Origin of the sequence: Lysobacter arenosi, assembly GCF_016613475.2 — a bacterium.
Lineage (GTDB): Bacteria > Pseudomonadota > Gammaproteobacteria > Xanthomonadales > Xanthomonadaceae > Lysobacter_J > Lysobacter_J arenosi.
Genome location: NZ_CP071517.1, coordinates 333,188 through 563,873 on the forward strand (window position 1 = coordinate 333,188; position 230,686 = coordinate 563,873).

General features: G+C 67.5%; 181 protein-coding genes, 15 tRNA genes, 1 other RNA gene and 14 pseudogenes (2 of these 211 cut by a window edge). 137 read left to right on the forward strand and 74 right to left on the reverse strand.

Going from position 1 to position 230,686, the window contains the following annotated elements:
• Window positions 1-596: the 5' portion of a phosphate regulon transcriptional regulator PhoB gene (gene phoB, locus HIV01_RS01700; protein ID WP_200604556.1), read on the reverse strand. Its footprint begins 112 nt before the window's first position; the window shows 596 of its 708 coding nt (coding positions 1-596); it begins with the start codon at window positions 594-596; the stop codon falls past the left edge of the window.
• A gap of 138 nt (window positions 597-734) precedes the next feature.
• A complete protein-coding gene (locus tag HIV01_RS01705; RefSeq protein ID WP_425600247.1) occupies window positions 735-2,393 on the reverse strand; it encodes a M48 family metalloprotease in 1,659 nt (552 codons plus the stop codon).
• 203 nt (window positions 2,394-2,596) lie between these two features.
• Between HIV01_RS01705 and grxC the strand changes: the two genes are divergently transcribed.
• From grxC to HIV01_RS01725, 4 genes are all read left to right on the forward strand, one after another.
• Window positions 2,597-2,902, forward strand: coding sequence for a glutaredoxin 3 (gene grxC / locus HIV01_RS01710; protein WP_245156888.1), 306 nt, complete (start codon window positions 2,597-2,599; stop codon window positions 2,900-2,902).
• Window positions 2,899-3,300 carry a carboxymuconolactone decarboxylase family protein gene (locus HIV01_RS01715; protein WP_200604559.1) on the forward strand — a complete coding sequence of 134 codons (402 nt, stop codon included), beginning with the start codon at window positions 2,899-2,901 and terminating at the stop codon, window positions 3,298-3,300. Before grxC ends, HIV01_RS01715 begins: the two co-directional genes overlap by 4 nt.
• Before the next feature lie 215 nt (window positions 3,301-3,515).
• Window positions 3,516-4,523: an isocitrate dehydrogenase gene (locus tag HIV01_RS01720; RefSeq protein ID WP_200604560.1), complete on the forward strand. Its 1,008-nt coding sequence runs from the start codon at window positions 3,516-3,518 to the stop codon at window positions 4,521-4,523.
• Between the two features lie 194 nt (window positions 4,524-4,717).
• Entirely contained in the window at window positions 4,718-6,052 is a 1,335-nt protein-coding gene (locus tag HIV01_RS01725) for a Na+/H+ antiporter NhaC family protein (RefSeq protein ID WP_200604561.1), read from the forward strand.
• A gap of 55 nt (window positions 6,053-6,107) precedes the next feature.
• On the opposite strand, the gene HIV01_RS01730 is transcribed toward HIV01_RS01725, so the two are convergent.
• Window positions 6,108-6,866 (reverse strand): Bax inhibitor-1/YccA family protein, encoded by a 759-nt coding sequence (locus tag HIV01_RS01730; RefSeq protein WP_200604562.1) that lies wholly within the window; start codon window positions 6,864-6,866, stop codon window positions 6,108-6,110.
• Window positions 6,867-7,023: 157 nt separating this feature from the next.
• On the opposite strand from HIV01_RS01730, the gene HIV01_RS01735 reads away from it, so the two are divergent.
• The 14 genes from HIV01_RS01735 to HIV01_RS01800 all read left to right on the forward strand — a co-directional run bounded on the left by HIV01_RS01735 (window position 7,024) and on the right by HIV01_RS01800 (window position 17,299).
• Window positions 7,024-7,100: transfer RNA gene (locus tag HIV01_RS01735), tRNA-Pro, on the forward strand.
• A gap of 67 nt (window positions 7,101-7,167) precedes the next feature.
• Window positions 7,168-7,244, forward strand: a tRNA-Arg gene (locus HIV01_RS01740).
• A 64-nt stretch (window positions 7,245-7,308) separates the two neighbouring features.
• Window positions 7,309-7,385: transfer RNA gene (locus HIV01_RS01745), tRNA-His, on the forward strand.
• A 65-nt stretch (window positions 7,386-7,450) separates the two neighbouring features.
• Window positions 7,451-7,526, forward strand: a tRNA-Lys gene (locus HIV01_RS01750).
• Window positions 7,527-7,622: 96 nt separating this feature from the next.
• Window positions 7,623-7,707, forward strand: a tRNA-Leu gene (locus HIV01_RS01755).
• A 267-nt stretch (window positions 7,708-7,974) separates the two neighbouring features.
• Window positions 7,975-9,270, forward strand: a complete 1,296-nt coding sequence (gene tig / locus HIV01_RS01760; RefSeq protein WP_200604563.1) for a trigger factor — start codon at window positions 7,975-7,977, stop codon at window positions 9,268-9,270.
• A 165-nt stretch (window positions 9,271-9,435) separates the two neighbouring features.
• Complete coding sequence (gene clpP, locus HIV01_RS01765; protein WP_200604564.1) at window positions 9,436-10,062, forward strand: ATP-dependent Clp endopeptidase proteolytic subunit ClpP; 627 nt, start codon at window positions 9,436-9,438, stop codon at window positions 10,060-10,062.
• A 186-nt stretch (window positions 10,063-10,248) separates the two neighbouring features.
• Window positions 10,249-11,538 (forward strand): ATP-dependent Clp protease ATP-binding subunit ClpX, encoded by a 1,290-nt coding sequence (gene clpX, locus HIV01_RS01770; protein WP_158734065.1) that lies wholly within the window; start codon window positions 10,249-10,251, stop codon window positions 11,536-11,538.
• A 245-nt stretch (window positions 11,539-11,783) separates the two neighbouring features.
• A complete protein-coding gene (gene lon, locus HIV01_RS01775) occupies window positions 11,784-14,216 on the forward strand; it encodes an endopeptidase La (protein ID WP_200604565.1) in 2,433 nt (810 codons plus the stop codon).
• Between the two features lie 207 nt (window positions 14,217-14,423).
• Window positions 14,424-14,696, forward strand: a complete 273-nt coding sequence (locus HIV01_RS01780; RefSeq protein ID WP_158734067.1) for an HU family DNA-binding protein — start codon at window positions 14,424-14,426, stop codon at window positions 14,694-14,696.
• Between the two features lie 13 nt (window positions 14,697-14,709).
• Window positions 14,710-14,784 (forward strand) — tRNA-Val (locus HIV01_RS01785).
• Between the two features lie 34 nt (window positions 14,785-14,818).
• A tRNA-Asp gene (locus tag HIV01_RS01790) sits at window positions 14,819-14,895 on the forward strand.
• 112 nt (window positions 14,896-15,007) lie between these two features.
• A tRNA-Asp gene (locus tag HIV01_RS01795) sits at window positions 15,008-15,084 on the forward strand.
• Between the two features lie 235 nt (window positions 15,085-15,319).
• The gene (locus HIV01_RS01800; protein WP_200604566.1) at window positions 15,320-17,299 is read left to right on the forward strand and encodes a peptidyl-prolyl cis-trans isomerase; all 1,980 of its coding nucleotides are present in this window, start codon (window positions 15,320-15,322) and stop codon (window positions 17,297-17,299) included.
• A 75-nt stretch (window positions 17,300-17,374) separates the two neighbouring features.
• Here HIV01_RS01800 and HIV01_RS01805 read toward each other — a convergent pair whose 3' ends face one another.
• From HIV01_RS01805 to gloB, 3 genes are all read right to left on the reverse strand, one after another.
• On the reverse strand, window positions 17,375-18,169 hold the full coding sequence (locus HIV01_RS01805) for an enoyl-ACP reductase FabI (protein WP_200604567.1): 795 nt from the start codon (window positions 18,167-18,169) through the stop codon (window positions 17,375-17,377).
• Between the two features lie 146 nt (window positions 18,170-18,315).
• Complete coding sequence (locus tag HIV01_RS01810; RefSeq protein ID WP_207527159.1) at window positions 18,316-19,410, reverse strand: lytic transglycosylase domain-containing protein; 1,095 nt, start codon at window positions 19,408-19,410, stop codon at window positions 18,316-18,318.
• Between the two features lie 68 nt (window positions 19,411-19,478).
• On the reverse strand, window positions 19,479-20,246 hold the full coding sequence (gene gloB, locus HIV01_RS01815; protein WP_207527052.1) for a hydroxyacylglutathione hydrolase: 768 nt from the start codon (window positions 20,244-20,246) through the stop codon (window positions 19,479-19,481).
• A 103-nt stretch (window positions 20,247-20,349) separates the two neighbouring features.
• On the opposite strand from gloB, the gene HIV01_RS01820 reads away from it, so the two are divergent.
• The 3 genes from HIV01_RS01820 to dnaQ all read left to right on the forward strand — a co-directional run bounded on the left by HIV01_RS01820 (window position 20,350) and on the right by dnaQ (window position 22,394).
• On the forward strand, window positions 20,350-21,015 hold the full coding sequence (locus HIV01_RS01820; protein ID WP_200604569.1) for a class I SAM-dependent methyltransferase: 666 nt from the start codon (window positions 20,350-20,352) through the stop codon (window positions 21,013-21,015).
• A gap of 70 nt (window positions 21,016-21,085) precedes the next feature.
• The gene (rnhA, locus tag HIV01_RS01825) at window positions 21,086-21,571 is read left to right on the forward strand and encodes a ribonuclease HI (RefSeq protein ID WP_200604570.1); all 486 of its coding nucleotides are present in this window, start codon (window positions 21,086-21,088) and stop codon (window positions 21,569-21,571) included.
• Between the two features lie 85 nt (window positions 21,572-21,656).
• Window positions 21,657-22,394, forward strand: coding sequence for a DNA polymerase III subunit epsilon (gene dnaQ, locus HIV01_RS01830; protein WP_200604571.1), 738 nt, complete (start codon window positions 21,657-21,659; stop codon window positions 22,392-22,394).
• 57 nt (window positions 22,395-22,451) lie between these two features.
• Here the strand turns inward: dnaQ and HIV01_RS01835 are convergent, their stop codons facing one another.
• Both HIV01_RS01835 and HIV01_RS01840 read right to left on the reverse strand, forming a co-directional pair.
• A complete protein-coding gene (locus HIV01_RS01835; RefSeq protein ID WP_158733659.1) occupies window positions 22,452-23,156 on the reverse strand; it encodes a PP2C family protein-serine/threonine phosphatase in 705 nt (234 codons plus the stop codon).
• Window positions 23,157-23,338: 182 nt separating this feature from the next.
• Window positions 23,339-23,429, reverse strand: a tRNA-Ser gene (locus HIV01_RS01840).
• A gap of 112 nt (window positions 23,430-23,541) precedes the next feature.
• Between HIV01_RS01840 and HIV01_RS01845 the strand changes: the two genes are divergently transcribed.
• A complete protein-coding gene (locus HIV01_RS01845; protein ID WP_200604572.1) occupies window positions 23,542-23,949 on the forward strand; it encodes a DUF6165 family protein in 408 nt (135 codons plus the stop codon).
• A 32-nt stretch (window positions 23,950-23,981) separates the two neighbouring features.
• Here the strand turns inward: HIV01_RS01845 and HIV01_RS01850 are convergent, their stop codons facing one another.
• Window positions 23,982-24,332, reverse strand: a complete 351-nt coding sequence (locus HIV01_RS01850) for a hypothetical protein (RefSeq protein ID WP_200604573.1) — start codon at window positions 24,330-24,332, stop codon at window positions 23,982-23,984.
• Entirely contained in the window at window positions 24,332-25,429 is a 1,098-nt protein-coding gene (locus HIV01_RS01855; RefSeq protein WP_200604574.1) for a glycosyltransferase family 9 protein, read from the reverse strand. Before HIV01_RS01855 ends, HIV01_RS01850 begins: the two co-directional genes overlap by 1 nt.
• Before the next feature lie 159 nt (window positions 25,430-25,588).
• On the opposite strand from HIV01_RS01855, the gene HIV01_RS01860 reads away from it, so the two are divergent.
• From HIV01_RS01860 to HIV01_RS01890, 7 genes are read left to right on the forward strand one after another with little or no spacing between them, the layout of a single operon-like run.
• Window positions 25,589-26,338, forward strand: coding sequence for a 3-deoxy-D-manno-octulosonic acid kinase (locus HIV01_RS01860; protein WP_200604575.1), 750 nt, complete (start codon window positions 25,589-25,591; stop codon window positions 26,336-26,338).
• A gap of 2 nt (window positions 26,339-26,340) precedes the next feature.
• Window positions 26,341-27,111, forward strand: coding sequence for an MBL fold metallo-hydrolase (locus tag HIV01_RS01865; RefSeq protein ID WP_200604576.1), 771 nt, complete (start codon window positions 26,341-26,343; stop codon window positions 27,109-27,111).
• Window positions 27,111-28,133: a GTP 3',8-cyclase MoaA gene (gene moaA, locus HIV01_RS01870; RefSeq protein ID WP_200604577.1), complete on the forward strand. Its 1,023-nt coding sequence runs from the start codon at window positions 27,111-27,113 to the stop codon at window positions 28,131-28,133. Before HIV01_RS01865 ends, moaA begins: the two co-directional genes overlap by 1 nt.
• A complete protein-coding gene (gene moaC / locus HIV01_RS01875) occupies window positions 28,134-28,634 on the forward strand; it encodes a cyclic pyranopterin monophosphate synthase MoaC (protein ID WP_200604578.1) in 501 nt (166 codons plus the stop codon).
• Window positions 28,631-28,873, forward strand: coding sequence for a molybdopterin converting factor subunit 1 (moaD, locus tag HIV01_RS01880; RefSeq protein WP_200606299.1), 243 nt, complete (start codon window positions 28,631-28,633; stop codon window positions 28,871-28,873). The genes moaC and moaD overlap by 4 nt, the downstream gene beginning before the upstream one ends.
• A gap of 20 nt (window positions 28,874-28,893) precedes the next feature.
• Window positions 28,894-29,319 carry a molybdenum cofactor biosynthesis protein MoaE gene (locus HIV01_RS01885; protein WP_200604579.1) on the forward strand — a complete coding sequence of 142 codons (426 nt, stop codon included), beginning with the start codon at window positions 28,894-28,896 and terminating at the stop codon, window positions 29,317-29,319.
• Window positions 29,320-29,350: 31 nt separating this feature from the next.
• Window positions 29,351-30,367 carry a YncE family protein gene (locus HIV01_RS01890; RefSeq protein WP_200604580.1) on the forward strand — a complete coding sequence of 339 codons (1,017 nt, stop codon included), beginning with the start codon at window positions 29,351-29,353 and terminating at the stop codon, window positions 30,365-30,367.
• Window positions 30,368-30,405: 38 nt separating this feature from the next.
• Here the strand turns inward: HIV01_RS01890 and ffs are convergent.
• Window positions 30,406-30,502, reverse strand: an RNA gene (ffs, locus tag HIV01_RS01895) — signal recognition particle sRNA small type.
• A 90-nt stretch (window positions 30,503-30,592) separates the two neighbouring features.
• Window positions 30,593-30,685, reverse strand: a tRNA-Ser gene (locus tag HIV01_RS01900).
• A gap of 150 nt (window positions 30,686-30,835) precedes the next feature.
• Between HIV01_RS01900 and dnaX the strand changes: the two genes are divergently transcribed.
• From dnaX to HIV01_RS01920, 4 genes are all read left to right on the forward strand, one after another.
• The gene (gene dnaX, locus HIV01_RS01905; RefSeq protein ID WP_200604581.1) at window positions 30,836-32,656 is read left to right on the forward strand and encodes a DNA polymerase III subunit gamma/tau; all 1,821 of its coding nucleotides are present in this window, start codon (window positions 30,836-30,838) and stop codon (window positions 32,654-32,656) included.
• A gap of 78 nt (window positions 32,657-32,734) precedes the next feature.
• Window positions 32,735-33,055, forward strand: a complete 321-nt coding sequence (locus tag HIV01_RS01910) for a YbaB/EbfC family nucleoid-associated protein (RefSeq protein ID WP_158733669.1) — start codon at window positions 32,735-32,737, stop codon at window positions 33,053-33,055.
• A 1-nt stretch (window position 33,056) separates the two neighbouring features.
• Window positions 33,057-33,659 (forward strand): recombination mediator RecR, encoded by a 603-nt coding sequence (gene recR / locus HIV01_RS01915; RefSeq protein ID WP_200604582.1) that lies wholly within the window; start codon window positions 33,057-33,059, stop codon window positions 33,657-33,659.
• Window positions 33,660-33,717: 58 nt separating this feature from the next.
• On the forward strand, window positions 33,718-34,068 hold the full coding sequence (locus tag HIV01_RS01920) for a histidine triad nucleotide-binding protein (protein ID WP_200604583.1): 351 nt from the start codon (window positions 33,718-33,720) through the stop codon (window positions 34,066-34,068).
• Window positions 34,069-34,087: 19 nt separating this feature from the next.
• Here HIV01_RS01920 and HIV01_RS01925 read toward each other — a convergent pair whose 3' ends face one another.
• The 4 genes from HIV01_RS01925 to HIV01_RS01940 all read right to left on the reverse strand — a co-directional run bounded on the left by HIV01_RS01925 (window position 34,088) and on the right by HIV01_RS01940 (window position 38,523).
• Window positions 34,088-34,576: a Slp family lipoprotein gene (locus HIV01_RS01925; protein WP_200604584.1), complete on the reverse strand. Its 489-nt coding sequence runs from the start codon at window positions 34,574-34,576 to the stop codon at window positions 34,088-34,090.
• 25 nt (window positions 34,577-34,601) lie between these two features.
• Window positions 34,602-36,584 (reverse strand): transglutaminase TgpA family protein, encoded by a 1,983-nt coding sequence (locus HIV01_RS01930; protein ID WP_200604585.1) that lies wholly within the window; start codon window positions 36,582-36,584, stop codon window positions 34,602-34,604.
• Window positions 36,577-37,506 (reverse strand): DUF58 domain-containing protein, encoded by a 930-nt coding sequence (locus HIV01_RS01935; protein WP_245156958.1) that lies wholly within the window; start codon window positions 37,504-37,506, stop codon window positions 36,577-36,579. The genes HIV01_RS01930 and HIV01_RS01935 overlap by 8 nt, the downstream gene beginning before the upstream one ends.
• A gap of 63 nt (window positions 37,507-37,569) precedes the next feature.
• Window positions 37,570-38,523, reverse strand: a complete 954-nt coding sequence (locus tag HIV01_RS01940; protein ID WP_425600248.1) for an AAA family ATPase — start codon at window positions 38,521-38,523, stop codon at window positions 37,570-37,572.
• A 163-nt stretch (window positions 38,524-38,686) separates the two neighbouring features.
• Here HIV01_RS01940 and HIV01_RS01945 point away from each other — a divergent pair, with 163 nt between their 5' ends.
• Window positions 38,687-40,531, forward strand: a complete 1,845-nt coding sequence (locus HIV01_RS01945) for an ArnT family glycosyltransferase (protein ID WP_200604587.1) — start codon at window positions 38,687-38,689, stop codon at window positions 40,529-40,531.
• A 31-nt stretch (window positions 40,532-40,562) separates the two neighbouring features.
• Here the strand turns inward: HIV01_RS01945 and HIV01_RS01950 are convergent, their stop codons facing one another.
• Window positions 40,563-41,141 (reverse strand): Maf family protein, encoded by a 579-nt coding sequence (locus tag HIV01_RS01950; protein ID WP_200604588.1) that lies wholly within the window; start codon window positions 41,139-41,141, stop codon window positions 40,563-40,565.
• A gap of 11 nt (window positions 41,142-41,152) precedes the next feature.
• Window positions 41,153-41,509, reverse strand: a complete 357-nt coding sequence (locus HIV01_RS01955) for a hypothetical protein (RefSeq protein WP_200604589.1) — start codon at window positions 41,507-41,509, stop codon at window positions 41,153-41,155.
• Window positions 41,510-41,659: 150 nt separating this feature from the next.
• On the opposite strand from HIV01_RS01955, the gene HIV01_RS01960 reads away from it, so the two are divergent.
• The 13 genes from HIV01_RS01960 to HIV01_RS02020 all read left to right on the forward strand — a co-directional run bounded on the left by HIV01_RS01960 (window position 41,660) and on the right by HIV01_RS02020 (window position 52,573).
• The gene (locus HIV01_RS01960; protein WP_200604590.1) at window positions 41,660-42,178 is read left to right on the forward strand and encodes a YceD family protein; all 519 of its coding nucleotides are present in this window, start codon (window positions 41,660-41,662) and stop codon (window positions 42,176-42,178) included.
• A gap of 19 nt (window positions 42,179-42,197) precedes the next feature.
• Window positions 42,198-42,392, forward strand: coding sequence for a 50S ribosomal protein L32 (gene rpmF / locus HIV01_RS01965; RefSeq protein WP_115842959.1), 195 nt, complete (start codon window positions 42,198-42,200; stop codon window positions 42,390-42,392).
• Window positions 42,393-42,560: 168 nt separating this feature from the next.
• Window positions 42,561-43,541, forward strand: a complete 981-nt coding sequence (locus tag HIV01_RS01970) for a beta-ketoacyl-ACP synthase III (protein WP_200604591.1) — start codon at window positions 42,561-42,563, stop codon at window positions 43,539-43,541.
• A 196-nt stretch (window positions 43,542-43,737) separates the two neighbouring features.
• Window positions 43,738-44,700 (forward strand): ACP S-malonyltransferase, encoded by a 963-nt coding sequence (gene fabD, locus HIV01_RS01975; protein ID WP_280633577.1) that lies wholly within the window; start codon window positions 43,738-43,740, stop codon window positions 44,698-44,700.
• Window positions 44,697-45,443: a 3-oxoacyl-ACP reductase FabG gene (gene fabG / locus HIV01_RS01980; RefSeq protein WP_200604592.1), complete on the forward strand. Its 747-nt coding sequence runs from the start codon at window positions 44,697-44,699 to the stop codon at window positions 45,441-45,443. The genes fabD and fabG overlap by 4 nt, the downstream gene beginning before the upstream one ends.
• Window positions 45,444-45,585: 142 nt before the next feature.
• The gene (gene acpP, locus HIV01_RS01985; RefSeq protein WP_031373652.1) at window positions 45,586-45,825 is read left to right on the forward strand and encodes an acyl carrier protein; all 240 of its coding nucleotides are present in this window, start codon (window positions 45,586-45,588) and stop codon (window positions 45,823-45,825) included.
• A 128-nt stretch (window positions 45,826-45,953) separates the two neighbouring features.
• Window positions 45,954-47,204: a beta-ketoacyl-ACP synthase II gene (gene fabF / locus HIV01_RS01990; protein ID WP_200604593.1), complete on the forward strand. Its 1,251-nt coding sequence runs from the start codon at window positions 45,954-45,956 to the stop codon at window positions 47,202-47,204.
• Between the two features lie 106 nt (window positions 47,205-47,310).
• On the forward strand, window positions 47,311-48,681 hold the full coding sequence (locus HIV01_RS01995; protein WP_200604594.1) for an aminodeoxychorismate synthase component I: 1,371 nt from the start codon (window positions 47,311-47,313) through the stop codon (window positions 48,679-48,681).
• Complete coding sequence (pabC, locus tag HIV01_RS02000) at window positions 48,678-49,499, forward strand: aminodeoxychorismate lyase (protein ID WP_200604595.1); 822 nt, start codon at window positions 48,678-48,680, stop codon at window positions 49,497-49,499. The genes HIV01_RS01995 and pabC overlap by 4 nt, the downstream gene beginning before the upstream one ends.
• A gap of 62 nt (window positions 49,500-49,561) precedes the next feature.
• On the forward strand, window positions 49,562-50,581 hold the full coding sequence (gene mltG / locus HIV01_RS02005) for an endolytic transglycosylase MltG (RefSeq protein WP_200606302.1): 1,020 nt from the start codon (window positions 49,562-49,564) through the stop codon (window positions 50,579-50,581).
• On the forward strand, window positions 50,578-51,246 hold the full coding sequence (gene tmk / locus HIV01_RS02010) for a dTMP kinase (protein WP_425600249.1): 669 nt from the start codon (window positions 50,578-50,580) through the stop codon (window positions 51,244-51,246). Before mltG ends, tmk begins: the two co-directional genes overlap by 4 nt.
• Entirely contained in the window at window positions 51,243-52,208 is a 966-nt protein-coding gene (locus tag HIV01_RS02015) for a DNA polymerase III subunit delta' (RefSeq protein ID WP_200604596.1), read from the forward strand. The genes tmk and HIV01_RS02015 overlap by 4 nt, the downstream gene beginning before the upstream one ends.
• 8 nt (window positions 52,209-52,216) lie before the next feature.
• Window positions 52,217-52,573: a PilZ domain-containing protein gene (locus tag HIV01_RS02020; protein WP_425600250.1), complete on the forward strand. Its 357-nt coding sequence runs from the start codon at window positions 52,217-52,219 to the stop codon at window positions 52,571-52,573.
• 105 nt (window positions 52,574-52,678) lie between these two features.
• Here the strand turns inward: HIV01_RS02020 and HIV01_RS02025 are convergent, their stop codons facing one another.
• On the reverse strand, window positions 52,679-54,733 hold the full coding sequence (locus HIV01_RS02025) for a 3-hydroxyacyl-CoA dehydrogenase NAD-binding domain-containing protein (protein WP_200604598.1): 2,055 nt from the start codon (window positions 54,731-54,733) through the stop codon (window positions 52,679-52,681).
• A 278-nt stretch (window positions 54,734-55,011) separates the two neighbouring features.
• On the opposite strand from HIV01_RS02025, the gene rpoE reads away from it, so the two are divergent.
• From rpoE to recO, 9 genes and pseudogenes are all read left to right on the forward strand, one after another.
• A complete protein-coding gene (gene rpoE / locus HIV01_RS02030) occupies window positions 55,012-55,617 on the forward strand; it encodes an RNA polymerase sigma factor RpoE (protein WP_425600251.1) in 606 nt (201 codons plus the stop codon).
• Complete coding sequence (locus tag HIV01_RS02035; RefSeq protein WP_200604600.1) at window positions 55,614-56,531, forward strand: sigma-E factor negative regulatory protein; 918 nt, start codon at window positions 55,614-55,616, stop codon at window positions 56,529-56,531. The genes rpoE and HIV01_RS02035 overlap by 4 nt, the downstream gene beginning before the upstream one ends.
• 112 nt (window positions 56,532-56,643) lie before the next feature.
• Window positions 56,644-58,161 (forward strand): DegQ family serine endoprotease, encoded by a 1,518-nt coding sequence (locus HIV01_RS02040; protein WP_200604601.1) that lies wholly within the window; start codon window positions 56,644-56,646, stop codon window positions 58,159-58,161.
• A 163-nt stretch (window positions 58,162-58,324) separates the two neighbouring features.
• A complete protein-coding gene (gene lepA, locus HIV01_RS02045; RefSeq protein ID WP_207527053.1) occupies window positions 58,325-60,118 on the forward strand; it encodes a translation elongation factor 4 in 1,794 nt (597 codons plus the stop codon).
• Between the two features lie 213 nt (window positions 60,119-60,331).
• Window positions 60,332-61,118 (forward strand): annotated as a pseudogene (gene lepB / locus HIV01_RS02050) (signal peptidase I).
• Between the two features lie 98 nt (window positions 61,119-61,216).
• Window positions 61,217-61,598: pseudogene (locus HIV01_RS02055) on the forward strand (DUF4845 domain-containing protein).
• Window positions 61,591-62,253: a ribonuclease III gene (rnc, locus tag HIV01_RS02060; protein WP_200604605.1), complete on the forward strand. Its 663-nt coding sequence runs from the start codon at window positions 61,591-61,593 to the stop codon at window positions 62,251-62,253. Before HIV01_RS02055 ends, rnc begins: the two are co-directional and overlap by 8 nt.
• An 81-nt stretch (window positions 62,254-62,334) precedes the next feature.
• The gene (era, locus tag HIV01_RS02065) at window positions 62,335-63,231 is read left to right on the forward strand and encodes a GTPase Era (RefSeq protein ID WP_200604606.1); all 897 of its coding nucleotides are present in this window, start codon (window positions 62,335-62,337) and stop codon (window positions 63,229-63,231) included.
• Window positions 63,231-63,989 carry a DNA repair protein RecO gene (gene recO, locus HIV01_RS02070; protein ID WP_200604607.1) on the forward strand — a complete coding sequence of 253 codons (759 nt, stop codon included), beginning with the start codon at window positions 63,231-63,233 and terminating at the stop codon, window positions 63,987-63,989. The genes era and recO overlap by 1 nt, the downstream gene beginning before the upstream one ends.
• Window positions 63,990-64,019: 30 nt before the next feature.
• Here the strand turns inward: recO and HIV01_RS02075 are convergent, their stop codons facing one another.
• Window positions 64,020-64,772 carry a response regulator gene (locus HIV01_RS02075; RefSeq protein WP_200604608.1) on the reverse strand — a complete coding sequence of 251 codons (753 nt, stop codon included), beginning with the start codon at window positions 64,770-64,772 and terminating at the stop codon, window positions 64,020-64,022.
• A 33-nt stretch (window positions 64,773-64,805) separates the two neighbouring features.
• On the opposite strand from HIV01_RS02075, the gene HIV01_RS02080 reads away from it, so the two are divergent.
• The 10 genes and pseudogenes from HIV01_RS02080 (at window position 64,806) to HIV01_RS02125 (ending at window position 74,855) form a co-directional block, all read left to right on the forward strand.
• Window positions 64,806-66,839, forward strand: coding sequence for a translocation/assembly module TamB domain-containing protein (locus tag HIV01_RS02080; RefSeq protein ID WP_200604609.1), 2,034 nt, complete (start codon window positions 64,806-64,808; stop codon window positions 66,837-66,839).
• Window positions 66,840-66,902: 63 nt separating this feature from the next.
• A complete protein-coding gene (locus HIV01_RS02085) occupies window positions 66,903-67,529 on the forward strand; it encodes a DUF1318 domain-containing protein (protein ID WP_200604610.1) in 627 nt (208 codons plus the stop codon).
• Between the two features lie 137 nt (window positions 67,530-67,666).
• Complete coding sequence (rlmD, locus tag HIV01_RS02090; protein WP_200604611.1) at window positions 67,667-68,998, forward strand: 23S rRNA (uracil(1939)-C(5))-methyltransferase RlmD; 1,332 nt, start codon at window positions 67,667-67,669, stop codon at window positions 68,996-68,998.
• A gap of 22 nt (window positions 68,999-69,020) precedes the next feature.
• Complete coding sequence (locus HIV01_RS02095) at window positions 69,021-69,545, forward strand: CYTH domain-containing protein (protein WP_200604612.1); 525 nt, start codon at window positions 69,021-69,023, stop codon at window positions 69,543-69,545.
• A gap of 32 nt (window positions 69,546-69,577) precedes the next feature.
• Window positions 69,578-70,291, forward strand: coding sequence for a DsbA family oxidoreductase (locus HIV01_RS02100; RefSeq protein ID WP_200606305.1), 714 nt, complete (start codon window positions 69,578-69,580; stop codon window positions 70,289-70,291).
• A 115-nt stretch (window positions 70,292-70,406) separates the two neighbouring features.
• A complete protein-coding gene (nagZ, locus tag HIV01_RS02105; RefSeq protein ID WP_200604613.1) occupies window positions 70,407-71,402 on the forward strand; it encodes a beta-N-acetylhexosaminidase in 996 nt (331 codons plus the stop codon).
• Window positions 71,402-71,974, forward strand: a complete 573-nt coding sequence (locus HIV01_RS02110; RefSeq protein WP_200604614.1) for a hypoxanthine-guanine phosphoribosyltransferase — start codon at window positions 71,402-71,404, stop codon at window positions 71,972-71,974. The genes nagZ and HIV01_RS02110 overlap by 1 nt, the downstream gene beginning before the upstream one ends.
• A 4-nt stretch (window positions 71,975-71,978) precedes the next feature.
• The gene (locus HIV01_RS02115; RefSeq protein ID WP_200604615.1) at window positions 71,979-72,743 is read left to right on the forward strand and encodes an S-methyl-5'-thioinosine phosphorylase; all 765 of its coding nucleotides are present in this window, start codon (window positions 71,979-71,981) and stop codon (window positions 72,741-72,743) included.
• 97 nt (window positions 72,744-72,840) lie between these two features.
• Window positions 72,841-73,048, forward strand: a pseudogene (locus HIV01_RS02120) (cold-shock protein).
• A 162-nt stretch (window positions 73,049-73,210) separates the two neighbouring features.
• Window positions 73,211-74,855 (forward strand): annotated as a pseudogene (locus HIV01_RS02125) (acyl-CoA dehydrogenase family protein).
• A 15-nt stretch (window positions 74,856-74,870) separates the two neighbouring features.
• Here the strand turns inward: HIV01_RS02125 and HIV01_RS02130 are convergent.
• The 6 genes and pseudogenes from HIV01_RS02130 to HIV01_RS02155 all read right to left on the reverse strand — a co-directional run bounded on the left by HIV01_RS02130 (window position 74,871) and on the right by HIV01_RS02155 (window position 79,888).
• Window positions 74,871-75,314 carry an HIT family protein gene (locus HIV01_RS02130; RefSeq protein ID WP_200604616.1) on the reverse strand — a complete coding sequence of 148 codons (444 nt, stop codon included), beginning with the start codon at window positions 75,312-75,314 and terminating at the stop codon, window positions 74,871-74,873.
• Window positions 75,315-75,357: 43 nt separating this feature from the next.
• A complete protein-coding gene (locus HIV01_RS02135) occupies window positions 75,358-75,690 on the reverse strand; it encodes a hypothetical protein (protein ID WP_200604617.1) in 333 nt (110 codons plus the stop codon).
• A 195-nt stretch (window positions 75,691-75,885) separates the two neighbouring features.
• Window positions 75,886-77,655 (reverse strand): annotated as a pseudogene (locus tag HIV01_RS02140) (ABC transporter transmembrane domain-containing protein).
• A gap of 14 nt (window positions 77,656-77,669) precedes the next feature.
• The gene (locus HIV01_RS02145; protein ID WP_200604619.1) at window positions 77,670-78,269 is read right to left on the reverse strand and encodes an IMPACT family protein; all 600 of its coding nucleotides are present in this window, start codon (window positions 78,267-78,269) and stop codon (window positions 77,670-77,672) included.
• Entirely contained in the window at window positions 78,266-79,312 is a 1,047-nt protein-coding gene (locus tag HIV01_RS02150) for a hypothetical protein (protein ID WP_200604620.1), read from the reverse strand. The genes HIV01_RS02145 and HIV01_RS02150 overlap by 4 nt, the downstream gene beginning before the upstream one ends.
• A 3-nt stretch (window positions 79,313-79,315) precedes the next feature.
• Complete coding sequence (locus HIV01_RS02155; protein ID WP_200606307.1) at window positions 79,316-79,888, reverse strand: RNA polymerase sigma factor; 573 nt, start codon at window positions 79,886-79,888, stop codon at window positions 79,316-79,318.
• A gap of 175 nt (window positions 79,889-80,063) precedes the next feature.
• Here HIV01_RS02155 and HIV01_RS02160 point away from each other — a divergent pair, with 175 nt between their 5' ends.
• The 4 genes and pseudogenes from HIV01_RS02160 to HIV01_RS18060 form a co-directional block, all read left to right on the forward strand.
• Window positions 80,064-82,976 carry an EAL domain-containing protein gene (locus tag HIV01_RS02160; RefSeq protein ID WP_245156889.1) on the forward strand — a complete coding sequence of 971 codons (2,913 nt, stop codon included), beginning with the start codon at window positions 80,064-80,066 and terminating at the stop codon, window positions 82,974-82,976.
• A gap of 358 nt (window positions 82,977-83,334) precedes the next feature.
• A complete protein-coding gene (locus HIV01_RS02165; RefSeq protein ID WP_200604622.1) occupies window positions 83,335-86,358 on the forward strand; it encodes a TonB-dependent receptor in 3,024 nt (1,007 codons plus the stop codon).
• A gap of 114 nt (window positions 86,359-86,472) precedes the next feature.
• A complete protein-coding gene (locus tag HIV01_RS02170; RefSeq protein ID WP_207527055.1) occupies window positions 86,473-88,071 on the forward strand; it encodes a tetratricopeptide repeat-containing sulfotransferase family protein in 1,599 nt (532 codons plus the stop codon).
• 718 nt (window positions 88,072-88,789) lie between these two features.
• A pseudogene (locus HIV01_RS18060) lies at window positions 88,790-89,485 on the forward strand (sulfotransferase family protein); the annotation flags it as partial.
• A 209-nt stretch (window positions 89,486-89,694) separates the two neighbouring features.
• Here the strand turns inward: HIV01_RS18060 and HIV01_RS18065 are convergent.
• Together HIV01_RS18065 and HIV01_RS18070 are read right to left on the reverse strand one after the other, a co-directional pair.
• Window positions 89,695-90,057 (reverse strand): YfbK domain-containing protein, encoded by a 363-nt coding sequence (locus HIV01_RS18065; protein ID WP_245156959.1) that lies wholly within the window; start codon window positions 90,055-90,057, stop codon window positions 89,695-89,697.
• A 34-nt stretch (window positions 90,058-90,091) separates the two neighbouring features.
• Window positions 90,092-91,501: pseudogene (locus tag HIV01_RS18070) on the reverse strand (vWA domain-containing protein); the annotation flags it as partial.
• A 336-nt stretch (window positions 91,502-91,837) separates the two neighbouring features.
• Between HIV01_RS18070 and HIV01_RS02180 the strand changes: the two are divergent.
• On the forward strand, window positions 91,838-92,503 hold the full coding sequence (locus HIV01_RS02180; protein ID WP_200604626.1) for a hypothetical protein: 666 nt from the start codon (window positions 91,838-91,840) through the stop codon (window positions 92,501-92,503).
• Window positions 92,504-92,592: 89 nt separating this feature from the next.
• On the opposite strand, the gene HIV01_RS02185 is transcribed toward HIV01_RS02180, so the two are convergent.
• The 3 genes from HIV01_RS02185 to xseA form a co-directional block, all read right to left on the reverse strand.
• Window positions 92,593-94,056, reverse strand: coding sequence for an aldehyde dehydrogenase family protein (locus HIV01_RS02185; protein ID WP_245156890.1), 1,464 nt, complete (start codon window positions 94,054-94,056; stop codon window positions 92,593-92,595).
• 34 nt (window positions 94,057-94,090) lie between these two features.
• The gene (locus HIV01_RS02190; RefSeq protein ID WP_200604627.1) at window positions 94,091-95,737 is read right to left on the reverse strand and encodes an acetolactate synthase large subunit; all 1,647 of its coding nucleotides are present in this window, start codon (window positions 95,735-95,737) and stop codon (window positions 94,091-94,093) included.
• 66 nt (window positions 95,738-95,803) lie between these two features.
• Window positions 95,804-97,174 (reverse strand): exodeoxyribonuclease VII large subunit, encoded by a 1,371-nt coding sequence (gene xseA / locus HIV01_RS02195; protein WP_200604628.1) that lies wholly within the window; start codon window positions 97,172-97,174, stop codon window positions 95,804-95,806.
• A 69-nt stretch (window positions 97,175-97,243) separates the two neighbouring features.
• Here xseA and ispG point away from each other — a divergent pair, with 69 nt between their 5' ends.
• Both ispG and HIV01_RS02205 read left to right on the forward strand, forming a co-directional pair.
• A complete protein-coding gene (gene ispG, locus HIV01_RS02200; protein ID WP_200604629.1) occupies window positions 97,244-98,524 on the forward strand; it encodes a flavodoxin-dependent (E)-4-hydroxy-3-methylbut-2-enyl-diphosphate synthase in 1,281 nt (426 codons plus the stop codon).
• Window positions 98,514-99,203, forward strand: a complete 690-nt coding sequence (locus HIV01_RS02205; RefSeq protein ID WP_425600252.1) for a phosphatase PAP2 family protein — start codon at window positions 98,514-98,516, stop codon at window positions 99,201-99,203. The genes ispG and HIV01_RS02205 overlap by 11 nt, the downstream gene beginning before the upstream one ends.
• Before the next feature lies 1 nt (window position 99,204).
• Here the strand turns inward: HIV01_RS02205 and HIV01_RS02210 are convergent, their stop codons facing one another.
• The 12 genes from HIV01_RS02210 to HIV01_RS02265 form a co-directional block, all read right to left on the reverse strand.
• Window positions 99,205-100,092: a DMT family transporter gene (locus tag HIV01_RS02210; protein ID WP_200606310.1), complete on the reverse strand. Its 888-nt coding sequence runs from the start codon at window positions 100,090-100,092 to the stop codon at window positions 99,205-99,207.
• Window positions 100,093-100,118: 26 nt separating this feature from the next.
• Window positions 100,119-101,156 carry a UDP-N-acetylmuramate dehydrogenase gene (gene murB, locus HIV01_RS02215; RefSeq protein WP_207527056.1) on the reverse strand — a complete coding sequence of 346 codons (1,038 nt, stop codon included), beginning with the start codon at window positions 101,154-101,156 and terminating at the stop codon, window positions 100,119-100,121.
• Window positions 101,153-102,211, reverse strand: a complete 1,059-nt coding sequence (locus HIV01_RS02220; RefSeq protein WP_207527057.1) for a quinone-dependent dihydroorotate dehydrogenase — start codon at window positions 102,209-102,211, stop codon at window positions 101,153-101,155. The genes murB and HIV01_RS02220 overlap by 4 nt, the downstream gene beginning before the upstream one ends.
• Window position 102,212: 1 nt before the next feature.
• Window positions 102,213-102,515 carry a DUF4190 domain-containing protein gene (locus tag HIV01_RS02225; protein WP_200604632.1) on the reverse strand — a complete coding sequence of 101 codons (303 nt, stop codon included), beginning with the start codon at window positions 102,513-102,515 and terminating at the stop codon, window positions 102,213-102,215.
• 32 nt (window positions 102,516-102,547) lie between these two features.
• Window positions 102,548-104,080, reverse strand: coding sequence for an L-piperidine-6-carboxylate dehydrogenase (amaB, locus tag HIV01_RS02230; RefSeq protein WP_207527058.1), 1,533 nt, complete (start codon window positions 104,078-104,080; stop codon window positions 102,548-102,550).
• An 82-nt stretch (window positions 104,081-104,162) separates the two neighbouring features.
• A tRNA-Arg gene (locus tag HIV01_RS02235) sits at window positions 104,163-104,239 on the reverse strand.
• A gap of 135 nt (window positions 104,240-104,374) precedes the next feature.
• On the reverse strand, window positions 104,375-105,634 hold the full coding sequence (locus tag HIV01_RS02240) for a dicarboxylate/amino acid:cation symporter (protein ID WP_200604634.1): 1,260 nt from the start codon (window positions 105,632-105,634) through the stop codon (window positions 104,375-104,377).
• 195 nt (window positions 105,635-105,829) lie between these two features.
• Entirely contained in the window at window positions 105,830-106,600 is a 771-nt protein-coding gene (locus HIV01_RS02245) for a L,D-transpeptidase family protein (protein ID WP_425600253.1), read from the reverse strand.
• A gap of 1 nt (window position 106,601) precedes the next feature.
• Window positions 106,602-107,450: a MurR/RpiR family transcriptional regulator gene (locus tag HIV01_RS02250; protein ID WP_200604635.1), complete on the reverse strand. Its 849-nt coding sequence runs from the start codon at window positions 107,448-107,450 to the stop codon at window positions 106,602-106,604.
• 32 nt (window positions 107,451-107,482) lie between these two features.
• Entirely contained in the window at window positions 107,483-108,580 is a 1,098-nt protein-coding gene (locus HIV01_RS02255) for a dipeptide epimerase (RefSeq protein ID WP_200604636.1), read from the reverse strand.
• Between the two features lie 57 nt (window positions 108,581-108,637).
• Complete coding sequence (locus HIV01_RS02260; protein ID WP_200604637.1) at window positions 108,638-110,056, reverse strand: C40 family peptidase; 1,419 nt, start codon at window positions 110,054-110,056, stop codon at window positions 108,638-108,640.
• A gap of 40 nt (window positions 110,057-110,096) precedes the next feature.
• A complete protein-coding gene (locus HIV01_RS02265) occupies window positions 110,097-111,263 on the reverse strand; it encodes a DUF819 family protein (protein WP_200604638.1) in 1,167 nt (388 codons plus the stop codon).
• Window positions 111,264-111,506: 243 nt separating this feature from the next.
• On the opposite strand from HIV01_RS02265, the gene HIV01_RS02270 reads away from it, so the two are divergent.
• From HIV01_RS02270 to HIV01_RS02290, 5 genes are all read left to right on the forward strand, one after another.
• Window positions 111,507-112,937, forward strand: a complete 1,431-nt coding sequence (locus tag HIV01_RS02270; RefSeq protein ID WP_200604639.1) for a transglutaminase-like domain-containing protein — start codon at window positions 111,507-111,509, stop codon at window positions 112,935-112,937.
• 65 nt (window positions 112,938-113,002) lie between these two features.
• Window positions 113,003-116,002 carry a TonB-dependent receptor gene (locus HIV01_RS02275; RefSeq protein ID WP_200604640.1) on the forward strand — a complete coding sequence of 1,000 codons (3,000 nt, stop codon included), beginning with the start codon at window positions 113,003-113,005 and terminating at the stop codon, window positions 116,000-116,002.
• Window positions 116,003-116,061: 59 nt separating this feature from the next.
• Entirely contained in the window at window positions 116,062-117,384 is a 1,323-nt protein-coding gene (gene lysA / locus HIV01_RS02280) for a diaminopimelate decarboxylase (RefSeq protein WP_200604641.1), read from the forward strand.
• A 1-nt stretch (window position 117,385) separates the two neighbouring features.
• Window positions 117,386-118,939 carry a serine hydrolase gene (locus HIV01_RS02285; RefSeq protein ID WP_342367056.1) on the forward strand — a complete coding sequence of 518 codons (1,554 nt, stop codon included), beginning with the start codon at window positions 117,386-117,388 and terminating at the stop codon, window positions 118,937-118,939.
• On the forward strand, window positions 118,936-119,652 hold the full coding sequence (locus HIV01_RS02290) for a M15 family metallopeptidase (protein ID WP_207527059.1): 717 nt from the start codon (window positions 118,936-118,938) through the stop codon (window positions 119,650-119,652). Before HIV01_RS02285 ends, HIV01_RS02290 begins: the two co-directional genes overlap by 4 nt.
• A 7-nt stretch (window positions 119,653-119,659) precedes the next feature.
• Here HIV01_RS02290 and HIV01_RS02295 read toward each other — a convergent pair whose 3' ends face one another.
• Entirely contained in the window at window positions 119,660-120,658 is a 999-nt protein-coding gene (locus HIV01_RS02295; RefSeq protein WP_245156891.1) for a serine hydrolase domain-containing protein, read from the reverse strand.
• Window positions 120,659-120,864: 206 nt separating this feature from the next.
• Here HIV01_RS02295 and HIV01_RS02300 point away from each other — a divergent pair, with 206 nt between their 5' ends.
• The 3 genes from HIV01_RS02300 (at window position 120,865) to HIV01_RS02310 (ending at window position 125,169) form a co-directional block, all read left to right on the forward strand.
• Window positions 120,865-121,488: an ECF-type sigma factor gene (locus HIV01_RS02300; RefSeq protein WP_200604644.1), complete on the forward strand. Its 624-nt coding sequence runs from the start codon at window positions 120,865-120,867 to the stop codon at window positions 121,486-121,488.
• 15 nt (window positions 121,489-121,503) lie between these two features.
• Window positions 121,504-124,305 carry a serine/threonine-protein kinase gene (locus HIV01_RS02305; RefSeq protein WP_200604645.1) on the forward strand — a complete coding sequence of 934 codons (2,802 nt, stop codon included), beginning with the start codon at window positions 121,504-121,506 and terminating at the stop codon, window positions 124,303-124,305.
• Window positions 124,306-124,413: 108 nt separating this feature from the next.
• Window positions 124,414-125,169: a transposase gene (locus HIV01_RS02310; RefSeq protein ID WP_200604646.1), complete on the forward strand. Its 756-nt coding sequence runs from the start codon at window positions 124,414-124,416 to the stop codon at window positions 125,167-125,169.
• Window positions 125,170-125,203: 34 nt separating this feature from the next.
• Here HIV01_RS02310 and HIV01_RS02315 read toward each other — a convergent pair whose 3' ends face one another.
• From HIV01_RS02315 to HIV01_RS02325, 3 genes are read right to left on the reverse strand one after another with little or no spacing between them, the layout of a single operon-like run.
• Window positions 125,204-126,610 (reverse strand): efflux transporter outer membrane subunit, encoded by a 1,407-nt coding sequence (locus HIV01_RS02315; RefSeq protein ID WP_200604647.1) that lies wholly within the window; start codon window positions 126,608-126,610, stop codon window positions 125,204-125,206.
• Entirely contained in the window at window positions 126,610-129,792 is a 3,183-nt protein-coding gene (locus tag HIV01_RS02320; protein ID WP_200604648.1) for an efflux RND transporter permease subunit, read from the reverse strand. The genes HIV01_RS02315 and HIV01_RS02320 overlap by 1 nt, the downstream gene beginning before the upstream one ends.
• A gap of 12 nt (window positions 129,793-129,804) precedes the next feature.
• Window positions 129,805-131,037: an efflux RND transporter periplasmic adaptor subunit gene (locus HIV01_RS02325; RefSeq protein ID WP_200604649.1), complete on the reverse strand. Its 1,233-nt coding sequence runs from the start codon at window positions 131,035-131,037 to the stop codon at window positions 129,805-129,807.
• A 375-nt stretch (window positions 131,038-131,412) separates the two neighbouring features.
• Here HIV01_RS02325 and HIV01_RS18075 point away from each other — a divergent pair.
• The 4 genes and pseudogenes from HIV01_RS18075 to HIV01_RS02345 all read left to right on the forward strand — a co-directional run.
• Window positions 131,413-131,547 (forward strand): annotated as a pseudogene (locus tag HIV01_RS18075) (glycine zipper 2TM domain-containing protein); the annotation flags it as partial.
• Window positions 131,548-131,845: 298 nt separating this feature from the next.
• Window positions 131,846-132,223, forward strand: a complete 378-nt coding sequence (locus tag HIV01_RS02335; protein WP_200604651.1) for an EF-hand domain-containing protein — start codon at window positions 131,846-131,848, stop codon at window positions 132,221-132,223.
• A gap of 186 nt (window positions 132,224-132,409) precedes the next feature.
• Window positions 132,410-132,766, forward strand: a complete 357-nt coding sequence (locus tag HIV01_RS02340) for a type II toxin-antitoxin system prevent-host-death family antitoxin (protein WP_200604652.1) — start codon at window positions 132,410-132,412, stop codon at window positions 132,764-132,766.
• On the forward strand, window positions 132,763-133,401 hold the full coding sequence (locus tag HIV01_RS02345; RefSeq protein WP_200604653.1) for an ATPase: 639 nt from the start codon (window positions 132,763-132,765) through the stop codon (window positions 133,399-133,401). The genes HIV01_RS02340 and HIV01_RS02345 overlap by 4 nt, the downstream gene beginning before the upstream one ends.
• Before the next feature lie 42 nt (window positions 133,402-133,443).
• On the opposite strand, the gene HIV01_RS02350 is transcribed toward HIV01_RS02345, so the two are convergent.
• Entirely contained in the window at window positions 133,444-134,520 is a 1,077-nt protein-coding gene (locus HIV01_RS02350; protein ID WP_200604654.1) for an alkene reductase, read from the reverse strand.
• Window positions 134,521-134,632: 112 nt separating this feature from the next.
• Here HIV01_RS02350 and HIV01_RS02355 point away from each other — a divergent pair, with 112 nt between their 5' ends.
• On the forward strand, window positions 134,633-135,547 hold the full coding sequence (locus HIV01_RS02355; protein ID WP_200604655.1) for a LysR family transcriptional regulator: 915 nt from the start codon (window positions 134,633-134,635) through the stop codon (window positions 135,545-135,547).
• 85 nt (window positions 135,548-135,632) lie between these two features.
• Here the strand turns inward: HIV01_RS02355 and HIV01_RS02360 are convergent.
• From HIV01_RS02360 to rnd, 3 genes are all read right to left on the reverse strand, one after another.
• Window positions 135,633-135,708: transfer RNA gene (locus HIV01_RS02360), tRNA-Ala, on the reverse strand.
• Between the two features lie 107 nt (window positions 135,709-135,815).
• Window positions 135,816-136,772 (reverse strand): formylglycine-generating enzyme family protein, encoded by a 957-nt coding sequence (locus tag HIV01_RS02365; protein ID WP_200604656.1) that lies wholly within the window; start codon window positions 136,770-136,772, stop codon window positions 135,816-135,818.
• A gap of 87 nt (window positions 136,773-136,859) precedes the next feature.
• Window positions 136,860-137,963, reverse strand: a complete 1,104-nt coding sequence (gene rnd, locus HIV01_RS02370; RefSeq protein ID WP_207527060.1) for a ribonuclease D — start codon at window positions 137,961-137,963, stop codon at window positions 136,860-136,862.
• 86 nt (window positions 137,964-138,049) lie between these two features.
• Between rnd and HIV01_RS02375 the strand changes: the two genes are divergently transcribed.
• Both HIV01_RS02375 and HIV01_RS02380 read left to right on the forward strand, forming a co-directional pair.
• Window positions 138,050-139,903, forward strand: a complete 1,854-nt coding sequence (locus HIV01_RS02375) for a formylglycine-generating enzyme family protein (protein ID WP_207527061.1) — start codon at window positions 138,050-138,052, stop codon at window positions 139,901-139,903.
• 61 nt (window positions 139,904-139,964) lie between these two features.
• Window positions 139,965-140,876 (forward strand): M48 family metallopeptidase, encoded by a 912-nt coding sequence (locus HIV01_RS02380; RefSeq protein ID WP_200604659.1) that lies wholly within the window; start codon window positions 139,965-139,967, stop codon window positions 140,874-140,876.
• Window positions 140,877-140,921: 45 nt separating this feature from the next.
• On the opposite strand, the gene phaR is transcribed toward HIV01_RS02380, so the two are convergent.
• The 3 genes and pseudogenes from phaR to gluQRS all read right to left on the reverse strand — a co-directional run bounded on the left by phaR (window position 140,922) and on the right by gluQRS (window position 143,385).
• Complete coding sequence (gene phaR, locus HIV01_RS02385) at window positions 140,922-141,425, reverse strand: polyhydroxyalkanoate synthesis repressor PhaR (RefSeq protein WP_200604660.1); 504 nt, start codon at window positions 141,423-141,425, stop codon at window positions 140,922-140,924.
• A gap of 177 nt (window positions 141,426-141,602) precedes the next feature.
• Window positions 141,603-142,343, reverse strand: a complete 741-nt coding sequence (phbB, locus tag HIV01_RS02390) for an acetoacetyl-CoA reductase (RefSeq protein ID WP_200604661.1) — start codon at window positions 142,341-142,343, stop codon at window positions 141,603-141,605.
• A 108-nt stretch (window positions 142,344-142,451) separates the two neighbouring features.
• A pseudogene (gene gluQRS / locus HIV01_RS02395) lies at window positions 142,452-143,385 on the reverse strand (tRNA glutamyl-Q(34) synthetase GluQRS).
• 106 nt (window positions 143,386-143,491) lie between these two features.
• Here gluQRS and htpX point away from each other — a divergent pair.
• Window positions 143,492-144,400, forward strand: a complete 909-nt coding sequence (gene htpX, locus HIV01_RS02400) for a protease HtpX (protein WP_200604663.1) — start codon at window positions 143,492-143,494, stop codon at window positions 144,398-144,400.
• 71 nt (window positions 144,401-144,471) lie between these two features.
• On the opposite strand, the gene HIV01_RS02405 is transcribed toward htpX, so the two are convergent.
• Complete coding sequence (locus tag HIV01_RS02405; protein ID WP_207527062.1) at window positions 144,472-146,547, reverse strand: EAL domain-containing response regulator; 2,076 nt, start codon at window positions 146,545-146,547, stop codon at window positions 144,472-144,474.
• 228 nt (window positions 146,548-146,775) lie between these two features.
• Window positions 146,776-147,810 (reverse strand): annotated as a pseudogene (gene epmB / locus HIV01_RS02410) (EF-P beta-lysylation protein EpmB).
• A gap of 123 nt (window positions 147,811-147,933) precedes the next feature.
• On the opposite strand from epmB, the pseudogene efp reads away from it, so the two are divergent.
• The 7 genes and pseudogenes from efp (at window position 147,934) to HIV01_RS02445 (ending at window position 155,065) form a co-directional block, all read left to right on the forward strand.
• Window positions 147,934-148,501, forward strand: a pseudogene (efp, locus tag HIV01_RS02415) (elongation factor P).
• Between the two features lie 139 nt (window positions 148,502-148,640).
• Window positions 148,641-149,985, forward strand: a pseudogene (locus HIV01_RS02420) (TRZ/ATZ family hydrolase).
• Between the two features lie 20 nt (window positions 149,986-150,005).
• Window positions 150,006-150,728: a bifunctional 2-polyprenyl-6-hydroxyphenol methylase/3-demethylubiquinol 3-O-methyltransferase UbiG gene (ubiG, locus tag HIV01_RS02425; protein ID WP_200604671.1), complete on the forward strand. Its 723-nt coding sequence runs from the start codon at window positions 150,006-150,008 to the stop codon at window positions 150,726-150,728.
• A gap of 3 nt (window positions 150,729-150,731) precedes the next feature.
• Window positions 150,732-151,412, forward strand: coding sequence for a phosphoglycolate phosphatase (locus HIV01_RS02430; protein WP_200604675.1), 681 nt, complete (start codon window positions 150,732-150,734; stop codon window positions 151,410-151,412).
• The gene (locus HIV01_RS02435; RefSeq protein WP_207527063.1) at window positions 151,394-152,164 is read left to right on the forward strand and encodes an isoprenoid biosynthesis enzyme family protein; all 771 of its coding nucleotides are present in this window, start codon (window positions 151,394-151,396) and stop codon (window positions 152,162-152,164) included. The genes HIV01_RS02430 and HIV01_RS02435 overlap by 19 nt, the downstream gene beginning before the upstream one ends.
• Before the next feature lie 130 nt (window positions 152,165-152,294).
• Window positions 152,295-153,227, forward strand: coding sequence for a GTP cyclohydrolase FolE2 (folE2, locus tag HIV01_RS02440; protein WP_245156892.1), 933 nt, complete (start codon window positions 152,295-152,297; stop codon window positions 153,225-153,227).
• Between the two features lie 206 nt (window positions 153,228-153,433).
• Window positions 153,434-155,065 carry a diguanylate cyclase gene (locus HIV01_RS02445; protein WP_207527064.1) on the forward strand — a complete coding sequence of 544 codons (1,632 nt, stop codon included), beginning with the start codon at window positions 153,434-153,436 and terminating at the stop codon, window positions 155,063-155,065.
• A 10-nt stretch (window positions 155,066-155,075) separates the two neighbouring features.
• Here the strand turns inward: HIV01_RS02445 and HIV01_RS02450 are convergent, their stop codons facing one another.
• Genes HIV01_RS02450 through yidD form a run of 3 tightly spaced genes read right to left on the reverse strand, consistent with a single transcriptional unit; the run spans window position 155,076 to window position 157,482 of the window.
• Entirely contained in the window at window positions 155,076-155,885 is an 810-nt protein-coding gene (locus HIV01_RS02450) for a M23 family metallopeptidase (RefSeq protein WP_486624454.1), read from the reverse strand.
• Between the two features lie 44 nt (window positions 155,886-155,929).
• Complete coding sequence (locus HIV01_RS02455; protein WP_200604682.1) at window positions 155,930-157,273, reverse strand: dihydroorotase; 1,344 nt, start codon at window positions 157,271-157,273, stop codon at window positions 155,930-155,932.
• Complete coding sequence (yidD, locus tag HIV01_RS02460) at window positions 157,261-157,482, reverse strand: membrane protein insertion efficiency factor YidD (protein WP_207527161.1); 222 nt, start codon at window positions 157,480-157,482, stop codon at window positions 157,261-157,263. Before yidD ends, HIV01_RS02455 begins: the two co-directional genes overlap by 13 nt.
• A gap of 306 nt (window positions 157,483-157,788) precedes the next feature.
• Here yidD and dksA point away from each other — a divergent pair, with 306 nt between their 5' ends.
• A complete protein-coding gene (dksA, locus tag HIV01_RS02465) occupies window positions 157,789-158,934 on the forward strand; it encodes an RNA polymerase-binding protein DksA (RefSeq protein WP_200604693.1) in 1,146 nt (381 codons plus the stop codon).
• Window positions 158,935-159,003: 69 nt separating this feature from the next.
• Here dksA and HIV01_RS02470 read toward each other — a convergent pair whose 3' ends face one another.
• The 3 genes from HIV01_RS02470 to cysS are packed head-to-tail and all read right to left on the reverse strand — an operon-like array spanning window position 159,004 to window position 162,198.
• Window positions 159,004-160,269 (reverse strand): MFS transporter, encoded by a 1,266-nt coding sequence (locus HIV01_RS02470; RefSeq protein WP_200604695.1) that lies wholly within the window; start codon window positions 160,267-160,269, stop codon window positions 159,004-159,006.
• Between the two features lie 54 nt (window positions 160,270-160,323).
• On the reverse strand, window positions 160,324-160,776 hold the full coding sequence (locus HIV01_RS02475; protein WP_200604696.1) for a SufE family protein: 453 nt from the start codon (window positions 160,774-160,776) through the stop codon (window positions 160,324-160,326).
• A gap of 48 nt (window positions 160,777-160,824) precedes the next feature.
• Window positions 160,825-162,198, reverse strand: a complete 1,374-nt coding sequence (gene cysS / locus HIV01_RS02480; RefSeq protein WP_200604697.1) for a cysteine--tRNA ligase — start codon at window positions 162,196-162,198, stop codon at window positions 160,825-160,827.
• A gap of 189 nt (window positions 162,199-162,387) precedes the next feature.
• Between cysS and HIV01_RS02485 the strand changes: the two genes are divergently transcribed.
• From HIV01_RS02485 to HIV01_RS02530, 10 genes and pseudogenes are all read left to right on the forward strand, one after another.
• The gene (locus tag HIV01_RS02485) at window positions 162,388-162,837 is read left to right on the forward strand and encodes a hypothetical protein (protein WP_425600254.1); all 450 of its coding nucleotides are present in this window, start codon (window positions 162,388-162,390) and stop codon (window positions 162,835-162,837) included.
• 314 nt (window positions 162,838-163,151) lie between these two features.
• Entirely contained in the window at window positions 163,152-164,171 is a 1,020-nt protein-coding gene (locus HIV01_RS02490) for an N-acetylornithine carbamoyltransferase (protein WP_200604699.1), read from the forward strand.
• 71 nt (window positions 164,172-164,242) lie between these two features.
• Window positions 164,243-165,436 (forward strand): argininosuccinate synthase, encoded by a 1,194-nt coding sequence (locus tag HIV01_RS02495; protein ID WP_200604700.1) that lies wholly within the window; start codon window positions 164,243-164,245, stop codon window positions 165,434-165,436.
• A gap of 7 nt (window positions 165,437-165,443) precedes the next feature.
• The gene (locus HIV01_RS02500; RefSeq protein ID WP_200604702.1) at window positions 165,444-166,532 is read left to right on the forward strand and encodes an acetylornithine deacetylase; all 1,089 of its coding nucleotides are present in this window, start codon (window positions 165,444-165,446) and stop codon (window positions 166,530-166,532) included.
• A 143-nt stretch (window positions 166,533-166,675) separates the two neighbouring features.
• Window positions 166,676-167,998, forward strand: coding sequence for an acetylglutamate kinase (locus tag HIV01_RS02505; RefSeq protein WP_200604704.1), 1,323 nt, complete (start codon window positions 166,676-166,678; stop codon window positions 167,996-167,998).
• Between the two features lies 1 nt (window position 167,999).
• A complete protein-coding gene (locus HIV01_RS02510) occupies window positions 168,000-168,620 on the forward strand; it encodes a GNAT family N-acetyltransferase (protein ID WP_200604705.1) in 621 nt (206 codons plus the stop codon).
• Window positions 168,598-169,557 carry an N-acetyl-gamma-glutamyl-phosphate reductase gene (gene argC, locus HIV01_RS02515; RefSeq protein ID WP_200604706.1) on the forward strand — a complete coding sequence of 320 codons (960 nt, stop codon included), beginning with the start codon at window positions 168,598-168,600 and terminating at the stop codon, window positions 169,555-169,557. Before HIV01_RS02510 ends, argC begins: the two co-directional genes overlap by 23 nt.
• Before the next feature lie 21 nt (window positions 169,558-169,578).
• On the forward strand, window positions 169,579-170,868 hold the full coding sequence (gene argH, locus HIV01_RS02520) for an argininosuccinate lyase (protein WP_200604707.1): 1,290 nt from the start codon (window positions 169,579-169,581) through the stop codon (window positions 170,866-170,868).
• On the forward strand, window positions 170,865-172,064 hold the full coding sequence (gene proB / locus HIV01_RS02525) for a glutamate 5-kinase (RefSeq protein WP_200604709.1): 1,200 nt from the start codon (window positions 170,865-170,867) through the stop codon (window positions 172,062-172,064). The genes argH and proB overlap by 4 nt, the downstream gene beginning before the upstream one ends.
• A pseudogene (locus HIV01_RS02530) lies at window positions 172,061-173,330 on the forward strand (glutamate-5-semialdehyde dehydrogenase). The gene proB and the pseudogene HIV01_RS02530 overlap by 4 nt, the downstream one beginning before the upstream one ends.
• 2 nt (window positions 173,331-173,332) lie before the next feature.
• On the opposite strand, the gene HIV01_RS02535 reads toward HIV01_RS02530, so the two are convergent.
• Window positions 173,333-174,316 (reverse strand): D-hexose-6-phosphate mutarotase, encoded by a 984-nt coding sequence (locus tag HIV01_RS02535; RefSeq protein ID WP_207527065.1) that lies wholly within the window; start codon window positions 174,314-174,316, stop codon window positions 173,333-173,335.
• A gap of 13 nt (window positions 174,317-174,329) precedes the next feature.
• Window positions 174,330-174,406, reverse strand: a tRNA-Pro gene (locus HIV01_RS02540).
• Window positions 174,407-174,641: 235 nt separating this feature from the next.
• On the opposite strand from HIV01_RS02540, the gene hisS reads away from it, so the two are divergent.
• Both hisS and HIV01_RS02550 read left to right on the forward strand, forming a co-directional pair.
• A complete protein-coding gene (gene hisS, locus HIV01_RS02545; RefSeq protein WP_200604714.1) occupies window positions 174,642-176,039 on the forward strand; it encodes a histidine--tRNA ligase in 1,398 nt (465 codons plus the stop codon).
• 119 nt (window positions 176,040-176,158) lie between these two features.
• Entirely contained in the window at window positions 176,159-178,045 is a 1,887-nt protein-coding gene (locus HIV01_RS02550) for an HAL/PAL/TAL family ammonia-lyase (RefSeq protein ID WP_200604720.1), read from the forward strand.
• A 30-nt stretch (window positions 178,046-178,075) separates the two neighbouring features.
• On the opposite strand, the gene HIV01_RS02555 is transcribed toward HIV01_RS02550, so the two are convergent.
• A complete protein-coding gene (locus HIV01_RS02555; protein WP_200604727.1) occupies window positions 178,076-179,899 on the reverse strand; it encodes a sensor domain-containing diguanylate cyclase in 1,824 nt (607 codons plus the stop codon).
• Between the two features lie 269 nt (window positions 179,900-180,168).
• On the opposite strand from HIV01_RS02555, the gene HIV01_RS02560 reads away from it, so the two are divergent.
• From HIV01_RS02560 to HIV01_RS02610, 11 genes and pseudogenes are all read left to right on the forward strand, one after another.
• Window positions 180,169-180,534 carry a YerC/YecD family TrpR-related protein gene (locus HIV01_RS02560; RefSeq protein ID WP_200604729.1) on the forward strand — a complete coding sequence of 122 codons (366 nt, stop codon included), beginning with the start codon at window positions 180,169-180,171 and terminating at the stop codon, window positions 180,532-180,534.
• A 14-nt stretch (window positions 180,535-180,548) separates the two neighbouring features.
• The gene (gene hisG, locus HIV01_RS02565; protein ID WP_200604731.1) at window positions 180,549-181,463 is read left to right on the forward strand and encodes an ATP phosphoribosyltransferase; all 915 of its coding nucleotides are present in this window, start codon (window positions 180,549-180,551) and stop codon (window positions 181,461-181,463) included.
• A 23-nt stretch (window positions 181,464-181,486) separates the two neighbouring features.
• Window positions 181,487-182,790: pseudogene (hisD, locus tag HIV01_RS02570) on the forward strand (histidinol dehydrogenase).
• Window positions 182,787-183,893, forward strand: coding sequence for a histidinol-phosphate transaminase (hisC, locus tag HIV01_RS02575; RefSeq protein ID WP_200604739.1), 1,107 nt, complete (start codon window positions 182,787-182,789; stop codon window positions 183,891-183,893). Before hisD ends, hisC begins: the two are co-directional and overlap by 4 nt.
• Window positions 183,890-184,978 carry a bifunctional histidinol-phosphatase/imidazoleglycerol-phosphate dehydratase HisB gene (gene hisB, locus HIV01_RS02580; RefSeq protein ID WP_200604741.1) on the forward strand — a complete coding sequence of 363 codons (1,089 nt, stop codon included), beginning with the start codon at window positions 183,890-183,892 and terminating at the stop codon, window positions 184,976-184,978. The genes hisC and hisB overlap by 4 nt, the downstream gene beginning before the upstream one ends.
• Window positions 184,975-185,577, forward strand: a complete 603-nt coding sequence (hisH, locus tag HIV01_RS02585; RefSeq protein ID WP_200604749.1) for an imidazole glycerol phosphate synthase subunit HisH — start codon at window positions 184,975-184,977, stop codon at window positions 185,575-185,577. The genes hisB and hisH overlap by 4 nt, the downstream gene beginning before the upstream one ends.
• A gap of 32 nt (window positions 185,578-185,609) precedes the next feature.
• On the forward strand, window positions 185,610-186,356 hold the full coding sequence (hisA, locus tag HIV01_RS02590) for a 1-(5-phosphoribosyl)-5-[(5-phosphoribosylamino)methylideneamino]imidazole-4-carboxamide isomerase (RefSeq protein ID WP_200606319.1): 747 nt from the start codon (window positions 185,610-185,612) through the stop codon (window positions 186,354-186,356).
• Window positions 186,350-187,126 carry an imidazole glycerol phosphate synthase subunit HisF gene (gene hisF, locus HIV01_RS02595; RefSeq protein WP_200604751.1) on the forward strand — a complete coding sequence of 259 codons (777 nt, stop codon included), beginning with the start codon at window positions 186,350-186,352 and terminating at the stop codon, window positions 187,124-187,126. Before hisA ends, hisF begins: the two co-directional genes overlap by 7 nt.
• A complete protein-coding gene (hisIE, locus tag HIV01_RS02600) occupies window positions 187,116-187,739 on the forward strand; it encodes a bifunctional phosphoribosyl-AMP cyclohydrolase/phosphoribosyl-ATP diphosphatase HisIE (protein ID WP_200604760.1) in 624 nt (207 codons plus the stop codon). Before hisF ends, hisIE begins: the two co-directional genes overlap by 11 nt.
• Before the next feature lie 74 nt (window positions 187,740-187,813).
• On the forward strand, window positions 187,814-189,418 hold the full coding sequence (locus HIV01_RS02605) for a calcineurin-like phosphoesterase C-terminal domain-containing protein (RefSeq protein ID WP_200604762.1): 1,605 nt from the start codon (window positions 187,814-187,816) through the stop codon (window positions 189,416-189,418).
• Window positions 189,419-189,422: 4 nt separating this feature from the next.
• The gene (locus HIV01_RS02610) at window positions 189,423-190,007 is read left to right on the forward strand and encodes a YdeI/OmpD-associated family protein (RefSeq protein WP_200604777.1); all 585 of its coding nucleotides are present in this window, start codon (window positions 189,423-189,425) and stop codon (window positions 190,005-190,007) included.
• A 160-nt stretch (window positions 190,008-190,167) separates the two neighbouring features.
• Here the strand turns inward: HIV01_RS02610 and mtnC are convergent, their stop codons facing one another.
• Genes mtnC through HIV01_RS02625 form a run of 3 tightly spaced genes read right to left on the reverse strand, consistent with a single transcriptional unit; the run spans window position 190,168 to window position 192,055 of the window.
• Window positions 190,168-190,866, reverse strand: a complete 699-nt coding sequence (gene mtnC, locus HIV01_RS02615) for an acireductone synthase (protein WP_200604779.1) — start codon at window positions 190,864-190,866, stop codon at window positions 190,168-190,170.
• A complete protein-coding gene (locus HIV01_RS02620) occupies window positions 190,863-191,420 on the reverse strand; it encodes a 1,2-dihydroxy-3-keto-5-methylthiopentene dioxygenase (RefSeq protein ID WP_200604781.1) in 558 nt (185 codons plus the stop codon). Before HIV01_RS02620 ends, mtnC begins: the two co-directional genes overlap by 4 nt.
• On the reverse strand, window positions 191,417-192,055 hold the full coding sequence (locus HIV01_RS02625) for a methylthioribulose 1-phosphate dehydratase (RefSeq protein WP_200604783.1): 639 nt from the start codon (window positions 192,053-192,055) through the stop codon (window positions 191,417-191,419). The genes HIV01_RS02620 and HIV01_RS02625 overlap by 4 nt, the downstream gene beginning before the upstream one ends.
• A gap of 119 nt (window positions 192,056-192,174) precedes the next feature.
• On the opposite strand from HIV01_RS02625, the gene HIV01_RS02630 reads away from it, so the two are divergent.
• Both HIV01_RS02630 and HIV01_RS02635 read left to right on the forward strand, forming a co-directional pair.
• Window positions 192,175-192,528 carry a high-potential iron-sulfur protein gene (locus HIV01_RS02630; protein ID WP_200604785.1) on the forward strand — a complete coding sequence of 118 codons (354 nt, stop codon included), beginning with the start codon at window positions 192,175-192,177 and terminating at the stop codon, window positions 192,526-192,528.
• A 223-nt stretch (window positions 192,529-192,751) separates the two neighbouring features.
• Window positions 192,752-194,134, forward strand: coding sequence for a DUF5692 family protein (locus tag HIV01_RS02635; RefSeq protein WP_200604787.1), 1,383 nt, complete (start codon window positions 192,752-192,754; stop codon window positions 194,132-194,134).
• 66 nt (window positions 194,135-194,200) lie between these two features.
• Here HIV01_RS02635 and HIV01_RS02640 read toward each other — a convergent pair whose 3' ends face one another.
• From HIV01_RS02640 to mutS, 3 genes are all read right to left on the reverse strand, one after another.
• Window positions 194,201-194,842 (reverse strand): DUF937 domain-containing protein, encoded by a 642-nt coding sequence (locus HIV01_RS02640; RefSeq protein WP_200604789.1) that lies wholly within the window; start codon window positions 194,840-194,842, stop codon window positions 194,201-194,203.
• Window positions 194,843-194,995: 153 nt separating this feature from the next.
• Window positions 194,996-196,501 carry a catalase gene (locus HIV01_RS02645; protein ID WP_200604791.1) on the reverse strand — a complete coding sequence of 502 codons (1,506 nt, stop codon included), beginning with the start codon at window positions 196,499-196,501 and terminating at the stop codon, window positions 194,996-194,998.
• Window positions 196,502-196,703: 202 nt separating this feature from the next.
• Window positions 196,704-199,280, reverse strand: a complete 2,577-nt coding sequence (mutS, locus tag HIV01_RS02650; protein WP_245156893.1) for a DNA mismatch repair protein MutS — start codon at window positions 199,278-199,280, stop codon at window positions 196,704-196,706.
• A 415-nt stretch (window positions 199,281-199,695) separates the two neighbouring features.
• Here mutS and HIV01_RS02655 point away from each other — a divergent pair, with 415 nt between their 5' ends.
• From HIV01_RS02655 to HIV01_RS02695, 9 genes are all read left to right on the forward strand, one after another.
• Window positions 199,696-202,269, forward strand: coding sequence for a TonB-dependent receptor (locus HIV01_RS02655; RefSeq protein WP_245156894.1), 2,574 nt, complete (start codon window positions 199,696-199,698; stop codon window positions 202,267-202,269).
• 83 nt (window positions 202,270-202,352) lie between these two features.
• A complete protein-coding gene (locus HIV01_RS02660) occupies window positions 202,353-202,853 on the forward strand; it encodes a CinA family protein (protein ID WP_200604800.1) in 501 nt (166 codons plus the stop codon).
• A 76-nt stretch (window positions 202,854-202,929) separates the two neighbouring features.
• A complete protein-coding gene (gene lexA / locus HIV01_RS02665) occupies window positions 202,930-203,592 on the forward strand; it encodes a transcriptional repressor LexA (protein WP_200604802.1) in 663 nt (220 codons plus the stop codon).
• A 228-nt stretch (window positions 203,593-203,820) separates the two neighbouring features.
• Window positions 203,821-204,861, forward strand: coding sequence for a recombinase RecA (gene recA, locus HIV01_RS02670; protein WP_200604811.1), 1,041 nt, complete (start codon window positions 203,821-203,823; stop codon window positions 204,859-204,861).
• 28 nt (window positions 204,862-204,889) lie between these two features.
• The gene (gene recX, locus HIV01_RS02675) at window positions 204,890-205,441 is read left to right on the forward strand and encodes a recombination regulator RecX (RefSeq protein WP_200604813.1); all 552 of its coding nucleotides are present in this window, start codon (window positions 204,890-204,892) and stop codon (window positions 205,439-205,441) included.
• Window positions 205,442-205,670: 229 nt separating this feature from the next.
• A complete protein-coding gene (gene alaS, locus HIV01_RS02680) occupies window positions 205,671-208,319 on the forward strand; it encodes an alanine--tRNA ligase (protein ID WP_200604814.1) in 2,649 nt (882 codons plus the stop codon).
• 137 nt (window positions 208,320-208,456) lie between these two features.
• Window positions 208,457-208,660 carry a carbon storage regulator CsrA gene (gene csrA, locus HIV01_RS02685; RefSeq protein WP_200604816.1) on the forward strand — a complete coding sequence of 68 codons (204 nt, stop codon included), beginning with the start codon at window positions 208,457-208,459 and terminating at the stop codon, window positions 208,658-208,660.
• Between the two features lie 84 nt (window positions 208,661-208,744).
• A tRNA-Ser gene (locus HIV01_RS02690) sits at window positions 208,745-208,837 on the forward strand.
• Window positions 208,838-209,068: 231 nt separating this feature from the next.
• Window positions 209,069-209,145 (forward strand) — tRNA-Arg (locus HIV01_RS02695).
• Between the two features lie 152 nt (window positions 209,146-209,297).
• On the opposite strand, the gene HIV01_RS02700 is transcribed toward HIV01_RS02695, so the two are convergent.
• Together HIV01_RS02700 and tviB are read right to left on the reverse strand one after the other, a co-directional pair.
• Window positions 209,298-210,338 carry an NAD-dependent epimerase gene (locus tag HIV01_RS02700; RefSeq protein WP_200604817.1) on the reverse strand — a complete coding sequence of 347 codons (1,041 nt, stop codon included), beginning with the start codon at window positions 210,336-210,338 and terminating at the stop codon, window positions 209,298-209,300.
• Between the two features lie 52 nt (window positions 210,339-210,390).
• Window positions 210,391-211,659, reverse strand: coding sequence for a Vi polysaccharide biosynthesis UDP-N-acetylglucosamine C-6 dehydrogenase TviB (gene tviB / locus HIV01_RS02705; protein ID WP_245156964.1), 1,269 nt, complete (start codon window positions 211,657-211,659; stop codon window positions 210,391-210,393).
• Between the two features lie 455 nt (window positions 211,660-212,114).
• Between tviB and HIV01_RS02710 the strand changes: the two genes are divergently transcribed.
• Window positions 212,115-212,903, forward strand: coding sequence for a 4'-phosphopantetheinyl transferase family protein (locus HIV01_RS02710; RefSeq protein WP_200604825.1), 789 nt, complete (start codon window positions 212,115-212,117; stop codon window positions 212,901-212,903).
• 195 nt (window positions 212,904-213,098) lie between these two features.
• Entirely contained in the window at window positions 213,099-214,493 is a 1,395-nt protein-coding gene (locus HIV01_RS02715; protein ID WP_200604829.1) for a TIGR03013 family XrtA/PEP-CTERM system glycosyltransferase, read from the forward strand.
• A 13-nt stretch (window positions 214,494-214,506) separates the two neighbouring features.
• Here HIV01_RS02715 and HIV01_RS02720 read toward each other — a convergent pair whose 3' ends face one another.
• Entirely contained in the window at window positions 214,507-215,187 is a 681-nt protein-coding gene (locus HIV01_RS02720) for a J domain-containing protein (RefSeq protein WP_200604830.1), read from the reverse strand.
• Window positions 215,188-215,571: 384 nt separating this feature from the next.
• Between HIV01_RS02720 and HIV01_RS02725 the strand changes: the two genes are divergently transcribed.
• The 4 genes in view from HIV01_RS02725 to HIV01_RS02740 are tightly spaced (each overlapping or abutting the next) and all read left to right on the forward strand, a layout consistent with a single transcriptional unit that may run on beyond the window.
• Entirely contained in the window at window positions 215,572-222,936 is a 7,365-nt protein-coding gene (locus HIV01_RS02725) for a polyketide synthase (protein ID WP_200604831.1), read from the forward strand.
• Window positions 222,933-229,157 carry a non-ribosomal peptide synthetase gene (locus HIV01_RS02730; protein WP_200604832.1) on the forward strand — a complete coding sequence of 2,075 codons (6,225 nt, stop codon included), beginning with the start codon at window positions 222,933-222,935 and terminating at the stop codon, window positions 229,155-229,157. The genes HIV01_RS02725 and HIV01_RS02730 overlap by 4 nt, the downstream gene beginning before the upstream one ends.
• Window positions 229,154-229,960 (forward strand): alpha/beta hydrolase family protein, encoded by an 807-nt coding sequence (locus HIV01_RS02735; RefSeq protein ID WP_200604833.1) that lies wholly within the window; start codon window positions 229,154-229,156, stop codon window positions 229,958-229,960. Before HIV01_RS02730 ends, HIV01_RS02735 begins: the two co-directional genes overlap by 4 nt.
• Window positions 229,957-230,686, forward strand: the 5' portion of a protein-coding gene (locus HIV01_RS02740; protein WP_200604834.1) for an alpha/beta fold hydrolase. The gene runs 197 nt beyond the window's last position; 730 of the gene's 927 nt are visible here — the first part of the coding sequence; it begins with the start codon at window positions 229,957-229,959; its stop codon lies off the right edge, out of view. The genes HIV01_RS02735 and HIV01_RS02740 overlap by 4 nt, the downstream gene beginning before the upstream one ends.

Consider the following 230,686-nt stretch of genomic DNA (forward strand, 5'->3'; position numbering starts at 1 on the left):
ACGGTGCGTTCTTCGACGTAGACGCTGCCGCCCCAGACATGGTCGAGCAGCTGGGTGCGGGTGTAGACGCGCTCGGGGTGGGTCATGAAGAAGTGCAGCAGGCGGTACTCGGTCGGGCCGATCTGCACCGGCTGGTCGCTGCCGTCGGCGGCGGCGAACACGCGGTGCGCGGCGCCGTCGATCCGCAGTGGGCCGATGCCGACGCTGCCGTCCTCGTCGTCCTCGCGCGAGCGCCGCAGCACGGCGCGGATGCGCGCCAGCAGCTCGCGCGCCGAGAAGGGCTTGACCACGTAGTCGTCGACCCCGGCCTCGAGTCCGCCGACGCGATCGTTCTCCTCGCCGCGCGCGGTCAGCATGATGATCGGGATCTCGCGGGTGAGCTGTTCCTTGCGCCAGCGCCGCGCCAGTTCCAGCCCGCTGGTGCCGGGAAGCATCCAGTCGAGCAGGATCAGGTCCGGAACGCGGTCGGCGATGGCCGCCTGGGCCTCGCGCGCGTCGCCGGCATGGACGGGGTCGTATTCGCCCTTGCGCAGGGCAAAGGACACCATGTCGCGGATGGCGGGTTCGTCTTCGACAATCAGGATGCGCTTCTGCACACGGTCACCGGGGGGAAAGACGGAAGGGGCCCGAATTGAAAGGGTCCCGATGGAAAGGGGCCTCGGGAAGCCGCGTCAGTACACTACCGTTTTGTGACGGTGGCATGACATGGTCACCGGGGCCGCTCCCGCCCGTCGCTACTGGCGCCGCAGGTCCTCGTCGCGGATGCCCTGGCGCTTGAGCTCGAGCACGGTCGGTGTAATCGCGGCGATGCGCGACTCGATCCGGGCGCGTGCGTAGTAATCCAGATCGCTGCGGCGCTTGAGCGTGTTGAGCTGGACCAGCGCCTGTTCGGGGCGGCCATTCAGGTAGGCGGCCTCGGCATAGGCCTCACCGGCCCGGATCGGATCCCCGGCGATCTCGCAGGCGCGGGCAAAGGTGCTCTGGAAGATCGCGTCGTTGCCGGAATTGCCCAGCAGCGGTCGCAGTACCGCCTGCGCGCGCTTGCCAGCCTCGACCGTGTTGCGCTCGGAGAGCACTTCGGCATAGGTCAGCACGACAGCGCGGCTGTTCGGGGTCTGCCGGAGCATCGTCTCGAAGCGGGTCGTGGCGGCCGCCGCCTTGCCACTGCGAGCCTCGGCCTGGCCCATCGCCAGGTTCAGCCACATGTCGCCGGGGTGCTCGGCCAGCAGCTCGGCCAGAGTCGTCGCCGCCACAGCCGCCTGGTTCCCGCGCAGGCGCGCCAGGGCCTGGCCGTAGCGCTGGGCATCGGTGAACTTCTTGCCGCCGGCCAGGCGCTCGTATTCGCGCAAGGCGTCGCCAGGCGAGTCGGCGCTGAGCACGCGCAGGCGCTCACGGGCGAATTCGAAGCGGCCCGTGCCGCCGCTCTGCGCGGCCGCGTTGAGCTGCGCACCGACGTCCAGGCTCGGCGGCAGCAGCGGGTTGTTGCTGCCGTCGAGCGAGTACTGCGGCTTGGCGGTGCTGTCTGTGCGGCACTGCGGCGGGCCGTCCGGGTCGCGCACGCAGACTTCGGCGACGCCGCCCTGTTCGCGCTTGATCCGCGCCGCGCGCTCCTTGGCTTCGGTGATGCGGGTGATGGTGACCGGGTGGGTCATCAGCCAGTCCGGCGATTCGCCCCAGTAGTTGGCGCCATTGCTGCGCGAGCGCGCCTGCAGCGTGGCGAAGAAGTCCGCCATCGCCTCCGGGTCGTAGTGGCTGCGGGCCAGGGTCTGGATGCCGAGGCGGTCGGCCTCGGACTCGTTGGAGCGGGTGTAGTCGATCTGCCGCTGCTGCATCAGGCCCATGGCGCTGGCCATCGCCGCCTGCGCGGCGTCGTCGTCGGAGTTTCCGCCGGCGGCCTGGGCAGCGACGATCGCGCCGAGCATCGCCAGCAGGATCGGCAACTGGTCGCGCTGGGCGCGTTCGGCGCCGCGCAACACGTGCTGCTGGGTGACGTGGGCGATTTCGTGCGACAGCACGCCGGCGACCTCGTCCTCGCGCTCGGCCGCCAGCACCAGCCCGGAGTTGACGCCGATGTAGCCGCCAAGGGTGGCGAAGGCGTTGATCTGGCGCTCGCGCAGCATGAAGAAGGTGAACGGCTGGCGCGGCCGGTCGCTGTTGGCGGCCAGGCGCGTGCCCAGGGTGTCGAGCCAGCTGTCGATCAGCGGGTCTTCGAGCAGGTAGTCGTAGTGGCGCAACTGCGCCAGCATCATCGCGCCGTATGCCTCCTGCTGGCGCGGGGTCAGCAGCTCGCCGGCCGACGAGCCGATGTCGGGCAGGTTGGACTCTTGCGCCGGTGCGCAGACGCTGGCGACGGCAAGGGTGAGGGCGGCGGTGAGCAGGGCGATGCGACGCAAGCAGGTGATCCCTCGAACGGTTCGGGGCAGAATTTCACGCCCGGATGAATCGGCAGTTAATCCGGGCGCCGGCACTTGCCCGCAAGGGCCTCCCGGGGCCATCCACGCAACGGCTGTGTTCCGTGCATGGGCTGGAAATGAACCCGGGTCAGGCCCATATTCGACCACAGCCGCATCGGCGAGTTCATGCAGGAGAGACCGTTTTGAGCAGCACCGCGTCCGCCGCGCCAGGAACCGGTAGTTCCAGCGCGCCCGAGATCACCATCTATACCACCGCGATCTGCCCCTATTGCATCGCGGCGAAGAATTTCCTGAAAAGCAAGAACCAGACCTGGACCGAGGTCCGGATCGATCTCGACCCGAGCCAGCGCGAGCTGATGCTCAGCCGTGCCCGTCGCACCAGCGTGCCGCAGATCTTCATCGGCGACACCCACGTGGGCGGCTACGACGACATGATCGCCCTGCATCGCGCGGGCGGCCTGGAACCGCTTCTGGCAGGTGCCGCATGAGCGGATCAGGCAACGAGACCGAGGGCGACCGCGTCGCCGAGTTCACCGCGTTCCGCAAGCGCATGAACGAGCGCATCCTGGCCGAGCCCAACCAGGTGGTGCGTCGCTTCTTCGCGCTCGACACCCAGACCTACCAGGCCGGCGCGCTCGACGTGAAGACCAAGGAGCTGCTGGGCCTGGTGGCTTCGATGGTGCTGCGTTGCGACGACTGCATCAGCTACCACGTAGCCCAGTGCAAGGAGGCGGGGGTCAACCGCGAGGAGATGTTCGAGGCGTTCTCGGTCGGCCTGGTGGTCGGCGGCTCGATCGTGATCCCGCACATGCGCCGCGCGGTCGATTTCCTCGACCGGCTGGAGCAGGGCGAGGCCTCCGCGCCGGAAGGCCACGACCACGGCTGAGGCCTGGTCGGGCTGTGCCTGTCGTGGCGGCACGGTCGTCCACGATGGTTCGGGATGGGTTCCCAGGCCTGCCTGAAACCGCTGTCACAGCCGTTCAGACGAAAGTCCGAGGCGCCCGGTCCTGCAGGACCGGGCGGCTTCCGGCATAATTCCGGGGCTAACCATCCGGCGCCGTACCCTCCGCAGGGCGCCCATCAGCCTGGAAGAAATCCCCTATGACGCAGACCATCACGGTCATCCGTGGCGACGGTATCGGCCCGGAAATCATGGACGCCACCCTGCACGTTCTCGACACGATGGATGTCGGACTGCAGTACGAATTCGCCGACGCCGGCCTGGTCGCGCTCGAGAAGCACGGCGAGCTGCTGCCGCAGGCGACGATGGATTCCATCCGCAAGAACCGCATCGCGCTCAAGAGCCCGCTGACCACGCCGGTCGGCGAGGGCTTCAGCTCGATCAACGTCGAGCTGCGCAAGCGCTTCGATCTGTACGCCAACGTGCGTCCGGCCAAGTCGTTCCCGAACACCAAGTCGCGCTTCCCGACCGGCGTCGACCTGATCACGGTGCGCGAGAACACCGAAGGCGCCTACATCGGCGAGGGGCAGACGCTGTCGGAAGACGGTGAAGTCGCCATGCTGACCCAGAAGGTCACGCGTCGCGGTTCCGAGCGCATCGTGCGCTACGCCTTCGAGCTGGCGCGCAAGACCGGCCGCAAGAAGGTCACGGTCGTGCACAAGGCCAACATCCTCAAGTCGACGTCGGGCCTGTTCCTCAAGACCGCTCGCGCGGTGGCGACCGAATACCCGGACATCGAGTGCAACGAGATGATCGTGGACAACACCTGCATGCAGCTGGTGATGCGTCCGGAGCAGTTCGACATCATCGTCACCACCAACCTGTTCGGCGACATCATTTCCGATCTGTGCGCGGGCCTGGTCGGTGGTCTCGGCCTGGCACCGGGCGCCAACATCGGCACGGATGCGGCGATCTTCGAGGCGGTGCACGGCACCGCTCCGGACATCGCAGGGCAGGGCAAGGCCAATCCGTGCGCGCTGCTGCTGGGCGCGGCGCAGATGCTCGACCACATCGGCCAGCCGGAAAAGGCGAGCCGCCTGCGCGCGGCGATCATCGCCACGCTCGAGGCCAAGGACTCGCTGACCCCGGACCTGGGTGGCAGCGGCAACACGATGTCCTTCGCCAAGGCGATTGCCGGGCGGATCTGATCCGCTTCCCGGGTCGACTCCAGACGGGGCGCTTCGGCGCCCCGTTTGCGTTTGGGTGGCTCGCCGGGCCGTACACCCGCCACCGCCTCCGCGCCATCCTCACCCACGCGCCGCCATCGTTCTGCCCATGCACTCGACAGCGTCGGTGCTGCACTGCAAAATCCGCAGGCTTATAAATCCATCCGGATAGAAAGATGAACGAGTCGGTCCGCCCGAGCGCCTGGGCGTTGGCACCATTGCTGCTGTTCCTGGCGCTGTTCTTCGGTGCGGGCCTGTACTACACGACCCATGGCGAGGCGATGGGTTTCTATCAGCTGCGCGCGCCGGTGGCGATCCTGCCGGCGCTGGCGCTGTCGGCGTTCATCGCCTGGCGCCGCGGCCTCAAGCCGCTGGAGACGCTGCTGTCGGGCATGGGCGACCACAACGTGGTGCTGATGTGCCTGATCTTCCTGCTCGCCGGTGGCTTCGTCGAAGTGTCCAAGGCGATCGGGGCGGTCGACGCGATCGTCGCGCTCGGCATCGGCCACGTGCATCCGGCGCTGCTGCTGCCGGGACTGTTCGTCGTCGCCGGCTTCATCTCGCTGTCGCTGGGCACCTCGATGGGCACGATCGCCGCGGTCGCGCCAATCGCGCTGGGGGTGTCCGATGCGTCTGGCTTGGACCGCGCGCTGGTGCTCGGTGCGGTGATCGGCGGCGCGACCTTTGGCGACAACCTGTCGGTCATCTCCGACACCGCCATCGTCGCCAGTCGCACCCAGGGCTGCAGCATGCGCGACAAGTTCCGCGAGAACCTCAAGCTGGCCCTGCCGGCGGCCGTGCTCACCGTGATCGTGCTGGGCCTGGTGGCCGATACGGCGCCGGTGCAGCCGCTGGATCCGGTCTCGCCGTGGCTGATCGTGCCGTACCTGATCGTGCTCGGGCTGGCGCTGGCCGGTGTCGACGTGATCATCGTGCTGAGCCTGGGCTTGGTGATCGCCGGCGTGTTCGGTGCGATCTTCAGCGACGAGTTCGGTGTCGCTTCGTACGCCACCCATATCTGGGAAGGCTTCGAGAGCATGATCGAGATCACCCTGTTGTCGCTGCTGGTCGGCGGCCTGGGCGCGCTGATGAAAGCCACCGGCGGACTGACCTGGCTGGCGCAGGTGATCGGTCGCTTCGCCCGTGGCCACCGCAGCCGTCGCGCTGGTGAAATCAGCATCGCCACGCTGTCGGCGACGACGGACGTGTTCACTGCCAACAACACCGTCGCCATCCTGATCAGCGGCGGCCTTGCCCGTGACATCGCCCAGCAGCACGGCGTGCCGCCGGCGCGCGCGGCCAGCGTCCTCGACATCTTCGCCTGCGTCACGCAGGGCGTGCTGCCCTATGGCGCGCAGATCCTGCTGGCGGCATCGCTGGGTGCGGTATCGCCGCTGGCGCTCGCCGGCAGCGTCCACTACAGCTGGTTGCTCGGTGCGATCACCGTGATCGCGATGCTGTGGCCGCGTCGCGAGAAAGCGGCCGTGCAACTGAGTCCCGATGGCGGTTGAAGAAACAAAAAAGGGCGCGGATCTCCGCGCCCTTTTTCATTGCGAAGGAGTGGACTCAGTCGCGCGACTGCAGCTTCGACAGCAGGCGCAGGAACTCGACGTACAGCCACACCAGCGTGACCATCAGTCCGAACGCGCCGTACCACTCCATGTACTTCGGGGCGTTCTGTTCAACGCCAGTCTCGATGAAGTCGAAATCCAGCACCAGGTTCATCGCCGCGATGACCACCACGAACAGGCTGAAGCCGATGCCGATCAGGCCGGACTCGTGGATGTAGGGCACGTTGATGCCGAACATGCCAAGGCCCATCGTCACCAGGTAGAGCAGGGCGATGCCACCGGTGGCCGCGACCACACCCAGCTTGAAGTTCTCGGTCGCGCGGATCAGGCCCGAGCGATAGGCAAAGAGCAGGGCGAACAGCGTGCCGATGGTCAGCATCACCGCCTGCAGCACGATGCCCTCGAAACGATGGTTGTACATGGCCGAGATCGCGCCGAGGAAGAAGCCCTCGACCAGCGCGTACAGCGGCGCCGTCACCGGCGACCATTCCTTCTTGAACGCGGTGACCAGGGCCAGCACCAGGCCGCCGATCGCGCCGCCCCACAGGTAGGGGCCTGCGCCGACCGGGCCGGCGGCGGTGAAGCTGATCTGGCTCCAGGCGAAGGTCGCGGTGATCACGCACAGCAGCAACAGCAGACCGGTCTTGTTGACCGTGCCGACCAGCGTCATGGCATCGCCGTCGCGGCGCACCACCGTGCCGCTGCCGAGGTCCAGAAAAGTGGTGTCCTTGAGTGCCGGATTGCCGCTGCGCATGCGTGTCCCCTTGTTTCGAATCGATGGAATGTGAACGGGGCGAGCATACACGCTGGGATGGAGCCGGTTCGAGGCATCGCGTCGTTGACATGGACGCGTCGTCCGCCCAAACTAGCCGGCCTTTCGCGGCGTTGGCGCGCAACGAAAGTCCGGGACTCGGGGTATAGCTCAGCCTGGTAGAGCGCCAGCTTTGGGAGCTGGATGTCGTGGGTTCGAATCCCTCTGCCCCGACCATCCGCCAGGTGCTCGACCGCCGTTCCGCCGAGTGCCAGTTTCGAGTGTCAGTTAAGATGCAACGCTGGCGCCCGTAGCTCAACCGGATAGAGCACCGGCCTTCTAAGCCGGTGGTTGTGGGTTCGAGTCCCGCCGGGCGCGCCAAACATGTGGGTCTGGCATTCGTGCCGGCACACATGCCAGAAACACCGCGAAAACAAGCTTTATGGTGGCTGTAGCTCAGTTGGTTAGAGTACTGGATTGTGATTCCAGATGTCGGGGGTTCGAGTCCCCTCAGCCACCCCATTTTGTTGTTGTGTGATGTTGGCGAGATCGATTTTTGTTGTTATGATTTCGCACCTAGTTGTTCCGGGCCGTTAGCTCAGTTGGTAGAGCAGTTGACTCTTAATCAATAGGTCCAAGGTTCGAATCCTTGACGGCCCACCAATCCCGGAAAAGCACCTGGCAACCCCAGGTGCTTTTTTCTTTTCAGGCCCCCGGCCTAGAATGCCGCCGCGACGGTCTCGTCCCCGGGCTGGCAGCGCGAAAGTGGCGGAATTGGTAGACGCCCTGGATTTAGGTTCCAGTGCCGCAAGGCGTGCGGGTTCGAGTCCCGCCTTTCGCACCAGCCTGCCGTACCGGCAGGCTGATATTTGTAGTTGAACGAGCGCTCGCGAGCGGTTGCCCCGACGGGCCCGGCCCTGGCGTTTCCGGGCCGGCCCCGGCCCCCCGCAACCGGCCTCTCCCTGAATCCGTCCCCACGCTGGCGGCGCGGCCCGTAATCGGCGAAACTATTCCGTTCCGCTGGCCGGCGGGCTTGTTTTCGCTGCGGCCGCGGTCGGACAGGATCATCAACATCGTGCCGTGGCTGGTCGCCGCGGTGGCAGGAGTGGATATGCAAGTTTCGGTCGAATCGCTCGGTAACCTCGAACGTCGCATGACTTTCAGCCTCCCGGCGGATCGCCTGGAAGCTGTGGTCGGCGGCCGCCTGCGCGAGATCTCGCGCGGCGCCAAGATCAAGGGTTTCCGCCCCGGCAAGGTCCCCGCCAAGGTGATCGAGCAGCGCTTCGGCGCCCAGGTCCGCGCCGAAGTTCTCGACGGCCTGCTGCGCGAGGGCTTCAGCAATGCCGTGCGCGAGCAGTCGCTGCAGATCGCCGGCAACCCGCAGATCGTCCCGGCCTCGGACGCCGAGCTGGCCTACGTGGCCACCTTCGAAGTGGTGCCGGACTTCGGTGACATCGACGTCGCCAAGCTCAACGTCATCCGTCATACCGCCGAAGTCAGCGACGCCGATATCGACGCGATGATCGAGAACCTGCGCATGCAGCGCCGCAGCTGGAACGCGGTCGAGCGCGAAGCCGCCACCGGCGACGCGGTCGAGATCGAGACCTGGTCGCAGGTCGGCGACGACCGCCTGCCCGCCGAGGGCGTCGAGCGCGGTGCCACGATCATCGGTTCGGCTTCCATGCTGCCGGCGATCGAGTCGGCCCTGGTCGGCCTCAAGGCTGGCGACGAGAAGGTTGCCGAGATCGAGTTCCCGGCCGACTGGCGCGTGCCGCAGTTCGCCGGCCGCACCGCCCAGGTCAACCTCAAGGCGACCAAGGTGTCCGAGCCGGTGCTGCCGGACGTCGACTTTGCCTTCATCAAGAGCTTCGGCGTGCGCAGCGGCGATGCCGAGCAGTTCCGCGCCGACATCCGCAGCAACCTGGAGCGCGAGCTCAAGGGCGCGCTGATGACCCGCCTGCGTCGTGAAGTCGGCGAGCAGCTGATTGCCGGTTACTCGCACGTCGAGATGCCGCCGAAGCTGGTCGAAGGCGAGGCCCGCGACATGGCCCGCCAGACCATCGAGCAGGCCCGCCGCCAGGGCCGTGCGATCGGCGAGATCCCGGCCGACGCCCACATGGGCTTCATGGACGCCGCGCGCAAGCGCGTGCTGGTCGGCCTGATCGTCGGCGAGATCGCTCGCCGCAACGAGCTGCGCCTGGAGCCCAAGCGCGTCACCGAAACCCTGCAGCTGATTGCCTCGACCTACGAGGAACCGCAGCAGGTGATCGAGCTGTACCGCAACGACGCCCAGCTGATGTCGGGCCTGCAGGCTCGCGTGATGGAAGAGCAGGTGATCGACTGGATCGCCGAGCGCGCCCAGCACACCGAGCAGCCGTTGTCGTTCAACGAGGCGATCCGCCAGTAATCGCTGCTCCCGGCGCCACGACGGCGGCACCGCCACGGTGCGGTCCGTCGTGGTCGAAGGGAAGTAGCGCGCGTGCCCCTTGCGCTCCGGTCCGGTTGGCCCCAATTTGACCGTACTACGCTTCCAGTTAGCGCCCAATCCCAGACCCAAGGTGCCGTTGAATCCATGGACAACCTGACCCGAGCTTTGAATCTCGTCCCGATGGTGGTCGAACAGACCAGCCGCGGCGAGCGTGCCTACGACATCTATTCGCGCCTGCTCAAGGAGCGCGTGATCTTCCTGGTCGGCGGCGTCGATGACCATGTCGCCAACGTGATCGTGGCGCAGATGCTGTTCCTCGAGGCCGAGAACCCCGAGAAGGACATCAGCCTGTACATCAACTCGCCCGGTGGCGTTGTCACCGCCGGCCTGGCGATCTACGACACCATGCAGTACATCAAGCCGGACGTGAGCACCATCTGCGTCGGCCAGGCCGCCTCGATGGGCGCGCTGCTGCTGGCGGCCGGTGCCAAGGGCAAGCGTTACGCCCTGCCGAACTCGCGCGTGATGATCCACCAGCCGCTGGGCGGCTTCCAGGGCCAGGCCACGGACATCGACATCCATGCCCGCGAGATCCTGACCCTGCGCCAGCGCCTCAACGAGATCCTCGCCAAGCACACCGGCCAGGCCCTTGAGACCATCGCGCGTGACACCGAGCGCGACAACTTCAAGAGCGCCGAGGCCGCCCGCGAGTACGGTCTGGTTGACCAGGTGCTGGAACGGCGCCCGGAAGACTCGATCCAGACCAGCTGAGACAGCCCCCTGAGTCCGTCCAAGGTCGTTGATCCAGCAGTCATTTAGGCCAACGAGCCGGCCCGCGAAGCGGGCCGGAGCGCTGTGTTATTCTCGGGCCGTAGCACCTGAACGCGTCCAGCCTTGGACGGGTTCCGGCACGAGCACCACCAAAAGCACCACCAAAAGCACCACTTGGGCACAAGCATGAGCGACGACCGACAGGGCCGCAGCACCGGCGACAGCAACAAGATTCTGTATTGCTCGTTCTGCGGGAAGAGCCAGCACGAGGTCCGCAAGCTGATTGCGGGTCCGAGCGTCTTCATCTGCGATGAGTGCGTCGAGCTGTGCAACGACATCATCCGCGAGGAACTCGAGGAAAAGGCGCAGTCGGCACGCAGCCACCTGCCCAAGCCGCGCGAGATCCTCGAGGTGCTCGACCAGTACGTGATCGGCCAGACGCGCGCCAAGCGCACGCTCGCGGTCGCCGTGTACAACCATTACAAGCGCATCGAGAGCCGTCAGAAGAACGACGACGTCGAGCTCGCCAAGTCCAACATCCTGCTGGTCGGTCCGACCGGTTCGGGCAAGACGCTGCTGGCCGAAACGCTGGCGCGCCTGCTCAACGTACCGTTCACGATCGCCGATGCGACCACGCTGACCGAAGCCGGCTATGTCGGCGAGGACGTGGAAAACATCATCCAGAAGCTGCTGCAGAAGTGCGACTACGACGTCGAGAAGGCGCAGCAGGGCATCGTCTACATCGACGAGATCGACAAGATCTCGCGCAAGAGCGACAACCCGTCGATCACCCGTGACGTGTCCGGCGAAGGCGTGCAGCAGGCGCTGCTCAAGCTGATCGAAGGCACCGTTGCCAGCGTGCCGCCGCAGGGCGGTCGCAAGCATCCGCAGCAGGAGTTCCTGCAGGTCGACACGCGCAACATCCTGTTCGTCGTCGGCGGCGCGTTCGCCGGCCTGGACAAGATCATCCAGCAGCGCAGCACCGAGGCCGGTGGCATCGGCTTCGGCGCCAAGGTCAAGAGCAGCGAGCGCAAGTCCGACATCGGCAAGCTGCTGGCCGACGTCGAGCCGGAAGACCTGATCAAGTTCGGCCTGATCCCCGAGTTCGTCGGCCGCCTGCCGGTGGTCGCCACGCTCGAGGAGCTCGACGAGCCGGCGCTGGTCAAGATCCTGACCGAGCCGAAGAACGCGATCACCAAGCAGTTCAAGAAGCTGTTCGACATGGAAGGCGTGGAGCTGGAGTTCCGCCCGGACGCCCTGGCCGCGATCGCCCGCAAGGCACTCAAGCGCAAGACCGGTGCCCGTGGCCTGCGCACGATCGTCGAGTCGGTGCTGCTCGACACCATGTACGAGCTGCCCTCGCTCGAGAACGTCAGCAAGGTCGTCGTCGACGAGTCCGTGATCGACCACAAGACCGAGCCGTACCTGATCTACCAGACGCCGCCGGCCGCTCCCAAGGTCGCCTCGGCAGACTGAGCCGGCCCCTCCGATGGAGGGTTGCCCGGCCCCTCCCGGCCGACCGGCCGGGAGCCAGCGCCAATGTGCGCTTATTCAGTGCTAATTGCCTGATTAATAAGGATTAATTGTGACCGGCCCGCAGCTTTCCCTGCGCGCCGCTTGCATCCTTTCTCGCGGACCCCCATAACCGTGGCCATGGGCTTTGAAGCCCACCGATCCCTCGGGCCCCAGGCCCGTCCACGCCTATTCCGGAGTTCCCCCTCATGTCCGACTCACCAGAACGCGAGACGCTGAGCCTGCCGGTGCTGCCGTTGCGCGACGTCGTCGTGTTCCCGCACATGGTGATCCCGCTCTTCGTCGGCCGTGACAAGTCCATCCATGCCCTGGACCAGGCCATGGAAGCCGACAAGCGCATCCTGCTGGTCGCCCAGAAGTCGGCCGAAACCGACGACCCGGGCGCCGCTGACCTCTATCAGATCGGCACGCTGGCGCAGGTGCTGCAACTGCTCAAACTGCCCGATGGCACCATCAAGGTGCTGGTCGAGGGCGTGTCGCGCGTCAACGTGCATGACGTCACCGAGACCGGTGGCGCGCTCACCGGCCTGGCCGAAGTCGTCGAGCCGGAGAACGACCGCGAAGAGCGCGAGATCGAAGCGATCGCGCGTTCGCTGATGAGCCTGTTCGAGCAGTACGTCAAGACCAATCGCAAGCTGCCGCCGGAACTGATGCAGACCCTGTCGGGCATCGACGAACCCGGTCGCCTGGGCGACACCATCGCCGCCCACCTGGGCGTGCGCATCGGCGACAAGCAGAAGCTGCTGGAAACGCACGGCATCGGCACGCGACTCGAACTGCTGGTCGGCCTGGTCGACGGCGAGATCGACGTGCAGCAGCTGGAAAAGCGCATCCGCGGTCGCGTCAAGTCGCAGATGGAGAAGAGCCAGCGCGAGTACTACCTCAACGAGCAGATGAAGGCGATCCAGAAGGAGCTCGGCGAGATCGATGACGCGCCCAACGACATCGACGAGCTGACCCGCAAGATCGCCGAATCGGGTATGCCCAAGCCCGTGGAAACTAAGGCCAAGGCCGAGCTCAACAAGCTCAAGCAGATGTCGCCGATGTCGGCCGAAGCCGCGGTCGTGCGCAACTATCTCGACTGGCTGCTCGGCGTGCCGTGGAAGAAGCGCAGCAAGATCCGCAAGGACCTCAAGGCCGCGCAGGACGTGCTCGACGCCGATCACTTCGGCCTGGAGAAGGTCAAGGAACGCATCCTTGAATACCTGGCGGTGCAGTCGCGCGTGAAGCACATGAAGGGCGCGATCCTGTGCCTGGTCGGACCGCCGGGCGTGGGCAAGACCTCGCTGGGTCAGTCGATCGCCAAGGCGACCAACCGCAAGTTCGTGCGCATGTCGCTCGGCGGCGTGCGTGACGAGGCCGAGATCCGTGGCCATCGCCGCACCTATGTCGGCTCGATGCCGGGCCGCATCGTGCAGAACCTCAACAAGATCGGCAGCAAGAATCCGCTGTTCGTGCTCGACGAGATCGACAAGATGTCGATGGACTTCCGTGGCGATCCGTCGTCGGCGCTGCTGGAAGTGCTCGACCCGGAACAGAACAACGCGTTCAACGACCACTACCTGGAAGTCGACCTCGACCTGTCGGAAGTGATGTTCGTGGCGACGTCGAACTCGCTCAACATTCCCGGCCCGCTGCTCGACCGCATGGAAGTGATCCGCATCCCGGGTTACACCGAGGAAGAGAAGCTCAACATCGCCATGCGTTACCTGATGCCCAAGCAGATCAAGGCCAATGGCCTGAAGCCTGAAGAGCTGAAGGTGGCCGAGAGTGCGGTGCGCGACATCGTGCGCTACTACACGCGCGAATCGGGCGTGCGCAGCCTCGAGCGCGAGATCGCCAAGATCTGCCGCAAGGTGGTCAAGGAAATCGCGCTCGCCGGACCGAAGGCGAAGAAGGCCAAGACCACGGCGGTCAACGTCACCTCGAAGAACCTCGACAAGTACCTGGGCGTGCGCCGCTACGACTTCGGTCGCGCCGAGGAGCAGAACGAGATCGGCCTGGTGACCGGCCTGGCCTGGACCGAAGTGGGCGGCGATCTGTTGCAGATCGAATCGACGCTGGTACCGGGCAAGGGCCAGCTGCTGCTGACCGGCCAGCTGGGTGACGTCATGAAGGAGTCGGCCTCGGCCGCGCTGTCGGTCGTGCGTGCGCGCACCGACCGGCTCGGCATCGACCTGGATTTCCTGCAGAAGCAGGACGTCCACGTCCACGTCCCCGAAGGCGCCACGCCCAAGGACGGCCCCAGTGCCGGCATCGCCATGGCCACCGCGCTGGTGTCGATGCTCACCCGCAACCCGGTCAAGGCCGACGTGGCCATGACCGGCGAGATCACGCTGCGCGGTCGCGTGCTGCCGATCGGTGGCCTGAAGGAAAAACTGCTGGCGGCGCTGCGCGGCGGCATCCACACCGTGATCATTCCGGACGAGAACCGCAAGGATCTGGTCGACCTGCCCAAGGCCGTGACGCAGGGCATGAAGATCATTCCGGTGAAGTGGATCGACGAGGTGCTCGACATCGCTCTGGAACGCCCGCTGGCACCCGTGCCGGCATCGGGACAGGGTGAGGTACCGGTGCGTGATGGCACCGGCACGGTGACGCAGGCAGACCTCAAGCACTGATCAGTTGCACTTGTTCCCATCACGCTGATGACGCTGGAAGCCGCGCCACAGCTAGCTTTCAGGCTTGCACCCCTAAAATGCCGCTGGTATAACGGCTGCGACCGCGCAGATGGCTGACGAATTCAGCATCTGCGCGGCACCAGTCGATCGGGCGCATGTCCCGATTATCAGAACATGCGGCAACATCCGCACAGGGAGTCAAAACGAATGAACAAGGCTGAGTTTGTTGGCGCCGTCGCCGAAGCTGCAGAGCTGTCCAAGACCGATGCCGCCAACGCCGTCGACGCCGTGATCAGCGTCGTCACCAAGGCGCTGAAGAAGGGCGACACGGTGACGCTGGTCGGCTTCGGCACGTTCCAGGTCCGCAAGCGCGCCGCCCGCCAGGGCCGCAATCCGAAGACCGGCGAGACGATCAAGATCAAGGCCTCGAAGAATCCTTCGTTCAAGGCTGGCAAGGCGCTCAAGGATGCCGTAAACTAAGCGACTCGCACGCGGGTGCTTAGCTCAGCGGTAGAGCGTCTCCTTTACACGGAGAGGGTCGGGGGTTCGAAACCCTCAGCACCCACCAAAAAGCGCCAGTTTGTGAAACGTTTTCAAAGTGCGGAGTGGTAGTTCAGTCGGTTAGAATGCTGGCCTGTCACGCCGGAGGTCGCGGGTTCGAGTCCCGTCCACTCCGCCAGTTTCGCCAAAGGCGCCGGCAACGGCGCCTTTGTTTTCCAAAGGGTAAGGGCAATGGATTTCCGTCTTGGCGGAACCGGAGCCGGGCCTGCAAGGGTCATGTTTCAAAGCGCGGAGTGGTAGTTCAGTCGGTTAGAATGCTGGCCTGTCACGCCGGAGGTCGCGGGTTCGAGTCCCGTCCACTCCGCCAGTTTTACCGAGGGCGCCGGCAACGGCGCCCTTTTTTCTTCATGTATGGAGCGCCTCTGGCGCCCTTTTTTGAACCGCGCCGGCAACGGCGCGTTTTTTTTGGCCGGAGTACCGGGCCCCGGTGCCCGGATCCCATCTTCGGCCCGGCTGCGGCCCCGGAATCCCGCGCCGCCGGCCCCGTTTGCAGGCCTCCAAGCACGCTAAACTGTCGGGCTTACGACTGACGCGTGCCGGATATGCTGCAGAAACTTCGCGACAAGACCTCGGGCTGGATCGCCACCGTGATCCTGGGCCTGCTGATCATTCCCTTCGCCTTTGTCGGCATCGAGCAGTACCTCGGCCAGCGCACCGACAACTCGGTGGCGAAGATCGACGTGCCTCCGACCTGGTGGCCGTCGGCGCCGTCGTTCTGGCCGGTGTCGGTGTTCTGGCAGCACGACTCGATCGGCATCGACGAGTTCCGCAGGACCTTCGAACAGGCGCGCCAGCAGCAGCGTGCGCAGCAGGGCGAGGCCTTCGACGCGCGTGCTTTCGAAAGCGTCGACAACAAGCGCGCGATCCTCGACGGCCTGATCGACGCCCGTGTGCAGCAGCTCTCTGCGCAGCAAGACGGCATGGTCGTCAGCGATGCGATGGTGCGCAAGTCGATCCAGGAAGTTCCGGGTTTCCAGGTCGATGGCAAGTTTGATTACACGCGCTACAAGCTGGCGCTGGCGTCGCAGGTGCCTGCACTGAACGAGCGTCAGTTCGAGCAGCAGGTGCGCGAGGGTCTGCAGCAGTCGATGATGTCGATGGGCGTTGCCGCCAGCAATTTCGTCACCACCGCCGAGATGGACCGCCTGTTGCAGCTGATGGGCGAGCAGCGCGATGCCAGTGTGTTGCCGCTGCCGGCTCCGGTTGCCGACACCGGTGCGGTGACCGCCGCGGAGATCCAGAAGTGGTACGACGGCCATGCCGCGCAGTACCGCGCGCCGGAAGCGGTGGCGATCGAATACGTCGAGATCAACAGCGCGACGCTGCCGGCTCCGGCGCCGGCGGACGACGCCACGCTGCGCCAGCGCTACGAGCAGGAAAAGAACCGCTTCATCGAAGCCGAGCAGCGCCTGGCTTCGCACATCCTGGTGCGCGTGCCCGAAGGTGCCGACGCCGCCGCGCAGAAGGCCGCCGAACAGAAGGCGACCCAGCTGGCCGCGCAGGCAAAGGCGCCTGGCGCCGACTTCGCCGCGCTGGCTCGCGCCAACAGCGACGACACCGGTTCGCAGGCCGTGGGCGGCGATCTTGGCTGGGTCAGCAAGGGCATGATGGTGGGCCCGTTCGAGAACGCTTTGTTCGCGATGAAGCCCGGTGAAATCAGCGCGCCGGTCAAGAGCGAGTTCGGCTGGCACGTGATCCAGCTGCGCGAGCTCAAGAGCGGTGCGCAGGAAAGCTTCGAGCAGGTGCGTGAAGCGCTGGCCCGCGAGCAGGCCGAGGCCGATCGCGAGCGCGTGGCCAGCGAGTTCAGCAGCCGCCTGGTCGACCTGACCCTGAAGAATCCGTCGTCGCTGGCGCCGGCCGCTCGCGAGATGAACATTCCGCTGCAGAAGGCCGGTCCGTTCTCGCGCACCAATGCGCAGGGCATCGTCGCCAACCCGGCGGTGATCCGTGCCGCGTTCTCCGACAACCTGATCCAGGACGGTACGATCAGTGATCCGATCGAACTGGCTCCCGGCCATAGCGTGTTGATCCGCGTCACGGCGCACACGCCGGAGCGGGCGCTGCCGCTGGCCCAGGTTCGCGACCAGGTGATCGCGGCGGTGCGTGCAGATCGCAGTGCGCAGGCCGCGCGCAAGGATGCCGATGCGCTGGTCGCGCGACTGAAGGGTGGCGAGACGCTGGACGCCATTGCGGCCTCGCGTCAGCTGCCGCCGCCGCAGGTGCTGCCGGGCATTCCGCGCGGTGCGCCGGTGCCCGAGGCCAGCGTGGCCGATGCGATCTTCGCTGTTGCGGCTCCGGACGCCGGCAAGGTTTCGCCTGGCCAGGCGCAGCTGAGTGACGGTCGCATCGTGCTGTTCGCGGTGAGCAAGGTGACGCCTGGCGACGTGGCGTCGATGCCGGCGCAGCAGCGCGAGATGCTACAGCAGCAGATCGCCCGCATCGGCGGCAGCGATGACGTGCGCGCGCTGGTCTCGCAGCTGCGCAAGCGCGTCAAGGTTACGGTGGTCGAGCGCAATCTCTGATTGCGCCTCGCGACTGATGCAAAAGAAAAGGCCCGGCAATGCCGGGCCTTTTTTTTGTGATTGATCAGCGACGAATTATTCGTTGCCGATCCCGGTCATGCCCAGGATGTTGTAGCCGGCATCGACGTAGGTGACTTCGCCGGTGACGCCGCTGGCGAGGTCCGAGCAGAGGAAGGCGGCGACATTGCCGACGTCTTCGATCGTCACCGTGCGACGCAGCGGTGCGTTCTCCTCGACGTGGCCGAGGATCTTGCGGAAGCCGGCGATGCCGGCGGCTGCCAGCGTCTTGATCGGGCCGGCGGAGATCGCGTTGACGCGCGTGCCTTCCGGGCCGAGGTTGCAGGCGAGGTAGCGGACCGACGCTTCGAGGCTGGCCTTGGCCACGCCCATCAGGTTGTAGCCGACCAGGGCGCGCTCGGCGCCGAGGTAGCTCAGGGTCAGGATCGAACCGTTGCGGCCCTTCATCAGCGGACGTGCCGCCTTGGACAGTGCCGACAGCGAGTACGAGGAAACGTCGTGGGCGATGGCGAAGTTCTCGCGGGTCAGGCCGTCGAGGAACTGGCCGGCGATGGCTTCGCGCGGGGCGAACGCGATCGCGTGGACGAGGATGTCGAAGCCGTCGCTCCACTGCTGGCCGAGCTGCTCGAAGCAGGCGGCGATCTGTGCGTCATCGCTGACGTCGAGCGGCAGGACGATGTTGCTGCCGTACTCGGCGGCGGCCGACTCCACGCGCGACTTGAGCTTCTCGTTCTGATAGGTGAACGCCAGCTGCGCGCCTTCGCGGTGCATGGCCTCGGCGATGCCGCTCGCGATCGAGCGCTCGCTGGCGATGCCGGTGATCAGTGCACGCTTGCCTTGCAGAAAACCCATGAGCCGTTCCTTTCTGATGATGATGACCGCTGCGCCTGAGCGTAGCGCGGTCGAGCAAAGACTCTAGTGTAGCCGCCTGCGGGGGGCGGTTGCCGAGGGCGCCGTACGCGGTTTGACGATGCGGCGCCGTAGGGTCGGCGCCGCTGTCAGGGCGAGCCGGCCTCGCTCGGAACGCGGTTTCCCGGAGCGTCATGGGCGTCGATGACCAGCAATTGACCCGGCTTGAGCACGGCGCGGGCGCCCAGGCCGTTGCGCTGCATCAGGTCGGCGACACGGACGTCGTAGCGCCGGGCGATGGTCGAGGCACTCTCGCCTCGCTTGACGGTGTGCTTGCGTGAAGCGGCGGCAGGGGCCGTCGAGGCGGCCGCCGGCTCAGCCGACGCGACCGCATCGACCGGCGTTGCCGGTGCCGAGATCGCCAGCAGGCGGGCAGGTCGGGTGCCTATGCCGTCGGCGTAGACCGGATTCAGGCGCACGAGCTGGCCGCTGTCCTCGCCGGTCCGGGCCGCCCACTGGTCGAGCCGCTTGATCTCGGCCGGCAGCGTCACGGCCTGCAACCGCGGCACGGGCCGGTCGAGCTGGCGCAGCCATTCCTCGCGGTCGTCGGCCTGCTCCATCAGGCAGGACAGGGCGTGCAGCTTGCGCACGTAGGCCTGGGTGATGTCGGACAGGCCGACCAGCTGTTCGGGTTTGGCGCTGCGCGCGACCTGGCCGCTGCGCTTGAGCGCGCCCATCACGCGGTACTCGCCGGCGTTGTAGGCCATCACCGTCAATCGCCAGTCGCCTGCAAACATGCCATGCAGCGTCTTCAGGTAACGCACTGCGGCGGTGGTCGAATCCACCGGCGACAGGCGGCCGTCGTAACCGCTGCGCATGGGTACTTCATGGTTGCGCGCGGTGATGGCGATCATCTGCCACAAGCCGGCCGGGCCGGCCGGGCTGCGCGCGCCGGGGCGGTAGCCGCTCTCGACGAACGGGATCAGCGCGAACTCGGTCGGCAGGTGCGCCTGGCGAAGGGCGTCGACGACGTAGCCGAACAGCGGCAACAGGTCGTCGTCGACCGCGAGCCGCTTGGGGGCTGTGGCGAAATGCTGGCGCCAGCGAGGAGAGACGCCGCCGGGTTCGCACTCGGGTTCAGCCAGGCCTTCGCGGAACGATTCATAGATCTCGCGGCCGTTGCGGGTGGTCGCTTCGGCGGGTGTCGCCGCGGTCTGCGCCTGGTTCGCGCTGTCCTGGGCCATCGCCGGCAGCGCCAGAACGCCACCGAGGAACAGGCCGGTCGCCAGCCGGCGCCATGGGCGGGCGCACGTCACGCGACGAATCCGTCCTTCCAGCGCCGCAATGCGGCGAACGCTTCCACACTGTCGCCCGGAGCCTGGCCGGTCTGGTGCAGCAGGGCGGCGCGAACCTCGGCGCTGTCCACGCGAAGGAACGGATTGGCCGCCAGTTCGCTGGCGATGGTGCTGGGCAAGGTCGGTTGACCGGTCTGGCGCATCGTCTGGGCATCCTCGGTGCGACGCGTCAGCGCCGGGTTTCCGGGTTCTACCACGCGGGCAAAGGCCGCGTTTGAGAGCGTGTACTCATGTCCGCAACACAGCCGGGTCTGGCCGGGCAGGGCGGCGAGGCGTGACAGCGAATGATGCATCTGCGCCGGGGTGCCTTCGAACAGGCGCCCGCAGCCGAGACTGAACAGGGTGTCGCCGCAGAACAACAGGTCGTGGCCGACATAGGCGACATGGCTGAGCGTGTGGCCGGGCAGGGCCATGACCTCGAATTCCCAGCCGGCCAGCTCGAAGCGGTCGCCGTCGCCGACGCGGCGGGTGGCCGTGGCGATGCGATCATCGACCGGGGCCATCACCGGCAGCCCTCGCCAGCGCTCCAGCAGGGCGGGGACGCCGCCGATGTGGTCGTGGTGGTGGTGGGTCAGCAGGATTCCGGCCGGCTGCAGCCCGGCGTCGGCCGCGGCCAGGACCGGCGCGGCCTCGCTGGGGTCGACGATGAGGGCGCGCGAGCCGTCGTCGTCGGCACAGATCCAGATGTAGTTGTCGCTCAGGGCGGGCAGGGCCTGCAGGCGCATGCGCAATGATCCTCGGAGGCTTGCCTGGGAGACACGGGCGTGCCGCACAATCGACCGACCCGACAGAACTTCCCGATCCGTACGACCCGAGCCGGCCCAGACCATGCCTCTGCCTTCCCACCCCCGTCAACCAGACGCGGCCCATGTGCCGCTGGCCTGGTTCAGCAGCGAGGCAGGCCAGGGCCTGCTGGCGGTGCAGGAAGCGGCGATGGCGCGGGTGCTGGCTTCCCGGCCGCCGGCGACCCCTTGGGCGTGGTTCGGGGTCCGTGGGGCCACCGCGCCGGAGATCGCCGAAGGCCGCGGCCTGGCCCTGCGCCGCAATGGCGCCGGCTTCGACGGTGGTGTCCGCTGCCGGTTGCCGTTGCCCTTCGCCAGCGAAGCCTTCGGCGCGATCCTGCTCCAGCACGCCCTCGATGACGGCTTTGCCATCGACCTGATCCTGGACGAGTGCGCGCGGATGCTGATGCCCGGCGGCACGCTGTGGCTGGCGGCACTCAATCCGTGGAGTCCATATCGGGCGCGTTGGGCGCGCACGGGACTGCATGCGCGCGATCCTGGCGGTTGGCAGTCGGCATTGCGGCGGACCGGCTTTGCCGTCGACACGGTCAGCCTGCAGTGGCTGGGGCCGCACTGGCGCGTTGCCCATGGCGAAGTTGGCGTCGGCGCGGCCGATCGTCTGCGCGCGGGCATTGCACTGACCGTGAACAAGCGCGTGCATGCGCTGATCCCGCCGACGCCACTTCGCAATCTGCGCTGGAGCGAGGTGTAGGTGGCCAGGTTGTCAGGAAGTTGCAGGCGAACCGCGCCCGTCGACTGCGCATTGCGGCGATAATGCCGCGATGAATTCTGACGCAAGCACCACCGACACACGCAAGCAGGTCGAAATCCACACCGACGGCGCCTGCCTGGGCAATCCCGGTCCCGGCGGCTGGGCTGCGCTGCTGCGCTTCCGCGGCCGTGAGCGCGAGGTCGCCGGCGGCGAAGCCGATACCACCAACAACCGCATGGAGCTGATGGCGGCGATCATGGCGCTGGAAACGCTCAGCGAGCCGTGCGAAGTCGTCCTCCACACCGACTCGCAATACGTGCGCCAGGGCATCACCGAATGGATCGGCAACTGGGTTCGCCGCGGCTGGAAGACCGCCGGCGGCGATCCGGTCAAGAACCGTGACCTGTGGGAACGCCTGCATGCGGCGGCGCAGCGCCATTCGATCCAGTGGAAGTGGGTGAAGGGCCATTCCGGCGACCCCGACAACGAGCGCGTCGACGTGCTCGCACGCCTGCAGGCACAGCGCCTGCGCGGCAGTTCGGCCGTGGCTCGCTGATCGTGTCCCCCCTGAGCACGCCGGCGGCGCGGATTGCGTTGCGTCGCCTGTCCGGGCGAGCGGCGATCGTGTGAGAATGGCGCCGATGCGGCAGATCATCCTTGATACCGAAACCACCGGCCTGAGCTGGGAGCGCGGCAACCGCGTGGTCGAAATCGGCTGCGTGGAATACATCGAGCGCCGACCCAGTGGCCGCACCTTCCATGTCTACCTGAAGCCGGACTGCGATTTCGAGCAGGGCGCGCAGGAAGTCACCGGGTTGACCCTGGACTTCCTCGCCGACAAGCCGGTGTTCGCCGACGTGGTCGAAGAGTTCATCGCCTTCATCGACGGCGCCGAACTGATCATCCACAACGCCGCGTTCGACGTCGGCTTCCTCGACAACGAGCTGCGCCTGGTGGACTCGCAATACGGCGGCCTGCGCGAGCGCTGCAACGTCGAGGACACCCTGCTGATGGCGCGGCAGCGGTTCCCCGGCCAGCGCAACTCGCTTGATGCGTTGTGCAAGCGGCTGGGCGTGGACAACTCGCACCGCCAGTTGCACGGCGCGCTGCTCGACGCGCAGATCCTCGCCGAGGTCTACCTCGCGCTGACCTCCGGCCAGGAGGAAATTGGCTTTGCCAGCGATGCCGCCGGCACCCAGGTCGAAGTGGTCAGCTTCCGTACCGACCCGGCGGCGGCACGTCCGCGCGTACAGGTGGCCGCGGACGAACTGGCGGCACACGAAGCGCGACTGGAGAAGCTGCGTAAGAAGGCCGGCAAGTGCGTCTGGGACCAGTTCATCGTGGTCGCCGAGGCCGAAGCGGAACTCGAGCCGGCCTGACCGGCTGGTCGCGAACGCCTGGGTCCCGTCACTCGCCCGGCGTCATGCCGGTAGACGTCAGTGGTGGCGGACCAGGATCACGGTGACGTTGTCGGAGCCGCCGCCATCCAGCGCGGCGGCCACCAGGGAATCCACGCACTCTTGCGCACTGCAGTCGTCCTGCGCCAGCACGCGGGCGATGCCACGGTCGTCGACTTCCTCGGTCAGGCCGTCACTGCACAGCAGCAGCTGCATGCCGGGCTTGAGCTCGCCGGTCATGGTCTCGACGTTCAGGTTGCGCGGGTCGGTCACGCCCAGTGCCTGCGTCACGACATTGCGATGGGGATGGCTGCGCGCCTGTTCATGGGTGATCGCTCCGGTGGCGATCAGCTCCTGGACATAGCTGTGATCCTGCGACAACTGCGCCAGGTGGCCTTCGCGCCACAGGTACACGCGGCTGTCGCCGACCCAGGCGACTTCGAAGCGACTGCCGGCGATGCGCGCGGCGACCACGGTCGTGCCCATCGGCAACGCGTCGTTGCGGCGCTTGGAGGTGCGGATGATCTCTTCGTCGGCGATGCGGATCGCCTGCGCCAGCGGCGTGCCGTCGCGGATCTCGCGGACGATGGTTTCGCGTGCCAGTGCGCTGGCGACCTCGCCGTATTCGTGCCCGCCCATTCCGTCAGCGACCAGCCACAGTCCCAGCTCGCCGTCACCGTAATAGGTGTCTTCGTTGAGCTCGCGGCGCAGGCCGACGTGAGTGAGGTGTCCGAATTCGATCATGCGTCGATCATGCCGGTCGCTGTCTCGGTACTTGATGGCGGTTAACGGAATGATCGTGGCGGAGCGGCCGCGAGGCAAGGAGGAAACCTTCAGGTTGGCGCCACCGCGACGCAATGGTCCGGATTCCCCCGTCAACGGCCCCAAAACGCAAAACGCCCCACGAGGGGGCGTTTGCGTGAATCTGGCGGAGAGGGGGGGATTCGAACCCCCGGTACGCTATAAACGTACGCCTGATTTCGAGTCAGGTACATTCAACCACTCTGCCACCTCTCCGGGTAGTGCAGCGAGCCGGGAATTCTACGGGGCTTGCGCGCCGCCGGCAAGCACCACGGAGTGCGGCGACCGGCCGGCTACACTATCGCTCCCCTGAACGAACGGCGACGTCATGTCCGAAATCCTGGTCCCGGTGTCCTTTGGCGAACTGCTCGACAAGATCGCGATCCTGCAGATCAAGTCCGAGCGCATGAGCGACCCCGCCAAGCTGGCCAATGTCCGCAACGAACTGTCGGCACTGGAGAAGACCTGGATGGCGCATCCGGCCGCCGGCAACGACATCGCCCGCCTGCGCGCCGAGCTGAAGGCGGTCAACGAGCGCCTGTGGGTGATCGAGGACGACATCCGCATCAAGGAGAAGGCGCAGGCCTTCGATGACGAGTTCGTGCGCCTCGCCCGCAGCGTCTACTTCGAGAACGACGAGCGCGCGCGCATCAAGAAGGACATCAACCTCGCCCTGGGTTCGTCGTACGTCGAAGAGAAGTCGTACGAGGACTACAAGACCGGCGCGGCACCCTGAGCCGGTCCCTGCGCGAATCAGGTTGATCGAAGTCAGGTGGCCAGCGCGTACGCGGCCACCGCGAACGACAGCGCCGCCACCGTGGCGGCGACCGCCGCGGCGATCTGCACCCGCATGAGGCGTTGATCCTGCAGCGCCTGCCGCTGGCGCAGCTCGACGATGGTGCGCTCCAGTTCCAGCGACGCCTGCTTGAGCGCGGTGAGGGTCATTTCCATTTCGGCGGCCAGGGTCTTGATCGCCTGATGGTTCTGGTCGACCGCGTCCTGCAGCTCGCGGATCTGCTGCGGGATCTGGGTCGGCTCCTTGCCGCGGGTGAACATCGGCCTGGCCGCGCGGATCAGTTCCGGCAGCAGCGGTGCGACCACGGTGAACCAGGCGGCCATCACGACGTCTCCGTGCTTGCATTGGCCGCGTGCGGCGGCAGGTGATCGGCGCAGTAGCGCTCGAAGGCGGCGATCGCATCGTCGACCGTGACCAGGTCCATGACGCCGTCGTGCTCGATCTTGGTGCCCCAGCGCAACTCCGCCGCCGGCTTGCCCAGGTACTTGCGCGCGGCGTCATCGTAGCGGTCGGCACAGTAGCTGCGATCGCTGTAGGGGCCGCTGCGCGCCGGGTTGCTGGCCGCGTGCAGGCCCAGCACCTTGGTGCCCATCGCGTTGGCGATGTGCATGGGACCCGAATCCGGCGTCACCAGCAACTGGCCGCGTTCGAGCAGCGCGGGCAGCTGCTTGAGCGTGTCCTTGCCGACAAGGTCGAGCGCGGGCTGTTGCATCGCGGCCAGGATCGCGTCGCTGGTCTGCCGCTCCAGTTCGCTGCGGCCACCGCACAGCACCACCCGCCAGCCGCGCGCGACGGCATGGTCGGCCAGCGCGGCGTGCCGCTCCGGGCGCCAGTTGCGCAGGGCGTGGCTGGAGCAGGGCGAAACCAGCATCGTCGGCTTGCCATCCTGCGGCCATTGTTCGCGCGCCCACTGCCTCGCCTCGTCGGGCACCGGCAGGTCCCAGCGCACCCGGTCCTGATGAAGGCCAAGCGGCTCGCAGAAACTGCCGATCGCGTCGAGTACATGGATGCCCGGGCGGTCGGGGATGCGTTCGTTGACGAACAAACCGTGCAGGTCTTTCGAACGCGAGCGGTCGTAGCCGATCCGTCGCTTCGCCGGGATGAAGGCCGACAGCAGGTTGGCGCGTGCGGCGACCTGCATCTGCAGCAACACGTCGAAGCGGCGCTGAGCGCCAAGGCGCTGGCGCAGTTCACGGTGCAGCGCGCGCATGCCGGCCAGGCCGGTCTTCTTGTCGTACTCGACGAAGTCGACGCCGGGCAGGCCGGCCAGCAGGCGATGTTCGCCCTTGCCGATGATCCAGGTCAGGCGCACCTGCGGCCACGCCGCCTGCAAGGTGCGCACCAGCGCCACGACGTGGGTGACGTCGCCCAGCGCCGACAGGCGCAGCAGGCAAATCGATGCGGGAGCGGCGACCTTCATACGCCCAGCGTCCCAGCCGAAGCGGCAAACCGCAGGCCGGGCCGGTTCGGGCCGCGGGCAGATTCGTGCTTCACTGTCGCGTCGACAGAGGCCGGGGACCAACTGCATGCGGTGCGTGAAGGCAGATTGCTGGGCACGTGAATTGCTAGACTCCGGGGAATGACGGGGTTCGATGCTACCGAAGAGTTGACGCCGTTCCGCGACGACAGCGGATTCGGAGCCATTCTGTTCGACCGCAACCGGGTGCGGCAAGCTAGTCCGGAGTGGTTCGTGCCGTCGTTCTGGGAGCAGCGCGCGCGCCCGGTGGAGAGCGGCGGACGCGGCGGCGCCTGGTTCATCGACGCGCCATTCGGCCCGGCGTTGTTGCGGCGCTACCTGCGCGGCGGCATGGCCGCGCGCGTCAGCCGCGACCGCTACTGGTGGCAGGGCGCCGGCAGTACCCGCAGCTTCGCCGAGTTCCGCCTGACCCGCACGATGGCCGAAAAGGGCGTGCCGGTGCCGCGTCCGATCGCCGCCTGCTATCGCCGCGACGGCATGTTCTACCGCGCCGCGATCCTGCTCGAACGCCTGGATGACGTGCGCAGCCTGGCCGACCGGGCCGCGGTCGCCGGCGACGGCGCTCCGTGGGAAGAGGCCGGCCGGCTGATCGCGCGCGCCCATCGCGCCGGTCTCGACCATGCCGACCTCAACGCCCACAACCTTTTGTTCACCACCACCGGTAGAGGCTGGATCATCGACCTCGACCGCGGCCGCATGCGCATTCCCGCCACCGGCTGGCGCGAACGCAATCTCGCCCGCCTCAAGAGGTCGCTGCTGAAGCTGCGCGGCAACCGCAGCGCCGAAGAGGTGGAGCGCGATTTCGGCCGTCTGCGCGAGGCCTACGATCGCGCCTGGGACCGAGGCTACTGAGCATGGCCTTAGCGAACACAAGCTGGCAGCTGCGCCTGCACGGAGTCGGCAATGCGTCGGCGGTCGAGCTCGGCTCGGCCATGGCGACCATCGAGCGCAACGGCGTGCCGTGGCTGACCATCGACTGCGGCGGCGAAGGCCTGACCGCTTACCAGGCCTACTACGGCGATGCGCCGCAGGCGCTGTACATCACCCATACCCACCTCGACCATGTCGCCGGTTTCGAGCGTCTGTTCGTATCCAGTTACTTCGACCCGGATCGCCGCGGCCGGATCCGCCTGTACGTGCCGGCAACGGTGCTGCCGCTGCTGCACCAGCGCGTCGGCGACTACCCCAATGCGCTGGCCGAGGGCGGGGTGAATTTCTGGGATGCCTTCCAGGTCATTCCCGTCGGTGGTTCGTTCTGGCACGACGGCGTTCGGCTGGAAGTGTTCCCCACGCGCCATCACTGGCCCGAGACCGCCTACGGCCTGCGCCTGCACGGCAGCGTGGTGTGGACCGGCGACACCCGGCCGATCCCGGAGATGCTGGCGCGCTATGCCGACGCCGGCGAACTGATCGCGCACGACTGCGCGTTGCAGGGCAATCCTTCGCACAGCGGCATCGAGGATCTCGAGCGCGAGTACCCGCCGGCCTTGCTCGATCGCTGCCTGCTGTACCACTACGGCAACCGCGAGGAGGGCGAGGTCCTCGCCGCGCGCGGTTACCGCGTCGCCCATCCCGGCCAGGTCGTGGCGCTGGCCGAGCCGACGGCCATGCAGGTGGAGGCGTGATGAGCGCCGTGCCGGCCACCTCGCCGCTGCCGCTCGATCTGCGCGCGCGGCCGCTGCACGATCTGCGCCTGTCGGTGATCGAGGCCTGCAACTTCCGTTGCCCGTACTGCATGCCGGCCGATCGCGTGCCGGACGATTACGGTTTCGACTCGGCATCGCGGCTGTCCTTCGACGAGATCGAGACGCTGGTGCGCGGATGCGTCGCGCTGGGCGTCAACAAACTGCGCCTGACCGGTGGCGAACCGCTGCTGCGCAAGCGCTTGCCGCAGCTGGTGGAGCGGCTTGCCGCCATCAACGGCCTGCAAGACATCGCGCTGACCACCAACGGTTCGCTGCTGGCCGCGCAGGCGCGGGCATTGCGCGATGCCGGACTGGGCCGGATCACCGTCAGCCTCGATGCGATCGACCCGCAGCGTTTCAGCCAGATGAGCGGTGGCCGCGGCGACATCGCCGACGTGCTGGCGGGCATCGAGGCGGCGCAGGCGGCGGGGTTTGCTTCGATCAAGCTCAACTGCGTCGTCGAGCGCGGCATCAACGACGACCAGGTGCTGCCGCTGCTCGAACGTTTCCGTGGCAGCGGCCATGTGCTGCGTTTCATCGAGTACATGGACGTGGGCACCTGCAACGGCTGGGTGCGCGATCGCGTCGTGCCCTCGGCGGAGCTGCGCGATCGCATCGCGGCGCGCTGGCCATTGCGCGCGCTGGAGGCGAACTACCGGGGCGAGGTGGCCTCGCGTTACGCGTTCGCCGATGGCCAGGGCGAGGTCGGATTTGTCAGTTCGGTCAGCGAGCCGTTCTGCGGCGACTGCCATCGCGCCCGCGTGTCGGCGGACGGCAAGCTTTACACCTGCCTGTTCGCCGGCGACGGCCACGACCTGCGCCCGGCGCTGGCGCAGGGCGAGTCGGCACTGCGCGATCGCGTGGCGGAACTGTGGTCCAACCGCGGCGATCGTTACAGCGAACTGCGTGGCGCCAGTGGCACCTCGCGCCGGCATGTCGAGATGTATCTCATCGGCGGTTGAATGAAAGCCAGCAACAAATCCAAGTCCAGGCAGCTCACCCACATCGACCCGGACGGGCGTCCGGCCATGGTCGACGTCTCCGCAAAGGCGGTCACCGCGCGTGAGGCGCGGGCCGAATGCAAGGTGCGCTTTCCGGCACCGGTGGCGACGCAGTTGCGAGCCTCGGGACTCAAGAGCGCCAAGGGCGGCATCGTCGACACGGCGATCATCGCCGGTACGATGGCGGTCAAGCGCACGCACGAGCTGATCCCGTTCTGCCACCCGTTGCCGATCGACGGCTGCCGCATCGCCATCGACTGGGACGGTGCGACGACGCTGCGCATCGAATGTGCCGTGCGCACGACGCACCGCACCGGCGTGGAGATGGAAGCGCTGACCGGTGCGACCGTGGCGGCGCTGACGGTGTACGACATGTGCAAGGCGTTGTCGCATGCGATCGTGCTGGGCCCGGCACGGGTGCTCGGCAAGCGCGGCGGCCGCCACGACTTCGGAGCGACCTGATGGCCCTGGCCACCGTCCTGTATTTCGCCAGCCTGCGTGACGCCGCCGGCGTCGCCAGCGAACCGGTCGACGCCGATGGCGATCTGAGCGGACTCTACGAGCTGTTGCGCACGCGCCACGGCTTCGCCTTGCCGCGCGAGCGCCTGCGCGTCGCCGTCGATGGCGAGTTCGCGCGCTGGGACCAGCCGGTCCGCGCCGGCAGCGAGATTGCCTTCATCCCGCCGGTCAGCGGCGGCTGAGCCCCCACAGCAGTTACGACATGACGAAGCATTTCAGCCTTTCCGATACTCCCTTCGACACCGCAAGCGAGCGCGCGAAGCTGCTCGATGATCGCGTCGGTGGTTTTGCCAGCTTCGAGGGCTGGGTGCGCGATCACAACGACGGCCGGCCCGTGCACGGGCTGCGATACGAGGCCTACGCCGCACTGGCCGAGGCCGAAGGCGAGCGCGTGCTGACCGAGGCACTGTCGAAGTTCGACATCCTCGACGCGCGCTGCGTGCACCGCGTCGGTGACCTCGCGATTGGTGAACTGGCGGTGTGGGTGGGCGTCAGCGCCGCGCATCGCGACGCGGCCTTTGCCGCCTGCCGTTTCGTGATCGACGAGGTCAAGTCGCGCGTGCCGATCTGGAAGCATGAGCGCTATGCCGACGGCGACGCCGGCTGGCTGCACCCACACCAGACGTAGCCGTCCAGCAACTCGTCATGGAGCCATCGCAATGATCCGACCCGTCGTGCTTTCGCTGTCGCTTGCGCTGGCGCTGTCACCAGGGATGATCCCGGCCGCAGGCTCGACCGAGTTGCTGGTGGGCAACAAGTCGGCCGACACGGTCTGGCGCCTGTCCACCGATGACGGACGCAAGCTCGGCGAGTTCGCGACCGGACAGGGTCCGCACGAGATCGTCGTCAGCAGCGATGGCCGCACCGCACTGGTCAGCAACTACGGTTCGCAGTCGCCGGGCAGCAGCCTCAGCGTGCTCGACCTGGCAGGTGGTGGCGCCGCGCGCAGCATCGATCTTGGCGACAACACCCGTCCCCATGGCATGCGCCTGATGCCGGGCAACAAGCGGGCCGTCGTCACCACCGAGGGCTCGCGCAAGCTGCTTGTCGTCGATATCGAAAAGGCCAAGGTGGACTCCGCGATCGACCTGGGCGAGGGCAGGGGGCACATGGTGGCCCTCTCCGTAGATGGCGCGACCGCCTACGTCACCAAGATCGATGCCGGCACCGTCAGTCGTGTCGATCTCAAGGCCGGACGCAAGACGCACGAGGTTGCAGCAGGCGCCGGCGCCGAAGGCGTTGCAGTGCATCCGCGCAGCGGCGAGGTCTGGGTGAGCAACCGCGAGGCGGGGACGGTCACCGTGCACGATCCGGCGACGCTGGCCGTGCGCGCCACCGTGCCCAGCCCGGGTTTCCCGATCCGGGTCGTGTTCACCGCCGACGGCCGCCACGCGCTGGCGACCAACGCCCGCGCCGCGACGCTGTCGGTGATCGACGTCGAAGGCAAGCGCGTCATCCAAACCGTCGATCTGTCGCGCAAAGGCGCGCAGTACAGCCAGACCATGCTCGGCCGCGCGGCGTTGCCGATCGGCGTGATCGCCGACCCGTCGGGCAAGCGCGTGTACGTGGCAATCAGCGGCGGCGACGAGATCGCGGTGGTCGATACCGCGCGCTGGCAGGTCGTCGGGCAGTGGAAGACCGGGCGCGAGCCCGATGCGCTGGGCGTGGTGCCCTGAGCCTGCGCAGGGCGGGGGCAGCGCCACAAAAGGCGATGGCCCCGCCGGCTGACCTCGGCACCCGCATCAGTCAATACCGTTGCTGCCTTCCGGCCCTGGCGGAGTTTTCGACCTAGCGTCGCGAGGGGCCGACGGGGCCACCATAGAGACTTTCATCAAAAGCCCCGCGTTGGCGGCGGGGCTTTTCCCACACTTGCTGTAAACACTACTTTGAAGCTGGGAAGCTGGCGGAGAGAGGGGGATTCGAACCCCCGAAGCGCGGTTTAGACGCTTACACACTTTCCAGGCGTGCTCCTTCAACCACTCGGACACCTCTCCGCACCTGAACCTGCTTCATCCCCTGAACGCGGCATCCAGCCGTTTTGCAGGGGTCGCAGATTCTAGCCGTCGGCGGTCCCCGGGACAAGCGCGACGGTCGGGCGCCGCGCCAGTCGCGGTGCGCGCGACTGGGCATGGCAGAATGTGGCCATGTCCTACCTCGTCCTCGCCCGCAAGTGGCGTCCGAAGCGCTTCGCCGAACTGGTCGGACAGGAGCATGTGGTCCGTGCACTGACCAACGCGCTCGATTCCGGCCGCGTCCATCACGCCTTCCTGTTCACCGGCACCCGCGGTGTCGGCAAGACGACGATCGCGCGAATCTTCGCCAAGTCGCTGAACTGCGAGCGCGGGACCTCGGCCGAGCCCTGCGGCGAGTGCGGTTCCTGCCGCGACATCGATTCGGGCCGTTTCATCGACCTGCTTGAGATCGACGCCGCCAGCAATACCGGTGTCGATGACGTCCGCGAGGTCATCGACAACGCCCAGTACATGCCCAGCCGTGGTCGGGTGAAGGTCTACCTGATCGACGAAGTGCACATGCTGTCCAAGTCGGCCTTCAACGCCCTGCTCAAGACGCTGGAAGAGCCGCCGGGGCACGTGAAGTTCCTGCTTGCCACCACCGACCCGCAGAAGCTGCCGGTGACGGTGCTGTCGCGCTGCCTGCAGTTCAACCTCAAGCGTCTGGACGAGCAGCAGATCAACGGGCAGATGACCCGGATCCTCGAGGCCGAGGGCATTGCCGCCGAAGCCGGCGCGATCCGCCAGCTCTCCAAGGCCGCCGATGGCAGTCTGCGCGATGGGCTGTCGCTGCTGGACCAGGCCATCGCCTACACCGGCGCCAGCGCCGGCGGCAGCACCCTGGGCGATGCCGGCGTGGCCACCATGCTCGGTACCGTCGACCGCACCCGGGTTGGCGCGCTGCTGTCCTCCCTCGCCGAAGGCGATGGCGAGCGGCTGCTGGCGGAAGTGGCCGTGCTGGCCGAATTCTCGCCGGACTGGGGCAGCGTGCTGGAAGCCTTCAGCGATGCGCTGCACCGGATCCAGGTGCGACAGCTGGTGCCCGAGGCGCAGGTCGAGGCCGATGGCGTCGATGTCGATGCGCTGGCCGCGCAGCTGCGTCCGGAAGTGGTGCAGCTGTGGTACCAGATGGCGCTCAACGGCCGTCGTGACCTGGCGTTGGCGCCGAGTCCGCGTGCCGGTTTTGAAATGAGCGTGCTGCGCATGCTGGCCTTCCGTCCGGATGACGGCGACGGCGCCCGCGCGCCGTCGGCGCAACCGGCCCAGGCCGTGCGCGGCGCAGCCCCTCGCAGTGCAGCGACTGCGGCCCCGGCCGACGCGGCACCGCGCGAGCGGACGCCTCCTCCGAACCCGTTTGCCGCCGAGCAGCCGAAGCCACCGGCCGCGGCCGCGCCGGCACGTCCGGCGCCTGCACCCGCACCGGCACCTGCACCTGCACCTGCACCTATCGAGGCAGCCATTGCGCCGGCCCCGATTGCCGTAGCCCGCCCGGCACCCGTTGCCGCGCCTGTGCCGACGGTGGTTTCGCCGCCGGCCGAGGTCGCCTTCGTCCATGGCGCCGGCATCGCCGACGCCGATGCCTGGCACGCGATGGTGGCCGCCACCAGCCTGCGCGGTCCGGCTCGCATGCTTGCCGAGCACGCCGGTTTTGTTTCGTATTCCGAAGGCGTGCTGAGCCTGTCGCTGGCGCCAGTCGACGATCATCTGCGCAGCAATGCGCTGGTCGAGCTGATGGCCGAAGCGCTGGCACCGGCGCTTGGCGCTGCGCCGCAGGTACGTTTCGTCGAGGCCCGTTCGGCCGAGTCGCTGCACCAGCGCAACGAGCGCAGCCGCGACGAACGCCAGGCAGCCGCCGAAGCGACCTTCATGAGCGATCCGGACGTGCAGCGGCTGATCTCCCAGCACGGCGCCAAGGTAGTGCCCGATTCGATCCGGCCCTACGACGAAAAATGATCCCCCCGCCATTGCCCGACGGGCATGGCCGTCGCCCCTGACGCAGGGGCTCCATTGCCAATAGACGAGTGACGAGACATGCGTGGAAACATTGCCCAATTGATGCAGCAGGCGCAGAAGATGCAGGAAAACGTGCAGCGCGCCCAGGAAGAGCTGGCCAAGCTCGAAGTCACCGGCAACGCCGGCGGCGGCATGGTCAGTGTCACCATCACCGGCCGCATGGAGTGCCGCAAGGTCCGCATCGACCCGAGCGTGCTGAGCGACCAGGAAATGGTCGAGGACCTGATCGCCGCCGCGTTCAACGATGCGGTCAACAAGGTCAACGCCGAATCGCAGTCGAAGATGTCCGCCGCGACCGCCGGCATGCCGATCCCGCCGGGCATGAAGATGCCGTTCTGACTTGAGCTCGCTTCTCGAACAACTCATCGAAGCCTTTCGCGTGTTGCCCGGCGTCGGCCAGAAGTCGGCGCAGCGCATGGCCTACCACGTGCTCGAACGCGAGCGCGCCGGTGGCCAGCGCCTCGCCGATGCGCTTTCCGCCGCCGTCGAGCACATCGGTCATTGCGCGCGCTGCCGCGACTTCACCGAGGGCGAGGTCTGCGCGACCTGCGCCAGTGCCTCGCGCGATGCGCACCAGTTGTGCGCGGTCGAGTCGCCCGCCGATCGCCTCGCGATCGAACAGGCCACCGGTTACCGCGGCCTGTATTTCGTCCTGCAGGGGCGCCTGTCGCCGCTGGATGGCATCGGCCCGCGCGAACTGGGCCTGGATACGCTTGCCGCGCGCCTGGCCGAGGGCGAGGTGCAGGAGCTGATCATCGCCACCAATCCAACGGTCGAAGGCGAAGCGACCGCGCATTACCTCGCGCAGCTGGCGCGCCAGCACAAGGTTCGACCGAGCCGGCTCGCCCATGGTGTTCCATTGGGTGGTGAGCTGGAATACGTCGACCGGGGCACGCTGTCGCATGCGTTCGGCAGCCGCAGCGAGATGACGGACCGGGACTGATGCCAGCGGGTACGGCCCGGGGGTAAAGTCGCCTTCAACCCACAGCAGCCCGACCGCCATGTCCGAAACCATCTTCCACAAGATCATCAAGCACGAGATTCCGGCCGACATCGTCTTCGAGGACGAGCACCTGATCGCGTTCCGGGACATCGCGCCGCAGGCGCCGGTGCACGTGCTGTTCGTGCCCAAGACCGATGTCGCCACGCTCAACGATCTGCAGCCGGACCAGTCCGCCATCGTCGGACGCCTGGCCGTGGCCGCGGCCGACTACGCCAAGCGCGAGGGTTTTGCCGAGGACGGCTACCGGATCGTGATGAACTGCAACGGCCATGGCGGGCAGACGGTGTTCCAGATCCATCTGCACCTGCTGGCCGGCGCGCCGCTGGGGCGCTTCGGAACCTCGCGCTGAGCGCGAGGTTGTTCCGGCTTTACCACCAGCCCCACCACGGCCACGGTGCCGCCGGATAGCCGACGACGTCGACCGTCTCGCGCACCGGCCACAGATAGACCACGTCGGCCTCGACCTGCGGGAAGCGGTAGTCGTATCCGCCGATCTGGCGGTTCTGGTAGCCGCTGACGCGGCCGATGAAGGTGACTTCGCGATTCTTCTCGAATATCGCCGGATCGTAGAAGCCGGTGCGGCAGGCGATGAAGCGGCCGCCGGTGTCGTCGCTGCCCCAGTACGGACGGGCGTTGTCACCCAGGTAGGTCGAGACCATCTCGAAGCAGGTGCGATTGGGCTGCGGTTCGACGCCGACGATGCGACCGCCCCAGCGCACCGGGGCGCCGGTGACATCGCTCGCCGCCGCGTCGCGCGGCGTGATCGGATTGAACTCACCCTGCAGTGGTTGCGGTGCGGTGACGCAGGCGGCCAGCATCATCGTGCCCAGGGCCAGTAGGGCGGTACGAAGGTTCATCGGCGTTCTCCAGGAGTCCTTCAGATTAGCCATTGTTGCCATTGCGGGGCGACGGGCGATGCGCACGCAGCGCCTGGGTCAGGGCGCGGGTCGAGCGTCCCCCCGGCTCGCCGTCAGCGTAACGCCAATCGCTGAAACGGTCGCTGAGGATCCGCAACTCGCCGGCCAGTTCGGGCCGGGCAGCGGCAACGCGCTCCACCCAGCGACCGGCGGGTTCGTCCGGCGCCCGTTCCAGGCCGAGGTGGCGATAACGACGGGTAAGTCCATGCCAGGCGCGAAGCACCGGGTCGGGCTCGCGCTCGTTGCGGCGACTGAACCACACCATCCACAGCAGTCCCAGCGCCACGGCCAGCATCAGCAGCAACACCAGGGTGCGATCGTCGAGGCGGTCGATGCCGAACGGGCGCAGCAGGCGTTGCTGGCGATTGGCGTCGAAACCGAGCACGAAGTCATTCCAGCCGCGCCGCAGCCAGTCGCCAACATCGATCAGCGAGCGTCCGCCGGCGAAGCCGTCAAGCAAGCCGCCGGCAACGGAGCGGCGGTCGTCCAGCGTGTCGTAGATGCGCTCGGGCGCGACGGCGGCGGTCGGATCCACGCGCACCCAGCCGCGCCCGCGCAACCAGACCTCGGCCCAGGCGTGCGCGTCGGAGCGGCGCACCAGCCAATAGCCGCCGACCGAATTGCGGTAGCCGCCGGCGTAGCCGGTGACCACGCGCGCCGGAATGCCGGCGCCACGCATCAGCACGACGAACGACGAGCTGAAGTGCTGGCAGAAACCGGCGCGCTGGTCGAACAGGAATTCGTCGACGCTGTTGCGTCCAGCCAGCGGTGTTTCCAGGGTGTAGGCGAAGTCGCGCCGGATCCAGTCGAGGGCGCGGGTCACGATCGCGCCATCGGCGGACGGCCCGGCTTCCAGGCGCCACTGCCGCGCCAGTGCAAGGGTGCGCGGGTTGAAGTTGGGCGGCAGCCGCAGCGCGTACTGGCGTGTCTCTGCCGACAGGCTCGCCTCGTAGCGACGTGGCGGTGCCGACTGCATGCGCCAGCGACTCACGCCCGTCAGCTGGGTCAGCGACTGCAGGTTGTGGTCCGGGTCCAGCTCGCTGCCGCCGGGTGCCGAGATCAGCAGGTCGAGGGCAACGAGCTGCCGGCGATCGGTCGGCTCCATCTCGATCTCGTAGTCCCAGCGCTGCGGGCCCGGTTCGACCGCGGTTTCGGTCCAACCCGGCATCCATCGCGGTTGCCGCCAGGTGCGACCGTCGAAATCCCACATCACCGGCCCGCGCCAGTACATCTGCGACGGCGCGGGTACCGGTCCGAAGAAGCGTGCGCGCAGGGCAGGGCGGTCGTCGCCCATGAGGTCGATCCAGTCGCCCGGGCTCATCCGGTCCGACAGGCCGGTGCTTGCCATGGCACGCTCGGGGATGCCCCACAGCGGCGAACCCAGTCGCGGGAACAGCCAGAATGCTGCCAGCGCGAGTGGCAATCCGAGCGCAAGCAGGCGGGCGGTGCCGGCGATGCGCTGCATTGGTGAAGCATCGCGACGCACATCGCCCGACTCGACGTCTGCCAGCAGTTGCAGAGCAGCCAGCGCCAGCAGGGTCGCGGCCAGGCCCAGGGCGAGCGACAGCGGTCCCTGGTCGAGCAGGAAGGTGGCAAACGGCGCGAACAAGGCGAAGCCGAGCAGACTGCGTGCATCGCGCAGGCTGAACGTCTCCGATGGCTTGATTGCAAGCATCGCCGCCAGCAGTGCGCAGCCGGTATCCCGGCCGATCGAGAAATCGCTCATCGCCAGTACGGTCGCGATCAGTGCCACCGACAGGAGCAGGCGGACCAGTCCGTGCAAGGGTTGGCGCCACGACATGGCGACGACGGCCACGGCGCTGACGGCGATGGTGACCGCGATAAGCAGCGGCAACTGCAGCAGCAACGGCAACAGGCAGGCTCCTGCGCTGAGCAGTACCCAGCGGCGGGTGCGCGGATCGAGCGCTGGCGTTGCCGGATCAGCCATGGGGCATCAGCGCCAGTGCGCGCAGGCAGGCATGCCGGTGTTGCGGCCCGCGGTCGGGCCCCAGTGCGGCGTGACCGGGCAGGCGCAACTGATAGCGCCTGCCTTCGCGCTCGGCTTCGTCGATCCAGCGCGCCAGCCGGGCAATCCGCGCCTCATAGCCGATCCCGGCGATCTCGCGCCAGTCGAGCACGACTTCGGCGCCGATCGGTTGTTCAAACTCGCGTACCAGCAGCGTGTCGCGCCGCGCCGACGGCTTCCAGGCGATGGCCCGGCGTGCATCACCGGTGCGATAACCGCGCAGGTGATGGACGTCGTCGCCGGTCGGGTGCACGCGCGCCTGGACACGGTCGCCGTGACCTGCCGGCAGCGGCGGGCCGTTGGCCTCCGGTGCCGGATAGACCAGCAACGGCGATTCCGGCCAGACGTAGGCCCACGCGCGCGCCAGTCCCAGCGGGCGCGTCGTCGACAGCCGCAGCTTGGGCAGGTCGAACCATCCACGTTGCTGCGTCGGCAGCAGCAGTTGTGACTCACCGCTGCCGCGATCGAGGTTGAGGATGCCCGGCGCGGCGTCGAACGAGCCGTCGTCGTCCAGCCGCAGCCCGCGGCGGACGCGACCGGGCGCGGCGCGCGCGTACAGGCGCACGCCCAGGGGCGTTCCCGCGGCGACGGGTTCGGCGTCGACCGCCACCAGTTCAAGTCCGGACAATTGCATCTGCGCCGCCACCAGGCTGGCCAGGCCAGCCCCGGCCAGCATCAGTCCCAGCAGCAGCGCGGGGTTGTTGTTGTAGTTGAGCGAACCCAGCAGCATCACGAACAGCAACACTGCGTAGAACATTCCGAAACGCGTCGGCAGCACGTAGATGCGACGGCGGTGCAGAACGCACGGCAGTGATTCCGGATCGCGTGGGCGCGTCCAGACCATCGCCCAGGCATGCAACCGCGAGCGCAGGCGCGCCGGAGTCTGGCGGTCCGACCGCGACATCACTCAGTCCACCGGCACCGCATGCAGGATCGCCTTCGCCAACGCAGCGTCCTTGCCGGCATCGACCTCGGCAACGAGGCGGTGCGCAGCCACGGCCGGAAACAGCGCCTGAACATCCTCGGGCAGCACGTGCGCGCGTCCGAGCAGCAATGCGTAGGCACGGGCAGCGCGCAGCAGTGCCAGTCCGGCGCGCGGCGACAGTCCCACGCGCACGCCAGGATGGCGTCGGCTTCGCGCCATCAGTGCCTGCACGTAGGCGACCAGCGCCTCGCTGGCGTGCACCTGCTGCACCGAACGGCGGGCGGCAAGCACATCCTCGCTGCCGAGCAGGGGCAACACGCGCGCGATCAGGTCGCGGCGGTCGTCACCGGCAAGCAGGTGACGCTCGGCATCCGCATCCGGGTAGCCCAGGCTCAGGCGCAGGAGGAAACGGTCCAGCTGCGAATCCGGCAACGGATAGGTGCCGGACAGGTCGACGGGATTCTGCGTGGCGATGACGAAGAACGGTTCCGGCAGCGCATGCGTGGTGCCATCGACCGTGACTTGGTATTCGGCCATCGCCTCCAGCAGCGCACTTTGCGTGCGCGGCGGCGCGCGGTTGATCTCGTCGGCCAGCAACACCTGCGCGAACACCGGGCCGGGATGAAACTGGAACTGGCGCGCCTGCGGATCGAACACCGACACACCGACCACGTCGGCAGGCAGCAGGTCGGAGGTGAACTGCACGCGCTGGAAATCCAGGCCGAGCGTTGCCGCCAGTGCATGGGCCAGCGTGGTCTTGCCCAGCCCGGGCAGGTCCTCGATCAGCAGGTGGCCACCGGCCAGCAACGCCACGAACGCCAGGCGAACTTCGTGCGGCTTGCCCAATACCAGCGAATTGACCTGCGCCTGGGCGCGTTCAAGGGAGCCTCGCAGGCCATCGGTTAGCATGGTCGCCGTCGAAAGGGATACCGCCATCGCGCGTGTGCTCCTGTTGGATGTCGCAGCTTGCATCGTCCGCCGGCACTGCACCGGCCTGCCGCCCCGGTCAGGTCGGCCGACACGTGTTCTGCAAAGGCATGCCCTGACGACATGCTCTACAACCACATGTTCTCCCAGAGTGTAGCGAGGTCACGAACGGATGCGGGATGAAGAGCAGGCACGGCGCACGTTCTGGGTGCTGTGGGTCACGGTCCTGGCGATCAAGCTGGTCGTTGCCGCGCGTCTGCCGCTGTTCGTCGACGAGGCGTTCTACTGGCTGGAAGGCCAGCACCTGGCTGCGGCCTATTCGGACCTGCCCGGGCTGACCGCGTGGTTGACCCGCCTGGGTACCGTCGTCGGCGGCAACCATGCCTTTGCCGTACGCCTGCCGTTCGTGTTGATCGCCGCGCTGGTGCCGTGCCTGATGGTGCGCATAGCCGCACGCGAGTTCGGTGCGCGTGCCGGCTGGCTGGCCGGTTGCTTCACATTGCTGTTGCCACTGGCCGGAACCCTGGGCGTGATGGCGCTGCCGGATGCGGCGATGGCACTGGCGACGCTGTTGTGCGTCGATGCCGGTGCGCGCCTGCTGCGTCAGGTCAGTCCCGAGGTCGCGCTTGAACTCGCCGTCGGCCTGGCCTTGGGCGCGTTGTGCCATTACCGCTTCATTGCCGTCATCGGCGTGGGATTCATCGCCCTGGCGATGATCGAGGAAGGTCGCCGCGCGCTGCGCGACGTACGCGTGCTGGTGGCGATCGCGTTCGGTGCATCGGCGTGGGCGCCGCTGGTGGCCTGGAACCTCGACAACTCCGATGCCGGCTTGCGCTTCCAGCTGGTCGATCGCCATCCGTGGGCCTTCCACGCCGACGCGGTCTGGTTCATCGCGGTCCAGGCCCTGCTGGTTACGCCACTGCTGTTCGCCGCGCTGGCCGTCGCCGCGCGCAGGGGGCTGACGAGCGCGGCCGCGCCGGAGCGTTACTTCGCGCTGCTCGGCGCCGGCGTGGTCCTGGGGTTCTTCGCCCTCGGGTTTTTCGCCGATACCGAGCGCGTCAGTTTCCACTGGCCGCTGCCCGGTTACCTGGCGCTGCTGCCGCTGCTGCCTGCGGTGCTATGGCGCTGGCCGCGTGGCTGGCAGGTCGCTACCGCATGGCTGGCCGGGCTGGGGCTGGTGGCCAACCTGGGCTACTACCTGGCCGTGTCGCAGCCGGGCCTGCGCGAGCGCAATGCGGCGGAGAAGTGGTATCCGAGCAACTTCTCGGGCTGGGAGCCACTGGCACAGGCGGTACGTGCGCGCCTGGCGACGATGCCGGCCGGTACGCGCGTGGTCGCCGACAACTTCAAGATCGGCGCCGAACTGGGTTTTGCCATGGGCGATGCGCGTATCGCCGTGCTCGACCACCCCATCAACCACAAGCACGGCCGTGCGCCGCAGCTGCGGCTTTGGGGGCTACAAAGCGCAGGCCGCACCGACTGGGGCGGGCAGCCGGTGCTGCTCGTGGTGGGTGCGACCGAGATCAAGTACCGCGACCTGCTCCAGCGTTACCACGACCTGTGCACGATGGCTGGCCCGTTGCCGCCACCTGAAGTGCTGAACATCGACCATGGTCGCCAGCGCTTCATGCTGTTCGCGATGGATGGAAGCCGGGTGCACGGTGACTGCACGACACCGGCGATGGCATGGGTCGATACGCCGGTGGCCGACGCGCGCGTTGGCCAACGCTTCCACGTCGATGGCTGGGCGTTCAAGGACGGCGTCGGCCTGGCCGGCATCGAGGTCACCCTCGATGGTCAGGTCGTCGCCCAGGCGCAGTACGGGCGCGTGTTCCAGGGGCTGCGGAATGTGTGGCCGCAATCAAGCGATCCGCAGCATCCGAATGTGGGCTTCAGTGCCGAGGTCATCCTGACGCCAGGAACGTTCTCGCCGGGCCGGCATTGGCTTGGCTTGCGTCTGCGTGGGCGCGACGGCAGCGAAGAGACCTGGGCCGAGCGGCCGATCCTGGTCGAGTGACCTTGCCTGACCGTGACCGCGGCGGCCGGGATCAGGGCAGTTCGAACCCGGCCTCGCGCAGCAGCCGTGCGGTGGCGATCAGCGGCAGGCCGATCAGTGCGGTCGGGTCGCGGTTGTCGATGGCTTCGAACAGGCTGATGCCCAGGCCCTCGGATTTGAAGCTGCCGGCGCAGTCGAAGGGCAGCTCGGCATCGACGTAGCGCTCGATCTGGGCGGCGTCCAGGTTGCGGAACTTCACGACCGTATGGTCGAGCGCCTGCAGTGGCTGATGCCCGGCCTTCATCACGCACACGCCGGTGTGGAACTGGACATTGCGACCGGACATGCCGGTCAGCTGGTCGATGGCCGCCTGGCGACCGCCGGGCTTGCCCAGCGGCCGGCCGTCGAACTCGGCGACCTGGTCGGAGCCGATGACCCAGGCGTCGGGGTGGAGCGCGGCCACGGCGGCGGCCTTGGCCTGGGCCAGCCGGCGGGCGAGGGCGACAGGCGCTTCCCCGGGCAGGGGGGTCTCGTCGCTGTCGGGCCGGGCGGTGTCGAACGGCAGGCGCAGGCGCGACAGCAGTTCACGGCGGTAGACCGAGGTCGACGCCAGGATCAGGAGGGCGGGCACGGCGGCAAGGCTCAGGCCAGGGGCGACCGGGCGCGCTCGATCAGGGATAATTGCTGGTCGATCCGGTCGCGAGCTGCGTCTATCGAGCTGCGAACTTCGGCCAACTGGCTGAGACTGGCGTCGCGGCCATGGTCGCGCAGCCACAGCCGCTGGCGCAGCATCTCGCGCATGGCATCGCCTACCGGGTCGTTGCCGCCGTTGCCGGCCACCGCCTCGATCTCGGCCCGGGCCAGCCGCAGCCGGTCCTCGAGGGCGTCGGCGGCGTCCAGGACCTCGCGGACCGCGCGTTCGCGGCGTCCCGGGCGGACCCAGGCGAACAGTGCCGCGATCGCCAGGGAGGACAGCAGCAGGAGCAGGACGATGGTCACGGGCGCGGTCGATTGAACGGAATTGGACCGCAGTTTGAGGCCGCGACGGCGGACCCCGCAATCGTCGCCGACGAGCGGGGCGGCGCTGCTCGCCGGCTGGCCAGTTCAGGTTTGACAGAGGTAGTCGCTATCTCTAACATTCCGCAGCTTATGTCAGCCGACCTGCCCGGGATTCTTGATGCATGGCGCATGGTGGCGACACGGCGCGGCCTGGAAGGGCGTGTGCCGTTGTCATCGCTGACGCGGCTGCGGAACAGTCTGGTCGACACCGAAGGTGAGGTTCGCTTTGCGCTCGAGTTCGACTCCGACGCGCTGCGGGTGCCTTATGTCGAACTGCGAATCGATGCCGAGCTGCCGCTGACCTGTCAGCGCAGCCTGCAGCGGTTCCTGTACCCGGTGAACATCGTGCAGCGCCTTGGCCTGATCCGTGATGAAGCGGACGAGGCGGCGCTGCCGGAAGGATACGAGCCGTTGCTGGTGCCGGAAGATGGCCAGCTGCGGACCGTCGAGCTGGTCGAGGACGAGTTGATCCTGGCCGTTCCGGTCGTGCCGATAATGCCCGGCACGGAGGCGGTGGAGCGCGACTGGCCGGCGACCGAGCAGGCCGAAGAGCCGGAGCGCGTGAACCCGTTCGCTGCGCTGTCGGCATTGAAGAAACAATCGAACTGAGTTTTTTTGGAGCAAGACCATGGCTGTTCAGAAGTCCCGCGTTTCCCCGTCCAAGCGTGGCATGCGCCGTTCGCACGATGCGCTGTCCGCAAAGCAGCTGGCGACCGACCCGACCACCGGCGAGACCCACCTGCGTCACCACGTCACCGCTGACGGTTACTACCGCGGCAAGAAGGTGATCGACACCAAGTCCAAGGTTGCTGACGAAGAGTAAGCTCTTCGCTCACCGTCGCGCCGCGCGCAGCCCCTGGCTCGCGCGGCCGCCGCACAGCCTGGACTGTCGGAACCGTAAGGGTTCAGCGCGCTCAGCGGCCATCGCGGCGGTGCCTCTCCGTCGGCATGGCCGTCGGAGCCCAGACAACGGCTGTGCAGCGGAGTGGCGATGACGCAACAGATTTATTCCCGCATCGCGGGAACCGGCAGCTACCTTCCCGAGAAGGTGCTGACCAACGACGACCTGGCCAAGTTCATCGACACGAGCGATGAATGGATTGCTGCGCGCACGGGCATCCGTGAGCGTCATGTCGCCGCCGAAGGCGAGTTCACCAGCGACCTGGCCTACCACGCCTCCGTGCGCGCACTGGAAGCGGCCGGCGTCGATGCCAAGGATCTCGACCTGATCGTGGTCGGCACGACCACGCCGGACCTGATTTTCCCCTCGACCGCCTGCCTGCTCCAGCACCGCATCGGTGCCGGCGGCTGCGCCGCGTTCGACGTCAACGCTGCCTGCTCGGGCTTCATCTACGCGCTGACGGTGGCCGACAAGTTCATCCGTTCCGGCGCCGCCAAGACGGTGCTGGTCGTCGGTGCCGAAACCCTGACCCGCATGCTCGACTGGAGCGATCGCTCCACCTGCGTGCTGTTCGGCGACGGCGCCGGTGCGGTCGTGCTCAAGGCCGACACCGAAACCGGCATCCTCAGCACGCACATGCACGCCGACGGCGGCAAGAAGGAATTGCTGTGGAATCCGGTGGGCGTCTCGGTCGGCTTCAAGCCCGACGAGCCCAATGCCGGCGTCAAGGTGCTGATGACCGGCAACGAGGTCTTCAAGCACGCGGTCAAGGCACTGGACTCGGTGGTCGAAGAAACGCTCGAGGCCAATGGTCTGGATCGCCACGACATCGACTGGCTGATTCCGCACCAGGCCAACCTGCGCATCATCGAAGCCACGGCCAAGCGCCTGGACATGCCGATGGACCGCGTGATCGTCACCGTCGACAAGCACGGCAACACGTCGTCGGGTTCGGTGCCGCTGGCGCTGGACGAGGCGGTGCGCTCCGGTCGCGTCCAGCGTGGTCAGCTGGTGCTGCTTGAGGCCTTCGGTGGCGGCTTCACCTGGGGCTCGGCGCTGCTGCGTTACTGAGCCGTTCCGCGCTTCACGACCGGGTGCCATTCGCGCATCCGCGACGCCTCCGCTGGCAGCCAGCGGGGGCGTTTTCGTTTGTGGCGTGTGAGGCCCCGCGTGAGGCCCGTGCAAACTCCAGTACATACAGGCCCGTACAGACGTACTAGAGCAAACACTCGTATCATGCGCATTCTTTGTCGCAAGGCCTTCACGCGTGACCGCAACCCCCCACACCGATTCGACCCTGGCGTTCGTGTTCCCGGGCCAGGGTTCGCAGTCGCTCGGCATGCTGGCCGAACTGGGCGAACTGCACCCGATCATCCGCGAGGCGTTCGCCGAAGCCAGCGATGGCGCCGGCGTCGACCTCTGGGCGCTCAGCCAGGGCGGCCCGGAAGAAATGCTCAACCGCACCGAGTACACGCAGCCGGCGCTTCTCGCCGCTGGCGCGGCGGTGTGGCGCCTGTGGCAGCAGCGTGGCGGCGCCATGCCGGCGTTGCTGTCGGGTCACAGCCTGGGTGAATACACCGCGCTGATCGCGGCCGGTTCGCTGTCGCTGAAGGATGCCGCCCACCTGGTGCGCCTGCGCGGCCAGCTGATGCAGGAAGCCGCCCCGGCCGGTACCGGCGCAATGGCCGCCGTGCTCGGCGCCGACGACGCGCTGGTGCAGGAAGTCTGCGCGAGCGTGTCGGGCACCACCGTCGTGGTTCCCGCCAACTACAACTCGCCTCGCCAGATCGTCATCGGCGGCCACGCCGACGCCGTCGACAAGGCCATGGCCGTGCTCGGCGAGCGTGGCGTGCGCAAGATGGTCAAGCTGGCGGTCAGCGTGCCTTCGCACACGCCGCTGATGCGCGAAGCCGCCAACCGCCTGGCTGAAGCCATGGCGGGCATGGCATGGCATGCGCCGAAGCTGCCGGTGGTGCAGAACGTCGACGCCGGTATCCACGCGAGTGTGGATGCCATCCGCGATGCGCTCGTGCGCCAGCTGTATCTGCCGGTACAGTGGACCGGCTGCGTGCAGGCGCTGGCGGCCAAGGGCGTCACCCGTATCGCCGAATGCGGCCCGGGCAAGGTCCTCGCCGGCCTGGTCAAGCGCATCGACAAGACGCTCGACGGACGCGCGCTCGGCACGCCCGGCGAGTTCGAAACCGCAATCGAAGAATGGAACAAGGCATGAGCGAGAAACTGCTGACCGGAGAGATCGCACTGGTCACCGGCGCAAGCCGCGGCATCGGTGCGGCAATCGCCGACGAACTGGCCGCGCAGGGCGCGACCGTCATCGGCACCGCCACCTCCGAATCCGGCGCGAAGGCGATCGGCGAGCGCCTGGCGGCGCACGGCGGCCACGGCCGCGTGCTCGACGTCAGTGACGCCGCATCGATCGACGTGTTGATCGACGGCATCGCCAAGGAGTTCGGCGCGGTCTCGATCCTGGTCAACAACGCCGGCATCACCCGCGACAACCTGCTGATGCGGATGAAGGACGAGGACTGGCAGGCCATCCTCGACACCAACCTCACCAGCGTGTTCCGCACCAGCAAGGCGGTCATGCGCGCGATGATGAAGGCGCGCAAGGGCCGCATCATCAACATCGCCTCGGTGATCGGCGTGACCGGCAATGCCGGCCAGGCCAACTATGCGGCGGCCAAGGCCGGCATCATCGCCTTCAGCAAGTCGATGGCCCGGGAAATCGGCAGCCGCGGCATCACCGTCAATGTCGTAGCGCCCGGTTTCATCGACACCGACATGACCAAGGCATTGCCGGAAGACGCCAAGAGCGCGATGCTGGGGCAGATCGCCCTCGGGCGCTTCGGCGAGCCGGCCGACATCGCCCGCGCGGTGGCGTTCCTGGCCGGCCCGTCGGCGGCCTACATCACCGGCGAGACCCTGCACGTCAACGGTGGCATGTACATGCCGTAAGGCCTTGCCGTCGAGGCAATGCTTGCGTTTGTAACCATTTGAAGCAAAAGGGCTTTCGCGTATCCTCGCGAACGCCTGCGATTCCACCAATGTTCCTTTAGACTATTCCGTCGAATATCCCGTCCGGGAGGAGTGAGTACCCATGAGCAGCATCGAAGAGCGCGTCAAGAAAATCGTGGTCGAACAGCTGGGCGTCAAGGAAGAAGAAGTCACCAACAACGCTTCGTTCGTCGACGACCTCGGCGCGGACTCGCTCGACACCGTCGAGCTGGTGATGGCGCTCGAAGAAGAGTTCGAGTGCGAGATTCCGGACGAAGAGGCCGAGAAGATCACCTCGGTGCAGCAGGCCATCGACTACGTGAAGGCTCACGTCAAGTCGTAACCGTGCCCGACGGAAGCGGGCCATCCGGCCGACGCGTTTCCTGCAAAACCAGACCGGGGCCGCATTGCGGCCCCGTGTCTTATGAGCCGGTCCATGCGCCGGCGTAGTGTTCGTAGACGGAGTGTTTCATGTCCAATCGCGCCTTCAATCGACGCGTCGTCGTCACCGGCCTCGGCATCGTTTCGCCGCTCGGCAACGACCTGGCCAGCAGCTGGGATGGCATCGTCAACGGTCGCTCCGGCATCGGTCCGATCACGAACTTCGACGCTTCGGCCTTCACCACGCGCATCGCCGGTGAAGTGCGCAACTTCGACGTCACCCAGTGGGTGAGCCCGAAGGACGCCAAGAAGATGGAGGAGTTCATCCATTACGGCGTCGCCGCATCGATGATGGCGATCCAGGACGCCGGCATCACCGTCGACGAGTCCAACGCCGAGCGCATCGGTGCGCTGATCGGTTCGGGCATCGGCGGCCTGCTCGGCATCGAAGAGCAGACCATCAAGTACCACGAAGGCGGCCCGCGCAAGGTCTCGCCGTTCTACGTGCCCAGCACGATCATCAACATGCTGCCTGGCCAGGTCTCGCTGCTGACCGGCATCAAGGGCCCCAATTTCTCGGCCGTTTCGGCCTGCGCCACCGCCAACCATTCGATCGGCATGGCGATGCGCATGATCCAGTACGGCGACGCCGACGTGATGGTCGCCGGTGGCGCCGAGCGCGGCTCCTCGCCGACATCGGTCGCCGGCTTCTGCTCGATGAAGGCGATGTCGACGCGCAACGATGACCCGACCCGTGCCTCGCGCCCGTGGGACAAGGACCGCGACGGTTTCGTCCTCGGTGACGGCGCCGGCATCCTGATCCTGGAAGAGTACGAGCGCGCCAAGGCACGCGGTGCACGCATCTACTGCGAGCTGTCCGGTTTCGGCGCCAGCTCCGACGCCTTCCACATGACCGCCCCGAGCGAGAATGGCGAAGGCCCGGCACGCTGCATGGTCGCCGCGCTCAACGACGCCGGCGTCAATGCCGACCAGGTCGGTTACCTCAACGCGCACGGCACGTCGACGCCGCTGGGCGACCTGGCCGAAACGCTGGCGATCAAGCGCGCGCTGGGCGACCACGCCTACAAGACGATGGTCAGCTCCACCAAGTCGATGACCGGCCACCTTCTCGGTGCCGCCGGCGGCGTGGAGGCGATCTTCTCGGTGCTGGCGCTGCACCACGGCATCATCCCGCCGACCATCAACCTGGACGAAGCGGGCGAGGGCTGCGACCTGGACTACGTGCCCAACGTGGCCCGCCAGGCGCAGATCGACGTCGCGGTGTCCAACGGCTTCGGCTTCGGCGGCACCAACGGCACGCTGGTGTTCAAGCGGATCTGACCAAGTTGGCCTGAGTGTCAATCGGTTACCCCACGATCCCCGCTTCGGCGGGGATCGTTGTTTCGGGCACCCCGAAACGCGGCCTAAAACGCGGTCTAATACACGGATGCTGCTGACCCGCTCCCTGCCTGCCTCCTTCGACCTGCTTTCGCTGCAGCGTCTGGCACCCGACCGTTACCCCCTGCTGCTGGAATCCAGCGCCCACGGCACCGCCCAGGGGCGCTGGGACCTGCTGCTGGTGGCCAGCGGCGACTCACTGCGACTGGAACCCGATGGCGCCACGCGTGATGCCGCGGGCGCCGTGGTCGAAGGCGACTTCTTCGCCGCACTCGACGCGCAATGGCAGTCGCTGCGCGTTGCCCGCGACGAGCCTCGCTGGCCGTTCCGCGGCGGCTGGGCGCTGTTCTTCGGTTACGAGGCCGCTGCCCAGGTCGAACCGGTGCTCAAGCTGCCGCGCGCCGAAGGTCGGTTGCCAGTGGCACTGGCACTGCGTTGCCCGGCCGCGGTGCTGCGCGACCACACCAGCGGTGAATGCGTTCTGGTCACTGAGATGGGACACGACGGGCTGGTCGCAGCGGTGCTGTCCGACATCGACGCCGCCGCGAAGCTTCCGGACATTGCGCCCTGGCAGACGCCTGGCGCGCTCGAGGAAGACGAGCCCGAGCGTTTCACCGACGGCGTGCGTCGCGTGCTCGACTACCTCGCCGCGGGCGACGTGTTCCAGGCCAACCTCTCTCGCGGCTGGGTGGCGCGATTCGATCAGCCGCTGCAACCTGCGGCGCTGTTCGAACGGCTGCGACAGAACAACCCGGCGCCTTTCGCCGGCGTTTTCGCAGGTGCCGACTGGGCCGTTGTCAGCGCCTCGCCGGAGCGGCTGGTATCGGTGCGCGGCGACGTCGTCGAAACGCGGCCGATCGCCGGCACGCGTCCGCGCTTCGCCGGCGATGACGATGCAGCGCGCATCCAGGAACTCGTCGGCCATCCCAAGGAACGCGCCGAGCACGTGATGCTGATCGACCTGGAACGCAACGACCTCGGCCGCGTCTGCGCGCCAGGCAGCGTCGAAGTCGACGAGCTGATGACGGTGGAGAGCTATGCCCACGTCCATCACATCGTCAGCAACGTGCGCGGACGACTGCGCCAGGATGCGACCCCGGGGCAGGTGATCCGCGCTGTGTTTCCGGGCGGCACGATCACGGGCTGTCCGAAAGTGCGCTGCATGCAGATCATCGCCGAGCTCGAAGGCGTCGGCCGTGGTGCCTACACCGGCGCCATGGGTTGGCTCAATCGCGATGGCGACCTCGACCTCAACATCCTGATCCGCAGCGCCGAGCTGGAACCTGACGCTGCGGGCGGGGCGACGCTGCGCTTCCGCACCGGCGCCGGCATCGTGGCCGACTCCGATCCGCAGCGCGAACTCGACGAGACCCGGGCCAAGGCGCGCGGCATGCTTCGCGCGCTGGGAGTGGCTGGATGAGCGTGACGGCGGTGCGCTACTTTGTCGGCGATCAAACCGTGCCGGCGCTGCCGGATCTCGACCGTGGCCTGGCCTATGGCGATGGCCTGTTCGAGACGGTGCGCGCGCACCAAGGCCGGATGCACTGGTGGCCGGCGCACTGGCAGCGCCTGCAGCGCGGCGCGGCGATGTTGCGCATCACCCTTCCCGACGAGCGCATCGTGCTGGCCGAGGCAACGCGACTGCTCGACGGCGGCAATGTGGTGCTGAAGCTCGTGGTCACGCGGGGCAGCGGCGGACGTGGTTATTCGCCAGTCCAGGCCTGCGTCCCCAACTGGACGCTCTCGACCCATCCGTTGCCGCCTTCGCCCGCTGCCGGCCTGAGCCTGCGCTGGTGCGATACGCGCCTTGCGCTGCAGCCGGCGCTGGCGGGGATCAAGCACTGCAACCGCCTCGAGCAGGTGCTCGCGCGCGGCGAGTGGGACGATCCGGCCATCGACGAAGGCCTGGTATGCAGCAGCGAAGGCGACGTGGTGAGCGCCACGGCCGCCAATGTCTTCATCCTCCGCCAAGGCGCCTGGTCGACCCCGCAGGTCGATCGCTGCGGCGTCGCCGGGGTGTGCCGGGCCTGGGCGCTCAAGGCGCTGCCGGCGCGCGAGGCGCGCCTGGCTGTGACCGATGTCGAAGCCGCCGACGCGGTTTTCCTGTGCAATGGCGTGCGCGGTATCCTGCCGGTGGCGCGGCTCGGCGCCCGCACTTGGCAACCGCATCTGCAGGTGGTCGCGCTGCAGCACCGCCTGGCCGCCGAGCATCCCGCTTTCGCCACGGAGGTTTCGTGAGTCGCAGATCCAAGGGCCACAAGCCTTCGCGCCAGTCTTTCGGCCGCATTTCCGCCGGCTTCCTGCTGTTGTTGCTGCTTATCGCCGCCGGCGCCGGTTTCTGGGCGTGGCAGCGCTATACCGGTTTCGCCGACGCGCCGATGTCGGGCCTGGAGCCGGGCGAGACGGTAATGGTCGAGCGCGGCGATTCGCTGCCCACGGTGGTGCGCAAGCTGCGCGAGGCCGGTGTGCGCGAAGGTGACCTGCTGGAGTGGCGGGCGCTGGCCAAGCAGCTCGGCGCCGCCGGCAAGCTGCAGGTGGGCGAGTACGCGATCGAACCGGGCACGTCTCCACGCGCATTGCTGGTGGCGATGCGCGAGGGCCGGGTGATCCGTCACCGTTTCACGATCGTCGAAGGCTGGAACATCCGCGAACTGCGCGCGGCGCTGGCCAAGGCCAAGCCGCTCAAGCTGGAAACCGGCAAGCTCGACAATGCCGCGCTGATGAAGGCCGTGGGCGCGCCGGGCCAGCACCCCGAGGGGCGCTTCCTGCCCGAGACTTACCTGTACACGCGCGGCGACAGCGACCTGGACGTGCTCAAGCGTGCGCATGCGGCGATGGACAAGGCGCTCGATGCCGCCTGGCAGCAGCGCAGTGCCGACAACGTGCTCAAGACGCCCGACGAAATGCTGGTGCTGGCCTCGATCGTCGAGAAGGAAACCGGCATTGCCTCGGAGCGGCCGCAGATAGCCGGGCTGTTCGCGCGCCGGCTCAAGCTCGGCATGCGCCTGGAAACCGACCCGACGGTGATCTACGGCATCGGCAGCACCTATGACGGCAATATCCGCAAGAGCGACCTGCGCGCGGACAATCCGTACAACACCTACCTGATCGCGGGCCTGCCGCCGACGCCGATCGCGATGCCTGGCATCGGCGCACTCGAGGCGGTCGCCAAACCCGCCGATGGCGATGCGCTGTTCTTCGTTGCCGTCGGTGACGGCAGCGGGCGTCACCTGTTTGCACGCACCTACGCCGAGCACCAGGCCAACGTCCGCGCTTACCTGAAGAAGTACCGTGCCGCGCAATCCGGGAATGGCCCATGACGACATCGTCCATGAAGGACGCAGGCACACCGCTGCAGCGCCAGTCCCGTTTCATCACGCTCGAAGGCGGCGAAGGCGCCGGCAAGTCGACCGTGCTGGCGGCGCTGCGCGAAGTGCTGGCCGCCACCGGCGAGGAAGTCGTCAGCACGCGCGAGCCCGGTGGTACGCCACTGGCCGAGCAGATCCGCGGCCTGCTGCTGGACACGCATCACGAACCTCCGACCACCGACACCGAGTTGTTGCTGGTGTTCGCCGCGCGTGCGCAGCACGTGCGCGAGACCATCGTCCCGGCGCTTCAGCGTGGCGCCTGGGTCATCAGCGATCGCTTCACCGACGCCAGTTACGCCTACCAGGGTTCGGCGCGCGGCGGCGACGTGCAGTTCATCGCCGAACTGGAGCGGCGCGTAGTAGGCATCGCACCGGCGCTGACACTGCTGCTGGACGTGCCGGTGTCGATCGGTCTGCAACGTGCACGCGGGCGCGGTGCCAGCGATCGCATCGAGGGTGAGCACGATGATTTCTTCGAGCGCGTGCGCAGTGGCTATCTCGCCCGCGCGTCGGCGCAGCCGGAGCGTTTCCGCGTGATCGACGCCACCCAACCGGCGGACGTGGTCGCGGCCGAGGCGGTTGCGCACCTGCGTGCTTTCATCGAGGCCTCGGCATGAGTACGTTCGCCCCGTGGCAGCAGCGCGTGTACGACCAGGCCGTGGCGGCGCAGGCAAGTGGTCGACTGGCGCATGGCCTGCTGTTCTGCGGGCCGGCGCAGCTGGGCAAGCGCGCCGTGGCAGAGCGCCTGGCCCAGCGCCTGCTGTGCCAGCAGCCGGCCGCAGCCGGCGAGCCGTGCGGCAACTGTCGCAGCTGCCACCTGCTCGCGGCGGGCACGCACCCCGACTACCAGTTCGTTTCGTTCGTTCCGAACAAGGAAGGCACGCGACTGCGCACCGAGATCGTCATCGAGCAGATCCGCCAGGTGTCGGAGAAGCTTTCGCTGACGCCGCAGTACGGCGGCGCGCAGGTGGTGATCATCGACCCGGCCGAGGCGGTCAACCATGCCGCCTGCAATGCGCTGCTCAAGACCCTGGAGGAGCCGGTACCCGGGCGCTACCTGTGGTTGCTGAGTGCGCATCCGGCCCGCCTGCCGGCGACGATCCGCAGCCGCTGCCAACGCTACGAGTTCCGCCTGCCGCAGGCCGCCGAATCGCTGGCATGGCTGAAGCAGCTGGGGCACTCGGACGCCAGCGCGCGCGAAGCGCTGGAGGCCGCCCGCGGCCATCCCGGCCTGGCCAACGAATGGCTGGGCAATGACGGACTGAAGTTGCGCAGGGAGGTCGGCAGCGACCTGGCCAAGCTGGCCCGCGGCGACGTGGGCGCGGTCGAGACCGCGCAGCGGTGGGTCGGAGACGACAACGCGGCGGTGCGGCTGCGCCACGCCGCAGACCTGGCCCTTGCCGATGCCGCCGGCTTGACCGACCCGGGTCGAACGCGCAGTCTGGCTGCGTGGTTCGATCAGGCGAACCGGACCCGCGATCTGCTGCGCACGACGGTGCGGGCGGACCTGGCGGTCACCGAATTGTTGTTGGCCTGGCACGCCCTGCATGGGCGGCGGGCAGAAGGGGGGAGCAGGTAATGAGCGGCATGAATTCAGCAGGTGGCGCGCGCCAGGGCATCCTGTCCTGCGCGATCAAGGACAAGGCGCAGCTGTACAGCGCGTACATGCCGTTCCTCAAGGGCGGTGGTGTGTTCGTGGCCACGCCCAAGCGTTACTTCCTCGGCGACGAGGTGTTCCTGTTGCTGACGCTGCCGGAGTCGAACGAGCGCCTGCCGGTCGCCGGCAAGGTGGTCTGGGTGACGCCGGTCGGTGCGCAGGGCAATCGTCCGGCCGGCATCGGCGTGCAGTTCGCCGAGACGGCCGAGGGTGAGACGGTCAGGGGCAAGATCGAGGCGCTGCTGGCCGGCTCGCTCAACGCGGAGCGGGCGACGCACACGATGTGACGTCCGTCGTCCCGGCGAACGCCGGGACCCAGGCCCGCACCTCATCAGCATTGTCACCTGATCCCGGCGATTGCCGGGATCCATGGACGTTGCCCAACGTTTCAATCAGCTACGCAGCGCCCCGCTGTCCCAGCCCGGGCGCGGTGCGAATCGATCGCCGTAACGCGCATGCAACTGCTGCAGTCGCGTCAGCAGCGCATCGGCGCCGGTTTCGCGGATGTACTGGATCGGGCCGCCACGGAACGGTGCAAATCCGGTACCGAAGATCACGCCGGCATCGAGCAGGTCGGCATCGCTGACCACGCCGTCGTGCAGGCATGCGACCGCTTCGTTGAGCAGCGGCAGGATCAGGCGGTCTTCCAGGTCCGACGGGGTCTGGTAGTCCTTGGGCAGCGCAGGCTTGATCGCCTTGCCGTTCTCCCACTTGTACAGGCCTTGCCCGTCCTTCTTGCCACGCTTGCCCTGCTGGGGCGGCGTCGCCAGCGAAGAGGGGATCGGCAGGCCGAGGAACGGCGCCAGTTCGCCGCCGACGCCGGAAGCGACGTCGAGGCCAACGGTATCGATCAGTTCGATCGGGCCCATCGGCATGCCGAACTTCACCGCGGCCTTGTCGATCGCCGCACCCGGGATGCCTTCGGCGTACGCGGTCGCGGCCTCGAGCATGTAGGGGAACAGCACGCGGTTGACCAGGAAGCCCGGCGTTCCTGCCACCGGTACCGGCAGCTTGTCGATCGCCTTGCAGAACGCTGCCAGGCGCTGCTGGGTCTGCGGTGCGACGCGGTCGTGGTGGATGATTTCCACCAGCGGCATCAATGCCACCGGGTTGAAGTAGTGCAGGCCGGCGAAGTGCGCCGGGCGACCGATGTGCTCGCGCAGTTCGGTCAGCGGAATCGACGAGGTGTTGGTGGTCAGCAGCGCGTCGAACTTCATGCGCGGCTCGAGTTCGGCGTAGAGCTCACGCTTGGCCTCGGCCTTCTCGATGATCGCCTCGATCACCAGGTCGGCACTGCCGACGCCTTCGCCGGCGAGGTCGCCCTTCAGGCGCGCGGCCACGTCCATGCGCTTGGCTTCGTCCTTGACCTTCTTCTCGAACAGCGTCTGCGCGCGCGTCAACGCGCCATCGATGAAGCGCTGCTCGCGGTCCTGCAGGGTGACGTTGAAGCCCTTGTAGGCCGACCATGCGGCGATGTCGCCGCCCATCACGCCGGCGCCGACGACATGGACATGGCTGATGCCGTGTTCCTTGCTGCCCTGGCCCTTGAGCCGCTCCTGCAGGAAGAACACGCGGATCAGGTTGCGCGCGGTCGGCGTCGAAGCCAGCTTCACCACCGACTTGCGCTCGGCCGACAGCAGGTTCTGGATTCCGCCGCCGCTGTTGGCCCAGGTGTTGATCAACGCGTACGGCGCCGGGTAATGCTCCTTGCGCGCCTTGCGTGCAACCTGCTTGGTCAGCATCGGCGCGAGCAGCTTGCGCGCGGGCAGGGTGTTGGTCGCCCACGCCAGCGCGCGCTGCTTGAACGGGCGCTGGCTGCCGCGCAGTGCGTAGGCGGCGGCAACATCAATCAGGCTGGACGCATCGGTGACCTTGTCGACCAGGCCATTGGCGCGCGCGGCCGAAGCCGACAGCGTGCGGCCGGTCAGCATCATGTCGAACGCGGCCGGCGCACCGATCAGGCGCGGCAGGCGCACGCTGCCGCCCCAGCCGGGGTAGATGCCCAGCTTCACTTCCGGCAGGCCGATGCGGGTGGAGGGGTCGTTGCTGGCGACGCGATAGCGGCAGGCCAGGGCGATCTCGGTGCCGCCACCCATGCAGAAGCCGTGGATCGCCGCGACGGTCGGGCAGGGCAGTTCGGCCAGGCGCTGGAAGGTCTGCTGACCGCGGCGGATCGCATCGCCGACCGTGCCCTTGGCATCGAAGGTCTGGAATTCCTTGATGTCGGCGCCGGCGATGAAGCCCGAGGCCTTGGCCGAGCGCAGCACCAGGCCCTTGGGCGGATCCAGCGCCAGGCGCTCGATCAGCGTGTCCAGTTCGATCAGGACGTCCTGGGCAAAGGTGTTGACCGGCGCGCCGGCGCGGTCGAACGACAGCACCAGCACACCATCGGCACGCAGCTCGGTCTGCCAGTGCTGGAAGCGAAGACCGTCAAGGCCAGCAATCATTCGGCACCATTCGTTCAGGTATGGAGAGAACGCTATCATCCCGAGGATGTTTCCCCGGCGTCAAATCGAGTGTCGCCGTTGCCGCGCTGAAATCGCGTGAGGTGACCGTTCGCGGTCGCCGCCGCAGCGTCCGCCAGGCCCCTGACCCTTGGCGCTTGCGGCCTGAAGGGCCCGACCCCATTAATGATCGTGATTGAACTTTCCCCCGACAGGGTTGTCCCATTGTTCGGCCATGGCCGAGCCCACAGGAGTGCCGGCGCGGTATGGCCGAATTAGTGTTGTCCAAAGACGTGGAGTTGGACCAGGAGCTGGTCGAGCGTGTCCAGCGCGGCGACAGTGCGGCCTTCGATGCGCTGGTGCGCAAGTACCAGCATCGGATCACCGCATTGATCGGGCGCTACATACCCGACTGGAGCGAATGCCAGGACGTTGCCCAGGAAACCTTCATACGCGCCTACCGGGCGCTGCCGAATTTCCGCGGTGATGCCCAGTTCTATACGTGGTTGCACCGGATCGCCGTGAACACTGCAAAGAATTACCTGGTTGCACAGAACCGCAGGCCTCCGACCGACGACATCGACGCCGGCGATGCCGAGCAGTTCGACACGGGCACCCGCCTGCGCGACACCGACACACCGGAACATGAACTGTTGCGGCAGGAAATTGAACGCACGCTCATGCGCGTGGTCGAAGCCCTGCCGGAAGAACTGCGGACCGCCATCACCATGCGCGAGATGGACGGCCTGAGCTACGAGGAAATCGCGCAGAAGATGGGCTGTCCCATCGGCACCGTCCGTTCGCGCATCTTCCGTGCGCGCGAAGCGATCGATGCCGAACTTCGGCCACTGCTCGACAACGACTCTGCGGAAGCTTCGAAGCGATGAATACTCCAGGCACTGACGAACGCGGCTTTGACGAACGCGAGAACCTCTGCGCGCTGTTCGACGGCGAACTGCAGGGCGACGCCGCCCGCTTCGCTCTGAGGCGGCTTGGACACGACGCGCAATGGCGCCAGGCCTGCGGCCGCTGGCAGCTGTATGGCGACGTGTTGCGTGGCCAGGCCACGGCGATCGCAAGCAGCAGCTTCGCCGACCGTGTCGCTCAGGCGATTGCGCAGGAGCCGGTACTGGCCCCTGTCGCCTCGACGGCGACGTCGGTCAGCCCCCGGCGCAGCGCGGCTGCCAGCCGGCGCGGCTGGATCGGCGGTGCGCTGGCGGCCTCGGTAGCGGTTGCCGCCCTGTTCGTGACCCGGCCGTTCTCCAGCGAGACGGCGCCGGCTGCCGCGGATGGCGCGACCACGCAGGTGGCGGCCGCAGCCACGGTGCCGGACGTTCCTGCGCCGAGCGTGCCTTCACCCGGCGTGCCGGACGCACCCGACCACCAGGCCGGCCTCAGCGCTGCCGCGGTAGCGGCGGTGGAAGTGCCGCGTCGCGCCGCCGAGCGTCGCTCCACGCGCAGCCAGAGCCAGCGCGCCGCGCTGCGCGCCAGCCGCCAGGCCCGCATGCCGGCCCCGGCCACTGCCGTCGCGTCGGCGGCTCCGCTGGTTGCCCATGCGGCACTCGCCTCGACCGAGGGCGCTGCCGTCACCGCGAAACCGTTTCAGCCCGAACACCCCGAAGTCACGGCCAGGCCCTGGCCTCGAGCCGTCCTGCCGCAGTACTCCGGCAACGCCGGACTCACCGCCAGTTATGGCAGTGGGGCGTCGTCGCCTTCGTTCTATCCGTTTGAACCGAGCCTGGCGGCGCCGGCGACCAACCCGACCGCGGCCGAGGTCGAGTCGACCGCGCCGCAGCGCTGAATCATCCGCGCGCCGTCTCGACGGCGCGCACACCCGCTGTCGCACAGTCTCGACGGTGCGACCGACCGCCATCCTCCCTACTGCAATCCGATCTCTCCCGAGGCCGAATTCGATGAACCGTCCGCTTCGTTCACTCGCGCTGGTTACCGCCCTCGCCGCTTCGCTGCCGGTCGCCTGCACCGCCCAGCCGCCCGCCACGCCGATCGCACCGCCGCCTGCGGCGACGCCGGCCGCACCGCTGGTCAGCGGCCTGCCGGACTTCACCAACCTGGTCCAGCGGGTCGGGCCGGCCGTGGTCAACATCCAGGCCGAGGCCGCGCCGCAGCGCAATGTGCGCGGCGCACCGGACGATGAACAGATTCCCGAGATCTTCCGCCGCTTCTTCGGCGACGACATGCCCTTCCCGGGCGGTCCCGGCGGTCCGCGCGGCCCGCGTGGTGGCGGAACCTCGATGGGCAGCGGCTTCCTGATGTCGGCCGATGGTTACGTGATGACCAACCACCATGTCGTCGAAGGCGCCGACACGGTCACGGTCAAGCTGTCCGACCGCCGCGAGTTCACCGCCAAGGTGATCGGCAGCGACGAACAGTCCGACGTCGCGCTGCTCAAGATCGACGCCAAGGGCCTGCCGTTCCTGCGCATGGCCAATGCCAACTCGACCAAGGCCGGGCAGTGGGTGATCGCGATCGGTTCGCCGTTCGGCCTGGATCATTCGGTCACCGCCGGCATCGTCAGTGCGGTTGGCCGCAGCAATCCGTACGCCAACCAGCGCTACGTGCCCTTCATCCAGACCGACGTCGCGATCAACCAGGGCAACTCCGGTGGCCCGCTGCTCAACACCAGCGGTGAAGTGGTCGGCATCAATTCGCAGATCTTCAGCAACTCCGGCGGCTACATGGGCGTGAGCTTCGCCATCCCGATCGATGTTGCGATGGGCGCGGCCGAGCAGTTGCGCGCGACCGGCAAGGTCAGTCGCGGCCAGCTTGGCGTGCAGGTGCAGCAGATCACCAGCGAGTCGGCCAAGGGCCTGGGCCTGCCCGACAGTCGCGGTGCGCTGATCGCCGATGTGCTGCCCGGCAGCCCGGCCGAGAAGGCCGGCATCGAGCGCGGCGACGTGATCCGTGCCGTCGATGGCCGCGACATCAACGAATCCAGCGACCTGCCGCCGATCATCGGTTCGATGGCGCCGGGCACCAAGGCCAAGGTCAGCGTGTTCCGCAATGGCCGCAACGTCGATCTGTCGGTCGTGGTCGACGAGCTCGACGCCACGGTGGCCGACGGTTCCGGTTCGCCGCGGCCGTCGATTGGCGGTGGCGAGTCGCGCCCGTCCGCTGGCAACACCTTGGGCCTGGTCGGCCAGGACCTGAGCAGCAGCGATCGCCAGCGGCTGGGCCTGCGCGGCAACGAGGGCGTGCTGGTGCGCAACCCCGGCGACGCCGCGGCCGAGGCCGGACTGCGCCCGGGTGACGTGGTGCTGTCGGTGGGTCGCAACTCGGTCGCCAGTGCCTCGGCGCTGGACCGCGAGCTGGCCTCGGTCAAGCCGGGCCAGACCGTGATGCTGCTGGTGCGCCGCCAGGGCGGCACCCAGTTCATTGCCGTGACCGCCGACGACGCCGCCAAGGCGGGCTGAGTCCGGCCTGTCCTGCGCTTGTCCTGTCAAACCTTGCGCGCCTGCCGCCCGGCCGGCGCGTCTGGGCAGGGCCGCCTGGAGGGGGTTGGACCGGTGCAAGCGGGCCGTATGCGATAATCGCGCGTTGATTTTCCAGGAACCGGCTAGCCTCGCGCGGCCCCGCATGCAGCAGATCAGAAACTTTTCCATCATTGCCCACGTCGACCACGGCAAATCGACCCTGGCCGACCGCATCATCCAGCTCTGTGGCGGCCTCGAAGCCCGCGAGATGGAAGCGCAGGTCCTGGACTCCAATCCGATCGAGCGCGAGCGCGGCATCACCATCAAGGCGCAGTCCGTGTCCCTGCCGTACAAGGCCAAGGACGGGCTGACCTATTTCCTGAATTTCATCGACACACCCGGCCACGTCGACTTCAGCTATGAGGTCAGCCGCTCGCTGGCCGCCTGCGAAGGCGCGCTGCTGGTGGTCGATGCTGCCCAGGGCGTGGAAGCGCAGTCGGTCGCCAACTGCTACACCGCGGTGGAGCAGGGCCTGGAAGTGGTGCCGGTGCTCAACAAGATCGACCTGCCCACGGCCGACATCGAGCGCGCCAAGGCCGAGATCGAGGCGGTGATCGGCATCGACGCCGAGGACGCCGTGGCGATCAGCGCCAAGACCGGCCTGAACGTCGTCGACGTGCTCGAGGCGATCGTCCACCGCATCCCGCCGCCGAAGCCGCGTGACACCGACAAGCTGCAGGCGCTGATCATCGACTCCTGGTTCGACAACTACCTGGGCGTGGTCTCGCTGGTGCGCGTGATGCAGGGCGAGATCAAGCCCGGTGACAAGCTGCTGGTCATGTCGACCGGCCGCACCCACCAGGTCGACAAGGTCGGCGTGTTCACCCCCAAGCGCAAGGACCTGCCCAAGCTGGGCGCCGGCGAAGTGGGCTGGATCCATGCCGCGATCAAGGACGTGCACGGCGCGCCGGTCGGCGACACGCTGACCTCGGCGACCGACCCGGCGTCCAAGCCGCTGCCGGGCTTCCAGGAAATGCAGCCGCGCGTGTTCGCCGGCCTGTTCCCGGTCGATGCCGAGGACTACCCGGACCTGCGCGAAGCGCTCGACAAGCTGCGCCTCAACGATGCCGCGCTGCGCTTCGAGCCGGAAAGTTCCGAGGCGATGGGCTTCGGTTTCCGCTGCGGCTTCCTCGGCATGCTGCACATGGAGATCGTGCAGGAGCGCCTGGAGCGCGAGTACAACCTCAACCTCATCAGCACCGCGCCGACGGTGGTCTACGAGGTGCTCAAGACCGACGGCTCGATCGTGTCGATGGACAACCCGGCCAAGCTGCCGCCGGTGAACATGATCGAAGAGGTCCGCGAGCCGATCATCCGCGCCAACATCCTCACGCCGCCCGATTACGTCGGCAACGTGATCACGCTGTGCGAAGAGAAGCGCGGCGTGCAGATCGGCATCCAGTACATGGGTGGCCAGGTGCAGATCAGCTACGAGCTGCCGATGGCCGAAGTCGTGCTCGACTGCTTCGACCGGCTCAAGTCGGTCAGCCGCGGCTACGCCTCGCTGGACTACCACTTCCTGCGTTTCCAGGCCGGCCCGTTCGTGCGCGTTGACACGCTGATCAACGGCGACAAGGTCGATGCGCTCTCGATCATCACCCACCGCAGCCACGCCGACCGCCGCGGTCGCGACCTGTGCGAGCGGATGAAGGAACTGATCCCGCGGCAGATGTTCGACGTCGCCATCCAGGCCGCCGTCGGCTCGCAGATCATCGCCCGCTCCACGGTCAAGGCCATGCGCAAGAACGTGCTGGCCAAGTGCTACGGCGGCGACATCAGCCGCAAGAAGAAGCTCCTCGAGAAGCAGAAAGAGGGCAAGAAGCGCATGAAGCAGGTCGGCCGCGTGGAGATTCCGCAGGAGGCCTTCCTCGCCGTGCTGCAGGTCGACAACAAGTAATGCCGCAACAGGTCGCATCGCAGCAGGGCGTCGCGGCCGCCGGACGGGCGTGCGCAAACGGGCACGCCAGCCGCCTCATGCTGCGCATGACGAACAGCAGATCCCTCGCTATGCTCGGGATGAGAGGTTGCCGGGGGGCGACCCCTCGCCAGTCCATGCTCTTGCGCTCGTCCAATCCCGATTCCCCATTTCCGGCTCTCCCGAGGAGCACGCATGCGTTGGTTTGAAATCATCCTGGTCGTCCTGACCCTGTTCACCGGCCTGGTCTGGCTCCTCGACAAGCTGTGGCTGGCCAAGCGCCGTGCCGCGCGCGAGGGCCTGCTCGACGACGGCAAGGAGCCGGTCGTCATCGACTACTCCAAGGCGTTCTTCCCGGTGCTGGCGGTGGTGCTGATCCTGCGCAGCTTCGTCGCGGAGCCTTTCCGCATCCCGTCCAACTCGATGATGCCGACCCTGCTGACCGGTGACTTCATCCTGGTCAACAAGTTCACCTACGGCCTGCGGTTGCCGATCAACAACCACAAGTTCATCGCCCTGGGCGAGCCGGCGCGGGGCGACGTGGTCGTGTTCCGCCCGCCGCACCATCCTGACCAGGACTGGATCAAGCGCGTGGTCGGCCTGCCGGGCGACCGCGTCGGCTACCACGACAACCAGGTCAGCGTGAATGGGCAGGTGCTGGGCTACGGTCCGGTCGGCGTCTACCAGGGCGTCGGCAACGGCACCGAGATGACCGGGGCCGAGGAGCTGCGCGAGAACCTGCTCGGCCGCGAACACAACGTCCCTGGAGCGGACCAACCTGCCGTTCCTCGACCAGGGCGAGGGCGACTGGGTCGTGCCACCGGGTCACTATTTCGTGATGGGCGACAACCGCGACAACAGCGAGGACAGCCGATACTGGGGCTTCCTGCCGGAGCAGAACCTGCGCGGCAAGGCGTTCCTGATCTGGATGAACTTCGACGGCGGCGTCGACCGTTCACGCATCGGCAGCAGGATCAAGTAATACTTGCCGCGCAATACTGCGCTGGCAGCACCGCCCGGGTCGTCGAAGGGGACTGCGACGACCCGGGGTGACAACACAAAAACCTGGGGATCGTTGAAATGAAGCGTACGCAGAGCGGCATGACCCTGATCGGGTTCGTCATCGTGCTGGCAGTGGCCGGCGTGTTCATCTACATGGGCATGAAGCTCGTTCCGATGTACTCGGGAGTACTACGCCGTGAAGGAGGCACTCAGGGAGCTGTCGAAGGAAGCGGGCATCGCCCAGAAGGATCCGTCCTCGATCAAGGACCTGTTCTTCCGTCGCCTGTACATCAGCTACGCCGAGAACGTGAAGCCGGAAAACGTCAAGATCGCCCGCAAGGATGCCGGTTACACCATGACGGTCGACTACGAAGTACGTCGCCCGCTGATCGCAAACATCGATGTCGTCGGCCATTTCACGGCCGAACAGCTGCTCAATCGCACTGCGTTTGATGAGTGACCGGATCGGCTACCGCTTCAACACCCAGGGCCTGCTCGACCAGGCCCTGACCCACCGCAGCGCCGGTGCGCCGCATAACGAGCGGCTGGAATTCCTCGGCGATGCGCTGGTCAACCTGATCGTCGCTGAGGCGCTTTACACGCATTGGCCGCGCGCCGACGAAGGCGCGCTGACCCGCGCCCGCGCCGAGCTGGTACGCGAGTCGGCCCTGGCGCCGATCTCCCGCGAACTGGAACTCGGCGCCCGCCTGACCCTCGGCCCCGGCGAAATGAAGTCCGGCGGCCATCGCCGCGACTCGATCCTCGCCGACGCACTGGAAGCCGTGATCGGCGCGATCTACCTCGACTCCGACTTCCAGACCTGCCGTGCCGCGGTCCTGCCGTGGTTCGAGGCCGCCATTGCCGCCCTGCCGCCACCGCACAAGGTCGGCAAGGACGCCAAGACGCGCCTGCAGGAATGGCTGCAGGGGCGGCAGAAGCCATTGCCGGTGTACGCCCTGCTCAGCGAGAGCGGGGAGGACCATGCCAAGTCGTTCGTGGTCACCTGCACCCTTGTCCAGCCGCCGTTGCTCACCCAGGGCGAGGCGGGGTCCCGCCGCGCCGCAGAGCAGATCGCGGCGGAAGTGGCGCTGGAGCGCCTGAAGATCGACGACTGAGCGGTTCCGCCGCGAGGGAACCCACGGCCGGGCAGAAGCAATTGTTTGCCCTCAACCCCCCGCGAGCCGACAATCTCCCCAATGAACACCCCCACGCATCGCGCCGGCCACGTCGCCGTCATCGGCCGTCCCAACGTCGGCAAATCCACCCTGGTCAACGCGCTGGTCGGCGCCAAGGTCAGCATCACCTCCAGCCGCCCGCAGACCACCCGCCACCAGTTGCTCGGCATCGCCACCTTCCCGGAAGGCCAGCTGCTGCTGGTCGACACCCCCGGCATCCACCGCGAGCAGAAGCGCGCGATGAACCGGTGGATGAACCGCGCCGCGCGCGGCGCCCTCGAAGGCGTCGATACCGCCGTGCTTGTCGTTCGCGCCGGGCAATGGGAAGACGACGACGCGCTGGCGTATGACGCCTTGAAGAACGCCGGCGTTCCGGTGGTGCTGGTGGTCAACCAGGTCGACAGACTCAAGGACAAGGCCTCGCTGCTGCCGTACCTGGCCAAGGTCAGTGCCGGCCGCGACTTCGCCGGCGTGCACCCGATCTCGGCACTCAAGCGCAGCGGCCTGGAAGCACTGGTCAAGACCGTCCTCGCGCAGTTGCCGGAACAGGAAGCGCTGTACGGCGAAGACGAGATCACCGACAAGAGCCAGCGCTTCCTCGCCGGTGAAATGGTGCGCGAACAGCTGATGCGCCAGCTCGGCGAAGAACTGCCGTATGCCACGACCGTCGAGATCGAGAAGTTCGAGGTCGACGGCAACCTGCTGCGCATCGGCGCGGTGATCTGGGTCGAGCGCGATGGCCAGAAGGCGATCGTGATCGGCAAGGGCGGCGAGCGCCTGCGCGAGATCGGTTCGCGGTCGCGCCAGCAGATGGAGCGCCTGTTCGGCAGCAAGGTGTTCCTGGAAACCTGGGTTCGCGTGCGCGAAGGCTGGTCCGACGACGAAGCGGCGCTGCGGGCGTTTGGCTATCACGATTAGTGCGCCTGAGTAACGAACCGGCATTCGTCCTGCACGCGCGACCGTGGCGCGAAACGAGCTTGCTGGTCGAAGTGCTCAGCGCCAACCACGGACGCCTGGGCCTGGTCGCGCGTGGCGTGCAGGGCCCCAAGCGGCAGGTGCTGCGCGCGGCGTTGCAGCCGCTGCAGTCGATCCGTTTCGACGCGGTGCAGGTGGGCGAACTGGCGCGCCTGGTTTCGGCCGAGGCCACTGACGTCGCGCCGCGACTGGGCGGTGAAGCGATGCTCGCCGGCTTCTATCTCAACGAACTGACGTTGCGCCTGGCGCCGCGCCAGGATCCGGCGCCGGATCTCTACGACGCCTACGCCCTGGCTCGCGCGCGCATCGGCGCCGGCGACGCGCTGGGCTGGACATTGCGTCGTTACGAACGCGATCTGCTCGACGCCCTCGGTTTCGGCTTCGACTGGCACCACGACGGCGACGGCGCGCCGATCGACCCCGCCGCGCGTTACCGGCTGGATCCGGAGTTCGGACCGCGCCGGCTGCTGAGCGACCGCGGCCATGGCGATCGCAGCACGGCCGCCACCGGCCGCGCGCTGCTCGCGTTGGCCGACGACAGCGCGCCTGATCCGGAAGACCAGCAGGGCCTGCGACGGGCGATGCGAGGCGTGCTATCCCACTACCTGGGATCGCGCGGACTGAAGTCCTGGGAAATGCTGGCCGAACTCGGGCGCGTCACTGCCAGGCGCGAAACACCGGATCCGGCAGGCTCCTCGTAGGGCCGCGTCGCATCGCGAGCAAGCTCGCTCCTACAGCGAGTCCATGGTTTCGCGCGCCGCCTGGACGAAGGCTTCGCGCAATCCCGCCGACGCCGGTTCGCGATGCAGTGCCTCCACCGCCGAGCCCAGGCGCAATGCGCCGACGAATCCGCAGCTGGCACGCAGCCGATGCAGGTCGGCGCGCATGGCATCGCTGTCGCCGCGCGCGCTGGCATCTGTGATGGCCTGCAGTGACTTGGGCAGCTCCTGCGCGAACAACCCGCGCAGCGTGTCGACGTGGGTGCGGTTGCCGTTGAGCGCGCGCGCCGCCGCTTCGTAATCCCACAGCGGCAACGGGCCGTCGTCGGCCACCGCGTCAATGCGTGCCGGTCCGCCGGACAAGCCCAGCAACCGGCGCACGGCCGCCTGCACCGTTGCCGCCGGCATCGGCTTGACCAGCGCTTCGCCGAATCCCGCCGCGAGCAGCGCATCGAGAATGGTCGACTCGTGAGCGGCGGTATGCGCCAGTGCCGGCGTATGCGGATGCTTTTCGCGCAGCCGTGCCAGCAGTTCGCTGCCACTGCCGTCGGGCAGGCGGGCATCGATCATCCACAGCGCGTAATCCTGCGAGGATGCCAGCGCCACCGCGGCGGCCACGCTGTCGGCGGCATCAACCTCGGCGGGGACGGCGGCCAAGGCGGCAGCGAGGAAGCTGCGGCTGATCGGATCGTCCTCGACCAGCAATACGCGCGGAGGGGCGGCGTGCGGTGGTGCGGTCCGAGGGGGTTGCTGGTGCGGCGTCATCGCCGATTCGCGTCCTATGGGTATGCTGCGCGGATGTCGCGAGCGATATTACGCCTGCTGCTGGTTTGCCTGCTGTCCGTGCCGTTGGCCACGGGCGCGGCGCATGCGCGCACGGCGCAGGCGCGCATCGCCCGGGTGACGCTGGCGGTGGCGACGATGAGCGACGTGCAGGTCCGCCTGGAATGGCCCGCCGGCTCGTCGCAGGGCGCGCTGGAATTGCGGGCGGGGCGCGTCGAAGCACCGGATCTTGGCTACAGCTACAGCAACGTCACCTGGCGCTGCCCGTTGTCGCGCGACCGCGACCGCTGGCGTTGCGAAGGCGACGTCCGCAGCGGGAACAGCCGGCCTTTGCGCCTGGCATTGGACCTCGACCCGGCGCGCATCGACGGTCGCCTCAGCCAGGGGGGCGGGACCCTCGCCATGCAGCGCCTTGCCGCCACGCCCGACCTGACCCGGATCGACCTGACCCGCGTGCCCGTGGCCTGGGCGCAGGCGCTGCTGGCACAGGCCTGGCCACAGGGCCGGCTCAAGGCAGGCACCGCCACGGGCCGGCTCGACGTGCTCGCGCCGACGAAGGCGCCTCTGCGCGTCAGCGGCCCTCTGAACCTGCAGGGCCTGGCATTCGACACCGCCGACGGCACCGTCGCCGGCGAGAACATCGGCGCCCAGCTCGAAATCGACGGAGAGCTTGCCGCGACCACGCGCGTCGGAATCGAAGGCCAGCTGCACGGCGGCGAGATGCTGTTCGGCAACGCCTACCTGGCGCTGCAGCAGCGCCGCGTCGACCTGGCGATACAGGCCGAGCAGCACGAAGGCGGCGGGTGGGAGCTGCCGAAGCTTGCCTGGAACGATCGCGGCGTCCTGCGCATCGACGCCCGCGCCGCGCTCGACCCGCAGATGCAATTGCGCACGCTCGACCTGCGTGCGCACAGCGCAAACCTCGCACCGTTGCGCGACGGCTACCTCACCGGTTTCCTCGGCCTGGCCGGACTGGGTGAGCTGCAACTCGGCGGCGCCGCCGACGGACGCGTGCGGATCGAACGCGGCGAACTGCGCGAGGCCGATTTCAATCTCGATTCAGTGGTGGTCGACGACCCGCGCGGGCGCTTCCGCTTCGATGGCCTGGAAGGCGATGTGCGCTATTCCGCCAGCGCAACGCGGGATAGCGAACTGCGCTGGAGCGGCGGCGCGCTGCATGGCCTGGCATTCGGCCAGGCGCGCCTGCCAATGCGCAGCACTGACGGCGTGCTGCAACTCACCCAGCCGGTGTCGATGCCGTTGCTGGGCGGGCGCGCCGGATTTGATCACTTCCAGATCAAGCCGCCGGCGGCGGACAAGGGCCTGGAAATACGCTTCGGCCTGGAACTGGAGCAGCTCGATGTCGCCCAGCTTTCCACCGCACTGGGCTGGCCTGCCTTTACCGGCCAGCTGACCGGCCACATCCCCGAGGCGCGCTATGCCGACGACCGCCTCGACTTCGAAGGCGGCCTGGCGATGGAGTTGTTCGGCGGCACGGTGCAGGTGTCGTCGCTGGCGATGGAGCGTCCGTTCGGCGTCGCACCGACGCTGTCGTCGGACATCGCCTTCGACGACATCGACCTGGAATCGCTGACCGGCGTACTCGGCTTCGGCACGATCACCGGCAAGCTCGACGGCCGCATCGCCGACCTGCGCCTGGTCGACTGGCAACCCGTGGCATTCACGTCCTACCTGCAGACCGACGCCGCCGCCGCCAAGGCCGACGGCGTGCGCCAGCGCGTCAGCCAGCGCGCCGTGCAGGACCTGTCGAGCGTCAGTGATGCCTCGTTCGTCAGTGGCCTGCAGGCGCAGCTGATCGGGTTCTTCGACGACTTCGGCTATCGCGAGATCGGCATCGCCTGTCGGCTGGTCGACGAGGTCTGCGAAATGGAAGGGCTGGGTTCAGCCGGCCCGGGATTTATTATTGTCGAAGGTTCCGGCCTGCCGCGCCTGAGCGTGGTTGGTTTCAACCGCCGCGTCGACTGGCCGACGTTGCTCGAACGCCTGGTCGCGGCCAGCAGCGGCGACGTCAAACCGGTCTTCGAGTAAGGTAGCCCACGCTTCAATCCGCGCAGTGCGACTGCCGCGGACACCGATCAAAGGAGAACTGACATGCGCCGTTGGATGGGGGTACCGGTCGCCGCCGTGATGCTGACTGCCTGCGTCACGATCAACGTCTACTTCCCGGCTGCCGAAGCCAAGGAAGCGGCCAAGGAATTCGTCGAGAAGGTCATCGGCGACGAAGCCCAGCAGTCCCAGCCCAAGCCGCAGGACAAGCCCGGCGGGCAGAGTGCATCGCTGAATCCGCAACGGTCCGATTCGCTGGCGCTGCGCATCGACTGGCTGTCGCTGGTCGGCATCGGCACGGCACAGGCGCAGGACCAGCCGGACATCAACATCAAGACGCCGGCGATCCAGGCGATCCAGTCGCGCATGGCCTCGCGCTTCGACAGCCAGCTGCGTGCGCATTTCGATTCCGGCGCGCTCGGCTTCGCCAACGACGGCACGATCAGCGTCCGCGACGCGTCCAAGATCCCGCTGCCCGAGCGCGTGGGCGTCAACCAGGCGGTCGCCGAGCAGGGCCGTGACGCCAAGGCCGTCTACCGCGAGATCGCGGTGGCCAACAACCATCCCGAATGGGAGCAGCAGATCCGCGCCGTGTTCGCGCGCCAGTGGATCGACAGCGCCCGCGGCGGCTGGTGGGTGCAGGACGCCGGTGGCGGCTGGAAGCAGAAGTAAGAAGCAATAGAAGCAAAGCACCAAAGCCCTCCCCCCTGCGGGGGAGGGACGAGCTGCGTGGCAGCCAGGGAGAGGGGTAGGGGCGCGCTATCTGCGACAATAGCCGGTCCCCTAGCTTCGCGTTCACGCCAGCCGCTGTGGCCCGCATAGATCAGACCCCCTTCGAAGTACAAATCACCGGACTCACCCACGACGGCCGCGGCGTAGCCCGCCGGCCCGATGGCAAGGCCGTGTTCGTCGCCGGTGCATTGCCGGGCGAGCGCGTCATGGCCTCGCAGACCGGCCGCCACCGCAGTTTCGATGAAGCCCGCACGGTCGACGTGCTGGAGGCGGCGCCCGAGCGCGTCGATCCGCGCTGCCCGCACTTCGGCACCTGCAGCGGCTGCGCCCTGCAGCACTATGCCGAGGACAAGCAGATCCTCGCCAAGCAGAACGTGCTGATGGAGAACTTCGAGCGCATCGGCCATGTCACGCCCGAGCGCATCCTCGCGCCCTTGACCGATGCGTCCTGGGGCTACCGCCGCAAGGGCCGGTTCTCGGTGCGCCGCGTCGAGAAGAAGGACAAGACCCTGGTCGGGTTCCGCGAAACCGATCCGCGTTTCGTCGCCGACCTGCGCGAATGCCACACGGTGATCCCGCAGATCGGCGAAAGCATCGGCGCGCTCGCCGCGCTGGTCGACGGCTTGCAGGCACGACGCGAAATTCCGCAGATCGAGTTCATCGCCGGCGACCCGACGCCGGACTTCAGCGGCATCGCGTTGACGATCCGCCACCTGGTGCCCCTGACCGATGCCGACAAGGACGCCCTCGTCGCCTTCGGCAAGGCGCACGGCTTCGCGATCTTCCTGCAACCGGCCGGCGTCGACAGCGTCCACCCGTTGTGGCCGGCCGAACCCAGGCTCGCCTTCAGCCTGGAACAGTGGAACCTGGAGTTCCTGTTCCGTCCGCTCGACTTCATCCAGGTCAACGCCGGCCTCAACGGCAAGATGATCCAGCATGCGATCGACCTGCTGCAGCCGCAGCCGGGTGACCGCGTGCTCGACCTGTTCGCCGGCCTGGGCAACTTCACGCTGCCGCTGGCGCGCCAGGTGCGCGAAGTGGTCGGCGTGGAAGGCGAGGCGGGGCTGGTGCGCCGCGCGCGCGAGAATGCCGCGCACAACGGCATCGCCAACGCCGACTTCCATGCCGCCGACCTGGCCAAGGACCTCAGTGGCGAGTCGTGGATGAAGCAGGGCTTCGACAAGCTGCTGCTCGACCCGCCGCGTTCAGGCGCGGACGTGGTGCTGGCGCAGCTTCCGCTGAAACAGTTCGGGCGCATCGTCTACGTCAGCTGCCATCCGGCCTCACTGGCGCGCGATGCCGGGTACCTGGTCAATGAGCGCGGCTGGAAACTGCGTGCCGCGGGCGTGATGGACATGTTCCCGCACACCGCGCACGTGGAATCGATCGCGATGTTCGAACCGGGCTGATCGGAAACTTTCGGAGATTCGCATGGGTATCGAAATCGAACGCAAGTTCCTGGTCACCGGTGACGGCTGGCGCGCGGCCGCGCGCGAAGTCGTGCCGATGGCGCAGGGGTACATCAATGACCAGGCCGCCATGGACAGCGGTGCGATGAGGGCCTCGGTGCGCGTGCGCATCGCCGGTGACGAGGCCTTCCTCAACCTCAAGTCGCGCGAACTCGGCCACACCCGCCAGGAGTTCGACTACCCGATTCCGGTCGACGATGCGCGCGGCCTGCTGGCGCTGTGCGTCGGTGGCCTGGTCGACAAGCGCCGCCATTACGTCGAGCACGAAGGCCACCTGTGGGAGGTCGACGAGTTCCTCGGTGACAACGCCGGACTGGTGGTGGCAGAGATCGAGCTTTCATCGGCGGACGAGGCGTTCGCCCGGCCGGCGTGGATCGGCGCGGAAGTCACCGAAGCGGTGCGCTATTACAACCTCGCCCTCGCCACGCGGCCTTATTCGCAGTGGAGCGAGAGCGAGCGTTCCGGCGCGGTTGCATCGACCCACTGAGCCCCCATCTTGGCACCATGAACAACAAACCCCTGCGCATCGATATCTGGTCCGACGTGGTCTGCCCCTGGTGCTGGATCGGCAAGCAACGCCTGCGCACGGCGCTGGCGCAACTGGGCGAAGCCGGGCAGAACGCCGATATCCACTGGCACGCATTCCAGCTCGACCCCGAGTCCGACGAGACCCCGGTCCCGCTGCGAGAGGCATACGAACGCAAGTTCGGCGGCGCCCAGCGCACCGAACAGATCCTCGCGCAGACCCAGGCGGCCGGTCGCGCCGAAGGCCTGCCGTTCGATTTCGGCCGCGGCCAGGTGCGGGTCAACACGCTCAAGGCGCACCGGCTGGTCTGGCTGGCCGGGCAGGAAGGCGACGCCGACAAGGTCGGCGAGGCGCTGTTCCATGCCCATTTCGCCGAAGGCCGCAATCTGGCCGACACGCAGACGCTGGTCGATGCCGGCGCAGCGGGTGGCCTGTCGGAGCAGCGCGTACGCGCGATGCTCGATTCCGACGAGGGCCTGGCCGAAGTGCGTGCACAGCTGGGCCAGGCGCGTGCGCTCGGCATCCAGGCCGTGCCGACGTTCGTCCTCGATGGCCGCCTGGCGGTGCAGGGCGCGCAGACACCGGACGTATTCCGCGATGCCTTCGCCAAGATCGGCATCGCGCCGGCCGTGGCCGCGGCCGACGCGAGCAAGGATGCCGCGGGCAAGGATGACGCCGCCTGCGGACCGGATGGCTGCGCCGTCTGATCGCCTGACCGTTCACAACTGAATCAGCCAGTTCGCGGGGCTGCCGCGGCCGGCCATCTGCGCGACAATGCGGGGCCGCGCCCTGGCGTGGCCCCCATTGCCTGGAGTTTTCCGCATGCTCGTGATCGGCGTCGCCGGCACCGAACTTACCGCGCAGGAGCGCGACTGGCTGCAGCACGACGCTTGCGCCGGCGTGATCCTGTTTACCCGCAACTTCGCTTCGCGTGACCAGGTCGCCGAGCTGTCGGCGGCGATCCGCGCCGCAGCCAGGCGCCCGCAGTTGGTCTGCGTCGACCAGGAAGGCGGCCGCGTGCAGCGCTTCCGCGAAGGCTACAGCGCGCTGCCACCGTTGCAGGGCTTCGGCAAGCTGTATGCCGACGACCGTGAGGCAGCGCTGAAGCTCGCCGAAGAGCACGCCTGGTTGATGGCGACCGAAGTGCAGGCCAGCGGTGTCGATCTGAGCTTCGCGCCGGTGGTCGACCTCGGCCGCGGCAACCTGGCGATCGGCAATCGCGCGTTCTCCGAGGATCCGGCCGTGGTCGCCGAGTTCACCCGCGCCTACGTGCGCGGCATGCACGCTGCCGGCATGGCCGCCACGCTCAAGCATTTCCCGGGACACGGCTCGGTGCAGGCCGATACCCATTTCGACGATGCGGTCGATCCGCGTCCGCTCGACGAACTGCGTGCCACCGACCTGGTTCCGTTCGTCGCCGGCATCGATGCCAAGGCCGATGCGGTGATGATGGCGCACGTGAAGTATCCGGCTGTTGCGCCCGAGCCGGCGGGCTATTCGAAGTTGTGGATCAATGACGTGCTGCGCAGCGAGATGGGCTTTCGCGGCGTCGTCTTCAGCGACGACATCGGCATGAAGGCGGCGTTCTCGGTGGGCGGCGTCAAGGCACGCATCGACGCCCATTACGATGCCGGTTGCGACGTGGTGCTGGTGTGCCACCCGCAACTGGTCGAGGAATCGCTGGAAGCGGTGAAGGGGCGCACGCTCAACACGATGGCGCTGACTGGCCTGATTGGTCGCGGCGCGATGGGCTGGGACGGCCTGTTGGCCGACAGCCGCTACGGTTCCGCGCGCAGCCGCCTGGAGGGCCTGGCCTGATGAGCACGACCGCTGCCAAGAGCAACGACCTGGCCGCCGCACTGGCCAATTCCGACCTGCTGATCGACCGGGCCACGCTCGAACAGGCGATCCGGGACATGGCCGCACCGATCCGCGCCGACTACGGCGACGACGATGTGCCGGTGTACCTGACGATCATGCACGGCGGCCTGCCGTTCGCCGCGCAACTGGCGATGGAAGTCGGCGCGCTCGGGCTCGACCTGGAGTTCGACTACCTGCACGCCACGCGTTATCGCGGCGCCACCTCCGGCGGCGAGCTGACCTGGAAGCATCGTCCGGCGACGCCGTTGCAGGGCCGCCGCGTGCTGCTGGCCGACGACATCCTCGATGAGGGCCACACCCTGGCCGCGATCCGCGCCTGGTGCCTGGAGCAGGGTGCCAGCGACGTGCGCATCGCCGCGCTGGCGGTGAAGGTGCACGACCGCTGCGTGCCGGGCCTGCATGCCGACTATGTCGGCGTCGAAGTGCCGGACCGTTACGTGTTCGGCTACGGCATGGACTACCACGAGCAGGGCCGCAACCTGCCGGCGATCTACGCATTGAAGGAATGAGCTGATGAGTGGGATCGCTTTGGCCGTCATCGGCGGCACCGGTCTGTACAAGCTGGCCGCGTTGCGCGACGTGGAAACGCTGCAGCCGACGACGCGCTTCGGTGCGCCGTCCGGGCCGATCCGGCTCGGCACGCTCGACGGTCATCGCGTGGCCTTCCTCGCCCGCCATGGCGAAGGCCATTCGCTGCCGCCGCACAAGATCAACTACCGCGCCAATCTTGCCGCGCTGCAGTCGCTCGGCGCGCAGCGGGTGCTCGCGCTGAACACGGTCGGTGGCATCGGCGAGCGTTTCGGGCCGTGCGTGCTGGCGTGCCCCGATCAGCTGATCGATTACACCTGGGGTCGGGTGTCAACGATTTGTGAAGACGAGGGGTCCGAGGTCCTGCATGTCGACTTCGGCGAGCCGTATACGCGCGCGCTGCGGCAGGACGTGATCGCCGCGGCGGCCAAGGCGGGTGTCGATCTGGTCGCCGAGGGTTGCTACGGGGCGACCCAGGGGCCGCGCCTGGAAACCCGTGCCGAGATCGCGCGGATGCGCCGGGACGGTTGCGATCTGGTCGGCATGACGGGCATGCCCGAAGCCGGGCTGGCGCGCGAATTGGGCCTGGATTACGCCTGTTTGGCCATCGTCGCCAACTGGGCGGCGGGGGCCGGTCCGGACCCGGACGAGGTCATCACCCTGCAGGACGTGCTCGACAATGTGGCCGTCGCCTCGGCCGGTCTGCCGGCGCTGCTGGCGGCCCTGCTCGATCGTTCTGGGCGGGGGTGATTGTCAAGCCGGCGTTCAGTTTGCATACTCGACCGGCGCGTGGGCCCGGCTGTCGGACCCTGCGCGACAACGCATCCAGCATGAGGTTGATAAGGACATGCAGTACGGCACCGTGAAATGGTTCAACGACGCCAAGGGCTTCGGGTTCATTTCGCCCGAGGACGGCAGCGCAGATGTGTTCGCGCATTTCTCTGCGATCAACGCCAAGGGCTTCCGCAGCCTGCAGGAAGGCCAGCGCGTCAGCTACGAGCTGACGCAGGGTCCCGAAGGGCGCGCAAGCGTCGAACATCACGCCGGTGGCGTGATCTGACGCAAGCCCGGCAATATCGGCTTGGAAGGCCCCGCATTGCGGGGCCTTTTTTTATGGGAGCTTTGAAAGCCGGTCCCGGCGCCCTCGGAGGGGCGTCGTCCGCCGGGCCGGGGATCATGGGGCCTAGAATCACCCCATGCCCGCGCCGGAGTCGCAGATGCCCCCGCTGCCGCCGTATGCCACGCACCTGGTCGAGAACCAGCCGCCGGAGTTCGGACCGCGCGACCTGTGGCGCGACGACAGCGCGCTGTGCGAGGCGGTCGTGCGCGAGGGTGGTGGCGATTTCACCGATGCGCTGGCGACCTACGGCGCCCTGGCCGGCGATGAGTTGTACCGGCTCAGCTTCGATGCCCATCGCGACCGTCCGCGCCTGCGCACCCATGACCGCTTCGGCCAGCGCATCGACCCTGGTCGAGTTCCATCCCAACTACCACCGCATCATGCAGGCCGGCATCGAGCACGGTGTCGCCGGGCTGTCGTGGTCGCAACCGCGCCCCGGCGCGCACGTCGCCCGTGCCGCGCTGAGCTACCTGCACCATCAGGTCGAACCGGGCAGCAGTTGCCCACTGACGATGACCCATGCCGCCATTCCGGTGCTTCGGCATGCGCCGGCGTTGCACGAGTGGGCCGGCAAGGCGGCTTCTCCCTACTACGACCCGCGCGATGTCGGCATCGAGCACAAGCTCGGCGTGACGCTGGGCATGGGCATGACCGAGAAGCAGGGCGGCAGCGACGTGCGCGCCAACACCACGCAGGCCACGCCGCTTGCCGCGGAAGGCGAGTACCTGCTGGTGGGGCACAAATGGTTCTTCTCGGCGCCGATGTCCGACGGTTTCCTGGTGCTGGCGCAGGCGCCGGCCGGGCTGAGTTGTTTCCTGTTGCCGCGATGGCGGCCGGACGGTCGCAAGAACGCATTCCGCCTGATGCGGCTCAAGGACAAGCTCGGCGACTGGTCCAACGCGTCATCGGAAGTGGAGTTCGCCGACGCGTGGGCCTGGCGGATCGGTGACGAGGGGCGCGGTGTGGCGACCATCATCGAGATGGTGATGCTGACGCGGTTGGACTGCATGCTCGGCGCCGCGGCGGAAATGCGCATGGCGCTGGCGCAGGCGATGCATCACACCCACCACCGCCGTACGTTCGGCAAGCGCCTGGTCGAGCATGCGCTGATGCGCAACGTGCTCGCCGACCTCGCCATCGAGGCCGAGGCGGCGATCACGCTGTCGATGCGCGTCGCCCGCGCGGTTGACCGCTCCGCGCACGATCTGAAGGAGGCCGCGTTCGCGCGGATCGCCACCGCGATCGGCAAGTACTGGATCTGCAAGCGCGCGCCGGCCTTCGTCAACGAGGCGCAGGAGTGTCTCGGCGGAGCCGGCTACGTCGAGGAATCGATAATGCCGCGCCTGTACCGGCAGGCACCGCTCAACTCGATCTGGGAAGGCAGCGGCAACATCCAGTGCCTGGACGTGATGCGCGCGCTGCAGCGCGAGCCGCAGACCGGGCAGGCCCTGTTGGCCGAGCTCGAGGCGGCAGCGCACCTGGATCCGGACTTCGATGCCGAGCTGAAAGAGCTGCGTCCGGTCCTGGTCGGCGAGGCCGAAGTGCCGGAGGTCGAGGCACGGCGCTGGGTCGAAGCGCTGGCGCTGGCATTGCAGGCCAGCTTGCTGCTGCGCGATGGCAGCCCCATGGCGGAGCCGTTCTGCTGCAGCCGCATCGGCGGTGATCATGGCAACGCACTGGGAACCTTGCCGCGCGATTTCGACTTCGCCCCGCTGATCACACGCGCCTGGCCGACGGGCTGATTGCGCCTTGGTGCCTCAACGCCCGTCGCGGATGCGTCGCAGCTGCGCACGGAGCACATCCGCATGGGCATCGAGCGTGGCGCGGTCGGGCGTCGGCGGCGCGGCCGGGTAGACGCGCAGGAAATCGTCGTCGGGCATGCGCGGATGGATATGGATGTGCATGTGCGCGACCTCCTGGAACGCCGCCTCGCCGATGGAGTGCCACAGGCTCAGGCCCTTGTTCGGGAATGCCTCGCCGACCGCGCGCGTCACCAGTGACACCGTGGCCATCAACGCCGCGCCAGTGGCCGGGTCGAGCTCGCGGACATCGTTCATGTGCCGGCGCGGAATCACCAGCGTATGGCCGGCATGGAACTGGCGCAGGCCAATGAAGGCCATCGTCAGCTCGTCCTCGAAGACGATGCTGGCCGGTGCCTGGCAGGCGGCGATGGCGCAGAACGGACAGTCGGTCGTCGTCATGCAGTCCCGAGTTGGTGCGCGCGCGCAGGTGCGCTGCAAGACACTACCAAATTCCGATTCGCGGTTCGAAGGTCCGGCTCTTGCTGTTGTGTGTCGCGCGTACGCTGATGCTGCCGGGGACGAAGCTCTTGCCCTTGTACACGACGTCCATGCTGAGCTGGTCGACGAGGCCTTCGTTGCGAAGGGACAGGAGGGTTTCAGTCACCAGGTCCATGATCTCCGGGATGCCCGGTGGCACGTAGATCAGGTTGTACGCCTCGCGGTTGCCGCCGAACTCTTCCGGGAAGAGGGTGATCTCGAACAGCATTCCCTGCTGGGCCAGCGCCCGCGCGATTTCGAGTGAGGCGACGTGCGAGTAATCCGACGTGGTTCGCACTGGACGGCGTGGGACCGCGATGCCTGTCGCGATGGCTGCCTGGATGCCAGCCGGTCCAACTGCGTTTGAAGTGAGCCTCATCTGCACCTCGGCATGGCACGTGGCCAACGCTAGGGTGCATCCGGGCAAACGCGGAACGAATGAGAATCGTCTCAAACGTGACTACGATGGTACGTCGTCCTGACGGCGCGTGGCTCAGTCCAGGAACTGCAGCCTGGCCAGCTCCGCGTACAGGCCGTCCTGTTCCAGCAGCTGCGCGTGCGTGCCTTCGGCGACGATGCGGCCGTGGTCCATGACGACGATGCGATCGGCCTTCAACACGGTCGCCAGGCGGTGCGCGATGACCAGCGTCGTGCGCCCTTCCATCAGCGTTTCCAGCGCCTTCTGCACTGCGCGCTCGCTCTGCGCGTCGAGTGCGCTGGTGGCCTCGTCGAGCAGCAGGATCGGGGCGTCCTTGAGCAGCGCACGGGCGATGGCGATGCGCTGCTGCTGACCGCCGGACAGGCGCGCGCCGCGTTCGCCCAGTTCGGTGTCGAGGCCGTCGGGCATGGCGGCGACGAAGTCCGACGCGTGTGCCGCGGCCACGGCGTGCTCGACCTGCGCGTCATCTGCATCGAGGCGACCGTAGCGGATGTTCTCGCGCGCGCTGCTGGCGAAGATGGTCGGCTGCTGCGGCACCAGCGCGATGGCCTCGCGCAGGTCCGGCAATGCCAGCTGGCGGATGTCGATGCCATCGATGCTGACGCGACCCGATTGCGGGTCGTGGAAGCGCAGCAGCATCGAGAACACCGTGCTCTTGCCGGCGCCCGAAGGCCCGACCAGGGCTACGGTCTCGCCAGGGCGCACGCGCAGGCTGAAGCCTTCCAGCGCCGCCGTGTTGGGACGTTGCGGGTAATGGAAGGTGACGTCGTCGAAGTCGATGCTGCCTTGCAGCGGCACCGGCAGCGCGGTGGGTTGCGCCGCCGATGCGACCGCGGTCTCCTCGACTAGCAGCTCGCTGATCCGGCCCATGCCGCCGGCGGCGCGCGCTGCAATTCGTTGAAGACTTCGGCCAGGGCGCCGACGGAGCCGCCGCAGAGCAGGGCATACAGCACGAACTGTCCGAGCGTGCCGGCGCTCATGCGGCCGGCCAGCACGTCGTGCGCGCCAGACCAGAGCACCAGCGTGATCGCACCGAACACCAGCATGATCGCGATGGCGGTGACCCAGGCCTGGGCCTGGATGCGGCGACGCGCGGTGTCGACGGAGGTTTTCACGGCGACGCCGAAGCGTCCCTGCTCGTAGGGTTCGCGTGCGTGCGCCTGCACCGTGCGGACCGCGCCGAGGGTCTCGTTGGCCAGCGCGTTGGCGTCGGCGATGCGGTCCTGGCTGGTGCGAGAGATCTTCTTCAGGCGACGGCCGCCGACCACGATCGGCAACACGGCCAACGGGATGCCGACCAGGGCGAACGCGGCCCAGGCGCGGGCTGGTGACGAACAGCATGGCGATGCTGCCCAGCACGGTCACCGAGCTGCGCAATGCCACCGACATGCTCGAACCGACGACGCTGCGCAGCAGTTCGGCATCGGCGGTCAGGCGCGAGACCAGTTCGCCGCTGCGGTTGCGGTCGTGGAAGCCGGCGTCGAGGCCGATCAGGTGGGCGAACAGACGCTGGCGCAGGTCGGCGACGACGCGTTCGCCCAGCAGCGACACGAAGTAGAAACGCGCGGCCGTGGCCAGCGCCAGCGCGACGGCGACGGCGAACAGCAGCACGAAGGCGCGATCGATCGCGCCGCCGCCCTGGGTGAAGGCCTGGTCGATCATCGTGCCGAAGGCCTTGGGGAAGGTCAGCGTCGCGGTGCTCGATGCCGCCAGCGAGACCAGCCAGGCAACGAACAGGGCGCGGTGCTGGCGCACGAACGGCCACAGCGTGCGCAGGTTGCCGATGGGGGCCTTGATTTGGGTGGCGTCAACGCGGGAATTCATGGCGACCGGATCACTCACATGTCAGGGAGTTCGTCGCCGAAGCGCACCCGGTCACGAGTGGCGTCGCGGAGCCTGACTTTCAAGGGCGACAGTTGCTCAGAGGGTAACCGCAGGCGCAGGTGGGCGCCGTTCGCGTCGAAGCGCTCGTCGAGCTTTTCCGCGGCGTGGGCGGCGATGGCGGCGTGGACGGTGCCGGTGTCGTCGAAGGAATAGTCGAGTTCGACGGTGACATGGACGACGAGAATACGCCGGGGCGCCAGCCGCAGGCATTCGGCCGCGCTGCCGCCATAGGCGCGGACGAGGCCGCCGGCGCCGAGCTTGATGCCGCCGTACCAGCGAGTGACCACGGCCACGACCTGGTCCAGGCCCTGGCCGTCGATGGCGGCCAGGATCGGACGTCCCGCGGTGCCGGCCGGTTCGCCATCGTCGTTGAAGCGATACTCGCTGCCGATCCGGTAGGCCCAGCAGTTGTGCGTGGCGGCGGCATCACCGACCTGGGCGATGAAGTCGAGCGCGGCCTGTGGCGTCGTGACCGGTGCGGCATGGACGATGAAACGGCTGTGCTTGACCTCCAGTTCGAAGGAGGTCGGCGCCGCCAGTGTTGCCGAAGTCATCGCGTCGGGTCGGCGAGCGCGCGCAGGTCGTCCGGCAGGCGCACGCGCGGATATGACTTGCGGAATTGCTCCAGGCTCTGGCGGGCGCCTTCGAGGTCGCCGCCGTCGCGGCGGTCGCGGATGCGCTGCAGCCACTGCGCCGGCGCCAGTTCGCGATCGTCGCGCACCGGCGTGTCGGCCATCGTGATGCGGCTGCCGGTGACTTCGATGCGGTCCAGCGTGGCGCCGGATGCAGTGTCTTCTTCGGCCATGGCATCTGCCGAGGCCGCGGCTGCGCGGTCCGCCGCGACAACCGACGCTGCCTGTGAACGCAGTTCGCGATCCTCGTCGACCTGCTTCGCCGCCTCGTTCGCCGTGGCCTTGCGCTGCATCGCGGAGGCCGCGGCGCGCTGCCGCGGCTCGCCTTCGAATACCGCGGCGGCGGGCGCAGCCGGCGCCGGGGCCGCGGAGTAGGGCATCGAATCGCCGCGCGCGGCTGCCGCCGCGGTCGCCGGCACGGAATGGGTTGCCGGATTGATCGCCTCGTCGAGGAAGTGTTCGTGCGCCTGACCCGGTGCCGGCGCCGCTGTAGCAGCCGGAGCCTCCTTTGCTGCCATGGCATCCGCGCGCTCCGGCGCGGCCTCGCGCTTGGCCATCGCAGGCGCCTGCAGGGCACGCGCAGGGGCGGGCTCGTCGGCCGCCGGTGGCGGCGGTGGGGCGGCTGCCGGCTCGGGCCGCTCGATCACTTCGGCAGTAACAAAGCCAAAATCGCCGGTTTCGTCACGCGGCGCCCGCGGTGCCGGGGCCGATGGCCGCAGCTGCCAGACCACGCCGACGGCCAGCGCCAGCACCGCAGCCATGCCGGCACCGGTGACCAGGGTCGCCGGCACACCGGTCAATGCCAGCCAGCGGCGGTGGCGACGGGGCGCGACGGCGGCGTGCGCGGCGGCAAGGATCTTCGCGTCGAGCGCGGGCGATGGGCCGTCACGCGGCCCCAGTCGCGCCAGCCGGTCGGCCATGGCGCGCTCTTCAGGGGTCAGCGGTTCGTCGAAAGGATGGCTCATGGGTCAGTCGCTCAGCTCGCCGGCGTCACTCAGCCCGGCGCGCAGCTTGTCCATCGCATAGCGCAGGCGCGATTTGACGGTTTCCCGGCCGACGCCGGTGATCTCGCCGATGTCCTCCAGGCTCAGTTCCTGCTCCAGGCGCAGCAGCACCACTTCGCGTTGCTCCTCGGGCAGCGCCGCGATCGCCAGCTGCAGGCGCCGGCGTTGTTCGAATTCGGACAGTTCCCGCTCCGGGGTGGTCGGGTCGGGCACGCGTGCGGCGCGCTCGTCGCCGTCCTCCGGAGCCGCCGGGCGGTGCTTGAGACCGCGCCAGTGATCGTTGAGGCGATTGTGGGCGATGCGGAACAGCCAGGTCCTGAACGCGGCGTCGGGCTTCCAGCCCTGTCGCGCGGCGATGACCCGTTGCCAGACGTCCTGGAAGAACTCGTCGGCGAGGGCGCCGTCGCGCAGCTGGCGCAGCAGGAAGCGGTAGAGCGGGCCGCGGTGGCGGGCGTAGAGCGTCTCGAACGCAGCCGTGTCCCCGCCGGTCCAGGCCAGCATCAACAGGTCGTCGCTCGGATCCTCGCCCGCATTCATCCGCGGCAGGGTACGGGCTGGAGGCGCCGGCGGGAAGCGGTACGGCGCAAACGGCATGATCAGTTGCAGGGCCAGGTCCATATCAGATGAACGGATCGCAGTTCGCGACGGGGTTGATCCACGCATGGCCGGAGGCGCGCTATCCTTCGGCGTCCGACCAGGGGCCCCATCCGCAGTGTCCAATCGCAGCAGGCCAAAGGCCGTTCGAATCGTCGATGCCGGCTACGGTCGCGATTCGCTGGCCGACACGCTGCAGGAGGCCCTGCCGCCCGGTGCCGAAGTCGCCGTCCTCTGGCGCGATCCGAGCACGGGCATATCGGCAGGTTCGGCCTCGCCAGGCGCGACCAGCGCGTTGGCCAGTCGCGCCGAGGTGCTGCTGCAGCGCAGCCCGGTCGGCCATCATTCGCACCGCATCGAGAGTGCCTGGACCACGGCCGAGGGCGTTCGCGTGGCGATCGCCGTGCAGTTGCCCGGCGCGGTTGCCGCCGAGGTGCGCGAGATCTGGCTGACGATGGCCCAGCGCGTGGTCGTCTCGCATCTGGTGGCATTGCGCACGCTGGCCCGCGCGGAATCGCTGGAGAAGTCCGAGCGCCTCCAGCAGGCATTGTTCGAGATCGCCGACCTGGCCGGTTCCGACCTGGAACTGGCCGACATGCTGCGCCGGATCCACACCGTCGTCGCCGGGCTGATGTACGCGGCCAATCTCTACATCGTGCTGTACGACGATGTCCGCGACAGCCTGCGCTTCCTTTACTTCGCCGATCAGGTCGACACCTACGTCGCCGAACCCGAGCGTGACATCGCCATCGACGACATGCCCAACAGCGTGACCGTGGCGCTGCTGCGCCATGGCGAACCGCTGCAGGGTCCGTCGGAACTGATCCGTGACCGCCTCGGCGTCGCCCGCGATGCCCGCCATGGCCCCGACAGCGAGGACTGGCTGGGCGTGCCGATGCGCCGCGAAGACCGCATCTGCGGCGCGATCGTGGTGCAGAGCTACGACCGGCCGGACGTCTATGGCGAAGAGGAGCGGGCACTGCTGTCGTTCGTCGCCCAGCACATCCTCACCGCGCTCGACCGCTTCCACGCCCGCGAGGAGCTTGAACGCCGCGTCGAGGAGCGCACCCAGGCACTGCAGCTGAGCAACCGCGACCTGCAGGCCGAGATCATCGAGCGCCAGCGCGCCGAGCGCCTGCAGCGGGCGTTGTTCCGCATCGCCGAACTGTCGATCACCTCCGAGACGCTGGAGCGCTTCTATACCCAGGTCCACGACGTCGTCAGCGACCTGCTGTACGCGCGCAATTTCTACATCGCGCTGGTCTCCGATGACGGCCAGGGCCTCGAGTTCCCGTACTCGATCGACGAACGCGATGCCAATCGCGTGGCGCGCAAGCTCGCCTCCGGCCTGACCGAGTACGTGATTGCCCGGGGCCGCGCGTTGCTGGCCGACCGCAAGCGCATCGCCGCCCTGGAATCGCAGGGACTGGTGCGCAGCCGCGGCTCACTCGCGCATTGCTGGCTCGGCGTGCCGCTGTTCCACAACGAGTCGGTGGTGGGCGTGATCACCGTGCAGAGCTATTCGCCGGCGATCAACTTCAGCGTCCGCGACCAGGAACTGCTGACCTTCGTTGCCCATCACATCAGCATCGGCCTGGCGCGCAAGCAGGCGCAGGACCGCCTCGTCTCGGCGCATGCCGAGCTGGAGCAGCGGGTCGATTCGCGCACGCGCGAGCTGGCCCAGGCCAACACCGAGCTGCTGGCGCAGATCGGCGAGCGCCTGCGCGTGGAGCAGCAGCTGACCCACCAGGCGATGCACGACGCGCTGACCGGGTTGCCCAACCGCAGCCAGCTGCTCGACCGGCTGGCGCAGGCAATCACCCGCGCGCGCAGCGAGCAGGAGAGCACGTTCGCGGTGCTGTTCCTGGACCTGGACCGTTTCAAGCTGGTCAACGACAGCGTCGGCCATTCCGCCGGTGACGAACTGCTGGTCGAGGCCGGGCGCCGGATCGTCGAGGCCGTCCGCGAGGACGACACCGTCGCGCGCCTGGGCGGTGACGAGTACGCCATCCTGATCGAGGACATCGACGGCCCCGAGGTCGCCGAGGAGCTGGCCCAGCGCGTGCTGCGCGCACTGGGCGAGCCGTGCTGGATCGCCGGGCGAGAAGTGTTTCCGTCGGCCAGCCTCGGCATCGCCCTGTGGCATCCGCGCTATCGCACCGGCGCCGAGCTGCTGCGTGACGCCGATGCCGCCATGTACCGGGCCAAGGCCGCCGGACGCGACCGCTGCGCGGTGTTCGACGAGGCCATGCGTGAGGAAGCCGTGCGCATCCTCGACCTCGAGGCCGACCTGCGCCGTGCCATCAATGGCGACGGCTTCGTCGCCTTCTACCAGCCGATCGTGCGCCTGGACGACCACCGCGTGATCGGCCACGAAGCCCTGCTGCGCTGGCGCCATGAGCGCCGCGGTCTGCTGACGCCGAGCGAATTCATCGGCGTGGGCGAGGACAGTGGCCTGATCGAGGAGGTCGACTGGATCCTCTACGGCCAGGTCATGGAAGAACTCGCCCGTGGCGGCGAGGGCTACATCTCGGTCAACGTGTCGCCGCGGCATTTCCGCTCGGGCGACTTCGCCGACCGCCTGCTGCGCATGATCGACGATGCCGGCGCCGACCCGCACCGCCTGCGCATCGAGATCACCGAGGTGGCCCTGCTCGACGACGTGCCGCGTGCGCTGCGGATGCTGCGCACCCTGCGCAGCCATGGCGTGCTCGCCCAGCTCGACGACTTCGGCACCGGCTTCTCGGCGCTGTCGTACCTGCACCGCTTCCCGATCGAGTGCCTGAAGATCGACCAGAGCTTCGTCTCCGGGCTGATCGGCGACGCCCAGCCCGAGAGCGTGGCGGTGGTCCGCGCGATCCAGGCACTGGCCGGCACCCTGGGCATCCATACCATCGGTGAGGGTGTCGAGACCGAAGCCCAGCGCGCGGCCCTGCGCGAGCTCGGCTGTACCTACGGCCAGGGCTACCTGTTCGGCTACCCGGCCGAACGCATCCAACCCCAGGCCCTGCTGCGCGCCGTCAGCGGCTGACGACAGCCGCAATCCCCAGCCTCTGACCGCCCCTCGGCCGCCCCGGTCGGGCAGGGCGCGGGCTATGTCGTGCCCGGCAACATTCATGCCGCCAAAAAGCAAAGACAAACGACCCATTTCATGAATGGGGCGTGTGGACGCCGATTGTTCCGATTTGTCAATGGAAATATGGCTGTTTCGTAAAGTTCATGTGAAAGTTGCATTAAAAATGTGACGTACGTCACAAATCACAGAATCAATGAAGGTGAACGCCGCGTTAACCGTTGACCCGGAGATATGCCTGAAGTCATGGTCGCTAGGCCCTACGGGGCAATTCCATTTGCTGAATTTGGGGGGAAATGTGTCTAAACGTTCATCCATGAACCGCAATTTGCGGCGCAGCGCGCTTACCGTGGCGCTCGGCGTGTGCTTCGCCTCTTCAGGCGTCCACGCCCAGTCCACCGCTGGTGCCGTGTTCGGTCAGGCGACGGCTGGGGAGACCGTCGTCGTCGAGAACCCGGCAACGGGCTTCCGTCGCGAAATCACCGTGACAGGCGATGGCACCTATCGCGTGCCGGCTCTGTCGCCCGGCCAGTACCGCATCACCCTGCAGCGTGCCGACGGCACGACCGCAGTCCGCGAAGGCGTCGCAGTCAACGTTGGTACCGGTACCCCGGTCAACTTCGCCTCGGCTGCCGGCGGCTCGGCCACCACCCTCGACAGCGTTGTCGTGGTCGGTGCCCAGGCGGTGAACCCGATCGACGTCTCGTCGGTCGAGTCCACCACCATCCTGACCGCCGCCCAGATCGCCAAGATCCCGGTGCTGCGTGACGCCACCTCGGTCGCCCTGCTGGCTCCGGGTACCGTCCGCGGCGACAACGCCTTCGGCAACCTGGCCTCGTTCGGTGGTTCCTCGGTCGCCGAGAACCAGTACTACGTCAACGGCTTCAACGTCACCAACTCGTTCCGCGGCCTGAACTTCTCGAAGATTCCCTTCGAGGCAGTGGCAGAGCAGCAGATCAAGACCGGTGGCTACGGCGCCGAGTTCGGTCGTTCGCTGGGCGGCGTGATCAACCAGGTCACCAAGCGCGGTACCAACGAGTTTGAAGCCGGTGCGAACGTGTTCTGGCTGCCGGAAGGCCTGCGCGAAGACGTCGAGAACACCTACTACTCCAACCCGCTGGTTCCGGGTGACATCGGCAAGCTGCGCCAGGACAACTCCAAGGACAGCGACGGCTCGTACAACACCAGCGTCTGGGCTGGCGGCGCGCTGATCAAGGACAAGCTGTTCGCCTGGGGCCTGCTCTCGTACAGCAACCAGGAACAGGACATCTACAACAGCGTCGTCTCCCGCCAGAACTCGACCGACAAGATCGACGGTCCGACCTGGTTGTTGAAGGTGGACTGGAACATCAACGACAGCAACAAGGTCGAGTTCACCGCGTTCTCGGACCAGCAGGACACCACCAGCGCCAACTACCTGAACCCGCTGGCTTCGCTTGACCGTGGTGCGCTGATCGGTACGTCGTACCTGGAAACCGGTGGCGAAAACTACATCGCCCGCTACACCGGCTACCTGACCGACTCCTTCACGCTGTCGGCGCTGTATGGCCACAGCGAGTTCTCGCGTTCGCGCCACCTGGTCACGGCCAACGGCACGCGCGTGGAGTACGGCGGCGACCTGCATGTGCCGGCCACCGGCTGTCCGGTCATCACCGACGTCCGCCCGGGCTACCGCACCGCCATCACCGGCGTCTATGCCAGCTCGTGCAACATCACCGGCACTTCGATCGACCGCATCGACTCGGGCGACACGCGTGATGCGTGGCGTATCGATGGCGACTGGCAGATCGGCGACCACCAGATCGGTTTCGGTTTCGACGCGGACGACTACGAGTCCATCGCCGGCCAGTCGATCGAAGGCGGCCGCATCTGGCGCTACTCGACCAACAACGGTCCGGACGGTCGCGCCAACACCGGCGACGAGTTCGACATCGTCCGCGAGCAGATCGTGACCCAGGGTTCGACGGTCAAGGTCAAGCAGCACGCGATCTACGTCGAGGACAACTGGAACATCACCGACAACTTCCTCGCCTACATCGGCGCGCGTTGGGACACGTTCGAGAACCTCAACGGCTTCGGCCAGACCTACGTCAAGATCGAGGACCAGTTCGGTCCGCGCCTGGGCTTCTCGTGGGACGTCAATGGCGACTCCACGCTGAAGCTGTACGGTAACGCCGGCCGCTACGCGCTGCCGCTGACGCCGAGCGTGGCCGTGCGTGGCGCCAGCGCCTCGCTGTTCACCCGCCAGAACTTCCGCTTTGCCGGTGTCGATCCGGCGACGGGTGCTCCGATCGGTCTGAACACGCCTGGTGCGCTGCAGTACGTCAACGGTGAATTCGGCGAGCCGAAGAACCCGGCGACCATTGCCGCCACCAACCTCGACCCGATGTACCAGGACGAGTTCATCCTCGGCTTCCAGAAGCAGATCACCGAGCACCAGAGCATCGGCGCGCGCGGTATCTACCGCAAGCTGAAGGCGGCCATCGACGACAACTGCGATTACAACCCGATCGTCGAGCAGGCCGTCGCCGACGGCTTCGACCCGGTCCTGCCGGGCGCGGGCTTCCCGTACTGCCGCATGTTCAACCCGGGTGCTGATTCGGTGTTCCTGACCGACCTGGAAGACAACGGCACGCTCACCGAGTACACCGTCCAGGGTGACCTGCTGTCGCCGGAAGCCAAGCGCAGCTACAAGTCGCTGGAACTGTTCTGGGATGGCGGCTGGGAGAAGTTCTTCTTCCAGGCTTCGTACACGCTGGCATGGAACAAGGGCAACACCGAAGGTGGCGTCAAGTCGGACATCGGCCAGGCCGATACCAGCGTGACCCAGGACTTCGACTACAAGGAACTGGCGGTTGATTCCTACGGCTACCTGCCGAACGATCGTCGCCACAGCCTGAAGGTGTTCGGCAACTATCAGTTCAACGATGAGTGGTCGGTCGGTGCCAACGTGCTGGTGCAGTCGGGTCGTCCGATCAACTGCCTCGGCGTGCTGTACCCGTACCACGGCGGCATCCACCCGTACGGCTCCTCGTTCTTCCGTTGCGGTACGACGGAAGCCGGTGGCCGCGACGGTCCGGCCGAAGCCATGCCGCGCGGTACCGCAGGTCGCCTGCCGTGGACCAACTCGATCGACTTGAACGTGGCCTACTTCCCGAGCTGGGCGACGGGCCTGCAGTTCAAGATGGACATCTTCAACGTGTTCAACAACCAGAAGGTCACCTCGGTGACGGAAGTGGCAGAGGACGCCACCACCGGCGCACCGCTGAACACCTATCTGTTGCCGCGCACCTTCCAGGCACCGCGCCAGTTCCGCTTCATGGTGCAGTACGACTTCTAAGATTCAAGTTCCACTATTTCTCTCTCACGGCCGCCGCAAGGCGGCCGTTTTTTTTGTGGAAAGCCGCATTTTCCGGGCTCCAGAGCGTTGTGCGGGCAACGGTTGCCGCTATGCTTGAAGCGTTCTTCCGATGGCGGATCTATGCAGGCTGTTCTTTCTGAAATGTGGGGCCAGGCGCAGCGGCTCGAAGCCGAAGGCGCCTGGGATCGGGCAGGGCGCGTGTACGAGGACATGCTGGCCAAGGAGCCGCACCACGTGCCGGCGCAGTTGCGCATGTCGCGGCTGGCCCAGTTCGGCGATCGCTACTGCGCGGCGCGCGAGCACGCGCTGCGCGCCGCCGACGCGGTGCGCCTGAAGGCCAGCACGCGCAATGCCGGCTACGTCACCGGGCGCCTGCTGGAGTTCGCCGAGGAGGCCGAAGTGGCCTCGGTGATCCTGTCGGCCGACTGGTCCGATCCGAACATCCTGCAGCAGTCGGCGGTCCTCGCCCAGCACCTGTGGTTGGCGGGGCGCTATGAAGACGCGCTGCGCTTCCTCGACGCGGTCGCACGTCATGTGCCGGCCCATCCGCTGCTGTCGTTCACGCGCGGCAACGTCCTGCGCTTCCTCGGCGACATGGCCGGCGCCGAGCAGGCATACGAGGCGGCGCTTGCGCTGTCTCCCGGTCTTGCCGATGCGCACTGGGCGCTTGCCACGCACTCGCGCGCGCGAGTGCCGATGCAGCGTGTCCCGCGCATTCGCCAGGCGCTGTCGCGCAGCCCCGCGGGTGGTGTCGAACAGGCCCATCTTCTCTACGCGCTGTTCCACGAAATGGATGCGGCGGGCGAGGTCGACGAGGCCTGGCAGGCGCTCGAACAGGGCGCGGCGATCATGCGCCGGCGCCTGGCCTATGACGCCTCGGCCGAAGCGGCGTATCTGCAGGCGTTGATGCGGCTGCCGGTGCCGGCGGCCGCCGAGGCGGTGGCGGCGCAGGCGCTTGCGTCGAGCGAACGTCCGCAGCCGGTTTTCATCGTCGGCATGCCGCGCAGCGGCACGACGTTGCTCGATCGCATCCTCGGCAACCACGGCTGGGTGGATTCGCTCGGCGAGCGCAACGATTTCCAGATGGCGCTGAGCCAGGCTTCCGACCACTTCTTCCACCGCACGCCGGCCAGCCTGGAGCGGGTGGCGCAGGTGGATGCGCGGACAGCCGGCCATCTGTTCCAGCAGCGGATGCGATTGCTCGCGCCGGGCCGTCCCTGCGTGCTCGACAAGAATCCGCAGAACCTGTTCAACATCCCGCTGATCCTGCGGGCGCTGCCGCATGCGCGCATCCTGTGCCTGCGTCGCGATCCGATGGATGCCTGTTTCTCCAACCTCAAGGAATTGTTCCAGGGCGACGCCTATGCGTACAGCTACGGCCTGGACGACCTGGCCGCGCACAGCGGACATGCGCAGCAGTGGATGCAGCATTGGCAGGACGCCGCGCCGCACGCCGTGCGCGTGGTCGACTACGAAGCACTCGTGGCCGACCCGGAGACTGTCGCGGCGCAACTGATCGAGTTCATCGGACTGCCCGCGCAGGCGGGTCTTTCCGACATCACGCGCAACGACGCGCCCGTGTCGACCGCGAGCAGCAGCCAGGTGCGTGAAGGTATCCACGGCCGCTCGCTCGGCGCCTGGAAGCGCTATGAGCAACAGCTGCAACCGCTGCGCGAACGGATGGGTGGCTGAGATGTCGAACGTCGCCCCCTCCGCACTGCAGGCGTTGATAGCGAAGGCCGAGTCGCTGGCCGAAAGCGAAGACCTCGACGGTGCCATCGCCGCGTTCGAGCAGGTGCAGGCGCTGCGTCCCGGTGAGCCGTACTCGCTGATACAGCTGTCCTATCTGAACTCGCTTCGTGGTCGCTATCGGCGTGCCGAGGGCTGCGCGATGGCGGCAGCGGCCAGCGGCACGACCGATCCCAGGCTGCTTGCCGAACTGCTGCCGCGACTGCGCACCTTCAACCAGGTGCCGACGCTGCAGGCGGCGATCGATCGCGCCAAGCCGATGTCGCGCATGCCGATCCCGCTGCTGATCGCCGCCGCCGCGCAGCTGAGTTACGTCAATCTTCCCGGTCGCGCGATCGCCTTCCTCGACGAAGCCAGGCGCGCCGATCCGGACTATCCGCCGACGCTGCTGGCACGTGCGCAGGTGCTTACCTACCTGGGCCGGTTCACGGAGGCCGCGCAGGACATCGAACGCAGCCAGCACCGCGCGCCCGAGATCGCGCAGGGCTACTGGCTGGCGGCATGGGTGCGCAAGCAGACGGCCGAGAGCAATCACGTTGCGGCCATCGAGCGGGAACTGCAGCGGCCTGGGCGATCTGCCGAAGACATCGCGCTGCTGTCGTTCGCACTGCACAAGGAGCTCGACGACCTCGGCCGGCACGAAGCGGCCTGGAACGCGCTGATGCGCGGATGCAGGGCCAAGCGCTCGCGACTCAACTACGACACCGCGACCACGGCCAGCCTGTTCGATGCGCTGGCGAAGTTCGAGCCGTCAGCTCCGGCCGCAGTCACGGAGCATGGCGATACCGCGCTGCCGATCTTTATCGTCGGCATGCATCGATCGGGTACCACGTTGCTGGAGCAACTGCTGGACGGCCATCCCGAGGTGCGCGGCCTTGGCGAGCTCTACGACTTCACCAGCGCGATGCGCCATGCCACCGACCACCACTGCCGTGGCGTGATCGATCGCACGCTGGTCGAGCGCGCATCCTCGGCAGACCTTGCCGCCGCCGGGGCGCGTTACCTGGACAGCGTGAAGTGGCGAGCCGAGGGCCGGCGCTGCTTCACCGACAAGCTGCCGTCGAACTTCCTCAACATCGGCTTCATCGCCCACGCCCTGCCGCAGGCGAAGATCCTGCACATGGTCCGCGACCCGGTCGAGACCTGTTTCTCGAACCTGCGCGAGCTGTTCTCCGAGGCCAATGCGTACAGCTACGACCCGATCGAGCTGGCCGACTACCACCGCCATTACAAGCGCCTGATGGCACGCTGGCATGCGCGGTTCCCGGGCCGGATCCTCGATGTGGAGTACGCGAAGCTGGTCTGCGATCCGGAGGCCGAGCTTCGACGTGTCGCCGATTTCTGCGGGCTGGCGTTCGATCCGGCCATGCTCGAGATCGGTTCGCGAAAGCGTGCGGTGGTGACTGCGAGCGCGGTGCAGGTGCGCGACAGCATCCAGGGTGCGCGAGCGTCCGAAGTGGGCGCCCTACGAACAATGGCTGCAACCGATGATCGAGCGTCTACGCGCCTGATCCGGTCTCGCAGAAGCGAGCCTGCTCGCGAGCAGGCTCGCTCCCGCGCAAGGCGCTACCGGCCCAGGCCGATACGAGTCTCCTGGTTGGGGTCGATCTGCGCCTGCGCCAGCTTCATCAGCGCCACGAGTTCGGCGCGTTCGCCATTCGGATCCCGCCCCTTCGCCGCGGTGGCCGACTGGATCATGGCGTCCAGGCTCCAGCCGTCCATCCGGCTGCCGCCGCGCAGTGCGTCAGCGAAGCCGGCGACGGCACTGGCCAGGCGCAACGATTCGCTCGGACTGCGGGTCACCTGCGAGGCCAGCACGGGCGTCTCGATGAGCCGGCTGCGATCCTGGCCCGGAAGCTTGTAACGCAGGCGCAGGTGGGCAATCTCGCCGCCCAGGGTCCGCCTTCGCGGTTTGCGTCGTCGCGCCATAGCGCAGCGAGCCGACGCGCTGCGCCGGTGAGGAGGCCGGCGTGATCTCGTACAGCGCGGTCACCTGGTGGCCGGCACCGATGTCGCCGGCATCGACCTTGTCGTTGTTGAAGTCTTCCCTGCGCAGCACGCGGTTCTCGTAACCGATCAGGCGGTACTCGGCGACCTGGGCCGGATTGAACTCGATCTGGATCTTGACGTCGCGAGCGATGGTCATCAGCGTCGAGCTCATCTGTTCGACCAGCACCTTGCGTGCCTCGCGCAGGCTGTCGATGTAGGCGTGGTTGCCGTCGCCGACATCGGCCAACTGTTCGGCCATCTCGTCGTTGTAGTTGCCACTTCCGAAGCCGAGCGTGCTCAGCGCGATGCCGTGCTTGCGCTGGTCACCGACCAGCGTCTCCAGCGCGCTCTGGTCGACGGTGCCGACGTTGAAGTCGCCATCGGTGGCGAGGATCACACGGTTCACGCCCTTGTCGATGTAAGCCTGCCGCGCCATCGCGTAGGCGAGGCGGATGCCGTCGCCGCCATTGGTGCTGCCGCCTGCGTCGAGGCGGTCGAGCGCGGCCAGGATCTCGCCGTGGCGATCGCCTGGCGTGGGCGGAAGCACGAGTCCCGCGCTGCCGGCGTAGACAACGATCGAGACGCGGTCCTGGCTGCGCAACTGCGGCACGAGCTGTCGCAGTGCTGCCTTGACCAGAGGCAGCTTGTCGGGCGAATCCATCGAGCCGGAGGTGTCGATCAGGAACACCAGGTTGGACGGCGCCAGCGTCGCCTTGGGCACGTCATAGCCCTTGATGCCCACCATCAGCAACTGGCGCTGCGAGTTCCACGGCGCCGCCGCGAGCTCGGTGGTCACGCGGAACGGTACTTCGCGGGTGGCCGGGGCAGGGTGGCCGTAGTCGAAGTAGTTGATGAACTCTTCCGCGCGAACGGCGTCTGCCGGCGGCCGCTCGCCTCCATTGAGCATGCGGCGCACGTTTGCATAGCTGCCGGTGTCGACGTCGACCGAGAAGGTCGACACCGGATCGTCCGCCGCGCGGCGCACGGGATTGTCGGTGATCTCGGCATAGCGTTCGGTATTCACCGCTTGCTGTCGCGCCGGCATCGCCATGGGCATCGCAGGCGCGTAAGCAACCCTCGAGCCGGTGACCTGGATCGAGTCGAGCGTCGCGGCGGGAGCGGAGGCCGGTGGCGGTGCCAGCGCCTTCATCTGCGTCACGCGGCGCTGGCGCCTGGCATCGGTCGTGCCAGCTTCCTTGGCCGCGGCCGATTGCGCGTTGGCCGTTACGGCGGTGTCGGCTGCCGCTGCGGCGGCGACTGCGGCTGGCTCCGTCGCTGAATCGGCACGTTCGGACTGCGCCGAATCCTTGGTTGTGTGACAGGCGGAAAGCGCCAGCGTGACGGCCATGAACAGGGTGGGGCGGACGACGGGAGTGCGCTTCATGTTGCTGTCTCCGGTTGGGTTGCAGTGGCCAACGAGCGGAGCGGTCGAACGGGGTTAAGCCTTCACGGAATTCTTCTGCGAGACCCATGGGCCGGAAGTGACGGTGACCAATGGCGGCGCCACTTACCCGGAGCTGCAATCGCATTTGCCTGCGTCGTGCATAAACGCGCACATGCAATCGCGCATCCAATTCCACGTATCCCAGAAGTTGGTATGACCTTTCGAACTGGTGGAGACGCGACGGTCACGCGCAGGATTGAACCCGCCGGTTACGTCTCAACAGCTCCCCCCGCGTCTTCGACGCTCTTGCTGGAGGTACCTGCCATGACCCGATTCATGCCTTCCCCCCTGAAGCACGCTCTGCCCCGTCGCGCGTTGGCAGCAGCCGTATTCCTGGCCGCGTCGTCGACCGCCGTCGCCGGTTCCCCACACCTTATCTATCTGCCCTCCACCGAAGCCGGTGTAGACCACGCCGCGATCGTGCAGGCGTTCGAGGACCAGGGATTCGAAGTAAGCACGTTCGCCTATGCAGGCGAGAAGCGTCTTGCCTATGCGCACCGCATCGCCGATGAAGTGCGAGGCCTGATGGCCAAGGGCGTTGCGCCGGAGGAGATCAATGTCGTCGGCGCTGGCACCGGCTCCAAGGTTGCCACGCTGACCTCCGCGCTGGTCGGCAACGGGCACGTCAACTACGCGCTCCTGGGCCAGTGCGATCCGCAAATGAAGGCCAACTACAACTTCCGCATGAGTGGCCGAGTGCTCGGCATCCACGATGCCAATGACAGCACGTCGCTGTCGTGCCGCTCGCTCTGGGGTGATTCCCCCAAGGTCAGCGAGCGGCAGGAACTGGTGCTCAACAGCGGCCACGGCGCGGCGCTGTTCCACGAGCCCAGAAAGGAATGGCTGCAGCCGGTGACCGAGTGGGCCACGGGCGGTGAAGTCAGCGTCGGCGAGACCAGCATCGGCAGGGTCGACGAGCCGGCGCCGTCGCCGCGCAAGTAACAAGTCATCGGTCTGGCAGGCCTCGACATGCCTTCTCCCCTGAGCGGGGAGGAGGCGTGTCGTAACTGTTCATGCGGCTCGTCGACTGATCAACCGGTCGCGTCGCGAATCACCAGCAGGCGTTGCTCGGTCATGTCTTCGATCGCGTAGCGCACTCCCTCGCGGCCGAGCCCCGAGTGCTTCACACCGCCGTAAGGCATGTTGTCGACGCGGAAGCTCGGCACGTCGCCGACGATGACGCCGCCGACATCGAGGCGATCCCAGGCGCGCATGGCGTGGTCCAGGCGCGCGGTGAACACACCGGCCTGCAGGCCGAAGTCGCTGTCGTTGACCTGGTCGATGGCCTGCTCGAAATCGTCGAACGGCTCCATCAACGCGACCGGGGCGAAAGCCTCCTTGCGGTACAGATCGCTGTCATGTGGGACGCCCTCGAGCAGCGTCGCCGGCACCATGTTGCCGCTGCGGTTGCCACCGGCCAGGCGCTTGGCGCCGCCTTTGCGCGCGGCTTCGATCCAGCTGTCCACGCGCTTGGCCGCGGCCTCGTCGATCATCGGTCCGATGAAGGTCTTCTCATCTCGCGGATCACCCATCGGCAACTTCGCCACCGCCGCCTTGAGCTTCTTGCGCAGCTTGTCGTAGATGGCCGCGTGCGCGTAGATGCGCTGCACGCTGATGCAGCTCTGGCCGCTCTGGTAGTAGGCACCGAACACCAGGCGTTCGACGACGCGGTCCAGCGGCATGCCCGGGTCGTCGTCGATGATGCAGGCGGCGTTGCCGCCCAGTTCCAGCGTCACCTTCTTGCGCCCGGCGCGGGCCTTGAGGTCCCAGCCGATCAGGCCGCCGGTGAAACTCAGCAGGGCAATGCGTTCGTCCTCGACCAGCTGTGCTGCATCCTGGGTCGAACAGGCCAGGACCGAGAAGGCGCCACGGGGCAGGTCGGTCTCGGCCAGGATCTCGGCGATGATCAGCGCGCCGATCGGTGTCTTCTCCGAGGGCTTGAGTACGAACGGGCATCCGGCGGCCAGTGCCGGCGCGACCTTGTGCGCGACCAGGTTCAACGGAAAGTTGAATGGCGTGATGAAACTGCACACACCGATCGGCACGCGCTTGACCATGCCGCGGTAGCCACGCGTGCGCTTGGAGATCTGCAGCTCGATCACCTCGCCATCGATGCGGGTGGCTTCGCCGGCGGCGATGCGGAAGGTGTCGATCAGGCGCGTGACCTCGCCGCGTGCATCGGCGATGGGTTTGCCGGCCTCGATGCATAGCGCCAGGGCCAGCTCATCGAAGCGCTCCTGGAAACGCATGACGCAGTGTTCGAGCACGTCGCGGCGGGCGTCGGGCGGGAAGGCGGCGACCGCGCCACGCGCCTGGTGAGCCGCCACGATCGCCTTGCGCACCGCCGTCGCGTCGGCCAGGGCAACCCGGGTGGCGCGTTTGCCGCTGTACTTGTCCAGCACGTCCAGGTCGGTGTTGGCGGCAACCGGGCGATTGGCGAGGTAGTAGGGGTAGCTGGCCATCAGGCCGGAGGCGGCGCGCTTGGGCTTGGCCATGTCGTTCTCCGATGAAAAAAATAGGGGCGGATGACTACCGCAGGGCGGCGCTCAACTTCGGGATCTCTTCGTTGAGCAGGCGGTCGTCGTCGCTGTAGTCGATGGGGACCTCGATCAGGTCGATGCCCGGTGTGTCCAGGGCACGCTGCAACATCGGCGCGAACTCGTCGGCGGAGGCGGGACGATGTCCGCGAGCGCCATAGCTTTGCGCATAGCGGACGAAGTCCGGATTGCCCAGGTCCATTCCGAAGCTCGGATAGTCCTCGTGCGCCTGTTTCCACTTGATCATGCCGTAGGCATCGTCACGCAGGACCAGCACGGTGATGTCCAAGCCCAGGCGGACGGCGGTTTCGAGTTCCTGCGAATTCATCATGAAGCCGCCGTCGCCGCACACCGCGATCACGCGCCGGTCCGGGCAGACGATGCGCGCCGCGATCGCCGAGGGCAGGCCGGCCCCCATCGTCGCCAGGGCGTTGTCGAGCAGCAGCGTGTTGGGTTCGCGGCAACGGTAGCAGCGGGCGAACCAGAGCTTGTAGAGGCCGTTGTCGAGACAGACCACGTCGCGCGCACCCATGACCTTGCGGACATCGGCAACCAGTCGCTGCGGTGCCATCGGGAAGCGGTCGGCATCGCTGCGGTCGACCAGGTTGGCCAGCAGCGCGGCGCGCACCCGGTCGAAGAAGCCGAAATCCCAGTGCGGCTGCGCCGTCAGCACCTCGCCGAGTTGCCAGACGGTATTGGCGATGTCGCCGACGACTTCGATCTGCGGGAAGTACACCGCGTCGACCTCGGCGGATTCGTAATTGACGTGGATGACGGTGCGGCGTCCCTCGCGCATGAAGAACGGCGGCTTCTCGATCACGTCATGGCCGATGTTGACGATGCAGTCGGCGGCATCGATCGCGCGGTGGACGAAGTCGTGATCCGACAGCGCCGCATTGCCCAGCCACAGCGGGTGCAGCTCGTCGATCACGCCCTTGCCCATCTGCGTGGTGAAAAACGGGATGCCAAGTTTGTCGATGAACGACCGCAGCTGGTGCGCGGTCGTCTTGCGATTGGCGCCGGCGCCGATCATCAGCAGCGGATGGCGTGACTGGCTGATCGCGGCGGCTGCGTGGGCGATGGCCTTGTCGTCGGCGATGGGGCGGCGCGAGAAGGAGGCGGGAATCACGCGCGCACTGGTGTCGTCGCCGGCGATGTCCTGCGGCAGCTCCAGGTGGGTGGCACCGGGACGTTCCTCCTCGGCGCGACGGAAGGCCTCGCGCACGCGCGCGGGAATGGCGTCGGCGGAGACAATCTGGCGCGTGTACTTGGTCAGCGGCCGCATCGTGTCGACCACGTCGACGATCTGGAAGTGGCCCTGGCGGCTGGTCTTGATCGGTTTCTGGCCCGTGATCATCAGCATCGGCATCGCGCCGAGCTGGGCGTAGGCGGCCGGCGTCACGAGGTTGGTGGCGCCGGGGCCGAGCGTCGACAGGCACACGCCGGCCTTCCCGGTGAGGCGGCCGTAGGTGGCGGCCATGAAACCGGCGCCCTGTTCGTGGCGCGTAAGCACCAGGCGGATGCGCGAAGTTCGCAGCGATTCGAGCAGGTCGAGGTTCTCTTCGCCCGGAATGCCGAAGACGTACTCCACGCCCTCGGCTTCGAGCGCGGCGACGAACAGATCGGAGGCCTTGGTCATGCAACGCTTCCTCGGGCACGGTCCGCGCATCGTAGCGGGGGCCATGTGGTGCGATGCGTGATGGTCTCAGTCGTCCTTGGGTTCGACCCGCACCTGCAGCTGTCCGTCGCTCAGGCGTGCGGCCAGCCGGTCACCCGGCGCCGCATCGAGCACGCTGCGCACGACGCGGCCGTCGGGATGCTGCAGGATCGAATAGCCGCGCGCGACGGTCGCCAGCGGGCTCACCGCTTCGAGCGAGCGGGCCAGGCCGCGCAGGTGCATCGCGTCCTTGGCCAGGCGGCGGACGATGGCGGCCTGCGGACGTGGGCGCAGTGCCGCCAGACGCTCGCGCAATCGGGCGATGCGGCGCTGCGGGTGGGCGGCACGCAGCACCGCGTCGGCGTGGCGCAGGCGCGCGCGTTCGCGCTCGAGCTGCTGGCGCCAGGCGGCGTTGAGGCGACGCAGGGCTTCGCGCTGGCGGCGGCCGAGCGCTTCCAGGCGCGCCTGCGGACGCACGGCATTCAGGCGCAGCGCGGCGCGGTCGGCGCGCTGCATGGCCTGGCGCAGGCGTTGCGTGTGCAGGTTGCGCAGGCGCGACTCGAGGATGCGCAGGCGATGCAGCAGGTCCTCGCGATTGGGCGCGAGCAGCTCGGCCGCGACCGACGGCGTCGGTGCGCGCACGTCGGCGGCGAAGTCGCTGAGGCTGAAGTCGGTCTCGTGGCCGACCGCCGACACGATCGGCACCGGCGAGGCCGCGATCGTGCGCGCCAGGCGCTCGTCGTTGAAGGCCCACAGGTCCTCGAGCGAACCGCCGCCTCGGGCAAGCACCAGCACGTCGTAACGTGCCGAGGCGATGGCCCGTTGCAGCATGGCCACGATCTGCGCCGCCGCGCCTTCGCCCTGGACCTGCACCGGCAGGACATCGGCCTCGACCAGCGGGAAGCGACGCGCCAGCACGCTCAGCACGTCGCGCACGGCGGCGCCGCTGGGCGAGGTGATCACGCCGATGCGGCGGGCGAAGCGCGGCAGCGCTCGCTTGCGTTCGACATCGAACAGGCCTTCGGCGGCCAGGCGTGCGCGCAGCTCCTCGAACGCGCGCCGCAGCGCGCCTTCGCCAGCTTCTTCCAGATGGTCGAAGACCAGCTGGTACTCGCCGCGTGCCTCGTACAGCGTCAGGCGGCCGCGGCCGAGCACGCGCAGGCCTTCGCGCGGGACGAACTTCAGCCAGCTGCTCTTGGGGCGGAACATCGCGCAGCGGACCTGCGCACGCGCGTCCTTCAGGGTGAAATAAAGGTGCCCCGACGACGGCTTCGAGACATTGCCCAGCTCACCCTCGATCCAAACCTGCGGGAATGCTCCCTCCAGCAGGTCGCGCGCCAGCGTGTTCAGCTGGCTGGGCGTCAGCACCTGGTCGGAGCGGCCGGCGCCGGAGGTCGGTTCGGTGGGGTAATCGTTCATGGAGAGCGGCAGGGCACGGCCGGCCAAGGTAGCGCAGGGCAGGGTGCAGGTCACGTTACAATGGCGGCCATGAATTCACATGCTTCCGCGCCCTGCGCACACCCCGGCTTCGGCCCGCTCCCGCGACGCCTGACGCGCACCGTGCGCATCGGCGGCGTCGAGGTCGGCGGCGGCCAGCCGGTCGTCGTGCAGTCGATGACCAATACCGATACCGCCGACGTGGCCTCGACCACCAAGCAGGTCGCCGAGCTGTGGCGCGCCGGTTCGGAAATGGTGCGGGTGACGGTCAACACGGTCGATGCGGCCGCCGCCGTCCCGCGCATCGTCGACAAGCTGGCGATGATGGGCGTGGAGGTGCCGATCATCGGCGACTTCCACTACAACGGCCATCAACTGCTGACCGCCGAGCCGGCCTGCGCCGAGGTGCTGGCCAAGTACCGGATCAACCCCGGCAACGTCGGCTTCGGCAAGAAGAAGGACAGCCAGTTCGCCACGCTCATCGAACTGGCGATCAGGCACGGCAAGCCGGTCCGCATCGGCGCCAACTGGGGTTCGCTCGACCAGTCGCTGGCCGCGCAGCTGATGGACGAGAACCACAAGCTGGCCGAGCCGCGCGAAGCCGCCGAAGTGCTGCGCGAGGCGCTGATCCGCTCGGCGCTGGACTCGGCCGCGCGCGCGGTCGAGCTGGGCCTGTCGGCCGACCGCATCATCCTCAGTGCCAAGGTCAGCGGTGTGCAGGAGTTGATCGCGGTGTACCGCGAAATGGCCCGCCGCAGCGATTTCGCCCTGCACCTGGGCCTGACCGAGGCCGGCATCGGCAGCAAGGGCATCGTCGCCTCGAGCGCCGCACTGGCCGTGCTGCTGCAGGAAGGCATCGGCGACACCATCCGCATCTCGCTGACGCCCGAGCCGGGCCAGTCGCGCACCAACGAAGTCATCGTTGCCCAGGAGTTGCTGCAGACCATGGGCCTGCGCGCGTTCACGCCGATGGTCACCGCCTGCCCGGGTTGCGGCCGCACCACCAGCACCTTCTTCCAGGAGCTGGCGCAAAGGGTGCAGGAGCACGTGCGCGCGAAGATGCCGGTGTGGAAGATCAGCCACCCCGGCGCGGAGAACCTGACCCTGGCGGTGATGGGCTGCGTGGTCAACGGACCGGGCGAGTCGCGCCACGCCAACATCGGCATTTCGCTGCCGGGCACGGGCGAAGCGCCGTCTGCACCGGTGTTCGAGGACGGCGAGAAGACAGTGACACTGCGTGGCGAAAACATCGCCCACGAGTTCGTCGAGCTGATCGACCGCTACGTCGAGCGCAAGTACGGCGCGGCTGACGACGCAGCGCGTGCCGGCTGAGGGCGGCGACGCACTAACCCAGGAACTGCGCTACGGCGCAGGCGTGCTGCGCCAGTACGGCGGTCGGCTGCTGCTGGTGTTCATCGGCCTGCTGTTGCCGCTGTGGGGTTTCGCCGAACTGGCGGACGAAATCCACGAGCAGGAAGCGATCGTCTTCGACGAACCGATCCTGCATTTCGCCCATGACCTGGCCCGCGACGGCTTCGACCGTTTCTTCGTGCTGATCTCGCGGATCGGCTACCTGTGGGGCGTGGTGCCGTTCGACATCGCGCTGGTACTGGTGCTGACGCTGTTGCGCCGGTATCGCGAGGCCACCTTTGCCGCGATCGCGCTGGGCGGTTCGGCCCTGCTCAACATCGCGGCCAAGGCGGTGTTCGCAAGAGAGCGGCCGTCTTTGTGGGACTCGATCGCGCCGGAGCACAACTTCAGTTTTCCCAGCGGGCACGCGATGGGTTCGATGACGCTGGCCTGGGTGCTGGTGCTGCTGGCATGGCGCACGCGCTGGCGCTGGCCGATGGTGGCGCTGATGCTGCCGTTCGTGGTGCTGGTGGGTTTGTCGCGCGTATACCTGGGCGTGCATTACCCGTCGGACATCCTCGCCGGGTGGGCGGCGGCGAGCGTATGGACGGTGGCCGTCTACCTGCTGGTGTACTGGGGTGGCTTGCGGCCGTGGCGTTGAGTCACTCGCCCGGCACCGCCGCCGACGTCGGCGCGGCCGTCGCCGCGCGCCGCATCAGCACCGCCTCGCGGTGGGCGATATAGGCATTGGCCGACAGGATGATTGCGGCACCGACCCAGGTCCAACCGTCCACGCTCTCGCCGAACCATAGCCAGCCCGCGGTCGCGACCAGCGGCAACTGCATGAAGCTGATCGGCGTAAGCGCCGAGACTTCGCCGAGCTTGAGCGCGTGGGTCCACAACACCTGGCCACCGGTACCGAAGATGCCGGCGCCGATCACCCACAGCCAGGCGATTCCCTGCGGCCATTCCCACACCCACAGCGCCGGCAGCAGCGACATCGGTACCCAGAACAGATAGGTGTAAAGGACGATGGTGTTGGCCGCGTCCACCCGCGAGAGCTGCTTGATCTGGATCGCGACGACGCCGCTCAGCACCGCAGCCAGCAGTGCGATCAGCGTGCCCGTGCTGAACTCCGCCGAGCCCGGACGCACGATCACCAGCACGCCGATGAAACCGATCGCCACCGCCGCCCAGCGCCGGGCGCGGACGTGCTCGCCGAGGAAGATTGCTGCTGCGATCGTCACGAACACCGGCGTGGAGTACGACAGCGAGATCGCCTGCGCCAGCGGCAAATGCCCGATCGCCCAGAAGCCGGCCAGCATCGAGCCGATGCCGATCGCGCAGCGGACGAAGTAGCGTGGCAGCTGGCGCGTGCGCAGCGAGGCGCGGTCGACGCCGGCGATCAGCGGCAGCACCGCCATCAGGCCGAACAGGTTGCGGAAGAACGCGATCTCGAACGTGTGCAGCGTCGCCGATGCCAGCCGGATGGTGATCGCCATCGCGCCGAAGCACAGCGTGCTGGCGAGCATGAAGCCCGCGGCGCGCATTGGTGTCGAGGTTGCTGCTACTGCGTTCACCAGGCGGCGCCGATGACCCGCGGTTCTGGCTCGATGGCCACGTCGAAGCGCGCGCGCACCGAGTCGGCGATGCGCCGCGCCAGGTCGAGCAGCTGCTGGCCACTGGCATGGCCGTGGTTGACCAGCACTAGCGCATGCGTCGCGGCGACGCCGGCATCGCCGTCGCGGTGGCCCTTCCAGCCGCAGGCGTCGATGAACCACGCGGCTGACAGCTTGCGCGTGGCGGCATCGTTGCCACGGAACACCGGCATGGCCGGGTATTGCGCCTGCAACGCTTCGGCCTGGGCCAGCGCCACGATCGGATTCTTGAAGAAGCTGCCGGCGTTGCCGAGCACGGCGGGGTCGGGCAGCTTGCGGCGGCGGATCGCGATGACCGCATCGGCGACATCGCGCGGCGTCGGCGCGGTGATGCCCATCGCCACGATCTCGTCGCCGATGCCGGCATAGTCGAGTTTCAGCGACGGAGTGCGCGGCAGCGCGAATTCGACCGCGGTGACGATGTAGCGATCGGGTTCGTGCTTGAACACGCTGTCGCGGTAGGCGAATGCGCAGGCGTCCGCGTCGAGGAGATGGAACTGGCCAGTGCCCGGTTCGAAGGCCTCGACGGTGTGGATGAAATCGCGCACTTCCACGCCGTAGGCGCCGATGTTCTGGATCGGCGCGGCGCCGACGGTGCCGGGGATCAACGCGAGGTTCTCGAGGCCGGCCAGGCCCATCTCCAGCGTGTGCATCACGAAGCCGTGCCATTGCACGCCGGCATCGGCGCGGACGATGGCGACGCCGTCGTCGTGCAGCACGCGCACGTCCTCGCCGGTCAGTGCCAGTACCGCGGCCTCCGGGTTGCCGGCGAACAGCAGGTTGCTGCCGCCGCCTAGTACCAGCGGCGGACGTTCGCGGAATTCCGTTCGCGTGAACAGTTCCGGCAGGGCGCTCGCATCGCCCAGTTCCGCAAGCGAATGCGCGCGCGCCGCGACGCCGAAGGTGTTGCGATGATCGAGCGGGGCATCGCGCAGGATGCGGACGGCCTCGCTCATACGATCGGCGGCATGTTGCCCCGGCTCGGCGCTTCCTTGCGCCGGCGCATGGCCTCGACGCATTCGTGCACCAGTGCCGGGCCACGGTAGACCAGGCCGGTATAGCACTGCACCAGGGTCGCACCGGCGGCCATCTTGGTCGCGGCGTCGGCACCGGAAAGGATGCCGCCGACACCGATCATCGGAATCGACTCGGGCAGGCGCGTACGCATCATCCGCAGCACCGCGGTCGCCTCGCCCATCAGCGGCCGGCCGGACAGACCGCCAGTTTCGGAAGCATGCGGCGCGCCGTCGATGCCGATGCGCGAGACCGTGGTGTTGGTGGCGATGACGCCGTCGACATTGAGGTCGCCGAGCACGCGCGCGGCCGCCTGGACATCGTCGTCGCTCAGGTCCGGGGCGATCTTGACCAGCATCGGCACGCGCTTGCCGTGCAATGCCCCCAGGCGCTCCTGCGCTTCGCGCAGGATCGACACCAGGCGCCGCAACGACTGCTCTTCCTGCAGCTCGCGCAGGCCGGCGGTGTTGGGCGAGGAGATGTTGACGGTGACGTAGTCGGCGAGCGGGTAGACGCGCTCGAGGCAGTGCAGATAGTCGGTTTCCGCCGATTCGTTCGGCGTGTCCTTGTTCTTGCCGATGTTGATGCCGAGCAGGCCGCCGCGACGGCGGGCCTTGCCGACATTGCGCACCAGTTCGTCGACGCCGCCGTTGTTGAAGCCGAGGCGATTGATCACCGCCTGCTGGTCGGGCAGGCGGAACATGCGCGGCTTCGGGTTGCCTTCCTGCGCACGCGGCGTGACCGTGCCGACCTCGACGAAGCCGAAGCCCAGCGCCAGCAGCGCATCGATGTGCGCACCGTTCTTGTCCAGGCCGGCGGCCAGGCCGACCGGATTGGGAAAGGTCAGGCCGAAGGCGCGCGTCGGCAGCGGCGCCGGGCGGCGGCCCAGTAGCGGACTCAGCCCGCTGCGATAAGCCGCTTCCATCGCAGCGAGCGTGGCGCCGTGCGCCGTCTCTGCGTCCAGTCCGAACAGGAAGGGGCGGACGATGGAGTACATGTCAGTGCGCTCTCGGCAGCGTGATCTCGCGCACACCGTCCGAGAAGATCAAGCCGGTCCAGATCAGCAGGAACGTGACGACCGAGACAATCACCAGCAGCGAAGACCACCCCAGCACCAGCCCGATCACGGCCAGTACTTTGCCTTCGCGTTCGGGCGTCCGGCGCAGCTCGGCCTTGGCCAGGTGGCCGGTGACGATCGCCACCAGGCTGGCGACGATCGGGAGCGCGGTCCAGCCCAGCACACCGAACACCAGGCTGACGATGGCGAGCGTGCTGTTGTCGCGACGGACGACTGCTTGCATGCGGCGGGGTCCTGGTTCCGGTGGCGGGGCGGTCAGAGGTCGAACTTGATGCCCTGTGCCAGCGGCAGCGCGTCGGAGTAGTTGATGGTATTCGTCTGCCGGCGCATGTAGGCGCGCCATGCATCGGAACCCGACTCGCGACCGCCGCCGGTTTCCTTCTCGCCACCGAAGGCGCCGCCGATCTCGGCGCCGCTGGTGCCGATGTTGACGTTGGCGATGCCGCAATCGGAACCCGATGCCGCCAGGAACGCCTCGGCCGCCTTCAGGTTCTGGGTGAAGATCGACGACGACAGGCCCTGCGGCACGTCGTTCTGCAGCTCGATGGCTTCGTCGAGCTGGCCGTACTTCATCACGTACAGGATCGGCGCGAAGGTCTCGGTCTGGACGACTTCGGCGTCGTTGGTCAGGCCGGTCACGATCGTCGGCAGGACGAAGTTGCCCGGGCCGTCGATGGCAGCGCCACCGGTCTCGACCTTGCCGCCGCTGGCCTTGGCCTTCTCGACGGCATCGAGGTACGCCTGCACCGCGTCACGGCTGTTGAGCGGACCCATCAGGTTGTTCGGGTCGGTCGGGTCGCCGATCTTCTTTTCGACCTGCTTGTAGGCGGTGATCAGCTTGGCCAGGACGTCGTCGTAGATCGATTCCTGCACGAACAACCGGCGCGTGGTGGTGCAGCGCTGGCCGGCGGTGCCGACGGCGCCGAAGGCAATGGCCGGAATCGCCAGCTTCAGGTCTGCGCTGGGGTCGACGATGATCGCGTTGTTGCCGCCCAGCTCCAGCAGCGAGCGGCCCATGCGACGGGCGACGCGCTCACCGACGATGCGGCCGACCTTGGTCGAACCGGTGAAGCTGATCAGGCCGATGCGCTTGTCGTCGACGAAGCTCGAAGCCAGCTCGGTGCCGGCATCGTTGAACAGGAAGAAGATGTCCGGGAAGCCGCCGGCCTTGAGCGCGGCGTTGCAGATCTTCATCGAGGCGACCGCCGACAGCGGCGTCTTCGGCGAGGGCTTCCACAGGGTGATGTTGCCGCAGATGGCAGCGATGAAGCTGTTCCAGGCCCACACCGCGACCGGGAAGTTGAACGCCGAGATCACGCCGACGATGCCGATCGGGTGCCACTGCTCGTACATGCGGTGGCCGGGGCGCTCGGAGTGCATGGTCAGGCCGTAGAGCTGGCGCGACAGACCGACGGCGAAGTCGCCGATGTCGATCATCTCCTGCACTTCGCCGTCGCCTTCGGGCTTGGACTTGCCCATCTCCAGCGCGACCAGCGAGCCCAGCGCGTCCTTGTGCTTGCGCAGCGCATCGGCGCACAGGCGCACGGCTTCGCCGCGGCGCGGAGCCGGGGTGGTGCGCCACACCTTGAAGGCGGCCTGGGCGCGCTCGACGATGGCGTCGTAGTCGGCCTGCGAGGAGGCCTCGACCTTGGCCAGAACCTCGCCGTTGGTCGGGTTGATCGACTCCAGAACGCCGGCGTCACGGGTCGGCGACCATTCGCCACTGCCGAGGTAGGTGCCGGATTCGGTATCGGTCAGGCCGAGGGCGGTGAGGACGGGGTGGGTCATCGGACGTGCTCCTGGGGGACTTGAGGGCGAGGCGAGATGGCGCTGGAAGCAGGTTCCAGCCGCAACCTCCGGCTCGCCGCAATGGCGGCCCCGACACGATTCGAACGTGCGACCTGTCCCTTAGGAGGGGACCGCTCTATCCAACTGAGCTACGGGGCCAAGCTTTTGGATCAATGGTTTGGGAAACGCAGCGCGGCATTTTCGCATGATTGCGCCCGATTCGGGTTGGGCGGGTTGGCCGGCTCGGCCGGTGCCCTTGCCCTGCCGCGCAGGGGCAGGGCACGCCCGCCGCCACTACAAAGGAGACGTTTCGGCCGCGGCCTCGGGCTCGGTCTGGCCCTTGGCCACCACCGCCGTGGCGGTGAGATCGCCGGTCACGTTGCCCAGGGTGGCGAACACGTCCGGGATGGTGTCCAGCGCCAGCAGCAGGCCCAACGGCTCCACCGGCAGGCCCATCGCCTGGGTCACCGGCATGTTGGTCGCCATGAAGCTGACCTGGCCGGGCAGGCCGACCGAACCCATGCTGATCACCACCGCCAGGGCCGCGCCGGCCGCCATCTGCGTGGCGCTGAGATCGATGCCGTAGGCCCAGGCGACGAAGGACGCCACGCCGATGTACTGCATCGGGCTGGTGATGCGGAACAGCGACACCGCCATCGGCAGCACCAGCGAGGTCACGCTGAGCGGATGGCCCAGGCGCACGCGCGAGCTTTCGATCATCGCCGGCAGCGAGGCCAGCGACGACTGCGTGCTGGCCGCCACGGCCTGCGCCGGCACGATTGCGGCGGCGAAGCGGCGGACGCGTTCGCTGCCGGCCAGCACCGCGATCGGGTACATCAGCGCGGTGGCGCACAGGTACATCGCCGACAGGATCGCGATGTACCAGCCGAACGCGCCGATCATGCCGTGGCCGACGCGCGCGCACACCGCCAGCACCAGCGCGAACACGCCCACCGGCGCCGCCCACAGCACCCAGCGCACGATCACCACCATCACGTCGGCGATCGACTGGACCAGTTCGAGCAGGCGCGCGCGGCGGCCGGTTTCGATGCGGGTCAGGGCGAAGCCGAAGAACAGCGCGAACACCACCAGCGGCATCATCGCGCTCTGCGCGGCGGCGGCTATCGCGTTGCTGGGAATGATGCCGACGAACCAGTCGCCCAGCGAATTGGGCAGGCTCAGCTGGGCGGTGCCGGCGGTGGCCGCGCGCAGCGATTCGGCTAGGCCTTCCTGGCGCGGCACCAGCGAGAACAGCAGTGGCGCCACGATCGCGGCGAACGCGGCGCAGACGCTGAGGATGATCACGAAGGTGATGATCGCCTTGCGCGCGGTGCGCCCGGAGGCGGCGGCGTCGGTGGCGGTGTTGACGCCGATCACCACCAGCGCCGCGACCAGCGGCACCACGGTCATCTGCAAGGCGTTGAGCCAGAGCCGGCCGATCGGCTGGATGAAGTCGGCGACGCGTGTCGCGGCGGCCACATCCCACCAGGCCAGCAGCAGGCCGATGAGGGCGCCAAGAAAGAGTCCGAGCAGTACGCGGGCGGTGGTCGACACGGAAGGTCCTGATTGGAGGTTGCGCTGGGAGATTCTATTCGGGCAGCCCGACACCTCTCCCCGTTCGCCCTGAGCGTAGCGCAGCGAAGTCGAAGGGGGTACGGGCCGGTGGTGATACGGGTATTCCGCTGAGTCCTTCGACTTCGCTGCGCTACGCTCAGGGCGAACGGAGTCGGGGGATCAAGGGCTACAGCTTCAGGGCAGGCGCCAGTCCTTCCGAACGCGCCCGTACTCCGCCACCGGCAGCAGCACGAACACCGGCTTGCGCTTGGGATCCAGCCACGCCAGCAACTGCTGCATCACCGGCTCGGCCATCGCCGTGCAGCCGGCCGTCGTCTCGCCCGGCGCCTTCCACAGGTGGGCGAAGATGCAGCTGCCGGTGCCACTGCGGTTGTCGGGGTTGTGCTCGATGACGAAGCCGAGTTTGTAGCGCTGGTCGCCGCCGGCATGCAGGTCGCGACGCATCGGCTCGGTCGAGCCGGCGACGGCGTCGGCGCCGACCTGGCGCGCATCGACGATGCGGTTGTACAGCGGCGATGCGTTGACGTCGATGCAGAAGTCCGAGGCCGTCATCGCCTGGTAAGGCCAGGCGCCGGCGGCGCTGTCGGCGTAGCCGAACGCAGTGCCGATGCGGAACACGCCGGCCGGTGCGCGGCCATCACCTTCGACCTTTTGCGGTTCGCCGGACTGGGGCGCGTGCAGGCCGACACCCCAGCCCGAACCACTGCGTCCGACCGTGATCGGCGCCGCCTCTCCCAGCGCACGCCAACCGCTGCCATCGCGCTCGTAGCGCTGCAGCGTGCCGGTGTTGGCGGTCCAGTCCGCAGTCGTCACCACGACCATCTGCTGGGCATCGTCCCATGGCTGCGTGGGCTGCCTGCTTTTCATGCCTGCGCAGCCGGCAAGCACCAGGGCGACGATGCAGAGCAGGGCATGTGCGGTGTATCGGCGCATCGGATCGGTCATCTCAGCTGTCCAGCAGGTCCTGCATGCGTTCGAAATTGAAATCGAGCTGGCTGCGGCGGTCGTCGTTGCCGTCGCACAGCAGGATGAAGATGAGGTCGAGCAAGTGCTGCAATGCGCACTGGTACAGCAGCGGCTCGATGTGCCGGCGCTCGTCGTGGGCGGATACCAATAGCGCCGCGTCGGCATGTGCTCGCAGCGGATTGGGCGTGTGCCGGCTGACCGAGATCACCTTGCCGAAACGCTCGCGGAACAGGCGGCTGATCTGGCACAGCGCCGGCTGCCTGCCGTGCTCGGAAAACACCAGCAGCACGTCACCGGGAGCGGCGCTGGAGACGCCGGCCTGCATCAGGATCGCATCGACGTAGTGGACGGTGAGGATGCCGAGCATCGACAGCCGCGTGGCGAACGCGCGTGCCGGGATGCCGTCCTCGCCCAGGCCGATGATGAAGACCTTGCCCGCCTGCTGGATCGCCGCGGCGATTGCGTCAATGCGTTCGGGCGGATTGATCAGTCGCGTGGCGGCTTCGGCTTGCGCCTTGAGGTGCCACAGGTCTTCGGCGAGGGCGGCGTGCGGATCGTCGTTGCGCACTTCGCTGGCGACATGCTCGTCGCCGCCGTCGCCACGCGCGACCGCCTGGCCGATCGAGTACTTGAGGTCCGGATAACCTTTGAAGCCAAGCTTCTGGCTGAACTTGACCACGCTCGACTGGCTGATGCCGAGCGCATTGGCCAGCTGCTGCGACGAGTAGTCGCGCAGCAGGTGGGCGTTGTCGAGCAGGAAGTCGGCGATGCGGCGTTCGATGGCGGACATCTGGTCGCGTTCGGAGCGGATCTTCAGCAGGGGCGACATGGCAGATCCTCGTCAGGCCTCATGATGCCTCGTCACGCTTCAATGGGAACCAGCCCGCGGATCTCGCGGATGCCCAGGCCGGGCGCATCGGTGACCGAGATCTCGGACTCGTTGAAGTTGACGCCGCCGTCGACCGGGTTGAATGCGCACAGCGACGGTCCGTCGAGGTCGACCTTGGTGATCGCGCTCGACTTGGCCACGGCCAGGTGGACCGCGGCGGCGACGCTGATGCTGCTCTCGAGCATGCAGCCGATCATGCATTCCACGCCGTAGAGTTCGGCGATGTCGGCAATGCGGATCGCGTTGGACAGGCCGCCGGTCTTCATCAGCTTGATGTTGATGATGTCGGCCGCGCGCATGCGGATCAGGTCGATGACCTCGGTCGGGCCGAACACGCTCTCGTCGGCCATGATCGGCGTGTGGACGCGCTCGGTGACGTACTTCATGCCGTCCAGGTCCTTGGCCTTGACCGGCTGCTCGACCAGCTCCAGGCGCACGCCGGCGTCCTCGAGCATGCTGATCGCGTACACCGCCTGCTTGGCGCTCCAGCCCTGGTTGGCGTCAAGGCGCAGCAGGGCGCGGCCCTCGACCGCGGCATAGATCGCCTTGACCCGCTCGATGTCGACGCCGATGTCCTTGCCGACCTTGATCTTCAGCGACTCGAAGCCGCGGTCCACCGCGCTGATCGAGTCGGCCACCATCTTGTCGATGTAGTCGACGCTGATGGTGATGTCGGTGGTGATCACCGGGTCGCCGCCGCCAAGCATCTTGTAAAGCGGCACGCCGTAGAGCTGGCCAAACAGGTCGTAGACCGCGATCTCGACAGCGGCCTTGGCGCTGGTGTTCTTCTCCAGCGCCGACTGGATCAGCGCGGTGATGTGGTTGAGGTTGGCGATTTCCTGGCCGATCACGCGCGGGGCGATGAACTTGCGGATCGCCTCGATGATCGAGCCATGGGTGTCGCCGGTGATGACTGCGGTCGCCGGTGCCTCGCCGTAGCCGACCTGGCCGGTGTCGGTGTGCACCGAGACGACGATGTCCTCCACCGCCTCGACCGTGCGCAGGGCGGTCTTGAAGGGCGTTTTCAACGGGACGCGGAGCATGCCGAAGCGGATATCGGTGATTTTCATTGGTTCACGGATGCTGGATTGGGGAGGGGAGGCGCGTGCTTTCGCATCGTGCTTCCATCATGGACGGATGCGCTGGATGTTGGTCATGCGGTCGACATAGGTCTGCTTGCCGTTGAACAGCAGCGGCGTCAGCGGCGACACGGTCACGCCGTTGGTCTTCGCGCGGACGGTCTTGCCGTCGGCGCCGGCGAAACTCAGGCCGGTGGTGTCGTGGATCACGTAGGGCTCGCCGTCGAGCTGGCCGATCACCATCATCACGTGGCCGGGGATGTAGACCAGGTCGCCGACCTGCAGTTCGCGGGCGATCTGCAATCGGCGCTCACGGCTGTCCTTGTCGCTAAGGGCGATGCGGTTGAGCGCGGGGCTGACCGCCTGGTCGCTGGTGTTGCGCGGCAGCTCCACGCCCATGCTGCGATAGATCTCGGAAACGAAGCCGCTGCAGTCGCGACCGTTGTAGCTGTGGCCCCAGCCGTAGCGCTCACCGAGGAACTTGAAGCCCTGTTCGATCAGGTTGCGCCCGCTCAGCGGCAGGTAATGGTCCTGGCTGGGCTCGCGTCGCGGCAGCAGGGCCGGTGCGAAGCGCAGGCTGCCATCGTCGTTGCGCACTGGCAGCTCGATCACGTGCGAGGTGTAGCCATCCTGGCCGTTGACCGCCTTGCCGACCGGCCAGTCCGCCAGCACCGGCACGCGCAAGCCCATGTCGAGCTGCAGCTCCGACACGCCCGGCTCCTCCTGGGTGAAGACGGTGGCGGCGCGTGCGCCGGTGACGACGCGATAAGGCGCCTTGCGGCCGTAGCCAAGCACCTGCTCCTGGCTGCCAAGCGCGACGAAGCGCTTCTCCACCCACGCGGCGTAGCGCGGGTTCACCACGAACCACCATTGGCCGTCGCGGCTTTCATGCGCGACCACCACCGGATCGCCCGGGAACAGCGCGCTTTCCTGGAAGCGGTCGATGTCGTGGTCGTCGTCCGAGGAGAAAACGCGCAGCGAGGTCGGGAAGGTGCGCAGGGCGGCGCGGTGCACGACCAGGCCATAGCGCGTGTCCTGGCGTTCGGGGACCGCACCGAGGTTGATCGAGTCGACCACCTCGTCAAGCGTTGCCTTCGCCACCGGCTTGCCGCGTTCGTCGAACAGCGCCTTCGACGGCCGCCGCGACAGCGCCTCGATCCAACCGCTGACCTGGGCGCGATCGAGCGTGTCCTGCAGCGCCGCCAGGTCATGGATGCTCTTGTCGAGCTGATGCAGGCGCGTGTTCTGCGCGGCGATCGCATCGCTGTCGAGGATGACCCGGTCCGGGTCGGCGAGCTGCCTGACCCAGAAGGCGGGGTCGAGCTGGGCATGGTCGACACCAATCACACCGGTGCTGGCGGGAACGGTCCATGCCCGCTCGCGTGCCGCCAATGGCTGCAGTGCGGTCCCGGCCAGGCACAAGGCGAGGCTGAGGGCGAGGGCCGGGGTGGTCAGTGTCAGGCGCATGGTTCGGGCTCTAGTGAGTCTTTTCCGGGAGTGCCAGCGATCAGCTCGCGATGCTTGCAACAGGTGCCATGCCGGACAGTATCCCGGCCATCGCCAATCCAATACCGGTGCCCAGCACCAGGCCCAGCATCGCCAGCAATACCGCCACCGGCACGAGCGCGCGGGCATAGGTCGCGGCCAATACCGGCGCGGTCGCCATGCCGCCGATCTGGGCGAGCGAGGAAATGCCGCACAGGTGCAGGTCGAAGCGGAACAGCTTCGCGGCCAGCAGCAACAGAGCGACATGCACGATCAACACGGTGAATCCGACGACGACGAACAACGGTGCAGTGTCCAGGCCCTGGAAGTTGCTTTGCGATGCGAGCACCGCCACCAGGCAGGCCAGCATGGCACTGGCCAGCGGCGCCGGCACCGGTGAATGGGCGAGGGCGGTGCGGGCGAGTACCAGGCCGACGACGGTGGCGATCAGGACCGTCCACGCGGTGGTGGTCAGGAAACCGCCGACCGGGAGCAGCGCCGCCAACCAGGACGAGAGGTTGCCAACCAGCAGCGCCAGGCCCAGCCACAGCAGCACGCTGCCCGGACCGGCTTCGCCGGTTGTCCTGGGCTCCACCTGCGGCAACGGCGCACGCGCATCGGCGCCGGTCCAATGGTTGAAGGCCGGGGCGAAGCGGTTGATCGAGAACAACACGATCACCCACACCGAATAGCAGACTGCGTCGGCCAGCAGCACCGACGGCAACAGATTGTCGGGAAGCCCGATCGACTGTTTCACCGCGACCAGGTTGGCCGAGCCGCCGGTCCAGGTGGCGCTCAGTGCCGCCAGCATCTTCCAGCCGTCGGCGGGCAGGGCATTACGGAAGATCAGGTAGGCAATGACTATGGCCGCCAGGATGCTGAGCATCGCGCAGGCGAACACTGCCAGCATGCGCGGCCCCAGTTTGACGATCGCGCGCAGGTCGCAGCCGACCATCAGCAGAAACAGCAGGGCCGGCAGCAGCTGGCCGGTGAGCGAATGTTGCGCCGCAGCGATCTCCGGCGTGGCCCGCCAAAGACCGGCCACCGCCAGGGCGGTCACGAACAGATAAGTAAGGACGATCGGCGGCAGCACCGAGAACAGGCGCCAGCCGTACCGCTTCTCGAGGGACGGAAACAGGCCCGCCGAAACCAGCAAAACCGCGGCGTAAGGCCAGACCGTTTCGATCATCTTGATTTGTCCCCTCTGGGCCACCGACGGAAGGCGGTGGCCGACTGGGTCAGAATAGATACTTCATTTCTTGTTTTAGTCAAGAATAAATTATTGACCGGGTACTCCACTCATGTTACACAGTCGTGAAACGCCACCCCGGGTCGACTGCACGTGGACAGTCTTTCGCCTTCGCTCGAACTGAAGACCCCTCGGAAGCGCAAGCTGCGCGCGCTGGCTGTCTCCGTCCTGTGGCTTTCGCTGATGACTACCGCGGCCCTGGCTGGCGGAGCCGGCGACACTGTCGATGAAGTCACCGCGAGCATCGATGCCGGTCATTTCAAGCAGGCCAACTCCGCGATCGACAGCGCGCTGGCGCAACCCGGATTGAGTGCCGATGCACGCCAGGCCCTGCAATTCCAGCGCGAACGCATGCGCCGCATCCGCCTGGACTTTCCGATCACCGAGCCCGAGGCGAAAGCCAAGCTGCGCGAGCTGATCCCGGACATGACCGATGCCGAGTTCGCAGGTTGGAAGGCCTCGAACCAGCTCGAGCACATGGTGATCGACGGCGTTCCTTATTACTTCAGCCGCTCGGTCTCCAATCTGTTCCGCGTCAGCCCGGAGGCTACGGCCAGGCGGGCAACGCCGGCGACGCGCAACGACGGGCCGATGGAATCGGCCAACGCCTACCATGACGAAGCCCTGGCGCAGGCCCGGGCGACGGGCAAGAGCAGCGTCGCCCCGCGCCGTGTCCGCGTCACCCAGGCGATCATCGTCAACGCCGATGCTGTTCCGGCAGGGGAAGTGGTTCGCGCCTGGATTCCGTTCCCGCGCGCGATCGCCGGCCAGCAGGAAAACATCGAGCTGATCTCCAGCGCACCGGCCAGGCACGTCACTGCGCCGGAATCGACGATGCAGCGCACCGTCTACATGGAGCAGCCGGCGGTCAAGGCAACGCCGACGAAGTTCTCGGTCACCTATGAGCTGACCATCTTCGGCCAGGTCCACCAGATCGATCCGGCCAAGGTCGTCACTGCAGGCAACAGCCCCGCGGACAACAGCGCGGAGCTGGCGCCGTACCTGGAAGAGCGCCCGCCGCACATCGTCTTCAGCGACGACATCCGTGCGTTCTCGAAGAAGGTGGTCGGCGACGAGAAGAATCCGTACCGCATCGCCCAGAAGCTCTATTCGGCGGTCGACAGCATTCCGTGGGGCGGCGCGCGCGAGTACTCCACGATCACCAACATCAGCCATTACGCCCTGCATTCCGACCATGCCGACTGCGGTCAGCAGACGCTGCTGCTGATGACGCTGCTGCGCCTCAACGGCATCCCGGCACGCTGGCAGTCGGGCATGGTCTATTCCGACGGCAAGTACGACAACCTGCACGATTGGGGGTTCATGTACCTGGCGCCGTACGGCTGGGTGCCGATGGACGTCACCACCGGCCAGTTCAAGGGCGCCAGCGATCCGGGCGTCGAGTGGTACTACCTCGGCGGGCTGGATGCCTACCGCATCGCATTCAACGACGACTACGGCACCGACCTGGTGCCGCGCAAGCAGCATTTCCGATCGGAAACGGTGGACTCACAACGCGGCGAAGTGGAGTGGCAAGGGGGAAACCTCTACTTCGACCAGTGGGACTACCAGTTCGAGGCGAAGGTGATGCCTCTGGAAACGGCTGCCAGGTAAGTCCAGCAATCCGGGGCTTCAATTCCAGCTTCAAAACAAGACAAATCCAGTAAGGGGAGAGTGGGATGAACGGCAAGGCACTTCGCAGGGCAACGCTGAGCATGGCGTTGGGAGCATGCATTGCAACGATGGTTCCGATGCTGGCATCGGCGCAGACGGTCAGCGGCGCGGTGGCGGGCAACGCCACGCAGGGCGACCAGATCACGGTGACCAACACCGAGACCGGCCTTTCGCGCACGACCACGGCCGATGCGAAGGGCAACTACCGTATCGCCCAGCTGCCGATCGGCAACTACTCGCTGCAGGTGATGCGCGATGGCCAGGCCATCGGGCAGGCAGTCGAGGTCACGGTCTCGATGGGCAGTTCGACCAACATCAACCTCGGCGGAGACGGCGCCGTCAACCTGGCCTCGGTGCAGGTCGTGGGCTCGCGCGTGGTGCCGCTGGTCGACGTGACGTCGACCGAATCGGCGATGACGCTGACGGCGGCCGACGTCGACCGTCTGCCGGTCGACCGTGACCTGGCTTCGGTGGCACTGCTGGCCCCGGGCGTGACCAAGGGCGAATCGTCGTTCGGCGGCATCTCCTTCGGCGGTTCGTCGGTTGCCGAGAACTCGTTCTACATCAACGGCCTCAACGTCACCGACTTCTACAACCGCAATGGCTTCTCCGAGGCGCCGTTCGCGTTCTACAAGGAATTCCAGGTCAAGACCGGCGGCTACTCGGTCGAGTTCGGCCGTACCACCGGTGGTGTCATCAACACCGTCGCCAAGTCCGGTACCAACGAATTCGAGTCGGGCGCCGAGCTGGTGTTCGAGCCGCGTGCATGGCAGTCGAAGGCCAACGATCGCTACTTCAACGGCGAGCGCTACCTGACCTTCAGCCAGGACGACTATTCCGACACCACGCTCGACCTGTGGGCGTCGGGTCCGCTGATCAAGGACCGCCTGTTCTTCTTCGCGTTGTACGAGCTGCGTGACTACGAGCCGACCAACACCAACGACGAAGGCACCAACCTCACCAAGAACAACTCCAGCAACGGTTTCTGGGGCGGCACCCTCGACTGGTACGTCACCGACAACAACATCCTGAGCCTGATGGCGTTCTCCAACAAGAACGAGAACACCGGCGACGTCTATACCTACGATTACGACAACAACGAGATCGGCAACAAGACCAACGAGATCTACAACGACACCGGTGGTGACAACTGGGCGCTGTCGTGGTCGTCGTACTTCACGTCCAACTTCTCGATGAAGGTGATGTACGGCGAGAACCACCGCCAGTCGTTCAATCGTTCGCTGCTGGACCTGGAGTGCAACCGCGTGCAGACGGTCAGCTCGCGTCCGGCACCTCCGGGCGTGCAGCTGGGCTGCAGCACCAACTCGACGGTGTTCAACCGCGAAGACGTGCGCGAGCAGACCCGCGCCGACTTCGAGTGGTCGCTCGGTGACCACCTGCTGCGCTTCGGCGTCGACCACGAGGTCAACACGTCCGACCACAAGCAGTACTACGCCGGTCCCGGCGCGCTGTTCTACAACGTCAACGCCGGCAGCCCGGGCAGCTCGATCCCGAACCCGCCCGGTGGCGTGATTCCGCCGGGCTACACCGGCTATGTCCGCGCCCGCCGCAACGAGATCGCCGGCAACTTCGAGAGCACCAACACCGCGTTCTACCTCGAGGACAACTGGTCGATCACCGACAACTTCCTGCTGAACCTGGGCATCCGCAACGAGTCCTTCGACAACAAGGACGGCGACGGAAAGTCCTACATCGAGATGGACGAGATGTGGGCGCCGCGCCTCGGCTTCGCCTGGGACATCAACGGCGACTCGACGATGAAGCTGTTCGGCAACGTCGGCCGTTACTTCCTGCCGGTGGCCAACGTCATCAACATCAAGCAGGCCGGTGGCCTGCTCGACCAGCGCACCTACTACGCGTTCGACGGCTGGGACGTGCGCAGCCTCAACGGCGTGCAGTACGCCGTGCCGCGCCTCGGACCGCAGATCGGCACCGTCGATGTCTCGCAGGGTGATGGCACCGTCGGCGACCTGCGTTCGGAAGTCGATCGCGACCTCGACTCGGTCTACCAGGACGAGGCGATCCTCGGCTTCCAGCAGATGCTGAACGAGAAGTGGTCGTGGGGCGTTCGCGGCATCTACCGCAAGCTCACCAACGCGATCGACGACATGGAGATCAGTGCCACCGGCCAGTGCGGCGAAGACGGCTATATCGGCTGGGTGATGGCCAATCCGGGCGAGAAGGTCACCGTCTGGGGCGATACCGACTGCAACGGCAACATGGGCTGGGTCACCGTCGATACCGCGAAGGAAGGCTGGGCGCTCTATGACGAGGACGGCAACTACCAGGGCCAGCGAGGCTGGGTGAAGCCCAAGCGCACCTACAAGGCGTTGGAGTTCCAGCTCGATCGCGCCTGGGACGACAAGTGGGCGTTGAACATGTCCTACACCTGGTCCAAGAGCGAGGGCAACGCCGAGGGTCCGGTCAACTCCGACACCAACTTCTCCGACACCGGCCGTACCGAGAACTTCGATGATCCGTGGGTCAACTACGGCGGCTACGGCCCGCTGGCGAATGACCGCCGCCACCAGCTGAAGGCGCGCGGCACCTATGCCTTCAACGACAACTGGCAGGTCGGCGGTACGCTCGATGCCAGCTCCGGCGGCCCGATCACCGGCTTCGGCACCGGCAACCCGTTCGATGCCGCCAAGTACCACAGCTACTACATCTGCGTGGCCCAGTGCGACAGCGCCACGCCGGTGTACGAGCACTCCGCCCGCGGTGCCTACGGCGAGATGCCGTGGACCTGGGAGGTGGGTGCGAGCGTGACCTACCTGCAGTCGTTCGGCGACTCCCGCCTGCGCGTCAAGTTCGCGGTCTTCAACCTGTTCAACCAGCAGAAGACCGTGCGCGTGGACCAGGAGCTGCAGCCCAGCGTGGGCATGGCCACGCCGACCGAGCCGGAACTCAACGAGTTCTTCGGTGTCGGCTACGGCTTCCAAGCACCGCGTTACGCCCAGCTGTCGGTCACCGTCGACTTCTGATGGCCCTCAAGGGCGGCCCGCCGCGAGCGGGCCGCCCTTCTTTTTTTCCAGGAAGCAGCATGCAGGTCATTGCGAAGGCGCAGCAGGCGGAGGGTGCCGTGGGGCAGGCGGGTGCATCGAGGGGTATTGGACGTGAAGGTCCCTCGCTGTTCGATGGCGTGGACCTGCATGCGCTCGCCGCGCAGGTATCGACTCCGTGTCATGCCTATTCGGCCAATGCGATCCGCGAGCGCATCGCCGGGCTGCAGTCGGCCTTCCAGGGGCTGGACCACCGCATCTGCTATGCGGTCAAGGCCAATTCCAACGTTGCCATCCTGCAATTGATGGCGCACCACGGTGTCGGCGCCGACATCGTTTCACTGGGCGAGCTCAATCGCGCCCTGCTCGCCGGCATCCCTGCCGAGCACATCGTCTTCTCCGGAGTCGGCAAGACCACCGAGGAGATCGCCTCGGCACTGGCTGTCGGCGTGTGGCGATTCAATGTCGAGTCGCTGGACGAACTACAGCTTCTGCAGGAAGTGGCGCAGCGCCACGGCGTCTGCGCGCGCGCTGCCGCGCGCATCAATCCCGACGTCGATGCGCGCACGCACGAGAAGATCTCCACCGGCAAGTCCGAAAACAAGTTCGGCGTCTCCATCGACGAAGCCCGTCGCTGGTTCGCCAATGCCGGCTCGATGAGCAACGTCCTGCTCGACGGCCTGCATGCCCATATCGGTTCGCAGATCCTGGAACTGGAGCCGTTCCGCGAGGCGCTGACCCGGGTGGAGGCGTTCCGTCGCGAGCTGGTCGATGCGGGCCATCCGATCGCCAGCGTCGACATCGGCGGCGGCCTGGGCGTGTGCTACCGCAAGGGCGTCGATCACCCGATTCCGGCCGCGGAGTACGCGGGGCTGGTACGCGTGGTGTTCGCGGAATTCCAGGGCACGCTGGTGCTCGAGCCGGGACGCTACCTCGTCGCCGAGGCCGGCATCCTGTTGACGCGGGTGATCCGGGTCAAGCCGGGCGTGGACCGCAGCTTCCTCGTGGTCGATGCGGCGATGAACGATCTGCTGCGCCCGTCGCTGTACGAGGCCTGGCACGAGATCGTGCCGCTGGTCGGTGGCGACCGCGAGCCGGCGCGTTACGACGTGGTCGGGCCGGTCTGCGAGACCGGCGACACTTTCGCCCGCGGCCGAGCGATGGCGCGCTGCGAGGCCGGTGACCTGTTGTCGATCGGCAGCACCGGCGCGTACGGTGCATCGATGGCCTCGACCTACAACTCGCGTCCGCTGGCTGCCGAGGTCCTGCTCGATGACGGCCGCTATGCGGTAATCCGGCGCCGGCAGACGATGGCTGAGATGATCGCCGGGGAACAACTGCCACAGGTGTGGAATGAGACTTGAGATGACCGCCATGCGCTGCGGGTTGCTTGCCCTGCTTCTTACCGCGGCCTCGGGCGTGCAGGCGGAGCCGGGGCGCCACGCCAAGGCTGACGTCGACGCGGTGTTCGACCAGGTCGTCGCCCGCTACAGGCTGCCCGGCCTCGCGCTGGGCATCGTCGAAGACGGCAAGGTCGTTTACTCGCGCACGGCCGGCGAACTGGTCGAAGGCGAAGGCCGGAAGATCGACTCGGCAACCCTGTTCAAGGTCGCCTCCAACACCAAGTCGATGACCACCGCCACGCTGGCGCGGCTGGTCGATGCCGGCAAGCTGCGCTGGGACGACCCGGTGGTGCGCTGGTTGCCGGATTTCCGCATGTTCGACCCCTGGGTCGGACAGCAGATGCAGGTGCGCGACCTGCTGATCCACAACAGCGGCCTGCGTGCCGGTGCCGGCGACCTGATGCTGTGGCCGGAGCCCAACACCTTCACCCGTGCCGACATCATCCACGGCCTGGCGTACCTGAAACCGCAGCGCAGCTTCCGCGCCGGTTACGACTACGACAACCTGCTCTACATCGTGGCAGGTGAGGTCGCCGCCGCCGCTGGCGGCGCACCGTACGAGCAACTGGTCCGTCGCGAAGTGTTCGAACCGCTGGGCATGCAGCGCTGCCAGGTCGGTCAGTGGCGCCGGGACGTGGTCGGCAACGTTGCCCAGCCGCACATGCGCCAGGGCGAGCGCAACATCCCGGTGCGCAGCGATGGCGACGTGATCGCCGCGACCACCATGGACCCGGCCGGCGGCGTGCGTTGCAGCCTCGACGACATGCTGACCTGGATCGGCGCGTGGCTGAAGCCGACCGGCACGGACGCGAACTGGCTGTCTCGCGAGCAGCGCGAAGCGCTGTGGGCCCCACAGATGCCGATGCCGCTGTCGCGGCGCATGCGCGAGTGGGACGACAGCCATTTCTCCGCGTACGGCTACGGCTGGCGCCTGGCCGATGTCGATGGCACGTTCAAGGTCTTGCACACCGGCACGCTGATGGGGATGTACTCGATGGTGACGCTGCTGCCCGACAAGGGCGTGGGCTTCGTCATCCTGATCAACGGTGAAGGTGAAGACGCACGCACGGTACTAGGGCAGGTGCTGGTCAAGCTCTACACGCGCCCTGATCCGAGCCTGACGGTTGCCCATTACGCCGGGCTGCTGGAGCAGGAGGATGCCAAGCGTCCGGCGACAGAAAAGGCACCCGACACGTCGAAGCGGAACAAGGTCACGGCCAAGGACCTGGCGCCGCACCTGGGCGTCTATCGCGATCCGTGGTTCGGCGAAGTCTCGCTGTGCCGCGATGGCGACTCGGTGCGCCTGCGCGCCAGAAAGTCGCCGATGCTGACCGGCATCGTGCAGCGCGCCGGCAAGCGCTGGCTGGTCAACTGGGACGACGACAGTGTCGACGCCGAAGCCTGGCTGGACTTCCCGCAGGCCAGGCAGATGCGGATGGCCAAGGTCGACCCGCAGGCGGACTTCAGCTGCGACTATGAAGACCTGGCATTCACGTGGGAGCATGGCTGCGAATGAAGTGCGGTGCGTCGGCGATGATGCTGGTGACGGCGCTGGCCGTCGCCGCCTGCGCCTCGACGCCACCGCTGGTCGTATCTGAAGCCACCACGCCCGAATCTGCCGGCCTGGTCGACATCCGCGCACTGGTGCCGGACATCGACCTGGACATCCGCTACGCCGGCAGCGACAACTTCGTCGGAACCCGTGTCGATGGCTACGGTGCGGCCCGATGCTATCTGCTGGCCGACGCTGCCAAGGCGCTGCAGCAGGCCGAGTTGGATCTCCGTCGCGAGGGCATGCGCCTGCGCCTTTACGACTGCTATCGCCCGGCGCGCGCGGTGCGGCACTTCGTTGACTGGGCCGGTGACCTGGGTGACCAGCGCACCAAGCCGGAGTACTACCCGCGCCTGGACAAGCGCCAATTGCTCGGCGACTACATCTCGCCGACTTCCGGACACAGTCGCGGCGCGACGCTGGACCTCACGTTGATGCAGTGCCGGGCAGATGGCAGCGCGTGCGTGCCGCTCGACATGGGCACGCCGTTCGACTTCTTCGACACGCGCGCCAACACCGACTCGACGCAGGTGGATGCCCGCCAGCGCGAAAACCGCCAGCGCCTGCGGTCAGCGATGGAGCGTGCCGGGTTCCGCAACTACCCGATGGAGTGGTGGCACTTCACCCTCAACCCCGAGCCGGCGCCGAAGGTCTTCTTCGACGTTCCCATCGAGTGAAGGCGCCTCAGCGCGTCATCGCCAACGCGGCGATCTGCCTGGCCAGGCCATAAGGCTCCGGGTCATCGCGGTTGGTCAGCACGACCACGGTCAGGTGGCGCTGCGGATAGCGCACGATCACGTTGCGGAAGCCGATCGTCTCGCCCGAATGCCATAGCGTCTCGCCGGTGATGCGCCAGCCGTAGCCGTAACGCACGTCGGGATCGTCGGTTGCGGTGGCCGGAGTGAATGCCCGGGCCAGCCATTCGCTGCGCAGCAGCCGCTCGTCATAGAGCGCAGCGTCCCACTTCGCCAGGTCAGCGATGGAGGAATAGATGCCGCCGTCGCCAAGTACGGCACTGGTGCTGCTCTGATCGGTCCGCTTCCAGCGCCCGTGCTCGAAACTGTAGCCGTAGGTGCGCCTGGCAACCTCGGAAATCCCGGATTCGTAGGCGACCGTGCCCGTCATGCCAAGCGGCGTGAAGATGCGGTCGTGCAGGAAGGTCGCGTAACGCTGGCCCGATGCGCGCTCGACGATCAGCGCCAGCAGTGCATAGCCGCTGTTGCTGTAACGATAGTCGCTGCCCGGCGCGAAATAGGTGCGGTCCTGCGAGGACAGCAGGCGCAGGACGTCGGCGTCGTGCACCTGCACTTCGCTGGCCGGGTCCATCACGTCCTCGTAATCGATCAGCCCGGCGGTGTGCGTGAGCAGCTGGCGGATCGTGACCGCGTCGGCGGCTGCCGGCAGCTCCGGCAGCCAGCGCCGTGCGGGGTCGTCCAGACGCAGGCGGCCATCCTGCGCGAGCAACAGGATTGCCGCCGCGGTGAACTGCTTGCTGACCGATGCCAGGCGGTAGTTGCTGTCCGGGTTTGCCGCGATGTTCGATTCGAAGTCGGCGAGACCGTAACTGCGCTGCACCAGGGCCTGGCCGTCGCGCAGCACCAGCACGGATGCTCCGGGCGCCTGGCCGTCGTAGTCGCGCATCAACGCGTCGATCCCTTCCTGGAGTGTCGTGTGCTGCCTCATGGTGTGGTCCCCGGTCGCGCAGCCAGCGAGAAGGAGGACGGATCCGAGTAGCCAGGCGGGTGTGCGCATCGGCAGATGGTAGCGGTACGACGACGCGAATGGGCGTTGGTGCGTGCTGCCGATGGCGAAGCCGGCCGGCTTGCGGCGCCGATGGCCCGGGACCACAATCGCCTGGTCTGATCGGATCTGGATTCGAGGCAATGCTCATGGATGAGCGCAAGGATGGAGCCGCCGTCGGCGGTGGAAACGAGTCGGCGTGTCCGTTGCAGGAACAGACACTCGAAAGCCTGTTGCGGACGGCCCGCAACAGCGACACGGCCGCCCTGGATCGTCTCTATGCCGCGATCTACGAGGAGCTGCGACGACATGCCCGTCGCCAGCTTGCCAGTCGCAACACCACGCTGACGCCGACGGCCCTGGTCAACGAGGTCTACCTCAAGCTCAGCAGCGCCAGCATCGACCCGCGCGACCGCAACCACCTGTTCGCGCTTTCTGCCAGGGCGATGCGGCACATCGTCATCGACCATGCCCGCCGTGCCGCCACCGGCAAGCGCGGTGCCCAGCTGGTCCAGGTCACGCTGACCGGGAACCTTCCGGACTCCAGGCAGGACGCAGCCAGCATGCTTGCGCTGGACAACGCGCTGCGCCTGTTGGCCGAGGTCGATTCGCGCCTGGCGCGGGTGGTGGAGCTGCGCTACTTCGGCGGCTACAGCGAAGCGCAGATCGCCGGCAGCCTCGGCGTCACCGTCCGCACGGTGCAGCGCGACTGGAGGAAGGCGCGTGCCTTCCTTGGCGCGGCCCTCGCCGCCGGCGAAAGCGGAAACCAGTAGCGTGACAGCAACGTCATGAGAACGCCGGTGGACCTGCAGCGGCGCGCGTTCGACATTCTCGACGCGGCCATGGATCTCCCGCCTCCTGCGCGGGCTGCCTGGCTCGACCGCGCGTGTGCGGGCGATGCCCGGCTGCGCGCCCTGGCCGAGCAGCTGCTCGACGGCGACCAAGCCGCCGACGGTACGATCCTCGATCGCCATCCCGACTCGCTGCTGGCAACGCTGGGACAGGTCGACGCGCAGGACGATCGCAGCGCCGATCTCATCGGCGACCGCATCGGCGCCTGGCTGGTTCGCTCGGTCATCGGGCGCGGTGGCATGGGCGTGGTCTACCACGCCACGCGCGCAGACGGCGCTTTCGAGCAGGATGCCGCGCTGAAGCTGATCCGCTTCGGCCTGGACACGCCCGCAACGCGCGAGCGCTTCCTGCGCGAGCGCCAGATCCTCGCGCAGTTGCGCCATTCCGGTATCGCAGTGGTTCTCGATGGCGGCATGAGCGAGTGCGGCGCGCCGTACTACGTGATGGAACTGGTCAACGGGCAGCCGATGAGCGACTGGTGCGATGCGCGCCGGCTGGCGCTGCGTCGACGCGTGGAGCTTTTCTGCCAGGCAGTCGATGCCGTCAGCCACGCGCACGGACAGCGCGTCGTGCACCGGGATCTCAAACCGTCGAACCTGCTGGTGACGGAAGAGGGCCGCGTCAAGCTGCTCGATTTCGGCATCGCCGAGTTGTTGATCGAGGGCAACGGTGGCGCGCAGACACCGGAGGCGCGGGTGATGACGCCGCAGTTCGCCGCGCCGGAGCAGCTCGACGGCCATGCGGCCACCGCTGCGAGCGACATCTACCAGCTGGGCCTGCTGCTCTATCAGTTGCTGTCGGGCGTGCTGCCGTATCGGCTGACGGCCGCCGATGCCAGTGTCGAATCGATACGCCAGCGGCTCGATGCCATGCCGACACTGGCGCAGGCAGCGGCGATGGCATCGCCGGAGCTCGCGGAGCATCGCGGCCACGATCCGCGCTCGCTGGCACAGGCGTTGTCCGGCGATCTGGGCGCGATCGTCGCCTTCTGCCTCCAGTACGAACCAGAGCGGCGCTATGGCTCGGCCGCGGCGCTGGCTGAGGACCTGCGCAACTGGATGAGCGGCTGCCCGGTGAGCGTACAGCCCGCGACGTCGTGCTACCGGCTCGGCAAGTTCGTCGCGCGCCATCGCTTTGGCGTGTTGGCGTTGTCGACCCTGTTCGTGGCGATGCTGGCCGGCGCCGGTTCGACGCTCTGGCATGCACGGCACGCCGCGATCGAAGCCGAGCGCGCACGTCGCGAGGCGCTGACAGCAGAAGCGGCGACGCGGTTCCTCGAGCGGCTGTTCTCGTCGGCGCTGCCACTGGATGGCGGCGATACCGGGATGACCGCGCGCGAGCTGTTGGAACGCGGCGCGAAACGTGCCCGCATCGAGTTCGACAACGACCCGGAATTGCGCTTTCGGCTGCTGACCACCATCGGCCAGAACTACGCCACGATGGGTGAGGACAGCACCTCGGTGGAGTTGTTCCGCGAGGCGCTGTCGATCGAATCCGACGAGATCGCCCCGGTGACGCGCGCGACGACCGCCTACCAGCTGGCGACATCGTCTTTCCTGCTGGGCAGGATGGACGAGCCCCTGGTCGCAAAGGCATTGGACTGGGTCGGCCAGGCCACGCATCCGAGCGCGCTCGCGCTGCGTTCGAGCCTGCTGAGATTGCGTGGCGACATCCAGATCATCAGCGGCCGTTACTTGCAGGGCATGCACGATCACGAGGCCGCCAGAGTGCTGGCCGAACGCATCGCCGCCAGCAATCCGCTGCCCTTGCTCGACGTCCTGGTCCGCCAGGCCTACGTGCAATGGAAGATCCTCAACCTGCCGGAGCGGGCGATGGCGACATTCCGCTACAGCGAGGCGATTGCCGCGCGCGTCGATCCGCGCGAAGCCGACCTGCGCCGGCGGTTCCGGATCGAGTTCCTGATTGAAAGCGGCGAGCTGGCGCTGGCCGACCATCTGATCGACGAAGCACTGGCATTCCGCATCGGCGTGTATGGCGAGAACAGCATGGGCATGGCGCAACCACTGATCCATCGTGGGCTGCTGAAGCTGGAGCTTGGACAACACGCCAGTGCCGAGCTGGATTTCCGGGAAGTGATCCGGATCGTGGATATGTTCGGCCAGTCCGGCAGCAACCTGGCGGTGACCGCACTCATTGGCCTGAGCCGTGCACAGTGCGCCGATGGGCGCCATCAGCAGTGCCTGGACGGTGCGGTACGTGCGCGCCTGGCCGTGGTGGCGATCATGGGCGAACGCGGCTTCGCCGTCCCGGCGATGGACGCGCTGATCGCGGAGGCGGAAGAAGGGCTGGGACGCCATTTCGAATCGGCCGAGTTCGCACGCAGGGCCATCGACGCGCTGGTCGGCGCCCAACGTCTGGCGGGCCATCCTCGCCAGATCCTCGGTGTCGCGCTTTACCGGTCGGGCCGCGTCGCCGACGGCATCGACACCCTGCGCACGGCACGCGACGAACTGATCCAGGAACACGGTCAGGACCACCCCCGGACGGTGGGAGCCGCTGTGCACCTGGGTCGCGCCCTGCTCGCGCGCGGGGACGTCGCCGCGGCGCGCGCGACTTTGCTGGCCGTCGTGACGCAGCTGCACAAGCAGGTACCTCAGGTCCGCCAGCAGGACCTGTCGGATGCGTACCTCGCGCTGGCGGATGTCGAGCGCCGGGCAGGCAACCTGCGGCTGGCCCATCTGTACGCACGGCGTGCAGCCAGGCGTCCGGATGGATGAGGCGGTTGGCTGGCGCATGTCGTGTTTGTCACGGGATTCGCGATTCATCGATGGGGTGCCATTCCGGTGCCTCGATCGCGCATGCGATCCAGGACAAGCGAGGCGGCCATGGAATCAGCACTGCAATGCATTTTGGGCACATTCGTACCGGGCGCCGTCGGGAACAGGGCGCGACCGGTGCGGAAGGCGATCGATACGACTGACGACGCGGAAGGTGCGCAGCCGGACCCGGTAACGCCGCGTGCGCCCCAGGCGGGCGCCGACAGCCCGTCGCTGCGCGAAGTCGTGTTGCGCATCAACCGCGACGATCGCGTTGCCGGGAGCTGCAGGGTCGAGGTCGTGGTGGATGCTGCCCCCGGCGTCGCCACCACGGTTGTGCAGGAGTTGCTGGCCCAGGCGGCATCACGCGTCGAGACCTTCGCCGATCGCATCCAGGAGCAGACGGAACGCGGCGCGACCCGGATCGTGGTTCACTGCGATTCTATCTGGGGCGATGTCGGCAGTTCAGGCCCCTCCGCGGAACAGCCGTTCCTGACCGAAGCGCAATGGGCAGCCGTAATGCAGGCGGTCTTTCCGCTACGCGGCGATCGCCGCAAGTACCGGCCACAGGGTGTGCGTCGCTTCATCGAGTCGGTGCTGTGGGTCGCGTGCGTCGACTGCGTCTGGAGCGACCTGCCACCTGGCCGTGGTTCCTGGCGCAGCGTGTATGTCCGATTCCTGCGCTGGTCCAGTGCGGGGATCTGGCCGCGGGTCGCCGCGGCCATGGGCGATACAAGCGGGCCGGGACGCCTTCTGCTGGAGCGCCACAGTCGCTACCTGACGGACGCGGCCAAGACCCGGCAGCGACGTCGAAAGGACGATTGAGGAACGCGTTGCCACTGCGACGGCCCGGCCGCGGTCATTGCGCGATGCGAAGCAGTTCCTCGTCCGACCAGCCACCGCCGAGGGCGCGGTAGACGTCGATGTAGGAAGTCAGGCGCAACAGCCGGGCACGGGCCAGGCTGAGTTCGGAGCTCAGCAGCTGCCGCTCGGCGTCGAGCACCTCGAGGTAACTGCTGACGCCGGCCTTGTAGCGCAGCCGCTGCAGGCGCAGGTTCTCGCGGTTGGCGGTGGTGCTCTCCTCGTTGGCGCTGATGATGCTCGCCGACTTCTCGTAGGCGCTGACGTTGCTGGAGACTTCGACCAGCGCCTGCAGGACGGTCTGCCGGTAGACGTGCGCGGCCTCGTCGGTCTGTGCGCGGGCGAGGTCGACATTGGCGCCGGCGCGACCGAAGTCGATGATCGGCAGATCGACGTACGGGCCCCAGGAGTTGACGCTGAGCGAGCGGCTGCTCGAACCCAGGTCGCTGAGGTCGACGGCGGTACGGCCGAACAGCGCGCTCAGACCGATGGTGGGGAACGGGAAGCGGTTGGCGACGGCGACGCCGACGCGCGCGGTCGCCGCATGCAACTGGTTCTCGGCCAGACGCACGTCGGGGCGACGCTCGAGCAGTTCGGTGGGCAATCCGGTGGGAATGTCGGGTGAATCGGGCATGCCGCCATTGGCCATCTGGCTGCCGCGGTCGATGGGTTGCGGGTAACGGCCGAGCAGCTGCGCCAGCACGTTCTCGGTGGCGAGTATCTGCTGCTCGGTGGACGGCAACTGCGCACGCGTGGTCGCCAGCTGCGCGATCGCCTGCTGCTCCTCGGCGCCGGAAGCCACGCCGCTGCGCAGCTGCGCGCGGATCAGGCGCAGCGACTCTTCCTGGCTGGTGATGGTGCGCTCGATGATCGCGCGCTCCTCGTCCAGCTCACGCAGCGACAGCCAGGTCGCCGCGACTTGCGTCACCAGCGTGGCCAGCACGCCGCGTGCCGCGTCCTCGGTGGCCAGCAGGTTGGCGCGCGAGGCTTCGCTGCCGCGGCGCAGCTTGCCGAACAGGTCGATCTCCCAGACCAGCGACAGCCCGGCCGAATAAACCGTGTCGTCGTCGCCGCTGCCAGCCGATGGGGTCGAGCTCAGCGTGCCGCGGATGTCGGGACCCAGCGATCCGCGCGCGAACTTGGCGTTGGCACGCGCCTGTTCGACTCGCGACAATGCCTGGCGCAGGTCGAGGTTGTTGTCGATCGCCTCGCGGATCAGCGCCGATAGCTGCGGATCGCGGAACAGGTCGAACCAGGCGACATCGGCGATCGATTGCGCCTCGGCCTGGGTCAGCGGTGCGCGGTACTGCACCGGCAGCTCCAGGTCGGGCCGCGAGTAATTCGGGCCGAGCATGCAGCCGGTGAGCGCGATCGACACACCGATGAGCAGGGCGGCAGCACGCATCAGTGCGCTCCTCCCTCCGACGGCGCCTGTGGCGGGTGTGGCGTCGCCGCGCCTTCCTTGAACTTCGGCGGTCCGCCAAAGCGCTCGGCCAGGCTCTGGATCAGCACGTAAAGCGCGGGCACGACCAGCACCGCCAGCAGGGTGGCGGTGAGCATGCCGCCGAACACGACGGTGCCAACCGAGAACTTGGATGCGGCACCGGCGCCGGAGGCGAGCACCAGCGGCACCACGCCGAGGATGAAGGCGAACGAGGTCATCAGGATCGGCCGCAGGCGCAGCTTGGCTGCCTCCATCGCCGCATCGTGGATCGACATGCCGCTCTCGCGGTAGAGCTTGGCGAACTCCACGATCAGGATCGCGTTTTTCGCCGCCAGGCCTATGAGTGTCACCAGGCCAATCTGTCCATACACGTTGAAGTCCAGCTTCGCCAGCAGGATCGCGATCAGCGCGCCAAGCACGCCGAAGGGCGTTGCCAGCAGCACCGCGAACGGCACCGCCCAGCTTTCATACAGCGCGGCCAGGAACAGGAACACCACCACCACCGACAGCGCCATCACCAGGGCGGCCGCGTTGCCGGCCTCCACTTCCTCCGCGGTCTGTCCCGACCACTCGTAGCCGTAACCGGCCGGCAGCGATTCGGCGGCGACCTCGCGCAGCGCCTGCAACGCATCGCCGGAGCTGTAGCCCGGCGCCTGCGAGCCGGTCATCTCGGCGCTGCGGTACAGGTTGTAGCGCATGGTGAAACGCGGGCCGATGCCGGGCGTGGCCGTGACCACGGTGTCCAGCGGCACCATCTCGCCGTTGCCGTTGCGCACGAACAGCGTCGACAGGGTCGAGATGTCGCGGCGGAACTCGGCGTCGGCCTGCACCGACACGCGGTAGTTCTTGCCGAAGCGGGTGAAGTCGTTGACCTGCAGGCTGCCGAGGAAGACCTGCAACGTGCCGAACACATCCGAGATCGGAATGCCGAGCTTCTTCACCTTCTCGCGGTCGACGGTGATGCGGTAGTTGGGCGTCGATGCCGAGTAGGTCGTGGTGATGCGGCCGATCTCCGGTCGCTTCTGCGCCGCCTGGACGAACTGCGCCGCCGTTTCGGCCAGCTCTTCCGCGCTCTGGCCATCGCGCGCCTGCAGCATCATCGAAAAGCCCGACACCGAGCCGAAACCGGGCAGGGCAGGCGGGTTGAACGCGATCGCCACCGACTCCGGCGTCTGCGCGCCGATGCCCATCGCCTTCTGGATCAGCGCATTGACCTGCTGCTCCTTCTCCTTCCGGTCCTCCCAGGGCTTGAGCTTGACCACCATCATCGCGGCGTTCGGCGCGGCGGTGCCGGAGATGATGTCGTAGCCGGTGATGCCGAGCACCGCATCGACGCCGTCCAGACCGCGCAGCTTCGCGCTGATCTCGTTGACCACGTTGTCAGTGCGCTTGGTCGAGGATGCATCTGGCAGGATCGCCTGCATGAAGAACGCACCGACGTCCTCGTCCGGGACGAAGCCCGTCGGGGTGATGCGGAACAGCAGGAACAGGGCGACCAGCAGCACCAGCATCATCACCACGATGTGCTTCAGCGCCCCGGTTCCGCGCTTGGCCACGCCGGTGTAATGGAACGTGAGCCGCTCGAAGTAGTGGTTGAAGCGGGCGAAGAACCGACCCATCAGCCCCTTCGGCGGGCCGGGCTGCTTGGGTTTGAGCAGCAGCGTGCACAGCGCCGGCGTCAGGGTCAGTGCGACCAGGGCCGAGAACAGCGTCGATACCGCCACGGTCAGCGCAAACTGCTTGTACAGCTGACCCGTCACGCCCGGCACGAACGCCATCGGGATGAACACCGCCGACAGCACCAGTGCGATCGCCACCACCGGCCCGGATACTTCGTCCATGGCCTTGCGCGTGGCTTCCTTCGGCGGAAGCTTGTCGTGCTCCATGATGTGCTCGACCGCCTCGACCACCACGATCGCGTCATCTACGACTATCCCGATCGCCAGCACCATGCCGAACAGCGACAGCGTGTTGATCGAGAAGCCGAGGAACTGGTACGCGATGAACGTGGCGATCAGCGACACCGGCACCGCCAGCATCGGGATCAGCGTGGCACGCCAGCTCTGCAGGAACAGGAACACCACGATCAGCACCAGGATCAGTGCCTCGACGAAGGTATGCACGACCTCCTCGATCGACGCCACCACGAACAGCGAGGTGTCGTAGGTGACGTCGTAGTCCAGGTCCTGCGGGAAGCTCTCCGCCAGCCGCTTGACCTCGGCATTGATCAGTTCGGCCGTCTCCAGCGCATTCGCGCCCGGTGCAAGGGCGATGCTCATCGCCGCCGCCGGCTGGCCGTTGAACTTGGCGACCGTGCTGTAGTCCTTGGCGCCCAGTTCGACCCGGGCGATGTCGCGCACGCGGATGTACGAACCGTCCGGCAGCGAGCGCAGGATGATGTCCTCGAACTCGGACTGCTCGACCAGCCGCCCCTGCAGTCGCAGCGAATACTGGAAGCCGCTGGGCGAGTCGGCCGGTGGCTGGCCGACCTGGCCGGCCGCGGCCTGCTTGTTCTGTTCCTGGATCGCGTTGACCACGTCGGTGGCGGTCAGGCCGAGGGTGGCCATCTTGTCCGGCCGCAGCCACAGGCGCATGCCGAACTCGGAACCGTAGACCTTGGCCTCGCCGACGCCCCTGACCCGCTTGAGCGTGTCGAGGATGTAGTTGTAGAGGTAGTTGTTGAGGAACAGCTGGTCGTAGCTGCCCTTGGGCGAATAGAACGACAGGAACATCAGCGTGTCGGGCGAGCTCTTGGCCACCGTCACGCCGATGTCGTTGACCTCGCTTGGCAGGCGCGGCTGGATCTGGGCAACGCGGTTCTGCGTTTCCACCGAGGCGATGTCGACATCGCGCTCCAGGTCGAAGGTGACCGAGATGGATGTCGAGCCGTCGTCACCGGACACCGACTTGATGTACTTCATGTCGGTGACGCCGTTGATCTGCGTATCGAGCGGCGCGGTGACCGCGTCCTCGACCACGTCCGCGCTCGCGCCCGGATAGAGCGTGGTGACCTTGACGTTGGGCAGGGCGATGTCGGGGAACTGCGAGATCGGCAGGCCGATCATCACCAGCGTCCCGGCCAGCACCAGGAACAGCGATATGACGATCGCAAAAACCGGGCGGTCGATGAAGAAGCGCGCCATGGTGTGCGCCCCTCAGCCCTTGGTCGCGCCGCCGGGCGGCTGTGCCACGGGGGCAGGCGCCTGGAGTTGCTCGTACGTCACCTTGGTCACCTTCAGCGGCACGCCCGGGCGCGCCTTCTGCACGCCTTCCACCACCACGGTGTCGCCCGGCTTCAGGCCCTTGTCGATGACCCACAGGCCGCCGTAACGCGGGCCGGGAACGACCGGCACCTGTTGCGCCTTGCTGTCGGCGTCGACCGTGGTGACGAAGTACTTGCCCAGTGTCTGCACCACCGCGCGGTCGGGCACGAGCAGGGCGCCCTTGCGCTGGTCGGCGCGCACCTGGATGCGTGCGAACAGGCCGGGGTAGAGCTGGTGCTGCGGATTGGGAAACTCGGCGCGCAGCCGGTATGTGCCGGTGCGCGGGTCCAGCGCACGGTCGGCGAAGATGATCATGCCGGGCAACTTGTACTCGGTGCCGTCGCTGAGGGTCATCCTGACCTGGCGGATCGGATCGTCGGCTTTCGGCGTGCCGCCGCGGTACCGTCGTTCGTAATCGAGCAGCTTGGCTTCGCTGATGCTGAAGTACACCCACACCGGATCGTCTTCCGACACTTCGGCAAGGACAGTGGTGCCTGCGGTGATCAGGTCGCCGGCAAACACCTGGGCAGCACCGATGCGGCCGGTCAGCGGCGCGGTCACGGTGGCGTATTCGACGCCCAGCGACGCCTGGTCGACCACCGCCTGGTTGGCCGACACCTGCGCCTGCGCGGCCTGCATCGCGGCGACGGCGTTGTCGTAGATCTGCTTGGAAATCGCGTTCTCTTTGACCAGCGGCCCGTAGCGGTCGACGTCCTGGCGGGCGCGGGCAAGGTCGGCGCGGGCGGCGGCGAGGCCTGCACGCGCGTTGGCCTGCTCGGCCAACGGTGCACGCGGATCGATGCTGAAAAGTTTCTGGCCTTCGGTGACCAGCGAGCCGTCATCGAAGTGCTTGCTCATCAGCACGCCGGTGATCTGCGCGCGCAGCGACACCTCGCGCGAACCGGTGACCTCGCCGACGAATTCCTCGAACAGCGGCGTGTCCTGCTGCAGGACGGTCATCACCTTGACCGGCACTGCAGCCGGCGGCGGAGCCTCCTTCTTTCCGCAGCCTGCCATCACCAAAAGGCCAGCCATTGCCAGGGCAAACGCGAGACCGGCCGACCGGATCACCGGGCCATCGACGGCGGATACGTGCAGGGGTACGTCCGCAACGGCGATGGTCATGATTTCCACCCTGAAGTCGACGTGGCGAAACCGGGTCCCGCTGTGCCCGCAGCCTTGTTCCGCGCCCGTCCGTACGAGCCGGTCGGGTTCACCCGTGCGCCTGCGGCGATAGCAGCAGAGTCGATGCAATGGTTTTGTGACGACGTTGTACCGCTTGGCAGCGTCTGTGGCCTACTCAGGCACGTGATGGCTATCACGGGCAGTTCACGGGCACCGAGGATGATTGCCCCGTCACAGCGCCGTGGTGGTGGCGTGGCTAAGGGAGAAGGACGGATGAAACACGTCTTCGGGAAGCACGTCTTCGTATTGGCAGTCACGCTTACGCTCGCGGCTTGCGCCACGGATCCGGGCACGCGCGAAACCCAGAAGCAGTCCGGCTCGGTGGTCGCCGGCGCGGTCGTGGGTGGCCTGGTCGGCAACATGTTCGGCGGCGGCACGGGCAGGGCGCTGATGACAGCGGCCGGCGCAGTGGCCGGCGGCTTCCTTGGCGATCATCTCTACAAGAAGCACGCCAAGTCCGAGTACGAAAAGGACGCCGCGCAGCGTGCACTCAACCAGGGTGCCTCGGGCCAGAAGATCACGTGGTCCGACCCGCGCACCAACGAGTCCGGCTACTTCGTCGCCCTCAACACCAAGCGGATGACGGACGGACGCGTTTGCCGCGACTTCCGCCGTGGCCTGAGCATCGGTGGCGAATCGGTCGACGAGACGACCGGCACCGCCTGCAAGAAATCCAACGGGCAATGGGATGTGGGCTGACTCCACGCGGGCAGGCTCCAGTCGGGCTCAACTACAGGACGGCAACATCATGATGACCAAGCTGATCCTCCTCCTCCTTGTCGCGGCTGCCACGCCGGCGTTCGCGCAGGTCAAGGCCGATGCAGCGCCCGCGCGCTTCGATGCGGCCGACGCGAACCATGACGGCAAAGTCGATCGCAACGAGTACGGCGGCTTCGTGCAGGAGCTGGTGCTGCTCTACGACGGCAATGGCGATGGCGATGGCAAGCTGTCGCGCGCCGAGCTGGCGTCCGCACCGGACCCGAGCAAGTTCGACAGGATTGACAGCAACAAGGATGGCTTCCTGACCATCGACGAGATCGACGTCTTCACCGACAACGATTTCGCAGTGATGGACGCCAATTCCGACGGCGCGGTCGATCGCGCCGAGAGCGCGAAACACAAGTAGGGCGGCCACGTCGCCAGGCCGGTGCCTGGTGATGCGTGCTCCTTGCTGGCATCCCGAGGGCGCCGCGGCATCGCCGTGGCGCCTTTTGCGTGTCCGGGCGCCCGTTGGCACCTTCAGGCCCGGGAGCACTGGCCAAAAAGGGTAAAAAGGGTATATTTACCCCAAGCCCATCCCGAGGACCGCCCCATGGCGCTGCCCCTCAAGCTCGATGCAATCGAAGACCTGCCCAGGACGCCCGCCTCGGACGTCAAGAAGCTCGGATGGCGCGGGGTGATGAAGGCGATCGGCCGCATGGGCAAGGTCGTGGTGACCAACCACAACGAGCCCGAGGCGGTGATCATTCCGGCCGAGGAGTACGACGCGATGATCCGTGCCCTGCACGAGGCCGAAGCGAAGAACGATTCCGCGCTCGACGAACTTCGCCACCGCTTCGATGAGCGCCTGGCCTCGCTGCAGGCCGCCGACGCCGGTGACCGCCTGCGTGCGCTGATGCACGGGCCGGCCAAGCTGCGCGGCAAGGTCAAGGCCGGGGCGAGTCATTGAAGTCGCGTCCCGTTCTCTATGTCCTTGCCGGGGTCAACGGCGCGGGCAAGAGTTCGGTCGGCGGCCACCTGCTCGAACGCGCCGGACTGAGCTGGTTCAACCCCGACACGTTCGCGCGCGAACTGATCGCGCAAACTGGATGCGAGCAGACTCAGGCCAATGCCGCCGCGTGGCAGGAAGGCATGCGACGCCTGGACGAGGCGCTCGAGCGCGGTAGCAACTACGCCTTCGAAACCACGCTCGGCGGACGCACCGTGCCGGCCAGGATCAAGGCGGCCGCGCGCACGCATGACGTGTTGATGTGGTTCTGCGGACTCTCGTCGCCCGAGCAGCACATCGCCCGCGTCAAAGCCCGCGTGGTCACGGGCGGGCACGACATTCCCGAAGCGAAGATCCGCGAGCGTTACCCGGCCGCACTTGAGAACCTGATCGCGCTGATGCCGGACCTGGCGCATCTGCAGGTGTACGACAACAGCGTCGACGTCGCGCGCGGCAAGGCGATTCCGGATCCGGTGCTGGCCGCGGAGATGGAAGCGGGCAAGCTGGTCTGGCCGGATGACCTGGCCTCGCTCGGGCGCACGCCGGAATGGGCGAAGCCGCTCCTGGAAGCGGCGTTGCTGTTGAGCGGTCGATAGCAACACAAGCCCCGGAACCTTGCGGTCCCGGGGCGTCGTGCTTCACGCGGCAGCGAGCTCGGTGTAACCGGCAGCTCCACCGCCGAAGTACGAAGTGGCCGGCGCCTCAAGCAGAGGTGCATTCCCGCGCAGGCGTTCCACCAGGTCCGGGTTGCCGATGAAGGGCTTGCCGAACGCGACCATGTCGGCGTGACCCGATGTCGTCGCCTCGATGGCGCGCTGCCTGTCATAGCCATTGTTGGCGATGTACTTGCCATTGAAGGCCGCGCGCAATGCCTTGATGTCGAAGGCGCCGTTGTCGCCGTGCAGCTGCCCCTCGACCACGTGCAGATAGGCCAGGCCCATTTCACCCAGGCGTCGGATCAGGTACTCGTGGGTTTCCATCGGCGTGCTGTCGAGCGCGGTGTCGCCAATGGCCGTGGACAGTGGTGACAGTCGCAGGCCGACGCGATCGGCGCCCCATACTTCGGCGACGGCTTCGACGACTTCGAGCGTAAGCCGTGCGCGGTTTTCGATGGAACCGCCGTAGCAGTCCTGGCGCTGGTTGGTGCTGTCGCGCAGGAACTGCTCCAGCAGGTAACCGTTGGCTGCGTGCACCTCGACGCCGTCGAAGCCGGCTTCCTTGGCCTTGCGCGCAGCATTGCGGTAGTCCTCGATGATGCCGGCGATCTCGTCGGTTTCCAGTGCGCGCGGCATGGACGGAGCTTCGAAGCCGGCTTCGGTGAACACATTGCCGCCAGCCTGGAGCGCCGAAGGTGCCACCGGCGCGGCGCCGTCTGCCTGCATGGAGACGTGCGACATGCGACCGACGTGCCACAGCTGCACGACGATCTTGCCGCCCGCATCATGGACGGCCTTGGTCACGGGTGCCCAGGCAGCGACGTGCGCATCGGTGTAGATGCCCGGGGTGTAGGCGTAGCCGCGACCCTGGCGCGAAATGTTGGTGGCCTCGGTGATGATCAGGCCGGCCGATGCGCGCTGGCGGTAGTACTCGACCGCGAGCGGGGTCTGCACGCCATCCATGTCGGCGCGCGAGCGGGTGAGCGGCGCCATGGCGACCCGGTTGGCGACGTCGATGGCTCCAATGCGGGTGGGGGAGAAGAGGAGGTCGGTAGACATGGCGTTGTTCCAGTTAATGCACCGTGGTGCGTTGGAAAGAACAATGCGACTTGCCGACTAATTCATCCAATTTATTTGTTGAATTTAAGATATTCAGGAGCATCATGTCTGGATGCGATACGACCTGAACCTGCTGCCGGTCTTCCTGGCCCTGATGGAGGAGCGCAACGTCACGCGCGCCGCCGCGCGGCTGGGCATCACCCAGCCGGCGCTCTCCAATGCGCTGGTCCGCCTTCGCGACATGCTCCAGGACCCGCTCTTCATCCGCGAGCGCTACGGCATGCAGCCGACGCAGAAAGCCGAGTCACTGGCGCCAGGCATCGCCGCGGCAGTGGCCAGCCTCGACGAACTGATCCTGGGCCAGCAGGGTTTCGACCCGGCGAAGGCCGAGCGACTGTTCACCATCGCGCCAAACAGTTACGTCGAGTTCGTGCTGGTGCCGGCGATCGTCGCGCGACTGCGCGAGCGCGCACCGGGCATCCGCCTGCGCCTCACGCCGTACGGCACCGACCTCGCCGAGACCGGCGCGATCTCGGGCGAAACGGCCATGGTCCTGGGCCGCATCGTCGATCCGCCGGACAACCTGGTCGTGCAACACCTGATGGACGACGGCCTGGCCTGCGTCGTGCGCGCCGACCACCCGCAGGTCAACAAGCGCCTGTCGAGGAAGCAGTACGAACAGCTCAAGCACGTCAACGTGCTGCCGGCCGGCCGACTGCGCGCCGGCCTGTTCCAGGCGCTTGAGCGCCAGGGACTGCGACGCGACGTGGCCGTCTCGGTGACGCACTTCCTGGCGATCCCGGAGATGCTCGCGGTGACCGACTACTGCACGACGCTGCCGATGCAGATCTGCCGGCACCTTGCCGGCGATGCACGCCTGAAGGTGCTGCCGGCACCGGTCGACCTGGGCACGTTCCCGACGGAGATGGCCTGGCATGTGCGGTATCGACATGACCCGGCGCATCAGTGGTTGCGGGCGTTGATCAGTGAAGTGGCGGCGGAGATCGCGAAGGCGTCTGTGCCGTGATTTCGCGGAACGAGGGCCGCAGGGCGCACAAACAAAACAACGCGTGACGCCGAGGGGCGTAACGCGCTGCATTGGCTGGATGAAGTGGTGGAGCGGAGGAGGATCGAACTCCCGACCTTCGCATTGCGAACGCGACGCTCTCCCAGCTGAGCTACCGCCCCATGAGCCGGATTCTAGCGGCAGGAAAGGGCGGCTGCCAAGGCGGCCGACGGCAGGGGCGGAAATGCCGGAAAGAGAGGCCTGGCGAGGCTCGATCAGGTCCGCTCGATCACTCCGCGCCCACCCGCACCAGACGGAAACCGATCGAGTCGTCCCTGGCGCCGGCCGAATACCGCATGCGGTTTGCTGACCGGGTGTCCTTCGCAGTCGTGCCCCAGGACCCTCCCCGGGTGACACGCCTGTCGCATCCCCTCGCGAGTTGCGCGCTGCCATCGGTGGGTGCGTGAAGGTAGTCGGGCGCGCCGCAATCGAGTGTCCACTCGTTGACGTTTCCCATCACGTCATACAGCCCGAACGCATTGGGCCGATAGCGCCCGACAGGCGCCGTGTTCGGTGATCCGTCGTCGCAGTGAGCCACCTCCGCGTCCGGATACTTCTTTGCGAAGTTCGCGTCAGCATTGTTGGCGTCCTTGCAGCCGTCGTCCGCGCTGTCGCCCCAGGGGTACGCGTGCTGGCTGCCAGTGCGCGCTAGGTATTCCCATTCCGCCTCGGTGGGCAAACGATAGGCTCCGCCTGTCTGCACATTGATCCAGTCAACGTAGGCCTGGGCGTCCTCCCAGCTCACGCAGACCACCGGATGGTTTGGCTCCTGCGAGAACCCCGGATCCAGATAGGTGGTGGTGGCGTTTGGTTGCCAGTCGCCAACCTTCACCCGGTCGGTAATGCAGTCGCCGCCGACCGCCCGCTTGGACGCGACGGTGAAGTCGCGATACTGCGCCAGCGTCACTTCGTAAATGCTGACTGCAAGCGTGTAGTCGATTGACACCTGGTGTAGCGGCGATTCGTCTTTTCCACGCCCGGGTTCGGAATCTGGCGATCCCATCTGAAAGCGTCCGCGCGGCACGATGACCATAACCGGGCATTGCGCGCACTCCTGGAATGTCACCCCCGCTTCACCCCGGCGCATGGCGTCGATTACCGCCTCCTTCGTCGTCAACGGAGGGGCCGCGACCGCGGCAGCAATGAATAACTGCAGCAGGATGAAACACCATGCCTTCTTACGCATATGCGCACGCTGCTGGCTGGCCAGGGTCCTGGATTGTAGGTAACCGCGAGTGACTGTGGCCGCATCTGGCCAGAGGGCACCCTGACTTCAGTCCTGCCCCGCCAGCAACGGCGCAATCCCCGCCTCCAGCGCCTCACGGCGCCAGCCCGACAGTGCATCCGGCCACTCGCCGCGATCGAGCAGCGCCTCGAGCCACCGCCGTGAGGCGAGCACGCCATCGGGCAATCCCAGCTCGGCACTGCGCGCGGCCACCGCGTCCTGCAGTTTGCGCAACCGCTGCTTGTCGCGGTTGTCGCCCTCGTTGGCGTCGGGGGCGTCGGCTTCATCGGGCAGCGGGGTGTTCAAGGCCGCCCATACCGCATCGCCGAGCTTGCGCGGTGCCTTCGGGTGCGCGTCGAGATCGCGCTGCAAGCCGGCGCGGTCCATCGGCGGGTTGCGGGCGAGGTTGACGGCCAGTTCGTTGTCGAGGATCCAGTTGCGCGGGCGGTCGTTGTCGCGGGCGTAGGTGTCGCGCCAGCGCAGCAGGCGCAGCAGGCGCAGCTGTGCGTCGCGTTCGAGGAACTGGGCACTGCGCATGGTCGCGTGCGGCCAGCGTTCCGGGCCTTCGTTCTCGGCGTTGATCACCGTGCGTGCGGCGTCCTCGGCCAGCCATTCGCTTCGACCCAGTTCCTGCAGACGGTGCTGGAGCTGGTCGTGCATCTCGAACAGGTGGCGCACGTCGTCGGCGGCATACTCGAGCTGGGCCGGCGACAGCGGGCGGCGCAACCAGTCCGAGCGCGTCTCGCCCTTGGCCAGGGTGACGCCGGTCAACTGTTCCACCAGCTTCTGATAGCCCAGGCCGGCGCCGATGCCGGCCAGCGCGGCGGCCAGCTGGGTGTCGAACAGCGGCTTGGGCACCACGCCGCAGGAATGGCGGAAGGCCACCAGGTCTTCGCTGGGGCTGTGCATCACCTTGACGATGGATTCGTCGGCGAGGATCGGCGTCAGCGCGGCGAGGATGCCCGGCGCGAGCGGGTCGACCAGCAGGATCTCGGGCTCGTCGTCGCCGCGCTCGATCGAAATCTGCACCAGCGCCAGTTGCGGCCAGAAGGTGCGTTCGCGGATGAATTCGGTGTCCAGTCCGATCCGCGCCGGCGGCGTAGCAAAGTGGGCGCGCAGGGCGGCGGGGTCGGTGATCCAGGCGGCAGGCATGTGGGGATGGTAAGCGGGGAAGGGGGTGGCGAGGTTGCCGGGGCGGGCGACAATAGCCTACTTTCGACGCACCCAAGTGTCCCGGCATGAGGCGAGGAGGACGATTGCGCGCACCGTTGTTGGCTTTCGCCGCCATGCTGGCTGTGATGTCGGGCTGTTCGCGCGAGCCGTCCGGCTCGTCCCGCGAAGCCGCCGGCGCACGTGCGCCGATTGTGACCATCAGTGCCGACCAGGCGGTGTCGCCGGTGCCGCCGTGGCGCGCGCCTGCGGTCGAGGTCAATGAAGCCAACTTCAAGGAGCTCAAGGCCGACGCTGCCGAGGCCTTGAAGGAAGAGCGCCTGTTCGGCACGGCCGCCGATGCGATCCCGCTGTACCTGGCCCTGCGCCGGTTTGCGCCGGACGATGCCGCGGTGCAGGCGGGCATGCGCCGCGCCATGACCAGTCTGCTCGGCAAGGGCAACGAAGCGCTCGCGGCGATCGACCGCGATCCGCTGTCGCTGCGCCGCGCGCACGAGGTCGCCGCGGTCGCGCGTGCCGTCGCGCCGGACGATGCCAAGGTGGTTGCCTACCTGGCCCGCCTGGACAAGTCCGACCAGGCGCAGGAAGCCAATCGCCTCGGCGAGGAAGCGCTCAATGCCGGGCGTCTCGGCGTCGATGGCGGCGACGACACGGCACTGGGTTATTTCCACCAGGCCCTTGAGCTGCGCCCGGGCGACCAGCGCGCCAACCAGGGCATCGCCGCGGTCGAGAGCGCGTTGATTCGACGCGCCGAAGTCGCCGCCGACCATGACGATTACGAAGACGCCCAGCGCGAACTCGACATCGCGGCGAAGGTGCGACCGGGCTTCGCCAGCGTCGACGATGCCCGCGCCCGCGTGGCAATGCAGCGCATCGTCCGGGTCAATGCGCTGCGCGACGCCGGCATCACCGTGCTGACCCGCAATGCCAGCGTCGACGAAGCGCGGCGACTGCTGGCCGTGATGCTGCGCATCGCCCCGGCTGGCGACCCGGCCGCGCGCGAGCTGCGCGAGCGCATCGACCTGGCCACCCATTACGGCCTGTTCCGCCCCGGGCAGACCTTCACCGACGCGATGCAGGGCGGTGGTCGCGGGCCGCAACTGGTGGTGATCCCGCACGGTGCCTTCCGCATGGGCGCGCCGGAGGGCGAGATCGATTCCAGCGATGCCGAACGGCCGCTGCGCAACATCCGTTTCGAGCGCGGCCTCGCCATGTCGCGCACGGAGATAACCGTTGGCGAGTTCCGCCGTTTCATGGCGGCGAGCAAACATCGCGCACGCGCCACACGACGCGGCTATTCAAACGCCTACGACGAGCGCGGCGGCAATTTCGTGCGTCGCGGCAACGTCGACTGGCAGTCCGACTACGCCGGCAATCCGGCCCGTGACGACCTGCCGGTGGTCCACATCAGCGCCAAGGATGCGATCGCCTACGCCGAGTGGCTGTCGGCGCAGACCGGCCAGCGTTACCGGCTGCCGAGCGAAGCCGAGTTCGAATACGCGGTGCGCGCCGGCAACGCGAGGCGCTACCCGTGGGGCGATGGCACGCCACCGGTGCGCGCGGGCAACTTCACCGGCTCCCTGGACGTGTCGCCGAGCGGTCGCCGCTGGAACAACGCATTCGCCGGCTACGGCGACGGCGCCTCGGGTCCGGCGCCTGTCGGCAGCTACCGCGCCAACGCTTTCGGCGTGCACGACCTGGCCGGAAATGTCAGCGAGTGGGTCGCCGACTGCTGGCATGACACCTACCGCCGCGCCCCGCGCGACGGCGCGGCCTGGCTCAACCCCGGATGCCGTTCAAGAGTGGTGCGCGGCGGTTCCTGGGCGAGTTCGCCGGCACAGACGCGTTCGGCGTGGCGGCAGGGCAACGACGGCAATGTGACAAGCGGGCGCGTCGGATTCCGGGTGGTGCGCGAAATCTGAACGGGGACCTCACGTCTGTCGACTTAAAATGCACGGATCCAGGACGGACCAGGAGGCGGCGATGAGGATTGATCCCATGGGTGGTGCGCGACAGCAGGGCCGCCCGCGGCGCGGCTTCGGCGGCATGCGCTGGTGGATCCTGATCCTGTTCGCCGGCTACGCCGCCTGGCAGTGGTTCGGCAGCGCCAAGGTCGACCCATACACCGGCGAGACCGCGCACTACGGCACCACCGCCGAAGAAGAAGTGCAGCTGGGTGCGCAGGCCTTCCAGCAGGTGCTGGGCGATGCCAATGCGCAGGGCGCATTGCTGCCCGCCAATGCCCAGGTCAGCCAGCAGATCCGCGAGATCGCGCAGCGGCTGATCGCGCGCGTGCCGCAGGTGACCGCGGCACTGGCCGCGCAGAACAAGCAGGAAGTGCCGGTCGACCACCAGGCCTTCCAGTGGGACGTCGCGGTGATCCAGTCCGACCAGGTCAACGCGTTCTGCCTGCCGGGCGGCAAGATGGCGGTCTACACCGGCTTGCTGCCGGTGGCGAAGAACGCCGACGCGATGGCGGTCGTGATGGGCCACGAGATCGCCCACGCACTGTTGCGCCACGGCTCGCAGCGCATGGCGCAGCAGAAGCTGGTGCAGATGGGGCAGATGGCCGCCGGCATGGCGATGGGCGGGATGGACCCGGGCCAGCAGCAGGCGATCATGGCGGCGCTGGGCGCCGGCGCGCAGTACGGGCTGATTCTGCCCTATGGCCGTAATCACGAGACCCAGGCCGACAAGGTCGGGCTGATGCTGGCGGCGGCGGCCTGCTACAACCCGCAGGAAGCGATCCCGCTTTGGCAGCGCATGTCGGAGTTGGAGGGTGGCGCGCGTCCGCCGGAGTTCGCCTCGACGCACCCGGATCCGGCCAATCGCATCCAGGTGCTGCAGTCGCTGATGCCGCAGGCGGAGCAGTTCCGCGCGCAGTACTGCAAGTGACGCAGTCCGCGCTGGCCCTCTCCCACGAAGGGAGAGGGTTAGCTATCAGCGCTTGGTGTCAGCCTTGGGCTTGCTGCTGTTGGCAGCACCGGGCGGATTCGGAGTCTGGCCAACCGTGCTCGACAGGTTGCGCTGGAACTCGTTCCACATCGCCAGGTTGCGCTCGGTGAGCTGGTTCATCAGCGCCCACGGTGTCTGGCCGAGGATGCCGCCCATCTGGTTGCGGAACTGCTGCTGCTGGTCGAGGAAGACCTGCATCGAGCGTTCCAGGTAGCTGCCCATGAACCCCTGCAGCGAGTCCCCGTAGAAACGGATGATCTGGCTCAGCAACTGCGTCGACAGGACCGGTTCGCCGTCCTGCTCGTGCTCGGCAATGATCTGCAGCAGCACCTGGCGGGTGAGGTCGTCGCCGCTGCGTGCGTCGCGCACCTCGAACTCCTCGCCGTCGACGATGAGCTGGCGCACGTCCTCAATGGTGATGTAACTGGAAATCTCGGTGTCGTAGAGCCGGCGGTTCGGATACTTCTTGATGACGCGCATCGATGCCATGGAGCATTGGCTCTAAATCGTGGTGCTTCGCAGCATGGCGCAGGCCGGCAGGGCTTGCAACTGGCGAAATGCAGGTCCGCCGGGTGAATGGGGCATGCGGCGTAGGCAGCAGGCCGGCAGCGACCGGCTGATCAGCGACCGGACAGGCAGGTCGCTGGCAGCCGGCCCGGACTCCACTCACCAGCCCATGTGGTGGCCGCCGTTGATGTCGAGGTTGGAGCCGGTGATCCAGGCCGCCTCTTCGGCGACCAGGAATGACACCGCGTAGGCGATCTCGTTCGGCGTGCCCAGGCGCCCGGTCGGGATCTCGGCGACGATCTTGGCGCGAACTTCCTCCGGCACCGACATCACCATGTCGGTCGCCACGTAGCCCGGCGACACCGTGTTGACGGTGATGCCGAAGCGCGCGTTCTCACGAGCAAGTGAAATCGTGAAGCCGTGCATGCCGGCCTTGGCCGCGGCGTAGTTGGCCTGGCCGTACTGGCCCTTGAGGCCGTTGATCGAGCTGATCTGCACGATCCGGCCCCATTTGCGCTCGCGCATGCCTTCGATCACCGGCCGGGTGACGTTGAAGCAGGAGTTGAGGTTGGTGCCGATCACCTCGTTCCATTGCATCGGCGTCATGCGGTGGAAGGTCGAGTCGCGGGTGATGCCGGCGTTGTTGACCAGCACTTCGATCGGGCCGAGGTCGCGTTCGATCTGCTCGATCAGGGCCTGCGCCTGTTCGGGCGACGACACGTCGCCGGGAGCGAGCGTGACCTCGACGCCGGCGGCGCGCATCTTCTCCTGCCAGGCGCGCGCCCGCTCTTCGTCACGGTAGTTGGTGGCGACCCGATGACCCGTCTGCGCCAGGCGCTGGATGATCGAACTGCCGATGCCTCCGGTACCGCCGGTGACCAGGGCTACGCGTGACTGCATGGGGTCGTCTCCTTTGGGTTGCCGGGCGTCGGGTGCGGCCCGGTCGATTGGATTCTAGGGGGTTATTGGCGATGGCAATGTGGGCTTGCGGAACCGGCGATATCGATGTCAGTCGCCGTTTTCCGCGCCCAGTCCGGCCATGGTGACCGAGGCAAATGACAACTCGCGCGCGTCGGCTGTCTGCGCCGGGATCGCGGCGGGCACGAAGGCGGCGACGGAGCGCGCGAGCAGGTCGGGGAGGTGCTCGCAATCGGCGAGCACGGCCGGATCCTGGCCCAGGCGCAGCCAGGCCGCGCGAAGGCCCGCCAGCGGACGCTCGCGATCCACCGGCTGGGAAGCGTCTGATTTGGACAGCTTGCGCCCGTCCGGCCCGAGCACCAGCGGCAGGTGCGCGTACCGCGGCGTCGGCAGGCCGAGCGCCTTTTGCAGCAGGATCTGGCGCGGGGTCGAGTCGAGCAGGTCGGCGCCGCGAACAATGTCGGTGATGCCCTTGGTCGGCGTCGTCGACCACCACTGCCAACTGGTAGGCCCAGTAGCCGTCGGCGCGACGCAGCACGAAGTCGCCGACGCTGCGCGCCACATCCTGGCGGTAGTGGCCGACGACGAGGTCGTCGAATGCCACGATGCTGCCGTCGGGGACGCGCAGGCGAACCGCCGGATCGGGCCGCGGCGGCCGCGCCACGCAGGCGCGGTGGATGCCGGCGGCGACGGTCAGGTCGGTGCGGCTGCAATGGCAGTGGAAGGCGCGATCGCGCTCGAGCAGGCGGCTGAGCGCGGCCTGGTAGAGCGCGCCGCGCCGGCTTTGCCAGACCACGTCCTCGTCGGCGTGAAGGCCGAAGGCGGACAGCGTTTCGAGTTGTCGCCGGGCGGCCCCGGCCACCTCACGTGGCGGGTCCAGGTCCTCGACCCGGACCAGCCAGCGCCCACCCGCCTGGCGTGCCAGCAGCCAGCTGCCGAAGGCCGCCAGCAGCGAGCCGAAATGCAGGTCGCCGGTGGGCGAGGGTGCAAAGCGGCCGCGGTAGGGGGCAGGCGTCGGGGACACTGCGGGCTCGTCTGGCAAAGCGGGCGTACGTGGTTTCACTTGAATTCAACGCCAGCGTGCCACATTTTCCGTTGGTAACGCGCATGGTGCGCGAAAGGTTCCTGTCATGTTCAAACGCATCGCCCTGTTCCTCGCCACCAACCTGGCGGTCCTGGCCCTGCTCAGCATCGTCATGGCGGTGTTGCAGAACTACTTCGGCGTCACCCTCGGCAACACCGGCGGCCTGCTGGTGATGGCCACCGTGTTCGGCTTCGGCGGATCGTTTATCTCGCTGATGACGTCCAAGTGGATGGCCAAGCGCTCCACCGGCGCCCATGTGATCGACCAGCCGCGCAACGAGTCCGAGCAGTGGCTGGTCAACACGGTTCGCCGCCAGGCCGAAGCCGCCGGCATCAAGATGCCGGAAGTGGCCATCTACGACGGCCCGGAAATCAACGCCTTCGCCACCGGTCCGAGCCGCAACAACTCGCTGGTCGCGGTTTCCACCGGTCTGCTTCGCGCGATGAACCGCGACGAGGCGGAGGCCGTGCTGGGACATGAAGTCAGTCACGTCGCCAACGGCGACATGGTGACCATGGCGCTGATCCAGGGCGTGCTCAACACGTTCGTGATCGTGCTGTCGCGCGTGGTCGGCCGCGTCATCGACAGCTTCATCAGCGGCAACCGCGAGGGCGGTGTGGGCATCGGCTACTTCGTGATCGTGTTCATCCTCGACATGATCTTCGGCCTGTTCGCCAGCATGATCGCGATGTGGTTCTCGCGTCACCGCGAGTTCCGCGCCGACGCCGGCGGCGCCCGCCTGGCCGGCCGCGACAAGATGATCGCCGCGCTGCAGCGCCTGTCCCAGACCTACGGCGAAAGCACGCTGCCCAAGACGGTCCAGGCGTTCGGCATCAGCGGTGCCGTCGGCCATGGCCTGCGCCGGTTGCTGATGAGCCACCCGCCGCTGGAAGAGCGCATCCAGACGCTGCGCAACGCCCCGCTCGAGCAGGTGCGCGGGACCGTGGTGAGCTGATCCAGGCTCACTGAGCTGCAACAAAAAAGCCCGCCGTATGGCGGGCTTTTTCTTGTCCGTGGAACGGGCTGCTAGAACTCGTAATCCATCACCGGCCCCGGCGGCGCCAGGAAGTTGCCCTCGGCGTAGTCGATGCCCGCGCCGAACAGGATGCTCATGCTGCCCGCGTCCTGGACGAACTCGGCGATGGTGATCTTGCCCAGCTCGCGCGCCTTGTCGGCGATCTCGCGTACGCGCTGCTGGTGGTCGGGATTGCCGGTCAGGTCTTCCATGTAGCTGCGGTCGATCTTCAGCAGCGCCGCGTCGAAGTGGGTCAACAGCTGGAACGAGTTGAGGCCCACGCCGAACTGCTCCAGGCCGACCCGCACGCCATGTTGGGCGACCGTGGCCTGGAACTCCTGTGCCGCGCGCAAGTGCGTGAACACCTTCGACTCCGGCAGCTGCAGCACCAGCAACTTGCCATCGGCGCCGTGACGGGCCAGCTGTTCCTGGATGAACTGCTGCAAGGTGTTGTCCTGCAGCGACGCCTGGGTGATCTTGACCAGCATCGTGGTCTGCTTGCCGGCGCGCATCCGCTCGCCGATCACCGCGATCGCCTTGCCGACGACCCAGCGGTCGATCTCCCACAGCAGCCCGTGTTCCTCGGCGATCTGCAGGAAGGTCAGCGGCGGAACCAGCTCGCCGTGCTCGCCGCGCAGGCGCAAGTACGCCTCGTACATCTCGATCGGCTCGCCATGCAGGCCGATCAGCGGCTGGTAGTCCATGACGAAACGGTCGGCGTCGAGTGCATCGCGGATGCGCGTGACCCACGCCTCCACGCGCTCTTCCTCGGCGCGGTCGGCTGCGCCCGGGTCGAACAGGTCGGTGCGGTTGCCGCCGACGCCGCTGGCCGACTGCACGCACTGGCTGGCCTTGCCGAGCACGGCGGTGACGCTGGCGATCTTCTCGCCGATGAGCACGCCACCGATGCTGACGGTGGTGCTAAGCGAACGGTCGGCCGTCTCCAGCACGTGGTCGGCGAACGCGGTGCGCAGGCTTTCAGCCAGGCCCATGCTGCGCTTGTGGTCGCTGTTGTTGGTGAGCACGGCGAACTGGTGCTCGCCGAAGCGTGCGGCGATGTCGTCCGGTCCCAGGGCCGCGCGCAGGCGCTCGGCCATTGCCGCGATCAGCGAGTCGGCCGCGTCAAGGCCGATGTCCTGGAGCAGGCGGTTGAAGTGGTCCGGCTCGATCAGCAGCAGGCCGTGGTGCGTGGCGTTCTGCGCGGCGTCGGCGACGGCGTCCTCGAGCGAACGCAGGAACGTGGCGCGATTGAGCAGGCCGGTGACCTGGTCGCGCTGGCGCAGTGCCTCGACCTCGCGGGCAAGCTCGGGGTCGATTTCCTGCCGGCGCAGGATCACCTGCAGGCAGGCTTCGCCCTCGTAGCTGGCCTCGGTGAACTCCATCACCGCCGGGAAATTGCTGCCGTCGAGGGCACGCGCCTCGGTCTCGTGCCGGGGCGGGGCATCGCCCTTGCCGATCTGCTTGAGCAGCTGCTTGAACCCGTCGACCCGCGACGGCGCGATCAGGTCCAGCAGCGACATGCCTTCGATGTCCTCGAAGGTCTCGAAGCCGAAGATTTCCAGGTACGCCGGGTTGGCGCGGATGTGCATGCCTTCGTGGATGTAGGCGATCGGCTCGCGCGAGGAGTCGATCAGCGCATCGCAGCGGCGTTCGGTCTCGCGGACCTGGGCCTCCAGCCGGCGCAACGCACGGCGCGCCTCCAGGTCGGCCCATTCGCGACGGACCCGGCTCTGGACGTGGTCGGCGTGGCCGCGCAGGATCACGCCGCGGGCGCCGAGGGTGAACATCTCGAGCAGGCGCGTGTCGTCGATGCTGTCGATCAGCATCAACACGGGCAGGTCCTTGCCGCTGGCGTCGACTGCCTGCATCACCTTGGTGATGGGCACGGCGCGCGCTTCGCGGGCGGCCAGCACGATGTCCGGCAGCGGGTGCTGGGCGATCATGCCGGCCAGTTCGGCCTCGTTTTCCGGTCGTGACGGGCGCACCGCGATTCCGCTGTTGCGCAGCCCGCTGACGATGGCCTCGGCTGCCTCGACACTGTCGTCGACGATCAGCAGGCGCAGCGCCGTATCTTTGCCAAATTGCATTGCGTCACCTCCCCAAGCCGGTTTTATGACACGAACCGGGAGATGAGTCCACGCGGTCGAGGCGGAATCGGGATTGGCAACGGGGTTTTGCTGGCGGGGTCATCGGTCGGGGCAAGTCCGGGGCATAACGGAGCACGCAGCAACGTCCGAGGACTCGATCCGTTGACGTCACTGGCGCATCGGCGCCGGGCAGGACCGGAAGCTTGCGGCCGGTGCGCGACCGGCACGTTACAGGGGACGCTTGCCCGGGTCGCCGGCGACTTCGCGCACAAGGCGTGGCACCAGATAGCCCGACACGCGTGCCGCCAGCTCGCGGTGCAGGCGCAGCGCGGTCTCGTCGCTGACCTCGAAGTGGGCCGAGCCCTCGACGCGGTCGAGCTGGTGCAGGTAGTAGGGCAGGACACCGGCGGCGAGGCCGCGTTCGCTCAGCTCGGCCCAGGGCAGCGACGGAGTCGTTCACGCCCCCCAGCAGGACCGCCTGGTTGAGCAGGGTCGCACCGACGCCGCGCAGTCGCGCCAGGGCTTCGTCGACCTGGGTATCGAATTCATTGGCGTGGTTGGCATGCAGCACCACCGTGACCGGCCAGGGCAGGGCGCGCAGCCAGGCCAGCAGCGGTTCGTCGACCCGTTCGGGCAGCACCACCGGCAGGCGGGTATGCACGCGCAGCCGCTTGAGGTGGGGGATGCCGGCGAGGGCGTCGGTCAACTCGGCCAGCTTCGGCGTGGCCAGCGACCAGAGGGATCGCCGCCGGAGAGGATGACCTCGTCGATGCCGCTGTCGGCCGCGATCAGCGCGACCGCCTCGCGCCAGCCGGCCGCCGCCGCGGTTTCCTCGGCATAGGGGAAATGGCGGCGGAAGCAGTAGCGGCAGTGGATCGCGCAGCTGCCGGTGGTGACCAGCAGGGCGCGGCCGCGGTATTTGCGGATGACCCCGTGCCCGGCCTTGGCCGCGGCGTCGCCGACCGCGTCCAGGCTGAATCCCGGCATCGGCTGCATTTCCGCGTCCAGCGGCAGGACCTGGCGAAGCAGCGGATCGTTCGGATCGCCGTGGCGCATGCGGGCGATGAACCCGCGCGGGACCCGCAGCGGAAACTGGGCGGCGGCCTCGTCGGAGATGCCCAGCCCGGCGTCCTCCAGGCCCAGCATCGCCAGCAGCTCGCGCGGATCACGCACGGCCTCGCGCCAAAGCTGTTGCCAGCGTTGTGCGACGGGCGTGTGCGGAAGGGCGGCAGGCTGCAATGGGATGGGGGCTGCGGGTATCATGTCGGACCGGTTTTCCTTGCGCCGTGGCCTCCGGCCGGGCGCAACAACCCGCCATTCTAGCCTCCGCCGCGATTGCGACGGGCCGGCGCCAAGACACTTATTCATCTAGCAGGAGTTGCACCCATGGCCACCTTGGGCATGAACGACGTCAAGAACGGCCAGAAGATCCTGGTCAACAACGACCCGTGCATCATCACCGACACCGAGTACGTCAAGCCGGGCAAGGGCCAGGCCTTCACCCGCGTGAAGTACCGCAGCATCAAGTCGGGCCGCGTGGTCGAAATGACCATGAAGGCGACCGACAACGTCGAGCAGGCCGACGTCGTCGACACCGACATGCAGTACCTGTACTCCGACGGCGAGTACTGGCACTTCATGAACCAGGAGTCGTTCGAGCAGGTCCAAGCCGACAAGGCCGGCATGGGCGGCGCCGAGAAGTACCTCAAGGGCGAGGAAGACTGCGTCGTGACGCTGTGGAACGGCACCCCGATCGCGGTGCAGCCGCCGAACTTCGTCGAGCTGAAGATCGTCGAGACCGATCCGGGCGTGCGTGGCGACACCTCGGGCGGCGGCGGCAAGCCGGCGACGCTGGAAACCGGCGCCGTGGTCCGCGTGCCGCTGTTCGTCGGCCCAGGACGAGATCATCAAGGTCGACACCCGCTCGGGCGAGTACGTCAGCCGAGTGAAGTGACGCAATGGCCCGCCCGCGCCAGCGCGGGCGGCTTTGCCAATGCGTCATCCCGGCGAAAGCCGGGATCCAGGCGCCCGCGCAGCGGGCGTGCCGTTGACCCTCATCCCGCACTCGCGGGATGAAGGACAAAAGGACCCCCATGCATCCCGACACCCGACCCGAAGCCTGCGACCTGTTGATCGAAGCCGGATGGGTGGTCCCCGTCGAGCCGCACGGGGTGGTCCCTGGAGGACCATGCGGTCGCCGTCCGCGACGGTGCCATCGTCGCGCTGTTGCCGACCCGTGAAGCGCGCACGCGCTTCATCGCCGCCGAGACCGTGTCGCGGCCGGACGCTGCATTGATCCCGGGCCTGATCAACGCCCACACCCACAACCCGATGACGCTGCTGCGCGGCATCGCCGACGACCTGCCGCTGATGGAATGGCTGCAAGGCCACATCTGGCCGGTCGAGGGCGCGGTGATCGGGCCGGAGTTCGTTGCCGACGGCATCGCACTGGCGATCGCCGAAATGCTCCGCGGCGGCACCACCTGCGCCAACGAAAACTACTTCTTCCCCGACGTGCAGGCCGCGGTCTACAAGCGCCACGGTTTCCGCGCCCGCGTCGGATTGCCGGTGATCGACTTCCCGACCGCGTGGGCGAAGTCCTCCGACGAATATTTCGACCGCGCCGGCGAAGTACACGACCAGTGGCGCGACGACGCGCTGGTCAGCACCACCTTCGCGCCGCACGCGCCGTACACCGTGTCGGACGCGAACTTCGAACGCATCCGCATGCTGTCCGACCAGCTCGACGTGCCGGTGCACCTGCATACGCACGAGACCGCGCACGAGGTTGCCGAGTCGCACGAGAAGCACGGTCAGCGTCCGCTGGCGCGACTCGATCGCCTGGGCCTGGTCAACGATCGCCTGATCGCGGTGCACATGACCCAGCTCACCGACGCCGAGATCGAACTGTGCGCACAGCGCGGTGTCAGCGTCGCCCACTGCCCGGAATCCAACCTCAAGCTGGCCTCCGGGTTCTGTCCGGTCGGCAAGCTGCAGAAGGCCGGCGTCAACATCGCCATCGGCACCGACGGCTGCGCCAGCAACAACGACCTGGACATGTTCGGCGAGACGCGTACCGCCGCGCTGCTGGCCAAGGCGGTCGCCTCCGACGCCTCGGCGCTCGATGCGGCCAGTGCGCTGCACGCGGCGACGCTGGGCAGCGCACGCGCGCTGGGTTACGAGACAAAGGTCGGTTCGATCGAGGTCGGCAAGCAGGCCGACCTGGTCTGCATCGACCTGGACCAGATCGAAACCCAGCCGCTGCACCACGTGATCTCGCAGCTGATCTATGCGACCGGCCGCCAGCAGGTGAGCGATGTCTGGATCGCCGGGCAGGCGAAATTGCGCGGGCGCGTGCTGGTCGACATCGACGAGCGGGCGCTGGTCGCCAATGCCAAGCAGTGGCGCACGCGGATCGCGGCGATCAGACTGTCGTGAAGATCGGATAGAGACATCGCATGAATACGCCCGCTCCCAACGACAGCAACTTCAGCCAGGCCGAGCTCGACAAGTTCGGCGCGCTCGCCCAGCGCTGGTGGGACCCGCAAGGTCCGCAGAAGGCGCTGCACGCGCTCAATCCGGCCCGCCTGGGCTACGTCGCCCAGCGCACCACGTTGCAGAGCGCTCGCGTGCTCGACGTCGGCTGCGGCGCCGGCCTGCTCAGCGAGGCGATGGCGGGCGAGGGCGCGCAGGTCACCGCGCTCGACCTCGCCCCGGAACTGGTCAAGGTGGCGCGCCTGCACGGTCTGGAGACCGGCGTGAAGGTCGACTACCGGCTGCAGTCGGTGGAATCGCTGGCCGAGGAAATGCCGGGCCAGTTCGATGCGATCACCTGCATGGAGATGCTCGAGCACGTGCCTGATCCGGGTTCGATCATCAGCGCCTGCACGACGTTGCTGCGTCCGGGTGGACGCCTGTTCCTGTCCACGCTCAACCGCACGCCGGCGGCCTTCGCCCTGGCCATCGTCGGCGCCGAGTACGTCGCCCGCGTGCTGCCGCGCGGCACCCACCAGTACCGCGACTTCATCAAGCCGTCGGAGCTGGGCGCGTGGCTGCGCGCGGCCGGCATGCAGCTGGAAGATGTCAGCGGCCTGATGTACGAGCCCTGGCGCAACAGCGCACGCGTGATCGGGCGCACCGACGTCAACTACCTTGCCTGCGCGCGCAAGCCGGACGCCTGACCCATGCCGGCATCACCTGTGTTTCCCCGCGCCGTCCTGTTCGATCTCGACGGCACCCTGCTCGACAGCGCGCCGGACATGGTCGCGGCCATCGACGCCATGCGCGCCGCGCGCGGCCAGTCGCCGATGCCCCTCGACGAGCTGCGCCCGCACGTGTCGAAGGGCGCGCGGGCGATGGTCGCGGCGGCATTCCCGCAGGTCGACGATGCGCAGCGCGAAAGCTGGATCCCGGAGTTCCTCGGCCACTACGAGCGCGAACTCGGTCGCCACGGCCGACTGTTCGACGGTGTCGAGGCGATGCTGGAAGCGCTGGAAGCGGCCGGCAGCACCTGGGGCATCGTCACCAACAAACCCGAATACCTGGCTCGCCAGCTGATGCCCGTGCTGGGCTGGGAGCAGCGTTGCGCGGTGCTGATCGGTGGCGACACGCTGGCAAGGCGCAAGCCCGACCCATTGCCGCTGACCGTCGCCGCCGGGCGCATCGGCATCGAACCGTCGCAGTGCATCTATGTCGGCGACGACGAGCGCGACATCCAGGCGGCACGCGCCGCCGGCATGCCGTCGGTGGTCGCGCTTTGGGGCTATCGCCTCGACGGCGATGATCCGGCGGCATGGCAGGGCGATGTCATGATCGAAACCGCGGGCGAGCTGATCGACGCGGCGACATGGCCGGTGCCGCGATGAGCGAGCCGGTGCCCATGCCAGGCAACGGCGCTGGCGACGGCGGAAGTGGCGACGCACTCGACAGTTTCCTCGACAAGTTCCGCGCGCGCTGGCCCGAGTGGGCCGTGGTGCAGGTGTTCGTACCGCAGGAACAGCGCGAGCTTGCGCTGGCCTGGGCAACGCTGCTGCAGGAACTGACCGACGCGGCCTGGGGCGGCAGCGATCCGCGCCCTGGCGAGGCCAAACTGGCGTGGTGGGCCGAAGAACTGCGCGGCTGGACCTTGGGCGCGCGGCGCCATCCGCTCGGCATCGCCCTGCAGAAATTGCCGGCGCCGTGGCTGACGCTGGCCACCGCACTGCCGTATCTGCGCGAAAGTCGCGAGCGCCCGCGCGATCGCGACGACGCCTATTCTTCGCTGAAACCGTTCGCGCACGCCGTCGCCGTCATCGAGTCGGCGCTGTTTGACGGCGCGGAACGGGGCGCGAATGAGCAGGCCGAACCGATCATCTCCGCGGGCCTGTTGTATTCACGCCTCGCGCACGTTGGCGAGGCCGCCGCACCGCTGACGACGCTGGCCCGTGCCGGCAGCCAGCCGGTGGCCAGTGCGTGGGCGGCCGAACTGCTTCAGGGCTGGCCCCCGGCTGGAACCGCCACGCGGCCGCGCCGGGTGTGGTCGGCCCTTGCCCGCCAGCGCCTGCGCCGGGGCGACGCGGCATTGCCGCTGCCGCCGTGGAGCGCCCTCCTGGGTGCCTGGCGCGGCGCCCGCAGCTGAGGCCGGCGGCGCCCCATCCCAGCGGCGGCGTCGAAACTGACTGTTGCAGGCCACGCCGCAGGGCGGTCACGGCCGCCCGCTACAATGGCCCGGCTTGCGCTCCCCCGCGCCAACCCCCATACCCTGTGCCGTGACCACGACCTCGCAAAACCCGCGCCGTCTCCCCGATGTCGCCTTCGACGCCGCTGCCGCGGCGCGAACGCTCGACTGGGTCGGCATGTCCAACATCGCCTTGCCGCTGCGCGTGGCATCGGCCGACGGCGAGACCATCACGGTCGCCGCATCGGTCGACGTGTCCGTCGACCTCAAGGACGCCAACGCCCGCGGCATCCACATGTCGCGCATGTACCTGCAGCTGCAGAACGCCTTCGCCAGCGAGACGGTGACTCCGGCCGGCCTGCGCCGCGTACTGCAGACGCTGATCGACAACCAGGGCGGCATCTCCAGCGCCGCGCGCCTGGTCGTGCGCTACGACCAGCTGCTGTTGCGCCAGGCGCTGGCCAGCGACAACGCCGGCTGGAAGCGCTACCCGGTCGAGATCGACGCCAGCCTGCGTGAAGGCCACCTCCACCTGGCGCTGCGCTTCGCGGTCGAGTACTCCAGCACGTGCCCGGCCTCGGCGGCACTGTCGCGCCAGCTCAATGCCGAACGCTTCGCCGAGGATTTCGCCGGTGCGCGACCGTTGTCGAACGCGGTGGTCGGCGAGTGGCTGGCATCGGAGCGTGGCCTGGCCGCGACCCCGCATGCGCAGCGCAGCCGCGCCGACGTTCGCGTGGAACTGCGCCCGGCCTTCGACGAACTGCCGCTGGCGGCGCTGATCGATGCCCTGGAACAGGCCCTCGGCACCCCGGTGCAGACCGCGGTCAAGCGTGAAGACGAGCAGGCCTTTGCCCGCCTCAACGCCGAAAACCTGATGTTCTGCGAGGACGCCGCCCGCCGGGTCGCCGCCGCCTTGTCGGCCGATCCGCGCATCGAGCGCTTCGATGCCGAAGTGGCCCACTTCGAGAGCCTGCACGCGCACGACGCCGTGGCCCGCGTTAGCGGGCAGGGCGCCCAGGCCTGAACTCCGGCCGTGAAGGGGCCGTTCGCGGCCCTTGCCCGCGCGGCCCCGGGCATCCCTTTATTCGACAGTAGGCGCGCCCGCTCCGCCGGGCGGTTTCGCGACCGCCGTCTCACTTGCGATATGCTCGACGCGTAACCAGGGGGCCGGTCCGGATCATGGGGAAACCCGCGCGTCGGTGGTGGCAGGCAGCAGTTGCCGCGTTTGGAATGCTGGTGGCGACTTCGGTGTCGGCGCAGCTTTTCGACGTGGCCCGCCTCGACGGCGATCCGCTCCCGGTGCAGGTGCTGGCCGGCGAGCTTGACGGCGAGTTCGCCCAGGTCGAAGGCCAGTCGGTATTCGAGACCTCGTCGCAACCGCGCTGGTGGCGGCTGACCGCCCGCGAGGCGGTGGCGCCAGCCGATGCGCCGAATCTGGTCCTGCGCTTCCCGCACCTCAACCAGGTCGAGGTCTGGCGGCCCGGCGAAGCGATGCCGGTACGCCGCGGCCTGATCGGCGACGTCGCCGACCGCTCCTTCTCGACGCGGGCGCTCGTGGTGCCCCTGCCGCAGGGTCTGGCCACCGGCGAGCAGATCTACCTGCGCGTGCACATGCTCAGCCCGTCACCGATGCCGGTGGCAGTCGAATCGCTGGAGGAGGTGCACCGCCACGACCTGCGCCATGTCGCCCTGCGCACGCTGGTGCTGGGCACGTTGCTGGTGCTGGCGATGCTCGCTTTCGGCTTCTGGATCGGCATCGGCGAGCGCAGTTATGTCTATCTGTTCATGGCGATGCTCGCCCAGGCGCTGTACCAGGCCTCCATCGGCGGCGAACTCCGCATGCTGCCGTGGCTGGCCGACCTGATCGGCTATGACCCGCGCGTGGGACGCATGTTCGGCATGCTGACGGTGCTGGCGAGCAACAGCTTCCTGGCCTTCTACCTGGGCCTGCCGGCACGGCAGCCGCGACTCATGAAGGTCCTGCATGGCTGCAATGGCGTGCTGCTGTTGCTGATGCTGGCGACCGTCGCCAGCGCAGCCAGCGCAATCGCGCTGACCGGCAACCTGGTGCTATTGGTATCAGCGGCGATCATGTTCGTGGCCAGCGTCGTCGGCAGCTTCCAGCGCCAGCGCGAGGCCTATTTCATGCTGCTGTCGTGGTCGCCGATGGTGGTGCTGGTGATCCTGCGCATGGGCGAGCTGCTCGGCGGCTGGCGCAATCCGGAGTGGCTGGAATACGCGCTGCCAATTGGCTTTGCGCTGGGCGGACTGGTGCTGACCATCGGCCTGACCGACCACATGCACCAGCTGCGTCGCGACCGCGACCATGCCAGCCGCCTGGCCACGTACGACGTGCTGACCGGCGCGCTGACGCGCTCGGCGATCGAGGAGCGGCTCGAGGCACTGGTCGAGTCGGCGCAGCGCGGCCGCCGCCCGCTGTCGGTGGTGTTCTTCGACGTCGACCATTTCAAGAAGATCAACGACGAGCACGGTCACCGCATCGGCGACCAGACCTTGCGCATCATCTCGCTGCGCACGCGCAACCGCCTGCGCACCTACGACATGGTCGGCCGCTTCGGCGGCGACGAAATCCTGGTGGTGCTGCCCGATACGCAGCTGCGCGAGGCGCTTGGCGTGGCCGAGAACCTTCGCGTGTCGGTCAATTGCCGGCCACTGTCGATCGACGGTCGCCTGTTCCCGGCCACGCTCAGCCTCGGCGTCGCCGAACTGCATCATGGCGAGAGCGTGGAGAAGCTGCTTGAGCGAGCCGACGCGGCGCTTTACGCGAGCAAGGAGACCGGACGTGATCGCGTCACCGGTTACACCGCCTCGCGGTTGCGCGCGACCGCTGCGACGGTCTGAAGCCGCAGCGTTACTTCGCTGCGGCGGTCGAGCTGTTGCCGTGCTCGAGCACCAGCAGCGGATCCATGCGCACGTCGAACCAGTTCATGCCCCAGTGAAGATGCGGCCCGGTGGCGCGACCGGTGGCACCGACCTTGCCGATCACCTGACCCTGCTTGACGCGATCGCCGACCTTCACGTCGATGCGCGACAGATGCAGGAAGTTCGAACTGACGCCGTGACCGTGGTCGATCAGCAACGTGCCGCCGGTGAGGTACAGGTCCGGCGCGGCGAACGTCACCACGCCCGCGGCCGGTGCCTTGATCGGCGTGCCCGTCGGCGCGGCGATGTCCATGCCCGAGTGCGGTGACTTGGGCGTGCCGTTGTAGACGCGCTGGTTGCCGAAGCGACCGCTGATGCGGCCCTGCAACGGCCAGATGAAGGTCTGCGCGTAATCGTCGCGATCGTCGTCGCGCACGCGCGCGGCGGTGACCTGCGCCTGTTCGCGCTCGATGCGCGCGGCGATCTCCGGCGGCGGATCGACCGTCTTGGGCGGCACGCCGTTGATGTTCTCCACCGGCCAGTCGCGTGCGGAAACGGCGATGGTGTTGACCACCGTGTCGCCATTGCCGTCGGTGATCTTCACCGACAGCGGGCCTTTGGCGTCGCGGCCGACCCCGAACGCGAAGGTGCCATCGGCGGAAACCCGCAGCCGCCGGCCGTCGTACTCGACGATGGCGTCGGGCGCGGCCAGGCCGATCACCAGCGAACCCTGCGGCACGCTGGTGGGAAGGAACGAGGCATGGAACCGCTGGCTCTGCGCCTGTTGTGCCGTTGCCATACCCGACAGCACAAGGAGCGCCATCACCGCCGCGAGGCGCAATCTCATCGATCGAAGGCCAGGCGCTGGCCCTGCGGTGTGCCGACCAGGCGTCGGCCATCCCAGACCAGCTCGCCGTTGACCCAGGTCGAGGCGATGCGCGAACGGAACGTGGTGCCCTCGAACGGCGACCAGCCGCACTTGGACAGCACGTCCTCGCGCTGCACGGTGAACGGCGTGTCGTCGATCAGCACCAGGTCGGCGGCGTAGCCTTCGCGCAGGAAGCCGCGGCCCTGGACGTCGAACAGCTGCGCCGGCGCGTGGGCAAACTTCTGCACGACCTGGGCGGTGCTCAGGCGGCCTTCGTGGACCAGCTCCAGCGCGGCATTGAGCGCGTACTGGACCAGCGGCAGGCCGCTCGGCGCGGAGGCGTAGGGACGCGCCTTCTCCTCCAGCGTGTGCGGCGCGTGGTCGGTGGCGAGCACGTCGATGACGTCGTCGGCCAGCGCCTGGATCAGCGCCTCGCGGTCGCTGGCATCCTTGATCGCCGGATTGCACTTGATCAGGTTGCCAAGACGCTCGTAGTCGGCGCGGTCGAAGCGGGTGAAATGGATGCAGGTCTCGGCGGTGATCCGCTTGCGGGTGCCGTCGCCGCGCAGCAGCGGGCCGCGCTCGAAAAGCGCCAGTTCGTCGGCGGTGCTGATGTGCAGCACGTGCAGGCGCGAGTCGTGCTTTTTCGCCAGCGACAGCGCCAGCCGGGTCGACTTGATGCACGCTTCGCGCGAGCGGATGTCGGGGTGGCAGGCGGCCGGGATGTCGTCGCCGTACTTGGCCTTGTAGCGGGCCATTTCGGCGTCGATCATCGGCGTGTCTTCGCAGTGCGTGATGATCGGCGTCGGCGCGTCGCGGAAAATGCCGTCGAGGATGTCCGGGTTGTCGACCAGCATGTTGCCGGTGGATGCACCCATGAACACCTTGATGCCCGGCGCGGTGCGCGGGTCGAGCGACTGGATCGCGGCAAGGTTGTCGTTGCTCGCGCCCATGTAGAAGCCGAAGTTGCCCCAGGCGCGGCCGGTGGCACGCTGGTACTTGTTCTCCAGCGCCGCCGCATCGAGCGTGGGCGGGTTGGTGTTGGGCATGTCCATGAAGGTGGTCAGGCCACCGGCCACGGCCGCGGCCGACTCGGTCGCGATGTCGGCCTTGTACTCCATGCCCGGTTCGCGGAAGTGCACCTGGTCATCGATCATGCCAGGCAGCAGGCGGCGGCCGCCGGCGTCGACCACCGTTTCGCCGTCGCGGGCGGACAGGCCGCTACCGATCTGGGCGATGCGGCCTGCTTCGATGCGCAGGTCGCCGTCGAACTCGCGACCTTCGTTGACCAGGCGGGCGTTGACGATCAGTGTCGACATGTGTGCTTTCCATGAAGGGGCTCTGGCACCGGATCGTGCCCGCCGGGGTGCAGGGGATGGCAGCGCAGGATCCGCCGGACGGCCAGCCAGCTGCCCTTGAGGGCGCCAAAACGGGCGACCGCCTGCATGGCGTATTCCGAGCAGGTGGGATGAAAACGACAGCGCGGCCCAAGCAGTGGACTGATCCAGCGCTTGTAGCCGCGGAGCATGGCAATGAGGAGGCGGTCGATCACGATTCCTTAATGCGGTCAAGCACTTGAATGTGCGGTTGCCGCAGGTGCCGGGGCAGGGTATAACAGCGCGCTTTCCCGTCACAAGGCTTCAGGTTCGGACGATCCAGACCGGCTCGCTTGAACCGTGTGGAACCGGCACGATGTATGGCTCCGCACCGGCATTCCGGCACTTGTACGCCGTGATGCAAAGTCGGGCATGCTGTGGCCTATGCACGCTGGCCTTAATTCAGCCTTCGAACCCCGGTTCGGAGGTCCTCAGGGGAACAGAAGGACAAGTCGCTCGTGGCAGTGAAAAAAACCGCGAAGAAGGCCGCCAAGGCCGTCAAGAAGACCGTAAAGCCGGCCGCGAAGAAGGCCGTGTCCAGTAAACCCGCAGCGAAGAAGGCGGTCGCCAAGAAGCCGGCCGCCAAGAAGGTCGCCAGCAAGAAGCCGGTCGCCAAGAAGGCGGCTCCGGCCAAGCCGGTCGCTAAAAAGCCGGTGGTCGCCAAGAAGGCCGCGGTCGCCAAGAAGGCGCCGGTCAAGAAGGCGGCCGTCGCCAAGAAACCCGTCGCCAAGAAGGCGGTACCGGCCAAGAAGCCGGTCGCCAAAAAGGCGGCGCCCGTGAAGCCGGCCGCCAAGCCGGTAGCCGTCAAGCCGGCAGTAGCAAAGCAAGCTCCCGCGAAGCAGGCCGTTCCGGCCAAGCCCGCGCCGAGCAAGGCCCTCCCCCGTAACGAGGTCAAGCCCGCCGCCAAGCCGGAGAGCAAGCCCGTCGTCGTCAAGAAACCCGCACCGCGTCCGGCCACCAAGTCAGCATCGGTGGAACCGGCCGTAAGCAAGCCTCAAGTTGCCAAGAATCCAGTGACGCAATCCGCATCCAACAAGGCGCCTGCGAAAGCGGCGGCCGCCAGTATCCCAGCGACCAAAACCGCTCCACGTCCGACCGGCAAGGTTGCCGTCGCCGTCGTCGCCAAGCCGCAGGCCCCTGCGCCGAGAGGCAAGGTCAAGGTCGTGCCGTACACCACCGATGAATCCAGCGGACGCCCCATCGTCCCGGCGGGCTATCGCCCGGCGACCGACGAGGAGTACATGAATCCGCTCCAGCTCGAGTATTTCCGTCAGCGCCTGCTGCGTTGGCGCACGGATCTGGTCGAGGAATCCAAGCAGACCATCGAGAACCTCAAGGACGAAGTCCGCGATGTCGGCGATGAAGCCGAGCGCGCGACGCGCGAGACCGAGAACTCGCTGGAGCTGCGCACCCGCGATCGTTACCGAAAGCTGATCAGCAAAATCGACAGCACGCTCAAGCGTGTCGATTCGGGCGACTACGGTTACTGCGTCGACACCGGCGAGGAAATCGGCCTGGAGCGTCTCGAGGCGCGCCTCACCGCCGAGCGCACGATCGATGCGCAGGAGCGCTGGGAACACATGCAGAAGCAGATGGGCGACTGAGCCTGGCTCATCGACCTGACGAAAAAGCCCGGCTTCGGCCGGGCTTTTTTTTGCGTCGACCAGGCCGGCTCAGTGCAGGTCGCGCAGATCCAGGCGACGCAGCTTCGGCGCCAGTTTTGCCGTGGCGCCAACCACTGCCAGCGTCATGCAGCCGCCGAAGATCACCGATGGCACCAGTCCAAGCAGGCGCGCGGCCACGCCGGACTCGAACGCACCCAGCTCGTTCGACGAGCCGATGAAGATGCCGTTGATCGACGAGACCCGCCCGCGCATGTGATCGGGCGTCGCCAACTGCAGGATGGTCGAACGCACCACCACCGACACGCCGTCGCACATGCCCGACAGCATCAGCATCAGCGCCGACAGCCACAGGTGGCGCGACAGTGCGAAACCGATGATGCACAAGCCAAAGCCAGCCACCGCAACCAGCAGGATTCGACCGGCATGGCGCTGCAACGGCCGGCGCGCCAGATAGATGCCCACCAGCACCGCACCCACCGCGGGCGAGGCACGCAGCAGGCCCAGCGCCTCGGGCCCGTAGTGGAGGATCTCGTTGATGAACGCCGGCAGCAGCGCCACCGCGCCGCCAAACAGCACCGAGAACATGTCCAGCGCCTGCGCGCCGAGCACGACCTGGGTCTTGAAGACGAAGCGCAGGCCCTCGCCGATGCTCTTGAACACCGGCGCACGCTCTGCCGGCTTCGGTGGCTCGGTCACGCGCACGGCAATCACCGCGATCGCCGCGGCGAGCGCGAAACCGGCGGCGACCAGGTAGGCGGAGGTCTTGCCGCCCCAGGCCACCAGCAGGCCGCCCATGGCCGGGCCCATCACCAGGCCCGCCTGCATCACCACGCTGCTGACACCAGCGCCGCGCGCGAACTGGTCGCGCTTGAGCACGCGCGCGAACAGCGACATGTAGACCGGTGCCAGGAACGCGCGAACCACGCCGTTGACGGCGATGGCCAGGTAGATCGTGAGCGTGCCGAAACCGGAGATGCCGGCCGGCAGAACGCCGGCGGCGACGGCTGCCAGCGTCAACGTCGTGACCAGCAATCCCAGGCAGGCGGCCATGCCGAGCTTGCGCCGTGGCAGGTGGTCGACCGCGTAGCCGGCGAACAGGGCGAAGCAGAAATACGGAATCACCTCGGCCAGGCCGATCAGGCCGAGGGCAAAGGCATCACGGGTGAGTTCGTAGACGTGCCAGCCGACCGTCACTGCGACGATCTGGTAGGACAGCATCGCCAGAAGGCGATAGGTAAGCAGGCCAGTGAAGCCGCGGTTGCGCAGCAGTTCCGAGACGCCGGCGGCGGGCAGGGCGTCGGCGTCAGCAGACATCGCGCATCAACCGTGTGCCAGCAGGTCCCTCGCGGCGCTCGGGACGAGGGGCGATCACAGCCGCGACCGTGCCTGGTCGCGGATAAAGCCGAGCAGCGCGGTCAGGCCGTTGCTGCGCGTGGGCGAGAGGTGCTTGGCGAGTCCGATCTCGGCGATGTAGTCGGCATCGGTGGCGGCGATCTGCGCGGCGCTGCGACCGGAGTACACACGCAGGGCCAGGTAGATCAGGCCCGAGACGATGGCCGAGTCGCTGATGGCATGGAAGTCGAGTCGGTCGGCGTCACCCTCGGCGACGATCCACACCATCGACTGGCAACCGTGCAGGCGGTGCGCTTCTGTTTTCCACTCGCCCGGCAGGTCGGGCAGCTTGCGGCCGAGGTCGATCAGGTACTGGTAGCGCTCGGACCAGTCGCCGAAGAAGGCGAACTCGTCGCGGATCGCTTCCTGCGCCTCGCTGGGCGAGGCTTCCATCGGGAAAGGACTGGCGGGGGCGGCAATGGCGTTCATTACGGGCAATTTTACGCCTGTGCTGGCCAGGATGACGGGCTGCGTGAGTTAGGCCCGCTTCCAGCGCACGCCCTGTGCCGTGTCCTCGAGCAGGATCCCTTCACCGGCAAGCTCGTCGCGGATGGCGTCGGCGCGGGCGAAATCGCGCGCCTTCTTGGCCGCGATGCGCTCGTCGATCAACGCCTGGATGCGGCCGTCGTCCTCGTTGCCGGCACCGCGCGAGAACCACTGCGCCGGATCCTGCTGCAGCAGACCCAGGGCGAGACCGGCGCCGAGCAGCTCGCCTTTGAGGCGCGCGCGTTCGTCTGCCGATTCGGCCTTGCGCGCATCGCCGGCGATGCGGGCGATCTCGGCCAGCACCTGCGGCGTGTTGAGGTCGTCGTCGAGTGCCGATTCGATGCCGGCCGGGATCGCCAGCGGCGTTGCCACCGCGCAATCGGCCAGATCACGCAAAGTCCCGTACAGGCGGTCGAGCGTGCGCACGCTCTGGTCGATCAATGCGTCCGACCACTCCAGTGGCTGCCGGTAGTGGGCCGAGAGCAGCGCCAGGCGCAGGGCTTCAGGCGGGTACTCGCGGACCAGGTCGTGCACGCGCTGGATGTTGCCCACCGACTTGGCCATCTTGGCGCCGCCGAAGTTGAGCATGCCGTTGTGCAGCCAGTGGCGGGCAAAGACCCTGCCGCCGTGCGCACACTCGCTCTGGGCGATCTCGTTCTCGTGGTGCGGGAACTGCAGGTCGACGCCGCCGGCGTGGATGTCGATGGTCTCGCCCAGGTGGGCGGCGGCCATCGCCGAGCACTCGATGTGCCAGCCCGGGCGACCACGGCCCCAGGGCGACTCCCAGCCGGGGAGGTCGTCGGTGGACGGCTTCCACAAGACGAAGTCGCCCGGGTCGCGCTTGTAAGGAGCGACGTCGACGCGGGCGCCGGCGAGCATTTCCTCGGGGTCGCGGCGCGAAAGCTTGCCGTAGTCGGGGTAGCTGGCGACCGAGAACAGCGCGTGGCCTTCGGCCGCGTAGGCGTGGCCGACCTCGATCAGGCGCTCGATCATGGCGATGATCTGGCCGATGTGGGCGGTGGCTTCCGGCTCCAGGTCGGGGGCCTTCACGCCCAGCGCCGCCATGTCCTCGCGGTAGGCGGCGGCGAAGCGGCTGGTGATCGCCGAGATCGGCACGCCCTGTTCGCGGGCGGCATTGTTGATCTTGTCGTCGACGTCGGTGATGTTGCGGGCGTAGGCCAGCGCGCCGAACCGGCGGCGCAGCAATTCGGCCAGGACGCCGAAGACGACCGGGCCGCGGGCGTTGCCGATGTGGACGAAGTTGTAGACCGTGGGCCCGCACACGTACATGGTCGGGCGGGCGGGGTCGAGGGGCACGAACGGCTCGACCCGTCGCGTCAGGCTGTTGAAAAGGTGCAGGCTCATGGGGGGTACCGCCGGAGTTGCGGCCATTCTAGCGGCTGATCGAGTCGGCCTGCGCCGTCCCGGGCGTCCGGACTGCGACCGCAGGGCGGGTCCGCCTGGCGGCTTGGCCCGGTAGTCTAAAGGCAGGGTTCAGACCTCGCCCCCGGTCTGCGCTTACAATTTCTAAACAATTATGACTCCGCGAGTGTGATGGACCGTCCAGTTCCGCTTCCTGCTGCCGTGACCTGGTCTGTCCTGCTCGGACTGGTGCTGGCTGCCTGGCCGGGTATCGAGGCGAGGGCGCAGAACACGGTCATCCAGGCCGAGAACGTGCGCTTCGACTATGCCCAGGTGCTGCGGGTGACACCGGTCTACCAGACGCTCAAGGCCAACACGGTCGAGCAGAAGTGCGAAAGCGACTCGCGCCTGTCGCGGGTGGTCGGTGCGGTCAAGGACGCGCTGACCCGCGAAGAGAAGGAACAGCAGGACAAGTGCAAGCCGGTGACGGTCGAGCGCGAGTACCGCCGTCCGATCGCCTACGACGTCGACTACACCTACAAGGGCGCCAAGTTCCGCTCGCGCCTGGCCGAGGATCCCGGCAACCGCCTGCGCATCCGGGTGTCGGTGACGCCGGTCGTGGCGCCCGCCGGCGACCGCTGAGCGCCGATCCGGTCACGCTGCGGCCCCAAAGCTTGCACCCGCCGCGGGTGCATGCGAGCATGCGCGCCTCAATGAACGCCCACTACGCCGACGCCGACGTCCTGACCTCCGCCTACATGGCGGCGGGGATGACCTCGCGCGCTCGCCGACCGCATACCTGCCATCCAGCTGGGTAACGGTCACTAGCGCGTCTTGAAACAGACGAAGTGACACACGAAAAGCCCAGCCTACGCGCTGGGCTTTTTTGCTTTCAGGGTTTGCTTCAGGACCCGCTCCCCACCTTCCTCCCCATACGATCACCGGAACCGCACTCGATGACCGCTCTTGGCAACAGGCACTTCCTCAACACCCAGGACTGGTCGCGCGCCGACCTCGACGCGCTGCTGGCGCAGGCCGCCGCGTTCAAGCGCAGCAAGGCCGGCGAGCAGCTCAAGGGCAAGTCGATCGCCCTGGTGTTCTTCAATCCGTCGATGCGCACGCGCACGAGCTTCGAGCTGGGCGCGTTCCAGCTCGGCGGCCATGCCGTGGTGCTGCAGCCGGGCAAGGATGCATGGCCGATCGAGTTCAACCTCGGCACGGTCATGGACGGCGATACCGAGGAGCACATCGCCGAAGTGGCCAAGGTGCTGGGCCGCTACGTCGACCTGATCGGCGTGCGCGCATTCCCGAAGTTCGTCGATTGGCAGTACGACCGCGAGGACATCGTCCTCAAGAGCTTCGCCAAGTACTCGCCGGTGCCGGTGATCAACATGGAGACGATCACCCACCCGTGCCAGGAGCTGGCGCACATCCTCGCGCTGCAGGAGCACTTCGGCACCACCGACCTGCGCGGCAAGAAGTACGTGCTGACGTGGACCTACCACCCCAAGCCGCTCAACACGGCGGTGGCCAACTCGGCGCTGACCATCGCCACGCGCATGGGCATGGACGTGACCCTGCTGTGCCCGACGCCGGACTACATCCTCGACCAGCGCTACATGGACTGGGCCGCGCAGAACGTCGCCGAGAGCGGCGGTTCGCTTGCCGTCAGCCATGACATCGAAAGCGCGTACACCGGCGCCGACGTGGTCTACGCCAAGAGCTGGGGCGCGTTGCCGTTCTTCGGCAACTGGGGCCCGGAAAAGCCCATCCGCGACCAGTACAAGCACTTCATCGTCGACGAGGCGAAGATGGCCCTGACCAACAACGGCGTCTTCAGCCACTGCCTGCCGCTGCGCCGCAACGTGAAGGCCACCGATGCGGTGATGGACTCGCCGCAGTGCATCGCCATCGACGAGGCGGAGAACCGCCTGCACGTGCAGAAGGCGATCATGGCCGCGCTGATCGGCCGCTGAGAACACCATTGCCCTCACCCCATCCCTCTCCCGCAAGCGGGGGAAGGGGCAAAATTCATAGAGAGACTGAAATGAGCAAAGACATCGTCCTCGCCTTCTCCGGCGGCCTCGACACCAGCTTCTGCGTGCCCTACCTGAAGGAGCGCGGCTGGAACGTGCACACCGTGTTCGCCGACACCGGCGGCGTCGATGCCGAGGAGCGCGCCTTCATCGAAGAGCGCGCCGCCGAACTGGGCGTCGCTTCGCATGTCACTGTCGACGGCGGCCCGGCGATCTGGGAAGGCTTCGTCAAGCCGTTCGTCTGGGCGGGCGAGGGCTACCAGGGCCAGTACCCGCTGCTGGTCTCCGACCGTTACCTGATCGTCGAAGCCGCGCTCAAGCGCTGTGAGGAGCTGGGCACCAAGGCGATCGCGCACGGCTGCACCGGCATGGGCAACGACCAGGTGCGTTTCGACCTGGCGGTGAAGGCGCTGGGCGACTACGAGATCGTGGCGCCGATCCGCGAGATCCAGAAGGAGCACACCGAGGTCCGCGCCTACGAGCAGAAGTACCTGGAGGAGCGCGGCTTCGGCGTGCGCGCCAAGCAGAAGGCCTACACGATCAACGAGAACCTGCTCGGCCTGACCATGTCCGGCGGCGAGATCGATCGCTGGCAGGCGCCGGGCGAAGGCGCGGTCGGCTGGTGCAAGCCGCGCAGCGAATGGCCGGCGCAGGCGCTGCGTGTGAAGGTCAGCTTCGTCAACGGCGAAGCGGTCGCGCTCGACGGCGAGAAGATGGACGGCCACAAGATGCTGGCCAAGCTCAATGGCCTGTTCGCGCAGTACGGCGTCGGCCGTGGCTTGTACACCGGCGACACCACGATCGGCCTGAAGGGCCGCATCATTTTCGAAGCACCGGGCCTGACCGCGCTGCTGACCGCGCACCGCGCGCTGGAAGAAGCGGTGCTGAGCAAGCAGCAGAACCGCTTCAAGCCGGACGTGGCACGCAAGTGGGTGGAGCTGGTGTACGAAGGCTTCTTCCACGATCCGCTCAAGACCGACCTGGAAGCGTTCCTGGAGTCGAGCCAGTCGACCGTCAATGGCGACGTCGTGCTGGAAACGCAGGGCGGGCTGGTCAGCGCGGTGGCGATCGAGTCCAAGCACATCCTCAATGCCAAGGGCGCGACCTACGCGCAGGCGGCGGACTGGGGCGTGGCCGAGGCCGAGGGCTTCATCAAGCTGTTCGGCATGAGCAGCACGCTGTGGGCCGAGATCAACCGCAAGTAACGTGGCCATGCTCGCAAAGACCCTCAAGCACCTCGAAGCCCTGGTGTCGTACGACACCCGCAATCCACCGCGGGACATCGGCACCGGTGGCATCTTCGATTACCTGCGTTCGCAGCTGACCGGTTTCCGCATCGAAGTCACCGACCACGGCGACGGCGCGGTGTCGATGCTGGCCGTGCGCGGCAATCCGAAGCGCCTGTTCAACGTGCACCTGGACACCGTGCCGTCGTCGGAAGCGTGGAGCGCCGACCCGCACAAGCTGCGCGTCACCGCCGACCGCGCGATCGGCCTGGGCGCCTGCGACATCAAGGGTGCCGCGGCCGGACTGGTTACCGCTGCGTCGGTGACGCAGGGCGATGCCGCGTTCCTGTTCTCCACCGATGAAGAAGCCAACGACGCGCGCTGCATCGCCGCGTTCCTGGGCAGCCTGCACGGCTTCAACGAGGTGATCGTTGCCGAGCCGACGCAATGCGAGGCGGTGCTGGCGCATCGCGGCATCAGCTCGGTGCTGCTGCGCTTCCGCGGCATTGCCGGGCACGCCTCCGGTGCCAATGCGATGCAGGCCAGCGCGTTGCACCAGGCGATCCGCTGGGGTGGACATGCGCTGGACTACGTCGAGAGCCAGGCGCACCAGCGCTTCGGCGGCCTGACCGGCTTGCGCTTCAACATCGGTCGCGTCGAAGGCGGCATCAAGGCCAACATGATCGCGCCGAGCGCGGAGCTGCGTTTCGGCTTCCGTCCGCTGCCGTCGATGTCGATCGACGGGCTGCACGAGCGCTTCGGCACGCTGGTCGAAGCCGGCGCGATCGAACGCTATGAGGAAACCTTCCGCGGTCCTTCGCTGCCGTCGGGTGACGTCGCCGATGCCGAGCAGCGTCGCCTGGAGGCACGCGACCTGGCCGACGCGCTGCAGCTGCCGATCGGCAACGCGGTCGACTTCTGGACCGAGGCCTCGCTGTTCTCCGCCGCGGGCATGACCGCACTCGTCTACGGCCCGGGCGACATCGCCCAGGCCCATACCGCCGACGAATGGGTGGCGCTGGAACAACTGCAGCGCTACACCGATTCCATCATCCGTATCCTCGAAACAACGTGAGCTGTTGGAGCCCCCTTGAGTCAAGGGGGCGGCCTCGCCGCAAAGCGGCGAGGCGGGGATGTGGCGCTGGACCCTGAGGGCTTCGCGAAGCGATGCCCGTCGACCCGAAGCTGTTGAAGCACAGGCACAAAGAACGTTTAAAGATGAACGATACTCGTGACATCCAGACCCGCCAGACCATCGTGCGCCTGCTCTCGAGCATGGCCAGCGCGAAGGAGATCTCGCAGTACCTCAAGCGCTTCTCCCAGCTCGACGCCAAGCGCTTTGCCGTGGTCAAGGTCGGCGGCGCCGTGCTGCGCGACGACCTGGAAGCGCTGACGTCCTCGCTGGCCTTCCTGCAGGACGTTGGCCTGACCCCGATCGTGATCCACGGCGCCGGCCCGCAACTCGACGACGAGATGGCCGCCGCCGGCATCACCAAGCAGACCGTCAACGGCCTGCGCGTGACCTCGCCCGAAGCCCTGGCGATCGTGCGCCGCGTGTTCCAGTCGCAGAACCTCAAGCTGGTCGAGGCGCTGCAGGCATTCGACGCGCGGGCGACGTCGATTGTTTCGGGCGTGTTCGAGTCCGAGTACCTGGACCGCGACACCTACGGCCTCGTCGGCGAGGTCAAGCGCGTCAACCTGGCCCCCATCGAGGCCAGCCTGCGCGCCGGCTCGATCCCGGTGATCGCCAGCCTCGGCGAGACCGCCGGCGGCCAGATCCTCAACGTCAACGCCGACTTCGCCGCCAACGAGCTGGTGCAGAAGCTGCAGCCGTACAAGATCGTGTTCCTGACCGGCACCGGCGGACTGCTCGACGATGGCGGCAAGGTCATCGACTCGATCAACCTGTCGACCGAGTACGAGCACCTGATGTCGCAGCCGTGGATCAACGGCGGCATGCGGGTCAAGATCGAACAGATCAAGGACCTGCTCGACAAGCTGCCGCTGACCTCGTCGGTCTCGATTACCAAGCCGGCCGAACTGGCCAAGGAACTGTTCACCCACAAGGGTTCGGGCACGCTGGTGCGCCGTGGCGAGCGCGTTCTGCAGGTCAGCCGCTGGGACGAGCTCGACCTGGAACGCCTGCGCGGCCTGATCGAATCGGCGTTCGGCCGTCGCCTGATGCCGGACTACTTCGAACGCACCACGCTGCACCGTGCCTACGTCAGCGAGAACTACCGTGCCGCGGTGATCCTCACGCAGGAAGACGCCGGCATTTACCTCGACAAGTTCGCCGTGCTCGACGAGGCGCAGGGCGAAGGCCTCGGTCGTGCGGTATGGCATGTCATGCGCGAGCAGAATCCGCGCCTGTTCTGGCGGTCGCGCCATGGCAATCCGGTCAACCCGTTCTACTACGCCGAGTCCGACGGCTGCATCAAGCAGGAGAAGTGGAAGGTGTTCTGGTACGGCATGGACGGATTCGCCGAGATCGAACGTTGCGTCGAGCACTGCTCGGGGCGGACGGCGACGTTGAAGGACTGACATGTCAGCGTCCGCCGACCACTGGAACGTAACCCCGACCCTGCGCGGCCAGCACGTCGCGCTGGAGCCGCTGCAGATGGCGCACTGTGACAGCCTGCGCATCGCGCTTGGTGGCGGCGAGCTGTCGCGTCTTTGGTACACCAACGTGCCGGCACCGGAGCAGGTCGAGTCCTACGTTTCGGCGGCGCTGGACATGCAGGCGCAAGGCAAGGCGATGCCGTTCGTGGTACGCGACGCTGGCGGCGACATCGTCGGTTGTACGCGCTATTACGACCTCGACCCGTCGGTTCCGCGCGTGCAGATCGGTTACACCTGGTACGCCCCGAGCGTGCAGCGCACCGGTCTCAACACCGAGGCCAAGCTGCTGTTGCTCGGTCACGCCTTCGAGGCCATGGGCAGCATCTGCGTCGGCTTCGAGACCAGCTGGTTCAACCTGGCCTCGCGCAACGCCATCGCCCGGCTCGGCGCGAAGCAGGACGGCATCCTGCGCAGCCATCGGCGCCATGCCGACGGCAGCGTCCGCGATACCGTGGCCTTCTCGATCATCGAATCGGAATGGCCCGCGGTGAAGCGCAATCTAGTTCACAAGTTGCAGAACCATGGAGCATCCGGACGTGACTAAGTCCGTTGGCATCGTCGGCGCGCGCGGTTACGTCGGCGCCGAACTCATCCGCCTGATCGCCGCGCACCCGGACTTCGAACTGGCGTTCGTGTCCTCGCGCGAGCTGGTCGGGCAGCGCGTCGCAGACCACATCGCCGAGTACCAGGGCGAGCTTCGCTACACCTCGCCCTCGCATGAGGAACTGCCGGCGCTGGGCGCCGACGCGGTGGTGCTGGCGCTGCCCAACGGCAAGGCCGAGGCCTGCGTCGCCGCCTTCGATACAGCGGGCACCGACCCGGTCATCGTCGATCTCTCGGCCGATTACCGTTTCGACGACGGCTGGTACTACGGCCTGCCGGAGCTGACCCGCGCGAAGTACAGCGGCCAGCGTCGTATCAGCAATCCCGGTTGCTACGCCACGGCGATGCAGCTGGCGGTCGCGCCGATGGTCGACGCGCTGGCTGGTCCGGTGCAGTGCTTCGGCGTTTCGGGCTACTCCGGGGCCGGTACGTCGCCTTCGGACAAGAACGATCCCGAGAAGCTGCGCGACAACCTGATGCCTTACGCGCTGACCAACCATGTGCACGAGCGCGAAGTCAGCCGCCAGCTCGGCCATGAGGTGCAGTTCCTGCCGCACGTTGCGCCGCATTTCCGCGGCCTGACCATCACCGCCAACCTGCCGCTGTCCAAGGCGTTCGCGCGCGAGGAGGTGGTGTCGCGGTATGTTGACCGCTATGCCGGCGAGCCACTGGTCGAAGTCGGTGACGAGGCCCCCTGGGTCAGTGCCATCGCAGGGCGCCATCACGTCGAACTCGGCGGTTTCACCCTGACGCCCGATGGCAGGCGCCTGGTGGTGGTCGCCACCGAGGACAACCTGCTCAAGGGCGCGGCGACGCAGGCGCTGCAGAATCTCAACCTGGCGTTCGGCCTGGACGAGATGGCCGGTATTCCGCGCTGAACAATCCATAGGAATTCGACGATGTCCGATCTGTTGTGGCAAAAACCCGGCGTCAAGGTCGACGCGCGCATCCAGCAGTTCCTCGCCGGCGAGGACGTGATCCTGGATCGCGAGTTCTTCCTGTTCGACATCGAAGCCAGCCGCGCGCACGCCGAAGGCCTGCAGCAGATCGGCATACTCGATGCCGAGGAACTGGCCGGGCTGAAGCGCGAGCTGGAAGCACTGGCCGAGGACTTCCGCGCGGGCCGCTTCATCCTCGACGAGCGTTTCGAGGACTGCCATTCGGCGATCGAGTCGCGGCTGGTCGAGCGTCTTGGCGATGCCGGCAAGAAGATCCACACCGGCCGCAGCCGCAACGACCAGATCCTGGTGGCCACGCGCCTGTGGCTGAAGGACCGCCTGGCGCGCGTGGCGGCCACCTGTCGCGAAAGCGCGGAAGTCGCGCTCGCCCGTGCCGAGGCAGAGCAGGGCGTGCCGCTGCCGGGCTACACCCACCTTCAGCGCGCCATGGTGTCCTCGCTGGGCATGTGGTGGGCGGCCTGGGCCGAGGGTTTCATCGACAACGCGCAGCGCGCCGTGCAGACCTTGCACTGGGTGGATGCCAATCCGCTCGGCAGCGCGGCAGGCTACGGCGTCAATCTGCCGCTGGCGCGTGATCACACCACCACCGCACTCGGGTTCGGCCGCATGCAGGTCGCGGCGACCTACGCGCAGATCTCGCGCGGCAAGTTCGAGATGGCCGCGATCGAGGCGCTGTCCTCCGCGCTGCTCGACCTGCGCCGCCTGGCCTGGGACCTGAGCCTGTTCACCAGTGCCGAGTTCGGTTTCGTCGCGCTGCCGTCGCAGTACACCACCGGCAGCTCGATCATGCCGAACAAGCGCAACCCCGACGTCATCGAACTGATGCGGGCGAGCTACTCGGCCGCCGCCGCCGCGCGCACCGAGATCGAACAACTGTTGTCGCTGCCGTCGGGTTACCACCGCGACCTGCAGTTTTCCAAGGGCGCGATCTTCCACGCCTTCGGCCGCGGCCTTGGCGCGCTGGAACTGTTGCCGGACCTGCTGCGTAACCTCGAATGGAAGACCGACCGCATGCGTGAGGCGCTCGATCCTTCGATGTATGCCACCGATCTCGCCGTCGACCTGGCACGCCAGGGCCTGCCGTTCCGCGAGGCCTACAAGCAGGCTGCCGATCCGGCGCGTTGGGAGCAGGGCGATCCCGAGGCGAGCCTGGCGGCGCGGGTGTCGCCCGGCGCGGGCGCGCAACTGCGGCTGGGCGAGCTGCGAAGCCGACTGGACGCACTGCGATGAGCACGCCTGGAAGTACCGCCGACAACTCAGTCCGGGACTTCCAGGCACAACCGCTGCCACGCTGGCAGCGCGCCGTACTCAAGGTTGGCAGCAGCCTGCTGGCGGGCTTCTCCGACGAACCCGACGGACTCGACCCTCGCTACGCCGCAGGCCTGGCACGCTTCATCGCGCAGGCCCGCGCGCAGCAGCGCGAGGTGGTGCTGGTGTCGTCCGGCGCGGTCGCTGCCGGGCGCGGACGTATCGACACCGGCGGCGATAGCCTGGTGTTGCGGCAGGCCCTGGCCTCGCTCGGCCAGGCATCGCTGATGGGTTTCTGGCAGCAGTTGTCGGACCGGCCCGTCGCCCAGGTCCTTCTGACCCACGACGACCTGCGCAACCGCCGCCGTTACCTCAACGCCCGCGCCACGCTGCGCGAGCTGTTGAAACTGGGCGCGCTGCCGATCATCAACGAGAACGATGCCGTCGCCGTCGACGAACTCAAGCTCGGCGACAACGACAACCTTGCCGCGGCCGTGGCCTCGCTGGTCGATGCCGACCTGTTGCTGATCGCCACCGACATCGGCGGACTCTACAGCGCCCATCCGCAGCGCGATCCCACTGCGCGCGCAATCGACCGCATCGAACGGATCACGCCCGAACTGCTGCTGGCCGCCAGCGGCGGCGCCGGCAAACTCGGTACCGGCGGCATGCGCACCAAGCTGGAAGCCGCCGCGAAGGCGACCGCTGCCGGCATTCCCACGGCGCTGTTCTGCGGTCGCAACGATGCCGTAGTGCGCGCGCTCGGCGAGGGACAGCTGCACGGCACGCTGGTGCTCGCACAGGGCGACCGCCTGCGCGCTCGCAAGCAATGGCTGCGGCATGCGCCTTCGTCCGGGCGGCTGCTGGTCGACGCCGGCGCGGTTGCGGCGCTGCATCGCCAGGGCGCCTCGCTGCTGCCCGGTGGCGTGGCCGGAGTCGAAGGCGACTTCCGCCGCGGCGACGTGATCGAGATCGTGGCCACCACGGCCGGCGCCGAACCGTTCGCGCGCGGCCTGGCGCAGTACAGCGCAACGGAAATTGGCCGGATCGCACGCAGGCACAGCAACGACATCGAAGCCGTGCTCGGCTTCCGCTATGGCGAATCGGTGATTCATCGCGACGATCTGGTGCTGTTGGTCGCCGCTCATGACGACGAGACCCCCGAGGTGAAGGCATGAGCGGTTACGTACGCAATCTGGCCGAACGCGCACGCGAAGCATCCCTGGTGCTGGCGACGCTGGATGGCGACGCGCGCCGGCGACTGATCGAGCGCATGGCGCAGTTGCTGGAGCACCACGGCGCTGCGGTGCTGGCGGCTAACGCCGAGGACATGGAGCGCGGTCGCGCCGCCGGCCTCGGCGCGGCGCTGCTCGACAGGCTGAAGCTGGACGAGGCCCGTATCGCGGCCATGGCGGCGGGCGTGCGGGAAGTGGCCGCGCAATCCGATCCGCTGGGGCAGGTGACACGCAGCGAAGTGCGCCCCAATGGCATCGTGATCGAGCGCCAGCGCGTGCCGCTGGGCCTGATCGCGATGATCTACGAAGCCCGACCCAACGTGACCGCGGATGCCGCGGCGCTGTGCCTGAAGGCCGGCAACGCGGTGCTGCTGCGCGGCGGCTCGGAGGCGCGCGCGAGCAACGCCGCGATTGCCGCCTGCCTGCACCAGGCGTTGCGCGAGGAGGGCCTGCCGGAGGCGGCCGTGTCGCTGGTGGCCGATCCCGCGCGCGAGCATGTGCTGGAACTGCTGCAGCTGTCGGACCTGATCGACCTGGCGATTCCGCGCGGCGGCGAGAGCCTGATCCGCTTCGTCGCCGAGCACGCGCGCGTACCGGTGATCAAGCACTACAAGGGCGTGTGCCATCTCTACGTCGACCGCGCCGCCGATGTCGGCAAGGCTCTCGATCTGCTGGTGGATGGCAAGGCCTCGCGCCCCGGCGTGTGCAATGCGCTGGAGACGCTGCTGGTCCATCGCGATATCGCCGCTGCCTTCCTGCCCGCGGCGCTGGAGCGGCTGGCGGCGCGCGAGGTCGAAGTGCGCGGCTGCGAACGCACGCGCGCGTACTCCGATCAGGTGGGGCAGGTCGAAGACGCCGACTATGCCGCCGAGTACCTGGACCTGATCCTTGGCGGTGCGAGTCGTCGATTCGATCGAGGATGCGTTGGCGCACATCGCCCGCTACGGCTCGGACCACACCGAAGTCATCGCGACCGAAGATACCGTGGCGGCCGAGGCGTTCGTGCGCGGCACGCGCAGCTCGGCAGTGATGGTCAACGCCTCATCGCGCTTCAACGATGGCGGCCAGCTCGGGCTGGGCGCCGAGATCGGCATCTCGACCACGCGCCTTCATGCCTATGGGCCGATGGGCGCGGAATCGCTGACCATCGAGCGCTTCGTGGTGCGAGGGGAAGGGCAGGTGCGACACGAGGAGTCGCGGCAACGCTGACACTAGGACTGCAGGCGCTGCGCTCCGCTCCACTCCTCGCCAGGCGCCAGCGTCACCGGCACAGCGACCGTGCCCGATTCGACGCAGACGAAGTGCCGGTGCTCACCGGCGCCAAGATCGGCCATCCTTGCAGCCAGTTCGGCGCCGGGATTCCACACGACGGTGTCGCGGAAGCCTTCGGCACTGATGCGCATCACTTCGTCGCCCTGCGCAAGCAGCAGGGCGTCGGCGCAATCGGGATAGAGCCGGTCGACCTCGGACTGGAAGCGCACCGGTTCGCCTTCGGCCGCGCTGGTCTGCCCATCGCGCGAATCCTCGAACCCGGCCGCTTCCAGGCCTTGCACCGTCGTTGCGTCCAGGTCGTCCACGCGCAGGTACGTATGCAGTGCCGCGGTGAAGCTGAAGGGCGCCTCGCCCTGGTTGCGGATCGCGAGCCGCACCGTCAGCGCCGCAGGGGTCAGCGCCACGTACAGCCGCGCGCGGAAATGCGCCGGCCATAGGCGACGGGTGTCCTCGCTATCGACGAGTTCCAGCACGGCCGCCGGCGTCCCGGTGTCGGACTCGATCCCCACGTAGCGCCAAGCAAGCAGTCGCGCGAAGCCATGCTTGACCATCGACCCACGCCCGCCGAACTGCGGAAAGATCACCGGAATGCCGCCACGGATGGCCGCGCCCTCGGCAAAACTGGCGCGCGGACTCAGGTAGAGACGCTCGCGGCCCGGTGCGGGCTGCCAGGACAGCACATGGGCGCCATGCAGGCTGATCTCGGCGATCGCGCCGTCAGCGGCGTTCAGGCGCAGGCAGACGCTGCCATCGCGCTGGAAAGGTGTGCAGGAGAGATCCATCGAGCCATCAAGGCAAAAGCGACCCGACATCATCGCGGCGCGGCGCGCCCGTTCGCAACATGCGCGAATCGAACGGTCCCAGGCGTCGCAAACGAAAAACGCCGGCAGGGCCGGCGTTAGTCTTCTCAGCGTATTCCACATGATGATGCGGAGTTGGTCGGGGAGACAGGATTTGAACCTGCGACTTCTACGTCCCGAACGTAGCGCTCTACCAGGCTGAGCTACACCCCGACTGCTGAGCCGCAAATTCTAGTCAGTCGGGCGGGGTCGAGGCAAGGGGTTGGATGCAAATTCCTTCAATCCAATGGCAATACGGGTGCAATCCGTGGGCTGCCGTTGGGGGAAAAGCGGTCGCAACGGCTAAACTGTAGTCGATTTCCCCCTCTACACCGCGAATCCACCGCGTGCCCGCCAAGCCTGTACGGTATCGGGCCGCGTTCGCGGCCTGTCGTCACTGGAGCCTTGCTTGATCAAGCCGCGCACCCCGCCCGGGGTCATGGAGCTGCTGCCCCCTGACCAGATCGCCTTCCAGCGCATGCTGGACACGATCCGCCGCAATTTCGAACGATTCGGCTTCCTGCCGGTGGAAACGCCGGTCATGGAACTGTCGGAGGTGCTGCTGACCAAGTCCGGCGGCGAGACCGAGCGGCAGGTGTACTTCGTCCAGTCGACCGGCGCGTTGGGCAAGGCGTCCGAGGGTTCGGCCGGCGAGGGCATGCCCGAGCTGGCGCTGCGCTTCGACCTGACCGTGCCGCTGGCGCGCTACGTCGCCGAGCACGAGCACGAGCTGGCGTTCCCGTTCCGCCGCTATCAGATGCAGCGCGTCTACCGCGGCGAGCGCGCCCAGCGCGGCCGTTTCCGCGAGTTCTACCAGTGCGACATCGACGTGATCGGCAAGGACGCGCTCAGCGTGCGTTTCGACGCCGAGCTGCCGGCGGTAATCCACGCCGTGTTCTCCGAGCTCGACATCGGCGCCTTCACCATCCAGCTCAACAACCGCAAGCTGATGCGCGGTTTCTTCGAGGCCCAGGGCATCGCTGACGGCGAGTTGCAGGCGCTGGTGCTGCGCGAGGTCGACAAGCTCGACAAGCGCGGCGAGGACCACGTCCGCGAGACACTGACCGGTGAAGGCTTCGACCTGGCCGCCGATGCGGTCGCGCGCATCCTCGAGTTCGTCAAGGTGCGCTCGACCTCGCACGTCGACGCGCTGGCCAAGCTCGATGCGCTGGGCGAGGGCAACGATGCGCTGCGTGAGGGCGTCGCCGAACTGCGCGAGGTGCTTGAACTCGTGCGCGCCCTGGGCGTGCCGGAAAGCGCCTACGCGCTGAACTTCTCGATTGCGCGCGGCCTGGATTACTACACCGGCACGGTCTACGAGACCACGCTGAACGACTACCCGCAGATCGGTTCGATCTGCTCGGGCGGCCGCTACGAGAACCTGGCCAGCCACTACACCAAGTCGAAGCTGCCCGGCGTGGGCATCTCGATCGGCCTGACCCGCCTGTTCTGGCAGCTGCGCGAGGCCGGCCTGCTCGGCAACGCTTCGGGCAGCACCGTGCAGGCGATGGTCGCGCTGATGGACGGCCAGTCGCTGACCGATGCGCTGGAGATCGCCCGTCGCCTGCGTGCGGCCGGCATCAACACCGAAGTGCAGATGGAAGCGCGCAAGATCGGCAAGCAGTTCCAGTACGCCTCGCGCGCCGGCATCCGCTTCGTCGCACTCGCCGGTGACGACGAGAAGGCGCGCGGCGTGGTCGCGGTCAAGGACCTGCTGCGCGAGGAGCAGTTCGAGGTGCCGCTGGAGGAACTGGCGAGCACGCTGCGCGTGGAACTGGAACAGTACCGCGCACTCGCCGGCCGATAGGGCCGGGGAAAACGCAGGCAGGGTGGACGACCTCGTCTGCCCATGCCGTTCAGACAGGGGACGCCGGCGCGCGCAGACGCGAGGCCGGTGCAGATGGCAGTCAGCTGCAAGGTGAAACGATGAAACCGATCCGACTCGATGGCCGCTCGCTGACCCGCGCGCAGCTGGTGGACGTGGCCTACGGCGCGCACGTGCAGCTTGCACCGGAGCAACTGCCGGCGGTGGCGCGCGCGGCCGAGTTCCTGGCCGAACAGGTCCGCCGCGAGGAACCCATCTACGGTGTGTCGACCGGCTTCGGCAGCAACGCCGACCGCCTGCTCGGCAATCACCACCTGCGTGACGAGTTGCCTGGTGCCGCGCGCTCGGACGTCACCCTGCACGAGGAACTGCAGCGCAACCTCATCGTCACCCACGCCGTCTGCGTCGGTGAAGCATTCGCGCCGGAGATCGTCCGCGCGATGCTGTGCATCCGCATCAACACGCTGATGCGCGGCCACTCCGGCATCCGTGTCGAGACCCTGCAGGCACTGACCGCGATGCTCAACGCCGGCATCGTGCCGGTGGTGCCGCAGCTGGGTTCGGTCGGCGCCAGCGGCGACCTCGCACCGCTGTCGCACCTGGCCATCGTGCTGCTCGGCGGTGGCGAAGCCTTCTTCGAGGGTCAGCGCATCCCGGGCGGCGAAGCGCTCAAGCGCGCCGGCCTGGCGCCGGTGACGCTGTCGTACAAGGAAGGCCTGGCGCTGAACAACGGCACCGCGCAGATGCTCGCCTGCGGCGTGCTCGCGCTGGCGCAGCTGGAAGACCTGCTCGACACCGCCGACCTCGCCGCAGCGATGACCATCGATGCCTTCGCCGGTCGCCTGGGCGCGTTCGCCGAGGAAGTGCACGCGCTGCGTCCGCACCCGGGCCAGGTGCACAGCGCCGCCCATCTGCGCGACCTGCTCGGTGGTTCGACGCTGGCCGACATCCCGTACCACCTGGTGCCGAAGTTCCGCGCCTGGCAGCCGAGCAGCTGGGACACGCCGGAATCGCAGGCGCTGCGTTTCGACATCGGCTGGGACTGGGTGCCTTTCAGCCAGCGCCACGGCCGCGAGAAGTTCTACCTGCGCTTCCGTCCGTTCCGCGGCGGCAAGAAGCACCAGCCGCAGGACAGCTATTCCCTGCGCTGCATCCCGCAGGTGCACGGCGCCGTGCGCGATGCCGTCGCCCAGGCCGCGCGCGTGCTCGAGGTCGAGCTCAACGCGCTGACCGACAACCCGATCGTGTTCCCTGACGCCAAGGCCGAGTTCGTCGAGCAGCAGGTCATTTCGGCCGGCCATTTCCACGGCATGCCGCTGGCGCTGGCGATGAGTTACGTCAAGGCCGCCATTCCGGTGCTGGCGAGCATTTCCGAGCGCCGCCTCAACAAGCTGGTCGACCCGGCCACCAACGACGGCCTGCCGGGCTTCCTGATCGGCAACGAGGACTCGACCGAGTCCGGCCACATGATCGTGCAGTACACCGCCGCGGCCATCGTCAACGACCTGGCCAGCCGCGCGCATCCGGCGTCGGTCTACTCGATCCCGACCAGCGCCAACGCCGAAGACCACGTCTCGATGGGCGCCAACGAGGCGCGCCACGTGCTGGCCATGGCCGACGACCTGGGCAAGGTGCTGGCGCTGGAGCTCTACACCGCCGCGCAGGCGCTGGACCTGCGCCGCGACATGATCAACGCCGCGCGCGACCTGGCCGATCGCGCCGATGCGCGAGCACTGGCGGCGAAGGTGCAGGGTGCACCGGCGGCCGACAGCCCCGACTACGAAGCCTTCCTGGCCGAAGTCGAAGGCTTGCGCGTCGAACTCGCCGAGGCCGAAGAATTCCACCCCGGACGTGCGGTCGCTGCGGCGCACGCGGCGATCCGCGAGGCGATTCCGTTCCTGGATCGTGACCGCGCGATGGACGGCGAAGTGGCCACCGCGGTGCGGCTGGTGAAGGAAGGCATTGTCCTGGCGGCTGCGCGCGCCTGACGGCGCGCCGCATACGCCCGGAAGGCAGGCCTAGACCGTCTCCACCTGCGACGTCCGCACGCAGTCGCGCCCGTCCGCCTTGGCCCGGTACAGCGCCTGGTCGGCCAGCTGCAGCAGCGGGTCGATGCCGCCGAAGGAGACCGTCTCGATCGCATGCACGCCGATGCTGGCGGTGACGGTGATCTGGCTGTCTTCGCTGCGGAACGGCTGATCGCGCAGATGCTGGCGCAGGTCCTCGGCGACCTGCCTGGCGGCCGACAGGTTCAGGCCCGGCAGCACGACCACGAACTCCTCGCCGCCGAACCGCGCCAGCAGCGCATCGTGATGCGGCCGCAGCCCATGGCCGAGTGTCCGCGCCGCCCAGCGCAGGCAATCGTCGCCGATCAGGTGCCCGTGCTGATCGTTGATCAGCTTGAAGTTGTCCAGGTCGATCATCAGCAGCGACAGCGGCCGCCGATGCTCGCGTGTCTGCCGCAGCAGCGCCTCGAAACGGTCACGGAAATGGCTGCGGTTGTGCAGCCCGGTCAGGGCATCGCGCTGGCTGGTTTCGCGCAGCCGCGCGTGCGCATCCTCGAGCTGCCCCAGAGCGCTTCGCAACTCGACGGTGCGCTGCTGGACCTTGTGTTCGAGCTGGTCCTTGGCCTCACGGACGATGCGCTCGTTCTCGTTGCGCAACGCCGCGTAGCGGTGGCCCAGTGCGATCGACAGCAGCAGCATCTCCAGCGCCGAACCGATCTGCACGCCATATTCGGTGATGAAGGTCTTGGGCATCATGCCAAAGGCGATGGCCACGAACAGGCCGGTGCCGAGCAGGAACATCGCCCACGCCAGCAGGAACAGCTGCGCCGGCGCATAACCGCGGCGCACGATCGCGATCGACACCACCGCGATCCAGGCAATGCTGACCAGCACCGCCGCTGACGCGATCGGCGTGGAGATGTGGTACGGCAGCCATGTCGATGCAACTCCGAGCAGTGCAAAGAAGGTGATCAGCCCAAGGCCGATCCGGTCGCCAAGCCGCCAGCGCTCACGCAGGCCGAGGAAGATGCGCGCGAACTGCTGCATGCCGATCTGCGCCAGGCAGATCGACAGCGGCACCATCCGGTCGCTGAGCCACGACGACTGCGGCCACAGGTACTCGAAGCCGAAGCCGTTGAGCGTGAACAGCACCAGCCCGAACGCCGACAGGTGGAACAGGTACCAGAAGTAACTGGCATCGCGCAGGCTCAGCCACAGCGCCAGGTTGTAGAAGAACAACGCCACCAGGATGCCGTAGTACAGCCCGATCACCAGTTGCGAATCGCGCGAGAGTTCGGCGAAGGCGACCGTGGTGTAGATGTCGAGCGGTACCTGCATCGAGCTTTCGCTCCGCACGCGCACGAAGACGTCCACGGGCTGGCCAGGTGGCAGGTTCAGCCAGAAGTTCGGGTGCCGGTAGCGCACGCTGCGCTCGCTGAAGGGCAGGTGGTCACCGCCGGCCTGGAACGTGGTCCGGCCGTCGGGATAGCGCGCGTACACGTCGATGCTGTCGCTGAGCGCGTAACTCTGCACGAGCAGCCAGCGCTGTTCGGGATTGCCGTTGTTGACGATGCGCGCGTGAAACCAGAAGGCACCGGGCCGGAAGCCAAACGCACTGCGACCGCCCGGCAGCGGCGCGAACTTGCCCTGTGCCAGGTGCATTGCCGCCGCATCGACGTCATCGCGCGCAGCGACGTCGTGGTAGTAGCCCAGGTAGGGCGACAGCGATGCCTGTTCGGTGTCGGCACCCAGTCGCAGAGTTGTACCTGCGGCGGTCGTGGCCTGTGCCGGCGCAGCCAGCAGCAGGCACAGGCCTGCCAGCCATAGCCAACACATGAACCTCGAGCCACGTCCCATGTATCCCCCTTGCCAGTCGCCGCTCCCGTCGCGGGCGACGAGGCGGCGTGCGCGCAGCTTATGCGCGCTGCAATCGATTGCGCCATACGCCCCCTCGGGGCCGGATGACAGCTATATCCGTATCGCAAGGCAAACGGCGTGAAAGCCGTGAACAGGCCTTGGCGACGGCCGGACCCCTGAGAACGCCGGTTGACGGGGTGCAAATAGCCAATTAATGTATTAGCACGTTAATACATTAGTACAGACCCATGAAGCGACGCCCCCCAGAGCTGGAACGCGGTGACGACGCCCTGACCGGGCTTGCCTCGGCGCTGCTGGCACTGCGCAGTCCTCAGGAAGTCCGGGCCTTCCTCGAGGACCTGTGCACGCCGGCCGAGCTGGAGGCGATGACCGACCGCTGGCGGGTGGTGCCGCTGCTGATCGACAACGTCCCCTATCGCGAGATCCACGACCGCACCCAGGTCAGCGTCACCACCATCGGGCGTGTCGCCCGCAGCCTTGAACGCGGCGCCGGCGGTTACGCCATCGCCTACCAGCGCCAGGTCGGCGAAGCCGACCAGAAAACTTCCGAGACCGGCGAGACCGGCTTGGCGTCCGCCCGCAACAGCGACTAGTCGAGTTCCAGTCCATGAGTCCCCCAGCCAACACCCCGGTGCGCGATCGCCTGCGCATCGCCATCCAGAAATCCGGCCGCCTGGCCGAGCCGGCGCGAGCGCTGCTGGCCTCGTGCGGCCTGAGCTGGCGCGAGAGCCGCGACCGCCTGTTCTGCTATGGCGAAAGCCTGCCGATCGACCTGTTGCTGGTGCGCGACGACGACATTCCGGGCCTGATCGCCGACGGCGTCTGCGACCTGGGCATCGTCGGCCGCAATGTCCTGCTCGAGCAGGACGGCGGCCGTTCCGGCAATGGCCGGCCGTCGGTGTACCGCGAGTGGCGGGCACTGGGTTTCGGCGGCTGCCGGCTGGCGTTGGCGGTGCCCGATTCCTGGGACTGGCAGGGGCCGGAACAGCTGGCCGGCAAGCGCATCGCCACCAGCTACCCGGCACTGCTGTCGCGCTGGCTGGAAGAGCAGGGCATCGCCGCCGACGTCGTGCTGCTGTCAGGCTCGGTCGAGATCGCCCCGCGCCTGGGACAGGCCGAGGCGATCTGCGACCTCGTCTCCAGCGGCGCGACGCTCACTGCCAACCAGCTCAAGCCGGTGATGACGCTGCTGGAAAGCGAGGCGGTGCTCGCAGGCCCGTCCACGGAGTTCGACCCGGTGCGCGGCGAACTTGCCGACCTGCTGCTGCGCCGCCTCGATGGTGCGCTGCGCATCCGCCACAGCAAGCTGCTGATGTTCCAGGCGCCGCGGAGCCTGCTGCCCAGCCTGCTGCCGCTGCTGCCCGATGCCGAGGCGCCGACCGTGATGCGCCTGGACGACGGCGACGACCTTGCACTGCAGGCGCTTTGCCACGGCGCTGTCACCTGGCAGCGGCTGGAGGAGCTCAAGCGTGCCGGCGCGCGCGGGCTGATGGTGCTGCCGGTGGAGGGCATGCTGGCATGAGCGCGGTAGTCATTGCTCCCCTGATGCGCCGCGTCGACTGGAACCGGATCGACCCGGCCGAGCGTGTGCCGCTGTTGCGGCGTCCCGCGCAGCGGACGTCCGCGGTGACCACGACCGCCGTCGCCGCGATCATCGACGAGGTGCGCGACAACGGCGATGCCGCACTTCGAGCCTTCGCGCTGCGCTTCGACGGCGTCGCGCTGGACGACCTGCGCGTGGGTGCCGACGAACTCCGCGCGGCAGTCGATGGCTTGCCCGCGGCCTTGCGCCAGGCCATCGACGAAGCGGCTGCGCGCATCGCGCTGTTCCACGAGGCGGGCATGAGCAGTGCCTACGCCATCGACACCGCGCCGGGTGTGCGTTGCGAGCGCGTGCTGCGGCCGATCCGTCGCGTCGGCCTGTACGTGCCGGCCGGCTCGGCACCGCTGCCGTCGACCGCATTGATGCTGGGTGTGCCGGCGCACCTCTGGCCGGCTGCCCCGAGGTGGTGCTGTGCACGCCGCCTCGTCGCGACGGCACGGCCGACCCGGCGGTGCTGTATGCAGCGCAACGTTGCGGCATCGACCGCATCTTCAAGGTCGGTGGCGCGCAGGCGATCGCCGCGATGGCCTTCGGAACCGACAGCGTGTCGCGTTGCGACAAGCTCTTCGGCCCCGGCAATGCCTACGTCACGGAGGCCAAGCGCCAGGTCGCGATGAGTCCGGACGGCCCGGCCATCGACATGCCGGCCGGCCCCTCGGAAGTGCTGGTGATCGCCGATGGCGGCGCCAACGCGGCCTTCGTCGCCGCCGACCTGCTGTCGCAGGCCGAGCATGGTCCGGATTCGCAGGTCGTCCTGCTCAGCGACGACGACGCGCTGCTGGACGCGGTCGCCGTTGAACTGGCCCGACAGGTCGAAACGCTGCCGCGTGCCGCCATCGCCCGCGAGGCGCTCGACGCCTCGTGCGCGATCCGGGTTGATTCCATCGAGCAGGCGCTGCAGGTCAGCAACGACTACGCGCCCGAGCACCTGATCCTGGCCGTGCGCGAAGCGCGGCGCTGGCTGCCGCAGGTGCAGGCGGCCGGTTCTGTGTTCCTCGGCGACTGGGCGCCGGAAGCGCTGGGCGATTACTGCAGCGGTACCAACCATGTGTTGCCGACCAGCGGCGCTGCGCGCTTCAGCGGCGGCCTCAATGTCGCCAGCTTCCAGATCGCCATCACCGTGCAGGAAGTGCAGCCGCAGGGCATCGAGGCGATCGGTCCGTGCGCGGTCGAGCTGGCGCGCGCCGAAGGGCTCGACGCCCACCTCCAGGCCGTTGCGTTGCGGCTGCAGGCGGTGGCGGCATGAGCGCGGCCGCCGATGCGGTGACCATCGCCAGCAGCCCGTTGCTGCTGGTGCGCGAGGACCTGCGCGGTTTCGCCGGCTACCAGTCCGCGCGGAGCCAGCGGCTGCAGGGCAGCGTCTGGCTCAACGCCAACGAATCGCCGTGGCGCAACGACGCCGATGGCGAGGGGTCGCTACGCCGATATCCGGATCCGCAGCCGCAGGCACTGCGCGAAGCATTGGCCGGGTTGTATGGCTGCGCTCCCGGGCAACTGCTGGCGGGGCGCGGCAGCGACGAAGGTATCGACCTGCTGGTGCGGGCTGTGTGCCGGCCGGGCGGAGATGCCGTGCTCGTCACCACGCCCACGTTCGGCATGTACGCGGTCAGTGCGCGCCTGCACGGCACGCGAGTGGTCGATGTACCGCTGGTGGAAGATGCGCGCGGCTGGCAGTGTGACTTCGCCGCAGTCGCGACGGCGGTGCGGCGTGACGGCGTCAGGCTCGTATTCCTGTGCTCCCCCGGCAATCCGACCGGGGCCTTGTTGCCACTCGAAGAGATCGCACGACTGGCGCGCGAGCTCGATGGCCAGGCGCTGGTCGTCGTCGACGAAGCCTACCTCGAGTTTGCCGATTCCCCGTCGGCGATCAGCTTGCTGCCGGCGCAGCGCAACGTGGTGGTGCTGAGGACCTTGTCCAAGGCGCATGCACTGGCGGCGGCGCGAATCGGCAGCGTGATCGCCGATGCCGACCTGATCGACGTGCTGCGACGCTGCCAGGCACCGTATCCGTTGCCCGCCGCCTGCACCGCGCAGGCATTGCAGGCATTGGCGCCGCAGGTGCGATCGGTGACCAGCGAGCACGTCGCCACCGTGCGCGGCGAGCGCGAGCAACTGCGCTCGGCATTGGCGGTCCTGCCTGGCGTGCGTCGCGCCTACGACTCGCGCGCCAACTTCGTGCTCGCGCGCTTCGACGATGCCCAGGCGGCGTTCGACGCCCTGCTTGCGGCCGGCGTAGTTGTCCGCGACATGCGATCGGCCCCCGGACTCGGCGACGCGCTGCGCATCAGCCTCGGGACACCCGAACAGAACCGCAAGGTGCTGGCGGTGCTGAAGGAGGTCCTGCGATGAGTGCCACGCCTGCCACTCCTATCCTGTTCGTGGACCGCGACGGCACCCTGATCGAGGAGCCGTCCGACTTCCAGATCGATCGCTTCGACAAGCTCCGATTCGTCGCCGGCGTGATCCCGGCGATGCTGCGCCTGCGCGACGCCGGCTACCAGTTCGTGATGGTCACCAACCAGGATGGACTCGGCAGCGCATCGTTCCCGCGTGCGGACTTCGATGGCCCGCACGGCCTGATGATGCAGGTGTTCGAGAGCCAGGGAATCGCCTTCCGCGATGTGCTGATCGACACCAGCCTGCCGGCCGACAATGCACCCACGCGCAAGCCGGGAATCGGCCTCGCGCTGCCGTTCCTGCAGGATCGCACTATCGACTGGACGCGCTCGGCGATGGTCGGCGACCGCGACACCGACAACGCCTTCGCCCGCAACCTCGGCATCCGCGCGTTCCAGCTGCGCACGGCACAATTCGGCGGCGAGTGGGACTGGAGTGGCATTGCCCATGCCCTGGCCGATGCGCCACGCACCGCGCGCGTCAACCGCACGACCCGCGAAACCCGGATCGAAGTCGGCCTCGACCTCGATCGCAGCGCCGAGCCGGTGGTCACCACCGGGCTGGGCTTCTTCGACCACATGCTCGAGCAGATCGGCAAGCATGGTGGCTTCGCCCTGGAGCTGCGCTGCGAGGGTGACCTGCACATCGACGAGCACCACACCGTCGAGGACAGTGCGCTGGCGCTGGGCCAGGCACTGCGTGAGGCGCTCGGCGACAAGCGCGGCATCGGCCGATACGGCTTCACCCTGCCGATGGACGAAAGCCTGGCCAGCGCCGCGCTGGATTTCTCCGGGCGCCCGTACTTCGTCTTCGACGGCAGCTTCAGCCGCGAGCGCGTCGGTGGCCTGCCGACCGAACTCGTTCCGCACTTCTTCCGCTCCCTGTGCGAGGGCGCCGGGATGAACCTCAACCTGCGTGTGCAGGGCGACAACGACCATCACAAGGTGGAAGCCTGCTTCAAGGCAGTCGCGCGCTCGCTGCGCCAGGCGATCCGCCGCGAAGGCAATGAGCTGCCGAGCACCAAGGGCAGCCTATGACTCAGGTAGTGCTGATCGACTGGGGTGGGGGCAACATCGGCTCGGTGCGTTACGCGCTTGAGAGGTTGGGAGTGAGCGCGGTACTCAGTGCCGATGCCGACACCATCACTGCCGCGCAACGCGTGATCCTGCCCGGGGTTGGCGCGGCGCCGCCGGCGATGGCACGGCTGCGCGAGCTCGGGCTGGTCGAACCGATCCGTCGGCTGCGGCAGCCCCTGCTCGGGATCTGCCTGGGCATGCAGCTGTTGTACGAGTCCTCGGAGGAGGGCGACGTCGAATGCCTCGGCTTGCTGCCCGGCCGCATCGTCCGCATGACATCCGCACCTGGAGTACGCGTGCCGCACATGGGTTGGAACCAGTTGCAGCCGTCGCAGTCGACGGACCTTCTCGATGGCATCGATGCCGGGGCGCGCGCCTACTTCGTGCACGGTTATGCCGCGCCGCTGAGCGCGGACACGCTGGCCAGCAGCGACCACGGCACTGCATTCACGGCGGTTGCCGGCCGCGGCAACTGCTTCGGCGCGCAGTTCCACCCGGAGCGTTCGGCGGCCGTGGGCCAGCGATTGCTGGCGAACTTCCTGGCGATGGAGGCGGCATGAGCGCCGAACCATTGCCGTCACCGGTACCCGCCATGGAATTCGATCTGTACCCTGCGATCGACGTGCGCGAAGGCCACATGGTGCGGCTGCACCAGGGCGACTACGACCGCGAGACCCGCTATGAGGAGCGGCCGCTCGGGATGGCGATGCGCCACGCGCGGCAAGGTGCGCGCTGGCTGCACCTGGTCGACCTGGATGCCGCCCGCCACGGCGGTTACACCTTGCTGCCGCTACTGCGCGTGCTGGCCCGCACCACTTGGCTGCGCGTGCAGACCGGCGGTGGCGTGCGCGGCGAGGATGACGTGGCCAGGATTCTGGAGGCCGGCGCCGACCGCGTGGTGATTGGCTCGCTCGCCGTGCGTGAGCCGGAGAGGGTGCTTGGCTGGGTGGCGCGGTTCGGAGCCGAGCGCATCACCGTGGCCCTCGATGCACGCCAGGACGGTAATGGTGAGTGGCAGTTGCCGGTATCGGGCTGGACCGAAACCAGCTCGGCCAGTCTGCCGGCACTGGTACGACGTTTCGCCGACGGTGGCGTGCGCCACCTGCTGTGCACCGACATCTCCCGTGACGGCACGCTTGGCGGACCCAACCTTGACCTGTACCGGCTGATCGCGCGGCTTGCGCCGGGGCTATACGTGCAGGCATCGGGCGGCATCCGCGACATCGCCGACATCCTCGCCGCGCGGGCCGCCGGATGCAGCGGCGCGGTGCTCGGCAAGGCGCTGATCGAGGGCCGCTTCGCCCTCGACGAGGCGCTGGAGAGGGTGCGCCGATGCTGAGCCGACGCATCGTCCCGTGCCTGGACGTCCGCGACGGCCGCGTCGTCAAGGGCGTGCGCTTCCGCGACCACGTCGACATGGGTGACATCGTCGCGCTGGCGATGCGCTACCGCGACGAGGGCGCGGACGAACTGGTTTTCTACGACATCACCGCCAGCCCGGAAGGGCGCAGCGTCGACCGTGCCTGGGTCGAGCGTGTCGCGCGCGAGATCGACATCCCGTTCTGCGTCGCCGGCGGAATCCGTTCGGTCGAGGATGCACGCACGGTGCTCCATGCCGGTGCCGACAAGGTGTCGATCAATACCCCTGCGCTCGAGCGTCCGCAGCTGATCGGCGAGATCGCCGACGCCTTCGGCCAGCAATGCGTGGTGGTCGGCATCGACAGCCTGCGCGACGAGGATGGACAGTGGCGGGTGCGCCAGTACAGCGGTGACCCGTCGCGCACGCGGGCACTGCCGCAGCGCACGCTCGACTGGGTCGACGAAGCGCAGCAGCGTGGCGCCGGGGAGATCGTGCTCAACTGCATGGGCAGCGACGGCGTGCGCGAGGGTTACGACATCGAGCAGTTGCAGGCGGTGCGCCAGCGCTGCCAGGTGCCGCTGGTGGCCTCGGGCGGCGCCGGCACGTTCGACCATTTCGCCGAGGTGTTCCGCCAGGCCGACGTCGATGCGGCGCTGGCGGCCAGCGTGTTCCATTCCGGCGCGGTTCCCATCCCCGAACTCAAACGGCACCTGCGCGGGCAGGGCATCGAGGTGCGCGATGTCGCTTGAAGCCACCACGCTGGCGCCCCCCTTCGACGAGCTGGCCTGGGACAAGCAGGGCGGCCTGCTGCCGGCGGTCGTGCAGGATGCCGACACGCTGGCTGTGCTGATGGTCGGCTACATGGATCGCGACGCCTTGAAGGCCACCGTCGACAGCGGTCACGTGACCTTCTTCAGCCGCAGCCGACAGCGCCTGTGGACGAAGGGCGAAAGCTCCGGTCATTTCCTTGAACTGGTGTCGGTGGAGGCCGACTGCGACGCCGACACGCTGCTGGTTCTGGCGCGCCCGCTCGGCCCGACCTGTCATCTCGGTCGGACGAGCTGCTTCCCACAGGCGCAGGCGTCGTTCCTGGCCGAACTCGATGCGCTGATCGCCACGCGTGAGCGCGAGCGCCCGGCCGGCAGCTACACCACCTCGTTGTTCGAGGGAGGAATGCACCGAATTGCCCAGAAGGTCGGCGAGGAGGGCGTGGAAACGGCGCTGGCCGCGGTAGCGCAGCCGGACGAGGACCTGATCGGCGAAGCGGCCGACCTGATGTACCACCTGCTGGTGTTGCTGCGCGCGCGGGGCCTCGGGCTGCGCGACGTGGAGGCACTGCTGAAAACGAGACATCGCAGCTGAGCACGGGTGCAGGGCAAGCCGCCGGCGCTTGCGGCAAAATGGTCCCCTCAGCCAAGGCTCCCCGGTACCTACACATGCCGCGATTCCAACTGCTCATTGCCCTGTGCCTGATCTTCAGCTCCGCGGCGCATGCACAGGCGCAACCGGCATCGATCACCGGCACGGTCTACCAGGACAGCAACGGCAACCAGCGACGCGATGCATCCGAGCGTGGGATAGCCGGCATCAAGGTCTCCAATGGCCGCGAGCTGGCCGTCACCGATGCGCAGGGCCGCTACCGGCTGCACGCGCTCGACGGCAGCACGGTGTTCGTGATCAAGCCCGCCGGTTACGCCGCGGCCACCGGCGCGAACGGATTGCCGCTGTTCTGGCATCACGCGGCAACACTTGGACATGGCCCCGCAGGATCGCCGAAACTGCGCTACGGCGGCATCGCCGCCACCGCCGGCGGCGAGCTGGATTTCGCCTTGCGCAAGCAGTCGCGGCTCGGCGGTGACCTGAAGATGCTCGTCTTCGGCGATCCGCAGCCCAAGAGCCTGACCGACGTTGGCTACTACGAACGCGACATCGTCGCTCCGCTGGTCGGGAAGCACGACGTGCGGCTGGGCCTGAGCCTGGGCGACATCGTCAACGACGACCTCAGCCTGTACCCGGCGATGAACCGCGTCACCTCGCAGCTTGGCGTGCCGTGGATGCACGTGCCCGGCAACCACGACCTCGATTTCGATGCCACCCGCGACGAGGACGCGCTGCTGTCGTTCCGCAACGTTTTCGGCCCCGACAGCTACGCCTGGGAAGAACCGCAGGCGAGCTTCATCGTGCTCGACGACGTGGTCTACCTGCCGGGCCAGAACCCCGCGTACGTCGGCGGACTGCGCGAGGATCAGTTCGCGTTCCTGCAGGCCTACCTGGCGACCTTGCCGAAGGATCGGCGCGTGGTGATCTCGGTGCACATCCCGTTCTTCGAGCCGTATCCGGGCGTGGAGAGTTTCCGTCGCGTCGACCGCGATCGCCTGTTCGCGATGCTCAAGGACCACAGCCAGGTGCTGTTGCTGAGCGCGCACACGCACAACCAGCGCCACTACCGCCACGATGCCGCGACTGGCTGGCACGGCGCGCAGCCGCTGCACGAGTACAACGTCGGCGCAACCTGCGGCGCGTTCTGGTCGGGCGTCAAGGATGCGCAGGGCATTCCCGATACGACCATGAGCGACGGCACGCCCAACGGCTATGCCTGGCTGACCTTCAAGCCGGACGGCGATTATTCGCTGCGCTACCAGGTCGCGCGCGCGCCGGCCGACCGCGCGATGGCGCTCTACGCGCCGAAGGTGCTGCGACTGGGCGCATGGGCGGCCAACGGCGTCTACGCAAACGTGTTCATGGGCGACGCCGACAGCCGCGTCGAGTACCGCATCGACGAGGGCGCGTGGAAGCCGATGCGGCGCGTGTCGCAACCGGACCCGACCCTGGTCGCGGAGAATACCGCCGACGACAAGGCCGGGCAGTTGCGAGGCTACGACCGTTCGCCGGAGGCCGTTCCTTCGACCCACCTGTGGCGTGGAGTCCTGCCGACCGATGTCGGCGCCGGCGAGCATCTCATCCAGGTCCGAGTCTTTGATCGCTGGCGTGGCGAGTTGGTCGACCAGACCAGCTACCGCCTCGACCAGGCCAAGGAATAGCGCGATGGTTGCGACCCTGCCCACCGACCTGCCGATCCAGTTGTTCGCCAATCCCGCGGCTTGGGAAAAGTGGCTGCTGGCCCACGGCAACGCACCCGGGCTGTGGCTGAAGATCGCCAAGAAAGACAAGGGCGTGGTCTCGGTGACCTATGCCGAGGCGCTCGATGTGGCGCTGTGCCACGGTTGGATCGACGGCCTCAAGCGCGCCTGCGATGACCAGTATTTCCTGCAGCGCTTCACGCCGCGTCGCCCCAAGAGCCTGTGGTCGAAGATCAACGTCGGCAAGGTCGAGCGGCTGATTGCCGAAGGGCGCATGCAAGCCGGTGGTCTGCGCGAAGTCGAGGCGGCACGCGCCGACGGCCGCTGGCGGGCGGCGTATCACGCGGCCAGCGGCATGGAAGTGCCGCCGGAGCTGGCGGCGGCGCTGGCGAAGAACGCGAAGGCGCGCCGCTTCTTCGAGCAACTCGACGGCACCAACCGCTACGCCTTTTGTTGGCGCGTGCACACGGCGAAGAAGCCGGAAACCCGCAACGCGCGTGCCGCGAAGTTCGTCGAGATGCTCGCAAGGGGCGAGAAGATCCACGCCTAGCGCCAAGTCCACGTCGTCCCGGCGAAAGCCGGGACCCACCTTGCTTTGCCGCTCACGGGCGAATCGAAAGTCGACGTGGATCCCGGCTTACGCCGGGATGACGGTGGAAGGGCAGACGAGCCACGGGCCTGGATCCCGGCTTTCGCCAGGATGGCGGCGCTCAGGCCAGTTCGATCTGGTCGAAGCGTTCGACGCGCCGATGCCCGTGCGCCGCGTCACCCTCGCGAGGCTTCGGGTAATCCTCCAGGCGATCGATCAACACGGTCTGCAGGCCCGCCTCGCGCGCGGCGTCGAGCTCCTCGACCACGTCGGACAGGAACACGATCTCGCCGGCCGGGATGCCGATCGAGTCGACGATGTTACGATAGCTCTGCGCGTCGCGCTTGCCGCCCATCTCGGTGTCGAACCAGCCCGAGAACAGCGCGGTCAGGTCGCCTGCGTCGCTATGGCCGAAGAACAGCCGCTGCGCCGGCACGCTGCCCGAGGAGTACACGAACAGCGGCAGCCCGGCGGCGTGCCAGCCGCGCAGTGCCGGTGCGGCATCGGGGTAGATGTGTGCGGTGAAGTCGACGCTCTTGTAGCCGTCGGCCCAGATCATGCCCTGCAGCGCCTTGAGCGCGGTGTGCTTGCGATCTTCGTCGATCCAGCCCTGCAGCACCTCGACGATCATGGCGTCCTCGCACATGCCACCGTTCTCGGCGGCAACGGCGTCGAGCCATTTGCGAACCGCCGGCTCCTTGCCGCGCGCGGCGACAAAGCGGGGCAGGGCACGGCGGGCATACGGGAACAGCACGTCCTTGACGAAGGAGATGCTGCTGGTGGTGCCTTCGATGTCGGTGAGGATGGCGCGGGTGGTCATCCCGCCTGCCCCTTCTCGTAGCGCGGGAAGCGCTGGGCGATGTCGGTGCCGGTGAAATGGCCGACCCAGCCATCGGGCTCGGTGAAGAAGCGGATCGCGATGAAGCTCGGCTCCGGCCCCATGTCGAACCAGTGCCGGGTGCTGTCGGGCACGGCGATCAGGTCGCCCTGCTCGCACTTGATCTCGTAGACCTGCTCGCCAACATGAAGCGTGAACAGTCCGGACCCGGCGACGAAGAAACGCACCTCGTCTTCCTTGTGGAAGTGCTCGTCCAGGAACTTGGCGCGCATGACCTCGCGCTGCGGGTTGTCCGGGGCGATGCTGACCACGTCGACGGTCTTGAATCCGCGCTCGCTGACGAGCCGATCGATGTCGGCGCGATAGGCCTCCATGATCTTTTCCGGCGCATCGCCCGGGGCGACCGGCGCGCTGGCCTGCCACTGCTCGAAGGCAACGCCGATGCGCTGCAGTTCGCGCGCGATCTCCGCCTGGTCGCTGGTGGCCAGGCTCGGCGTGGTGGTGTCGGTTTCACTGAAAATGCGCAGGCGGCTCATCGCTGCAGTCTCCTGATTTCAAGCTCGCAGCCGAGCAGGAATTCGAATGCTTCCAGGTGGCGTCGGGCTTCCGGCATGTCCTTGCCCCAGGCGTACAGCCCGTGGCCGTCGATCAGGTAGCCCCACATCGCCTTGCGGTCGAGCAGGCAGTCGACCTGCGCGGCCAGCGTGTGCATGTCCTGGCTGTTGGGCAGCACCGGCAGCTCGACGCTCATCTCGTGAGTGGTGTTGCCGCTGAAGGCTTTCAAGAGCTCGTAGCCCTCCAGGTGCACGTGGCCCTGGCCGGAGTACAGGCGCGACGCCACGGTCTGCACCTTGGAGTGTGTGTGCAGGACGCAGCCGATCTCGGGGAAGCGCTTGTACAGCTGGGTGTGCAGCAGGGTTTCGGCCGAGGACTTGTTGCTGGTCGCGACCGGATTGCCGTCGAGGTCGACGACCATGATGTCGGCCTCGGTCAGGCGGCCCTTGTCGCGTCCGGAGACGGTGATGGCGATGTGCTGGTCGTCCATGCGGCGCGAGAAGTTGCTGCTGGTCGCCGGCGTCCAGCCCAGCTCCGACAGCTCGCGCACGTTGACGATGATCTCCCCGGCGCAATGCGCCAGGCGCTGGGGGTCGTAGGGCAGTGGGGTGCTCATGGCGCAAAGTGTAGCGAACCCGGGAGCTTTGCCGCGATTCCATCGGCACGAACACGGCGACGGGCGGACGTCCGGTCCGGGGCCACGGGCGCATACTGGCAAGCGCAGGAGGTGGCCCCATGAATGCTCACGATCCCTCACGCCGTGGATTCCTCGGCCGCGTCGCGACTTTCCTCCTGGCTGGCCTGGCCACCCAGGCCGCGCTCGCGCAGGCCGCAAAGCCCGCCACGAAGCCCGCCACGAAGCCCGCCGCGCTGCCACCGCTCCCACTCGACAACCCGCAGGCCAAGGCCCTGGCCTACACCGAGAACGCGGCGACTGTGAAGCATCCGTTATTCAAGCCGGGCAGCGACTGCGCGAACTGCAACTTCTACAAAGGGGCGCCCGGGCAGGCCCATGGCCCGTGCCTGATGTTCCCGCAGCACAGCGTCGCCGCAAAAGGGTGGTGCTCGGCGTGGGCGAAGAAAGTCTGAACGCCATTTCAGAAATTTCTCATGGAGCCTTGGGGCCGTTGCGGCTCCACTGCCGGCTCCAGTCGTCCGGTGAGGAACGGGCCGCGGCGCCCGATCGTGGCACCTCGATCGCGTCGTTCAACCTGAAGGCGTGACATTCGTCCGTCGACTGCCTGGCCAGTCACGCACGGACTGACCATCGGCCTGGACCCCCTGGAGCAACGCTCCGTGACCAGAGGTCCACATGCAAACCACAAGAACCTTTTCCGGGCTCGCTGGCTGCCTGCTCGTTCTGCTTGCCCTGTTGCTGCTGGCCGGTTGCGAGCGGCGCAGCGTCGATATCGGCCAGGCACCGGAACCCGGCGCGGAATCGGCGTCACCGGCCCCCGGCATCTCACGAACGGGCGGCGAATGGGTCGTCATCACCACCGGCGCGGGCAGGAGCGGCGAGAAGGTTGCCAGCTCGTGGTACCTGCTGCGGTTCCGCGCCGACAGCACGGTAAAACTGCTTTGGGTCATGCCCGGGCACTTTGCCCGCGAACGAGTTGCCTACTCGCAGGTCGGCGACGTCATCACGCTGCGTGGCGCGGTTGATGCGCCGCAGGTCAACGGCGTGGCATTCACGCTCGGTGCCGACCAGCGCATGGTTGCCAGCATTCCCGGTGCGGGCGGTGGCGACAACCTGTCCTTCACCCACCGCAGCATCGGCTGGCCCTATGTCCACTGGTTGCTGGTCTTCGCCGGACTCACTGCCGCCTTCATGATGTGGCGCCAATGGAAGTGGTTCACGCCGATCGTGTGCGGGCTGGGCATAGTGGTGATGAGCTTCTATTGGATCAACGAATCCGGCGTCACGTCCGCGTTCCGCTGGGTCAAGCTCTACACGCTGGTGGTCTCGATCTGGTTCATCTGGTTCCTGCGCTACACGCCGTTGCACAAGTACAGGTGGATGCGCTTCCTGGTGGCCGCGATCCTGGCGGTGAACATCCTGGAGGCGGTCGAAGTCGACTTCAAATCCGGTTACATGCCCAACCTGCTCAACGGTGTGGCCGGCATCCTCAACATCCTGGCGATCACGCGCTGGAACGCCATCGGACCCAACCGCACCGACGTCCGCGACCTGGTCTGGCCCGGCCAGGTCGTGCTGTGGATCATCGCGTATGACATCTGGAACGTGACGTTCTCGTACCTCAACTTCAACGAGTACACCTCCAGCAGCATCGCGCTGAACCTGGTGCCGACGCTGATCGCGCTGTGGATTCCCGGAGTCTGGGTCGCCGCGCGTGGCACGACGCTGGGCTTCTTCTACCTGTACCTGTTCACCTTCAGCGTGTTCGTGATGGAAAAGGGCTTCGTGCCGATTCCGATCAACGAGACCTGGGCGCTGCTCGTGGCCAGCGCGAGCTTCGGCATCAACCTGGTGCTGTGCGCACTGGTGTGGAACTGGAAGTTGTTCCAGCGCGGGCCGGCGTGGCTCAGCTTCGGTCAATACCGCCACGCCGAACGCATCGACACCGTGTACGACTCGATCCACGTCGGCCTGGACAAGATCCCGGCGATGGCGGACTACCCGCCCGCCAAGGCGCAGCCAGACGAAGCGAACGTGTCCGCGTCCGCCGTCAGGTAGTCATCGTGGAGCAACCAGGTCTGGCCGCCGGTCTGCGGCCAGACTTCAAACTGTGCGGTGCGGCGATCAGCGCCGCGGTTGGTTGCCGCCCATCATCGAGCCTGCGAGCCCGATCAGATCGGAGAAGTCGGTATCGCCATCGCCGTCGCGGTCGAGGACGGCGCCGAGCAGTCCGCCGCCGATTCCGCCCTGCTGGGTGATCGTCTGCTGTTCCTGGCCCAGGGCCTGCTCCAGCGATTGCGGGGATGCCGGCAGCTGGCTCGCCAGCGTGTTGCCGCCGCTGGAGAACACCTGCTTGGCGAGATAGGCCATCACGATCGGGGCGAGCACCTGCAGCAGCGAGCCGGCCTGGTTGCTGCCCAGCCCGGTCGCGGCGCCTAGTCCCTGCGCAGCGCCTTGCTGGCGGGCGCCGAAGATATGGCCGAGGATCTGGCCACCTGCGCCGCCGCCGCCGCCGCCGCCGCCCATCACCGAACCGAGCACGCTGCCGATATCGAGGCTGGCGTGATCGCGTTCCAGCGCGCCATACAGCGCCTGTGCACCTTGCGGCTGCGCGGCATTGCGGCCGAGCGCACCCAGCAACAGCGGCAGGGCCGCGGATACGGCTCCGCTGGCCTGCGACGGTGAGAGTCCGAGTTGTTGTCCGATCTGCGCCAGCGGCTGTCCTTGCAGCTGGTTGAGAAGATCATCGGTCAACGAAGTGGTCATTGCAGTCAGTCCTTTGGGTGGGGACTGTGATGCTAGCGTTTTACTGTTCAGTGGCCGTGATGAATTGTTCTCGGTACCTCAGTGAACGCGACAACCTCCCGCATCCCCGCCTGCGCGGGGATGACATGGGATGGCGGGGATGGCGCGCGATTCTCAGCCCGCTTCCATCGGTTCGTTGCTGCGCTGCGAGGCAACCGCCGCTTCCAGTCCCAGCGCTTTCGCCACGCCGGCGCCGTAAGCCGGGTCGGCCTTCGTGCAGTTGCCGATGTGGCGCAGCTTGATGAACTCCGGTGCATCGCCCATGGCGCGCGCGGTGTTCTCGAACAACACCTGCTGCTGCTCGCGCGACATCAGGCGGAACAGGTCGCCGGGCTGCTTGTAGTAGTCGGCATCGTCCTCGCGGAAATTCCAGAAGTCGGCGTTGCCATTGATCTTCAGCGGCGGTTCGCGATATTCGGGCTGCTCCTGCCACTGCTGGTAGCTGTTGGGCTCGTAGTGCAGCGTGCCGCCGTAGTTGCCGTCCACGCGCATCGCGCCGTCGCGGTGGTTGCTGTGCACCGGGCAACGAGCGGCATTGACCGGTATCTGATGGTGGTTGACGCCAAGGCGATAGCGCTGTGCATCGGAGTAGGCGAACAGGCGCGCCTGCAGCATCTTGTCGGGCGAAACGCTGATGCCGGGCACCAGGTTGTTCGGAGCGAACGCGCTCTGCTCGACGTCGGCGAAGAAGTTCTCCGGATTGCGATTGAGCTCCATCACGCCCACTTCGATCAGCGGGTAATCCTTCTTCGGCCAGACCTTGGTCAGGTCGAAGGGGTGGTACGGGACCTTCTCCGCATCGGATTCGGGCATGACCTGGATGTACATCGTCCATTTCGGGAATTCGCCGCGCTCGATCGCATCGAAGAGATCGCGCTGGTGGCTCTCGCGATCGCTGCCGACGAGTTGCGCGGCTTCGGCGTCGGTCAGGTTCTTGATGCCCTGCTGGGTCTTGATGTGGAACTTGACCCAGTAGCGTTCGTTGGCGGCATTGATGAAGCTGTAGGTGTGCGAGCCGAAGCCGTGCATGTGACGGTAGCTGGCCGGGATGCCGCGGTCGCTCATGACGATGGTGACCTGGTGCAGTGCTTCGGGCAGGCTGGTCCAGAAATCCCAGTTGTTGCGCGCACTGCGCAGGTTGGTCTTCGGGTCGCGCTTGACCGCCTTGTTGAGGTCGGGGAACTTGCGCGGGTCGCGCAGGAAGAACACCGGCGTGTTGTTGCCGACCAGGTCCCAGTTGCCTTCCTCGGTGTAGAACTTCAGGGCGAAGCCGCGGATGTCGCGCTCGGCGTCGGCGGCGCCACGTTCGCCGGCGACGGTGGTGAAGCGGGCGAACATTTCGGTCTTCTTGCCCACGGCGCTGAAGATCTTCGCGCGCGTGTACTTGCTGATGTCGTTGGTGACGGTAAAGGTGCCGAAGGCGCCGGAGCCCTTGGCGTGCATGCGCCGCTCCGGGATGATCTCGCGATTGAGGTTGGCGAGCTTCTCGATCAACCATACGTCCTGCATCAGCACCGGGCCGCGCGGGCCGGCGGTCATGCTGTTCTGGTTGTCGACTACCGGTGCGCCAAAGGCGGTGGTCAGCGGGGTCTTCTCGGGCTTGTCGGTTGGCTTGGTCATGGCGCGTTCCTTCGTGGCTGTGTGGCTACAAGGTAGGCAGGACTAACGATCAATGAAAATCGTTTCTGGCGAATGACTCGATAGGGGGCGACTATCGACAGGCCGCGCATGACGCGCAGTCGCCCGCGTCGCGGTCGCTACGGGCAGTTTTAAACGTTCAGGCGTTCACGCCGCGTCTACACGACGCGGCCGGGTGGCGCAGTCAGGACAGCGACTTGAGCCTGTACAGTGCTTCCAGTGCCTGTTTCGGCGTCAGCTCGTCAGGTTCCAGCGATGCCAGCGCATCAAGCGCGGCCGACGACGGCGAGAACAGGCCGAACTGCTGCGGTGCATCCAGTGCGACCGGTGCCAGCGATGGGACCGGAGCGTCGCGACTTTGCTGCTCGAGTTCGGCCAGTCGTCCACGCGCCTGCTGCACGACGGCCTTTGGCAGACCGGCCAAAGCCGCTACCTGCAAGCCGAAACTGCGATCGGCCGGGCCGTCCTTGACCGCATGCATGAACACCAGTTGGTCGCCGTGCTCGACCGCGTCGAGATGGACGTTGGCGATGCCGCTGCCTGGTTCGGCCAGCGTGGTCAGTTCGAAGTAGTGCGTTGCGAACAACGTGTAGGCGCGATTGTGGTGCGCCAGGTGCCGGGCGCAGGCCTCGGCCAGGGCCAGGCCGTCGTAGGTCGACGTGCCGCGGCCGATCTCGTCCATCAGCACCAGCGACTGCGACGTGGCGTGATGCAGGATGTAGCTGGTCTCGCTCATCTCGACCATGAAGGTCGATTGCCCGCGTGCGAGGTCATCGCCCGCGCCGATGCGGGTGAGGATGCGGTCGATCGGTCCGATGGTCGCGCGCGAGGCCGGCACGAAACTGCCGGTGTGGGCGAGCAGCACGATCAGCGCGTTCTGCCGCATGTAGGTCGATTTACCGCCCATGTTCGGACCGGTGATGACCAGCATGCGGCGGTCTTCACCCAGCACCAGGTCGTTGGGCTCGAACGGATCGCTGCGCACGGCCTCCACCACGGGATGGCGACCACGTTCGATGTGCAACCCGGGCTCGTCACCCAGGGTCGGTGCGACCCAGTCCAGCGACTGCGCGCGTTCGGCGAAGCAGCACAGCACGTCGAGTTCGGCCAGCGCCCCGGCGCAGCGCTTGAGCGGTTCCAGGCGTTCGTTGAGCACGTCCAGCAGCTGTTCGTAGAGCAGGCGTTCGCGACTGAGCGAGCGCTCGCGCGCCGACAGCACCTTGTCCTCGAATTGCTTGAGTTCCTCGGTGATGTAGCGCTCGGCGCCGGTCAGGGTCTGGCGGCGGGTGTAGTGGGTCGGCGCCTTGTCGGCCTGGCCCTTGCTGATCTCGATGTAGTAGCCGTGGACGCGGTTGTAACCGACCTTGAGCGTGGCGATGCCACTGCTTGCACGCTCGCGTGCTTCCAGGTCGATCAGGAACTGGTCGGCGTGCGTGGACAGCGTGCGCAGTTCGTCGAGTTCGGCGTCGTAGCCCTCGGCGAACACACCGCCGTCGCGGGCGAGCACCGGCGGTTGCGCGACGATCGCCGACTGCAACAGGTGCGCGTGCTCGTCGTGCTCGCCCAGTTCCGCAGCCAGCGCGGCCAGGTGCGGCGAATCCAGCGGCGCCAGTTCGGCGCGGACCTCCGGCAACATCCCCAGGCCGTCGCGCAGTGTCGACAGGTCGCGTGGACGGGCGCTGCGCAGGGCGATGCGCGAGAGGATGCGTTCGAGGTCGCCGAGCGCGCGGAAGCGTTCGCGCAACGCATCGCCGGCGCGCGAATCGAGCAGCGTCGCCACCGCCTGCTGGCGCAGGCGCAGCGGAGTGCGCTCACGCAGCGGACGGTGCAGCCAGCGCCGCAGCAGGCGGCCGCCCATCGGCGTGATGGTCGAATCGAGCACGCCGAGCAGGGTGTGGCGGTGGTCGCCGTCGAGGCGGCTGTCGATTTCCAGGTGGCGGCGGGTCGCGGCATTCATCGCGATCGCACCGTCGCCGGACTCGACCGCGATCGAGGTCAGGTGCGGCAGGCGTTGCTTCTGGGTTTCCTCGACGTAGCCGAGCAGGGCCGCGGCGGCGGCGATCGACAGCGGCTTGTCTTCCAGGCCGAAGCCGGACAGGTCGTGCAGGTTGAAGAAGCGCAGCAGCTGGCGGCGACCGCTGTCGGCGTCGAACAGCCACGGCGCGCGTCGGCGCAGGCCGGTGCGTTCGGCCACGAAGCGCGCCCAGCCGTCCTCGTCGGCGATCAGGGTTTCGGCCGGCTCCAGTCGGGCCAGCTCGGCCTCGAGGGCGTCCTCGCTGGCCACTTCGTTGACGAGGAAGCGGCCGCCGGCGAGGTCGGCCCAGGCCAGGCCGTAGCCAGACTTTCCGCGGGCGATGGTCAACAGCAACGTGTCGCGGCGCTCGTTGAGCAGCGCTTCGTCGGTGACCGTGCCGGGGGTGACGATGCGCACCACCTTGCGCTCGACGATGCCCTTGGCCAGAGCCGGGTCGCCGATCTGCTCGCAGATCGCCACCGATTCGCCCAGGGCCACCAGGCGTGCCAGGTAGCCTTCGGCCGAGTGGTGCGGCACGCCGGCCATCGGGATCGGCTGGCCGCCGGACTGGCCGCGCTGGGTCAGGGTGATGTCGAGCAGGCGCGCGGCCTTGCGCGCGTCGTCGAAGAACAGCTCATAGAAGTCGCCCATGCGGAAAAACATCAGCACGTCCGGATGCTCCGCCTTGGCGGCGAAAAACTGCTTCATCAGGGGCGTGTGCTCGGGCGGCCGTTCGGCTGAACTCATGGATCGTGGATCTTCGTATGCGTGCGGGAGGTCCGGCGCAGGGGGCCGGCGAGGAGGTCGCTAGGCTAACAGTCGGGGGCGGATTCCGGACCCGTTGCCTGCAGGGCGAATCCGTGCTCGGCAGGCTCCGGATCAAGGTGGGTCCCGGCTTTTGCCGGGAAGACGGCCCTGGTGGAGATGCCGCCCTGCTGCACCGCCGCATTGGCTGTCTCCCGGACATGTTACGTTTCCGTTGCCGTTCGCTGCCGTATGCCCATCGGGACAGGTGTCGAGTTTGGATGGGGGTGTCGCCGGTCGCGCCAAAAGGGGGCGCGTGCGTGGTTCGTGGGTCGGACGCCGTACATCCAATAACTCGAGGGGAGGGGACGCGATGGTTTCTTGCAAGCCAGTTATTTCAGTGGGCACCACAAAGAACGTGACCAGGAAGCTGCTTGCGCTCGCGATCGCGACGACGCTCGCGACGCCGGTCTGGTCGGTCCAGGCGCAGGAGGCCGCAGCGGCCCCGGTCCTGCAGAGCGGCCAGCTGAAGAAGGACGACGAACCGACGACGCTGGCCGCCATGACGGTCACTGCGCAGAAGCGCGAGGAAGCGCTGCAGGACGTGCCGATTTCGATCACCGCCTTGCCCGAGCAGCTGCTGCAGGACACAGGCGTACGTGACGTCAAGGATTTGCAGGTGCTGGTGCCCGGCCTGACCGTGACCAGCACCCAGAGCGAGGCCCAGACCACCGCGCGCATCCGCGGCATCGGCACGGTCGGCGACAACGCTGGCCTGGAATCGTCGGTCGGCGTGGTCATCGACGGCGTCTACCGGCCGCGCAACGGCGTCGGCTTCGGCGACCTGGGCGAGATCGAGCGCATCGAAGTGCTGAAGGGCCCGCAGGGCACCGTCTTCGGCAAGAACACCTCCGCCGGCGTGATCAACGTGATCACCAAGCGCCCGCATTACCTCACCCAGGTCGAAGGCGAGCTGACGGTCGGCAACTACAACGCGGTCGGCCTGGCCGGCTCGCTCAACGTGCCGCTCAACGACATGTCGGCGTTCCGCGTTTACGCAGCCAAACGCAAGCGCGACGGCTTCACCGACGTGCACACCGGTGCCGGCCCGCGCGTGGAGACCGATGACGGCGACCAGAACTTCCACACCCTGCGCGGCCAGCTGTTGCTGGAGCCGACCGACAACCTCGACATCAATTTCATCGCCGACTTCACCAGTCGCGAGGAGAACTGCTGCGTCGGCGTGACCACGGTGCGCGGCGCCACGGGCGACATCGTCAATGCCCTGTCGCCGGACGAGGGTGTCGCGCCGGTGGCCGATCCGTTCGCACGCGTCGCCTGGAGCAACCGCAGCACCAAGCAGGACATCAAGGACAAGGGCTTCGCCGCCGAGGTGAACTGGATCACGCCGTGGTTCAGTGGCGCGACGCTGACCTCGATCACCGCATGGCGCGAGTGGGATTCGATCAACGGCCTGGATTTTGATTTCAGCAGCGCCGACATCCTCTACCGCAATGGCGAGGAAGACGAATCGCTGACCGGTTTCGAGACCTTCACCCAGGAATTCCGCCTGACCGGCGCCAGCGACAGCATCGACTGGATGGTCGGCCTGTTCTATTCCGATGAGGACCTCGACCGCAACGAGACCTACCGCATCGGCAATGCCTACGAGCCGTACCTGTCGGTGGCGCTGCTGTCGATGATCAACCCGGCGCTGGGCCGCAGCCCGACCGCGCCGCTGTTCCTGTCGCAGGCCAGCGGCCGACCGTTCGGCACGGTGTTCGCCGGCTTCGGCGCCGATGACCACTACAAGCAGAACGCCAAGAGCGCGGCCATCTTCACCAACAACACCTGGCACGCGACCGATGCGCTCGACCTGACCCTGGGCCTGCGCTACACCCGCGAGGACAAGGAACTCGACTCGGCCTACAGCAATCCCAATGGCAGCCCGGGCTGCTCGGCGATGCTCGGACCGGGCGGACAGCAACGCGTGGCGGCGGCGCTGCTCGCGCGCGGCGTGCCGCAGGCGGCGTTGCCGACGGTGATCCCGCAGGTGATCGGTTTCTCCTGCCTGCCCTGGGCCAACCCGCTGCACAACGGCCGCGTGACCCACCAGGAGAGCGAAGAGAAGGAATGGTCCGGCACGCTCAAGGCGGCCTACCGCTGGAACGAGCACTGGATGGGCTACGCCTCGGCGGCACGCGGCTACAAGGCTGGCGGCTTCAACCTCGACCGCGTGCAGTCCAATACCGGCCTGTCCAGCGGTGGCTCTGGCATCGTGCCGGTGAACGACACCTCGTTCCCGGGCGAGTTCGTCGACAGCTACGAGCTCGGCGCCAAGACCACCTGGGACGAAGGCAACCTGCTGCTCAACGCGACGCTGTTCCACCAGACCTACGAGGACTTCCAGCTCAACAGCTTCCTCGGCACCAGCTTCGTGGTGCGTTCGATCCCTGAAGTGGTGTCCAAGGGCATCGACACCGAGGTGCTGTGGCAGGCCACGCGCGGGCTGATGGTGCAAGGTGGCGTGACCTACGCCGATACCCGTTATGGCGACAGCATTCCCGGCGGCGATTTCGTCGCACCCACCGGCGCGCTGTACAAGCTGCCGGGCAGCCGGGTGAGCTTCGCGCCGTACTGGTCTTCGTCAGCCTCGGTGACCTACGACTATCCGTTTGCCGGTGACCTGCTGGCGCGCTTCAACCTCGGCGCCAAGTACATGTCGGAATACAACACCGGCTCGGACCTGGACGTGGAGAAGGTCCAGGAAGGCTTCACCGTGGTCAATGCACGCATCGGCATCGGCAAGCAGAACCGCAACTGGATGGTCGAACTGTGGGCGTTGAACCTCACCGACGAGGACTACGTCCAGGTCGGCTTCGACGCACCGCTGCAGAACGTGTCGCCGGCGCCGAACAATCCGTTCAACTCGTTCAACGGATTCCTCGGCGCGCCGCGCACGTACGGCATGACGTTGCGGATCCTGTACTGATCGACGGCGCTTCAAGACCCCTCTCCCGTCAGCGGGGGAGGGGTTGAGGTGAGGCCTGCTGCGCTTGCGGCTATCATGCCGGCATGAAAAACGACGTCTCCGATGCCGCCCTGCATCGCCTCGCCGAGGTGGTCGGCGAAGCGGCCCGCAACCACCGCCAGACCCTGGTGACCGCCGAGAGCTGCACCGGCGGCTGGATTGCAAAGATGCTCACCGACATTCCCGGCTCCTCGACCTGGTTCGAGGCGGGCATGGCGGCGTACAGCTACGAGGCCAAGCAGGCGCTGCTTGGCGTGCGTCCGCAGACGCTGGAACAGCACGGGGCGGTCAGCCGCGACACGGTGATCGAGATGGTGTCCGGCGCGCTGGTGCATTCCGGCGCGACATTGGCGGTCGCGGTGACCGGCATCGCCGGACCCGGTGGCGGCACCGAGGACAAGCCGGTCGGCACGGTGTGGATCGCCTGGAAGCGGCGCGGCGGCTACCCGACCGCGGTGACCTTCCATTTCGATGGCGACCGCGATGACGTCCGCCGGCAGACGGTGGCCGCAGCCCTGCACGGGCTGGCCGAACTGATGGCCTGAGCCGGAAGGCGGGGCGGGCAGGGGATTGACGGCCGGACTTGACGGCACGGAAACTCCGTTAGTAGTATTGCTACTAATGGACATCACCGATACCCAGCGCGCCATCCTCGCCCTGATCGCCGAGCGGATCGAAGCCGAGGGCGTGCCGCCCTCGCAGACCGAGATCGCCCGCGCCATGGGCTTCAGCAGCGTGCGTGCCGCCCAGTACCACCTCGAGGCGCTCGAGCAGGCCGGCGCCATCCAGCGCGTGCCGGGCCGGGCCCGCGGCATCCGCCTGGTGGCACCGCTGGCGGAGGTGGCCGACACGGTCGCAGTCCAGGCAGCCGATGCAGCTGCCGACGCCATCTCCGACGATGCCCTGCGCCTGCCGGTGCTGGGGCAGGTCGCTGCCGGCCGGCCGATCGGCGCCGACATCGGCTCGGACGATTTCGTCCTGCTCGATCGCGTGTTCTTCTCGCCGACGCCGGACTACCTGCTCAAGGTGAAGGGCGACTCGATGCGCGACGAAGGCATCTTCAATGGCGACCTGATCGGCGTGCACCGCACCCGCGATGCGCGCTCGGGCCAGATCGTGGTCGCGCGCATCGACGACGAGATCACCGTCAAGCTGCTCAAGATCGGCAAGGACCGCATCCGCCTGCTGCCGCGCAATCCCGACTACGCGCCGATCGAGGTCGAACCCGACCAGGATTTCGCCATCGAAGGCCTTTACTGCGGTCTGGTGAGGCCGAATCGATGAGCGCCTCCAGGGGCCGGATGTCCGTGGCTGGGATCTTCCAGCCCCGCGATGCGGCCTTTCCCCACCATCCCCCTCGGAGTGCGCCAATGGCCACCGCTTCCCTGATCAAACAAATTTGCACTGCACGCACGGGAGTCTCAGTCCGTGCGACCTGCCAAGCCTAAGTTGTCCCCGACACGAATGCCGTCATCCCGGCAATACGACCAACACGACCTCAAGGACTCCACGATGGACGAGAACAAGAAGCGCGCCCTTTCGGCCGCCCTGGGCCAGATCGAGAAGCAGTTCGGCAAGGGCTCGGTGATGCGCATGGGTGACCGCGTGGCGGAGCCGGCCGAGGTCATCGGCACCGGCTCGCTGATGCTCGACATCGCCCTGGGTATCGGCGGCCTGCCCAAGGGCCGCGTCGTCGAGATCTACGGTCCCGAGTCCTCGGGCAAGACCACGCTGACCCTGCAGACCATCGCCGAGTGCCAGAAGCTGGGCGGCACCGCGGCCTTCGTCGACGCCGAGCACGCGCTCGACCCGACCTACGCCTCCAAGCTCGGCGTCAACGTCGACGACCTGCTGGTCAGCCAGCCCGACACCGGCGAGCAGGCCCTGGAAATCGCCGACATGCTGGTGCGTTCGGGCGCGGTCGACATGGTCGTGGTCGACTCGGTCGCCGCGCTGACCCCGCGTGCCGAAATCGAAGGCGAGATGGGCGACCAGCTGCCGGGCCTGCAGGCCCGCCTGATGAGCCAGGCACTGCGCAAGCTGACCGGCAACATCAAGCGCTCCAACTGCATGGTGATCTTCATCAACCAGCTGCGCATGAAGATCGGCGTGATGATGCCGGGCCAGAGCCCGGAAACCACCACCGGCGGCAATGCGCTCAAGTTCTACGCCTCCGTGCGCCTCGACATCCGCCGCATCGGCGCGATCAAGAAGGGCGACGAGATCATCGGCAACCAGACCCGCATCAAGGTGGTCAAGAACAAGCTGGCGCCTCCGTTCAAGCAGGTCGTCACCGAGATCCTGTACGGCGAGGGCATCTCGCGCGAAGGCGAGCTGATCGACATGGGCGTGGACGCCAAGCTGGTCGAGAAGTCGGGCGCCTGGTACAGCGCGTACGACGAGCGCATCGGCCAGGGCAAGGAGAATGCCCGCCAGTACCTCAAGGACAACCCCGAGGTCGCCAAGCGCCTGGAAGCAGCGCTGCGCGAGAAGTTCGTGGCCACCGATGCCAAGCGTGACGAAGACGGCGACGATGCCGTCGCCGACGACTGAGCGGACCGCAAGGGAAAGGTAGGCGGCGATGCACGGCGACTTGCTGGACGATGACCCGCCCGGTGGCGGTTCCGGAAGCGACGACCGCGACGGTGCCGGCGCTGCTGCCGGCCCGGCCCGGCGCCGTGGACGGCCGGAGCAGACGCCGTTGCAGCGGGCGCTGGGCCTGCTGGCCCGGCGCGAGCATTCCCGCAAGGAGCTGAGCCGCAAACTGACTTCGCGCGGCCTGGATGCCGGCGACGTCGAGGCGGCCGTTGGCCGCCTGGCGGGCGAGGGGTGGCAGGACGACAAGCGCTTCGCCGAAAGCCTGGTCCGCAGCCGTGCCGGCAGTGGCTACGGGCCGGTCCGGATCCGCGCCGAGCTGGCCACCCACGGGCTCGACCGCGAGGCCGTCGCCCGGGCGATGGAGACCTACGAGGGCGACTGGGCCGAGAACGCCCGTGAGCTGGTCCAGCGCCGGTTCGGTCCCGGAGTGACCGAAGAATTGAACCTGCGGCGCAAGGCCGCGGATTTCCTGATGCGACGGGGTTTCGATGGCGCCAGCGTGCGCGCCGCGACCCGGTACGACCCGGACGACTGACGTTGGAGCGAGCTTGCTCGCGATGGGGCGCTGGGGCGGTCCGCCGGATCGCGAGCAAGCTCGCTCCCGCGAGGTCCGGGGCGGTCTGGCCTTCGCGCAGAGCCGGCGCGGTCCTGTTAACCTAACCGGCTTTCGGGTCCTGGGTTGCCTGCTCCTGTCGACGTCCCCATCGTGAGGGGCATGGGCCGGTCCGCCCAGTCCGGTCCCGTCACAGACTCCGCGCGCACGCATGAAGAACCCGCATCACATCAGCACCAGCGAAATCCGCAGCGATTTCCTCGAATTCTTCCGTGGCAAGGGCCACACGATCGTTCCGTCGGCGCCGCTGGTGCCGGCCAACGATCCGACGTTGCTGTTCACGAACTCGGGAATGGTCCAGTTCAAGAACGTCTTCCTCGGCAGCGAGAAGCCCGGCTACGTGCGCGCGGCCGACGTGCAGCGCTGCCTTCGGGCCGGCGGCAAGCACAACGACCTCGACCAGGTCGGCTACACCGCCCGCCACCACACCTTCTTCGAGATGCTGGGCAACTGGTCGTTCGGCGACTACTTCAAGGAAGACGCGATCGCGTGGGCCTGGGAGCTGCTGACCAAGGTCTGGAAGCTGCCGGCCGAGCGCCTGCTGGTCACGGTCTACCACACCGATGACGAGGCCTATGCCATCTGGAACCAGAAGATGGGCATCCCGGCCGAGCGCATCGTCCGCATCGGCGACAACAAGGGCGCGCCGTACGCTTCGGACAATTTCTGGCAGATGGCCGACACCGGTCCCTGCGGTCCGTGCACGGAAATCTTCTACGACCACGGCGACCACATCGCCGGTGGTCCGCCCGGCTCGCCGGACGAGGACGGCGACCGTTTCATCGAGATCTGGAACCTGGTCTTCATGCAGTTCGACCGCCAGCCCGACGGCACCTTGGTGCCGCTGCCGGCGCCGTGTGTCGACACGGGCATGGGCCTGGAGCGCCTGGCCGCCGTGCTGCAGGGCGTGCATGGCAACTACGAGATCGACCTGTTCCGCCACCTGATCGCCAAGGCCGCCGAGTTCACCTCGACGGCCGACCTTGGCAACAAGTCGCTGCGCGTGATCGCCGATCACATCCGCGCGTGTTCGTTCCTGATCGTCGACGGCGTGCTGCCGAGCAACGAAGGCCGCGGCTACGTGCTGCGCCGGATCATCCGTCGCGCCCTGCGCCACGGCTGGATGCTGGGCCAGAAGGGCCCGTTCTTCAGCCGCATGGTCGCGCCGCTGGTCGAAGTGATGGGTGATGCCTATCCGGAACTCACCGCCAAGCGCGAGTTCGTCGAGCGCGCCCTGCTGGCCGAGGAAGAGCGCTTCGCCGAAACGCTCGACTCGGGCATGCGCATCTTCGACGAAGTGGCTTCGCGCTCCACGGGGATGATCCCTGGCGCCGACGCGTTCCGCCTCTATGACACCTACGGATTCCCGGTCGACCTGACCGCCGACATCGCGCGCGAGCGCGGTCTGTCGGTCGACATGGCCGGCTTCGACCAGTCGATGGAAGAGCAGCGCCGCAAGGCGCGCGAGGCCGGCAAGTTCGGCAACGCCACCACGATGCCGGCCGAGCTCGCCGCGCAGCTCTCGCCGACCCGCTTCCTGGGTTACGACGAACTCGGCGCCGACGACCTGCAAGTGCTGGCCCTGCTCAAGGACGGCCGCCCGGTCGACCAGATCGACGCCGGCGACGATGCGGTGGTGATCCTCGATCGCACGCCGTTCTACGCCGAAAGCGGCGGCCAGGTCGGCGACACCGGCGACCTCGAAGCCGGCGCGGCACGCTTTGCCGTCCGTGATACGCAGAAGTTCGCCGGCCAGTTCCATGGCCATGTCGGCAACCTCGCCAGCGGTTCGCTCAAGCGCGGCGATCGCGTCCGCGCCAGCGTCGATGCGGTGCGTCGTGCCGCAACGGTGCTCAACCACTCGGCGACGCACCTGCTGCATTCGGCACTGCGCAGCGTGCTGGGCGACCATGTCACCCAGAAGGGTTCGCTGGTCGCACCCGATCGCCTGCGTTTCGACTTCGCCCATTTCGCCCCGGTCAGTGCCAGCGACCTGGCCGAGATCGAGCGTCGCGTGAACGCCGAAGTGCGCCGCAACCACGCCGCCGAAGTGCACCACATGGGCATGCAGGAAGCGCTGGATTTCGGCGCGATGGCTCTGTTCGGCGAGAAGTACGGCGATGAAGTGCGCGTACTGCGCATGGGCGATACCTCCACCGAGCTGTGCGGTGGCACGCACGTGTCACGCACCGGCGACATTGGTCTGTTCAAGATTGTTTCCGAGGGCGGTGTCTCCGCCGGCGTGCGTCGCATCGAGGCGCTGACGGGGCAGGGCGCGCTGGACTTCGTCGCCGAGGAAGAGCGTCGCCTCGACGAAGCGGCCAGCCTGCTGGGCGGCAACGCGGCGGATATCGCCGACAAGCTGCGCAGCCTGCTCGATCGGCAGAAGAAGCTCGAGCGCGAGCTCGAGTCGATCAAGGCCAAGGCCGCTTCCGGCGCGACCTCCGACCTGGGCGCTTCGGCAGCGCAGGTCGGTGCGGTCAAGGTCGTGGCCACGCGTCTGGAGGGCTTCGACGCCAAGGCACTGCGCGATGCGGTCGATCGCCTCAAGCAGCAGCTCGGCGACAGCGTGATCGTGCTGGCCGGTACCAGCGACGGCAAGGCGGCCCTGGTCGCCGGCGTCAACGGTGCCGCGGCCGGCAGGGTCAAGGCCGGGGAACTACTGGCGCATGTGGCCAGTCAGATCAACGGCAAGGGCGGTGGTCGCGCCGACATGGCCCAGGGCGGCGGCGATGATGGCCCGGCGCTGGTCCAGGCACTGGCTGGCGTCGCCGGTTGGGTCGAAGTCAAGCTTAGCTGAACGAGATAGTGACCTTCTGCGGTTGCGATCACGTTTGACCGGCCGCTAAGATGGTTCACGTTTGTGTACAGAACTGGAGGCGCTCCCGGGAGCGCCCATTTGCCGGCGGTGGATCTGCCGGTCATAGGAGATGTTAGATGCTGATCCTGACGCGTCGCGTCGGTGAGACCCTGATGATCGGCGACTCGGTGACTGTCACCGTGCTCGGCGTCAAGGGCAACCAGGTGCGTATCGGAATTACTGCACCGAAAGATGTCGCTGTGCACCGCGAAGAGATCTACCAGCGAATCCAGCGCGGCGAAGAGCCCGCTGACGATGCGGGCAAGAACACCGACGGCTGACATAAATTGTTTGCCGTGCGCGGGGCGAGCCGTTATGCTTTGCGCCCGCGCCGATCCGAGCTGTCTTGGGTCGGAGTTTTTCGCGGAGACTTGCCCGAGAGGCCGAAGGGGCTCCCCTGCTAAGGGAGTATGGGGTCAAAAGCTCCATCGAGGGTTCGAATCCCTCAGTCTCCGCCAGTTCCACCGGCGAGACCCGGGTTCCGCAGGACGTGCAATGCACCCCTGAGAACGCGTCGACATGGTTGCTTCCATGCGATGCGCGGAGCCGCGGATTTCGCCAACCGCAAGACACCTTCGGGGGTTTTGCGGAACCTGAAGATCCTCGCCATTGCGGTGAGTCAATCGACAGGGAAATGTTCGAAAAATGTTTGACGAATCGAAAACGAGCCGTCATAATTTTTCAACTCAGCGCCCGTAGCTCAGCTGGATAGAGCACCAGGCTACGAACTTGGTGGTCGGGAGTTCGAATCTCTCCGGGCGCGCCACACAAGAAAGCGAAGGGCCGATGGGAAACCATCGGCCCTTTTGCTTTGGGCCAGATGCGGCCGATGGGAAACCATCGGCCCTTTTGCTTTGGGTCAGAAGTTCGCAAGCAACAGCAAATGGATCCTGGCATTCGCCGGGATGACGGCGACTTTTACGCGTACTGCCTGGCCGGCACTGCCGCGCCGAGGTGGTAGTAGTCGCGATACCAGCGCACGAAGTTCTCCACGCCTTCCTCGACGGTGAACTGCGGGCTGTAGCCCATGTCGTGGGCGAGGTCGCTGCAATCGGCTTCGGTCGACGGCACGTCGCCTGCCTGCAACGGAAGCATCTGCAGGGTCGCCTTGCGTCCCAGGCATTGCTCCAGCACTTCGATGTAGCGCAGCAGTTCCACGCTTTCGCGGCTGCCGATGTTGTACAGCCGGTACGGGGCGACGCCACTGCTGGCCGGGTCCGGCGATTCACCGCGCCAGGCATCATCTTTCGTCGGCACCCGATCGAGTGCGCGCACCACGCCGGCGACGATGTCGTCGATGTAGGTGAAGCTGCGCTTGTGCCGGCCATGGTTGAACACCGGCACCGGTTCGCCGGCGAGGATGGCCTTGGTGAACAGGAACAGCGCCATGTCCGGACGACCCCACGGGCCGTAAACGGTGAAGAAGCGCAGGCCCGTGCTCGGGATTCCGTACAGATGCGCGTAGCTGTGCGCCATCTGTTCGTTGGCCTTCTTGGTGGCCGCGTACAGCGTCAGCGGATGCTCGCTGGGCTGGTGCTCGGAGAAAGGCATCGCCGTGTTGGCGCCGTACACCGAACTGGTCGAGGCGAACACCAGGTGCTCGCTGCCATGGCGACGACAGCCCTCCAGCATGTGCAGGAAACCGGTGACATTGCTGCTGACGTAGACGTGCGGGTTCTCCGCCGCATAACGCACGCCGGCCTGCGCGGCCAGGTGCACCACGCGCTGCGGGCGGTGGCGCTCGAATGCGGCCTCGACGGCGTCGCGGTCGGCCAGGTCGGCATGCAGGTGCGTGTAGCGGGGATGGCCGAGGAAGCGCGCGAGTCGCGCCTTCTTCAGGCCGACGTCGTAGTAGTTGTTGAGGTTGTCGAAGCCCACCACTTCGTCACCGCGTCGCAGCAGTTCCAATGCGACATGCGAGCCGATGAATCCAGCCGTGCCGGTAACGAGGACCTTCATCGCAGGGGATCTCCGAAAGTGGGAAGCGAATGGTTTTGGTAAGAACGCAGCATCACAGCCGGCCGTCGACCGCATCGCGCGGCAGCACGTACTTGACGTCGTAGAGCACCGACACGGGCTTGCCGAGTGCCCTCACGCCAGGCGCGCCGAGTTCGGCGAACTGGCGATGGGCGACGGCGACGATTACCGCGTCGTACTCGCCGGCTGCAGGCGCGTCGATCGTGGTGATGCCGTACTCGGCTGCGGCTTCGTCGGCCGCGACCCAGGGGTCGTGCACGTCGACATTGGCGTTGTAGCCACGCAGCGCGTGGACGATGTCGACCACGCGGGTGTTGCGAAGGTCCGGGCAGTTCTCCTTGAACGCCAGGCCCAGGATCAGGATCCGCGCCTGCACCGGGTTGATGCCCTTGCGCACCATCAGCCGCACGACTTCACTGGCGATGTAGGCGCCCATGCCGTCGTTGGTGCGGCGGCCGGCGAGGATCACGTCCGGGTGGTGGCCGATCTCCTGCGCCTTGTGGGTCAGGTAGTAGGGATCGACGCCGATGCAGTGGCCGCCGACCAGGCCCGGCCGGAACGGCAGGAAGTTCCACTTGGTGCCGGCCGCCTGCAGTACTTCCAGGGTGTCGATGCCGAGCTTGTTGAACAGGATCGCCAGGTCGTTGATCAGGGCGATGTTGAGATCGCGCTGGGTGTTCTCGATCACCTTGGCCGCTTCGGCGACCTTCAGCGAACTGGCCTTGTGCGTGCCGGCCTCGATGATCGAGCCGTAGAGCTGGTCGACGAAGTCGGCGACCTGCGGCGTCGACCCGGAGGTGATCTTGAGGATCGAGGTCAGGCGGTGGTCCTTGTCACCGGGGTTGATCCGCTCAGGGCTGTAGCCGACGAAGAAGTCGCGGTTGAACACCAGGCCCGACGAGCGCTCCAGGATCGGCACGCAGACTTCCTCGGTGCAACCCGGATAGACGGTGGATTCGTAGACGACCACATCGCCGTGCTTGAGCACCTTGCCGAGAGTTTCGCTGGCGCGCGCGAGCGGGCCGAGGTTCGGGCGCTTGGCGGCGTCGATGGGAGTTGGCACGGTGACGATGTAGACATTGCACTCGCGCAGCTCCGACAGCTCGCAGCTGCAGCGCAAGCGCGGCGCCGCGGCCAGCTCGGCCGGATCGACTTCCAGCGTGCTGTCCTTGCCCTGGCGCAGCTCCTCGACGCGGGCGGCGTTGATGTCGAAGCCGACCGTGTCGAAATACTTTGCGAACGCGACCGCCAATGGCAGTCCGACGTAGCCCAGTCCAACCACGCCGACCTTGACGGTCTGCAGCGACGTCGGGGATGAAGGCGCCGGGGCAGGTGCCGTGCTTGCGCCGTGCGCAGCCGTGCGGCCATCGGCGCCGCGCCCTTCACGGCTCACGCCATGAACCTGCGCGCCCTCGAATTCGGTGGTGTCCATGTCGATGACGTCCTGGTGCTCAGGCGTCGCCGCGGCACGCGCCGCGCGAGGGCGTGGACGGATGGCAGTACTGGTGTTCGCGCATGGTGGCCCCTCGGGGAGGCGACATCACGGTGGTGATGCCCGGCCTCGCAGCAGATAACGCGCGGCGGCGCCCAAACAGGACGCGAACGGGGTGCGCGAGCACTGCGGACCGCCGCTGCCGTCCGCCTTGGCCTGAGCGCGTGCGCTCCCGCGTTGAGGGTAGTCGTAGCGACAAGCAGCTGGCGCAAGGCCGGGCAGGGGGAAGTGATGGCAGGGGTTGCTGGAATGACAGGGGCTGTCAGATGACGCTGATCGTGCCCGTACGTCCGCTCGGCGTGCCAGGCGCCATGCCCGACGCGCCGGACCTGCGGCCCTCGCGGGCGCGGTCGTGCGTGGTTGCATTCGCCGAACTCGAGGCGTGGCAATCATGGCTGGAAGAAGCCTGGTCCCTGCTGGATCCGGCTGAACGCACGCGCGTGCTGCATCGGCGCGTGCCCGCCGACCGCGAGGCATTGACCATCGCCTACGCGCTGCACCGGATGGTGCTGTCGGGCGTGCTTGGAATCTCCGCGGCCGACGTCCCGCTGTCGCGCGATGAGCGCGGATGCCCGTGCCTGCCCGGAATGGCTTTGCACACCAGCCTCAGCCACGCCGACGGCGTGGCCGCCTTCGCCGTCTGTGCGATGGGGCCGGTGGGCATCGACATCGAACCATCGCTGCGCGCGAGCGAACTGCCGCAGGTCTCGACCAGCGTCTGCCACGCGATCGAGGCGAGCCAGCTCGCCGGACTGCGCGAGCCGCTCTACAGCCGTGAGCTGCTGGCGTTGTGGGTGCGCAAGGAAGCATTGCTCAAGGCCGAAGGCATCGGCCTGGAGCGGGAAATGACCGCTTTTGTTGCGGCCGACGGTGCGGTCCTGCCGTTGACCGCGTCAACCGCCGACAACGCCGGTCCGGTGCGGCTGTCGATGCTCGAGATCGGTGCGCGCTGGACCGCCGCCGTGGCTGCGCCGGTGGATGCGGTGATCGAAGGCGTCTGGTTGCGACCGGTCGGTGGCCGGGTGGTCGCCGAGCCGGCGTTGTACGTGTCGTGAGTTCGCCGTTGGGGGGATAGGCAACGACGGCCAGGTCGATGGCAAAGCCATCGTGACCAATCGGCCCACACCCCCCGACGCAATGCACGGTTCCCTCGGCATCCGATGCCCTGGAGCCCCCACGCAGCGTGTGCGTCAACCGCATGCAGCCCGCACTGATCGGGTCTTGCATGCCCCCCGCGGGAGTGCGGTTTCATGGTCTTCGGCAAGGCAAGTCTCAAGAACCGGGCGCTGACGCTCATCTGGGTGCTGGAACTGTTGCTGGTGATGGCGGCGGTGGCTGGCGCGGCGTGGCTGCGTTTCATGAACGACCCGGAAGGCCACGAAATATTCTCCGAGAACCTCGCCGTCAGGGCCTTCATGGTGGCGTTGTTCGTGACCACGTCGATGGCGGCACTGGGCTTGTACGAAGTGCATGTGCGCCTGAATCGCTTCGAGTTCGCGCTGCGGATGCTGGTCTCGTTCGCCATCGGCGGCATCGGACTGATGGTGCTTTACTACCTGGTGCCTGCGGCCTACATCGGTCGCGGCGTGATCGTCATTGCCCTGGTCCTGGCACTGGCCGGCATGGCGCTGCTGCGCCTGGGTGTGCTGCAGGTGTTCGCCGGCGACCTGTTCCGACGCCGTGTGCTGGTGCTTGGTGCCGGCCACAACGCCAACCTGATCAACAACCGCCTGCGCCGCAACAGTGACCGCCGTGCCTTCACCCTAGTCGGTTATGTGCCGATTCCGGGGCAGGAGGCCGCGGTGCCCGCCAACCTGCTGGTGTCGCCTGTCGACGGACTGGCCGAACTGACGCATCGCTTGCAGATCAGCGAGGTGGTGGTGGCTCCGGACGAGCGGCGTGGTGGCCTGCCGATGGACGAGATGCTGGCCTGCGTGCAACGGGGCGTGACCATGACCGACCTGTCGACGTTCTTCGAACGCGAAGCCGGCATCGTCACCACCAACCTGGTCGATCCATCGTGGCTGGTGTTCTCCGGCGGCTTCGACCACTCGACCTCGCGCTGCATGAACAAGCGCTTCTTCGATGTGCTGGCCGCCAGCGCGCTGCTGATGGTCACCTGGCCGCTCATGGCGCTGGTGGCGCTGTGCATCCGCCTGGAGTCGCCCGGCCCCATCCTGTACCAGCAGACGCGGATCGGCGAGGGTGGCCGGCCGTTCGAGCTGATCAAGTTCCGCAGCATGCGCGTGGATGCCGAGACCGACGGCGTCGCGCGCTGGGCGCAGACCGGCGATGACCGCACCACCCGTGTCGGGCGCTTCATCCGCCTGGTCCGGCTCGATGAGCTGCCGCAGCTGTTCAACATCCTGCGCGGCGAGATGAGCATCGTCGGGCCCAGGCCCGAGCGCCCGCAGTTCGTCGACATGCTCAGCCGCGAGATCCGCTACTACGCCGTGCGCCACTGCGTGAAGCCGGGGCTGACCGGCTGGGCGCAGTTGCGGTATCCCTACGGGGCATCGGTGCGCGACGCCGAGGAGAAGCTCAAGTTCGACCTGTTCTACGTCAAGAACCACGGCCTGGCATTCGACCTGATCATCCTGCTGCAGACGGTCGAGGTGGTGCTGTTCCAGCGCGGCGCCCGCTGACGGCGGCAGCCGGCTAGCGGGCTTCTTCTTCGGCTTCCTGCACCGGCCTGGGCGTCAGCGTCATCAGCCGGTTCGGCGGCACGCTGCTCCAGTCCACCAGGTGCCCTTCCTCGAAGCGCACCCAGGACGAGCCGTAATTCCACACGTCGTCCTGGACCAGCACCGGTGCGCCCTGGATGGAGATGACCGCGGCCTCTTCCATGCCCAGTTCGAGGGTTGGTTGGTCGGTGCCGGCGGTGCGCACGCTCTGCTGCTGGGCCTGGAGGTTTTCTTCGGCCTTCTTGGCCACCTGGGTCTCCGACCAGTGCAGGGCGACCATGATCACGATCAGCGCCAGCACCGTGATCGTCGCCAGTGCCGGTGTGTTGCGGTTTTGCGACACGCGGACGGCTTGGGTTGCGGTTCGTGGGCCGGCAGCTGGTGCGGCAGCTTCGAAGCCGCGTGCGGCGTGGACCGTGACCTTGGGCGCGGCGCCGGGCAGGCGTCCGTGGATGCGATGGAAACGGATGGCCTTGGAGTAGAGGGCAGTGAGCTCGGTCAGCGCCAGGTGCGCGTCGCTCGATGCAGGCTTGTCCAGGTGCCGGTCGGGGTGAAGTTCGCCGACACGCACGCGGTAGGCGCGCTTGAGGTCTTCGAGACTGCAGCCCGGCTCCAGGCCGAGCTGGTAGTACAAGAGCGCGAAGTCCTGACTCATGGAAGCCCCCCGGGTCAGGCTAATCCTAGCCTTTGTTTTCTTCCGTTGCATGGCCGCTGAAAGCGGCGCGAACCGTTGGAAGAGGTGATTGGGGCGGAAGGACCGGTGGGTGTCTGCGTTTCCACCAGAACGCGTCATGCGGGACAGGGAGTCGGAGCGGGTGTCGTCCGGGGGCGGAAATACGCGCCGATGCGCCGCCCGTGGCGGCAAACAACACTCGATGCCTGGCCGCGGCCCTTCCACCCACCTGCTGATCCGAATCGATATGGCGCAGGCGCGGATGACGCAACCAAGCCGTCGGCCGCTCGTGTTGGATTTTTCCGTGATGGCTATCGGCGGCGCAGGAAGCGTTCGTTGCTTGACGAAACTTGGGAGCGAAGTTGCATGAGCACGCAGGCTGGAACGATTGTCGCGTCGCAGGTTCGCACGGGCGGTTTGCCCGATGCCTTCGACTCATCGCTTCTGGACGTGCTGCCGCAATCGGTGGCCAGCCTGGCCGGGCAGCAGCAGGGCACGCTGGAGTTTGCCGTCGACGCTTCGCTGGCGCAGGCGCTGCGCAACGCGCAGGCCGCGGACGCAACGGACACCCCGTGCCGGCTCGCGACGGCGCTGGCGCTGGTCGAAGCGCGCCTGAGCGGTGCCGATGACGTGACGGTGCGGGTGGTCGGCGCCGATGGCACACGCCAGGCGCGCATCCGCGTTGACGGCCCACTGTCATCGCTGCGCTCGTGCATCGCCCAGGCAAGTCTCGTCGACGGCGAGGCCGCGCCGGTGGTGTGGGCCAGTGTCGCCGAAGGGCAGGCGCATGACGGCGCCGCTTCGTCGTGGTGCCTGCGGCTGGGTTCCGAACCCGTCCTCGAAGTCGTATTCCGGTCTCCGCTCTCGCTCGCCGCGGCGACGCTGCTGGCCGGTTGCGTACTGCGGGCGTTGGAGGCCACCGTGGCCTCACCCGAGCTGTCCTGCGACGCCGTCGACGTGGTCGATCCCGACGAGCGCGAGCGGCAGCTGCGCGAGTGGAGTACCGCTCCGGCCGCGCGGACCCGGGACGGCACCGTCCACGACCGCTTCGCCCAGGTCTGCGCGCAGACGCCGGACGCGATGGCGGTCGTCGATTCGCGTTCGTCGTTGACCTACGCAGAACTCGATCGTCGCGCCGGCTCGCTGGCGAGCCGGTTGCGCAGCGCCGGCATCACGACCGGGCAGGTCGTGGGCATGGCCGTGCCCCGTTCGGTCGATTCGATCGTCGCCCTGCTCGGCGTGCTCAAGTGCGGTGCGGCCTACCTTCCGCTGGAACTGTCGCTGCCAGCCGAGCGCGTTGCATTCATGCTGGCCGACGCGAAGGTCGACGCCGTCGTCGTTGCCGATACCACCGTGTTGCCGCTGCCTGACGGCGTAGCCCGCGTGCCCGTGGACGGTGATGAGCCGGCATGGGACGGCGACTGCGGCACCGATGCCGATTCGCTGGCGTATGTGCTGTTTACCTCCGGCTCGACGGGCACGCCCAAGGGCGTCGAGGTTCGCCACCGCTCGCTGCTGCGACGTGCCCACGGCGTCGACTACATGGCGCTGGATGCACAGACGCGGCTGATGCATGCGGCGCCGCTGGGCTTCGACATCTCCGGCCTGGAAATCTGGGGCGCGCTGCTCAATGGCGGTGTCGTCGTCGTCAACGAGGAAGCGGTGCCGAGCATTGCGGGCCTCGCCCGCACGATCAAGCAGCACGCGCCCAATGCCGGCGTGATGGCCGTGGCGTTGTTCAATGCGGTGGTCGACGAGTCACCGGAACTGTTCGTCGACTTCCGGGACCTGCTCATCGGCGGCGAATCGCTGTCGGCCGACCATGTGCGGCGCATGCAGCCGCTGGCACCGTCGCTTCGCATCGGCAACGGCTACGGGCCGACCGAGTGCACCATCCTGTGCACGCAGTATCCGATTCCGGCGCTGACGGCGGACGTGTCGTCGATCCCGATCGGCCGCCCGGTCGAGGACACCAGCGTCTACGTGCTCAATCCGCGTCGGCAGCTGGTGCCCGTCGGCGTGATCGGCGAGCTGTGCGTCGGCGGTGCCGGCGTGGCCCGTGGCTATCTCAACCGTCCCGAGCTCAACGCCGAGCGGTTCGTGCCCGATCCTTTCGGTGCCGCGGGCGAAGTGCTGTATCGCACCGGTGACCATGTCCGCTATCGCGCCGATGGCCTGCTCGAGTTCGTCGGTCGCACCGACGCCCAGGTGAAGATCCGCGGCTACCGGATCGAGCTGACGGAAATCGAGGCCGTGCTGGCGCGGCACCCGTCGGTGGCCTCGTGCGTGGTCGAAGCGCGGGCTGATTCTCCGGGCGAGAAGCGCCTGGTGGCCTATTACGTCGCCGCTCCGACTGGCGACGGCGCGACGCCGCAGCAACTGCGTGCGCACCTGGCCGCAAGCTTGCCGCACTTCATGGTGCCGACCCGTTACGTCGGCCTCGACGAACTGCCGCTGACCGCCAACGCCAAGATCGACCGGCGCGCGCTGCCGGCACCTGATCGCCGCCGTCCCGAACTGACCTGCGACTACGCACCACCGGCGACGCCGCTGGAGGCGCGCATCTGCGAGGCGTTCGGTGCCCTGCTCGACATCGAGGGCGTCGGCCGACTCGACAACTTCTTCGAACTCGGCGGCAGCTCGCTGCTGGCCGTGCGCCTCGCCGAGCAGATCCGTAACGAGGGCTGGCAGGACGCCGCCGCGGCCGCCACCACGCGCGTTGCCGCGACCACGATCTTCCAGCACCCCACCGTCGCGGCACTCGCCGCTGCCATCGACGGCCGCGAACGCGCACAGCTCCAGCCGGCCGCGAAGGCGCGCGCCCTCAACAGAAGCGAACCGATCGCCGTGATCGCGATGGCCGGCCGCTTCCCCGGCGCCGACGACGTAGAGGGTTTCTGGGACAACCTGCTGCAAGGGCGCGACTCGATCAGCAAGTTCCGCATCGACGAACTCGATCCGGCGGTCAGCGCCGCCGAACGCAGCGATCCAGCCTATGTGGCTGCTCGCGGCGTGATCGATGGCGTGGAAATGTTCGACGCGGCGTTCTTCGGCATCGGCCCGCGTGAGGCCGAACTGATGGACCCGCAGCAGCGCATTTTCCTGGAGCTGTGCTGGGAATGCCTCGAGCGCGGCGGTCATGCGCCCGACACGACGACCGTGCCGGTCGGCGTGTTCGCCGGCATGAACAACGCGACCTACTTCCAGCGCCACGCGTCGGCCCATCCGGAGTTGATCAACCGGGTGGGTGCCTTGCAGGTGATGCTCGGCAACGAGAAGGACTACATCGCGACCCGGGTTGCCCACAAGCTCAACCTCAACGGCCCGGCGATCAGTCTCAACACGGCGTGCTCGACCTCGCTCGTTGCGATCTGCCAGGCCGTCGACAGCCTGCAGTCCGGGCTGTGCGACATGGCCCTGGCCGGCGGCATCGCGGTGACCTGTCCGCCGCGCAGTGGTTACCTCTATCAGGAAGGTTCGATGCTGTCCCCGGACGGACACACGCGCACCTTCGACGCCAATGCCAAGGGCACCGTGTTCGGTGACGGCGCCACGGTCGTGCTGCTCAAGCGGTTGTCGGACGCGATCGCCGACGGCAACCACGTGTTCGCGGTGATCCGCGGTGCAGCCCTCAACAACGACGGCAGCAACCGGGCCAGCTTCACCGCACCCAGCAGCGAGGGCCAGGCAGCGGTGATCGCGATGGCGCACGATCGCGCCGGGATCGATCCGCGCAGCATCAGCTATGTCGAAGCGCATGGCACGGCGACACCGCTGGGAGACCCGATCGAGATCGAAGGCCTGACCCGGGCGTTCCGCCGGGGCACCGCCGATACCGGCTTCTGCCGGATCGGCTCGCTCAAGAGCAACGTCGGCCATCTGGTCACTGCCGCCGGCGCAGCCGGCGTGATCAAGACCGCGCTGGCGCTGGACGAGAAGCGCATCCCGGCCAGCATCCATTTCGATTCCGCCAACCCGACCATCGACTTCGCCTCGACGCCGTTCGTGGTCAATGCGCAGTTGAGCCCGTGGCACAGCGACAGCGGCCCGCGCCGCGCCGGCGTCAGTTCGTTCGGCCTGGGCGGCACCAATGCGCATGTGGTGATGGAGGAGGCGCCGGCGCAGGAGCCGTCGTCGCCGGCGTCGGGCTCGCAGTTGCTGGTGCTGTCCGCGCGCACTCCGGCCGCGCTGGGCGCGGCGGTGACGCGACTGGCCGATCACCTGCAGGCCAATCCGCACGAGAACCTGGCCGATGTCGCCTGGACGCTGGCGGTGGGCAGGAAGTCGTTCTCCCACCGCATCGCCGTGGTTGCCGACGACATCGAGGGTGCAATCCGCGCATTGCGCGATCCCGACACGCAGGCCGAAGCGGCGCGCAGCCGCCCGGCGCGGGCGAGCGAGGTCGTCTTCATGTTCCCGGGGCAGGGCGCGACCTACCCGGGCATGGGCCGCAGCCTGTACGAGCATGAACCGGCATTCCGCGATGCGCTCGACGAGTGCGCCGTGATTGCGCGCGATGCATTGGGCTTCGACCTGCGCGAGGCGATGTTCGACGCGGACGAGCAGCGCCTGTTGCCGACCTCGGTCATGCAGCCGGCCACGTTCGCGATCGAGTACTCGCTGGCGCGGACGTGGATGAGCCAGGGTGTGATGCCCTCGGCGATGATCGGCCACAGTGTCGGCGAGTTCGTCGCCGCAACGCTCGCCGGTGTGTTCACCTTGTCAGACGCGCTGCAGCTGGTCGCCAGGCGCGGTGCATTGATGCAGGCGCAGCCGCAGGGCGCGATGCTGTCGGTGCGCCTGCCGGCCGATTCGCTGCGGTCACGCCTTCCCGAAGGGGTCTCGCTGGCGGCGGAGAACTCGCCGCTGGCCAGCGTGGTCGCGGGACCCGGTGACGCGGTCGCCCGGTTCCAGGCCCAGCTCGAAGCCGAAGGGGTCGCCTGCCGTGCGCTGCGCACTTCGCACGCGTTCCACTCGGCGATGATGGAAGCGGTGGTGGCACCGTTCCGCGAAGCCGTCGCGGCGGTGCCGATGAATGCGCCTTCGCTGCCGCTGGTGTCGACCGTTACGGGCGCCTGGCTCGATGCCGACACCGCAACCTCGCCCGACTACTGGGCCCGGCACCTGCGCGAGCCCGTCAGTTTCTCGCCCGCGCTGCAGACCCTGCTGGACGTTCCGACGCGGGTGCTGCTGGAGGTCGGGCCGCGGACCACGCTCAACGCCCTGGCCCGGCAGCAGCCGGCGGTGCAGAAGCAGCGCATGGCCACGATTTCGACCCTGTCCGACAGCCCCGACAACGAGTTGCGCGACCTGTGCGCGGCCAGCGGGCGCCTATGGAGCCAGGGCGTGGCGATCGATCCGGCCAGCTTCGACCGGCGTGAGCGTCGAATTCGTCTGCGCCTGCCGACCTATCCGTTCGAGCGGCAACGTTATTGGGTGGAGGCGGTCACTCACGCCACGTCCAACGTCATCCCCCATCCCGCTATTGCGACAACCCCGAAACTGGAGCCCGTCATGCCGCAGTCCGCCTTGCCAGCCGCCCCCGCGCCCGCACAGCCCGAGGCAGGCTCCGCTCGCCGCGACCGTCTGATTGGCCAGCTGCGCGGGCTGTTCGAGAACGTCGCCGGCTTCGACATGGCCGATGCCGACACGGATACCAACTTCATCGAGCTGGGCCTGGACAGCCTGATGCTGACCCAGGTGGCGTTGCAGCTGCAGAAGACGTTCCCCGTAGCGATCGGCTTCCGCCAGCTGATGGGTGATTGCTCCAGCCTGGACCGGCTGGCCAGCGCGATCGACGCCCAGCTGCCGCCGGACGAAGTGGCAGCGCCCGTGGCGCCGCCGCAGGCGCCCGTGCAGGCTGCTCCGCCGGTCATGCAGGCACCCGTGGCCGCGTTCGCCGCTGCCGCGCCAATGGCGATGCCGGTCCTCGACGCTGGCAACGACTTCACCCGCCAGGTGATTTCCCAGCAGATGCAGCTGATGTCGCAGCAGCTGGCGCTGCTGTCGGGTGGCGCGGTGGCCGCTCCTGTTGCCGTTTCCGCACCGGTGCAGGCGCCGTCGCCGGCACCAATCGTGGCAGCTCCCGTGGCAGCACTCGTGGCCGCCACTCCGGCAGCTGCCGCCCAGCCCGCCGCCGCCGCCGATGCCGGCGACGAGGACGTGGCCGCGCCGCAGATCAAGTACGACATCAAGAAGGCCTTCGGCGCGATTGCCCGCATCGACAACAACGCCCAGTTCGAGCTCAACCCGCAGCAGCGGCGCAAGCTCGATGCATTCATCGACCGCTACATCGCCCGCACCGGCAAGTCCAAGGACTACACCCAGGCGCATCGCGGCCACCTGGCCGACCCGCGCGTGGTCAACGGGTTCCGCCCGCTGGTCAAGGAGATCGTCTACCAGATCGTGGTCGAGCGCTCCAAGGGTTCGCACGTGCAGGACCTGGACGGAAACGACTATGTCGATGCGCTCAACGGTTTCGGCATGAGCCTGTTCGGCTGGCAGCCGGACTTCGTGCTCGATGCCGTGCGCAGGCAACTGGACCAGGGCTATGAGATCGGCCCTCAGCATCCGGTTGCAGGCGAGGTCGCGCAGCTGATCTGCGAGGTCACCGGGCACGAGCGCGCCGCGCTGTGCAACACCGGTTCGGAAGCCGTGCTCGGCGCGCTCCGCATCGCCCGCACCGTCACCGCCCGCAGCACTGTGGTGCTTTTCACCGGTTCCTACCACGGCATCGTCGATGAAGTGATCGTGCGCGGCACCAAGTCGCTGCGTGCCGTGCCGGCTGCGCCCGGCATCCTGCGCAACACGTCCGAGAACGTCCTGGTGCTCGACTACGGCACGCCGGAGTCGCTGGAGATAATCCGTTCGCGTGCCAGCGAAATCGCCGCGATCCTGATCGAGCCGGTGCAGAGCCGCCGCCTGGACTTCCGCCCGGTAGAGTTCCTCAAGGACCTGCGTCAGATCACCAGCGACAATGGCGCGCTGCTGATCTTCGACGAGGTCGTCACCGGCTTCCGCGCCAATCCTGGTGGCGTGCAATCGATCTTCGGCATCAAGGCCGACCTGGCGACCTACGGAAAGGTCATCGGCGGCGGCTTCCCGATCGGCGTGATTGCCGGCAAGCGTGAGTACATGGATGCGCTCGATGGCGGCCACTGGCAGTACGGCGACGACTCGGTGCCGACCGTGGGCGTGACGTACTTCGCCGGCACGTTCGTCCGCCATCCGCTGGCGCTGGTGGCGGCCAAGGCGGTGCTGGAGCACTTCAAGCGCGAGGGCGGGGCGCTGCAGCAGGGCCTCAATGCCCGCACCGAGGCCATGGTTGCCGACATCAATGCGTTCTGCGCCGACGCCGGTGCGCCAGTGTCGGTCAAGCAGTTCGCTTCGGTCTGGAAGACCCACTTCCACGAGAACCATCCGCTGCAGGATCTGCTGTTCGCACTGATGCGCAGCCGGGGCATCCATATCCTCGACAACTTCCCGTGCTTCCTGACCACGGCCCACAGCGACGAGGACATCGCCAAGATCGCCACTGCCTTCAAGGAGTCGGTGGTCGAGATGCAGGACATGGAGTTCCTGCCGCGCAACAGCGCGACCCCGCGCACGGTGATGGATGCGAGCAAGCCGGTCGTGCCGGGTGCGCGCATCGGCCGTGAACCCGATGGCACGCCTGCATGGTTCGTGCCCAATCCCGAGCAGCCCGGAAAGTACATGAAGGTGAGTGCATGAATGCGGTCGGGGTTGATTACGGCAGTCTGGACAAGGCGAGTCCGGCCGACGCTGGCGTCGACTACGACCCGTTTGCCGAAGGTGGCCTTGCCCGTGTTGCTCCGACCACGGAGCCGCAGCGCGAGGTCTGGCTGGCCGATCGCCTTGGGCGCGATGCGTCGCTGGCCTACAACGAATCGATCTCGCTGCACTTCCATGGCCGCCTGGATGCGGACGCGGTACGCACCGCATTGCGCCAACTGGTCGCGCGCCATGACGTGCTGCGCTCGAACTTCGGTCCCGATGGCAAGACCCTGTGCGTGGCCGAGAGCGTGGACTTCGACCTCGCGTCGATCGACCTGTCCGGGTTGACCCCGGACCAGCGCGACGCGCGCGTTGCCGCGCACGCGCGCGAAGTCGTCGAAACGCCATTCGAGCTCGACCACGGCCTGCTGCTGCGCGCCGAACTGCTCAGGCTGTCGGACGAAGAGCACCTGCTGGTGCTCACCGCCCATCACCTGGTCTGCGACGGCTGGTCATGGTGGGTGATCGTGCGGGAGCTGGGCACGCTGTACACCCAGGCACTGTGGCATGCCACGCCGCCGCTGCCGGCGGCGGAGTCGTTCGCCGACTACGCGCTGGCCGAGGCCGAGCATCCCTCGTGCAGCCTCTATCGCGACGACGAGGCCTACTGGTGCCAGCGCTTCGCCGATGGCGGCCCGATACTGGACCTGCCGACCGATCGGCCGCGCCCGCCGCGCCGGACGTTCGCCTCGATTCGCGAGGATCATGTCCTCGACGACGAACTCGTGGCTGCCATCCGCCGCCTCGGTGCGCGTCACGGCGCCAGCCTGTTCGCGACCCTGCTGGCCGGATTCGCCGGCCTGCTGACCCGGCTGACGGCGCAGTCGGACGTGGTGGTCGGCATCCCCGCGGCCGCGCAGTCGCTGGACGGCCACGATCATCTGGTCGGCCATTGCGTCAACCTGCTGCCACTGCGCTTCGAACTGGACCTGACCCAGCCCTTCGAGCAGGCACTGGCGCAGGCGCAGGAGACGCTGCTCGATTCGATCGAACACCAGCGCTATACCTTCGGCACGCTGCTGCGCAAGCTGCCGTTGCAGCGCGATCCGGCGCGCCTGCCGCTGGTCAGCGTGATGTTCAACATCGACCAGGCGCTCGACCAGGAGCACACCGGCTTCCATGGCCTGTCGATGCAACTGATCACCAACCCGCGCAGCTACGAGAACTTCGAGTTGTTCGTCAACGCGGTGCAGGTGCGCGGCGGCATGCGCCTGGAGTGCCAGTACAACACCGACCTGTTCGACAACGAGACGGTGCGCCGCTGGCTGCGTGCCTATGAAACCCTGCTGCGGTCGGCGGTGGCGCGACCGGACATGGCCTACGGCAAGCTGCCGCTGGTGTCGGAGAGCGCGCGCGAGGAGCTGCTGGCCTTGCAGCCTGCCGCCACGCCCTTCGACCGCGAATGCCGCATGCACGAGTTCTTCGAACGGCAGTGCGAGCGCACGCCTGATCGCGTCGCGGTGCGCTTCAACGGCGAGGCGGTGAGCTACGCCTCACTGGAGGCGCGTGCCAACCGCATCGCCCATCTGCTGCGCGCGCGCGGGGTCCATCGCGGTGCCCTGGTCGGCCTGGTGCTCGACCGCGGCGTCGACATGCTCGCCGGGCTGCTTGGCGTGCTCAAGTGCGGCGCGGGCTACGTGCCGCTGGATCCGAACTTCCCGGCCGAGCGACTGGCCTACATGGCCGGTGACGCCGGCCTCGCGGCGCTGCTGACGACCCAGTCGCACGCCGGCAACTTCGACCTGCGCGGCCGTCCGGTGCTCGCGCTCGACCGCCTGGACGATGAGCTGGCCGCCATGCCGGCCACGCCCATTGGCCGTGACGACGCCGCGGCGCAGCCCGAATCGATCGCGTACGTGATCTACACCTCCGGCTCGACCGGGCGTCCCAAGGGCGTGCAGGTGCCGCATCGCGCGGTCAGCAACTTCCTCACCAGCATGCGCGAGGAACCCGGCCTGGGCATCGACGACCGCCTGGTCGCCGTGACCACGCTGTCGTTCGACATCGCCGTGCTCGAACTGATGCTGCCACTGAGCGTCGGTGCCGAAGTGATCCTGGCCGATCGCGTCACCGCCGCCGACGGCGTCGCCCTGGCGGCGTTGCTGAAGCAGAGCGGGGCCACGGTGATGCAGGCCACGCCGGCATCGTGGCGGCTGCTGCTCGACGCCGAATGGAAGGGCGATGCGTCGTTCAAGATCCTGTGCGGTGGCGAAGCCCTGCCGGTCGATCTGGCGGCGCAGTTGCTGCAGCGCTGCGGATCGCTCTGGAATGTCTATGGACCGACCGAGACCACCGTGTGGTCGACCTGTGCACGCATCGTCGCGCCGGCGCCGGGGCAGTCTACTGCCGCGCAGCCGATCGACATCCATATCGGCCGGCCGATTGCCAACACCCAGGTCTGGATCCTCGATCCGCGCGGCGAGCTGTGCCCGCTGGGCGTGCCCGGCGAGATCTGGATCGGCGGCGATGGCGTCACCCAGGGCTATCTCAATCGCCCCGAACTGACCGGCGAACGGTTCGTTGCCGATCCCTTCTCGCCTGTGACGGCGACAGTGCCGTCACCGCTGCTCTATCGCACCGGCGACCGTGGTCGCTGGCGCGCCGACGGCGTGCTGGAGCACATGGGTCGACTCGACTTCCAGGTCAAGGTGCGCGGCTACCGGATCGAACTGGGCGAGATCGAAGCGCTGCTCGCCGCGCATCCGCAGGTCGCGCGCACAGTCGTGGTCGCGCGCGAGGACCGGCCCGGCGACGTCCGCCTGGTGGCGTATGCGGTGCTGCAGCCCGGCGCGGCGCTGACGGATGCGGAACTGGCGTCGTACCTGAAGTCCTCGCTGCCGGACTACATGATCCCGCAGCACATCATGTTCCTCGAAGCGATCCCGCTGCTTCCCAACGGCAAGATCGACCGCAATTCACTGCCGGTGCCGGACATGGCCGTCAAGCTGGCCGGCGAGCGCGTGGCTCCGCGCAACGCACTTGAACGGTCGATCGCGCAGGCCATGGCGCAGGTCCTCGGCGTCGCCGAAGTGGGTGTGGACGACGACTTCTTCTCGCTCGGCGGCCACTCGCTGCTGGCGGCGCAGCTGACATCGCGCATCAACAAGGAGCTGGGCATCTCGCTGTCGCTGCGCGCCTTGTTCGACGGTCCGACCGTGGCACGCCTGGCGCGCCTGGTCAGCGAACACGACGGTGAAGCGGCGCCTCCGCGCGAACCGATCGTCGCCCTCGCCGACCAGTCGCACGGGCCGATGTCGGTGATGCAGGAGCGCCTGTACCTGCTGGAACAGTTCAATCCCGGCCAGATCACCTACAACACGCCGTCCGCGCACCGCCTGCGCGGACCGCTCGACGTGGCTGCCTTCCAGCGCGCCGTGAACGCGATGATCCAGCGCCAGAGCGCGCTGCGCACGACCATCGGCATCGTCGACGGCGAGCCGGTGCAGGTCATCCACGACAGCGTCGAGCTGGACATCACCGACGTCGAGGATGTCGGCAGCTTTGCCGCCGACCAGCGTGACAAGGAAGTGTCGCGGCGCATGGACGTGCTGATCCAGACACCGTTCGAGCTCGACCGTTCGCCGCTGATCCGCTCGCGCCTGTTCCGCCTCGGTCCTGAAGAACACGTGTGGTTCTTCATGACCCATCACCTGATCTGGGACGGCTGGTCGTTCGACCTGATGTACACCGACATGGCCGAGCTCTATGCCGCCCAGCTGGAACAGCGCGAGCCTTCGCTGCCGGAACTGCCGGTCTCGTACCTGGACTTCTCGGTCTGGCACCGGCAGTGGCTGCAGGGACCCGAGTACGCGCGGCAACTGGCTTTCTGGCGCGAACGCCTGGGCAATACCGGGCAAGGCGCGGCAGGGCAGAGTGCGCCCGGACCGGGCATGGCCGCGCTGCCCACCGACATGCCGCGTCGCCCGGGCATGTCCGGGCGTGGCGTCACCCATCGCATCGTCGTGTCGGAAGCCACCACGCAGAAGCTGCATGACACCGCGCTCAAGGTCGATGCGACGCTGTACATGGTGTTGCTGACGGCGTACTTCACGCTGATCAGCCGCACCTCGGGCCTGCGCGAACTGATCGTTGGCACGCCCGTGCGGGGTCGTAACACGGCCGAGGTCGAGAACCTCATGGGCTACTTCACCAGCCTGCTGCCGCTGCGCATGGAGATGGACCAGGACCTGACGTTTGCCCAGGCGGTGAAGCAGGTCAAGGATGTGGTGCTCGACAGCTTTGCCCATCCCGACATCCGCCTGGAGGACCTGGTCCGCGAGTTGAGCGTGCGCAGCCGCGAGGGCGGGGCAGTGCTCTATCACGCGCTGTTCTCGTTCCAGGACATCCGCCAGCGCATGTGCGACTGGGGTCCGCTGCGGCACGAGCGCTATCCGGTGTTCCAGACCGCATCGACCCAGGACCTGGGTTTGTGGTTCGTCGAACAGGACACCGGCTTGTCGGGCGGCTTCATCTACAACGCCGACATATTCCTCGACGAAACCACCGCGTTGCTGCGCGACCGCTACATCGCGGTGCTCGAAGCGCTTGGCAACGATCCGTCCCGGACGCTGGCGGAGCTGACCGCCTTCGACGATGGCCAGCCGCTGCTGTTCGGCAAGGCGCCGGTGGAGACGACGCCCGCGCTCGCTGCCGAGACGGTCGGCGAAGTGCCGGAACAGGCAGCCGCAGTCGAACTCGATCCGCTCGGCCAACAGTTGCTTGCCATCTGGCGCGACCTGCTTAGGAACCCGAGGATCACTCCCGACGATGATTTCTTCGCGCTCGGCGGCCATTCGTTGCAGGCCGTGCAGATGTTCCACCGCTTCAATCGCGAGACCGACATCAACCTGCCGCTGGCGACGCTGCTGACGGCACGCACCGTGCGCGCACTCGCCGAGGAATATCGGCGCGCCGGCGCGCACCAGTCCGGTGCGACGGCGTCGGCGTCGGGCCACGACCCGTGGTCGCCGCTGGTTCCGATCCGTCCGCAGGGCGACCAGCTGCCGCTGTTCCTGATCCATGCGGTGGGCGGCAATGTACTCAACTATCGTTCTCTGGCGGATGCGATGCCGCAGGGCATTCCCGTCTATGGCCTGCAGGCGCTGGGACTGGACGGCAGGACGTCGCCGCTGACCAGCGTGGAAAAGATGGCCGAGCGCTACGTCCGCGAGATCCGCAGCGTGCAACCGCAAGGGCCGTATCACCTGGCCGGTGGTTCGATGGGCGGCATCATCGCCTACGAGATCGCGCAGCAACTGGTCGCTGCCGGTGAGCGTGTCGGCCTGCTGGGCCTGATCGACACCTCTGCCGAGTTCGGACTGGGCTATCGCGAGCAGGCCCAGCGGGGCCTCGGCGCACGCGTGCAACGCCTGCAGCAGCGCCTGCAGGGGCAAACATTCAGCCAGCGGCTGGCGACCATCAGCGGCATGGTCAACGGCCGCATCCAGGCCCGGCAGCTGCGGCAGCAGGCGCAGCAGGCGCGGACGAGCGGTGCCGAGCTTCCGCACAACGTGCGCTATGCCGAGATCGAAGCGACCCATATGCGGGCGTACATCGATTATGTCGTTCGCCCATACCCGGCTGCGATGGTTCTGTTCCGCGCCAGTGAGCAGCCGCCGCAGCTGCACGACAAGCCGGCGCTGGGTTGGGAGTCCATGGTCGGCGCGGTCGAGGTGATCGCCATTCCTGGCGACCATCGCGGGATGATCGAAGCGCCCGTGCTGGTGCAGACGCTCAGCCGCGTGATCCGCCGTGCCCAGCACGGGCAAGCGGGCCAGGACGAGCAGATCGGCTCCACCATCGTGCCGGTCACGCCTGCTGCGACTGTTGCCAGCGACGCAGTGGCCGTCGGCCGTGACGACGCACGCGCCGCCTACCTGCGCGGCCTGTGGAAAGAGCTGCTCGGCGTGGACGTGGGCGACGGCGACAATTTCTTCGACCTCGGTGGCAACTCGATGCTCGCCGTGCAGATGTCCAGTCGCGTGGCCAAGGACACCGGTGTGCGCATCCAGCTGATGCGCCTGGCAACGCAGAGCCTGGCGCAGATCGCCGCCGAGCTGCCGGTGTCGTTTGCCAGCGAGGGCAACGACGGCGTCGGCGCGAAGATGGCGCGAAAGATGAAGCGGCTGCTTCGCGCCGCCGGAACGGTAGAGTCATGAACCGGCCGCTGCACGAGCCGTTGTTCTTCGGCGCTCACGAGCGGACGCTGTTCGGGCTGCTGCACTCGCAACCCGGGCCGCAGCGACGGGCGATGGTGCTGTGCGCGCCGTTGCTGCAGGAAGGCATCCGCAGCCATCGTGCCTTGTGGGTGCTGGCCGAATCGGCGGCCGCCAGCGGTGTCGCCAGCCTGTGCTTCGACTGGTACGGGACCGGTGACTCGGCAGGCGAGGACACGGCGCTGAGCCTGGCCGGGATGCTCGCCGACCTGGATCAGGCACGGCAGACGCTGGCGTTGCGCGCCGGCACGGACCGTATCGAGTGGCTGGCGCTGCGTAGTGCAGCCTTGCCGTTGCTGGTGCATCTGGCGGCGAGTTCGCAACCGGTCGAACTGGTGCTGTGGGATCCGCAGCTGTCGGGGACGGCACTGGTCGAGTCATGGTACGAGCAGCATCGGGCACAGATGTACGGCAGCGGCAGGTATCCGCACGCGCGCCACGAGCCCGAACCGGACGAGCTGCTTGGCTTCGCCGTCGATGCCTCCCTGCTGGGTGCGCTGCGAGCGCTGGATGCGACCCAGCTGCAGCTGCCGCGTGGCAGCCATGTGCGCCTGCTGCTGTGGCAGGCAGACGATGACATCGTGCGCTTCAGCCATTCCCAGCGCATGCACGGGGTGACAGTGGAGACTGTCCTCCTCGAGGACCTCGACCGTCCAGGCTGGGAGGAACCGACCCAGTTCGGCAGCCAGGCATACCCGCGACGCAGCGTCGCCCGGATTTCGCAGCAATGGGAGTCTGCGCGATGAACCTGCAGGTCGACTACCTCCGCAAACAGGAAAGTGCCCCGAGCGTTGCCGAGGTCACCGCGATTCCCTTGTCGCGAGTGCAAGAGCGCGTCGACGAGACGGCCCACCGTTTCGGCGATGGTCTGATCGGGGTGATCAGTCATGCCGTGGCGGGCACTGCTCCGCGGATCAACACTTCCCGTATCGGCGTGGTGTTGCTCAACGCGGGCCTGACCCGACACGTAGGACCCTATCGCGCCTATGCCGAGCTGGCACGCAGGTTGGCGCGCGAAGGCTATCCGGTACTGCGCTTCGACCAGTCGGGCCTGGGGGACAGTGCGCTGCCGGAGCAGGCTGCCGCGGGCCATCGCAGCCGTGAGATCGACGCGGCCATGTCGCTGCTGGCCGAGCACGCCGGCGCCGAGCGATTCGTGCTGTGCGGGCTGTGCTCGGGTGCGGACGACGCGTTCCACGTGGCGGCGGCCGATCATCGCGTTGCCGGTGCGATCCTGCTCGATGGCCTGGCGTACCCGACACAGGGCTTCTGGTTGCGCCACGCGCTGCCGCGCCTTCTCAGTCCGACCAAAGTCATCGCCTACCTGCGTTCGCGTCGCAATGCCGGTCCCTCGCTCGCCGATTTCCGCGACTTCCCGGCCAAGGCCGACGCAGCGCGAATGCTGTCGGACATGGTCGCGCGCGATACCCGCCTGCTGTTCGTCTTCACCGGCGGCGCCTACACCTACTTCA

Bases quoted from the DNA above. Each gene is read 5' to 3' on its own strand.
- rpmF (WP_115842959.1), top strand. From the start codon at position 42,198: ATGGCTGTTCAGAAGTCCCGCGTTTCCCCGTCCAAGCGTGGCATGCGC.
- mtnC (WP_200604779.1), bottom strand. From the start codon at position 190,866: ATGACCACCCGCGCCATCCTCACCGACATCGAAGGCACCACCAGCAGC.
- HIV01_RS02725 (WP_200604831.1), top strand. From the start codon at position 215,572: ATGAGCACGCAGGCTGGAACGATTGTCGCGTCGCAGGTTCGCACGGGC.
- HIV01_RS02270 (WP_200604639.1), top strand. From the start codon at position 111,507: ATGACTACCGCGGCCCTGGCTGGCGGAGCCGGCGACACTGTCGATGAA.
- HIV01_RS02265 (WP_200604638.1), bottom strand. From the start codon at position 111,263: ATGATCGAAACGGTCTGGCCTTACGCCGCGGTTTTGCTGGTTTCGGCG.
- HIV01_RS01995 (WP_200604594.1), top strand. From the start codon at position 47,311: ATGCTGCTGACCCGCTCCCTGCCTGCCTCCTTCGACCTGCTTTCGCTG.
- HIV01_RS01930 (WP_200604585.1), bottom strand. From the start codon at position 36,584: ATGGCTGATCCGGCAACGCCAGCGCTCGATCCGCGCACCCGCCGCTGG.
- HIV01_RS02640 (WP_200604789.1), bottom strand. From the start codon at position 194,842: ATGACCACTTCGTTGACCGATGATCTTCTCAACCAGCTGCAAGGACAG.
- HIV01_RS02225 (WP_200604632.1), bottom strand. From the start codon at position 102,515: ATGCAAGCAGTCGTCCGTCGCGACAACAGCACGCTCGCCATCGTCAGC.
- HIV01_RS02535 (WP_207527065.1), bottom strand. From the start codon at position 174,316: ATGTGGAATACGCTGAGAAGACTAACGCCGGCCCTGCCGGCGTTTTTC.
- HIV01_RS01970 (WP_200604591.1), top strand. From the start codon at position 42,561: ATGACGCAACAGATTTATTCCCGCATCGCGGGAACCGGCAGCTACCTT.
- HIV01_RS02085 (WP_200604610.1), top strand. From the start codon at position 66,903: ATGCGCCGTTGGATGGGGGTACCGGTCGCCGCCGTGATGCTGACTGCC.
- hisB (WP_200604741.1), top strand. From the start codon at position 183,890: ATGAGTGCCACGCCTGCCACTCCTATCCTGTTCGTGGACCGCGACGGC.
- HIV01_RS02505 (WP_200604704.1), top strand. From the start codon at position 166,676: ATGAACGATACTCGTGACATCCAGACCCGCCAGACCATCGTGCGCCTG.
- HIV01_RS01925 (WP_200604584.1), bottom strand. From the start codon at position 34,576: ATGAACCTTCGTACCGCCCTACTGGCCCTGGGCACGATGATGCTGGCC.
- HIV01_RS02130 (WP_200604616.1), bottom strand. From the start codon at position 75,314: ATGACGACGACCGACTGTCCGTTCTGCGCCATCGCCGCCTGCCAGGCA.
- HIV01_RS02255 (WP_200604636.1), bottom strand. From the start codon at position 108,580: ATGAAAATCACCGATATCCGCTTCGGCATGCTCCGCGTCCCGTTGAAA.
- amaB (WP_207527058.1), bottom strand. From the start codon at position 104,080: ATGACCCACCCCGTCCTCACCGCCCTCGGCCTGACCGATACCGAATCC.
- moaC (WP_200604578.1), top strand. From the start codon at position 28,134: ATGAAAGCCAGCAACAAATCCAAGTCCAGGCAGCTCACCCACATCGAC.
- HIV01_RS02180 (WP_200604626.1), top strand. From the start codon at position 91,838: ATGCCTTCCCCCCTGAAGCACGCTCTGCCCCGTCGCGCGTTGGCAGCA.
- HIV01_RS02620 (WP_200604781.1), bottom strand. From the start codon at position 191,420: ATGAGCCGCCTGCGCATTTTCAGTGAAACCGACACCACCACGCCGAGC.
- cysS (WP_200604697.1), bottom strand. From the start codon at position 162,198: ATGAGCCTGCACCTTTTCAACAGCCTGACGCGACGGGTCGAGCCGTTC.
- gloB (WP_207527052.1), bottom strand. From the start codon at position 20,246: ATGCGCCTGCAGGCCCTGCCCGCCCTGAGCGACAACTACATCTGGATC.
- HIV01_RS02560 (WP_200604729.1), top strand. From the start codon at position 180,169: ATGAAGCGACGCCCCCCAGAGCTGGAACGCGGTGACGACGCCCTGACC.
- lysA (WP_200604641.1), top strand. From the start codon at position 116,062: ATGCAGGTCATTGCGAAGGCGCAGCAGGCGGAGGGTGCCGTGGGGCAG.
- HIV01_RS02365 (WP_200604656.1), bottom strand. From the start codon at position 136,772: ATGCGTAAGAAGGCATGGTGTTTCATCCTGCTGCAGTTATTCATTGCT.
- HIV01_RS02325 (WP_200604649.1), bottom strand. From the start codon at position 131,037: ATGACCATCGCCGTTGCGGACGTACCCCTGCACGTATCCGCCGTCGAT.
- HIV01_RS02555 (WP_200604727.1), bottom strand. From the start codon at position 179,899: ATGTGTTGGCTATGGCTGGCAGGCCTGTGCCTGCTGCTGGCTGCGCCG.
- HIV01_RS01855 (WP_200604574.1), bottom strand. From the start codon at position 25,429: ATGAAGGTCGCCGCTCCCGCATCGATTTGCCTGCTGCGCCTGTCGGCG.
- pabC (WP_200604595.1), top strand. From the start codon at position 48,678: ATGAGCGTGACGGCGGTGCGCTACTTTGTCGGCGATCAAACCGTGCCG.
- HIV01_RS02450 (WP_486624454.1), bottom strand. From the start codon at position 155,885: ATGGCAACGGCACAACAGGCGCAGAGCCAGCGGTTCCATGCCTCGTTC.
- lepA (WP_207527053.1), top strand. From the start codon at position 58,325: ATGCAGCAGATCAGAAACTTTTCCATCATTGCCCACGTCGACCACGGC.
- mutS (WP_245156893.1), bottom strand. From the start codon at position 199,280: ATGAGTTCAGCCGAACGGCCGCCCGAGCACACGCCCCTGATGAAGCAG.
- clpX (WP_158734065.1), top strand. From the start codon at position 10,249: ATGAGCGACGACCGACAGGGCCGCAGCACCGGCGACAGCAACAAGATT.
- HIV01_RS02145 (WP_200604619.1), bottom strand. From the start codon at position 78,269: ATGACTTCGGCAACACTGGCGGCGCCGACCTCCTTCGAACTGGAGGTC.
- HIV01_RS02150 (WP_200604620.1), bottom strand. From the start codon at position 79,312: ATGAGCCATCCTTTCGACGAACCGCTGACCCCTGAAGAGCGCGCCATG.
- HIV01_RS01865 (WP_200604576.1), top strand. From the start codon at position 26,341: ATGGCCTTAGCGAACACAAGCTGGCAGCTGCGCCTGCACGGAGTCGGC.
- HIV01_RS02375 (WP_207527061.1), top strand. From the start codon at position 138,050: ATGAGGCGAGGAGGACGATTGCGCGCACCGTTGTTGGCTTTCGCCGCC.
- HIV01_RS02295 (WP_245156891.1), bottom strand. From the start codon at position 120,658: ATGAGGCAGCACACGACACTCCAGGAAGGGATCGACGCGTTGATGCGC.
- HIV01_RS02025 (WP_200604598.1), bottom strand. From the start codon at position 54,733: ATGATTGCTGGCCTTGACGGTCTTCGCTTCCAGCACTGGCAGACCGAG.
- hisH (WP_200604749.1), top strand. From the start codon at position 184,975: ATGACTCAGGTAGTGCTGATCGACTGGGGTGGGGGCAACATCGGCTCG.
- HIV01_RS02080 (WP_200604609.1), top strand. From the start codon at position 64,806: ATGTCGCGAGCGATATTACGCCTGCTGCTGGTTTGCCTGCTGTCCGTG.
- HIV01_RS02660 (WP_200604800.1), top strand. From the start codon at position 202,353: ATGAAAAACGACGTCTCCGATGCCGCCCTGCATCGCCTCGCCGAGGTG.
- HIV01_RS02245 (WP_425600253.1), bottom strand. From the start codon at position 106,600: ATGACCGATCCGATGCGCCGATACACCGCACATGCCCTGCTCTGCATC.
- HIV01_RS02475 (WP_200604696.1), bottom strand. From the start codon at position 160,776: ATGAACGCCATTGCCGCCCCCGCCAGTCCTTTCCCGATGGAAGCCTCG.
- HIV01_RS02250 (WP_200604635.1), bottom strand. From the start codon at position 107,450: ATGTCGCCCCTGCTGAAGATCCGCTCCGAACGCGACCAGATGTCCGCC.
- HIV01_RS02510 (WP_200604705.1), top strand. From the start codon at position 168,000: ATGTCAGCGTCCGCCGACCACTGGAACGTAACCCCGACCCTGCGCGGC.
- HIV01_RS02490 (WP_200604699.1), top strand. From the start codon at position 163,152: ATGACCGCTCTTGGCAACAGGCACTTCCTCAACACCCAGGACTGGTCG.
- HIV01_RS01835 (WP_158733659.1), bottom strand. From the start codon at position 23,156: ATGATCGAATTCGGACACCTCACTCACGTCGGCCTGCGCCGCGAGCTC.
- acpP (WP_031373652.1), top strand. From the start codon at position 45,586: ATGAGCAGCATCGAAGAGCGCGTCAAGAAAATCGTGGTCGAACAGCTG.
- HIV01_RS01820 (WP_200604569.1), top strand. From the start codon at position 20,350: ATGCCTCTGCCTTCCCACCCCCGTCAACCAGACGCGGCCCATGTGCCG.
- HIV01_RS01810 (WP_207527159.1), bottom strand. From the start codon at position 19,410: ATGGCCCAGGACAGCGCGAACCAGGCGCAGACCGCGGCGACACCCGCC.
- HIV01_RS02485 (WP_425600254.1), top strand. From the start codon at position 162,388: ATGGACCGTCCAGTTCCGCTTCCTGCTGCCGTGACCTGGTCTGTCCTG.
- HIV01_RS02735 (WP_200604833.1), top strand. From the start codon at position 229,154: ATGAACCGGCCGCTGCACGAGCCGTTGTTCTTCGGCGCTCACGAGCGG.
- moaA (WP_200604577.1), top strand. From the start codon at position 27,111: ATGAGCGCCGTGCCGGCCACCTCGCCGCTGCCGCTCGATCTGCGCGCG.
- HIV01_RS02275 (WP_200604640.1), top strand. From the start codon at position 113,003: ATGAACGGCAAGGCACTTCGCAGGGCAACGCTGAGCATGGCGTTGGGA.
- era (WP_200604606.1), top strand. From the start codon at position 62,335: ATGAACACCCCCACGCATCGCGCCGGCCACGTCGCCGTCATCGGCCGT.
- murB (WP_207527056.1), bottom strand. From the start codon at position 101,156: ATGAGCGAGGCCGTCCGCATCCTGCGCGATGCCCCGCTCGATCATCGC.
- HIV01_RS02720 (WP_200604830.1), bottom strand. From the start codon at position 215,187: ATGAGTCAGGACTTCGCGCTCTTGTACTACCAGCTCGGCCTGGAGCCG.
- HIV01_RS01910 (WP_158733669.1), top strand. From the start codon at position 32,735: ATGCGTGGAAACATTGCCCAATTGATGCAGCAGGCGCAGAAGATGCAG.
- HIV01_RS02220 (WP_207527057.1), bottom strand. From the start codon at position 102,211: ATGTACTCCATCGTCCGCCCCTTCCTGTTCGGACTGGACGCAGAGACG.
- HIV01_RS02715 (WP_200604829.1), top strand. From the start codon at position 213,099: ATGGTCTTCGGCAAGGCAAGTCTCAAGAACCGGGCGCTGACGCTCATC.
- HIV01_RS01715 (WP_200604559.1), top strand. From the start codon at position 2,899: ATGAGCGGATCAGGCAACGAGACCGAGGGCGACCGCGTCGCCGAGTTC.
- lexA (WP_200604802.1), top strand. From the start codon at position 202,930: ATGGACATCACCGATACCCAGCGCGCCATCCTCGCCCTGATCGCCGAG.
- HIV01_RS02630 (WP_200604785.1), top strand. From the start codon at position 192,175: ATGAATGCTCACGATCCCTCACGCCGTGGATTCCTCGGCCGCGTCGCG.
- HIV01_RS02445 (WP_207527064.1), top strand. From the start codon at position 153,434: ATGCTGGTGGCGACTTCGGTGTCGGCGCAGCTTTTCGACGTGGCCCGC.
- HIV01_RS02015 (WP_200604596.1), top strand. From the start codon at position 51,243: ATGAGTACGTTCGCCCCGTGGCAGCAGCGCGTGTACGACCAGGCCGTG.
- HIV01_RS02260 (WP_200604637.1), bottom strand. From the start codon at position 110,056: ATGCGCCTGACACTGACCACCCCGGCCCTCGCCCTCAGCCTCGCCTTG.
- HIV01_RS02350 (WP_200604654.1), bottom strand. From the start codon at position 134,520: ATGTCTACCGACCTCCTCTTCTCCCCCACCCGCATTGGAGCCATCGAC.
- HIV01_RS02645 (WP_200604791.1), bottom strand. From the start codon at position 196,501: ATGACCAAGCCAACCGACAAGCCCGAGAAGACCCCGCTGACCACCGCC.
- hisA (WP_200606319.1), top strand. From the start codon at position 185,610: ATGGAATTCGATCTGTACCCTGCGATCGACGTGCGCGAAGGCCACATG.
- HIV01_RS02610 (WP_200604777.1), top strand. From the start codon at position 189,423: ATGGTTGCGACCCTGCCCACCGACCTGCCGATCCAGTTGTTCGCCAAT.
- rnd (WP_207527060.1), bottom strand. From the start codon at position 137,963: ATGCCTGCCGCCTGGATCACCGACCCCGCCGCCCTGCGCGCCCACTTT.
- htpX (WP_200604663.1), top strand. From the start codon at position 143,492: ATGTTCAAACGCATCGCCCTGTTCCTCGCCACCAACCTGGCGGTCCTG.
- dnaQ (WP_200604571.1), top strand. From the start codon at position 21,657: ATGCGGCAGATCATCCTTGATACCGAAACCACCGGCCTGAGCTGGGAG.
- HIV01_RS02185 (WP_245156890.1), bottom strand. From the start codon at position 94,056: ATGGCCAAGCCCAAGCGCGCCGCCTCCGGCCTGATGGCCAGCTACCCC.
- alaS (WP_200604814.1), top strand. From the start codon at position 205,671: ATGAAGAACCCGCATCACATCAGCACCAGCGAAATCCGCAGCGATTTC.
- HIV01_RS02635 (WP_200604787.1), top strand. From the start codon at position 192,752: ATGCAAACCACAAGAACCTTTTCCGGGCTCGCTGGCTGCCTGCTCGTT.
- HIV01_RS02115 (WP_200604615.1), top strand. From the start codon at position 71,979: ATGAGTGGGATCGCTTTGGCCGTCATCGGCGGCACCGGTCTGTACAAG.
- argH (WP_200604707.1), top strand. From the start codon at position 169,579: ATGTCCGATCTGTTGTGGCAAAAACCCGGCGTCAAGGTCGACGCGCGC.
- HIV01_RS02710 (WP_200604825.1), top strand. From the start codon at position 212,115: ATGACGCTGATCGTGCCCGTACGTCCGCTCGGCGTGCCAGGCGCCATG.
- HIV01_RS02335 (WP_200604651.1), top strand. From the start codon at position 131,846: ATGATGACCAAGCTGATCCTCCTCCTCCTTGTCGCGGCTGCCACGCCG.
- HIV01_RS02315 (WP_200604647.1), bottom strand. From the start codon at position 126,610: ATGCGTGCTGCCGCCCTGCTCATCGGTGTGTCGATCGCGCTCACCGGC.
- HIV01_RS02285 (WP_342367056.1), top strand. From the start codon at position 117,386: ATGACCGCCATGCGCTGCGGGTTGCTTGCCCTGCTTCTTACCGCGGCC.
- HIV01_RS01845 (WP_200604572.1), top strand. From the start codon at position 23,542: ATGTCCGAAATCCTGGTCCCGGTGTCCTTTGGCGAACTGCTCGACAAG.
- argC (WP_200604706.1), top strand. From the start codon at position 168,598: ATGGAGCATCCGGACGTGACTAAGTCCGTTGGCATCGTCGGCGCGCGC.
- HIV01_RS02625 (WP_200604783.1), bottom strand. From the start codon at position 192,055: ATGAGCACCCCACTGCCCTACGACCCCCAGCGCCTGGCGCATTGCGCC.
- HIV01_RS02340 (WP_200604652.1), top strand. From the start codon at position 132,410: ATGGCGCTGCCCCTCAAGCTCGATGCAATCGAAGACCTGCCCAGGACG.
- HIV01_RS01725 (WP_200604561.1), top strand. From the start codon at position 4,718: ATGAACGAGTCGGTCCGCCCGAGCGCCTGGGCGTTGGCACCATTGCTG.
- hisIE (WP_200604760.1), top strand. From the start codon at position 187,116: ATGTCGCTTGAAGCCACCACGCTGGCGCCCCCCTTCGACGAGCTGGCC.
- HIV01_RS01935 (WP_245156958.1), bottom strand. From the start codon at position 37,506: ATGGTCTGGACGCGCCCACGCGATCCGGAATCACTGCCGTGCGTTCTG.
- clpP (WP_200604564.1), top strand. From the start codon at position 9,436: ATGGACAACCTGACCCGAGCTTTGAATCTCGTCCCGATGGTGGTCGAA.
- HIV01_RS02155 (WP_200606307.1), bottom strand. From the start codon at position 79,888: ATGAATGCGGGCGAGGATCCGAGCGACGACCTGTTGATGCTGGCCTGG.
- HIV01_RS02495 (WP_200604700.1), top strand. From the start codon at position 164,243: ATGAGCAAAGACATCGTCCTCGCCTTCTCCGGCGGCCTCGACACCAGC.
- HIV01_RS01800 (WP_200604566.1), top strand. From the start codon at position 15,320: ATGCTGCAGAAACTTCGCGACAAGACCTCGGGCTGGATCGCCACCGTG.
- HIV01_RS02455 (WP_200604682.1), bottom strand. From the start codon at position 157,273: ATGTCGACACTGATCGTCAACGCCCGCCTGGTCAACGAAGGTCGCGAG.
- HIV01_RS01890 (WP_200604580.1), top strand. From the start codon at position 29,351: ATGATCCGACCCGTCGTGCTTTCGCTGTCGCTTGCGCTGGCGCTGTCA.
- HIV01_RS01720 (WP_200604560.1), top strand. From the start codon at position 3,516: ATGACGCAGACCATCACGGTCATCCGTGGCGACGGTATCGGCCCGGAA.
- HIV01_RS02500 (WP_200604702.1), top strand. From the start codon at position 165,444: ATGCTCGCAAAGACCCTCAAGCACCTCGAAGCCCTGGTGTCGTACGAC.
- HIV01_RS02380 (WP_200604659.1), top strand. From the start codon at position 139,965: ATGAGGATTGATCCCATGGGTGGTGCGCGACAGCAGGGCCGCCCGCGG.
- csrA (WP_200604816.1), top strand. From the start codon at position 208,457: ATGCTGATCCTGACGCGTCGCGTCGGTGAGACCCTGATGATCGGCGAC.
- HIV01_RS02355 (WP_200604655.1), top strand. From the start codon at position 134,633: ATGCGATACGACCTGAACCTGCTGCCGGTCTTCCTGGCCCTGATGGAG.
- yidD (WP_207527161.1), bottom strand. From the start codon at position 157,482: ATGCTCCGCGGCTACAAGCGCTGGATCAGTCCACTGCTTGGGCCGCGC.
- HIV01_RS02210 (WP_200606310.1), bottom strand. From the start codon at position 100,092: ATGCGCGCCGCGGGCTTCATGCTCGCCAGCACGCTGTGCTTCGGCGCG.
- HIV01_RS02165 (WP_200604622.1), top strand. From the start codon at position 83,335: ATGAACCGCAATTTGCGGCGCAGCGCGCTTACCGTGGCGCTCGGCGTG.
- HIV01_RS02300 (WP_200604644.1), top strand. From the start codon at position 120,865: ATGGATGAGCGCAAGGATGGAGCCGCCGTCGGCGGTGGAAACGAGTCG.
- HIV01_RS02290 (WP_207527059.1), top strand. From the start codon at position 118,936: ATGAAGTGCGGTGCGTCGGCGATGATGCTGGTGACGGCGCTGGCCGTC.
- HIV01_RS02095 (WP_200604612.1), top strand. From the start codon at position 69,021: ATGGGTATCGAAATCGAACGCAAGTTCCTGGTCACCGGTGACGGCTGG.
- HIV01_RS18065 (WP_245156959.1), bottom strand. From the start codon at position 90,057: ATGGCGCGACGACGCAAACCGCGAAGGCGGACCCTGGGCGGCGAGATT.
- recA (WP_200604811.1), top strand. From the start codon at position 203,821: ATGGACGAGAACAAGAAGCGCGCCCTTTCGGCCGCCCTGGGCCAGATC.
- ubiG (WP_200604671.1), top strand. From the start codon at position 150,006: ATGAATACGCCCGCTCCCAACGACAGCAACTTCAGCCAGGCCGAGCTC.
- rnc (WP_200604605.1), top strand. From the start codon at position 61,591: ATGAGTGACCGGATCGGCTACCGCTTCAACACCCAGGGCCTGCTCGAC.
- HIV01_RS02040 (WP_200604601.1), top strand. From the start codon at position 56,644: ATGAACCGTCCGCTTCGTTCACTCGCGCTGGTTACCGCCCTCGCCGCT.
- HIV01_RS02110 (WP_200604614.1), top strand. From the start codon at position 71,402: ATGAGCACGACCGCTGCCAAGAGCAACGACCTGGCCGCCGCACTGGCC.
- HIV01_RS02310 (WP_200604646.1), top strand. From the start codon at position 124,414: ATGGAATCAGCACTGCAATGCATTTTGGGCACATTCGTACCGGGCGCC.
- proB (WP_200604709.1), top strand. From the start codon at position 170,865: ATGAGCACGCCTGGAAGTACCGCCGACAACTCAGTCCGGGACTTCCAG.
- HIV01_RS01860 (WP_200604575.1), top strand. From the start codon at position 25,589: ATGACGGGGTTCGATGCTACCGAAGAGTTGACGCCGTTCCGCGACGAC.
- HIV01_RS02605 (WP_200604762.1), top strand. From the start codon at position 187,814: ATGCCGCGATTCCAACTGCTCATTGCCCTGTGCCTGATCTTCAGCTCC.
- hisC (WP_200604739.1), top strand. From the start codon at position 182,787: ATGAGCGCGGCCGCCGATGCGGTGACCATCGCCAGCAGCCCGTTGCTG.
- hisF (WP_200604751.1), top strand. From the start codon at position 186,350: ATGCTGAGCCGACGCATCGTCCCGTGCCTGGACGTCCGCGACGGCCGC.
- HIV01_RS01885 (WP_200604579.1), top strand. From the start codon at position 28,894: ATGACGAAGCATTTCAGCCTTTCCGATACTCCCTTCGACACCGCAAGC.
- HIV01_RS01805 (WP_200604567.1), bottom strand. From the start codon at position 18,169: ATGGGTTTTCTGCAAGGCAAGCGTGCACTGATCACCGGCATCGCCAGC.
- tig (WP_200604563.1), top strand. From the start codon at position 7,975: ATGCAAGTTTCGGTCGAATCGCTCGGTAACCTCGAACGTCGCATGACT.
- HIV01_RS02320 (WP_200604648.1), bottom strand. From the start codon at position 129,792: ATGGCGCGCTTCTTCATCGACCGCCCGGTTTTTGCGATCGTCATATCG.
- HIV01_RS01780 (WP_158734067.1), top strand. From the start codon at position 14,424: ATGAACAAGGCTGAGTTTGTTGGCGCCGTCGCCGAAGCTGCAGAGCTG.
- HIV01_RS01940 (WP_425600248.1), bottom strand. From the start codon at position 38,523: ATGGCGGTATCCCTTTCGACGGCGACCATGCTAACCGATGGCCTGCGA.
- HIV01_RS02305 (WP_200604645.1), top strand. From the start codon at position 121,504: ATGAGAACGCCGGTGGACCTGCAGCGGCGCGCGTTCGACATTCTCGAC.
- HIV01_RS01945 (WP_200604587.1), top strand. From the start codon at position 38,687: ATGCGGGATGAAGAGCAGGCACGGCGCACGTTCTGGGTGCTGTGGGTC.
- HIV01_RS02730 (WP_200604832.1), top strand. From the start codon at position 222,933: ATGAATGCGGTCGGGGTTGATTACGGCAGTCTGGACAAGGCGAGTCCG.
- HIV01_RS02075 (WP_200604608.1), bottom strand. From the start codon at position 64,772: ATGACGCCGCACCAGCAACCCCCTCGGACCGCACCACCGCACGCCGCC.
- HIV01_RS01960 (WP_200604590.1), top strand. From the start codon at position 41,660: ATGTCAGCCGACCTGCCCGGGATTCTTGATGCATGGCGCATGGTGGCG.
- HIV01_RS02405 (WP_207527062.1), bottom strand. From the start codon at position 146,547: ATGCAATTTGGCAAAGATACGGCGCTGCGCCTGCTGATCGTCGACGAC.
- phaR (WP_200604660.1), bottom strand. From the start codon at position 141,425: ATGGCATCGATGCGCGTCATCAAGAAGTATCCGAACCGCCGGCTCTAC.
- HIV01_RS02435 (WP_207527063.1), top strand. From the start codon at position 151,394: ATGGCCGGTGCCGCGATGAGCGAGCCGGTGCCCATGCCAGGCAACGGC.
- fabF (WP_200604593.1), top strand. From the start codon at position 45,954: ATGTCCAATCGCGCCTTCAATCGACGCGTCGTCGTCACCGGCCTCGGC.
- phbB (WP_200604661.1), bottom strand. From the start codon at position 142,343: ATGCAGTCACGCGTAGCCCTGGTCACCGGCGGTACCGGAGGCATCGGC.
- rnhA (WP_200604570.1), top strand. From the start codon at position 21,086: ATGAATTCTGACGCAAGCACCACCGACACACGCAAGCAGGTCGAAATC.
- fabG (WP_200604592.1), top strand. From the start codon at position 44,697: ATGAGCGAGAAACTGCTGACCGGAGAGATCGCACTGGTCACCGGCGCA.
- ispG (WP_200604629.1), top strand. From the start codon at position 97,244: ATGAATTCACATGCTTCCGCGCCCTGCGCACACCCCGGCTTCGGCCCG.
- lon (WP_200604565.1), top strand. From the start codon at position 11,784: ATGTCCGACTCACCAGAACGCGAGACGCTGAGCCTGCCGGTGCTGCCG.
- HIV01_RS02470 (WP_200604695.1), bottom strand. From the start codon at position 160,269: ATGTCTGCTGACGCCGACGCCCTGCCCGCCGCCGGCGTCTCGGAACTG.
- HIV01_RS01920 (WP_200604583.1), top strand. From the start codon at position 33,718: ATGTCCGAAACCATCTTCCACAAGATCATCAAGCACGAGATTCCGGCC.
- HIV01_RS02430 (WP_200604675.1), top strand. From the start codon at position 150,732: ATGCCGGCATCACCTGTGTTTCCCCGCGCCGTCCTGTTCGATCTCGAC.
- recX (WP_200604813.1), top strand. From the start codon at position 204,890: ATGCACGGCGACTTGCTGGACGATGACCCGCCCGGTGGCGGTTCCGGA.
- dnaX (WP_200604581.1), top strand. From the start codon at position 30,836: ATGTCCTACCTCGTCCTCGCCCGCAAGTGGCGTCCGAAGCGCTTCGCC.
- HIV01_RS01850 (WP_200604573.1), bottom strand. From the start codon at position 24,332: ATGGCCGCCTGGTTCACCGTGGTCGCACCGCTGCTGCCGGAACTGATC.
- nagZ (WP_200604613.1), top strand. From the start codon at position 70,407: ATGCTCGTGATCGGCGTCGCCGGCACCGAACTTACCGCGCAGGAGCGC.
- HIV01_RS02190 (WP_200604627.1), bottom strand. From the start codon at position 95,737: ATGACCAAGGCCTCCGATCTGTTCGTCGCCGCGCTCGAAGCCGAGGGC.
- hisG (WP_200604731.1), top strand. From the start codon at position 180,549: ATGAGTCCCCCAGCCAACACCCCGGTGCGCGATCGCCTGCGCATCGCC.
- tmk (WP_425600249.1), top strand. From the start codon at position 50,578: ATGACGACATCGTCCATGAAGGACGCAGGCACACCGCTGCAGCGCCAG.
- xseA (WP_200604628.1), bottom strand. From the start codon at position 97,174: ATGAACGATTACCCCACCGAACCGACCTCCGGCGCCGGCCGCTCCGAC.
- HIV01_RS02700 (WP_200604817.1), bottom strand. From the start codon at position 210,338: ATGAAGGTCCTCGTTACCGGCACGGCTGGATTCATCGGCTCGCATGTC.
- HIV01_RS01730 (WP_200604562.1), bottom strand. From the start codon at position 6,866: ATGCGCAGCGGCAATCCGGCACTCAAGGACACCACTTTTCTGGACCTC.
- HIV01_RS02550 (WP_200604720.1), top strand. From the start codon at position 176,159: ATGAAACCGATCCGACTCGATGGCCGCTCGCTGACCCGCGCGCAGCTG.
- HIV01_RS02035 (WP_200604600.1), top strand. From the start codon at position 55,614: ATGAATACTCCAGGCACTGACGAACGCGGCTTTGACGAACGCGAGAAC.
- HIV01_RS02020 (WP_425600250.1), top strand. From the start codon at position 52,217: ATGAATTCAGCAGGTGGCGCGCGCCAGGGCATCCTGTCCTGCGCGATC.